The following is a 229,224-nucleotide window of genomic DNA, read 5'->3' as shown; positions in this document are numbered from 1 at the left end:
AATGGCGCACTGTTCGCCTCTGACAGCGACGAAATGGTGATAGTCGCCGACATCGAGCTGTACTCCCTGTGCGAACATCACCTGCTGCCCTTCATCGGCAAGGCCCATGTGGCTTATATTCCTACCGGCAAGGTGCTGGGGCTGTCGAAGATCGCCCGGATCGTCGATATGTTCGCCAGACGCCTGCAGATCCAGGAAAATCTCACCCGGGAAATCGCCGACGCGGTGCAAAGCGTGACCCAGGCCGCGGGCGTCGCGGTGGTGATCGAAGCCAAGCACATGTGCATGATGATGCGCGGCGTCGAGAAACAGAATTCCACCATGCACACCTCGGTGATGCTCGGCGCCTTTCGCGATTCGAGCACCACTCGCCAGGAATTCCTGCAATTGATTGGACGGAGCAAGTAGCAATGCCACAACTTCAGCCAGGAATGGCTCGTATCCGAGTCAAGGACCTGCTCCTGCGGACCTATATCGGAATCAACGAGGAAGAGATCCTCAACAAGCAGGATGTGCTGATCAACCTGACCATCCTGTACCCCGCCCAGGATGCGGTGCGCGACAACGACATCGATCACGCGCTGAACTACCGCACCATCACCAAGGCAATCATTGCCCACGTCGAAGGCAATCGCTTCGCCTTGCTGGAGCGCCTGACCCAGGAACTGCTGGACCTGGTGATGGGCAACCTCTCGGTGCAGTACGCCGAAGTCGAAGTCGACAAACCCCACGCCCTGCGCTTTGCCGAATCGGTATCGATCACGTTAGCGGCAAGTCGCTAGCGCCAAGCGGCCAGTCAAAGCGATTCGGCTTTGATTGGCCGCTGGCAGCTATTCCCATCCCTCTACGTGCAGTGAGTCTTATGTCCCCTCAACAACGCTTGGAACTGGAAGCCGCGGCCTTTCGCCGCCTGGTGGCCCACCTGGACAACCGCAAGGACGTGCAGAACATCGACCTGATGAACCTGGCCGGGTTCTGCCGCAACTGCCTGTCCAAGTGGTACAAGGCCGAGGCCGACGAACGCCAGATCGAGGTCAGCCTCGATGACGCCCGTGAAGTGGTGTACGGCATGCCCTACGCCGAATGGAAAAATCTCTACCAGAAAGAAGCCAGCGCCGAGCAGCAAGCGGCGTTCGCCAAAGGAAAGTCCCATGACTGATCTGAACACCCTGCGCGCCAGCCTGAACAGCGGTGAACACGCTTTTGCCGACACCCTGGCCTTTATCGCCGCCGGTTACGACTACCAGCCCCAGGCCTTCAACAACGGTGGCGTGGAAAACGCCGCCGGGCAGAACGAAGGCTCGTGCAAGACCCTGGGCCTGGCCCTGTTGGAAGGCCTGAGCGACACAGAAGCCCTGCTCGCCTTCGGCGAGCACTACCGCTCGGTACTGACCACCCCCGAAGGCACTGACCACGGCAATATCCGCGCCCTGATCGCCCACGGCCTGGCCGGGGTCAAGTTCGCCGCCCAGCCGCTGACTCGCCGCTGATCTGGCTCCGACAAAACCATCACCCATAAAAAAACCGGCTTGCGCCGGTTTTTTTATCGCCTGGAAATCAGTGTGCTGCGTTCTGCAGACCGTCCAGGTAACGCTCGGTGTCCAGTGCCGCCATGCAGCCGGCGCCGGCCGAGGTGATGGCCTGACGGTAAACGTGGTCAGCCACGTCGCCAGCGGCAAAGATACCCTCGACGCTGGTGGCCGTGGCATTGCCGTCACGACCGCCCTGCACCACCAGGTAACCGTCCTTGAGGGTCAACTGGCCTTCAAACAGCGAGGTGTTCGGGGTGTGGCCGATGGCGATGAACACGCCGTCGACTTTCAGCTCGTCGAAGCTGCCGTCGTTGTTCTTCAGGCGCGCACCGGTCACGCCCATGTTGTCGCCCAGGACTTCGTCCAGGTTGGCATTGAGCTTGAGGATGATCTTGCCTTCGGCCACGCGGGCGTTGAGCTTGTCGATCAGGATTTTCTCGGCGCGGAAGGTTTCGCGACGGTGGATCAAGGTCACGGTGCTGGCGATGTTGGCCAGGTACAGGGCTTCTTCGACAGCGGTGTTGCCACCACCGACCACCGCCACCGGCTTGTTGCGATAGAAGAAACCGTCACAGGTAGCGCAGGCCGATACACCCTTGCCCATGAACGCTTCTTCCGAAGGCAGGCCCAGGTAACGGGCGCTGGCGCCGGTGGCGATGATCAGGGCGTCGCAAGTGTAGGTCGCGCTGTCGCCGGTCAGGGTGTAAGGCTTGGCAGCGAAGTCCACGGCATTGATATGGTCGAAGACGATTTCGGTTTCGAAACGCTCGGCGTGCTCGCGCATCCGCTCCATCAGCGCCGGGCCGGTCAGGCCGTGCACGTCGCCAGGCCAGTTGTCGACTTCAGTGGTGGTGGTCAGTTGGCCACCGGCCTGCATGCCGGTGATCAGCAGCGGCTTCAGGTTGGCACGGGCGGCATAGACGGCGGCGCTGTAACCGGCAGGGCCGGAACCGAGAATAATCACACGCGAATGGCGTACTTCAGACATGACTCACTCCTATCGACCGGCCCGGGTGCCCTGGCGCGGAACGCCGGATTGCCGGCTGGAATAAAAAAGGACGGTGAAACCTTGGGGAAGGCTTGAACTCGACCGTCCAAAAAATAATGGGTGAAGCGTATAGAGGGGGCGAAGATTAAGGAAATACGGTTTAACAATCCAGCTCATAGGCGGTCTCTATCCTCAGCAGGCCCATTTGAAAGGGTCTTTGTTACCGTTGATGTCGACCTGTTCACGGTGCTTTCGCCCCCCGGGTAAAGCCGGTAAGGTCGGCGCGTTTTCCATCTGCTCGGAGCGTTCTATGCCCGCCCCCGTACTGTCCGGCCCGCAATACCTGCGTGAAGGCCTGAAACTGGTCCTCAGTCCCGGCCTGCGCCTGTTCGTGCTACTGCCCCTGGTGATCAACCTGGTGTTGTTCGTCGGATTGATCTATTTCGCCGGCCACCAGTTCAGCCTGTGGATCGACACCCTGATGCCGACCCTGCCGCAATGGCTGAGCTTTCTGAGCTACATCCTCTGGCCGCTGTTCATGGTGCTGGTGGTGTTGATGGTGTTTTTCACCTTCACCATGCTGGCCAATATCATCGCCGCTCCCTTCAACGGCTTTCTATCGGAAAAAGTCGAAATCGTGGTGCGTGGCACTGACGATTTCCCGCCCTTCAGCTGGGGCGAACTGATCGCCATGATCCCCCGCACCCTATCCCGGGAAATGCGCAAGCTCGGCTACTTCCTGCCCCGGGCCATCGGCCTGTTCATCCTGTCGCTGATCCCGGTGGTCAACCTGATTGCCGCGCCGCTGTGGCTGCTGTTCGGCGTCTGGATGATGGCCATCCAGTACATCGACTACCCGGCGGATAACAACAAGATGAGCTGGCAGGAGATGATCGTCTGGCTGCGGCAGAAGCGCTGGCAGAGCCTGGGTTTTGGCGGCATCGTCTACCTGGCGCTGATGATCCCCTTCGTCAACATCCTGATGATGCCGGCCGCCGTGGCCGGGGCGACGCTCTTCTGGGTGCGTGAGCGCGGGATGGAGAACCTGCCGGCCAAATAAGGCTGGCGCGTCATAAATCCATCATCCAGACGTCACAATGACGACATGGCCTCAGTCGACACTGAGGTCATGACGACAGCTCTGCACATCACCCTCATCACTGAAACCTTCCCACCGGAAATCAATGGCGTGGCCAATACCCTTGGCCGCCTGTGTGATGGCCTGCGTGCCCGTGGGCATCAGGTGGAACTGGTGCGTCCGCGCCAGGGTTGTGATCAGAGCCGTCCCAGCGACGAGGCCCTGATGCTGTGCCGCGGCTGGCCGCTGCCGGGATACCCGGGGCTGCAATGGGGCCAGTCGTCGATGCATAAACTGCTGCGACGCTGGAAACGCCAACGCCCGGACGTGCTCTACATCGCCACCGAGGGCCCGCTGGGGCTGTCCGCGCTGCGGGCGGCGAAACGTCTGGGAATTTCGGTGGTCAGTGGCTTCCATACCAACTTCCAGCAGTATTCCAGCCAGTACGGCCTGGGTTTGCTGACGCGCTTGCTGACCCATTACCTGCGCTGGTTCCACAACCGTTCGAAGCTGACCCTGGTGCCCAGCGCCAGTCAGCGCCTGGAGTTGGAGCGTCGGCACTTCGAACGCCTGGCCCTGCTGTCCCGTGGCGTCGACAGCCAACTGTTCCATCCGGCCAAACGCCTCAATGAGCTGCGCACCCGCTGGGGCCTGGGCAACGATGATCTGGCGGTGATCCATGTCGGGCGCCTGGCCCCGGAGAAGAACCTGAGCCTGCTCAAGCGCTGCTTCGAGCAGCTCAAGGCCACTTATCCACAGCGGAAGATGAAACTGATCGTGGTGGGTGACGGCCCACAACGCGCCGCCCTGGAGAAAAGCCTGCCCGAGGCCCTGTTCTGTGGCAGTCAGCGGGGTGAAGCCCTGGCGGCCCATTACGCTTCGGGGGATGTGTTCCTGTTTCCCAGTCTTACGGAAACCTTCGGCAATGTGGTGCTGGAAGCCCTGGCTTCCGGGCTGGCGGTGGTGGCCTACGATCAGGCCGCGGCAGCCCAGCATATCCGCCATGGCTACAACGGCGTGCTGGCCATGCCCGGGGATGAAGGCGCGTTCTGTGAGGCCGCCGGCTGGCTGCTGGAGGAGGCGGAAACCCTGCGCCGGGTACGTCTCAACGCCCGGCAACACGCCAGCCGCCAGGGCTGGCCGGCCGTGATCGCACAGTTTGAGGATCAGTTGCGCAGTGTCTGCCAGCCAGCACCGGTCGTGGATTACGAAGGGATGATCGAAGCGGCGCTGGAACCACGCAGCGCCACAGAGACACTTGGTGCGGCAAGGAGGCTGCCCCCCTCACCGCCCGGGGCCAGAAGTTAGACCAGGGTCGTCAGTGCTTCACGGCTGAACGGCAGGATGTCCTGCTCACGGCCTTCACGGACTTTCTGCGCCCAATCCGGGTCCACCAGCAGCGCCCGACCCACGGCCACTAGGTCGAACTCGTCGTTGTTCAAGCGCTGCAGCAGGTTTTCCAGGCTGGCCGGCTGCGCCACCTTGTCGGTGTTGACCATGAACTGCAGGAACTCGCCGTCCAGGCCGACGCTGCCCACGGTGATGGTGGGTTTGCCGGTGAGCTTGCGGGTCCAGCCTGCCAGGTTCAGGTCCGAGCCTTCGAACTCCGGCTCCCAGAAGCGTCGCGTCGAACAGTGGAAGATATCCACACCTGCATCTGCCAACGGCTTGAGAAAGGCGCCCAGAGCTTCCGGGGTCTGCACCAGACGCGCGCTGTAATCCTGCTGCTTCCACTGGGAGAAACGCAGGATGATCGGGAAATCCGGGCCGACGGCAGCCCGCACCGCCTGGATCAACTCGATGGCGAAACGCGAGCGCTGCGCCAGATCGCCGCCGTATTCGTCGGTGCGCTGGTTGGTGCCCTCCCAGAAGAACTGATCCACCAGGTAACCGTGGGCACCATGGATTTCCACACCGTCCATGCCGATGCTCTGGGCATCCTTGGCGGCCTGGGCAAAGGCTGCGATCACTTCCTGGATGTCCTGGTGGGTCATGCCGTGCACCAGCACCTTGCCGTCCTTGAGCTTCTCGGTCGGGCCATAGCCGGGCACGCTGGCGTCCGGCTCGGTGCCCAGGCGCCGCACATTACCCACATGCCACAGTTGCGGAACGATCTTGCCACCTTCGGCGTGGACCGCATCCACCACCTTCTTCCACCCGGCCAGGGCCGCCTCGCCATGGAACTGCGGCACATTGGGGTAACCGTTGGCGGCCTGGTGCCCCACCGTGGTGCCTTCGGTGATGATCAGGCCGACACCCGCAGCAGCGCGGCGGCGGTAATACTCGATGACCTTGGCGTTGGGCACGCCACCCGGAGAAAACGAACGGGTCATCGGCGCCATCACTACGCGGCTCGGCAGCTCCAGCGCGCCGAGTTGAAAGGGTTTGAACAAGGCTTGAACAGGCATGCTGCACTCCGACAAAAAGGCTCGAGTCGATACTCGACGCACAAGACTGCGCCGGGTACCTGCCCCGGCGCACTTATGATGAGGATAATATGGCCCCCTCACAGTGCTGCACAGCATTATTGATTTGAGTGATTTAGATGCAAAAACGCCGCATTGCAGCGGCGTGAAAGAGGGGCCCGGCAGTGCTTAGCTCAGGGCTTTTTCGATGGCCTGGACCACAGTCGGATCATCCGGAGCGGTACGGGGCGAGAAACGCGCCAGTACCCGACCGTCCTTGCCCAACAGGAATTTCTCGAAGTTCCAGGTGATATCCCCGGGAAACTCCGCGCCCTCGCCCGCCAGCAAACGGTACAGCTGATGACGCTCGGGACCGTTCACGTCCAGTTTGCTGCTCAAGGGAAAAGTCACCCCGTAGTTGAGGCTGCAAAACTCCTGGATCTCCTGCTCGGTGCCCGGTTCCTGCCCGGCGAACTGGTTGCAGGGCAACCCCAGCACGCTGAATCCCTGGGCCTTGTATTGCTGGTAGAGATTCTCCAACGCCGCATATTGTGGTGTCAGACCACATTTGGAGGCGACGTTGACCACCAGCACGACTTGCCCCTTGAAGGGCGCGAGCGGCAGCTCCTGACCATCCAGGGCTTTCAATTTAAGGTCGTGAAAAGCACTCATGACGAACTCCAAATTCCTGTGTTCTTACAGAAAAACAGCCTCTCGACAGTACAGCCAAAAGCCGCGGACTAAAAAGGCGCCCTCGGGCGCCTCTCCAGTAAGCTTGAGCTTAGCGCAGAAAATCAGTGGTGATGGCCACCTTCGCCATGGACGTGACCATGAGCGACTTCTTCCTGGCTGGCATCACGGATGGCAACGATCTTGACCTGGAAGTTCAGGCGCTGACCGGCCAACGGGTGGTTGCCGTCTACGGTCACGTCGTCACCGTCCAGATCACGGATGGTCACGATCTGCATCTGGCCGTCCGGAGCGGACGCGTGGAACTGCATGCCCACTTCCAGTTCGTCGACGCCTTCGAACATGCTGCGGCTCAGGGTGCTGACCAGTTCGGCAGCGTATTCGCCGTAGGCATCTTCAGGTTCCACGGAGACGTTCAGTTCGTCACCGACTTGCTTGCCTTCCAGAGCCTTTTCCAGACCAGGAATGATGTTACCTGCGCCTTGCAGGTAAACCAGCGGGGCGCCGCCGGCAGAGCTGTCGATGACCTCACCAGCATCGTTGGTGAGGGTATAGTCGATGGAGACAGCCTTATTGGCGGCGATCAGCATGGGGCGGGACCTTTTGCATAAGAATGAAGAAAGGGCAAGTTTAGCGAAGCAATCGCTCGAAAGCGAACGGAACCCGGACCAACGGAACGTGAAAAATCACTCGACAATCTGCGGTTTCCATCAGGACGAAGAGGGTCATTGGGTGGCCGAACTGTCCTGTGGGCATACCCAGCACCTGCGCCACTTGCCGCCCTGGCAATCCCGGGCCTGGGTACTGGACCCGCAGTTGCGGGCGGAAAAAATAGGCCAGCGCTTTGACTGCGGCTGGTGTGCTCAAGCACCGGATAACGATAACCTTAGCGCCTGACGACCAGGCAGACGGCTGCAGACCGTCGCCTTTGCCATGCACCTTCTGAGAACTCGCATGCAAACTTTTTTTATCGCGCCCACCGATTTTGGTGTGGGTCTGACCTCCATCAGCCTCGGGCTGGTGCGTACCTTGGAACGGGCCGGCCTCAAGGTCGGCTTTTTCAAGCCCATTGCCCAGCCCCACCCCGGTGATACCGGCCCCGAGCGCTCCACCGAGCTGGTAGCCCGGACCCACGGCCTGAAGCCGCCACAACCCCTGGGCCTGGCCCATGTGGAGCGAATGCTCGGCGATGGCCAGCTGGATGAATTGCTGGAGGAAATCATCACCCTCTACCAGCAGGCCGCCATCGGCAAGGACGTGCTGATCGTCGAAGGCATGGTGCCGACCCGCAGCGCCAGCTACGCCGCCCGGGTCAACCTGCACCTGGCCAAAAGCCTGGATGCCGAAGTGATCCTGGTCTCTGCTCCGGAAAACGAAGTGCTCACCGAGCTGTCGGGACGGGTCGAGCTGCAGGCGCAGTTGTTCGGCGGCCCGCGAGACCCGAAAGTGCTGGGGGTGATCCTCAACAAGGTGCGTACCGACGAAAGCATGGAGGCGTTCTCCGCCCGTTTGAAGGAGCACTCGCCCTTGCTGCGCAGCGGCGACTTCCGCCTGCTGGGCTGCATTCCCTTCCAGCCGGAACTGAACGCACCGCGCACCCGCGACGTAGCCGACCTGATGGGCGCCCAGGTGCTCAATGCCGGGGACTATGAAACCCGGCGCATGACCAAGATCATCATTTGCGCCCGCACCATGCGCAACACCGTGGAACTGCTCAAGCCCGGCGTACTGGTGGTGACCCCGGGGGATCGCGACGACATCATCCTCGCCGTGAGTCTCGCGGCGATCAACGGTGTGCCCCTGGCCGGCCTGCTGCTGACCAGCGACACCCTGCCCGACCCGCGCATCATGGATCTGTGCCGTGGTGCCCTGAACGCCGGCCTGCCGGTACTGTCGGTCAGCACCGGGTCCTACGACACCGCCAACCAGCTCAATGGCCTGAACAAGGAAATCCCCATCGATGACCGCGAGCGCGCGGAAATCATCACCGACTTCGTCGCCAGCCACCTGGACGCCAACTGGCTGCACCAGCGCTGCGGCACTCCGCGGGAAATGCGCCTGTCGCCGGCGGTGTTCCGCTATCAGTTGATCCAGCGGGCACAGGACGCCAACAAGCGTATCGTCCTGCCCGAAGGCAGCGAACCCTTGACCGTACAGGCCGCCGCCATCTGCCAGGCCCGGGGCATCGCCCGTTGTGTACTGCTGGCCAAGCCAGAGGAAGTGCATGCGGTAGCCCGGGCCCAGGGCATCGAGTTGCCCGAAGGCCTGGAGATTCTCGACCCGGACCTGATTCGCGAGCGCTACGTGGAGCCCATGGTGGCCCTGCGCAAGAGCAAGAGCCTCAACGCCCCCATGGCCGAGCAGCAACTGGAGGACCCGGTGGTGATCGGCACCGTGATGCTGGCCCTGGATGAGGTGGATGGCCTGGTATCGGGGGTCATCCATTCCACCGCCAACACCATCCGCCCGGCCCTGCAACTGATCAAGACCGCCCCGGGCTGCACCCTGGTGTCCTCGGTCTTCTTCATGCTGTTCCCCGAGCAGGTGCTGGTCTACGGCGACTGCGTGATGAACCCGCACCCCAGCGCCAGCGAACTGGCGGAGATCGCCCTGCAGAGTGCCGACTCGGCGGCGGCGTTCGGCATTACCCCAAGAGTGGCCATGATCAGCTACTCCAGCGGCGACTCGGCCAGCGGCGAAGAAGTGGAGAAAGTCCGCGAGGCGACCCTGCTGGCCCATGAAGCCCAGCGTTCGCTGTTGATCGACGGCCCGCTGCAATACGACGCCGCGGCCAACGAAAACGTCGCCCGGCAACTGGCCCCCAACAGCCAGGTGGCAGGCAAGGCCACGGTTTTCGTGTTCCCCGACCTGAACACCGGCAACACCACCCACAAGGCCGTGCAACGCAGTGCCGATTGCGTGAGCCTGGGGCCGATGCTGCAAGGCCTGCGCAAGCCTGTTAACGACCTGCCTCGGGGCGCCCAGGTGGATGACATTGTCTACACCATCGCCCTGACCGCGATTCAAGCCGCCAACCGACCCATGGATGTCTAAATGCTGGAATTCCTACCTGCCGCCGTGCGCGGGATCATCGCTTCGATCCTGCTGGCGCTGAACACCATCCTGCTGTGCTCGTTCCTGTTCTGCGTGGCGATCTGCAAGGCCCTGCCCTTCGCCCTCACCCAGCGCTTCACCCACTGGCTGATGAACCACACCCACGAAGCCTGGATCAGCAATAACAAGGCCTGGATGCAGCTGGTGTGCCGCACCCGCTGGCACGTAAAAGGCCTTGAAGGCCTGGATTACCAGCACTCCTATCTGGTCACCAGCAACCACCAGAGCTGGGTCGACATCATGGTCCTGCAGTACGTGCTCAACCGCCGCATCCGCCCGCTGAAGTTCTTCCTCAAGCAGGAGCTGATCTGGGTGCCGGTGATTGGTCTGGCCTGGTGGGCCCTGGGCTTTCCGTTCATGAAGCGCTACTCCAAGGCCTACCTGGAAAAGCATCCGGAGAAAAAGGGCAAGGACCTGGAAACCACTCGCAAGACCTGCGCGAAGTTCCGCAACAACCCGGTGGGGATCTTCAACTTCGTCGAAGGCACGCGCTTCACCGAAGGCAAGCATGCCCAGCAACAGTCGCCGTTCCGCTACCTGCTCAAGCCCAAGGCCGGCGGCATCGCCTTTGTCCTGGATGCCATGGGCGAGCAATTGCAATCGATCATCGATGTGACCATCCACTACCCCGCTGGCCGGCCCGGTTTCTGGGACCTGCTGTGCGGCAGGGTCAAGGAGGTGGTGGTGCGCTTTGAGGAAGTGCAGATTCCACCGCAGTTCATTGGCAAGAATTACGAGCAGGACACGACCTATCGCCAGGCATTCCAGGGCTGGATCAACCAGCAGTGGCTGGACAAGGACGCGCTGCTGGAAGAACTGCATCGCGAGTATCCGGCAAAGCCCTGAGGGCCTGTTCGCTGGCAGGCCAGCGCCTGCGCAGCTGCACCGTCCTGGCCGGCTGACGCTATCTGCAGTGCACAAAAAAGCCCGCAGCCGATCACTCGGCTGCGGGCTTTTTGCTACGGCTTAGATCACGCCGCGGCCACGCAACAGGTCCAGCACCTGCTTGACGCTCTCTTCCACCGACAGCGCCTGGGTGTCGATCACCAGATCGGCGTTGAGCGGAACGTCATAGGGGAAGGACTCGCCCGGGATGTTGTCCCCAGCGGCAGCGTACAGGCCTTGAGGATCACGCTCAGCGCACACCGCAGGCGATGCCTGGACATACACCGTCAACAGACGATCCTTGCCGATCAGGTCCTTGGCCTGCTCGCGCCCTTCGGCACTCGGCGCCACGAACGCGGCCAGGGTCAGCAGGCCAGCTTCGTTGAACTGCCGGGCCACGTGAGCCGCACGGCGCCAGTTCTCGGTACGCCCGGTACGATCCTGTGGCAGGCCCTTGTTCAGGTCGTGCCGCAGGTTCTGGCCATCGAGCACATACACCGCACGGCCCATGTCGAACAGCTTGCGTTCCACCGCGTAGGCCAGGGTGCTCTTGCCCGCGCCCGACAGGCCGCTGAACAGCACGGTGGCCGGTTGCTGGCCGAAGCGCTGGGCACGCTCCTCGGTGGCCACATGAGCCAGCTTGCCATGGTGGGTGGCGCTGCCATGGGCCACTGGCTGGGCGATGATCATGCCGGCGCCGACGGTGCCGTTGGTCAAGCGGTCGATAACGATGAAAGCACCGGTGGTGCGGTTGCTCTCGTAGCCATCCAGGGCAATCGGCGCGTCGAGGCTGATCTTGACCTTGCCGATCTCGTTCAGTTGCAGCGCGCTGGCCGCGCCCTCTTCCAGGGTGTTCACATCGATCTTGTGATTGATGCTGGCAATCGAACCCGGCACATAACTGGTGGCGCGCTTGATGTCGTACTTCTTGCCCGGCAGCATCGGTTCTTCAGCCATCCACACCAGCATGGCTTCGAAGCTGTCGGTGACCGGCGGCACGTTGTCGGCATGCACCAGCAGGTCGCCGCGGGAGATGTCGATCTCGTCTTCCATGGTCAGGGTCACGGCCTGGCCTGGACCGGCCTGCTCCAGCTCGCCCTCGAAGGTGACGATGGACTTGACCCGGCTGCTCTTGCCCGACGGCAGCACCACGACTTCGTCGCCCTTGTGCACGATGCCGCTGGCCAGGGTGCCGGCAAAACCACGGAAGTTCAGGTTCGGACGGTTGACGTACTGCACCGGGAAACGCAGGTCGGTGAAGTTGCGGTCACCGGCCACTTCCACAGTCTCGAGAATTTCCATCAGCGACTGGCCGGTGTACCAGGGCGAACGCTCGCTCTTGTTCACCACGTTGTCGCCCTTGAGGGCCGACATTGGCACAAAGTGCAGGCTGGTGGGCTGGATCTTCAAACCCTGGGCAAACTTCAGGTAGTCGGCCTTGATCGACTCGAACACACCTTCATCGAAGTCCTTGAGGTCCATCTTGTTGATGGCCACGACGATGTGCTTGATGCCCAGCAGGGAGGCGATGAAGCTGTGACGACGGGTCTGGGTCTGCACACCGTAGCGGGCGTCCACCAGGATGATCGCCAGGTCACAGGTGGAAGCACCGGTGGCCATGTTGCGGGTGTACTGCTCATGGCCGGGGGTGTCGGCGATGATGAACTTGCGCTTGGCGGTGGAGAAATAACGATAGGCGACATCGATGGTGATGCCCTGCTCGCGCTCGGCCTGCAAGCCATCGACCAGCAACGCCAGGTCGATGTCGTCACCGGTGGTGCCGACCTTCTTCGAATCCCGGGTAATGGCTTCCAGATGGTCTTCGTAGATCATCTTCGAGTCGTGCAGCAGACGCCCGATCAGGGTGCTCTTGCCGTCGTCGACGTTACCGCAGGTGAGAAAGCGCAGCAGCTCTTTGCGTTCGTGCTGGCCCAGGTAAGCGAGGATGTCCTCGCTGATCAAATCAGATTGATGCGACATGACAGCCCCTTAGAAATAACCCTGACGTTTTTTATCTTCCATCGAGCCGGCGCCATCGTGGTCGATGACCCGACCCTGGCGCTCGGAAGTTCGCGTCAGGAGCATTTCCTGGATGATGTCCGTCAGGCTCTCGGCCTCGGACTCCACCGCGCCCGTCAACGGGTAGCAGCCAAGGGTACGGAAACGCACTTTCTTCTTGACGATGCGGGCTTTCTCTTCATCGGACAGATGCTCGAGGATGCGCTGGTCATCGATCATGATCAGGGTGCCGTTCTTCTCGATCACTTCACGCTCGGCGGCGAAGTACAGCGGCACGATCGGGATGCCTTCCAGGTAGATGTACTGCCAGATGTCCAGCTCGGTCCAGTTGGACAGCGGGAACACGCGGATCGACTCGCCCTTGTTGACCTTGCCGTTGTAGACGTTCCACAGCTCGGGGCGCTGGTTCTTCGGGTCCCAGCGGTGCTTGCTGTCGCGGAACGAGTAGACGCGCTCCTTGGCGCGGGACTTCTCTTCATCGCGACGGGCACCGCCGAATGCGGCGTCGAAACCGTACTTGTCCAGAGCCTGCTTGAGGCCCTCGGTCTTCATGATGTCGGTGTGCTTGGCACTGCCGTGGGTGAACGGGTTGATGCCCTGGGCCACGCCATCCGGGTTGACGTGGGTGATCAGGTCCAGGCCCAGTTCCTCGACCATGCGATCGCGGAACTTGTACATTTCCTGGAATTTCCACTGGGTATCGACGTGCATCACCGGGAACGGCAGCTTGCCGGGGAAGAACGCCTTGCGGGCCAGATGCAACATCACGGCGGAGTCTTTACCGATGGAGTACAGCATCACCGGGTTGTCGAACTCGGCGGCCACCTCGCGGATGATGTGGATGCTTTCCGCCTCCAGCTGTTTCAGATGCGTCAGTTTGTCGACCATGGCTACTCACGAAAGCTTTCTTATGGACGGCCAGCGGGCCGTGTTCGAGCGGGGCATGCTAGCACAGCGACCTGCTTCTAATCAGGACGCCAACTAGAACGAAACGGTATATGAATATACCGCTCCGTTAGCCCCCAAACGCCCCCTCTATAGGAGCTGGCTTGCCAGCGAAGGCGCTTGCAAGCGCACTTCAGGGCTGAAGATCTTTTTGCCGGCAAGCCGGCTCCTGCACGGGGTCAGATCGGGTTGGGGCAGTCGATGAACAGATGCTCCAGGGCGAAGCGCCGGGCCAGGTAGTCGCCCAGGGCCTGGACGCCGTAACGCTCAGTGGCGTGGTGACCGGCAGCAATGAAGCTGATGTCGTTTTCCCGGGCGCTGTGGAAGGTCTGTTCCGAAGCCTCACCACTCAGGTACAGGTCAACGCCGGCCTGGACCGCCTGGTCGATGTAGCCCTGGCCGCCGCCGGTGCACCAGCCGACCCGACGGATCATCTCGCTGCCTTCGATCAGCAAGGGTTCGCGGCCCATCATTTCTTGCACCCGCCGGGCAAAGTCCCGCGCCGTCATGGGTTCGCTGAGGGAACCGACCAGACCGACGACCTTGGGGTTCTCCGGGTCCAATGGGCCTTCCACGGTGATATCCAACTGCCGGGCCAACTGCACGTTGTTGCCCACCTCCGAGTGCAGGTCCAGGGGCAGGTGATAGGCCAAGAGGCTGATGTCGTGCCTGAGCAGGGTTTTCAACCTACGCTGCTTCATTCCGGTGATGCAGGGGTTCTCGCCTTTCCAGAAGTAGCCGTGATGCACCAGCACCAGATCGGCCTTGGCCTCCACGGCTGCGTCCAGCAACGCCTGGCTGGCGGTCACGCCACTGACGATGCGCATCACCTGCGGGCGTCCTTCGACTTGCAAGCCATTGGGGCAATAGTCGGCGATACGTGAACTGCCCAGGTAGCGGTCCGCTTCTTCCACCAGTGTGCTCAGGGCAACGGCCATAAAAGACTCCTAAATATCCCGTTCAGAGGCGCGCGCGGCCTCGTATAATGCGCGACATTATGGGCCGTGCGCAGCCCTTCGTAACCACCCAGGACTTGCTCAATGCTCAAGGCTCTGCGTTTTTTTGGCTGGCCGCTACTGGCCGGCGTGCTTATCGCGTTGTTGATTATTCAGCGTTATCCGCAATGGGTCGGGCTACCCAGCCTGGACGTCAACCTGCAGCAAGCTCCGCAAACCACCAGTACCCAGCAGGGGCCAGTCTCCTACGCCGATGCGGTACTGATTGCCGCGCCCGCGGTGGTCAACCTGTACACCACCAAAGTGATCAACAAACCCGCGCATCCGCTGTTTGAAGACCCGCAGTTCCGGCGTTTCTTCGGCGACAACCTGCCCAAGCAGCAGCGCATGGAGTCAAGCCTGGGTTCCGGGGTGATCATGAGCCCCGAAGGCTACCTGCTGACCAACAACCACGTGACCTCCGGCGCCGAGCAGATCGTGGTGGCGCTCAAGGATGGCCGTGAAACCCTGGCAAGGGTCATCGGCAGCGATCCGGAAACCGATCTGGCGGTACTCAAGATCGACTTGAAAAAACTGCCTTCGATCACCGTCGGCCGCTCGGAAAGCGTCCGTGTCGGTGATGTCGCCCTGGCCATCGGCAACCCGTTCGGGGTCGGCCAGACCGTGACCATGGGCATCATCAGCGCCACCGGGCGCAACCAGTTGGGCCTGAACAACTACGAAGACTTCATCCAGACCGATGCCGCGATCAACCCAGGCAACTCCGGTGGCGCACTGGTAGACGCCAACGGCAACCTGACCGGGATCAACACCGCCATCTTCTCCAAGTCCGGCGGTTCCCAGGGCATCGGCTTCGCGATCCCGATCAAACTGGCCATGGAGGTGATGAAATCGATCATCGAGCATGGCCAGGTGATCCGGGGCTGGCTGGGCATCGAAGTGCAGCCGCTGACCCAGGAGCTGGCAGAGTCCTTCGGCCTGGCCGGGCGGCCTGGAATCGTGGTGGCCGGGATCTTCCGCGACGGTCCGGCGCAGAAGGCCGGTATGCAGCTGGGTGATGTGATCCTCAGCATCGACGGCGAACCCGCCGGCGATGGTCGTCGTTCGATGAATCAGGTGGCGCGGATCAAGCCGACGGACAAAGTCTCGATCCAGGTCATGCGCAACGGCAAGGAACTCAAGCTGACCGCAGAAATCGGCCTGCGTCCACCGCCCGCACCGGTCAAAGAAGAAGAGTGAATGTGCGCCCGGCCATGCCGGGCTAACAACATACATTCTCATCAGTCATGTTATATTGTTTCAATATTGCTATTGGAACAGCCCGATGACGTCCCGAAAAATCCTCCCCTTGGCAGGCCTGACCCTGGGCCTGCTGGCAGACCCGCTGCTTGCCGAAGAACCGCAGTCGCTGGAACTTGAAACCACCCGCATCACCACCGAATACGAGTCTGCCAGCGGCCCGGTCAAAGGTTACCGGGCCACTCGCTCGGCCAGCGCCACCAAGACTGACACGGCAATCCGCGATATCCCGCAGTCCATCAGCGTGATCCCCGCCAGCGTGCTCAAGGACCTGGGCAGCAGTAACGTCGAGCGAGCCCTGGAGTTCGCCGGCGGAGTCTCCAAGCAGAACAACTTCGGCGGCCTGACCCTGTATGAATACAGCGTGCGCGGCTTCACCACCTCGGAGTTCTACAAGGACGGTTTCAGCGCCAATCGCGGTTATCCCAGCACCCCGGATGCGGCCAATATCGAACGCATCGAAGTGCTCAAGGGACCGGCGGCCAGCCTTTATGGCCGGGGCGATCCCGGCGGCACGGTGAACATCGTCACCAAGAAACCTCAGCCCGAAGCCTTCGCCACCCTGCAGACCAGCGCCGGCAGCTGGGACCGCTACCGCACCGCCCTGGACCTCAACACCCCGCTGGATGACCAGGGCAACCTGCTGTCCCGGGTCAACCTGGCGGTGGAGGACAACCACAGCTTCCGCGACCATGTGGACAGCCGCCGGTTGTTCGTCGCCCCCTCCTTCAGTTGGCAGCTGAACCCGGACACCAGCCTCTTGGTGGAGAGCGAGTTCGTGCGCCACAGCTCGACCTTCGACCGCGGCATCGTCGCGCCCAACAATCGCTGGAGCGGCGTCTCGCGCTCGACCTTCCTCGGTGAACCCAACGACGGCAACATCGACAACCACAACACCATGCTCCAGGCCGCCCTGGAACATCACCTCAACGACAGCTGGAAGCTGCGCCTGGCCAGCCACTACAAGGAAGGCAAGTTGTGGGGCTTTGCCTCGGAAACCCGCCCGTTGAATGCCGACCAGCACACCGTCAACCGGCGCTATCGCGAGCGCGACAACAACTGGTACGACAGCATCACCCAACTGGAACTGCGCGGCCTGTTCGACATCGGCAGTTGGCAGCACGAACTGCTGATCGGCAGCGAATACGAGAACTACCGCAAGAACGAGCGGGTCACCACCATCGCCGGCGGCGCCTACGCTGTCGACATCTACGACCCGATCTACGGCCAGGCCAAGCCCAACGGCAAACGTTCCGGCACGGACTTTTTCGAACATGTCGAAAGCCAGGCCCTCAACCTGCAGGACCAGATTGTCTTCAACGACCGCTTGCGCGGCATGCTCGGCGCCCGCTTTGAACACTTCGAGCAACGGATCGACGACCACACCACCGGCAAGCGCAGCCGCCAGAGCCACGACGCCCTGACCCAGCGCGCCGGCCTGCTCTATCAACTGACTCCGCAGTTGGGCCTGTTCGCCAACGCCTCCACCTCGTTCAAGCCCAACAACGGGCTGGATGCGGCCGGCAAGACCTTCAAGCCCGAGGAAGGGGTCGGTTATGAAGTGGGGATCAAGAGCGAGCTGTTCGACGAACGCCTGAGCGCCACCCTCGCCGCCTTCCATATCGACAAGGAAAACGTCCTGGCCCTGGACCCCGGCACCGACTCCAGCCGCGCCGTGGGCAAGGCCCGCAGCCAGGGCTTCGACGTGCAAGTGACCGGCCAGTTGAGCGATGCGGTGCGGGTGATTGGTGCCTATGCGCTGATCGATGCCGAGGTCACCAAGGGTGATCGGGCGATCCCCGCCGGCAGTCGCATACTCGGCGTGGCCAAGCACAGTGGCAGCCTGTTGGGCGTCTATGAGTTCCAGGACGGACGACTCAAAGGCTCGGACGTCGGCGCCGCCCTGACCTACGTCGGCGATCGCTCGGGCGAGGCCGGAGGCCGCTTCGAGTTGCCCGCCTACCGCACCCTGGACTTGCTGGCCCACTACAAGGCCAGTGACAACCTGACCCTGGGCCTGAACCTGAACAACCTGTTCGACGAGAAGTACTACGAGCGCTCCTACAGCAACTACTGGGTCACGCCCGGCGAGCCGCGCAACTTCACCGTCAGCCTGACACTCAACCTGTAGCCGGAAATCGCCATGCACAACCTCAAATCAATCGCCCTGCTGGGCCTGCTCGCCACCCTGGGTACCACCCAGGCCTCGGCCCACGGTCTGTGGACCGAACAGCGCCGCGGCAATATCGAAGTGATCTACGGCCACGGCGCCGAAGACGACGCCTTCAAGGCCAAGAAGGTCAGTGGTGCCTGGGCCTACGACGCCGCAGCCAGAATGATTCCGGTGAGCGTGCAACGCCTGGCCGACCACGCGCGCCTGCAACCACTCAAGCCAGCGGCGGTGCTGGCCGTGGCGCTGGACAACGGTCCGTGGTCGCAAACGGCGGACAAACGCTGGGTCAACCAGGGGCGCAGCAAAGTCCCGGGGGCCATCGCCTCGACCCACACCTTCAAGTACAGCCTGGCGATCTATCAAGCGGGGGCGAAGCTGCCCAAGCTGGAACAGCTCAAGCTGCTGATCCTGCCGGAAGTCGACCCGCTGACCGTGGGCCAGGGCAATAGCCTGCCGGTACGGGTACTGCTGGATGGGCAGCCCGTGGCTGGGGTCAAGTTGATCGGCGACTACCGCAATGCACCGAGCACCCTGAGCACCGAAACCGATGCCCAGGGACGCGCTCAAGTGTTGGTGAGAAATGAAGGCTTGAACGTGATTGCCGCAGAGCTTGAAGTGCCGCTCAAGGACGACCCGGATGTGGCTTCACGCGGCCTGTTCAGCTCCCTGACCTTCCTCGGCGAGCCGCACCACGAGTGAGAGCAGCCGGTGGCTGCAGCTACAAGCTTGTAGCTGCAAGCCAGAGGCTCCAAGCATTGGCTCTGGGCTTCTAACTTGCAGCTTGCGGCTTAAAGCTGCCCCAACCCGTCGATCAGCGCCTGATTCTGCTCCGGCGTGCCGATGCTGATGCGCAGGAATTGGGCAATCCGTTCCTGCTTGAAGTGACGCACGATCACCCCTTGCTCACGCAGCTTGGCCGCCAGGCCGGCTGCGTCGTGCTGGGGGTGGCGGGCAAAGATGAAGTTGGCCGCCGACGGCAATACTTCAAAACCCTTGGCCTGCAACTGCGCCACCACCCACTCACGACTGTCGATCACCAGCTGGCAGGTCTTGGCAAAGTACTCGCGGTCCTCGAAGGCCGCCGCTGCACCCACAATGGCCAGGCGATCCAGAGGGTAGGAGTTGAAGCTGTTCTTGATCCGCTCCAGGGCCTCGATCAGGTCCGGATGCCCAACCGCCAGGCCCACTCGCAAGCCGGCCAGGGAGCGCGACTTGGACAGAGTCTGGGTCACCAGCAGGTTGGGGTAACGGTCCACCAGGCTGATGGCAGTCTGGCCACCGAAGTCGATATAGGCCTCGTCCACGACCACCACCGAATCCGGGCTGGCCAGGAGGATCTGCTCCACCGCGTCCAGGGCCAGCAGGCAACCGGTGGGCGCATTCGGGTTGGGGAAGATGATCCCGCCGTTGGGCTGGGCGTAGTCGGCCACACGAATCTGGAACTGTTCGTCCAGGGGCACCGCCTGGTAGTCGATGCCGTATAGACCGCAGTACACCGGGTAGAAGCTGTAGCTGATGTCCGGGAACAGCAGCGGCTTATCCTGCTGCAGCAGGCCATGGAAAATGTGCGCCAGGACTTCGTCGGAACCGTTGCCAAGGAACACCTGATTGCCCTGCACCCCGTAATAGCGGGCCACCGCCTGCTTGAGCAGGTCGCTGTTGGGATCGGGATACAGGCGCAGGTTGTCGTTGAGCTCGGCCTGCATCGCCGCCAGGGCCTTGGGCGACGGGCCATAGGGGTTTTCGTTGGTGTTGAGCTTGACCAGCTTGGTCAGCTTGGGTTGTTCGCCCGGCACGTAGGGCACCAGGTTCTTGACGAACGGACTCCAGAATTTGCTCATGTTCATTGCCCCTGATCTTGGTCGTCGACGATGCGGTATTCGGCGCTGCGGGCGTGGGCGGTCAGCGACTCGCCACGGGCCAGCACCGAGGCGGTCCGGCCCAGCTCGGACGCACCCTGCTCGGAGCAGAAGATGATCGACGAGCGTTTCTGGAAGTCATACACCCCCAGCGGTGAGGAGAAACGCGCAGTACCGGACGTCGGCAGCACGTGGTTCGGCCCGGCGCAGTAATCGCCCAGCGCCTCGGAGGTGTGACGGCCCATGAAGATCGCCCCGGCGTGGCGGATCTGCGGCAGCCAGGCTTGCGGGTCGGCCACCGACAACTCCAGGTGCTCGGGGGCAATGCGGTTGGCCACGTCCATGGCTTGCTGCATGTCGCGAACCTGGATCAGCGCACCACGGCCATTGATCGAGGTGTTGATGATTTCCGCGCGCTCCATGGTCGGCAGCAGCTTGGCGATGCTCGCCGCCACCTTGTCCAGGAACTCGGCGTCCGGGCTGACCAGGATTGCCTGGGCGTCTTCGTCGTGCTCGGCCTGGGAGAACAGGTCCATGGCGATCCAGTCCGGATCGGTCTGGCCGTCACAGACCACAAGGATCTCCGACGGACCGGCGATCATGTCGATCCCGACCTGGCCGAACACATGGCGCTTGGCCGTGGCCACATAGATGTTGCCCGGGCCGACCACCTTGTCCACCTGGGGCACGCTTTCGGTGCCGTAGGCCAGCGCGGCCACGGCCTGGGCGCCACCGATGGTGAACACCCGGTCAACCCCGGCGATGCAGGCAGCGGCCAGTACCAGCTCGTTGACTTCACCACGGGGGGTCGGCACCACCATCACCACCTCGGTCACGCCCGCCACCTTGGCCGGGATCGCGTTCATCAGCACCGATGACGGGTAAGACGCCTTGCCCCCCGGTACATACAGGCCGGCGCGGTCCAGCGGCGTGACCTTCTGGCCCAGCACCGTGCCGTCGGCTTCGGTGTAGCTCCAGGAGTCCTGCTTCTGCTTCTCGTGGTAGCTGCGCACCCGCGCCGCGGCCTTCTCCAGGGCTTCGCGCTGGGCCACGGTGATTCGGGTCAGGGCCAGTTCCAGGCGCTCGCGCGGCAGGATCAGGTCGGCCATGGAGGCCACTTGCAGGCCGTCGAAACGCTGGGTGAACTCCACCAGCGCCGCATCGCCGCGCTCGCGCACGGCCTTGATGATGTCCAGCACCCGCTGATTGACCGAATCGTCAGAGACACTTTCCCAGCTCAGCAGATGATCCAGATGACGGGCGAAATCCGGGTCGGCAGCGTTGAGTCGGCGAATTGCAGTCGGAGCGGTCATAGCGAAGGCCTCAATGATTGGCGAGTGCACAAAAGGGCAAGCTTGGATTTGCAAAGCTCAGGCGCCGCAAGACTACCAAGCCATCCGCGTGGGCACCTGAGCATTCTGGCTATGACGCGGATAGATGGGCGCGGCTCAAGGCCACGCATGTGAATCAGCCGCGGTGTCGCGATTCCACTGCCTTGCGCAGGGTATCGATCAACGCCTGGATACGGGCGTGCTGCATCTTCATCGATGCCTTGTTGACCACCAGGCGGGAGCTGATGGTAGCGATCAGTTCCTGGGGCTCCAGACCGTTGGCCCGCAGGGTGTTGCCGGTGTCGACCACGTCGATGATCTTGTCCGCCAGACCGATCAGCGGCGCCAGCTCCATCGAGCCGTAAAGCTTGATGATGTCGACCTGACGGCCCTGTTCGGCGTAGTAACGCTTGGCCACGTTGACGAACTTGGTGGCAACGCGCAGGCGCCCCTTGGGTTCGACGGCGCCAATCGCACCGGCAGTCATCAGCTTGCACTGGGCAATCTGCAGGTCCAGCGGTTCGTACAGGCCCTGGCCGGAGTACTCCATCAGGACGTCCTTGCCGGCCACCCCGAGGTCGGCGGCGCCATGCTCGACATAGGTCGGTACGTCAGTGGCACGCACGATCAGCAGGCGAACGTCGTCCTGGGTCGTGGGGATGATCAGTTTGCGGCTCTTGTCCGGATTCTCGGTTGGCACGATGCCCGCTTCAGCCAGAAGCGGCAGCGTGTCGTCGAGGATACGGCCCTTGGACAGTGCGATGGTCAACATGAGTAACGTAAGTCCTTATGCGGCGACTGATGCCCGGACGCAAACGGCGCCAGACATGCGTCGAGCCTGAAGACAGGCTCGACGTGGAACTGATTCAGCGTTGGGCACCTCCCTGTGCCCGTCATGCTACTAGCCCGGTACGCGGCGGATCTTGGCGCCGAGCATCTGCAGCTTCTCTTCGATGCACTCGTAACCACGGTCGATGTGGTAGATGCGGTCGATCAGGGTGTCGCCTTCGGCCATCAGGGCCGAGATCACCAGGCTGGCCGAGGCCCGCAGGTCGGTGGCCATGACTGGCGCGCCCTTGAGGATCTCGGTGCCGGTAACGATTGCGGTGTTGCCTTCAACCTGGATCTTGGCGCCCATGCGGTGCAGCTCGTACACGTGCATGAAGCGGTTTTCGAAGATGGTCTCGATGACCGCGCCCGTGCCTTCGGCAATCGCGTTCAGGGAAATGAACTGCGCTTGCATGTCAGTCGGGAACGCCGGGTACGGAGCAGTACGCACGTTGACCGCCTTGGGGCGCTTGCCATGCATGTTCAGCTCGATCCAGTCGCTGCCGGTGGTGACTTCGGCGCCCGCTTCCTTGAGCTTTTCCAGAACGGCTTCAAGGATGGTCGGATCGGTGTCCTTGACCTTGACCCGGCCGCCGGTGACGGCTGCGGCCACCAGGTAGGTACCGGTTTCGATACGGTCAGGCATCACTTTGTAGATCGCCGAATGCAGACGCTCGACGCCATCGATGGTGATGGTGTCGGTGCCAGCGCCGGAAATCTTCGCCCCCATGGCGATCAGGAAGTTCGCCAGGTCGACGACTTCAGGTTCGCGGGCGGCGTTCTGCAGCACGCTGCGACCCTTGGCCAGGGCAGCGGCCATCATGATGTTCTCGGTACCGGTCACACTCACGGTATCGAAGAAGAAGTTGGCACCGCGCAGGCCGCCTTCAGGCGCCTTGGCCTTGATGTAGCCGCCCTCGACATCGATCACCGCGCCCATGGCTTCCAGGCCGCGAATGTGCAGGTCCACTGGACGCGAACCGATGGCGCAACCGCCAGGCAGGGCCACTTCGGCTTCGCCGAAACGGGCAACCATCGGCCCCAGGACCAGGATCGAGGCGCGCATGGTTTTCACCAGCTCGTACGGCGCCACCAGGGTCTTGATGGTGCGCGGATCGATTTCGACGCTCAGTTTCTCGTCGATCACCGGCTCGATGCCCATGCGACCGAACAGTTCGATCATGGTGGTGATGTCGTGCAGGTGCGGGAGGTTGGCCACGGTGACCGGGCCATCGCACAGCAGGGTTGCTGCCAGAATCGGCAGCGCGGAGTTCTTGGCCCCGGAAATGCGGATCTCGCCATCAAGGCGAACGCCGCCGGTAATAATCAATTTATCCATAACAGTCTCGACGCCCTTGGGCTCAGGTGCGCTCGGCCCAGGCCGCGCGGCTGAAAAATTTCATAGTGATCGCGTGGATGCTGCCATCGGCAATCCATGGATTCAAATGGGCATAGATGCTCTGCTGACGCTTCACCGGGCTCAAGGCCGACAGTTCGTCGCTAATCACGTTCAGCTGAAAGTTGCAGCCTTCGCCCTCAACTTCTACCTGAGCTCCGGGCAGCTTTCCCTCAAGAAAGCTCTTCACTTCGTTGGCCTGCATGCTCAACCTCAATCGGCGCCCTGTGCGCGCGGGTCGGACATCATACAAAAAAGCCCCGCGCCTGCGAACCCCGCATAGCAGGACTCTGACGGGGGGCTTCTATATAGATGTGGGTTACTACGGATGGAGAAGGATCTCGGTGACCCCGGATACTTCGGCAATTTCTCGCATGTCTTCGGGCAAGGCACGAACACTCACTGCCTTGCCCAGGTCCTGGGCATCACGCATGAAGGCCAGCAGCAGGGCCAGGCCGACACTGCTGGACTTTTCCACCGCCGAACAATCCAGCACCAACGCCGCAGCGCTGCTCGACTTGATCAATGCCTGGCCCTGCTTGCGCAGACCCGGGCCGCTGCGGTAATCCAGCACACCGCTGATCAGCAACTCCCCGGCGTCCCCGAGGCGTACGGCGGACTCGCTCATTGCGCAACCTTATCTGCGGCGTCTTCGGTCACTTCCTTGGCCTTGGCCACTTCGCCGGCCCAGCCGTCGATGGTCTTGTCCAAGTTGTTGCCGTTACGCTGCATGGCATCGGCGAACTGATCACGGAACAGCTTGCCGATATTGATGCCGTTGATAATCACGTTACGCACTTTCCACTCGTCGTTGATCTTCTCCAGGGTGTAGGACACCGGGTAGATCGCGCCGTTGTTGCCCTTGACCTGCATATCCACGCTGGTACGGGTACCGCTTTCATCCTTGGCCGGAGAAACAGTGATGCCCTGGTTGTTGTACTCCAGCAAGGCATTGCCATAGAACTGCATGAGGCTGCGCTTGAAGTTTTCCTGGAAGCGCGCCATCTGCTCCGGAGTGGCCTTGCGCGAATACTTCACGGTCATGATGCTGCGGGAGATGCCATCGGCGTCCACCACCGGACCGACAATACCGTTCAAGGCGTTGTAGAAGTCGTTCGGGCTTTGCTTGTACTTCTCTTTATTGGCCGCCAGATCCGCCAGCAGACGGGTGGTCGTGTCCTGCACCAGATCATGCGCGGAAGGCGTGCTTGCCGCATTGGCCAGCAACGGCAGGGCCGCCAGCAGGACCAACAAGCCACGTCGCAAGATAGAGATCATCGAAAAACTCCTCATTTGGCGTCTTTGCTAACGGTATTGAGCAGGAATTTACCGATCAGGTCCTCCAGCACCAGCGACGACTGGGTGTCGTGGATGGTTCCACCATCCTTGAGCAAGGCTTCTTCCCCGCCCACGCTGATACCGATGTACTTCTCACCCAACAGGCCAGCCGTCAGGATAGATGCAGTGGAGTCGGTCGGCAGATTATCCACACGCTTTTCCAGTTGCATCGTCACCCGGCCGGTGAAGCTGTCACGGTCCAGATCGATCGCTGTAACCTTGCCGATGGTCACACCGGCCATGGTCACCTTAGCTCTGACCGTCAAACCGGCGATATTGTCGAAGTAGGCGTAAAGTTTATAGGTATCGGTGCTCGCAGTCGGAGACAAGCCACTGACCCGCAGGGCAAGCAACAGCAAAGCCAGGATGCCGGCCAGCAGAAAAAGGCCGACACCGATTTCCAGGGTGCGGTTTTGCATCAGAAATCTCCAAACATCAAGGCGGTCAGAATAAAGTCCAAGCCGAGTACGGCCAACGAGGCATACACCACGGTCTTGGTAGTGGCACGGCTGATCCCCTCTGAAGTGGGCTCACAGTCGTAGCCTTGGAATACGGCGATCCAGGTCACTACAAACGCAAAAACAATACTTTTGATCACACCGTTGAGCACGTCACCGGTGAAGGTCACGCTGTTCTGCATGTTCGCCCAGTAGGAACCGTCATAGACGCCCAGCCAGTCGACAGCCACCCAGGAACCGCCCCAGATTCCCACCACGCTGAAAATCATCGCCAGCAACGGCAGGGAAATGAAGCCGGCCCACAGGCGCGGCGCAATGATGTACTTGAGTGGATCGACCCCGATCATCTCCAGGCTGGAGAGTTGCTCGGTGGACTTCATGTTGCCGATTTCCGCGGTCAGCGCCGACCCGGCACGACCGGCGAACAGCAACGCAGTCACCACCGGCCCCAACTCCCGCAGCAAGGTCAGGGCAACCATTTGCCCGACGGCCTGCTCCGAACCGTAGCTGGACAGAATGTTGAAGCCCTGCAGCGCCAACACCATGCCGATGAAGATCCCGGACACGACGATGATCACCAGGGACATCACGCCCACCGAATGCAGTTGCTTGACCAGCAGGCCAAAACTGCCGCCAATGCCGCCGCGCCCCAGCAACGCATGAAACAGGAACAGCGTGGAGCGCCCCAGTACCGCCAGGACATCGATGCCCGAGCGACCGAAGAGGCGAACCCTCTCGATTAGCGATATTTTGCGCATCAGCGCTTCCCCAGAAGATCTGCGCGGTAGTCCGTCGCTGGAAAGTGAAACGGCACTGGGCCGTCGGGATCGCCCTTCATGAATTGACGGATACGCGGATTGTCGGAGTCCATCAGTTCGTCAGGAGTTCCCTGCCCCAATACCTGGCCATCGCCGACCACATAGAGGTAATCGGCAATGCTCGCGGTTTCCGCAAGATCGTGGGACACAACGATACTGGTAATGCCCAGGGCATCGTTGAGCAGGCGAATCAAGCGCACCAGGACGCCCATGGCAATCGGGTCCTGGCCCACGAAAGGCTCGTCGTACATGAGAATCTGAGGGTCCAGGGCGATGGCCCGGGCCAGGGCGACCCGACGCTTCATGCCGCCGGACAGCTCGTCAGGCATCAGGTCGACGGCACCGCGCAGGCCCACCGCCTGTAGCTTGAGCAGCACGATGTCACGAATCATTTCGTCCGGCAGCTCGGTATGTACCCGCAGCGGAAAGGCCACGTTCTCGAACACGTCCAGGTCGGTGAACAGCGCACCGCTCTGGAACAGAACGCCCATTTGCTTGCGTGCATCGAACAGATCGCTGCGCGAGAGGGTCGGCAGATTCTGGCCGTTGACCCACACTTCGCCGCTGCTGGGCCGCAATTGCATGCCCATCAAGCGCAACAGGGTGGTTTTTCCGCAGCCTGAAGGCCCCATGATGCCGGTGACCTTGCCCCGCGGAATACGGATATCCACGTTATTGAAAATGCTGCGCGTACCGCGCTTGAAGGACAGTCCCTTCAGCTCGACCGCGTAGGCGTTATCGGCACTCATCTAAACTCCTTGCGATGCAGCCTATCACTCGGACGCTTGGCTCCCTGCCGGGAGTACGTGCCCCTGGGCAGGCCGAACTGGCGGCGAACTATATCACTGCTGATACGGAGCCCCCAAGGCCGAAGCCGTGAACGTTCAGGTCCAAGACAGGCAAAATCGGAGGAATCCTAATACCGGCCAGATAAAGGCTGACGAACTTGCGTGAGGGATTTGTTCATTACCGCTATAATCGCCGCCTTTTCATCGGGCTATACGATTTCAGACATGAGCCAATCCAGCGACCTGATTCAATCAGCACAACGCACCATCCGCCTCGAACTTCAGGCCGTAGAAGGCTTGCTGCCCCATATCGATGCAGATTTCGTACGCGCTTGCGAGATGATTCTGGCCAGTAAAGGCCGCGTGGTAGTGGTCGGCATGGGCAAGTCCGGGCACGTCGGCAACAAGATCGCCGCCACCCTGGCCAGCACCGGCACCACGGCTTTCTTTGTCCACCCGGCTGAAGCCAGTCATGGCGACATGGGCATGATCACTCGCGACGACGTGATCCTGGCCCTCTCCAACTCCGGCTCCACCAACGAAATCGTCACCCTGCTGCCCTTGATCAAGCGCCTGGGCATCCAGTTGATCAGCCTGACCGGCAACCCTGACTCGCCGCTGGCCAAGGCCGCCGACGTCAACCTCAATGTGCATGTCGAACACGAGGCCTGCCCGCTGAACCTGGCGCCGACCTCCTCGACCACTGCCGCCCTGGTCATGGGCGATGCCCTGGCCGTGGCCCTGCTGGAAGCTCGCGGGTTCACCGCCGAAGACTTCGCTTTCTCCCATCCCGGAGGCGCCCTGGGCCGCCGTCTGCTGCTCAAGGTGGAGAATGTGATGCATGAAGGCACCGAGTTGCCGCAGGTGCAAAGGGGCACCCTGCTCAAGGACGCGCTCATGGAGATGACCCGCAAGGGCCTGGGCATGACCGTGATCCTGGAGGCCGATGGCCGCCTGGCCGGGATCTTCACCGACGGCGACTTGCGCCGCACCCTGGATCGCGCCATCGATATTCATCACGCCACCATCGACTCGGTCATGACTCCTCACGGCAAGACGGCACGCGCCGATATGCTGGCAGCCGAAGCCCTGAAGATCATGGAAGACCATAAAATCAGCGCCCTGGTGGTGGTGGACAAGGAAGACCGGCCGATCGGTGCCTTGAACATGCACGATCTGCTGCGCGCGGGAGTGATGTAATGAGTGCCGACCTGCTGCAACGCGGTAAAAACATCAAGCTGGCGGTTTTCGACGTCGACGGCGTACTGACCGACGGTCGCCTGTACTTCCTTGAGGACGGCAGCGAGTTCAAGACGTTCAATACCCTCGACGGCCAAGGCATCAAGATGCTCATGGCCGCCGGGGTGCAAACGGCGATCATCAGCGGGCGCAAGACCCCCGTGGTGGAGCGCCGGGCCAAGAACCTGGGGATTCCCCACCTGTACCAGGGTCGTGAAGACAAGCTGGTGGTGCTGGACGAACTTCTTGCCCAACTAGGCCTAAGCTATGAACAGGTCGCCTATCTGGGCGACGACCTGCCCGACCTGCCGGTGATCCGCCGTGTCGGCCTGGGCATGGCGGTGGCCAACGCAGCCGGCTTTGTCCGCGAACACGCCCATGGCATTACTGTAGCCCGCGGTGGCGAAGGCGCTGCCCGCGAGTTCTGCGAGCTGATCCTGCAAGCCCAGGACCGCCTTGAAGCAGCCAACGCCGCTTATTTATAGAGCCCTCCCATGCTGAGTAAAAAGATTCGCAACATCCTGATATTCGGGATCATCGCCCTGCTGTTCGCGGCGGTCGGTTACTGGAACATCAGCCCTGAGCGCTTCCTAGACAAGCCGGTAGTGCAGGTCGACGACAACGCCATCGACTATTACGTGATCAACGCCCGCAGCGTGCAGTACCTGCCTGACGGCAAGCTGCAGTACGAAATGACCTCGGACAAAGTGGAGCACGTCAAGGCCAGCGAAGTGACGCTGCTGACCAAGCCGAACCTGCAGATGTACCGCGGCACCACTTTCCCCTGGCACGTCCAGAGCGAGCGCGGCGAAGTCAATCCGGACGGCACCGAGGTCGAGCTGATCGATTCGGTACGGGTTTCCCGCACTGATGAGCGCAACCGCAACCTGCTGATCACCACCAGCCGCATGACAGTATTCCCGCAGAAGCAATATGCGCAGACCGAGCAAGCCGTTAGAATCGACGGCGCCGGCGGCGTGACTACGGCCAAGGGAATGAAAGCGTATTTGAAAGACGGCAGGATGAACCTGCTATCGAACGTAAGAGGACAGTATGAGGCTCGTTAAAACCCTCCCTATTTTGCTCAGTCTGGGCGCAGCACTGGGAAGCGTGAGCGCCTGGGCTCTGCCGAACGATAGCCAACAGCCAATCCGCATCCAGGCCGACGACGCCCAGTTGGACGACAAGAACGGCGTAGCCACCTACAAGGGCGATGTGATCATCACCCAGGGTTCGATGAAGATCACTGGCAACACCGTGACCATCACCCGAGCCCAGAGCGGCGAAATCGACGTAGTGACGTCGGTGGGCAACCTCGCCTACTTCGAGCAACTGCAGAAGCAGACCGACCCGAAACCGGTTCAGGCCTACGCTGTGACCATCCAGTACCACGCTCAGCAGAATCGCATCGTGCTGATCGACAAAGCCAAGGTCATCAACGACGGCAACACCACCGAAGGCGAGAAGATCGTCTACGACACCGTCAAGCAAGTGGCTAACGCCGGTCGCGCCAATGGCAGCTCGGTCACCGCGCCACGTCCGCGGATCGACATGGTCATCCAGCCGAAAAAGAAAACCGACGAGCAAAAGGCCCAGTAATGGCAACTCTGAAAGCTCAGCACCTGGCCAAGAGCTACAAGAGCCGTCAGGTCGTGCGTGACGTCAGCCTGTCCATCGACAGCGGCCAGATCGTCGGCCTGCTCGGCCCCAACGGCGCCGGCAAGACCACCTGTTTCTACATGATCGTCGGCCTGGTCCAGGCCGATCAGGGTCGCGTCCTGATCGACGACCTGGATGTCAGCCACCAACCGATGCACGGTCGCGCCCGCGCCGGCATCGGCTACCTGCCACAGGAAGCCTCGATCTTCCGCAAGCTGTCGGTGGCCGACAACATCATGGCCATCCTCGAGACCCGCAAGGAACTCGACAAGGCCGGCCGTCGCCAGGAACTGGAAAGCCTGCTGCAGGAGTTCCACATCAACCATATCCGCGACAACCTCGGCATGAGCCTGTCCGGTGGTGAGCGCCGTCGCGTGGAAATCGCCCGCGCCCTGGCCACCGCGCCCAAGTTCATCCTGCTGGACGAACCCTTCGCCGGCGTGGACCCGATCTCGGTCGGCGATATCAAGCAGATCATCCATCACCTGAAGGCCAAGGGCATCGGGGTGCTGATCACCGACCACAATGTCCGCGAAACCCTGGACATCTGTGAAACCGCCTATATCGTCAATGACGGGCAACTGATTGCCGAAGGCGACTCCGAGACCATCCTGGCCAACGAATTGGTCAAGGAAGTCTACCTGGGCCATGAGTTCCGCCTGTAAAGGCTGAGGTGTCGGGCTAGATGCCAGAGCGCCAGGAACAATAAATCCCTACTGATTTTATTGTTACAGCGCTCTAGGCAAACACTTCAGTTTCAGGCATATAATTTGCTTATGTTTGGCGCTCCGGCGCCCTGTAGTGGATGGCGCATGTGCGCCGGCAAATAAGGTGTTAAGCCCCTGCCATGAAACCATCGCTAGTCCTGAGAATGGGCCAGCAGCTGACGATGACACCGCAGCTGCAACAGGCCATCCGCCTGCTCCAATTGTCGACCCTGGACCTGCAACAGGAAATCCAGGAGGCCCTGGAGTCCAACCCGATGCTCGAACGCCAGGAAGATGGCGAAGACTTCGACAACAGCGACCCCTTGGCCGACAACACCGAGTCCAAACCCAACACCGAGATTCAGGAACCCTCCTACCAGGAAACCGCCCCCACGGTGGACAACCTCGAGGAAGGCGAATGGAACGAACGCATCCCCAACGAGCTACCGGTGGACACCGCGTGGGAAGACGTCTACCAGACCAGCGCCAGCAGCCTGCCCAGCAGCGATGACGATGAATGGGACTTCACCACTCGCACATCGGCCGGCGAGAGCCTGCAAAGCCACCTGCTCTGGCAACTGAACCTGGCGCCAATGTCGGATACCGATCGCCTGATTGCCGTGACCCTGATCGATTGCATCAACAATCAGGGTTACCTGGACGAAACCCTTGAAGAGATTCTCGAGGCCTTCGATCCGGAGCTGGACATCGAGCTGGACGAGATCGAAGCCGTCCTGCACCGCATCCAGCAATTCGAGCCGGCCGGCATCGGCGCCCGCAACCTGGGTGAATGCCTGCTGCTGCAACTGCGCCAACTGCCAGCGAAAACTCCCTGGCTGAGCGAAGCCCAGCGCCTGGTCAGTGACTACATCGACCTCCTGGGCAGTCGCGACTACAGCCAGCTGATGCGCCGCATGAAGCTCAAGGAAGACGAACTGCGTCAAGTCATCGAGCTGGTGCAGAGCCTCAATCCGCGCCCGGGCTCACAGATCGAATCCAGCGAAGCCGAGTACGTAGTACCGGACGTCATCGTGCGCAAGGACAACGAGCGCTGGCTGGTGGAGCTGAATCAGGAATCGGTGCCACGCCTGCGGGTCAACGCACAGTACGCCGGCTTTGTTCGCCGCGCCGACACCAGTGCCGACAACACTTTCATGCGCAATCAGTTGCAGGAAGCTCGCTGGTTCATCAAGAGCCTGCAGAGTCGCAACGAAACCCTGATGAAAGTCGCCACTCAGATCGTTGAGCACCAACGAGGCTTCCTGGAGTACGGCGACGAAGCCATGAAACCTCTGGTTCTGCATGACATCGCTGAAGCTGTGGGCATGCACGAATCGACCATTTCCCGTGTAACCACGCAAAAATTCATGCATACCCCCCGGGGCATATATGAACTGAAATACTTTTTCTCCAGCCACGTCAGCACCTCCGAAGGCGGCGAATGCTCGTCCACGGCGATCCGCGCGATCATCAAAAAACTGGTGGCTGCGGAAAATCAGAAAAAGCCGTTGAGTGACAGCAAGATCGCTGGTTTACTGGAGGCACAAGGCATTCAGGTAGCCCGTCGTACCGTCGCCAAGTACCGCGAATCCCTTGGGATCGCGCCTTCCAGCGAACGGAAGCGGTTGATGTAGCCGCAGGGCTGGCCACAGCGTTTCAGAGTGTGTTTGAAACAGGCCGAAAGTCGGTTTCAAACGCGGTCTAGGTGGCAGGCAACCCAGCCTGTCGCGTTATGCACTGGCAACGAAGGAGAAGCTGTATGCAAGTCAACATCAGTGGACACCAACTCGAAGTGACTGAACCTCTGCGCGCTTACATCGGCGAGAAACTCGACCGGCTGGAGCGGCACTTCGACAAGATTACCAATGTGCAGGTCACCATGGCTGTCGAGAAGCTGAAACAGAAAATCGAAGCCACCCTGCACATCCACGGTGGGGAGGTCGTCGCCAATGCAGAACATGACGATATGTATGCCGCAATCGACCTGCTCACGGACAAGCTTGACCGCCAACTGAAAAAGCATAAGGAAAAGCAACTCCACCTTCTCCAAGGCACGGGTCGCTAACACTCCCCTCCCATGATCCGACTTGAAAGCATCCTGACCCCCGGCCGTTCCCTGGTGAACGTGCCGGGCGGCAGTAAAAAACGCGCCCTCGAACAAATTGCCAACCTGATCAGCCGCGAAGTGCCTGATCTGGAGATGCAGGATGTCTTCGAGAGCCTGATCGCCCGTGAAAAACTCGGTTCCACCGGTTTTGGCAACGGCATCGCCATTCCCCACTGCCGCCTCAAAGGCTGTGAGTCGCCTATCAGTGCATTGATGCACCTGGACGCTCCGATCGATTTCGACGCCATCGACGGTGCCCCCGTGGATCTGCTGTTCGTCCTCCTGGTTCCGGAAGCCGCTACCGACGCACACCTGGAACTGCTCCGGCAGATCGCCAGCATGCTCGATCGCAAGGAAGTCCGTGACCGGCTGCGCAGTGCCACCAGCAATGAAGGCTTGTATCAGGTTGTCCTGGACGAGCAAAACGGTCAGTAACCATGCGCTTGATCATTGTCAGCGGCCGCTCCGGCTCAGGTAAAAGCACCGCCCTCGATGTTCTTGAGGACCACGGCTACTACTGCATCGACAACCTTCCCGCCGGCTTGCTGCCCGAGCTGGCCGAGCGCGCGTTGATTCACACGGAACTGGCACAACCTCTGGTAGCGGTTTCCATCGACGCCCGAAACCTGCCCAGCCATCTGTCGCGCTTCCCCGAGTTGCTGGAAGAAGTGCGCAGCCGGCATATCCAGTGCGACGTGCTCTATCTGGACGCCGATGAGGAAACCCTGCTCAAGCGTTTCTCGGAAACCCGGCGGCGCCACCCGCTGAGCAGTGCCAATCGCTCGCTGGCTGAAGCCATCCACGATGAGACTCAACTGCTGGGGCCGATCGTCGATCTGGCCGACCTCAAGGTCAACACCACCAATCTGAACCTCTACCAATTGCGGGACACCATCAAGCTGCGCCTGCTGAACCAACCCGAACCCGGGACCGCGTTCCTGGTGGAGTCTTTCGGTTTCAAGCGCGGCATGCCGGTGGACGCCGACCTGGTGTTCGACGTGCGCTGCCTGCCCAATCCGTACTGGAAGCCCGAACTGCGCGCCCAATCCGGTCTGGACGCTCCCGTGGCCGAATACCTGGCCGCACAGCCCGATGTCGAAGAAATGTTCCAGGACATCGAAAGCTATCTGCTCAAGTGGCTGCCACGCTTCGCTGCCAGCAACCGCGCCTACGTGACCATTGCCATTGGCTGCACCGGCGGACATCACCGCTCCGTGTACCTGACCGAGCGCCTGGGCAAAGTATTGCAAAAAACCCTGAAGAACGTCCAGGTTCGCCACCGCGACCTTAGCTGAAAGGATCTACCCCGCGATGCCAGCTCTGGAAATCGAGATCATCAACAAACTGGGTTTGCACGCCCGCGCCTCAGCCAAATTCGTCGGTGTAGCGGGACAGTTCCCCTGCCAGATCCGCGCCGGCAGGAGCCCGGAGTCAATGGTGGACGGCAAAAGCATCATGGCCATGATGATGCTCGCCGCAGGCAAGGGCACCAAGATCCATCTGAAGACCGAAGGCGAGCAAGAACAGGAAGCGCTGAATGCGCTGGTGGCATTGATCAACAACTACTTCGACGAGGGCGAGTAAGCCCCTGCGGGCCACTCGCCAAACGGCCCTCAGGCAAGCGCCGTATCCATCACCATCATCAGGCAAAAGCCGATGCACAATCCGAGGCTGGCGAGCTTTTCGTGACCATTGCGGCGGGACTCGGGAATCACTTCGTGAGTCACCACCAGCAACATGGCTCCCGCCGCCAAGGCCAACCCCAGCGGCAGCAGCACCTGCGCCAGACTGACCAACCAGGCACAGAGCAAGGCAAAGACCGGCTCTACCAAGCCTGAAGCGGCGCCAATCAGAAATGCCCTGACCCGCGACATCCCCGCCCCCGCCAGCACCAGAGCGATCACCAGCCCCTCCGGTACATCCTGCAGGGCAATCCCCATGGCCAAGCTGTCCGCGTCCGCCATGCCGCCCCCTGCCGACACCCCCACCGCCATGCCTTCCGGAATGTTGTGGGCAATGATGGCGAAGACAAACAGCCAGATGCGTGGCGCAATCACCGGACGCTCCGCCGTACCTACCAGCACTTCAGGGCTGGCTCCCGACACCTTGCGATCCACCAGGAACAAGCCAAAAGCCCCCAGCATGATGCCGGCGCAAACCAGGCCACTGGAGCCCCAGGCAGACAAGCCCAAGTCTTGAGCAGCGGCAATACCGGGAACGATCAGCGAAAACGCCGTCGCCGCCAGCATCACCCCAGCGCCAAAACCCAGCAACGTATCGCTCACGGCCATCGGCATTCTGCGGATCACCAGCACCGGGACCGCCCCCAGCGCCGTGCCCAACGCGCAGATCGAGCCACCCTGCAAGGCGCGCAACAACCTTGGCTCCAGATCCAGCCAGCTCAGCCCTTGAGCCACCAGCAACGCGGTCCCCGCCAACAGCAACAGCGAACCGAAGGCATAACGAAACATCCGTCCGCTGCTGATCGCCAGTGTTTCAGTGCCCATAGTCGGCCTTAGGTCTTGTTATGAATGGAGGTATCAGGCCATCGCGGCCTGATAGCGTTGAGCGACTTCCGGCCAATTGATCACGTTGTAGAACGCATTGATGTATTCCGGCCGACGGTTCTGATAACGCAGGTAGTAGGCGTGCTCCCACACGTCCAGACCGAGAATCGGCGTGTTGCCATTCATCAGCGGGCTGTCCTGGTTACCGCTGCTTTCCACCAGCAGCTTTTTCTCCGGAGTCACGCTGAGCCAGGCCCAGCCACTGCCGAAACGGGTCAGCGCAGCCTTGGTGAACGCCTCCTTGAAGCGCTCGAAACCACCCAGTTGCTGCTCGATTGCCTGAGCCAGGGCCCCCTCGGGCTTACCGCCGCCGGCCGGGGTCATCACCGCCCAGAACAGCGAATGGTTGGCGTGGCCACCCCCTTGGTTGATCACCGCGGCCCGAAGTTTTTCCGGCAGTTGCTGGACGCTGGCCACCAGTTTTTCGACTTCCCAGCCCGCCCATTCAGTGCCTTCTACAGCGGCATTGAGATTGTTGATGTAGGTCTGGTGGTGCTTGCTGTAGTGAATCTCCATGGTCTGCGCATCGATGTGCGGCTCCAGGGCGTCGTAGGCATAAGGCAGTGCAGGCAAGGTAAAGGACATATCAATGGGCTCCGTAAGAGGGGCTGTCGGCTAGCGGGCTGTCGGCTGACAGGCCCGCGACGTTGCTGTCCAGCAAACGATGAGTACGGGGGTATTCACCGTGATCACCGATGAAATTCAGCAGTTCGACGTAGGTCTTGCTGCTCTGGCGCAAAGCCGCTTCGCGCAAGGCCGGGCTGAGGCGGCTGTCCTGCATGGTCTGCAGCAGGCGCTGGTGGATCGCGCAGAGGTACTCTGCGCTCTCCTCCGGCTGGTTCAGGCGCAAATGCAGGTCCGCCAGGTTGTGATGGGAAATCACACAGGCTGCCACCGCCTCGTCGGCATCCCCCCAGCGCTCGAACAACACCTGCGCCAAGGCCAGTGCCTGCAGGTAGAACTCGCGAGCATCCACCAGTTCGCCCTGCATAAAGAGGCGATTGGCCCTTTCGATCGTGCGTTTCCAGTGCTCCATGGTGAGCCTCCAAAGCGGTGTTGGGAGTTACACGCCGCCTGCGGTGAGTTTTTCCGGGTCCAGCAGGACCTCAAGCTGGCTGCGTGGCAGATCAGTGAGTTCAAGTGCCACGTCGATCACCGGGCGACCTTGCCTGTAGGCAGTCTTGGCAATTTCAGCGGCCTTCTGATACCCAATGATCGGGTTCAGAGCAGTCACCAGGATCGGGTTGCGTGACAGTGCTTCCTTGAGCTTGGGCTCGTTGACCTTGAAGCTGGCAATGGCCTTGTCCGCCAACAGGCGACTGGAGTTGGCCAGCAGTTCAATGCTACCGAGCAGGTTCTGGGCAATGATCGGCAGCATCACGTTGAGCTCGAAGTTGCCCGATTGCCCGGCCACGGTGATGGTGCTGTCGTTGCCAATGACTTGGGCCGCGACCATCGCCACGGCTTCCGGAATCACCGGATTGACCTTGCCCGGCATGATCGACGAGCCCGGCTGCAGCCCCTCCAGCTCGATCTCGCCAAGCCCCGCCAGTGGACCGGAGTTCATCCAGCGCAGGTCGTTGGCGATCTTCATCAACGACACCGCAGTGGCCTTGAGCTGGCCGGACACTGTGACCGCCGTGTCCTGTGAGCCGATCAGGGCGAACAGGTTCTTGCCCGGGGTGAACTGCACCTGGGTCAGCTTGCTCAACTGCCGGCTGAAGCGCGCAGCGAACTCGGGGTGAGCGTTGATTCCGGTACCCACGGCGGTACCGCCCTGAGCCAGGGCCTGCAGGCTCGGCAGCAGGTCCTGCAAGTGAGCGATATTGGCCTTGAGCTGCTGCGCCCAACCGTCCAGCACCTGGCTCATTCGCACCGGCATGGCATCCATCAGGTGGGTACGACCGGTCTTGATGAAGGGATGTACCTGCACCGCCTTGCGCTCGATGACCTCCACCAGATGCACCAGTGCCGGCAGCAGTTGCTCATGCAGGGTCAGGGCTGCGCTGACGTGAATGGTGGTGGGAATGATGTCGTTGCTGCTCTGACCACAGTTGACGTGGTCATTGGGATTGACCGGCTCGCCCAACAGGCGGCTGGCCAAGGTCGCCAGCACTTCGTTGGCGTTCATGTTGGAACTGGTACCGGAGCCGGTCTGGAAGATATCCACCGGGAAGTGCTGCATGAAGTCACCCTCCAGCAAGCCCTGGGCGGCATCGACAATGGCCTTGCCCTGGGACGCGCTGAGCTGCCCAAGCTCGACGTTGGCCTCGGCCGCTGCAGCCTTGGCCAGAATCAGGGCACGAATGAAGGCTGCCGGCATGCGTTGCCCGCTGATGGGAAAGTTATCCACCGCGCGCTGAGTCTGCGCGCCATACAAGGCCTGCTCCGGGACCTGCAGTTCGCCCATGCTGTCTCGTTCGATACGGGTATTACTCATCGGGAAATCCTTGCACCAGTTCAATCAGAGGAATGGAAGGCAACAGCGAGCAGGTCGCCAGTTGCCAGGCATGGCTTTGCCAGCGCTTGAGCCGGCACTTGCACAAAGACAACCGCTCCATGTCACGCAATGGCCGCCAGGCCTGATCCAGGCACAGGCTGCGCCAGTGCCAGGGCAACGCAGTATCGGTAGCGGTATCGATCAACAAACGGAAGGAGGTTTCAGCGACGGTCCAGGCCGACATCGCGGTGCAGCACGCCAGGTAGCGGCCCTCGGCGAGGTAATGCTCGATCAGACGCGGTTCGTCCGGTTCCAGTGCGCAACGGATCTGGCGACTCATCCAGCGCCAGCTTTCGAGGTAGGGCTGCTCGTGCAAGGCAGAACTCATGACCTGGGCTCATTGAATAATGATTTTCATTATTAAATGATATTGAGAATCAAATCAATCTGACTTGTACGAATTTTGCCCAACTCTTGTAGGAGCCGACTTGGCGGCGAATGAGCCCCTGAGCCTGGTATCGAGCGTCAGGACGCCTTCGCTGGCAAGCCAGCTCCTAGAAAGCGCCAGGCACAAAAAAACGCGCCACCCGGGGAGGTGGCGCGTTGGGGTGACCCAGGAGGGCGGTCAGCTACCAGCGACAGTCATGCGTTCGATCAGCACCGAGCCGGTGCGGATGTTGCTGCGCAGTTCCAGGTCGTTACCCACGGCAATGATCTGCTTGAACATGTCCCGCAAATTCCCGGCAATGGTGACTTCCTGTACCGCGAACTGGATCTCGCCATTCTCGACCCAGAAACCCGCCGCACCACGGGAGTAATCCCCGGTGACCATGTTCAGGCCATGCCCCATCAGCTCGGTCACCAACAGGCCACGCCCCATACGCCGCAGCAAAGCCGCCTGGTCTTCATCGCCATGGGTGACGAACAGGTTGTGCACGCCACCGGCGTTGGCGGTGCTCGGCATGCCCAGCTTGCGACCCGAGTAGGTACCCAGCACATAGGACACAAGTTCACCGTCCTTGACGAAAGGCTTGGCGTAAGTGGCCAGGCCGTCACCATCGAACGCCGAACTGCCCATGGCGCGCATCAGGTGCGGACGCTCATCGATGGTCAGCCACTGGGGAAACAGCTGTTGGCCCAAGGCGCCTTCAAGGAAGGATGACTTGCGATACAGATTGCCGCCGGAAATCGCGCCGAGAAAACTGCCGAACAGGCCGCCGGCCAGTTCCGCGGAAAACAGCACCGGCACTTCGCAGGTCGGCACCGGGCGGGCGCCAAGTCGACTGGCTGCGCGTTGGGCAGCACGCTGACCAATGCTCGCAGGGTCGGCCAGCAACTGGCCCTGGCGATTGACGTCATACCAGTAGTCGCGCTGCATCTGGCCGTCAGCCTCGGCAATCATCACGCAGCTCAGACTGTGGCGAGTGGAGGCATAACCACCGATAAAACCGTGACTGTTGCCATACACCCGGCAGCCCTGATGGGTGCTCAGGGTGGTGCCGTCGGCATTCTTGATCCGGCTGTCGGCGGCAAAGGCCGCAGCTTCACAGGCCAGGGCCTGTTCGATGGCCTGCTCTGGGGTGATGTCCCAGGCATGGAACAGGTCGAAGTCCTGCAGGTCCTTGGCCATCAAGGATGCATCGGCCAGCCCCGAGGCTTCGTCTTCGGAGGTGTGCTTGGCGATTGCCAGGGCCGCGGCCACGGTTTCACGAATGGCCTCGAGGCCGCTGGCAGAGGTGCTGGCCGAACCCTTGCGCTGGCCCACATAGAGGGTGATGCCAAAGCCCTGGTCGCGGTTGAACTCCACGGTTTCCACTTCCCGCTGGCGCACCGAAGTCGACAGGCCCTGCTCCAGAGACACCGCTACTTCGCAGGCACTGGCCCCCTGGCGCTTGGCCTCGGCAACGATCTGCTCGACTTGCTCCTGCAGGGCCGGCAAAGCCTGTGGGCCGACGCTTTGTGCTGCACTCATGCTGTTCTCCACTCAAATTCTGCTTTCGATTAAGGCCGGCGAGCGACCGGGCCGGACAAGCGGCCCTCGACTGGTTATCATGGCGGCGTTTCTTTGCGGACTGCCACCATGGTTGATTCTTACGACGACTCCCTCGATGGGGAGAAAAGCAAATCCCAGGTCAAACGCGAGCTGCATGCTCTGGTTGATCTCGGCGAGCGCCTTACCACTCTCAAGCCTGACTTGCTGAACAAACTGCCGTTGACCGACGCCTTGCGCCGGGCCCTGGCGGATGCGCCCAAGCACGTCGCCCATATCGCCCGAAAGCGCCACCTGCAATTCATCGGCAAGCTGATGCGTGACCAGGACACCGACGCGATTCTGCAACTGCTCGACCAACTCGACGCCTCCACCCGGCAGTACAACGAACGTTTCCATAACCTGGAACGTTGGCGTGACCGCCTGATCGGCGGCGGCGATGACGTTCTGGAAAAGTTCGTCAGTGAATATCCGGACGCCGATCGCCAGCAACTGCGCTCCCTGATTCGTCAGGCCCAGCACGAGGTGGCCCATAACAAGGCGCCGGCCTCCAGCCGTAAAATCTTCAAGTACATCCGCGAGCTGGACGAGACCCAACGCGGTCTGCGTTGAGTCCTCCACGGGTGAGCTGCCCAGCAGTTCACCCGGCGCCCTCTTCTCTTATGCCCCTGTGCCACCCACGGTGATCGCATCGATCTTCAAGGTTGGCTGACCGACGCCTACCGGCACTGATTGCCCGTCCTTGCCACAAGTGCCGACGCCGCTGTCCAGGGACAAATCGTTGCCCACCATCGACACTCGGCTCATCGCTTCAGGACCGTTGCCAATCAGGGTCGCGCCCTTGACCGGTGCGGTGATCTTGCCGTCTTCGATCAGATACGCCTCGCTGGTGGAAAACACGAACTTGCCGCTGGTGATGTCCACCTGGCCGCCGCCAAGGTTGGCGCAATAGATGCCTTTCTTCACCGAGGCGATGATTTCCGCCGGATCGCTTTCGCCAGCCAGCATGTAGGTGTTGGTCATGCGCGGCATCGGCAAGTGCGCGTAGGACTCACGACGCCCGTTGCCAGTGCGGGCCACGCCCATCAGGCGGGCATTGAGTTTGTCCTGCATATAGCCCTTGAGCACACCGTTCTCGATCAGGGTGGTGCATTCGGTCGGGGTGCCTTCGTCGTCCACACTCAGGGAGCCGCGACGCCCAGCCAGGGTGCCATCGTCGACGATGGTGCAAAGCTTGGAAGCCACCCTCTCGCCCATGCGGCCGCTGTAGGCCGAGCTGCCCTTGCGGTTGAAGTCGCCTTCCAGGCCGTGGCCCACGGCTTCGTGCAGCAGCACACCGGACCAGCCGGAGCCGAGTACCACCGGCAAGGTGCCCGCCGGTGCCGGAATGGCTTCGAGATTGACCAGGGCCTGACGCAGCGCTTCACGGGCATAGCCCATGGCCCGATCTTCAGTGAGGAAATAGCGGTAATCGGTACGCCCGCCGCCACCATGGCCACCGCGCTCGCGGCGGCCATTCTGCTCGACGATGACGCTGACGTTGAAGCGCACCAACGGCCGCACATCCGCCGCCAGGCCGCCGTCCGTCGAGGCCACCAGAATCCGCTCCCAGACCCCGGCCATGCTCACGCTGACCTGCTGGATACGCGGGTCCAGAGCACGAGTCGCCGCGTCCACTCGCTTGAGCAGTTCGACTTTCTCGGCCCGGCTGATGACTTCCAGAGGATTGTCCGGCGCATACAGTTGCGCCACGTCCTGGCTGGTGAAGGCCTGCACCGTACCGTTCTGTCCGGCCCGAGAGATCGAACGCGCAGCACGGGCCGCCAGTCCCAGGGCTTCCAGGGTGATGGCGTTGCTGTAGGCAAAGCCGGTCTTCTCCCCGGACTGCGCACGCACACCCACCCCTTGGTCGAGGTTGAAACTGCCTTCCTTGACGATCCCGTCTTCCAGGGACCAGGACTCGGAAATCTGCCCCTGGAAATACAGGTCGGCGGCATCGATGCCCGGGCCGGCCAGATCCCCCAGCACGCCCTGCAAGCTTTCGATGGTCACGCCGCCAGGGGCTAGAAGATGTTCACTGACTGAGGACAACAACCCGCTCATATGCTTTGGCCTTAAATTCGTCGTACTTATGCAAGCCGTTGAACGCCTTGCGAGAAAATGCGCCGGTGACTGACCACCGGCATCCGCGCCCGAATGGACGCCTGTTCACTGCTGTCGCGCTCGGCCAACAGCACGCCCTCACCTTGATCCTGCTCCGCCAGCACGCGTCCCCATGGGTCGACGATGGCCGCATGGCCGTAGGTTTCCCGTGGGCCGGGATGCACGCCACCCTGGGCCGCCGCCAGCAGGTAGCACTGGGTTTCAATGGCCCGGGCCCGGATCAGCACCTCCCAATGGGCGGCGCCGGTCACCGCGGTAAAAGCCGAAGGCGCGGTAATCAGTTCAGCGCCGGCGGCGCGCAATTCGCTGTACAGCTCGGGAAAGCGCAGGTCATAACAAACCGTCAGCCCCAACCGACCCACCGGCGTATCCGCCACTACCACGCGGTCTCCATGAGCATAGTCATCGGATTCGCGATAGCGTCCGCGATTGTCCGCCACGTCGACATCGAACAGATGCAGCTTGTCGTAGCGCGCCACAATCTGTCCCTGATCGTCCACCAACAATGAACAGGCGTTGGCCTTGGCCTCGGGCTGATCCTCGGGGGGCAGCGGCAAGGTGCCGGCCACTATCCATAACCTGAGGTCGCGGGCGGTCTGTTTCAACCATGGCAGGATCGGACCTTCGCCCAGGGCTTCAGCGCGACCGATGGCCGCCATGTCGCGGCGGCCCATGGCGGCGAAGTTTTCCGGCAGCACGGCCAGCTTGGCGCCAGCAACGGCGGCTTGCTCAAGCAGGCTCCGAGCCTGGTTCAGATTGGCCAGCACATCGCTCTGGCTGACCATTTGAATCACCGCAAGAGACATGGCGAACTCCTTGTAGGGTAGGCCGCCATGCTACTCCATAGGCACGAATCGATGATTCTCAAAACGGCTTGTCGAAGGTGATTTGGGGATCTTTCCACGGGCCTTTGACGTTGTATTTGACGCTGGCAAAGCGCGCCACGCGGTCTCCGATCAGCTTGTCGATCAGGAACAACGCCCCGCCCACCGCAGGCGCCCCGACGATCAGCGCGGCAATCGGCAGGTTGTTGGTGACCGGCAGGGTCACCAGCAGCTTGGCGTCCACCTGATCGGCCACCATATCCAGGGTGCCATTGAGCTCCAGATTGCTCGACGGCCCCGTGAGGGTGATCGGCTCGCGAGTGACATACACGCCATTGCTCGCCGCCAGCACACCCTTGACCCGGTCATAGCTCAAGCCCTTGCCGAACAGGTCGGAGAAGTCCAGGCGCAGGCGCCGGCCGATGGAGTTGAAGTTGAGCAGGCCGAATACCCGCAGGGCCTGGGCCCCGCCTTCGACTTCAACGAACTGCCCCTTGCGCAGGGTGGCGTCCAGGCTGCCGGAGAAGCGCTTCAAGCCCACCCAGGCCGGTGAGCCCGGCCAGCGGCCATCGACATCCAGGTGAAAGTCTTCACTGGTTACGGTCGGTGCGAAGCCCCAGCCCTTGAGCACATCCGCCAGGTTCTTGCCACCAATACGGCCACGGTACCAACTGCTGCTGGCACCGGCCTGACCTTCCCAGCCCCCCTCGCCTTGCAACTGCATGCCCTTGAGGCCCAGGTCCAGGCCATTGAAGACCATGCCCTTGGCCGTCGGCCGAACCTTGAGCGCCCAGCGACCGATCAGGTCCTGGCCCTGGAACAGTTGGGCAATGGAAATATCCAGGGGCGGAACGTTCTTCGGGTCCACTGAAGCCAAAGGATCAGGTGCATTTTCATCGGTCTGGGCCGTCGGGTCGGCGGCCGGCAGGCGTACGTACGCCATGTCGATGACCATTGGCGCCACCTTGGCATCGGGAATCCCGACTTTGCCCTTGGCCTGTTGACTGTCGATCTGCAGCTCCCAGGCAGAGGGCTTGCGGCTCAGCAGCAGGTTGACCTGATCCAGCGAGGTGCCGAAGGCGCTGAGCTTGCCGACCTTGAAGTCCGCACTGCTGAGCAACTGCTTGGCGCTGCCCCCCGGGTCCTTTCCGGCATAGCGATCCACCAGGGCCTTCCACGGTTCCACATCCAGCTCGGAGAGAATCCCCCGTACCCGCAGCCCTTTGCCAGGAGGCAGCAAGGCCGCACCATCGCCGAGGAACAGTTCGCCCCGACCCTCGGCGAGCTTGCCGCTGGGCGCCGCGAAAGTGAAGTCGGCCAACTCGCCGTATTTGAACCAGTAGCGCCGCTCGGCCCCTTGCAGGGTCATGCGAAACACACTGTTACGCCCAGTGCTGGCAGCCATGCCAAACGGCGCCGGCAGGTCCACCGCCACGCCCTTGAGGCTGGAGTTGACCATCAATTGACTGTCGGCACCGTCAAGGTTCAGTTGCAACTGAAAGGGCACTTCGCCGGACACCGGCAACGGCTGGCTGACTTTCAACCAGTCGGTGAGTTTCTTCACCGTAACCTGGCCCTTGGCAACCACCCGGGTATTGGGCTTGCCTGGCTTGCCATCGGCAAAGATCTGCGCCGTGACCGGCCGATCGAAAGCCTGGGCGCTGATGCCTGTACCGCTCAGGCCCCTGGCACTGTCAAAGCGGAAGTCGCCCTTGAGCTGGGTCAGTTCCAACTCGGGTTCACTGAGTTTGAGGCGCGCCTTGTCAGTCTTGAAGTCCACCAGGATCTTCGGTTCCTCGCCCTTGACCAGGGGAATGTCCAGGTTCAGCTTGCCTTGCAGGTCACCCTCGCCCTGCCAGCCGGCAAAGGTCGATGCGGTGCCGATCGGTGCTTCCTGCAGAATCTTCACCCCGTCACCCAGGCCGCCGGCAAAACTGCCGTCGATGAACATGTGGCTGCTCTGACCGGCAACGGAATGGGGAATGTTGACGAAAACATCCCGCACTTTGGTATCCAACAGCTGCCCCTTGCTGGCGACGATGCGTACGCCGCTGTCTTCGACGAACACGTCGCCGCTGATCTTGCTCAGGTGCGGCCAGCCCGGCTGGAACGCCAGTTCGGCGTCATGCACCTTGAAGAACAGGCTGATGCTGCGAGCCGCCTCGATAGCGTCATGGTTCAGCGAACCCTGGTACTGGAAGAAACCCTCATCCACCGCGCCCTTGAGGATCGCCGTACGCAGCCATTCATCCAGCGCCGGACTGAGCACCTGGGGCAGGTACTTGGCGGTGTAGCGCCCATCGCCGTCCACCAGGCCGACCCGCAGGTCCATGTAGTCTTCCTGGCTGTGGTCGAAGTGCAGCCGGATCAGGAAATCGCCGGCAATCTTGCCCTCTTCCCCCAGCACCTTGAGGTAGGGCGCGATCAGGGTGAAACCTTGTTTGTCGAGTTTCCAGGTCAGGGTGGCGTTGGCCTGGATGTACTGCCAGGGCTTGGCGAAGATCGGGTACAGGTGCAGGGAGAAATCCTTGCTGTCCATGCGCAGCTCGCCCTTACCCAGGTCGCCGCTGATGCTGCCACTGACGTTTCGCGCCGCCGGAGCGCCGTGATAGGCGTCGAAGCCGACCCGATCAAGGTTGGCGGCAAAGCTCAGTCGCTGGTCGCCGGTGTTCTGGGGGCGATAGTCGAGCAGCACATTGCGCAGCCCGCCGCTAACCTTCAAGCGCTCGATGGTGGTGGCCAGGCCTTGCGGCAAAGGTGCCAGGGCATTGAGGATCGGCGTGAGCGGCGTCAGGTCCAGGCGGTCGGCTTGCAGATGCCAGAGTTCTTCACGGTTATCGCCGGCCTGGGTTTGCTGCAGTTGCAGGCGCGATTCCCAGCGGGTTTCGCCCAGGCTCAGCGCCAGGGAATCGAGTTGTACCTGCAGGCCCTGATCGCTGCGCTGGAAGAAGGCATTCAACGCCAGATTCTTCAGGGTGACTGGCGTGCGCTCGGCATAGGCGCCGGTGAGCTGTGGCGCATTCAAGCGCAGCGCCGCGCTCTGCACTGTGCCCTTGGCCCAGGTCAGCCACAGCTCGCCACCGGCCTTGAGTTCGGAGAGTTTCCATTGCTGAGTGACACGGGCTGGCAGCCAGCGCGACCAGTCACTTTGCGGCAGGCTCAGGTACAGCTCGGCCCGGGCGTCGCGCCATGCATCCGCCTGGATGCGTGTGCGCAGGTTGACGGCCAAGGGCTGCCCGTCCGGCAGGGTCAGGCGCAGGTCCAGGCGCTGGCGGCTGGGACCGGTGCGCAGATTGAGTCCGACATAGGTCAGGGCCAGCGGCGAATGATCCTGCGGCAGCAAAGTGACTTGGCTGTCCAACAGGGAGAGTTCCGCGACTTGCTGCAAGCGAGTCAGCAGTTGTCCCGGATCCATGGGTTGGTCCTGCTGCATTGGCAGGCCTTGCAATTGCCATTGGCCGTCCGCGCCTTCCTTGAGGCTCAGACTCAGACCGCTGAGCTCCAGGCGCCCTATGCGCAGGTCACGGGCCAACAGGCTGCCGAGCATGTCCGGGGCCACGCTGACCTGGTCCAGGCGCAGGGCGTTGGCCCCCTCGCCCACCATCACATCGTGTGCCAGGAGAATCGGCGACAGTCCGCTCCAACGCCCTTCCAGGCTACCGATATGCACCGGCAGCCCCACGGCCTGCTGCACCTTGGCTTCGACCTCGGCCTGGTACTCAGCCACCAGCGGAGTCAGTTCCCGACCCAGGCTGACGTACAAGGCCGTCACCACCAACAGCAACGCGCAGGCACCCAGCCCCCAGCGAATCAGCGTGGTGAACAAGCGGATCAGCCGCTCCATCTCAGTTGGCTCCCATGGCAAAAGTCATGCAAAAAGCTGAAGCCAGCCGTTTCCAGTGGTGTAAAACACGGGAAATCAGAGCAGCACCACGTCGTATTGTTCCTGGGAGTACATGGTTTCGACCTGGAACCTGATGGTACGGCCGATAAAACCTTCCAACTCCGCCACATTGCCCGACTCTTCGTCCAGCAGACGATCCACCACTTTCTGATTGGCCAGCACTCGATACCCTTCTGCCTGATAAGCCCGGGCCTCACGGAGGATTTCACGGAATATTTCGTAACAGATGGTTTCCGGGGTCTTCAGCTTGCCCCGTCCCTGACAACTGCTGCAGGGCTCGCAGAGCACCTGCTCCAGGCTCTCGCGCGTGCGTTTGCGGGTCATCTGCACCAGGCCCAGTTCGGTGATGCCGATGATGTTGGTCTTGGCGTGATCGCGCTCCAGTTGCTTCTCCAGGGTCCGCAGTACCTGACGCTGATGCTCCTCGTCTTCCATGTCGATGAAGTCGATGATGATGATCCCGCCCAGGTTGCGCAGGCGCAGCTGCCGGGCAATGGCGGTAGCGGCTTCGAGGTTGGTCTTGAAGATGGTTTCCTCAAGATTGCGATGACCGACGAAGGCCCCGGTGTTGACGTCGATGGTGGTCATGGCTTCCGCCGGGTCCACCACCAGATAACCACCGGACTTGAGTGGCACCTTGCGCTCCAGGGCCTTCTGGATTTCATCCTCGACGCCGTACAGGTCGAAGATCGGCCGCTCACCGGGGTAGTGCTCCAGGCGATCGGCGATTTCCGGCATCAGCTCGGCAACGAACTGAGTGGTCTTCTGGAAGGTTTCCCGGGAGTCGATGCGGATCTTCTCGATTTTCGGGCTCACCAGATCCCGCAGGGTACGCAGCGCCAGGCCCAGGTCTTCGTAGATCACATTGGGCGCGCCAATGGTCTTGATCTGAACGCCGATCTGATCCCAGAGCCGACGCAGGTAGCGAATGTCCATCAGGATCTCATCGGCACCGGCGCCCTCGGCGGCAGTACGCAGGATGAACCCGCCCGCCTCCTTGATGCCTTCCTGGGCCACGCAGTCGCTGACCACCTGCTTCAAGCGCTCACGCTCGGCTTCATCCTCGATCTTCAGCGAGATGCCGACATGGGCGGTACGGGGCATGTACACCAGATAACGTGAAGGAATCGACAACTGGGTGGTCAGTCGGGCGCCCTTGGTGCCGATGGGGTCTTTGGTGACTTGCACCACCAGGCTCTGCCCTTCATGCACCAGGGCACTGATGCTCTCCACCGCCGTACCTTCACGGGTGGAAATTTCCGCAGCATGAATAAACGCTGCGCGGTCCAGGCCGATATCGACGAAGGCGGCCTGCATGCCAGGCAATACCCGCACCACCTTGCCTTTATAGATGTTGCCAACGATACCGCGGCGCTGGGTCCGTTCGACGTGAACCTCTTGCAGCACTCCGTTTTCGACCACCGCCACCCGTGATTCCATCGGCGTGATGTTGATCAGAATCTCTTCACTCATGGCAGTGTCTCGTTCAGGCGTGTTCATAGAAGGCCGCAGCAGTCGGGTACGGCGCTTTAGCGCACTGGAAGGTTTTGCCAACAGGGTATGCCGAAATGGCCAAGCAGTTCTGCGGTTTCGCACACCGGCAAGCCAACCACAGCGGAGTAACTGCCATTGAGCCCTGACACAAACACCGCCGCAAGCCCCTGGATTGCATAACCGCCGGCCTTGTCCCGAGGCTCGCCGCTGGCCCAGTAGATGCTCGCTTCCTCAGGGGAGATGGCGCGAAACCGCACCAGGCTGCGCACCACTCTCGACTCGCAGCGCTCCCCGTCGAGCAGGGCAATGGCGGTCAACACTTCGTGCTCGCGCCCGGCCAGCGCCATGAGCATCGCCAGGGCGTCGGCCTGGTCCAGCGGTTTGCCGAGGATCCGCCCATCCAGCACCACGGCCGTATCGGCTCCCAGCACACAGGCCGGGGCCCGGGATTCGCTGCTGGTGATCAGGGCGCGCCCGGCCGCCGCCTTGCCACGGGCAAGACGCTCGACATAAGCCGCAGGGGATTCATCAGCCAGCGGAGTTTCATCGATGTCCGCGCTGATGGCGGTGAAGGGCACACCGATCTGGGTGAGCAGCTCACGCCGACGGGGCGAACCGGAAGCGAGGTAAAGCGGATTCATCAAGACATCTCCCTGTCGAGGTGCGGGCCAATGCCTGACCGAATTAATTGATTTTGAAACGTCGGCGCAACCCACGCAGACCAAAGCTGACCCACGGCCACAACAGCGCACTGACCAGGGCTGGCAGGACCAGCGCCAGGGTCGGCTGGCGATTACCGGTCAGGGCGCTGAGCCAGAGTTGGACCAACTGCGCCAAGCCAAAGATCACCAGGATCACCAAACTCTGCTGCCACATCGGGAACATCCGCAGACGCTGTTGCAGGGACAGCACAAGGAAGGTAATCAGCGTCAGGATCAAGGCGTTCTGCCCCAGGAGCGTGCCGTAAAGCACATCCTCCGCCAGCCCAAGGCACCAAGCCGTGACCATGCCCACCTTGTGCGGCAGGGCCAGGGCCCAAAAGGCCAGTAGCAGGGCCAGCCATAGCGGGCGCAGGATTTCCATGAACTGAGGCAAAGGCGACACACTCAGCAGCATGCCGATCAGAAACGTCAGCCAGACGATCCAGCCGTTTTGCGAATAGGTGCTACCCGCCATTATTCTCTTCCTCCGGTGGTGGCCGGTGCCGCAGCCGGAGGCTTGGCCGCCGCCGGTTTCACCACAGGTTTATTGACCGGCTTGGCCGGAGCATGGGCGGCCGGTTTGACCGGAGTCGCTGGTGCAGTCGCGGGGGCGCTGGCAGGGGCTGCGGTCGCGGCTGGAGTCACCGCAGGCTTGGGCACCGTGGTCGGCACCACCGGGGTGGTATTGCCACCCTGCTGGTCCTGGGCTTCCTGAGCCTGGGCCGCATCATTGGCCCGCTCTTCGGCCGTGCGCGGATCACTGAATACCAGTAACAGGTAACGGCTGCGGTTCAGCGCGGCAGTGGGCACCGCTCGCACAATGGCGAATGGCTGACCGGAATCGTGGATCACTTCCTTGACCGTGGCCACCGGATATCCAGCGGGGAAACGCTGGCCAAGGCCCGAACTGACCAGCAAATCGCCTTCCTTGACATCGGCGGTGTCGGCCACGTGGCGCAACTCCAGGCGCTCCGGGTTGCCAGTGCCACTGGCAATGGCCCGCAGGCCATTGCGATTGACCTGTACCGGAATGCTGTGGGTGGTGTCGGTGAGCAGCAGCACGCGGGACGTGTAGGGCATCAACTCCACCACCTGTCCCATCAGGCCACGGGCATCGAGCACCGGCTGACCGAGAAAGACGCCATCGCGCTCACCTTTATTGATGATGATGCGGTGGGTGAAGGGGTTCGGGTCCATGCCGATCAACTCGGCCACTTCAACCTTCTCGTTGACCAGTGCCGAAGAGTTGAGCAACTCGCGCAGACGCACGTTCTGCTCGGTCAAGGCGGCAAGCTTTTGCATGCGCCCCTGCAGCAGCAGGTTTTCGGTCTTGAGTTTTTCGTTTTCAGCGACCAGCTCGGTGCGACTGCCGAATTGACTGGCAACGCCCTGCCATAGCCGCTGCGGCAGGTCGGTGATCCAGTAGGACTGCATCAACACCAGCGACATCTGGCTACGCACTGGCTTGAGCAGTGTGAAGCGGGCATCGACCACCATCAGTGCGACCGACAGTACGACCAGCACCAGGAGGCGCACGCCCAATGAGGGGCCTTTGGCGAAAAGCGGTTTAATAAGCCGCTCCTCCCAGGCAAATGTTGTGTTTATTCATACGGCATCAAACCGGCCTGGATGCAGATTGACAGAAGATAAACGCCACAGGCAGCACTGCAAAGTGCTGCCTGTGAGCGCAACAGCATAGATGCAACCGGCGAAGTTACTCGCTGGAGAGCAGGTCCATGGTGTGTTTGTCCATCATTTCCAATGCACGGCCACCGCCGCGAGCAACACAGGTCAGCGGATCTTCGGCAACGATCACCGGCAGACCGGTTTCCTGGGCCAACAGCTTGTCCAGATCACGCAGCAGAGCGCCACCACCGGTCAGCACCAGACCGCGCTCGGCGATGTCCGAAGCCAGTTCCGGAGGCGATTGCTCCAGGGCACTTTTCACCGCCTGAACGATGGTTGCCAGGGACTCCTGCAGAGCCTCCAGCACTTCATTGGAGTTCAGGGTGAAGGCACGTGGCACGCCTTCAGCCAGGTTACGGCCGCGTACGTCGACTTCACGCACTTCGCCGCCTGGATAGGCAGTACCGATTTCCTGCTTGATGCGCTCAGCGGTGGACTCACCGATCAGGCTGCCGTAGTTGCGACGCACGTAGGTGATGATGGCCTCGTCGAAACGGTCGCCACCAACACGTACGGATTCGGCGTAAACCACACCGTTCAGGGAGATCAGGGCGATTTCAGTGGTACCACCACCGATGTCCACGACCATCGAACCACGGGCTTCTTCAACCGGCAGGCCGGCACCGATCGCAGCGGCCATTGGCTCTTCGATCAGGAACACTTCACGGGCACCGGCGCCAAGGGCCGACTCACGGATGGCACGACGTTCAACCTGGGTGGACTTGCATGGAACGCAGATCAGCACACGAGGGCTGGGCTGCAGAAAGCTGTTTTCATGAACCTTGTTGATGAAGTACTGCAGCATCTTTTCGCAGACGCTGAAGTCGGCGATCACGCCGTCCTTCATCGGACGAATGGCGGCAATGTTGCCCGGAGTACGACCGAGCATGCGCTTGGCCTCAGTACCAACCGCAACAACACTTTTCTGATTACCGTGGGTCCGAATGGCCACAACCGATGGTTCATTCAGGACAATACCGCGCTCGCGCACGTAAATAAGGGTGTTGGCAGTGCCCAGGTCAATGGAAAGATCGCTGGAAAACATGCCACGCAGTTTCTTGAACATGGGAAAGGGACCCTAGGCAACGCGTGGGTAAAAAAGTGCGGCAAACTCTAACAACGACAGGGATTTTGGGCAAGGCGCCAATATGTTAAATTGGCCGCTTTTCTGTGCACCAAACCCCACAATCGCGGCCATAAGACCGTAGAAATGCGGTAGTGTTCCGACAATCTAACACGCGGACGAAATCCGTTTTTGTTTTCCACTGGAGAATCCCATGGCGCTTGAACGCTCCGACGTGGAAAAAATCGCTCATTTGGCCAGCATCAAGCTCAATGAAGGCGATCTTCCACACATCACCTCCGCCCTTAACAGCATTCTCGGGCTGGTGGATGAAATGCAGGCAGTCGATACCGATGGTATCGAGCCCCTGGCCCACCCTCTGGAAGCCAGCCAGCGCCTGCGCGCAGACGTTGTGACCGAGTCCAATCATCGCGAGGCCTATCAGTCCATCGCACCAGCGGTCGAAAGCGGCCTGTATCTGGTTCCGAAAGTCATCGACTAAAGGGAAAGAGCCTGCAATGCACCACATGACTCTGGCCGAGATCGCCCGCGGCCTCGCCGACAAGAAGTTTTCCTCTGTAGAACTGACCCAGACCCTGCTGGCGCGCATCGCTCAGTTGGATCCGCAGATCAACAGTTTCATCAGCCTCACCCAAGACCTGGCCCTGGGCCAGGCCAAGGCCGCCGACGAACGTCGCGCCAACGGTGAGAGCGGAGCCCTGCTGGGCGCACCGATCGCCCACAAAGACCTGTTCTGCACCCAAGGCATCCGCACCAGCTGCGGTTCGAAGATGCTCGACAACTTCAAGGCGCCCTATGACGCCACCGTGGTCGCCAAGCTGGCCGCGGCCGGAGCCGTGACCCTGGGCAAGACCAACATGGACGAATTCGCCATGGGCTCGGCCAACGAGTCGAGCTGGTACGGCGCAGTGAAAAACCCGTGGAACCTGGAGCACGTGCCCGGCGGTTCGTCCGGTGGTTCCGCCGCCGCCGTAGCCGCGCGCCTGCTGCCTGCGGCCACCGCCACCGACACCGGCGGTTCGATCCGCCAGCCCGCCGCCTTCACCAACCTCACCGGCCTGAAGCCGACCTACGGTCGCGTTTCCCGCTGGGGCATGATCGCCTACGCTTCCAGCCTCGATCAGGGTGGCCCGCTGGCACGCACCGCCGAAGACTGCGCGATCCTGCTGCAAGGCATGGCCGGCTTCGACCCGAACGATTCCACCAGCATCGATGAACCGGTGCCGGACTACAGCGCCGGCCTCAGCGGCTCGCTGCAGGGCCTGCGCATCGGCGTGCCGAAGGAGTACTTCAGCGCCGGTCTCGACCCGCGCATCGCCGAACTGATCCACAACAGCATCAAGGAGCTGGAAAAGCTCGGTGCGGTGATCAAGGAAATCAGCCTGCCGAACATGCAGCACGCGATTCCCGCGTACTACGTGATCGCCCCGGCGGAAGCCTCCTCCAACCTGTCGCGTTTCGACGGCGTGCGCTTCGGCTACCGTTGCGAGAACCCGGCCAACCTTGAAGACCTGTACAAGCGCTCCCGTGGCGAAGGCTTCGGCAGCGAAGTGCAGCGCCGGATCATGGTCGGCGCCTACGCGCTGTCCGCCGGCTACTACGACGCCTACTACCTCAAGGCGCAGAAAATCCGTCGCCTGGTGAAGAACGACTTCATGAACGCTTTCAACGAAGTCGACATCATCCTCGGCCCGACCACGCCCAACCCGGCCTGGAAGCTCGGCGCCAAGAGCAGCGATCCGGTCGCCGCGTACCTGGAAGACGTCTACACCATTACCGCCAACCTCGCGGGCCTGCCGGGCCTGTCGATGCCGGCCGGTTTCGTCGACGGCTTGCCGGTCGGCGTGCAACTGCTCGCCCCGTATTTCCAGGAAGGCCGCTTGCTCAACGTTGCGCACCAGTATCAGTTGAACACTGACTGGCACACCCGCACCCCAACCGGCTTCTGAGGAGACACACATGCAATGGGAAGTCGTGATCGGGCTGGAGATTCATACCCAGCTCACCACTCAATCGAAGATTTTCTCCGGTAGCTCCACCGCCTTCGGTGCCGAGCCCAACACCCAGGCCAGCCTGATCGACCTGGGCATGCCCGGCGTGCTGCCGGTGCTGAACCAGGAAGCGGTGCGCATGGCGGTGATGTTCGGCCTGGCGGTAGACGCCGAGATCGGCCAGCACAACGTGTTCGCCCGCAAGAACTACTTCTACCCGGACCTGCCCAAGGGTTACCAGATCAGCCAGATGGAGCTGCCAATCGTTGGCAAAGGCCACCTGGACATCCCTCTGGAAGACGGCACCATGAAACGCGTCGGCATCACCCGCGCGCACCTGGAAGAAGACGCCGGCAAGAGCCTGCACGAAGAGTTCAACGGTGCCACCGGCATCGACCTGAACCGCGCCGGCACGCCGCTGCTGGAAATCGTGTCCGAGCCGGACATGCGCAGCGCCAAGGAAGCCGTGGCCTACGTCAAGTCGATCCACGCGCTGGTTCGCTACCTGGGCATCTGCGACGGCAACATGGCCGAAGGCTCGCTGCGTTGCGACTGCAACGTCTCGGTCCGCCCCAAGGGCCAGGTCGAGTTCGGCACCCGCTGCGAGATCAAGAACGTCAACTCGTTCCGCTTCATCGAGAAGGCGATCAACAGCGAGATCCGTCGCCAGATCGATCTGATCGAAGACGGCGGCAAAGTGATCCAGCAGACCCGCCTGTACGACCCGAACAAGGACGAAACCCGTCCGATGCGCAGCAAGGAAGAAGCCAACGACTACCGTTACTTCCCCGATCCGGACCTGCTGCCCGTGGTTATCGAGGATTCCTTCCTCGACCAGGTACGCGCCACCCTGCCAGAACTGCCACCGCAGAAACGCGAGCGCTTCCAGGAGCAGTTCGGCCTGTCGGTCTACGACGCCAGCGTCCTGGCCACCAGCCGCGAGCAGGCGGACTACTTCGAGAAGGTCGCCAGCATTGCCGGTGACGCCAAGCTCGCCGCCAACTGGGTCATGGTCGAACTGGGCAGCCTGCTCAACAAGCAGGGCCTGGAAATCGACGCAGCCCCGGTCTCGGCCGAACAACTGGGCGGCATGCTGCTGCGGATCAAGGACAACACCATCTCCGGCAAGATCGCCAAGACCGTGTTCGAAGCCATGGCCAATGGCGAGGGCAGCGCCGACGAGATCATCGACAAGCGCGGCCTCAAGCAAGTCACCGACAGCGGCGCGATCTCCGCGGTGCTGGATGAAATGCTCGCGGCCAACGCCGAACAGGTCGAACAGTACCGCGCCGCCGACGAGGCCAAGCGCGGCAAGATGTTCGGCTTCTTCGTCGGCCAGGCGATGAAAGCTTCCAAGGGCAAGGCCAACCCGCAACAGGTCAACGAGCTGCTGAAAAGCAAGCTCGAAGGCTGATCGAAAAATGCAGCCTTGGCTTGTCAGTCGAAATCGCGGGGATGCAAGCCCGTCTTCGCTGGCAAGCCAGCTCCTGCGAATAATGACTCCCCGTCCCTGGTTCATGGCCTGTGCCCTGCTCGCTCTGCTCACGGGCTGCGCCAGCAGCCATATCATCGACCCTCGAGGTTATGACCAGACCGGGACAGCCTCCTATTACGGCGCCCGCCATCATGGCAAACGCACCGCCAGCGGCGAGCCCTTCGATCAGAACGGCCTCACTGCGGCCCATCGCGAACTGCCGTTCGGCACCCGAGTGCAAGTCACCAACCAGGGCAACGGCAAAAGCGTCGTGGTCCGTATCAACGATCGTGGCCCGCACACCCGCGGCCGCCTGATCGACTTATCCCGCGCTGCCGCGCAACAGCTGGGCATGCTGCGCAGCGGCACCGCCAAAGTACGCATCCAAGCCCTCAGCGACTGACCGACGGAGCCCGAGCCATTACCGCCTTTGCCGAACTGCCCCTGCTCAGCCTGATCCAACTCATCAGCGGCCTGGTGATGCTGATCGTCGGCGCCGAGTTGCTGGTGCGTGCCGCAGTACGTTTGTCCGCACGCCTGCATGTACGTCCGCTGATCATGGGTTTGAGCATCGTCGCCTTCGGCAGCAGCGCGCCGCAGATGGCCATCAGCCTGCAGGCGACCCTGGCCGACAACACCGATATCGCCGTGGGCAGCGTGATCGGCAGCAGCATCTTCAACATCCTGGTGACCCTGGGTCTATCGGCCCTGATCATTCCGCTGCGGGTATCGCGACAGCTGGTGCGCCTGGACATCCCGCTGATGATCGGTGCCAGCCTGCTGGTATTCATGCTGGCCTATAACGAGCGTCTCAGCCCCTCCGACGGCGTCATCCTGCTGGCGGCCCTGGTGCTGTACCTGCTCCTGCTGTTGCGCCAGTCGCGGCACTCGGCACGCCATCACCTGCCCGCTCCAGCCGGCCAGCGCGGTTTCGCGCCCAGGTTCAGCAGCATGCTGATGGTGCTTATCGGCCTGGGGCTGCTGGTCTTCGCCGGACACTTGCTGCTAGGCGCCGCCGTCACCGTGGCCGACGACCTGGGCTTGTCGGAGCGGGTCATGGGACTGACGGTGATTGCCGTCAGCACCTCCCTGCCCCAGCTCGCCACTTCCCTGCTCGCGGCCCTGCGGGGCCAGCGGGATATCGCCGTGGGCAATGTCATCGGCAGCAATCTCTTCAACTTGCTGGGGGTCCTGGGGTTTACCGCCCTGGTGGCTCCGACGCCGCTCTCGGTTTCGCCCAACGCCCTGGATTTCGACTTGCCGGTGATGCTCGGCGTCGCGGTGCTGTGCCTGCCGGTGTTCTATTCGGGGTATCGCGTGACCCGGGCCGAAGGCTTGCTGTTTCTCGGCCTGTACCTGGCCTATGGGCTGCACGTGGTGTCCTTCACCACGGGCATGCCCCTGGCGGGCAAGCTGGAACACTTGATGCTGTTTTTCGTCCTGCCAGCGCTGGTGGCGTTTCTGCTGTTCAGTTCGCTACGGGCCTGGCGCCGCCAACACAAGAGAGAAGCGCCATGAGCGAAAACAAGAAAAGCGGACTGCAAATGCGTCGCCAAGTGATGGGCGACGCCTTCGTCGACCGAGCTCTGGGCAACGCCACCGAATTCACCCAGCCACTGCAGGAGTTCGTCAACGAACACGCTTGGGGCGGCGTGTGGAACCGTGATGGCCTGCCGTTGAAAACCCGTAGCCTGATCACCCTGGCAACGCTGACCGCGCTGAAGTGTCCCCAGGAGTTGAAGGGCCACGTGCGTGGCGCCCTGAACAACGGCTGCACCGTGGAAGAGATACGTGAAGCGCTGCTGCATTGCGCGGTGTATGCCGGAGTGCCGGCCGCCATCGATGCGTTTCGCGCAGCCCAGGAAGTGATTGACGCTTATCAGCAGCCGCAGTGAACCCGTTGTTCGCCGACAAGCCGCCTCCTGGCGCCGCCTTGTAAGAGCCGGCTTGCCGGCGAACAGCTTCAGATCCACCCACCCCACTGCAACACAAAGATCCCAATGTTGGTGGTCACTGCCGCCATCAGGGTGGTGATGACGATAATGGCCGCCGCCAGCTCATGATTGCCATTGGCCGCCCGGGCCATGACATAGCTCGCTGCAGCAGTCGGACTGCCGAAATACAGAAACAGAATCCCCAGTTCCGCCCCGCGAAAACCGCATAACCAAGCGCCAAAGGTTGCCAGCGTCGGCAGGCTGACCATCTTCAGCAGGCTGGAGCTCATGGCCATCCGCCCACTGTTGCGCAAGGCCGCCATGGACAACGTGCCGCCGATGCAGATCAGCGCCAGAGGCAGACTCATCTGTGCCAGGTATTTTCCCGAAGTCTCCAGCCAGCCGGGAAGGCTGATCTGCCAGTAGGCAAACGGCGCAGCCACCAGCACGCTGACAATCAACGGATTGCTGAACACACTTTTGCAGATGCTCCAAGGGTCGGACTTGATCGCCGGGCTGTAGACCGCCAGGACCACCGTCGACAGGGTGTTGTAGTAAAGAATCACCAACGCGGCGAGCAGCGCCCCCAGGGAAATCCCGTAATCCCCATACATGCTGGCTGCCAGGGCCAGGCCGATGATCGCGTTATTGCCGCGAAACGCCCCCTGGGTATAGATCCCCCGATCCACCTTCGGGCAACGCCAGATGGCCCAGCCCCAGGCCAGGGCAAAACAGACCAGGGTGGCCAGCGAAAAGTAGATCAGCACGCCAGGCTTCAGTGAGGCATGCAGGTCGGCATGGACAATGCCGAGAAACAGCAAGGCCGGCATGGTGACGTTGAACACCAGGGCCGACGCCGTATGGATGAAGTTGTCGTTGATCCACCCCACCCGCTTGAGTAGCAGCCCCAGAAACAGCATCGCAAACACCGGCGCAGTGATCGCCAGGGTTTCGAAAAAAATAGCCAGCATGCGCGGGGGGACCTTGAGCCTGTCGTTAGGGCGCTAATGATAATCCAATCAACCCGCCCTCACGTAACCGTCTTCTTGACGGCGTGTCATTTTCAATTATGCTCACGATAACTGTATATACATACAGTTAAACCAAGCATAACCATGACATATCAAGGAGCTAGAAATGTCAGGACTCTCTGCACAGATGCAGCAACAGCCACAACAGGCCGGCAAGATCATTGCCGATCTGGACCGTTTGTTCACTGAACAAGGCATCGCCATTTCCGGCGATGGCGACACCCTGGTGCTGGTCGCCGACGGCCACCACACCATCAAGTACCACCGCCCGGAAGATTTGCCCCACACCCCGCAAAAGTCCGCCAGGGGCCTGCCTCAATTGCGTTTCGAGGGCGGCGAACATACCGCCATCGGCGACAGCACCCTGCTGCGCTTCGTCAAGGATGCCCCGCCCATTCCCGCGTGGCAGGTCGAACTGCACCTGCCCAACGGCCTGGCCCTGACTTACGGCCAGGTGGTTGCCCTGGGCGGCGATTTCTACGGTATTCCCGAGCAGCCGATCTGCGAAGGCGCAACGCCGGCTGATCGAGTGCAACGCTTTACCGCGGCCTTCAACTCCCTGGCCGTACTGCCGGCGGCGAAAGACGAAGCCCGACAGATCCTCGCGGTGATGCAGAAGGAAATCGTTGCCGCCAACCAGGCGATCCGCGACGGCAAACAGCCCCACGAAGCCTATGACGCCCTGGGCGATACCCTGTCTGAAGAGTGGAACCGGATCACCGGCGGCGGCAGCGTGGTCTCCGCCCTGTTCCCTCTGGGGCGCTACCTGAAGCTGGCGGCCAACAATGCCGACCACTTTGGCGAATGGGCCCTGGCGGCGTATATCGCCGGGCACACGGCCGCCCTGCAACAAGCGGTACTGGCGGGCAAGACTGCCGACGACAAGCAACTGGAACTGGCCTACGCGATGAACGCCTTCGCCGACCACTTCCTCACCGACCTGTTTTCTGCCGGCCACGTACGAGTGCCACGCAAACAGGTGGCGGCGGTGGTCACCCCCAGCGACCTGGGCTCGCTGATTACCCGTTTCATGCACGACGAGGACAGCAAGTTCGGCCTCAATGTCAGTAACGCCCAGGGCGACCGCTGGCACGCCTACGGCGACAAGCGTTATTTCGACAGCGTCGATCATCGCAATCGCCAGCAGGTGAAACAGGCGGTGCAGCGTTCGGCAGACGAGATCTTTACCAGCTACCTCAGCGGCAACCTGCCGGCGCCCGCCAGTTACGCGGCCCTCAAGGCCTTGCCGGACCTGAATGCCGCCAAGAGCGGCAACTTCTCGCCACTGTTCGTGATGAGCGGTGACAAAGTGCTGCGCCGCAGCGACGTCAACAATCTCAATGACAGCAAGACCATCGACAACTGGTGGGGCTGGAGCACCTACCTGCTGCTGAAGAACTACAGCCCGAACAAGCCGGCGGGCTACCTGGAAACCCCAAGCGCGGTCCCGACAATCCTGGCCGATGGCTGGCAAAGCCACACCCCCAGCGAGCCCAACTGGCTCCCTGGCCAGGCGGTGCGCTATGCCCTCAGCGAAACCAACGGCTTGAACGAGTCATACATCGGTCCCTGGTCGGCCTACATGGAACTGAGCGACAGCTTCCAGCCGACCTTGAGCATCCCGGCCGGCACCAGCAACAGCAGCGCCACCGGACGCAATGTGTTCCGTCAGTTCCGCGGTGGCTCGCCGGAGCTGATCGGCTCCATCGACAAGAACGCCAGCCGCTTCATCGACCGTCACGCCTGATAAGGAAATCACCATGGCTATCAACCTGAAACTGCAACTGGCCTCCGGGCAATCCCTCAAGGACGCACCTCTGGAGCTGCTGCTCAACGGCGCTCCGATTGCCCGCGCCTGCGTGGATGAACACGGCAACGTGGCCTTCAACGCCAAGCCGGGAACTGGCCAACTGGCCGTACGAGTTGACCGTTCGATCCTGCACAAAGCCTAACCGCGCGCTGTAGGAGCGGGCTCACCCGCGAGCAGGCCTCCTGCTCCGCTGCGCCAGCGCCGGTTCATGGCCCTGGCGCAGCCGGCGTCATTGCCCTCAATGATCGCCAACCCCCGATTTCACCGAGACGTCCTCCCGAACCTTGCACTCAAGCCAAGCGGCAAGGCTTACCTGGCCAGCGTCATACGGTCACCGTCTGTTCCAGCAAATGCCCCTGCTCAATGCGTACATGGCGGGGATGGAAGCGCTTGAGGCTGCTGCGATGGCCGACGCTGACAATGCTCAGCCCCGGCAACTGATCGATCAACGCCTGGTACAGATTGGCTTCATCTTCTTCATCCATGGCCGAAGTCGCCTCATCCATGTACAGCCATTGCGGCGCATAGAGCAGCGCCCGGGCAAACGCCAGCCGCTGCTGCTCCCCCGGCGACAACATGCGCTGCCAGTGATTGCTCTCGTCCAGACGCGCCACCAGATGGGGCAGGCGGCAAGTTTCCAGGACCTGTGCATAACGCTCCTGGGGGTAGCTGTCACCCGACTGTGGATAACTCAAGGCTTCCCGCAGGCTGCCAATGGGCAGGTAGGGCTTCTGCGGCAGGAACAGGTAGCGCTGGTTCGGCAGCAAGATGCTCCCGTGCCCCGCCGGCCACAAGCGTCCCATGGCTCGCAACAGGGTGCTCTTGCCACTGCCGGAGCGACCACTGAGCATCAGTCGCTCGCCAGGATTCACGGTCATCTGGGCACCGGCCAGCAAATGACGGCCATCCGCCAGATCCAGACCCAGATCACGCACCTGCAATTGTTCGCCCTGGTGCTGCACGTCAATCGCCGGAGGACGCTCCTCGTTTTCACTCATGGCCTGGCGGAAGCTCAACAGACGGTCACAGGTAGCGCGCCAGGCAGCGAGGTCCGAATAAGCGCTGATAAACCAACTGAAGTTTTCCTGGACATTGCCGAACGCCGAGTTGATCTGCATCAGCTCTCCCAGCTCGATCTTGCCGGCGAAGTAACGCGGCGCGGCGACAATAAACGGGAAGATGATCGCGATCTGGCCATAACCGGCGGTAAAGAAGGTCAGGCGCTTGGAGACCTTCATGATGTCCCAGAAGTTGTGCCAGACCTTGCTGAAACGGCTGCTCAGACGCTGGTTCTCATTCTTCTCGCCGTCGTAAAGGGCAATGCTCTCGGCGTTCTCCCGGACTCGCACCATGGAGAAACGCAGGTCGGCTTCAAAACGTTGCTGTTGATTGTTCAGGCCGATCAAGCGACGCCCGATCAGGTGGGTCAGCCAACTGCCGACCGCCGCATACACCAGGGCACACCAGAACATATAGCCGGGAATGGTATAGCCCATGACCTCGATACTGCCGGATACACCCCAGAGGATGATGGAGAAGGACACCAGACTGACCACGTTGCGGATCAAACCCAGGCCCAGGGACAAGGTGTTGGTGGTGAAGCCGTTGAGGTCTTCGGAAATCCGCTGGTCGGGGTTGTCGGTGTAGCCGCCCTGCTCCAGCTGGTAGTAGTTCTTGTTGCCCAGCCAACGGGCAAAGTGTCTTTCGGTCAGCCAGGCGCGCCAACGGATGGTCAGCATCTGGGTCAGGTACAAGCGATACACCGCACCGAGAATGGCCACCGCGGCGATCCCACAGAAATACAGGATCAGGCTCCAGAAAGCCGCCTCGTCCTTCTTCTGCAAGGCGTTGTAGAAGTCCTTGTACCAACTGTTGATCCATACCGAAATGGCGACACTGAACAGCGACAGGCCAATCACCGCGATCAGCAGCAGCCAGGCCTTGCCCTTCTCTTCACTACGCCAGTAAGGGGTAATCATGGCCCAGACCCGGCGAAAAAATTGACCGCGCACAGCATCGTTGACCGCGGAGTACTCAGCGTTCTGATTCATCGTTGTGGCTCGATAGGGAGAAGGACAAGCGTTGAGCCGATCTTAGTAGATCGGCTCGCTTTTTCACGGTGTCCAGCGACATTCATTCAGTCGCGGTTCAGCGACGCACGGGACGCTTCTGCAGTTTGCGCTGCAAGGTACGGCGATGCATGCCCAGGGCCCGGGCAGTGGCGGAGATATTACCTTCGTGCTCGGTCAGCACACGCTGGATGTGCTCCCATTGCAGACGGTCCACGGACATCGGGTTTTCCGGCACCAGGGTGTCCAGGTCCGCATGTTCGGAGAGCAGCGCGGCCAGCACATCATCGGCGTCCGCGGGTTTGCACAGGTAGTTGCAGGCACCGCGTTTGATGGCTTCCACCGCCGTGGCGATGCTTGAATAGCCGGTGAGGATCAGGACGCGCATTTCCGGGTCCAGCTCCAGCAGCTTGGGCAGCAGCACCAGCCCGGAGTCGCCATCCATCTTCAGGTCCAGCGCGGCGTAGTCCGGCAGATCCTGCTGGGCGATGGTCAGGCCCTCTTCCGCGGAACCTGCGGTACTGACGCGAAAGCCCCGGCGGCTCATGGCGCGTGCCATTACCCGGGTAAAGGTGGCGTCATCATCCACCAGCAACAGATGCGGCAGTTCTTCGCCTTCGACTTGGATCTCTTCACTCATGGTCGTCTCCTCGGGCGGCACGGGGCAGGCGCAGCTCGGTGAGCGTTCCGCCTTCCTCATGACTGTAGAGTTTCACTGAGCCACCGGCGCGGGTCACGCTGGCCTTGCTCAAAAACAGGCCCAGGCCGAAGCCTTTGCCCTTGGTGGTAAAAAACGGTTTGCCGATCTGCTCGGCGATGGCCAAGGGTACTCCGGCGCCGTGGTCACGAATACTGATGGTGAGGTTTTCCGCATCCCAGTCCAGGCGCACTTCCAGACCTTCGGCACAGGCATCGGCTGCATTGTTCAACAGATTGAGCAAGGCCTGGGTCAAGTCCGGCGGCGGCGCCAGGCGCGGCACTGGTCCCTCTCCCAGCAGATGAAAGCGGTAGCTGGCCTCGGGACGCATCAGGTGCCAGCGATTCAAGGCTTCGTCCAGCCACTGGGTGACTTCCTGCATCTCCACCGCCATACGGCGATTGGCCTCGGCGGCGCGCACCAGTTGCTGCAGGGTTTCCTTGCACAACTTGACCTGGTCCTGGAGCACGCTGAGGTCATCCTGCAACAGCGGGTCGGGATGGTCCTGGCGCATCTCCTTGAGCAATACGCTCATGGTCGCCAGCGGCGTGCCCAACTCATGGGCGGCACCGGCGGCCTGGGTCGCCACGGCCAGCAATTGCTGATCGCGCAGGCCTTCTTCACGGCGGATCGCCCGCAACTCTTCCTGACGGCGCAGTTCTTCGGCCATGCGTGCAGCGAAGAAGGTGATCACCGCCGCCGCCAGGGCAAAACTCAGCCACATGCCATAGACCTGCAGGTTTTCCCGGGCGATGGGGAAAGTCTGCAAGGGATAGAACCGCGCCAGCAACAAGGTGTAGAGGGTCAGGGCAATACCCGACAGCACCACCGAATAGCGCCAGGGCAAGGTCACGGCGGCGATCGTCAGGGGCACCAGGTAATAGGAGACGAAGGGGTTGGTAGAGCCGCCGGAGAAATACAGCAGCACACTGTGGATAAACAGGTCACAAGCCAGTTGCAGGGCATATTCCAGCTCCGTCACCGGCCACGAGGTTCGCAAGCGGATGGCGGTGAAGGCACAGAGCACCATGGAAAACATCAAGGTGACGCCCAGTTGCAACCAGGGCAGTGGCAACAGTTCCAACCAATAGGCGAGCCCCACCGAACCGGCCTGAGCAGCCAGAACCAGGGTACGAATAAAGGTCAGGCGCCAGAGGTTCTGACGAGTGGCAGACAATAATTTTACGGGGGCGAGCATGAGCTCTCCTGATGAGCGCTCCAGGGCAATCGGCGGGAGTATAACCAAGCAGCCCCCGCCACAGGCAAAACTGCGGCAAAGCGTCACAGAAAAACAGTGGCAAGCTGCACGCTTTGAGCTACAAGCGTATTGGCTCTCAACATGCAGCTTGCGGCTTGAAACTTGCCGCAGCCCCACACTGTCTGAATGTTTCACGCAGGCTCTGAGCTGATCCTGCGGACCGCACTCAAGGAGTTTCCATGCAGCATTTCAGTCGCAGCCTCGCCCTTCTGGCCCTCAGCGCCGGCACCCTCACCAGTCTGCCCGCCCTGGCCGCCGATGAACTGCACTACAACCAGATTTCCCTGCGTGCCGAAGTCAGCCAGGAAGTGGCACGGGACCTGATGATCGTGACCCTCTACAGCGAATCGCAGAACAGCGACCCGGCCAAACTTGCTGCAGAAATCACCAGCACCATGAACAAGGCCCTGGGTCAGGCCCGCCAGGTCAAGGATGTGACGCTGCGCCAGGGCAGCCGCAACAGCTATCCGATCTACGACGACAAAGGCCAGAAGATCACCGGCTGGCGTGAGCGCGCCGAACTGCGCCTGGAAAGCTCCGACTTCGCCGCCTTGTCCAAGCTCACCGGCGAACTGCTGGGCGACCTGAAAATGGCGGGCATGGACTTCGCCATCGCCGACCCGACCCGCAAGGCCAGCGAAGATGCCCTGCTCAAGGACGCGGTCAAGGCGTTCAAGGCCCGTGCTCAACTGGCCACCGAAGCCCTGGGTGGCAAGGGCTACAAAATCGTCAACCTGAACCTCAACAGCAACGGTTATCCACAGCCCTACCTGCGTGCGCCAATGATGATGAAGGCCGCCAGCATGGATTCGGCGCCCGTGACTCCGGAAGTCGAGGCTGGCACCAGCCAGGTCAGCATGACCGCCGACGGCGCGATCGAAGTGCTGATGCCGTAAACCTCTCCCAGTGTCCCCCAACGGCGGTAACCTCCAGCGCAAACCGAGGTCACCGCCGTTTTTCGTGACCAGGCATTTCAACCGGCACTCGATGAACTCAGCTCAGGGAAGGTGCGTTCGGCCACCAGGGTGATGCTAAAGTTACGCACCTCGGTATTGCGCCTGCCAGGCGTCATGGGTGTCTGCCGGGTATACTGCTTCTTTCCTATAAGAGTCTCTCTAATGACCGCAGATCGCATCGGCGAACGCCTGCGCCGCTATCGCCGCGCCGCCAAGAAAACCCTGCGCCAAATTGCCAGTGAATCCGGCCTGACCGCCAGTTTCCTCTCCCAAGCGGAACGCAATCTCACCGGTGTATCGATCTCGTCTCTGGTCAACATTGCCAAGTCGCTGAACGTTCCGCTGAACGCTCTGTTCGACCAGCCGACCCAGGCGCAACCCGACTCCCACGACGGCAAGCGCGTGCGCTACACCATCGAAGGTCAGCCACTGGCCTACGAACGGCTGTCCAGCTCCTTTCCCGGCAACCTGATCAACGCGGTGAAAATGAACATCCCGGTGGGCTATCAGTCGGAACTGATCTCCCACGATGGCTCTGAGTTTTCCTACGTTCTTTCGGGACAGATCGTCTACACCATCGAAGATCAGCAATACCCACTTGGCGCCGGCGACTCGGTGCACTTCGACTCGACCAAGACCCACTGCCTGGCCAATGTCGGTAACGGCCCGGCGGAAGTCCTGACGGTCACGACCATGGGCCTGTTCGACGACCATTCGGCGGCGTAAGCCCCACCCGCAGTCGCCTGCCGAACCTTACAGAGGTACCTGTGCGCAAGAGAAATGTTAGTCAGGCTTAATTTTCGTTGACCACGATTTCAGCATGACTTAATTTCGGCATCGGCGAATCGACAAACAACAACACAACAAGTGATCGCCATCGCCGCACAGGGTCCATGGGGCTGCATCCACGCCCCATAGAAAGGCGAGTTACCGCGGCCCACAAGGCCAATCCTCAGATATGCCCTAGAAAAAGAAAAAATGAGGTTTGCATGCGTAAGACCTTTCCGCTCCGGGTTTGGCAGACAGCGGGGCTGATCCTCGATACGCCACTGTCACGCGCCACCAGCAACCTCCACAGTGACAACTTCACTGCGAGCCGCGACTTCAACACCGCCGACGATGCGCTGTCCATTCGCCATCGCCTGCAAGGTCCCGGGCAACCGTCTCCAACGGCCTCCCCTACCCCGTCGTTCTGCGCCATCCGGTCAACCGGATGCGTCGAAGATTTGCGCCTGCCTGAAAAGGTCTGGCGGCTCAAGCACAAGCCAGTCGGCGCCCATTCCATTGATGCACCAAGCGAGGGCGCGAACAGCCCTGTTTGCCCAATAGAAAAGCAACGCATGCACCAGAAAAGACCTGCGCAAACGGTCAAATGCGTCAATATTTATACAAATGCGTCATTCGTGTACGTTCGTTCCACTCTTTGAGACTTGTGTCGGCCCTGCATCTTGCAATGGGTATGAGGGCTGCATAAGTATCGGCGGGTCGACTCACAAGGTCGCCCTCTACACCAAAAATGACAACAAATCATGAGGCCACCATGTTCAAAAAAGCAGTCCTTCCGTTTTTAGTCAGTGCCGGCTTGCTGGCCAGCACCCCCTTCGCCCACGCGGCGACTAACCTGGTGTTCTGCTCTGAAGGGAGCCCGGCCGGTTTCGACCCTGGCCAGTACACCACCGGAACCGACTTCGACGCCTCAGCCGAAACCCTCTACAACCGCCTCAGCCAGTTCGAACGTGGCGGCACCGCAGTCATTCCGGGCCTGGCCACCAGTTGGGACATCTCGGACGACGGTCTGACCTACACCTTCCACCTGCGCGAAGGGGTCAAGTTCCACACCACGCCGTACTTCACCCCGACCCGGACCTTCAACGCCGACGACGTGCTGTTCACCTTCAACCGCATGATCGACAAGGACATGCCGTTCCGTAAGGCATACCCGACCGAATTCCCGTATTTCACCGACATGGGGATGGACACCAACATCACCAAGGTCGAGAAAGTCGACGACAAGACCGTCAAGTTCACCCTGAAAACCGTTGATGCCGCATTCATCCAGAACCTGGCCATGAGCTTTGCCTCCATCCAGTCCGCCGAGTACGCCGACAAGCTGCTCAAGGAAGGCAAGACCAGCGATATCAACCAGAAGCCGATCGGCACAGGTCCCTTCGTTTTCAAGAGCTACCAAAAAGACTCCAACATCCGCTACACCGGCAACAAGGACTACTGGAAACCTGAAGACGTGAAGATCGACAACCTGATCTTCGCCATCACCACCGACCCATCGGTGCGCATCCAGAAGCTGAAGAAAAACGAATGCCAGATCACCCTCTTCCCGCGCCCGGCCGACCTCAAGGCGCTCAAGGAAGACAAGACCCTGAAGATGCCTGAACAGGCAGGCTTCAACCTGGGCTACATCGCCTACAACGTGATGCCGGTGCTCAAGGGCCGCACCGACGCCAACCCGCTGGCTGACCTCAAGGTTCGCCAGGCACTGGACATGGCCGTCAACAAGCCGCAGATCATCGACTCGGTCTACCAGGGCGCCGGCCAACTGGCGGTCAACGCCATGCCGCCGACCCAATGGTCCTACGACACCAGCATCAAGGACGCCCAGTACGATCCCGAGAAAGCCAAGCAGTTGCTCAAGGAAGCGGGCATCAAGGAAGGCACCCAGATCACCCTCTGGGCCATGCCGGTACAGCGTCCGTACAACCCGAACGCCAAACTGATGGCCGAGATGCTGCAGTCCGACTGGGCCAAGATCGGTCTCAAGGTCAACATCGTCAGCTACGAGTGGGGCGAGTACATCAAGCGCTCCAAAGGCGGCGAGAACCAGGCGATGATCATCGGCTGGAGCGGCGACAATGGTGATCCCGACAACTGGCTCGGCACCCTGTTCGGCTGCGATGCAATGAACGGCAACAACTTCTCGAAATGGTGCGACAAGCCTTATGACGCCCTGATCAAGCAAGCCAAGGCCACGTCGGATGTGGCCAAACGCACCGAGCTGTACAAGCAGGCGCAACACATTCTCAAAGATGCCGTTCCGATGACACCTATCGCTCACTCGACGGTGTTCCAACCCATGCGCGCCAACGTGCAGGATTTCAAGATCAGCCCCTTTGGCTTGAACTCTTTCTACGGCGTAGGCATCGGCAAATAAGGTTCTGCAACGGCGACGTCCCTGGCGTCGCCGTTGTTTTACCGCCCCCCCTGAAAGCGTCCGGCCCTGGGGTCGAGATTGCGTCCTTTTGGACGTGATCTTTCGAATTTAGAGCCGATTCCTACAAGCCTTTCAGGTACAGCGCATATACGACCCAGCCTTCGGCTCCTAACGTCGAGGCATGGCAAAACTGCGTCTATCGGTGGGCATTTGCTGCAGCCATGGTTGGGCATCAATGGCCTGTACAGGCTCCAGGAAGGAGCCAGGGTCCATTGATCATCACAACAAAAAATGGAGATGGACCGTCATGCGTCATTCGTTGATTTTCTCGGCCCTGCTGGCCACCAGTTCGATCTGCAGCGCTGCCGACCGCAGCCTGGTGTTCTGTTCCGAAGGCAGCCCCGCAGGCTTTGACACCGCGCAGTACACCACCGCCACCGACAACGATGCCGCCGAGCCGTTGTACAACCGCCTCGTGGAGTTCGAAAAAGACGCAACCAACGTACTGCCGGCCCTGGCCAAGAGCTGGGATATTTCCGAGGACGGCCTCAAGTACAGCTTTCACCTGCGTGAAGGGGTGAAATTCCACAGCACTCCCTACTTCAAGCCCAGCCGTGACCTCAACGCCGACGACGTGCTGTTCACCTTCAATCGCATGCTCGACGCCGAACATCCGTTCCGTAAGGCTTATCCGACGGAGTTTCCCTACTTCAACGGCATGAGCCTGAACAAGAACATCGCCAAGGTCGAAAAAACCGACCCCATGACCGTGGTCATGACCCTCAACACCGTGGACGCGGCGTTCATCCAGAACCTGGCCATGAGCTTTGCCGCGATCCTCTCCGCCGAATACGCCGAGCAACTGCTCAAGGCCGGCAAGCCCAGCCAGATCAACCAGCAACCCATCGGCACCGGACCGTTCGTGTTCCAGCGCTACCAGAAAGACTCGCAGATTCGCTACGCCGCCAACCCGCATTACTGGGACCCGAGCCGGGTCAAGCTCGACAGGCTGATCTTCGCCATCAACACCGATGCCTCGGTACGCGTGCAGAAGCTGCGCGCCGGCGAATGCCAGGTGACCCTGCACCCGCGTCCCGCCGACATCGATGCCCTGAAAAACGACCCGAAACTGCAAGTCATCGAGAAGCCCGGCTTCAACCTCGGCTACATCGCCTACAACGTGCAACACAAACCCTTCGACCGCCTCGAAGTGCGCCAGGCACTGGACATGGCGGTGAACAAGCAGAGCATCCTCAATGCCGTGTACCAGGGCGCCGGCCAGTTGGCGGTGAACGCCATGCCGCCCACCCAGTGGTCCTACGACGAGACGATCAAGGACGCTGCCTACAACCCGGAAAAGGCCCGCGAGTTGCTCAAGGCTGCCGGGGTCAAGGAAGGCACGGAAATCACCCTCTGGGCCATGCCCGTGCAACGCCCCTACAACCCCAACGCCAAGCTGATGGCCGAAATGCTCCAGTCCGACTGGGCGAAGATCGGCCTCAAGGTGAAGATCGTCAGCTACGAATGGGGCGAATACATCAAGCGCACCAAAAACGGCGAACACGACATCAGCCTGATCGGCTGGACCGGAGACAACGGTGACCCGGACAACTGGCTCGGCACCCTGTACAGCTGTGACGCCATCGGCGGCAACAACTACTCCATGTGGTGCGACCCGCAATACGACCAGTTGATCAAGCAAGCCAAGGTCGTCACCGACCGTGAACAGCGCACCGAGCTCTATAAGCAGGCCCAGCAGTTGCTCAAGCAGCAAGTGCCGATCACGCCTGTTGCCCACTCGACGATCAACCAGCCGTTGAGTGCGAAAGTCGAGGGTTTCAAGGTCAGTCCCTTCGGCCGCAACTCCTTCTCAGGTGTCAGCCTGACCCCATAACCGATGAGCCAGAACCCTGAGGGCGACTCTCGCCCTCACGCAGGCGCTTTGCCTGAATTCGGCGATTGAGCCGCGTGCAAACGTTTGCGATGCCATGAATGAGTTCCAAAAACCAGCCGGCCCAAAAAAACCGGCATCTAAAAAAGAAAACAAAGGAGCTTCACCCATGAAACTGAGCAGCAGCGCATTGTTAGCCTTGGCTATCAGTAGCATCACCGCCACGGCCTATGCGGAGAACGTCAGCCAGGACTTCGTCCCGACTGTACAGAACAGCACCAATGCCCAGGCGGAGGCCAAAGGCTTCATCGAAGGGCAAAGCCTGTCGGGTACCACCCGCAACTGGTACGCCAACGAGCTGAAACGGCGCAATGACCGTTTTTCGTACCAACACAATGGTGTAGATACCTCGACCCCACGCCGCATCAACTGGGTCCAGGGCACCATCCTCAACTACAGCTCCGGCTTCACCGAAGGCACCGTGGGCGTCAGCACCGAAGTCGCGGCCTACAACGCCATTGCCCTGGATCGTGACCGCAAGCACATCGCCGGCAAGAACAACCGCACCCTGACCCATTCCGACGGCGATGCCGTGGGCCAGTGGAGCAAGCTGGGCCTGGCCAACGTCAAGTTCCGCGTGTCCAACACCACCCTGACCGCCGGCCGGCAGAACTTCAGCACGCCAATCGTCGATGTCATCGGCAACCGTGCACTGCCTTCGAGCTTTGAAGGGGTGAGCATCCACAGCGAAGAGTTCAACAACCTGTCGTTCGATGCCGGCACCTTCGACCGGGTATCGCCACGGACCGAACAGAGCCTGTCGAAATTCCGCTCCGAGTACACCAGCAACACCGCCGAGACCGACCGCGTGAGCATCGTCGGCCTCAACTACCAGCCGCTGAAAAGCCTGAAGACCAGCCTCTACGCCTCCAAGGTGGAAGACTTCTGGAACCAGTACTACTTCGGCGCCACCCACGAGCTGGGCGACAGCTCGGTGCTGAGCCTGACCACCGGCCTGAACTACTACAAGACCGTCGACACCGGCAAGAAAGAGATGGGCAATATCGACAACGATACCTACTCCCTGTCTCTCGGCCTGACCCACCAGGCCCATAGCCTGACCTTCTCGTACCAGGAAGTCAGCGGCAACGAATACTTCGACTACCTGCACGAAACCAACGGCATCTACCTGGCCAACTCCCTGCTCTCGGACTTCAACGGCCCGAACGAGAAATCCTTCCAGATCGCCTACGGTCTGAACATGGCCGAATATGGCGTGCCCGGCCTGAAGTTCAACATCTACCAGGCCCGTGGCTGGGGCATCGACGGCACCCACTACAACGGCAGTGCCTACGGCGGTATCAACTCGGAAGGCAAGCTCTATGGCGTACGCACCATGGACGGCGAACACCACTACGAATACGGCATCGGTGCTTCCTACGCCGTGCAGAGCGGCCCGCTGAAAGCCACGGCGATCCGCGCCACCTACACCACTCACCGCGCGAGCGAGAACCAGGCCGACGGCAACATCAATGAATTCCGTCTGGTCACCACCATCCCGTTCAATATTCTCTAACCCACCAGTTGAATGGCGGACTCATGACGAATCCGCCATTCAAGCTAATCTGGTTCAATTGATTGCAGAGGGTTCTTGATGAAAATGCTTCCCCTGAGAGCGGCCATGGGCGCCGCACTGCTGAGCGTCGCCATGGGCGTCGCAGCCAAACCCTTGGTGGTCTGTACCGAAGCCAGCCCGGAAGGCTTCGATATGGTCCAGTACACGACTGCAGTCACTGCCGATGCGGTGGCGGAAACCATCTTCAACCGCCTGGTGGACTTCAAGCCCGGCACAACGGACATCCAGCCCGCCCTGGCGGAGTCCTGGGAGATCAGCCCGGACGGCCTGCAATACACTTTCCACCTGCGCAAAGGCGTCAAGTTCCACACCACCGACTACTTCACCCCAACCCGCGACATGAACGCCGACGACGTGCTCTGGAGCTTCCAGCGTCAACTGGACCCGAAGCATCCCTGGCATGACAAGTCCAGCGTCGGCTTCCCCTACTTCGAGAGCATGGGGTTCAAGGAACTGCTCAAAAGCGTCGAGAAGATCGACGATCACACCGTGGTCTTCACCCTGACCCGCCGCGAGGCACCGTTCCTGGCCGACATCGCCATGGCCTTCTCTTCCATTTTCCCGGCGGAATACGCCGACAAGCTGCTCAAGGAAGGCAAGACCGGCGACCTCAACAGCAAGCCCATCGGCACCGGCCCGTTCATTTTCACGCGTTACGCCAAGGACGCTCAGGTCCGTTTCAAGGCCAACCCGGACTACTTCCGCGGCAAGCCACCGGCGGACCCGCTGGTGCTGGCGATCACCATCGACAACAACGTGCGCCTGCAGAAGCTCAAGGCCAACGAATGCCAGATCGCGCTGTACCCCAAGCCCGATGACATCCCCAGCATCAAGGCCGACGCCAACCTCAAGGTCGACGAGCTGGCCGCCATGACCACCGGCTACATCGCCATGAACACCACGCGCAAATACATGAGCGACGTGCGGGTACGCAAAGCCATCGACATCGCCTTCGACAAAGAAGCCTACGTCAACAGCCTCTACGGCAAAGGCAACGCCCTGGTGGGTACCGGCCCTTATCCTCCGACCTTGCTGGGCTTCAATACCAGCTTGCAGAACCCGGCCCGGGACCTGGACAAGGCCCGTGCCCTGCTCAAGGAAGCCGGCGTGCCGGAGGGCACGGTCATCACCCTGTTCACCCGCAATGGCGGTGGCCCAACCAACCCCAACCCTTTGCTGGGGGCCCAGATGATGCAGGCTGACCTGGCCAAGATCGGCCTCAAGCTCGAGATCCGCGTCATGGAGTGGGGCGAGATGCTCAAGCGTGCGAAAAACGGCGAACACGATATGGTGTCGGCCGGCTGGGCAGGTGACAACGGCGATCCGGACAACTTCCTGACCCCGAACCTGAGTTGTGACGCCGCCAAGAACGGCGAAAACTACGCCCGCTGGTGCAACAAGGAGTTCCAGGACCTGATCGACCAGGCCCGTTCCGACGCTGAACCTGCCAAACGCGCAGAGCTCTACGAAAAGGCGTTGCTGATTTTCCAACAGGATCAACCGTGGATTCCCATGGCCTATCCGAAAATGTTCACCGCCATGCGCAAGAACGTCGAGGGTTACCACCAGAGCCCCCTGACCACCAACAACTTCGCGACCACCCAAGTGAAGTGATAAGAAACGCCCGCCGCCCTTGACCCCAAGGGCGGCGGGAACGCCTAACCGGCTGATTGAGGTACTTCAGAAGATGTTTAGTTTTATTGCCCGCCGTGTGGGGTTGTTGATCCCCACATTCTTCGGCATCACCTTGCTGACCTTCGCCTTGATACGCATGATTCCCGGCGACCCCGTGGAAGTCATGATGGGCGAACGTCGGGTCGACCCCGAGATGCATGCCCAGGCAATGGAACGCCTTGGATTGAACAAACCGCTGTATGCCCAATACCTGGACTACATCGGCAAGCTCGCCCACGGTGACCTGGGCGAATCCCTGCGCACCCGCACCAGTGTGTGGAGCGAATTCACTTCGCTGTTCCCCGCGACCCTGGAACTGTCCATGGCCGCCCTGCTGTTCGCCGGCATCCTCGGGCTGCTGGCCGGGGTAATCGCCGCCCTCAAGCGAGGCTCCCTGTTCGACCATGGGGTCATGGGCATCTCGCTGGCGGGTTACTCGATGCCGATCTTCTGGTGGGGCCTGATCCTGATCATGTTCTTCTCGGTGAGCCTGGGCTGGACCCCGGTGTCCGGACGCATCGACCTGCTCTACGACATCGAGCCGAAAACCGGCTTCATGCTCATCGACACCCTGCTGGCCAAAGACACCGACGCCTTCTTCGACGCCCTGCATCACCTGATCCTGCCGGCCATCGTGCTGGGCACCATTCCCCTGGCGGTGATCGCGCGGATGACTCGCTCCTCGATGCTCGAAGTACTGCGTGAAGACTACATCCGCACCGCCAAGGCCAAGGGCCTGTCGCCGGCCCGGGTGGTATTCGTCCACGGCCTGCGCAACGCACTGATTCCGGTACTGACCGTGGTCGGCCTGCAAGTCGGCACCCTGCTGGCCGGCGCCGTGCTGACCGAAACCATCTTCTCCTGGCCGGGAATCGGCAAGTGGCTGATCGAAGCCATCGGCGCCCGGGACTATCCCGTGGTGCAGAACGGCATCCTGCTGATCGCCTGCCTGGTGATCATGGTCAACTTCGTGGTGGACATCCTCTACGGCTTTGCCAATCCACGCATCCGTCACCAGCGCTGAGATCAAGACTAATGAGCACTCCAACTTCCTCAGTAGCAGTCGATCAAAGCCTGCTCTATCCGTCGGTCTACAAAGAATTCTGGCAGCACTTTTCCCGCAACAAGGGGGCGGTGGCCGGCCTGCTGTTCATGCTGCTGATCGTGTTCTGCGCACTGTTCGCCCCTTGGGTGGCGCCGCACAACCCCAGCGAGCAGTACCGCGACTTCCTGCTGACGCCGCCGGCCTGGCTCGAAGGCGGGCAGATGCAGTTCCTGCTGGGCACCGACGAACTGGGCCGCGACTTGCTGTCGCGCCTGATCCAGGGTTCGCGCCTGTCGTTGCTGATCGGTTTGTCGTCGGTGGTGATGTCGCTGATCCCGGGCATCCTCCTGGGGCTGTTCGCCGGTTTCTTCCCGCGCTTGCTGGGCCCGACCATCATGCGCCTGATGGACATCATGCTGGCCCTGCCTTCGCTGCTGCTGGCCGTGGCCATCGTCGCCATCCTCGGCCCAGGCCTGATCAACACCGTGATCGCCATTGCCGTGGTGTCCCTGCCGTCCTATGTGCGCCTGACCCGTGCCGCGGTGATGGGCGAACTGAACCGCGACTACGTGACCGCCGCGCGCCTGGCCGGTGCCGGCCTGCCGCGCCTGATGTTCATCACCGTGCTGCCCAATTGCATGGCGCCACTGATCGTCCAGGCCACCTTGAGCTTCTCCTCAGCGATCCTCGACGCCGCCGCCCTGGGCTTCCTCGGCCTGGGCGTGCAACCGCCGACTCCAGAGTGGGGCACCATGCTGGCCTCGGCCCGGGACTACATCGAACGTGCCTGGTGGGTCGTGAGCCTGCCGGGTCTGACCATTTTGCTCAGCGTGCTGGCAATCAACCTGATGGGCGACGGCCTGCGCGATGCGCTGGACCCGAAACTCAAGAACGCCGCCTGAGGAGATTCCCATGTCATTGCTAGAAATCAAGAATCTCAACGTACGCTTCGGCGATGCCACGGCGGTGCCAGTGGTGGACGGCCTCGACCTCAAGGTCGACAAGGGCGAAGTGCTGGCCATCGTCGGCGAGTCCGGCTCCGGCAAATCGGTGACCATGATGGCGCTGATGGGGCTGATCGAGCACCCCGGTATCGTCACCGCCGATGCCTTGAGCTTCGACGGCCGCGACATGCTCAAGCTCAGCGCCCGCCAGCGCCGGCAGATCGTCGGCAAGGACCTGGCCATGGTCTTCCAGGACCCGATGACCGCGCTCAACCCCAGCTACACCGTGGGCTTCCAGATCGAGGAAGTGCTGCGCCTGCACCTGAAGATGTCCGCCAAGGCCGCGCGCAAGCGCGCCATCGAGCTGCTGGAAAAGGTCGAGATTCCCGGCGCTGCCAGCCGCATGGACGCCTACCCGCACCAGCTCTCCGGTGGCATGAGCCAGCGGGTGGCGATCGCCATGGCGATTGCCGGCGAACCCAAGCTGCTGATCGCCGACGAACCCACCACCGCTCTGGACGTGACCATCCAGGCGCAGATCATGGACCTGCTGCTCAACCTGCAGAAAGAGCAGAACATGGGCCTGGTGCTGATCACCCACGACCTGGCCGTGGTGGCCGAAACCGCCCAGCGCGTCTGCGTGATGTACGCCGGGCAAGCCGTGGAAGTCGGCCAGGTACCGCAGCTGTTCGACATCCCCGCGCACCCTTACAGCGAAGCGCTGCTGGCGGCAATTCCCGAGCACAGCCTGGGCGCCACCCGCCTCTCGACTCTGCCGGGTATCGTCCCCGGGCGTTATGACCGCCCACAAGGCTGCCTGCTGTCGCCGCGCTGCCCCTACGCTCAGGACAACTGCCGTCAGCAACGCCCCAGCCTCGACCCGAAAGCCGCCAGCCTGGTGCGCTGCTTCTACCCGCTCAATCAGGAGGTGGCGTAATGGCCGTCGTTCTTACCGCCCGCGACCTGACCCGTCACTACGAAGTGTCCCGAGGCCTGTTCAAGGGCCACGCCACCGTGCGCGCCCTCAACGGCGTGTCCTTTGAACTGGAAGCCGGCAAGACCCTGGCCGTGGTCGGCGAGTCCGGCTGTGGCAAGTCCACCCTGGCCCGGGCCCTGACCCTGATCGAGGAACCCTCTTCCGGCTCGCTGAAAATCGCCGGCCAGGAAGTGGCCGGCGCCGACAAGGCGCAGCGCAAGCAACTGCGCAAAGACGTGCAGATGGTGTTCCAGAGCCCTTATGCCTCGCTCAACCCACGGCAGAAGATTGGCGATCAACTGGCCGAGCCGCTCTTGATCAACACCAAGCTGTCCGCCGCCGAACGCCGGGAAAAAGTCCAGGCGATGATGAAGCAGGTGGGCCTGCGCCCCGAGCATTACCAGCGCTACCCGCACATGTTCTCCGGCGGCCAGCGCCAGCGCATTGCCCTGGCCCGGGCGATGATGCTGCAACCCAAGGTGCTGGTGGCGGATGAGCCAACCTCGGCCCTGGACGTGTCGATCCAGGCCCAGGTGCTGAACCTGTTCATGGACCTGCAGCAGGAATTCAACACCGCCTACGTGTTCATCTCCCACAACCTGGCAGTGGTGCGTCACGTCGCCGACCAGGTGCTGGTGATGTACCTCGGCCGGCCGGTGGAAATGGGTCCCAAGGAGGACATCTACACCCGCCCGCTGCACCCCTACACCCAGGCGCTGCTGTCGGCGACCCCGACCATTCATCCGGACCCGGACAAGCCGAAGATCAAGATCGTCGGTGAATTGCCCAACCCGCTGAACCCGCCACCCGGCTGTGCCTTCCACAAGCGCTGCCCCTACGCCACCGAGCGTTGCAGCACGCAAGAGCCGGCCCTGCGTCAGCTCGACAGCCGCCAGGTGGCTTGCCACTACGCCGAGCAGTTTGTGGTTTAAGCGGACATGAAAAAGGCGCTCCCGAAACACTCTGGGAGCGCCTGTACAGTGTTCCACTCGCCCCTGGCAATGGATTGCGCATCAGTCCGTGGCCAGGGGTTTTCTTTTAGCTCTGGCTGTCACCCTCGTCGTCATCGTCGGTGGTCTGATCGTCATCGCCCGAACTGCCTCCCTGCCCTTCATCCCCCGGCTCCGACTCGGACTTGGCGAGCATCTGTTCCGGTTCGCCTATGGTCGACGAAAAGCCCGGCTCCTTGACCTCCAGCAGATTGTGAGCCCAGGCCGCCGAGGTTCCGAGCGACAGCATCACCAGCACTTTGATCAGCAACAGCGTGCGTTGAAAAATATTCATAGCCGATTCCATCCTTCACAGGTGAATCATCAAAGGCTGCGCCCAACCTTGCGAAGGTCACAGCACTGTCTGAAACCTAGTCCCGATATCCCGGCTTTTCCAGATAGCAGGCTATCGACAGCCAAACCTGCCGGGCCCTTCCGACTAACGGCGCTCCCTGAAATACACCACAACCCGTAGGAGCCGGCTTGCCGGCGAAGAGGCCCGCAAGCCATGCACCGCCGCGTCCGCCGCCTTCGCTGGCAAGCCAGCTCCTACGGGGCGGCGGGCCTATCCTGCGCGCAATAAAAAGCCCCGCTGTCTGCACAGCGGGGCTTGGGGTGTTACAGGCGAACTTAGTGGTGTTCGCGGGTGGCGCGGAATTTCACGTCCGGCCAGCGCTCTTCCATCAGCGCCAGGTTGACCCGGGTCGGTGCCAGGTAAGTCAGGTGACCACCGCCGTCCAAAGCCAGGTTTTCCACCGCCTTGTTGGAAAACTCTTCCAGCTTCTTCTTGTCGCTGCAGTCGATCCAACGGGCGGACCACACGGTGATCGGCTCATAGGAACACTCCACCTTGTATTCCTCCTTCAGGCGGCTGGCCACCACATCGAACTGCAGCACACCGACGGCGCCGAGGATGATGTCGTTGCTGCGCTCCGGGAAGAACACCTGGGTCGCGCCTTCTTCGGCCAGCTGTTGCAGGCCCTGGCGCAGTTGCTTGGACTTGAGCGGGTCCTTCAGGCGCACGCGGCGGAAGAGTTCCGGAGCGAAGTGCGGGATACCGGTGAAGCCCAGGGCCTCGCCTTCGGTGAAGGTGTCGCCGATCTGGATGGTGCCGTGGTTGTGCAGGCCGATGATGTCGCCAGCGTAGGCCTCTTCCAGCTGTTCACGCTCGGAGGAGAAAAAGGTCAGGGCGTCGCCGATGCGCACGTCCTTGCCGGTGCGCACGTGACGCATCTTCATGCCCTTCTCGTACTTGCCCGAGCAGATGCGCATGAAGGCGATACGGTCGCGGTGCTTGGGGTCCATGTTCGCCTGGATCTTGAACACGAAACCGCTGAATTTTTCTTCCTGGGGCGCGACGCTGCGCTCGTTGGCAACACGAGCCAGCGGCAGTGGCGCCCAGTCCACTACGGCATCGAGCACGTGATCGACACCGAAGTTGCCCAGGGCGGTACCGAAGAACACCGGGGTCAACTGGCCGTCGAGGAACTCCTGCTGGTTGAACTCGTGGCAGGCACCCTGCACCAGTTCCAACTGCTCGATGAAACGCTCGTACTCGTCACCCAGGTGGGCGCGGGCTTCGTCGGAGTCGAGTTTCTCGATGATCTTGGTTTCGGTACGTTCGTGGCCGTGGCCCGGGGTGTAGACGATGATGTAGTCGCCCGCCAGGTGGTACACACCCTTGAAGTCGCGGTAGCAACCGATCGGCCAGGTGATAGGCGCGGCCTTGATCTTCAGCACCGCTTCGATTTCGTCCAGCAGCTCGATCGGGTCGCGAATATCGCGGTCGAGTTTGTTGATGAAGCTGACGATGGGCGTATCCCGCAGGCGGCAGACGTCCATCAGGGCGATGGTCCGGGGCTCAACGCCCTTACCGCCATCGAGCACCATCAGCGCCGAGTCCACGGCAGTCAGAGTGCGATAGGTATCTTCCGAGAAGTCTTCGTGGCCCGGGGTGTCCAGCAGGTTGATCATGTGTTCGCGATAGGGGAACTGCATGACCGACGTGGTAATGGAAATACCGCGCTGCTTCTCCATCTCCATCCAGTCGGAAGTGGCATGGCGATCGGACTTACGCGATTTGACCGTACCCGCCACTGCAATCGCCTTGCCCATCAGCAAGAGCTTTTCGGTGATGGTGGTCTTACCCGCATCCGGGTGGGAAATAATGGCGAAAGTGCGGCGTTTCGCGACTTCGGCGGCCTGGTTGGTCATGGGAAATCGCCTGGCGGTGATCAAAAAAGGGCGCAGATTATAGCCCAGACAAAGCCGCGCGGGCCACCGCTGCCCCCGTCGCCCAGGCCACCGCGCGGCAGATAAACGGTGGCTAAATGCTGCCAAGTATGGAACCTTTTAAAACGTGGAGACGTCCACTCCCCTGTCACGCGCTGTCGTCAGGGGCTGAAATATCAGCACGTTAGCTTGACGAAGCTGCGCTCATGGCTCGTTCACCCGCCGCTTTGCCGGCACTCGACGAGCTGCTTTTCGCGCGTACTTTCGCGGCAGCCAGGAATGGCCTTGCCACACGGGAAAGTGCCCGCCGACTGAAAAAAGGAGTCCGCCTGTGGCTATTCGCTATGGCAAAGGGCTGATAGGAGGGGTTGCGGTCATCGCCCTCCTGGCCCTGCTGGTCCACTGGATCGGCATCACGACGATCGAACACTACCGCGACGATCTGTTGTTCTACCTGCAAGCTCATCTGTTCCTGGTCCTGGCGTCCATGCTCGCCGCACTGCTGGTGGGCATCCCCGCCGGCATCTTCCTCAGCCGCCCGAGCATGGTCGGACGCGCCGAACGCTTCATGCAAGTGTTCAACATCGGTAACACCGTCCCCCCTCTGGCCGTCCTGGCCATCGCCCTGGGGATTCTCGGCATCGGCAGTGGCCCGGCCATCTTCGCGTTGTTCCTCGCCTCCTTGCTGCCCATCGTGCGTAACACCTACGAAGGCCTGAAAAACGTCCAGGGTTCCCTCAAGGAAGCCGCGGTCGGCATCGGCATGACGCCGCGCCAGGTGCTGTGGAAAGTCGAATTGCCCAATGCCGTGCCGATCATCATCGGTGGCGTGCGGGTGGCCCTGGCGATCAACGTCGGCACCGCGCCCCTGGCCTTCCTGATCGGCGCCAACAGCCTGGGCAGCCTGATCTTCCCCGGCATCGCCCTGAACAATCAGCCGCAATTGCTGCTCGGCGCCGCCTGCACTGCGCTGCTGGCCTTGCTCCTCGACGGCCTGGTCACCCTGGCCAGCCGCCTCTGGCTGGAACGTGGTCTGCGCCCGTCCTAAGTCCGTAAGCGCCAAGGAATGAACATGAAAAAAACAAGCCTGATACTCGGCTGCATCCTGCTTTTCGCTGGATGGGTGCAAGCCGCGGAAAAACCACTGATCCGCATTGGTGCCCGGGTCTTCACCGAACAGACTCTGCTGGCGGAAATCACCTCCCAGTACCTGCGCAGCAAGGGTTACGACACCCGCGTCACCGGCGGCCTGGGCAGCAACCTGGCGCGCAGCGCCCAGGAAAGCGGCCAGCTGGACCTGATCTGGGAATACACCGGGGTCTCGCTGGTGGCCTACAACCACATCGACGAGAAACTCGACAGCCAGCAGTCCTACGCCCGAGTCAAAGAACTCGACGCGAAAAAAGGCCTGGTCTGGTTGGCGCCGTCCAAGTTCAGCAATACCTACGCCCTGGCCCTGCCGGAGAACGTGGCCAAGGAACATCCGCAGATCAACAGCATCAGCGACCTGACCCGAGCCCTGGCCGAAAACTCCAAGGAAAACCGCCTGGTGGCCCTGGACACCGAGTTCGCCAACCGCTCCGACGGCCTGGCCGGCATGGTCAAGCTGTACGACATGAACCTGACCCGCAAGAACACCCGGCAGATGGATGCCGGCCTGGTCTACACCGCCTTGCGCAATGGCCAGGTATTTGCCGGTTTGGTCTACACCACCGACGGTCGGCTCAACGCCTTCAAGCTCAAGCTGCTGCAAGACGACAAGCATTACTTCCCGGACTACACCGCCGCCCCCGTGGTGCGTCAGGCGTATCTCGACGCCCACCCGCAATTGGCGGCGGACCTCAAGCCGCTGGCGGCACTGTTCGACGACGAAACCATGCGCCAGCTGAACGCGCGGGTCGACGTCGACCATGAAAGCCCTTCCGCCGTGGCCGCAGATTTCCTGCGCCAGCATCCGATCAACCACTGATAGAGAGGAGAAGACATGGAATTCTTGAACGCCTTTTCCCATCTCGATTGGGCCCAGGTCCTGCACCTGACCTGGCAGCACATCACCCTGGTGGGCATCGCCGTGACCCTGGCGATTGTCTTCGGTGTGCCCCTGGGCATCCTGATGACCCGCTTCCCGACCCTGGCCGGCCCGCTGCAGGCCAGCGCCACGGTGTTGCTGACCATCCCTTCCATCGCCCTGTTCGGCCTGCTGCTGCCGTTCTACTCCAAGTTCGGCCAGGGCCTGGGGCCGCTGCCGGCCATCACGGCGGTGTTCCTCTATTCCCTGCTGCCGATCATGCGCAACACCTACCTGGCGCTGACCGGCGTCGAGCCGGGCATCCGCGAAGCCGCCCGCGGCATCGGCATGACCTTCGGCCAGCGCCTGCGCATGGTCGAACTGCCGATCGCGGTGCCGGTGATCCTCGCCGGGGTGCGCACCGCCGTGGTGATGAACATCGGCGTCATGACCATCGCCGCCACCATTGGCGCCGGCGGCCTGGGCGTACTCATTCTTGCTTCCATCAGCCGCAGCGACATGTCGATGCTGATCGTCGGCGCGCTACTGGTCAGTCTCCTGGCCATCTTCGCCGACCTGCTTCTGCAATGGCTGCAACGCTCGCTGACACCAAAAGGACTGCTCAAATGATCGAACTTCAAAAGCTGACCAAGACCTTCCAAAGCAACGGCAAGACCATCACCGCCGTTGACTCCGTAAGCCTGACCGTCAATGAAGGCGAAATTTGCGTATTCCTCGGCCCTTCGGGCTGCGGCAAAAGCACCACGCTGAAGATGATCAACCGCCTGATCAAACCCACCTCGGGCAAGATCCTGATCAACGGCGAAGACACCACCGACCTCGACGAAGTCACCCTGCGCCGCAACATCGGCTACGTGATCCAGCAGATCGGCCTGTTCCCCAACATGACCATCGAGGAAAACATCGTGGTGGTGCCCAAGCTGCTGGGCTGGGACAAGCAGAAATGCCACGACCGTGCCCGCGAGCTGATGAGCATGATCAAGCTGGAGCCCAAGCAGTACCTGCACCGCTATCCGCGGGAACTCTCCGGCGGCCAGCAGCAGCGCATCGGGGTGATCCGCGCCCTGGCGGCGGACGCACCGCTACTGCTGATGGACGAGCCCTTCGGCGCGGTGGACCCGATCAACCGCGAGATGATCCAGAACGAGTTCTTCGAGATGCAGCGCGCGCTGAACAAGACCGTGATCATGGTCAGCCACGACATCGACGAAGCCATCAAGCTGGGTGACAAGATCGCCATCTTCCGCGCCGGCAAGCTGCTGCAGATCGATCACCCAGACACCTTGCTCGCCCACCCGGCGGACGACTTCGTCAGCAACTTCGTCGGCCAGGACAGCACCCTCAAGCGCCTGTTGCTGGTCAAGGCCGAAGACGCGGCAGACAACGCCCCATCGGTCAGCCCGGAAACCCCGGTAGCCGAGGCCCTGGACCTGATGGACGAACATGACCGCCGCTACGTGGTGGTGACCTGCGCCGAGAACAAGGCCCTGGGTTATGTACGTCGTCGCGACCTGCATCGTCAGACCGGCACCTGCGCCCAGTTCCTGCGGGAGTTCAACGCCACCGCCGCCTACGACGAACACCTGCGGATTCTTCTGTCGCGCATGTACGAGTTCAACCGTTCATGGCTGCCGGTGCTGGATGCCGAGCGGGTATTTCTCGGTGAGGTGACCCAGGAATCCATTGCGGCCTACCTGAGCTCCGGGCGTTCGCGGGGGATGAAGACCAACATCGTCTCGCCGGCTGAGGCAGTGGTCGCCTGATCAATAAATAGCCAATAACGAACCTATGGCGAGGGCGCTTGCTGCCCCGGGGCCGTGCAGCGGCCCCTCTTTGCCAAAAAGAGTGGAACTGCTGCGCAGTTCACCGGGAGCAAGCGCCCTCGCCACTGGTTTTTCGGCCCACTTACATGGCGGAAAAAAATATCAACAGCCGCCCCCACAAACGCCGTCAGGCGATACCTCCCGAAACAGCCAAGATCCCCCTCTGACCAGCCTGTCGTCGCTAACGTCGCCGATGTTGACGCCTTCATACTTTCCAGACACTTGGCGCGCAACAGCGTCGAACGTGCAGGTATTTTTAACACCTGGAAAATCTTCGGGAACATCTGTCCGTCATCTGTGTCGGCTACAAAGAGAGGTGTCGTTTACGCACGTCAGACAAGTGCAAAAACGCGACATTTTTTGTTGATCTCAGGCCCCTCACCACCTAAAGTTCGCGCCGAACGTCCATGCTGGAAACGATCCATCCGGCTCAAGTACTGACGACGAGACAGCAAGGCCAAGGGAAACTTTCCCATGGCCTTTTTGCTTTCGGCGACATGCCTTGGGAAGTAGGCGAACCAAAGTGGGGATACGGAGGACGTTCATTTGCACCCATTGATTTCTAACGTTTGCCAGTAGGAGCTCCCAACGCATGTCGATTAACGTCGAAGACTATTTTGCGCGCGAAACCTTTCAGAAAATGAAGGCGTTCGCCGACCAGCAAGAAACCCCGTTCGTGGTCATCGACACCCAGATGATCGCCCAGGCCTATGACGACCTGCGTGCCGGTTTCGAATTCGCCAAGGTCTACTACGCGGTCAAGGCCAACCCGGCCGCCGAGATCATCGACCTGCTGCACGAAAAAGGCTCCAGCTTCGACATCGCCTCGATCTACGAGCTGGACAAAGTGCTGGGCCGCGGCGTCAACCCGGCCAACATCAGCTACGGCAACACCATCAAGAAATCCAAGGACATCCGCTACTTCTATGAGAAGGGCGTGCGTCTGTATGCCACCGACTCCGAAGCCGACCTGCGCAACATCGCCAAGGCCGCCCCGGGTTCGAAAGTCTATGTGCGCATCCTCACCGAAGGCTCCACCACAGCCGACTGGCCACTGTCGCGCAAATTCGGCTGCCAGACCGACATGGCCATGGACCTGCTGATCCTCGCCCGCGACCTGGGCCTGGTGCCTTACGGCGTGTCGTTCCACGTAGGTTCGCAACAGCGCGACATCAGCGTCTGGGACGCGGCGATCGCCAAGGTCAAAGTGATCTTCGAACGCCTGAAGGAAGAAGACGGCATCGAGCTCAAACTGATCAACATGGGCGGTGGCTTCCCGGCCAACTACATCACCCGTACCAACAGCCTGGAAACCTACGCCGAGGAAATCATCCGTTTCCTCAAGGAAGACTTCGGCGACGAGCTGCCGGAAATCATCCTCGAGCCTGGCCGTTCGCTGATTGCCAACGCCGGCATCCTGGTCAGCGAAGTGGTGCTGGTGGCGCGTAAATCCCGCACCGCCGTCGAGCGCTGGGTCTACACCGACGTGGGCAAGTTCTCCGGCCTGATCGAAACCATGGACGAGTCGATCAAGTTCCCGATCTGGACCGAGAAGAAAGGCGAAGTGGAAGAAGTGGTGATCGCCGGCCCAACTTGCGACAGCGCCGACATCATGTACGAGAACTACAAGTACGGCCTGCCGCTGAACCTGGCCATCGGCGACCGCCTGTACTGGCTGTCCACCGGCGCCTACACCACCAGCTACAGCGCGGTGGAATTCAACGGCTTTCCGCCGCTGAAGGCGTTTTACCTGTAAGGACAGTGGCTAGCTGCTAGCAGCAAGCTGCAAGAAAAAGCCCATGACGTGTCATGGGCTTTTTTATGCGTGCGATTCAGTGGCTCAACGATCTTCCCGGACATGCCAAATACGCAGGATGGACAAGGCCATGCCTTGAATCTCATAACACACCTCGTAATGCCCCACCAGCAACCGTCGAACATCCCTCGGCTTGAATTCCTCCAACTGCTCTCCCAATCGAGGGTTAGATAGAAGCGCATCTGGAGCCCGCACGAGGGATTGCACGGTCCGAGCAGCAGCCGAGCGATTAACCTGAGCGAGAAATTCAAACAGCCGAGCCAGATTGAATAGCGCCTTGCTCGTCCATTTCAACTGTCTCATTTTGGTAAAGGCAGGGGGTTGTCGCCAGACAGACTCTCTGCCCAAGCCAGCACTGACTGATGATCGACAACCCTTCCAGCATCGACATCTGCCAAGGCCTCAAGCGTCAGTCGGCGGCGCTCTTCTTCCTGGTCAACCCAGGCCACCAATGCTTGCTTCACGATCCAGGCACGGGAGCGCTCCAGGCGAGAAGCCAGTTGATCGACCTTATCCGCCAGATCCAAGGGAATGTGGGCGGTCAGTACTTTTGTCGCGGGCATGAGGGAGGCCTGCATCAGAATGATTAAAAGCGATTAGCTTTGAATCATAGTGATTTAAGCCAACACAGCTAGCCGCTCTACGTCCCGTTCATCACCCAATTGCGCTGCGCGCCGCTGATAGGCCAGGGCCAGTTCGCGAATCTTTGGATGCGTGGCATTGAGCAACGCAGCGCAAGCCACCCGCAGGAAATTCAGATTGCCGCCAGCTAGCGCCTGCTGCAGCCAATCCACGGCTTCGTCGATACGACCGGCATCGGCCAGCACCGCCGCATAGCTGAACTGTCCACGGAAATCCCCGCCTTCGGCCGAGCGTCGGTACCAGTCACGGGCCGCCTCGGGGTCAGCCGAGCAGACCAGCCCTTCCTCCAGGTAACGCCCCAGCAGGTTCATCGATTTGGCATGCCCCAGCTCTGCCCCACGGCGATAGCAGGCCAGTGCCAGGGCTTGGTTCTGCGCCACACCACGGCCGGTGGCCAGCAGGTTGGCGTAGTTGTACAGCCCCCAGTCCAGCCCCGCTTCGGCGGCCAATCGATAATGCCCGGCAGCGCGGGCGGCATCCGCCGGGCAACCCCACCCGTGCTCATGGCAGCGGCCGAGCATGTTGCGCGCCATCAGGTGCCCACGTCGCGCGGCGATTTCGAACCAGCGCAAGGCCAGGGGTTGATCCTGCTGGATGCCGTGGCCGTCGAGGAGGATCTGTCCCAGCAGCGCCTGGGCCTCCACCAGCCCCTCTCGGGCCGCCACCAATATCGCCTGGGCTGCACGGGCCGGACTCTGTTGGAGCATGGCGCTCAGTTGCGCGCCGTCGAGGACTTCCTCGCGGCGAAGTTGAACAGTCACCGCCTACACCTCGACCCAGCGCCGCAGCAGGTTGTGATAAGTGCCGGTCAGGCGGATCAGCGAAGGATGCTCGGGCACATCCCGGGTCAATTCCTGGATCGCTCCGTCCATCTCGAACAGCAAGGCGCGCTGGCTGTCTTCGCGCACCAGGCTCTGAGTCCAGAAAAAGGAGGCATAGCGAGCGCCGCGGGTCACCGGGTTGACCTTGTGCAGGCTGGTGCCGGGGTACAGCACCATGTCCCCCGCCGGCAGCTTGACCCGCTGCAGGCCGTAGGTGTCCTGAATCTCCAGCTCGCCGCCGTCGTAATCCTCGGGATCACTGAAGAACAGGGTCGACGACAGGTCGGTGCGCACCCGCTCCGCGCTGCCCTTGGGCTGGCGCACGGCGTTGTCGATATGGAAGTCGAAACTGCCGCCGGCGGTGTAGCAGTTGATCAGCGGCGGGAACACCTTGTGCGGCAAGGCGGCGGACATGAACAGCGGGTTCTGCCACAGGCGATCGAGCATCGCCGCGCCGATCTCCTGGGCCAGCGGGTGCCCTTCGGGCAACTGCAGGTTGTGCTTGGCCTTGGCCGACTGGTAACCGGCGGTGATCTTGCCATCCGCCCAGTCCGCCTGCTCCAGGGCTTCGCGGATGCGCCCCACTTCATCACGGGTGAACACGCCGGGGATGTGCAGCAACATGGCCAGGTACCTGAGCAGCGAAAGGTCGTCAATGGTATTGATTCTTATTGACTGTGTAAAACCCGGTGACGAATGAGCGCGCAAAAACCGTAAGGATAAATTGTAAAGATTGTAAATTCAGCGCGAATAGTAACGTTTCGCAATTGATAACGATTGTTTCTTTCCCCTATATTCCGCGACCTCAAATCCTTGGGGAGGGGAACCACCATGTCACGCCAACAACCACCATCCGCTGTCAGTTCACCGCGCCTGCTGGCCTCCGCCATTGGCGTGGCGATTACCGCCGGCTCCGCGGGCCATATGGTCCAGGCCGCGCAAGACACCCAGCAAAAGACGGCGGGCAAGGCCATTGCCCTGGATGCCACCAGCATTACTGGTGAGGCCCAGGACAACACCTCCTACCAAGTGGAAAAGGCTTCGTCGCAGAAGTACACCGCCCCGCTGGTGGATACGCCGCGCTCGGTCACTGTGGTTCCACAGCAAGTCCTCAAGGACACCGCTGCCACCTCCCTGCAAGACGCCTTGCGCACCGTACCGGGCATCACCTTCGGTGCCGGTGAAGGTGGCAACCCTCAAGGTGACCGCCCGTTCATTCGTGGTTTCGACGCCCAGGGCGACACCTATCTCGACGGTGTGCGTGACACCGGCGGCCAGAGCCGCGAGATCTTCGACATCGAAACCATTGAAGTGAGCAAAGGCCCGAACTCCGCCTTTGGTGGGCGTGGCTCGGCAGGCGGCAGCCTGAACCTGACGAGCAAGATGCCCAAGCAACAAGACTTCCTCAATGGCGGCTTCACCTACGGTTCCGACCAGACCCGTCGCTACACCCTGGACGTCAACCGTCAGTTCCTCGAGGGTGCCGCGTTCCGTCTGAACCTGATGAGCCACGAACAGAATGTGGCTGGCCGCGACGCCGTCAATTACGACCGCTGGGGCGTGGCGCCATCGCTGACCTTCGGCCTGGGCACCCCGACCCGAGTCAATGTCAGCTACTACCACATGGAAAGCGACGACCTGCCAGATTCGGGCATTCCGTATGGCTACGGCTCCGCAAGCGCCACGGCCCACGTTCACGACAAACCCAACGACGGTGGCGACAGCAGCAACTTCTACGGCTTGAAGGGCCGTGATTTCCGCAAGACCCGCGCGGACATCAGCACCATCTCCATCGAGCATGACCTGAGCGACAGCATGACGCTGAAAAACACTCTGCGTCACGGCAACACCGGGCAGGACTACATCCTCACCCAGCCGGACGACAGCAAGTTCAACGTCAACCGCTACGGCACCGTATGGCGTCGCGCCAACAGCCGCGTCTCGACCACGGAAACCACCACCAACCAGACCGATCTGTTTGGTGAATTCCACGCATTGGGCTTCAAGCACAATTACTCCACCGGGCTTGAGTTCACGGGCGAAGAAACCCGGGTCAGCAGCTACAACATCGCAGGCAATACTGCCCAGGTATGTAATCCGGGCAACACGCCCAGCTGCACCTCGTTGGGCAACCCGAACCCCAACGACCCTTGGACCGGCAGCATCACCCGTAACTACAACGGCACCAACACCAAGGCCACCAGCCGTGCCGCCTACGTCTTCGACACCATCGAACTGGACCCGCAATGGCTGTTGAACGTCGGCCTGCGCTACGACACCTTCGACACCGTGGCCAACACCAACGCGGTACCCACTGCCACGGTCAAGGCCAGAAGCAAGCTCAAGGACGACAGCCAGTTCTGGAACTGGCAGGCTGGCCTGGTCTGGAAGCCGACCGACAACGGCAGCATCTACGCCTCCTACGCGACCTCGGCCACCCCGGCCGGTGCCCTGGTGGGTGAAGGCGCAGAGGGCAACCCCCTGGCTGCCGGCGCCAGCACCAGCGACCTGCAACCTGAAGAGACGGTCAACTACGAACTGGGTACCAAGTGGAACGTGCTCAACGACCGCCTGTCCCTCACCGCTGCGGTATTTCGCACCGAGAAGAAAAACACCCGGGTCCTGGTGGACGCACTGACCTACCAGAACGCTGGTGAGTCCCGTGTCGATGGCCTGGAGTTGGGCGCCAGCGGCAAGATCACCGACAAATGGCAAGTCTTCGCTGGCTACAGCTACCTCAAGAGCGAGCTGGTCGACCCCGGCTTGACCGGTCGTAACGGCGTGATCACCGCCGGTGCAGCATCGGCCAAAGGCAATGAAATGCCCAACACGCCGAAAAACAGCTTCAGCCTCTGGAGCACCTACGCCATCACCCCGAAACTCACCGTCGGTGGCGGTGCGTTCTACGTCGACGAAGTGTACGGCGACACCGGCAACACCGTGTACGTACCGTCCTACACCCGCTACGACGCCATGGCCAGCTATAAGCTGACCAAGAACGTCGACCTGCAGTTGAACGTGCAGAACCTCACCGACAAGACCTACTACGACAAGGCCTTCGCGGCGCACTTCGCCAACCAGGCCGCCGGCCGTACCGCCCTGATGAGCGCCAACTTCCACTTCTGACCCAGCACCCGACCGCCTGTGGCCCCCGCCACAGGCCGCCAAGCCCCACGCATTGCAATGCCTGGGGCTTTTGCGTGTAAAAAAGAATGCTTCTCGACAACCCACGGCATACTGCGCGCCGTGTTTTCTCTCTCTGGACGAACAAGGCGAGTGACGTGTTGAAGAAAACCCTGTTCCAGCTGCACTGGTTCTTCGGCATCAGCGCGGGGCTGATCCTGGCCCTGATGGGCATCACCGGGGCGACGGTGTCGTTCCAGGACGAGATCCTGCGCGCCCTCAACCCATCGGTGCTGCAAGTCGACAAGCTCCCCGCCGGGGTGCTGCCACCCGCCGAACTGGTGGACAAAATCCAGGCCGCCGAAGGCAAGACCGTGTCCATGCTCTGGGTGGAAACCGACAGCGGCAACGCCGCACGGGTGTTCTTCACCCCGCCGCCGGGGGAACGCCGTGGCCAGATGCGCTACTTCGATCCCTACACCGGCGAGTTCCTGGGCGACGCGGTCGGCCAGGACTTCTTCGGCTTGATGCTGCAGCTGCACCGTTTCCTGGCCATCGGCGACACCGGCCGGCAGATCACCGGCGCCTGCACCCTGATCCTGATCTTCTTCTGCCTGTCCGGCCTGTACCTGCGCTGGCCGCGCCAGGTCGGCAACTGGCGCGTATGGCTGACCCTGGACTGGGCCAAGAAAGGCCGCGGCTTCAACTGGGACCTGCACGCGGTGTTCGGCACCTGGTGCCTGCTGTTCTACCTGCTGTTCGCCCTCACCGGCCTGTACTGGTCCTACGACTGGTACCGGGAGGGCCTGACCAAACTGCTCTCTGACGCGCCACACAGTGAACGCCAGCGCGGCGGTCGCGGTGGCCCACCGCCCAAGGGCCCCGCTCCCGTGGCGGACTACAACGCCCTGTGGAGCAGCCTCTACAGCGCTGCCGGCAAGGACCTCAGCGCCTACAACATCCGCATGCCCGCGGTGGCCGGCCAGCCGGCGACAGTGTTCTACCTGCTCAAGGACTCGCCCCACGATCGAGCGCTGAACCAGCTGACCCTGGACCCCACCACCGGGGTCATCAGCCGTCATGAGCGCTACACCGACAAGAGCCTCAAGGCGCAGTTGCTCACCAGCGTCTACGCCCTGCACGTGGGCAGCTACTTCGGCCTGATCGGACGCATCGTGCTGACCCTGGCTTCATTGAGCATGCCGCTGTTCTTCGTCACCGGCTGGCTGCTGTACCTGGATCGCCGGCGCAAGAAGCGCCAGATCAAGAACGCACGCCAAGGCCTGGAAAGCAGCGCCGACGATGGCTCCGCGTGGCTGATCGGTTTCGCCAGCCAGAGCGGCTTTGCCGAACAATTGGCCTGGCAGACTGCCGGGCAATTGCAAGCCGCTGGGGTCAGCGCCAAGGTCCAGTCGCTGGCCAGCCTCAGCGAACAGGATCTGCGCAGCGCCCAACGCGCGCTGTTCATAGTCAGCACCTTCGGCGACGGCGAAGCCCCAGACAGCGCCCGCGGCTTCGAACGCAAACTGCTGGGCCGCGAGCTACCGCTTGCGGGCTTGCAATACGCCGTGCTCGGCCTCGGCGACCGCCAATATCAGCACTTCTGCGGCTTTGCCCGGCGCCTGCACGACTGGCTGGCGAACCAGGGCGCCAGCACTCTGTTCGCTCCCATCGAAGTGGACAGCGGCGACAGCTACGCCCTGCGCCACTGGCAACAGCAACTGGGCCAACTGACCGGACAGGCTCCCGTGGACCTGTGGCAGGCCCCGGCCTTCGACAACTGGACCTTGAACACCCGTACCCTGCTCAACCCTGAAAGCAGCGGTTCCGGGGTCTACCTGCTGCAGTTGCTGGCCCCCAGTACCAGTAGCTGGCTGGCCGGGGATCTGGTGGAAGTCATGCCACGCAACAGCCGCGGCGCGGTGGCGGACTTCCTCGCCGGCCTGGGCCTCTCCGGCAACACCCCGGTGCAACTGGATGGCCTGCAAGAAAGCCTGGAACAGGCCCTGGGCAGCCGCCAGCTACCAGACAACCGCAGCCATCTGGTGGGGCTACATGCCCAGGCCCTGGTGGACGCACTGGTGCCCCTGAGCATGCGCGAATACTCCATCGCCTCGATTGCCGCCGACGGCTGCCTGGAACTTCTGGTGCGTCAGGAATGCCACCCCGATGGAAGCCTGGGGATTGGTTCCGGCTGGCTCACCGAGCATGCCGCGGTAGGTTCCAGCATCAGCCTGCGGGTGCGCCGCAACAGCGGCTTCCACCTGCCGGCCGAACCTTGCCCGCTGATTCTGCTGGGCAACGGCACCGGGTTGGCGGGCCTGCGCAGCTTGCTCAAGGCACGGATCGCCGAGGGCCAGCAACGCAACTGGCTGATCTTTGGCGAGCGCAACGCCGAACATGATTTCTACTGCAAGGATGAACTGCAGGAATGGCGCACCCGGGGCGACCTGAGCCGCCTGGACCTGGCGTTCTCCCGGGACCAGGCCGAGAAGGTCTACGTCCAGGACCGCCTGCGCCAAGCGGCCGACGAACTGAAAAAATGGCTGGCCGACGGCGCCGCGATCTACATCTGCGGCAGCTTGCAGGGCATGGCTTCAGGGGTGGATCAGGTGCTCAACGAGGTACTGGGCGCAGACCAGGTCGAACGCCTGATCGAACAGGGGCGCTACCGCCGCGACGTCTACTGAGGCGTCAGACACTTCGCCGGCAAGCCGGCTCCTACATCGATCCTGCTGCCCCCTCCGTAGGAGCTGGCTTGCCAGCGAAGGCGCCCGTCAGAACAGCGCAAGGCTTAAGGCCCTCTTCGCCGGCAAGACGGCTCCTAGGGAACAGGGTGCTGGCGAGGAGAGTTACACCGGTTGCAGGTTGTGTTCGTACACCGCCACGCCATCCAGGTCCCGCAGGATCACCTTCAGCTCTGCCGTCTGCCCGTCGATCTGCACTTCGCCAAAGAACTGAAAACCGGCAAAGGGCGAAGTGTTCTGCGCCGGCGGCGCCTTCTGAAACACCACTTCCGGGCCGAAGGTCTTGTCCAGCACATTGGGCCCGAAACTCCCGGCATTCAGCGGGCCGGCGACAAACTCCCAGAAGGGCTCGAAATCCTGGAACGCCGCGCGATCCGGATGGTAATGGTGAGCCGCGCAGTAATGCACGTCCGCCGTCAGCCACACATGGTTGCGAACCTGATGCTTGCGCAGATGCGCCAGCAATTCGGCAATCTCCAACTCCCGGCCCTGGGCCGGTCCCGGGTCGCCGTTGGCAACGGCCTCCCAACGCGCCACCCCGGGGCTGACTTCACCATCGGGCACACCGAGGCCAATCGGCATGTCCGCTGCCACCACTTTCCACTGGGCCTGCGAATCCTTGAGTTCACGCTTCAACCAATCCAGCTGCTCACGGCCCAGGAAGGGTTTCGCCCCACCGAGGTTGTCATCGTTGGCCCCGCGATAACTGCGCATATCCAGCACGAACACATCCAGCAGCGGCCCATAGCTGAGCTTGCGGTAAATCCGCCCGCCGCCATCGGCGCTCTGCCGGCGCATCGGCGCATATTCCAGCCACGCCTGCCGCGCGCGGCCCACCAGGGTCTGGATGTCCTTGACCGCGTAGCGCTCGTCCAACTGCTTGCCGGGCGACCAGTTGTTGACCACCTCGTGGTCGTCCCACTGCCAGATCTGCGGCACCTCGGCGTTGAAGCGACGCAGGTTCTCGTCCATCAGGTTGTAGCGGTAATTGCCCCGGTATTCGTCGAGGGTCTCGGCCACCTTGCTCTTGGCCTCGGTGGTGATATTGCGCCAGACGCGCCCGTCCTCCACGGTCAACTGCGCCGGCACCGGGCCGTCGGCGTAAATGGTGTCGCCGCTGTGGATAAAGAAGTCCGGCAAACGCAGGCGCATGGCTTCATAGATACGCATGCCGCCGATGTCCGGGTTGATGCCGAAGCCCTGGCCCACCGTGTCGCCGCTCCAGACAAAACGGATGTCCCGGCGTTGCGTCGGCGCACTGCGCAAATGGCCGAACCACAGCTCACTGGCCACACCGGATTGCGCATCCTCGAAGGTCACCCGATAGAAGATCGCCTGATCGGCCGGCAACCCGGTCAACTCCACCCGCGCCGTGAAGTCGGTCCGCGCATCGGCCAGGGGCGAGATGAAACGCCGAGGGTTGCTGAACATGCTTCGCGTGTCCCACTCCACCACCATCCGCGCCGGTCGATCGCTGCGGCTCCAGATCATCGCCTTATCCCCCAGCAGATCCCCGGACTGCACCCCATCGGTGAGCTGCGGCCGATCCTTGACTGACGCAATCACCGCCGGCGCCAGACTCGGCAGCAACAGCCCCGCCCCGGCGATTTGCATGATCCGACGACGGCCGAGGTTGAACTCGCTCATGGTGACTCCCTGACAATGGTCAAAAGGCAACCTTAGTCAGTGGGGATGAAGGGGGTGTGACAGGACGGTGGCGAGGCTGCGACCTGGATTAAGCATGCTGCTCACGCGTGTTTTCTTAGCTGCCTACACGGAAGTGAGGTGCTACGCACGGCCGTGGCCCAGACCGTGAGTTTTCTGAGCTGCCTACAGGGCAGTGAAGACCTCGACATAAAGCCGCTTGGCGGACTTGTTTTTCTTAGCTGCCTATACGGCAGTGAAGTGGTTCGTTGACCACTACACAATCGCCCTGGACCAATAACCAGACATTCAAAGCTCGGCGGGAAAGACTTGATGACATGGCCAGCGGTGCCCAAGGCGACGCGTAACGCGCACGACATCAATTCAAGGGGGGAATAGAGAAAACGGTGATTTTTGTACGCTAAGCCGCTTGGCGTGGCTGAAACCCTTTATCAGTCTGAGTGTGTCCGGTTTGATGGATATTGAGATACCTGAATCAAAATAAAAACGCGTCTTATGCATTTATGCATTTCTTGCCAAGAAGCTCTATGGCAACATATTCAGAGGTCTCAAAGGCCGAAAAGCTCAGCCACCTATTTTCCTCGATGACTGAGCTTTTTGACGATAATATCGTGTTGCACCCAGAACCTGCATCCGCCTAGTTTAAACTGGGCGGATGCAAATGGCATCACACGTTATTCAAAAGAGTATCTTTTCTCAGTGACAAAGTTCGGTTCTTTCCAGTTTGGGCCCTTTTCTGGGAGGGGTTTTTTATTTTCCACCAACTTTCCTTCTTTGATTAATTTTTGATATGTCCGCAATAGCTTTCCATCTGCAACCACCTCAAAGTTATATTTAACATACATTCTGTCGATGCTTGGATAGGGGATGCGCGGGGCGAAATGTAAAAGAATATCTTCCACGCTTTCATTCTTGAACATGCTTTCTTGTTCGGTCATAGCTTGCTCTCCTGTTACTTAAAGTATGCTTCTTCGGCCTCTGGAGTATACAAAGGCTGCGTTTTTTCATTGATTTTATAGTCCTCCAGAGTTGCAGTATGGGTATTATTCCAAACTTCGGTTCTGTTTTCTGGAATTTCACCATCCTTAACTCCAAGGTTTCTATAACGCTCTAGCTCCCTAATCTCATGGGTGTAAAAACGTTTATCAATATCAGTGACCTGTAGGACACCCTTCAGAATTCTCTCCAGACGATCAATCATCACTTTGTTATCGGGCGACTCACCAAATCGGCTGGTATGCAGTTTCACTTGATTCACGCCTGCCTGATCTATGGTCGCTGTACGCCAATCAAGATCAAGAACAGGACCACCGGCTTTATTCGTATTGTAATCACGACCACTGTATTGTCCCTTGGCATTGGTTTCCCCGTAAGGACTATGGAACATAAGATACAGAGGAACAAATCCTGTACCGACGGGCAGGATCAAAATGTAATCGTCAAAGCTGGCGTCGGTCACTTCGGGAAAGGTATCGATGCGTCCTTCAACGGGAGTGATGGTTGCTCCGTTGTAAACGGGGGATGGGGCTGTTTCTGCTGGCAGACTCGTTGAACTGTTGCCGGGAGACACGACCGGTGTCCAGGTCAAGGTCCTCGACGGCACGTCGGCGGTGGTCGCTGTATAGACGTTCTGTCCAGCGTTGTAGCTTGCCGTGACTACCCGTACCTTGGATGGTACGGTAACCCCGTCGGTCTTGACGACAAACACCTTGGATCGTCCGTCTTCAGCAGTTTTCGAGCTGATACGCACCGGCAGGTCGACTGTGCCATCAACAGCTGCTGCGGTTTGCAACGCTTGCGAGCTAAGGTTCGGTGCTAGATCGGAAAGCGGCGTGCTAAAGGAATAGCGCTCCGGCAATTCACCATTGCCCAGTTCACGAGGGAAAGCCAAGAATGCAATCACCCCGACTGCTGCGCTTGATGCGGCTCCTGCTACAAGGCCGGCGAGTCCTGCAATGGCCGAACGAATAGCGGTCGCTAGCGCCACCGCTCCACCTTCGACGGCAAGCGTTCCTCTAACGGCTGTAAACAACGGTTGTGCAACAGCCACCGAGCCTTGCATGTGGAATGTGTTAGCAACTCTAGCCGCCTCGGCCTGTGCTTCAGGAATTTGTATCTGACGCAAGTAAAGCTCGGACTTTAAGTTTTTAATGAGTACTTCGAGCCATTTAGCTTGATAAGCCGCTGTATACGATTCTCCATAGTTTTTTTGTATTTGTGCTTTGACGGTAGGCCTATATCTTGGCGCCCCCAAAATTGCATAAGAGTTTCTTTTCTCGATGCTCAAACTAAGGGGGTCACTCCCTGAGTAGGCTTTTGATTGCTCGATTAAGATCTGGCGATCGGATTCTCTGCGGTTTATTAAGTCTTCTAGGGTTTTTGTGTCTCTCTGTAGTTTTTCAACACTGAGTTTGCTTTGTATGCTTGAAACTCCGGATGTTTGAAGTTCATCCTGAACGTATTTATCAGTTTTTGATAAAATGTCTTCGTATTTTTCTTTTACTTCTTTTTCAATCCTAGATAGCTCAGTATGAAACTCTTTGTATTCGGCCCTATTAGCAAGCATTGCCTCACGATGAGGATCGTATTTGGTTGTATTTGGACCTGCGGTGATACGGAAACTATCTCCCATAGCGCTAACCCCGGCAGATGTTCCGTAGATAGTTGTCGCAGGTAATACATAAGAGCCTGGTCCCGTCTGTGAAGCACCAGGTCCCAGGTAGTCGTTGGTGTTTGACATGCACATTATCCTTTAATTCGGTGTTATTGCGTGTTCGAAAGTCGATCAGGCCTGCCCGACACAACCACTGTATAAAAAACCAGTCATGCACTCAAGCATTTTTAATGCATAAATGCATATTTTCAAGTAGGCGGTATGACCGCTTTCAGGAGAGACCCCAAAGCAGGGAAAGATCAGAGCGAAGGAAGTACCGCCGCGAGCCATCGGGCGCGTAGTGGCGCGTATCAGGGAAGCCAACAGAACTCGGGAAAAATCGAACGCTAAGCCTGCGACTTGTCTGGTTGAAGTCTTGGAGAATGCCAGTGAGGCGTCAGAAAATATCGGCATTGGCCCTATTCTGACGTTGCGTGGGGCGTCGACTTGATGCCCGATTAGGGTGTACTTCAAACGGACATAAACTGGATTGGCAAAGGGTTTCAGCCTCTCCAACTGGCTTAGCGTACAAAAATCTCCGTTTTCTCTATTCATCCCCTCAACGGAAAGATCGGGCTTGGCGCAGTGTCGGGACTCAAAGCCAGGCTGAAGCAGGACACTCCGGCGTTCCGACCACTCGACTCTTCCTGAGCGGATTTGCAACTAACATATCCAACCCCAAAGGCATTGTTTTCATGGTGGCCATCCTGCTCCATTTCATAAACCAGACACCGCCCTTAGTCCCTCAACTTGCACTCATGGCCTTGACCATGACCCTGGTGGATACGCTGGTGATGACAACCTACGCCTACAGCGCCAACCGACTGCAACACTACCTGCGCAGCCCATCGGCCCTGAGCATTCAGAGCCGATTCTTTGGCGGCGTACTGATGACCATGGGTGCAGCCTTGCTCATGGTGAAAAACCAGGCCGTCGATTGACTGCCCCCTCTGAACCTGATGGCAAGGGAGCCGGAGCCCCCTTGCCAAACGGGCGGAAAATCTCGACTACGGAACCGAGCGATTGCCATCAAGCAAGGCATCGACCACGCCACGGGCCATTTCCACCGAATGCACCAGGGACCAGATCAGGCCACGCTCGATGCCGCTGGCCTGCTCGGTGATCTCGTCGGACACCTCCTCGGCCGCCTTGAGCAGCATGGACACGTGGAGCAAGGCTTCCTCGGCGCTGATACCGGGACGAACGCTGAAGGGCGAGTCGGTGCCCGCAGGACCCGCGGCGGTGGGGTGCAGAGCCGCAATCAACGAGCCGTTTACGCGGGTGTTGGCCAGCGCATGGCGAATGACTTCGTTGGCCAGATCGTGGTCGGGATTACGACGGGAAACAGAATGGAAAACAGGCGGATCGGGGACGATCTTTTTCATGGTGTAGCTCCTTGGGGTGGAGCCACCACCTGACGCTGCTAAACGTAAGGTGGCAGCTGTACGCGGGTTAGCAGACCGGTCCAAGGAATCCGGCGCACCCGAGGGCGCCCCACGCACAGCCGCCATAACAGAACTCGGCAGGCCAAAAGCCAACCGGGACAGGGGCCATACTTGCGTGTCTTGGAATCAGGCTGCTAAACCCGATCACTGAACATTCAGTGACGAACCGAGCCTAGAGAGCCGAGTACCCAGCCGCAAGCGCCAGGGAGTGTCTCGGAAACGCCTTACAAAAGAAAGAGACTTGGCCGACCGTTACCACCACCAAAGGCTGAGATCGACCAAGATTCGGACGCAGGATTTCCAGCGCTCTTGAAATCGCCGCGTCTCCTGCGACGGAGTGCCGCCCAGAGCGTTCGCAGCCTTCGGCAGCGGCTACACCAAGCCGCCTGTAGCCGCTGCTGAGCCCGCGAAGCTGCGAAAAGGACCGCAGGACCTTGCTTGGCGATGTCCCGACGAACCTCGGGCGTCTTCAAGATCACTGCGTCTCCTGCGGAGCCGTTCGCAGCCTTCGGCAGCGGCTACACCAAGCCGTGCCCTGTAGCCGCTGCTGAGCCTGCGAAGCTGCGAAAAGGACCGCAGGGCCTTGCTTGGCGATTTCACGACGAACCTATGGCGTCTTCAAGATCTCCGCGTCTCCTACGGAGCCGTTCGCAGCCTGCGGCAGCGGCTACACAAAGCCGCCTGTAGCCGCTGCTGAGCCTGCGAAGCTGCAAAAAGGACCGCAGGGCCTTGCTTGGCGATGTCCCGACGAACCTCTGGCGTCTTCAAGATCGCCGCGTCTCCTGCGACGGAGTGCCGCCCAGAGCGTTCGCAGCCTGCGACAGCGGCTACAGCGGGTGCCGTTGCGGGATTGCGCCGCAACGGATGTGCCGTGGAGGTCAGGCCGCCTTGGCCGGTTCCAGGGCCAGTTCGACGGTCTCTGGTCGTTTCACTAGGGCATAGACAACCGCCGTCAGCAGACTCCCTGCAACAATCGCCAGCAGGTACAGCAGCGCATGGTTGATGGCATTCGGGATCAACATGACGAACAAACCACCATGGGGCGCCATCAGTTTGCAGCCGAAGTACATCGACAAGGCCCCGGTCAGGGCGCCGCCCGCAATGCTCGCCGGGATCACTCGCAGCGGGTCCTTGGCGGCAAACGGGATTGCGCCTTCGGAGATAAAGCACAGGCCCAATACCAGGGCGGCCTTGCCAGCTTCGCGTTCGGTCTGGGCAAATTTGCGGCGGGCAATGAGGGTGGCAATCCCTAAGCCAATCGGCGGCACCATGCCCGCGGCCATGGTCGCAGCCATCGGTGCATAACTCTGGGACGCCAGCAGCCCCACCGAGAACGCATAGGCCGCCTTGTTGATCGGCCCGCCCAGGTCGACGCACATCATCCCGCCCAGCAGTACCCCCAGCAGAATGGCGTTGGTGGTGCCCATGCTGTCGAGGAAGTGGGTCAGCGCCGCGAGCATGCCCGCCACCGGTTTGCCCACCACGTAGATCATCACCAGCCCGGTGAACAGGCTGGCCAGCAGCGGGATGATCAGGATCGGCTTCAACGCCTCCAGGCTTTGCGGCAGTCGCACATATTGGCTGATCGCCTTGGCCGCATAACCGGCCAGGAAGCCGGCGACGATGCCGCCGATGAAACCCGCGCCCAGGGTGCTGGCGAGCAGGCCGCCAATCATTCCCGGCGCCAGACCCGGGCGGTCGGCGATGGAGTAGGCGATGTAACCGGCCAGCAGCGGCACCATCAACTTGAAGGCGGTCTCGCCGCCGATCTGCATCAGGGCCGCGGCCAGGGTGCCCTCTTCTTTGAAGGCGGTAATGCCGAAGACGAAGGACAGGGCAATCATCAGGCCGCCCGCCACCACCATCGGCAGCATGAACGACACGCCGGTCAGCAGGTGTTTGTAGACTCCGGTCTTTTCCTGCTTGGCCGGTGTCGCGGCGCCTGGCGCGGTGGACTCCAGCTGGCCCTCGGCCAGTGCCTTGTTCAGGGTGGCCTCGGACTGTTTGAGGGCCACGCCGGTGCCGCAGCGGTAGATCCGCTTGCCGGCAAAACGCTCGGTGGCCACTTCGATGTCCGCCGCCAGCAGCACCACGTCGGCGGCAGCGATGGCTTCGGCGCTCAGCGGGTTGCGCGCGCCCACCGAGCCCTGGGTTTCCACTTGCAGGTCGTAGCCCAGGCGTTTGGCGGTCTGCTGCAAGGCCTCGGCGGCCATGAAGGTGTGGGCCACGCCGGTCGGGCAGGCGGTGATCGCCACCAGGCGCGGCGCGCGCTGGCCGGCCTCGACCAGCGGCTCGGCACTGGCTTGGCTGGCGACATGGATCTGAGCCTCTTCGGCGCCGCGACGCAGCACCGCATCGACGTCCTGCAGGGCCTGGGACGGGGTGCTGCGGTAGACCCGCTTGCCGACAAAACGCGACAGGTCCACAGGCCCGGTGCTGACCACCAGCACCCACTCGGCAGCCTCAATGGTGGCCGCTGACAGTTGGCGTTCGGGGTGTGCGTCATCGTGCACTTCCACGCTGGTGCTCCAGCCCTGGCGCTGGGCCGCGGCGTCCAGCAGGCGGGCGCAGAGTACGCTGGTGACCATGCCGTTGGGGCAGGCGGTAATAATGGCTAACTTCATACGCAACCCTCTTATTGTTCTAGGAGGGGGTGCACGCGCACCCCCTGCTCCAGCCGGGCCAGTTGGGCCCTGTCGCTGATGCCGAAACCGATCTGGGTCACGGCCATGGCGGCAATCGCCGTGGCGGTGCGCAGGGTCTGTTCGAACGGCTGGGCGCCGAGCAGGCCGTGGAGCATGCCCGCCAGCAGCGAGTCGCCGGCGCCCACGGTGCTGACCACGCTGACCTTGGGTGGCAGGGCCTGCAGGGACGGCGCGGCGCTGAACCAGTTGACGCCCTCGGCACCGTGGGAGATCACCACGTGCTCGACGCCTTGGGCCAGCAGAAGGCGCGCCGCCTCGGCCTGCACCGCCACGCCAAGCACCGGGCTGCCGAGGACGTCCGCCAGTTCCTCAGTGTTGGGCTTGATCAGCCAGGGCCCCGCCGCCAGACCGGCGCGCAAGGCGGCGCCGCTGGTGTCGAGGGCGACCTTCAGGCCCAGGCTTTTCAGGCGCAGCAACAGCGCCTGGAACCATTCGGGGCTGATCCCTCGCGGCAGGCTGCCGGCCACCACCACCGCGTCATGCCCGGGGGCGATCTGGTCCAGGCGCTCCAGCAAGGCCTGTTGCGCCGCCTCGCTGACCTCGGGCCCGAGGCCATTGATATCGGTGATGCGCCCGTCGTCTTCGGCCAGCTTGATGTTGCTGCGGGTATCGCCAGGCACGCGGATAAAGGCATCGACAAAGCCGCGCTGGGCGAACAACGCGTCAAACGCCTGTGGATTGTTTTCCCCGAGAAAGCCGCTGACGGTCAGTTGGTGGCCGAGGTCGGCCAGCACTTGGGCCACGTTCAGGCCCTTGCCTGCCGCGTGGCTGTGCAGGGCGTTGCTGCGGTTGACTTCCCCGACCTCCAGGCGGGCCAGCTGCACCGTCAGGTCCAGCGCCGGGTTGAGGGTCAGGGTGAGAATCTTTGCCATTACATGGCCTCCACTAGGGCACGCACCTCATGGGCGCTGCCGACGGCCAAAGCCTGTTGAGCAAGGGTTTGCGTCTGGGTCAGGCTGAGCTCGCGAATCCGCGCCTTGACCTCGGCGATGCTGCGTCCAGAGACGCTCAGTTCATCCACCCCCAGGCCCACCAGCACCGGCACCGCCAGCGGGTCGGCCGCCAGCTCGCCGCAGACCCCGACCCACTTGCCGTGGGCATGGGCAGCGCGCACGGTGATGTCGATCAGTTGCAGCACCGCCGGGTGCAGGCCGTCGGCCTGGGCTGACAGCGTCGGGTGGCCACGGTCGATGGCCAGGGTGTATTGGGTCAGGTCGTTGGTGCCGACGCTGAAGAAGTCCACTTCCTTGGCCAGCACCGGCGCCAGCAGGGCGGCGGACGGCACTTCGATCATGATCCCCAGTTGCAGGTCGGCCACCGGGATTTCCCGGCGCAGGCGCTCGGTCATGTCGCGGGCCTGACGCCATTCTTCGACGCTGCCGACCATGGGGAACATGATCCGCAGCGGGCGGTTGTCCGCCGAGCGCAGCAGCGCACGCAATTGCGCTTCCATGATGAGCGGCCGCTGCAGGGTCAGGCGGATGCCGCGCACGCCGAGGAAGGGGTTTTCTTCCTTGGCGATCGGCCAGTAAGGCAGCGGTTTGTCGCCGCCCACGTCCAGGGTGCGCACCACCAGCGGACGCCCGGCAAGGCCGTCGAGCACACGGCGGTATTCGGCTTCCTGGGTGGCTTCGTCCGGGGCCTGGGGATGGGCCATGAAGATCAGTTCGGTGCGCAGCAGGCCGATGCCTTCGGCGCCGTTTTCCACAGCGGCGGCGACACCGGCGCTTTCGCCGATGTTGGCGAACACCTCCACCGCATGACCATCCGTGGTGCGGGCCTGTTGATGGCGTTGCTCGGCGGCGGCCTTGAGGCGTTGCTCGCGGGTGTCACGCTCTTCGGCGGCCCGCTGCAGGGTGTGGCTGTCGGCGTCGACATGCAGGCGGCCGCGCTGGCCGTCCAGCAGCAGGGGCGTGCCGGGCTTGATCAGCAACACGCTGGCGCCCGCGCCCACCAGGGCCGGAATGCCCAGGGCCCGGGCGACGATGGCGCTGTGGGCGGTGGCGCCACCGCGGGCGGTGAGAATGCCGGCGACGCGAGCCGGATCCAGGCGCGCGACGTCCGAGGGACCGACTTCGTCCATCACCAGGATGTAGGGCTGGTCCGGTTCGGCCGGGGTTTCGATGCCGCACAGTTGCGCCAGCACCCGGCGGCCGATGTCCCGCAGGTCGGCGGCGCGTTCGGCGAGCAAGGCATCCTGCAGGGCTTCCTGCTGCTTGGCGGCGGTTTCGATCACGGTCATCCACGCCGCTTCCGCGCTTTCACCCTGCTTGAGGCGGGTGTCCACTTCGTCGGTCAGCTCGGGGTCGTCGAGCATTTCCTGGTGGGTGATGAAGATCTCGCGAATGGCCTTGGCCTTGCTGCGCTGGACCAGCCCGTCGATGTCCTGGCGCACGTCGGCCAGGGCCTGCTGCAGGCGCTGGCGCTCGATGGCGGTGGACTCGCCCCGCAGCGGGTAGTCGATGGCTTGCTGGACCTGGATGTGGGCCGGGCCGATGGCGATGCCGGGAGCGGCGGCGATGGCCTGGATCAGGCTGCCGGAAGCCGGGGCGCTGAGCGGGACCACGACTTCCTGTGGCTCTTCCCGGGGGGCGCTGGCCGCCGGCAGGGGCTCGACGGCTTCGCCCAGGCCGGCTTCGATGGCCGCCAGCAGGGCCGGCAAGGCATCGGCGGCAATGCTCGGTTCCGCGATCAGCTCCAGCACCTGGCCGCGTCGGGCACCCAGGCTCAGCAGCTTGCTCAGGCTTTTCACCGAGACAGCCGAAGCCGCGCTATCGGCGATACGGATGCGGATCTCACCCTCGAAATTCTTCGCCAACTGCGCCAGCTCCTTGGCCGGGCGCGCATGCAGACCGTGGGCGTTGGCCAGGGCAATGCGGGCGCTGGGCCAGTCTGCGGGCAACTCACCGCCGAGCACTTCCAGCACCGCGCGACGGCTGGTGGCGCGGCCCAGCTCCTGGCCCCGGCCTTCGATCAGCAACGCACACAGGCGCTCCAGCAGGGCTTGATGGGCTTCCCCCAGGCTGGCCAGGCAGAACAGACCGCTCAGGGGCTGGCCCAGGTAGCGGATGGGTTTGTCCGGGGTGACGAACGCCAGCCCCGGGCGCAGCACGGTCTGCTCGCTGTGCAGCCACCACAGGCCGTCGCCCAGGGGCAGCGCATCCACCTGTTGCAGCACCGCGGCAAAGCCGTTGCTCACGCACTCGGCCTGGCGTAGCAGGCGGGCGCCGCGCCAGACCAGCTCTTCGAAATCTTCCGCCGCCACCCCGAGGCCGATCATCTGCGCGTCCAGCGCCAGCTCCTGGGGCGCGCCCTGCAACAGCTTGAGCAGGGCCTCCGGGGAACTGGCACGACGCAGGGCCTGGCCCAGATCGGTTTCTCCCAGGGCCCGGGTCAGCAGTTGCAGCAGGCGCAAATGCTCGTCGGATTTGGCCGCGATGCCGATGGCCAGGTAGACGATCTGCCCGTCGCCCCAGTCCACACCGTCGGGAAACTGCAGCAGGCGCACGCCGGTGGCAAACACCTGATCGCGGGTTTCCGGGGTGCCGTGGGGGATGGCGATGCCTTGGCCGAGAAAGGTCGAGCCCTGGGCTTCGCGGGCCTTGAGGCCGGCCAGATAACCTTCGGCCACCAGGCCGTCAGCCACCAGTTTGTCGGCCAGCAAATGCAGCGCCGCGGACTTATCCACAGCCGTTTGGCCCATGGATATCTGCTCTACAGTGAGCTCGAGCATGGCTTCTCCTATTTAGCGCGGCAGGTGGCGGCGCTAGGTATTGTTTTAAGTAAGCAGCGTAGGCGTGTTTATGGCCACAAACGGGACTTGTTACCGGGCAGAGGTGTTTTTCCGCTTATGATCTAGCCTAGAAAATACGCCTGCTGAAACGTTTAATCTAGCAAGTTTGCTAAGTTACTCGATAATCTCGGCGCCTTGAAGTCCTTCCGCTCGATGGCCGGTTCCGACGTTGGTCGCCTGCCCAGATCAGGTAGGATTGGCGAAAATGTCGGGGCAAGCACCAAAAACAAGGAAATCCCGGGTTGAAACTCAGTGATATCGCTCGCCTGGCCGGTGTGTCCGTTACCACCGCCAGTTACGTCATCAACGGCAAGGCCGAACAACAACGCATCAGCAACGCCACCGTGGAACGGGTGCGCGCGGTGGTGGAGGAACACGGCTTCACCCCCAACCCCCAGGCCGCCGGCTTGCGCAGCCGGCACACCCGGACCCTGGGGTTCATTCTTCCGGACCTGGAAAACCCCAGCTACGCGCGCATCGCCAAGCTGCTGGAGCAAGGCGCCCGGGCCCGGGGCTATCAATTGCTGATCGCCAGCTCCGACGACGCACCGGACAGCGAGCGGCAATTGCTCCAGCTGTTTCGCGCGCGGCGTTGCGATGCGCTGTTCGTCGCCAGCTGCCTGCCGCCGGAAGACGACAGCTATGAGCAATTGCAGGCCCAGGGCCTGCCGATCATCGCCATCGACCGGGTGATGCCGTCCGAGCTGTTCTGCTCGGTGATCAGCGACGACCTGCACGCCAGCCTGCAGCTGACCCAGAGCCTGCTTGAGCCCGAGCCCAAGCAGATCGTGCTGATCGGCGCAGCGCCCGGAACTGAGCATCAGCCAGGAACGCGCCGCCGGTTTCCGCCAGGCCCTGCAAGGCTTCGGCGGTGAGGTGCTGATCGAGCACGGCGAAGCCTTCAGTCGTGATTGCGGCCGGCAGTTGATGGAAGAGTTGCTACAGCGCCTGGGGCACCTGCCAGATGCCCTGGTGACCACCTCCTATGTGCTGCTGCAGGGGGTGTTCGACGCTTTGCACGACTTCCCGCTCAAATCCCGGCCGCTGCGCCTGGGCACCTTCGGTGATACCCAGTTGCTGGACTTCTTGCCGCTGCCGGTCAACGCCATGGCCCAGCAGCATCAACTGATCGCCGAAAAAGCCCTGCAACTGGCCCTGGCCGCCATCGAAGAAGGGCAATACCAGCCCGGCGTCCAGGCCATCGCCCGGACCTTCAAACAGCGCATCCGGCAGGCCTGATCCGTGGAACTGATCGACACCCACACCCATCTGGATTTTCCGGATTTCGACGATGACCGTGAGGCGCTGCTGGCAGACAGCCGCGCCCGGGGCGTCTCGCGAATGGTGGTGCTGGGGGTCTATCAGGCCAATTGGCAGCGGGTCTGGGACCTGGTGCAGAGCGATGCCAGGTTGTACGCGGCCTTTGGCCTGCACCCGGTCTATCTGGACGCTCATCAACCCGCCGACCTCCAGCAACTGGAGGACTGGCTGACGCGATTGGCAGGGCATCCCCAGCTGTGCGCGGTGGGCGAGATCGGCCTGGATTACTTTCTTGCGCAATTGGACCGCGAGCGCCAGCAATCGCTGTTCGAGGCCCAGTTGCAGCTGGCGGCGGACTTTCACTTGCCCGCCCTGCTGCACGTGCGGCGCAGTCACGCCGCGGTGATCGCCACCTTGAAGCGCTTCAAGCTCAAGCGCGGCGGCATCATCCACGCCTTTGCCGGCAGCCGCGAGGAAGCCCGGGAATACATCAAGCTGGGGTTCAAGCTGGGCCTGGGCGGCGCCGCTACCTGGCCTCAGGCATTGCGCCTGCGCAAGGTCCTTGCCGACCTGCCCCTGGACTCTGTGGTGCTGGAGACCGACTCGCCGGACATGGCGCCCGCCATGTTTCCCGGGCAGCGCAACAGTCCGCAGCATTTACCGGCGATCTGCAGCGCCCTGGCAGACATCATCGGTATCGCTCCCGAGCAACTGGCCAGGGCCAGCACCGGTAATGCCTGCGAGCTGTTCGGCTGGCCCTCAGGCACGCCGTAACGATCGCCTCCTCCCAGGTCAGACGCGGAAAGCCCCAATCAGCTGTTTCAACTGCACCACCTGGGCCGACAGCTGGCGGCTGGCATCCTCGGTCTGGTGCGCGCCTTCGGCAGTGCGTTCACCGGCGCGATTGATCTCGACAATGTTCTGGTCAATGTCGTGGGCCACTGCCGTCTGCTGCTCTACGGCGGCGGCGATCTGCTGGTTCTGGTCGACGATCATGCCTACCGCACCCAGGATGTTTTCCAAGGCCTGCTGAACCTTTTCCGACTGGTCGACCGTGCCATTGGCCATGGCGTGACTGCTGCCCATGGCCTTGACCGCCGCGCCGACGCCGCCGTGGAGCTTGCCGATCATTTCCTCGATTTCTTCGGTGGATTGTTGAGTGCGCTTGGCCAGGGTCCGCACTTCATCGGCCACCACGGCAAAACCCCTGCCTTGCTCGCCGGCGCGGGCGGCCTCGATGGCGGCATTCAGGGCCAGCAAGTTGGTCTGTTCGGCAATGCTCTTGATCACTTCCAGCACCCGACTGATGGACTGGCTGTCGCTGGCCAACTGGTTGATCACCCGCACTGACTGATCGATCTCGCTGGCCAGGCGAGCAATGCTGTCTTGCTGGGACTCCACCAGCCCACGGCCGCTGATGGTTTCGTCGTTGACGCTGTGGGCACTGCTGACCGCCGCTGCCGCGCTGCGGGCCACTTCCTGGGAGGTGGCGGACATCTGGTTCATGGCCGTGGCCACTTGTTCGATCTGGCTGCGCTGGCCAGCCACGGCCTGATTGCTCTGAGCCGAGACGCTTTCCACCTGCCCAGCCTGGCGCTCCACTTCGCTGACGGTATGGCCGACCCGTTCGATCAGGTCGTGGATCTTGCGCACCGTGCCGTTGAACACACTGCCCAGTTCGCCCAGCTCATCACGGCTGTGGGCGGTGAAGGTGACGGTCATGTCCCCCGCCGCCACCTTGTCCATCATCGCCCCCAGTTGGCGCAGGGTGGTGCGGGTGGAGGCATAGAAGCCGCCGTACAGATAAACGATGGAGAGAAACACCAGGGCCAGGGCCGCTACCAGCAGCACCATGTGGCTGCGGTTCTGCTGCAGGCGTTTTTGCAGCTCGACATCAAGGAACTTCAAGGTGCCTTCGTTGAGTTGATAGGTCTGCGCCATCAGGCTGCTGATCTGGTCGTAGAACCCCTGCCAGGGCGCGTCCAGGGTATCGGCCATCACCACCTGCTCTTCGAACAGTTCGCTGGCCTGCTTGAGGCTGCCTTTGCTGGCACTGGCCAGGCTGTCCAGGGCGTCGTGGGCGGCGCGGCTGGAGCCCAGGGCATCCTGCAGCTTGAGTCCGTACTCGGCCTGAAGCTTTTCGATCTGCACCAGCAGCTCGTCGAAGCGGGTGCTGGATGAAGAGTTGAGAAAACCCTGGCCCAGGGAATAGGCGCCCATGGCCCGACCTTCTCCCAGGGTCTGGGTGACTTGCGGGGTGACGCTGGTGATCAGCTCGCTGAGCTGGCGGATATCGCTCTGAGCATCGCGGCTCAGGCCCGACTGGCTGGCGATGATCTGGCTGAACAGTTGCGCGCTGCCCAGCAGCTTGCCGATCAGCCCGCTTTTGTTCAGCAGCGAGCTTTCCACCTGCTGGGCCTTGAAGGCCGCCACCAGCTCGTCGCGCTTGGCGTTGAACACCTCGACCTGCTGGGGATCGACGGTGACGGCCTCAAGAGCCTGCATGCGCTCGAGCACGGACTTTTCCAGGGCGACTATCTTGCCCTCCAGATCCCCCGCCTTGCCGGACTGACCAAGGCTGGCGTTGATCTGCACCAGGTTGTTGAGGGTCTCCAGGTCCCGGCGCAGAGCCAGGCTGCTGCCCAACAGGTCGAGACTTTGCAGTTCGACCCGGGTGCCCTGGAACTCCCGGTAGGAGTCGCGTACCAGATAGAAGTTGGTCACCAGCATGGGCACAAAGAACAGCACGCTGATCAGGCTGAACTTCATGCCGAAGCTCAGGCGGTTCATCAGCGCGACAGCGGGATAGAGCAAGCTCTTCACAAGGAAGTCTCCCTTTTCTTTTATTGTTATGGGCCGGCAGGCGAAGGCAGCAGAAAGCCACTATTCGGCGCTCCGTCTGTATAGCTCAATTTGGGGGGAGGTTTTGTAACTTAAAGTTAACCGCGCATGGGCGGTGGATCGGGGCGGTGGATCGAGCCCGTGGCCCCGGCTGGCGCAGCGAGCCAGACTGGCTCGCTGCGCCAGGGGCACAGATTCAGGCGAGAACGGTCCACAGGGCAAAACCGGCGTACCAGAGCACGGCCGCCCGCAGCTGCAGCTCCCAGATGCGGTCCAGGCTATTGATGCCTTCGGGCCCGGCCAAAGGCGGAGGAATCTCGGCGGCCACCAGGCCGACCTTCTCTACCAGTTGCGCGGCGCTGATGTGCCAGTTGAGCAACTCGTGGAGCATCACCCGGCTCACGGCCACGAAGTTGCCCACCAGGGCGAAGCTTGCCGCCAGCAGGCGCACCGGCAACCAGTCGAAGGCATGGCGCAACTGCGCCGCACGCTCCACCAGAGCGGGATTCTTGCCGTGCTCGGCAGCCAGCGCCAGCAGGCGATAGCTCAAAGCCGCCACCGGGCCCAGCAGGAAGTACCAGAAGATCACCACGAAGAAGCTCTGGAAGGCCTGCCACAGCAGATAGCCCTGGACCCGTTCGAGCAGTTGCTCGCCATTGTCGGCGTCAATGTTCAGGTCACGCTTGGCCACATGCACTGCTGCTTGCAAGTCTTCACGGCGCCAGGCATCGCGAAACGGCCCGAGGCCACCGAGCAGATCGCCCCGGCCCAGAGCATAGATCACCACCAGCAGATGCACCGGCAGGGCCAACAGTCCATAGGTGACCGGCTCCAGCACCAGCAGCAAGAGACCGAGCACGGCCACCGGCAGCAATACCAGCACCAGCAACAGGCACCATGGATGCCCCGCCAGACGCGGGCTGGCCTCCAGCCGCGCCAACTCCTTGAGCCACCAACCGTCGCGCTGCACCCGCTGGCGCAAGGCCGAGAATTTCTCGATCCACACCGCCAGCAGCAACACCAGAAAACTCATTGTCCTTCTCCCTTCTCCAAGGCGGCACGATAACGTGCCCAGTCAAAAGCCTGGCCCGGGTCGGTCTTGCGCCCGGGAGCGATGTCGCTATGACCACAAATCCGTTGTGGCGTGATGGCGCAGAAAGCCGCCTGTAATTGTTTGGTCAGGGCACTCAGGGAACGGTACTGGGCGTCGGTGAAGGGCAATTCGTCAGTGCCCTCCAGTTCGATGCCCAGGGAAAAATCGTTGCAGGTGTCCCGCCCCTCAAAGCTCGACACTCCGGCATGCCAGGCCCGATCCAGACAAGAGACAAACTGAGTGACCGCGCCGTCACGTTCGATCAGAAAATGCGCAGACACGCGCAAGTCGGCGATCCCGGCAAAATAGGGATGCTCTGTGACATCAAGGCGATTCTGGAAGAATTCCTGCACCTTGCCGGTGCCGAACTGCCCCGGCGGCAGACTGATGTTATGAATCACCAACAGGGAGATCTCGCCTGCCGGGCGTTCATTGAAATTGACTGACGGGCAGTGCCGTACGCCGTGACACCAACCCGTGGCAGGGTCCAGCCGCATACCGATTCCTTCAACTAAAGCCTTGAGTGGCCCAGTATGCCGCGTTACCCCCTCGGGTTGCGATCACTTGCCGTGATTGAGTCGCTGCAGATTACCGATCACCGATTCCAGGGCCCGATCGAACAGCAAGGTATCGTCCAGCGCCCGCACCGCGCCGCGATGAAACTCCAGGGCCAGGCCCATGCGCGTGCGCTCCAGGACTTTCAGTCCGGTGCGGTTGACGAATACGTACTTGGCCACGGGATGGGGAACAATCGCCGCCAGTTTGCAGCGCAAGGTATTGTCCTCGTCCTCCTGAAACTCGACCCAGGCCCCCAAGCGCAGTTGCTCCACTTGCAACACACCGGGGTCATTGGCCGGCAGAGCCAGCGGAGCGGCCTCCAGGGGGCCTTCTTCGGCGCTGGGCAGAACGATCTCCTGGGCCACCACGATCAGATCGCTACGCTCGGCCCCCAGGGACACCACTCGCTGTTGCGGTGCCTGGGCTTCACGCTCGAATGCCTGCAGGTGCAGAAGCTCCAGCTGACTGAAGAATTCGCTAGTGGCAAAAGGATCGAAAGCTGCGCTGCTCAAACCGTCTCGCAGGCCCTTGAGCAGTCCCGGCACCACGGCCAGCAGGCGCATTGCAGTGTCCGGCTGCTCGTGGCGTTGCACACTCCAGATCAGCTCGCGCATGACGCCCTCAGCAGTGCGCCATTCGGCAGAGTCATCACCGTGCTTCAGGCAACTGAGCAACAGCACCTGGCTCCAGGCATCGCGAACAAAATCCACCACTGTGTGCGGCAGCACCTTGCCCAGCAGCGCTTCATTGAGCGCCTGTTCCACCCGCCGTCTCGCCAGCTCTGCCTTGGCCCGCCCCTCCTCCGCGTCTCGGGTGCGCTGCTCCAGCAATTCGGCACGACGTCGTTCGTCGGCGGTAAAGGCGAGAAAATCGGCCAGCAGCTCGGAAAAGATCGCCGGGTCGTCGGTGAATTCGCTCAGCAGGCGTTGCACCACTTGTTCGATTCGCAGATACAGGCTGTCGCGCTGATGGTCATCGCAGCCGCCCCAGCCCATCGCTGCGGCAGCGATTTCATTGAGCAGGCGCCGCGCCGGGTGGTTGCCGCGACTGAAGAAGCTCTTGTCCAGCACCGCCACCTTGAGCATGGGAATCTGCAGGCGGCCGATCAGCGCCTTGAGGGACTCCGGCAGGTTACGGTCGTCAAGGATGCACTCGAAGAGCATGGCGATCAGGTTGATCACATCTTCGTCGGCAACATCCACGACCCGGGACTTGCCGCTCTTGACGCTGACCCGGGTGAGCAGTTGTTCCAGCTGATTGCGCAGGTCGAAATCTTCCTGGGCACTGGGGGCCGGCACGTATTGCTGCAGATGGGACAGCAGACGCATGAGATCACGGGTCGAAATCGGTTGGGTTTCAGCGCTGGGCTCAAGGGTCGGGGCAACGCTGCCGCGCACATGCAAAAGCAGTGTCTGCAAGGCCGCGAAGACTTCCTGCACGCTCTCGTCGAGCGGGCTCTGACCCGGTTTGTGCGCACCGCCATCGGCAATGGCGGTCTGGGCTTCAGCCTGGGCTCGATCCGAGGCCCGGCGCGCCGGGGCCGGCATCAGCTCCGGCAGGATTCCAGTGGCGATCAACAGTTGGTTGGCTTCGCCATAGAGCAGTTCGGCATCGCTGAGCACGTACCGCTCGAACAGCTTGAGGATGATCAACTTGACCTTGATCTCCACCCCCAGGCTGCGTCCGGACTGGAGGAAGTACTCACAGAGCAGCGCCGGAGCCAGAGGGTTTTCCGCATCCGCCAAGCGCCGGCCCAGCAGTACGCCCAGGCGCGCTGTCAGTTGCCCGAGGGCGAAGCCGTCCCGGTTGAGAACCTTGGCCACCATGGCATCCACGGCCACGGTCTTTTCCAGATCATCCCGGGAAGGGTCAAGAGAAGGGTCGTAAGCCACCGTATGGGGAATGACCAGAGCCGGGTCGTACTGCACCAGGCCGGCGAAGGCTTCGAAAAACTTTTCCAGAAAACCGCGTTCGATGCTTTTGCGCTTCAAGCGCAGATCGCGCATGGCCTCAAACAGAGTGTTCTGCTCGACATTGTTCTGCGCCCGATCGGCCATTTCGAACAGCGTGTCGTCGGCGTTATCGAACAGTTCCTGTAAACCATGACGCAGCTGCTGGGCGGCCTTGTCTCGAACCTGAAGCAGGATCACCGGCAGGCGGGCAAGCGGCGAAGCGGTCGCCTGATCTGTAGCCGCCTTGTGCAAAGGCACTACATTCCCGTCGTTGTGCATCCAAGCCTCCTGGAAAGGTGTTTCTTCGGTTCGAAATCAAGGTTCAGTCAAGCCGACGGCGCTCACAGTCGGCTCTCAGCGGAGGCAAATGCATTCCACTGCACTTTATTTAAGGGGGAGCCAAAGACACGTCAAAGCTATGACGTCAATTACAAGTCATATTATCTTGTAAAAGCCCCCTCTTGCGCCAGCAGACTCTGCCGCCCATCCGGAAATAACCCTCAGGCAAACAAGAAAAATCACTCCAGCTCATCAGACAAATCGACGAAAGACAGGTTCGTCAAAGACTCGCCGAGATTTGCCACCTTGGGTTCGCCGATCCCATGCCCCTATAATCGGCGCACTTAGTTTGTGGAGCCCGTTATGCCGAATCTACGCCTCGCCGACCTGACCGCCGAAATCGAAGCCAACGTGCGCCGCGCGTTGCTGGAGGACATCGGCAGCGGCGACATCACCGCGCAACTGATCCCGGCCGAACGCCTGGCCAAAGCCACCATCATCACTCGCGAAGCGGCGGTCGTCGCTGGTACAGCCTGGGTGGATGCGGTGTTCCGCCAACTGGACCCGCGGGTTGCCGTGCACTGGCAAGTGGCTGACGGCGAGCGGGTGGTACCCAACCAGGCGCTGTTCCACCTGGAAGGCCCGGCCCGCTCACTGCTCACCGGCGAACGCAGCGCTCTGAACTTCCTGCAACTGCTGTCCGGCGTGGCCACCCGCGCCCGTTATCTGGCCGACTTTGTCACCGATACCCAGGTCAAGCTGCTGGATACCCGCAAGACCCTTCCCGGCCTGCGCCTGGCACAGAAATACGCGGTTACCTGCGGCGGCTGCCACAACCACCGTATCGGTCTGTATGACGCCTTCCTGATCAAGGAGAACCACATCGCCGCCTGTGGCGGCATCGCCCAGGCCATCAGCGCCGCCCACAAGATCGCCCCGGGCAAGCCGGTGGAAGTGGAAGTGGAAAGTCTTGGGGAGTTGAAGGAGGCCCTGGCAGCCGGAGCCGACATCATCATGCTCGATGAACTGAGCCTGGACGACATGCGCGAAGCCGTGCGCCTGAATGCCGGCAAGGCCAAGCTGGAAGCCAGCGGGGGAATCAACGAAAGCACCTTGCGCCCGATTGCCGAAACCGGGGTGGACTACATTTCCATCGGTGCCATGACCAAGGATGTGAAAGCCCTGGACCTGTCCATGCGGCTGAGCATCTGATCCATGAAAAACGCCAGCCTGATTAAGGCTGGCGTCGGGCTCAACTGTCGATCTCGTTGAGCTGCAGATAATCCTCAAGGTCCATGCCCAGCGCTTCAGCAACCTCCTGATGCACCTCCAGGCGCATAGCCTTCAGTTCCTCCGGTGTCTCGGCCACCAGATCGAGCACCAGTTCCCACGGCTCGATGCCGCGAGACTCTGCCTCGTCCTCAAACGCCCATTGCGCTTGCTGCTTCTGTTCTTCGGGGCTCAGGGCGCTGATTTCCTCTTGCAAGGAAGGCGTGGCAGCCAGGTACCGTTCAAGCGCTACGTCGATTCTTGCCTCTTTAGGAATCATCTCGTTCTCTCTGATCATGGGAATGGAAGATGGATCTGGATCGTTGGGATCTCTCTGCCGCAAAAAACCGTTACAACCGTCGATTTATCTGGCCTTCAGAACCATTCGGGATCATCTGAAAACAGCATGCTGGTACTCAGACAGCAACCGAATATAGGACCTTTGGGCGACGATTTATATGACCTGATGCACCGATGAGCGAGAAATCGGCGGATTTCCGGGCCGTCACCAGACACAGACTCGCCAGAAACCTCAGGAAACCAGGTTGATCAGCCGGTCGCTGTTCCTTTTCTCAAGCAAACGCCTGCCTTGCCTAGTTCGAAAAATCTTCTGAGATTTTCCAGGATGTCGTACTGCTGAACTGTCCCATCGCGGGCAACATTCATTTCAGCCTTGGTCACCCACAAGTGCCCTTCCTTGCTTTGATTAGGAATAACGGAGAGCACGATATTGAACTTTGTAGCCTCAGGAGGGGTCCCGCCTGACTTAGGTTCATAAAAATTGAAAGTCAGCTGGTTATCGCCATCGGGTGAGACGCTTTGCGCACTGACAACAGGCAGTCCAGCCTTCGAAGCAGTTGGAAAATTAGCCGAGAACAACACATTTGTGCCTCGTACCTCTTTGGTTATTTCCAGATAATATTGTTCAGTATCTTTCACATTCGCCGGAGTGGTGCACTCTTCACCCTCCATTGCAAAATACTGCCCCTCAAACTCATACGTAGGCGCCTTTTCGCAGGCTGCAAGGGCCAGCGACACTGCGCCGATCAACGCCAACTTCCACTTCTTCACGCTGAACACTCCATGATTCCGGGGCGCCATTATGGGCAATGCCGTTCGCTGGCACCACCTGATTCATGAGCGGCATCAAGTAGCCGCATAAGCAACTAAGTACGACTTCCATCCCACCACGAAAGCATTGACCTCAGATGCCAACGGCAAAACTGCCAGAGGCACGATAGGCACTAGCGAATACAAAGAAACGAAGTTTCGGTTCGGCTTACTACCTACCTGCTGTAAGCAGTCTTTAAAAAGCGCCATTCAACAATCAACTACAGGAGGTAGCCAATTAAATAGAAAAGCACATCCAGTAACCCGCAGAATAAGCCATGACGACTATCAATAATGAGTTATGGATACTACCCGTGAACTCAACATAGATTAAACCTACCCGACGGCACTCTTAAAAACGTATCTTTCGAGGGCGCTCATTCAGCACAAGATGGACTTTGCTGGAGGGGCCATACACTTGCAAACCGCTCCAAACTCGATATCTGGTGCCGGTGACAGGAATCGAACCTGCGACCTTCGCGTTACGAGTGCGCTGCTCTACCGACTGAGCTACACCGGCGTGGACTAAAACCTAGCACCCGCATCCTGGACCAGCAACCAAGAAGCCTTGCCGCACATAGCAAAACGCCCCGAACCAGTCGGGGCGTTTGCTTGTTCAGCGTAAGGCTAAAAGGCGATTAAACGCCCGAAGCTTTGGCTGCTGCCACGTCTTTGATGGACAGCTTGATACGGCCGCGGTTGTCCACGTCCAGTACCAGCACTTCCACTTCCTGGCCTTCTTTCAGGATGTCGGTGACTTTCTCAACGCGAGCGTCGCTCAGCATGGAGATGTGCACCAGACCATCCTTGCCCGGCAGGATGTTGACGAAAGCGCCGAAGTCGACGATGCGCTCAACCTTGCCGACGTAGATCTTGCCGATCTCGGCTTCCGCGGTGATGCCCAGAACGCGCTGACGCGCGGCCTCTGCAGCTTCCTTGGTTTCGCCGAAGATCTTGATCGAACCGTCGTCTTCGATATCGATCGACGCCTTGGTTTCTTCGCAGATCGCACGAATGGTGGCGCCGCCTTTACCGATGACGTCACGGATCTTGTCGGTGTCGATCTTCATCGCGATCATGGTCGGTGCGTTGGCCGACAGTTCGCTACGGGACTGACCGATGATCTGGTTCATCTGGCCGAGGATGTTCAGGCGAGCTTCCAGGGCCTGGCCCAGGGCGATCTCCATGATTTCTTCGGTGATGCCCTTGATCTTGATGTCCATCTGCAGCGCGGTGACGCCTTTGGCGGTACCGGCTACCTTGAAGTCCATGTCGCCCAGGTGGTCTTCGTCACCCAGGATGTCGGTCAGGACGGCGAACTTCTCGCCTTCTTTAACCAGGCCCATGGCGATACCGGCAACCGGCGCCTTCATTGGTACACCAGCGTCCATCAGCGCCAGGGAAGCACCGCACACGGAAGCCATGGAGCTGGAACCGTTGGATTCGGTGATTTCCGATACTACGCGGATGGTGTAAGGGAACACGTCAGCGGCTGGCAGCATGGCCTGGACCGAACGACGGGCCAGACGGCCGTGACCGATTTCACGACGACCAGCGCCGCCCATGCGACCACACTCGCCCACCGAGAACGGAGGGAAGTTGTAGTGCAGCATGAAGGGGTCTTTCTTCTCGCCTTCCAGGGTGTCCAGCAGCTGTGCGTCACGGGCAGTACCCAGGGTCGCAACCACCAGGGCCTGGGTTTCGCCACGGGTGAACAGGGCCGAACCGTGAGTCTTCGGCAGGACGCCGACTTCGATGTTCAGCGGACGTACAGTGCGAGTGTCGCGGCCGTCGATACGTGGCTTGCCGTTAACGATGTTTTCGCGAACGGTGCGGTATTCGATCTCGCCGAAAGCGGCTTTGACGTCGGCAGCCGAAGGCTGGCCTTCTTCACCGGAGAGCTTGGCGACCACCTGGTCTTTCAGCTCGCCCAGGCGAGCGTAACGATCGGCCTTGACGGTGATGGTGTAAGCCTGGGAGATGGCTTCGCCGAACTCGGCACGGATAGCGCCCAGCAGTTCGGTGGCTTCTGGGGCAGCAGCCCAGTCCCAGGTAGGCTTGGCAGCTTCGGCGGCCAGCTCTTTGACAGCCTTGATCACCGACTGGAATTCGTCGTGGGCGAACAGTACAGCGCCCAGCATCTGGTCTTCGGTCAGCTCTTTGGCTTCCGACTCAACCATCAGCACGGCTTCTTCGGTACCGGCCACAACCATGTCCAGGCTCGAAGCAGCCAGTTGTTCGTAGGTTGGGTTCAGCAGGTAGCCGGTGCTTTCGTGGAAAGCCACGCGAGCGGCGCCGATCGGGCCGTCGAAAGGAATGCCGGAGATCGCCAGGGCAGCCGAGGTACCGATCATCGCAGCGATGTCCGGATCGGTCTTCTTGCTGGTGGAAACGACGGTGCAGACGACCTGCACTTCGTTCATGAAGCCTTCTGGGAACAGAGGGCGGATCGGACGGTCGATCAGACGCGAGGTCAGGGTTTCTTTCTCGGAAGGACGGCCTTCACGCTTGAAGAAACCGCCAGGGATCTTACCGGCAGCGTAAGTCTTTTCCTGGTAGTGCACGGACAGAGGGAAGAAGCCCTTGCCTGGATCCGCTTGCTTGGCGCCCACCACGGTCACCAATACGCTGACGTCGTCGTCAACGGTGACCAATACTGCGCCGGAGGCTTGACGGGCGATACGGCCAGTCTCGAGGGTTACGGTCGACTGACCGAACTGGAATTTTTTGATTACCGGGTTCACGGTGTCCTACCTTCTTTGTGGCTCTTGGGGAAACTTGATTCTTGCGAAATTCTTGGGCAATGCGGGGAATCGGCCCAGCCTTTATTGTCCAGGTAAAACGGTGCAGCAGATAAAACTTGAGGCTGGGAGCCTGCCATACGCCGGCGGAAAAACCGCTGACGCATGGCAAACAACCAACCTCATAGCGCAATCGCTGATTAGCGACGCAGACCCAGACGACCGATCAGGGTGCTGTAACGGCTCAGGTCTTTGCCTTTCAGGTAGTCCAGCAGCTTACGACGCTGGTTTACCATGCGGATCAGGCCACGACGGGAGTGGTGGTCTTTACCGTTGGCTTTGAAGTGACCTTGCAGTTTGTTGATGTTGGCGGTCAGCAGTGCAACTTGCACTTCTGGCGAACCAGTGTCACCAACAGCTTGCTGGTAGTCGGTTACGATCTGAGCTTTTTCTTCAACGCTGAGTGCCATGTGGGCAATCCTTATATCAGGAAACTGTTCAAGAACAGTTTCAACAGGCCAGGGACAAATCCCTGTATCTATAAATGAGTAGTGACCGTGCCTGTTAACAGCCACCCTCGTCCGGTCATTCTGACCGAATCAGTCGACGCGGCGCGATGCGCCCGTCTTCGCTCACTTCACCGATACCGATGAAGCGACCGTTGTGATCCTGTACCCGCACCATGCCGAACTTCGGTGCATCCGGGGCACGTACCGGCTGGCCATTGAGCCAGTAGAACGCGCTGTGCTCCGAGAACTGCAGCAGTGGCCAATCCAGCAGGCCGCTGTCCGATGGCATCAGGAAGCGATCTACCGCTTCATTGCCGCCTTCGGCGTGCACGGCTTCAAGCTCTTCCAGGGTGACCGTCTGGGCCAAGCTGAAAGGTCCGGCCTGGGTCCGTCGCAGTTCTGCAACGTAAGCACCGCAGCCGAGCTTTTCACCAATATCTTCCACCAGGGTGCGGATATAGGTGCCTTTGCTGCAGTCCACCGCCAGGCGCGCAGTGTCGCCTTCAAAGGCGAGTAATTCCAAGCGCGCAATAGTAACAGAACGCGGTTCGCGCTCCACCACTTCCCCTGCACGAGCCAGTTTGTAGAGTGGCTGGCCATCACGCTTGAGGGCGGAGTACATCGGCGGTATCTGTTTGATTTCGCCGCGAAATTCCGGCAATACCGCTTCGATATCGGCACGACCAACGGTCACTTCGCGGGTCTGCAAAACTTCGCCTTCAGCATCCGCGGTGGTGGTGGTCTTGCCCAACTGCGCCAGGGTTTCGTAACCCTTGTCGGAATCGAGCAGGTATTGCGAGAACTTGGTGGCCTCACCGAAGCACAGCGGCAGCACACCGGTGGCTAGGGGATCGAGGCTGCCGGTGTGACCGGCCTTCTCGGCATTGAGCAACCAGCGGACTTTCTGCAGCGCCGCGTTGGAGGTGAAGCCCAGCGGCTTGTCCAGGAGGATGATGCCGCTGACGTTACGACGGATACGCTTAACCTGAGCCACCGCTTACTCCTTGGCGTCTTCAGGGGCAGGCGCGTCGCCATGCTGGCTGTCTTCAGCCACGGCACGCTCGATCAGGGCCGACAGGTGTGCCCCGCGGGCCACGCTTTCGTCGTAATGGAAGTGCAGTTGCGGCACGCTGCGCAGCTTCATTTCCTTGGCCAGTTGCATGCGCAGGAAACCTGCCGCCGAGTTCAGCACCTTGATGCTCTGGGCGATCTCTTCGGCGTTTTCCTGGCCCATCACGGTGATGAAAATCTTCGCGTGACCGACATCACGGCTGACTTCCACGGCGGTGATGGTCACCAGGCCGACGCGTGGATCCTTGACTTCGCGACGGATCAGTTGCGCCAGTTCGCGCTGCATCTGATCACCGATGCGTTGGGTACGGCTGTATTCTTTTGCCATGTCTTGTTACCTGTTACTGCCTCACGGTGAAACCCGTGTGGTCTGAAAGCAGCAAACGCCCGGCCTGGCAGGAGCCAGACCGGGCGTTGCGTTTAGAGGCCGCAGGAGGCGCCGGGCACTTGCATGCGGCGGGCCACCAGGGCTCTTGAAGTGCGCGAGTTAGAGGCTGCGAGCAACCTGGACCTTCTCGAAGACTTCGATCTTGTCGCCGACTTTGACGTCGTTGTAGCTCTTCACGCCGATACCGCATTCCATGCCGGCACGCACTTCGGACGCGTCATCCTTGAAGCGGCGCAGGGATTCCAGCTCGCCTTCGAAGATAACGATGTCTTCACGCAGTACACGGATTGGACGGTTACGGTGCACGACACCTTCGATGACCATGCAACCGGCGATCGCGCCAAACTTCGGCGAGCGGAACACGTCGCGAACTTCGGCAACACCCAGGATGTTCTCCCGAACGTCGCTGCCCAACATACCGGTCAGGGCTTTCTTGACGTCTTCGATGATGTCGTAGATCACGTTGTAGTAACGCATATCCAGACCTTCCTGCTCGACGATCTTCCGGGCGCCGGCATCGGCACGCACGTTGAAGCCGAACAGTACAGCGTTGGAGGCCAGTGCCAGGTTGGCGTCGCTTTCGGTGATACCACCGACGCCGCCGCCCACTACGCGCACTTGCACTTCGTCGTTGCCCAGGCCGTTCAGAGCGCCTTGCAGAGCTTCCAGCGAACCACGGACGTCGGATTTGAGGACGATGTTGAGCGTCTTCTTCTCTTCCTGGCCCATGCTTTCGAAGATGTTTTCCAGCTTGCCGGCGTGAGCACGAGCCAGTTTGACTTCGCGGAACTTGCCTTGACGGAACAGAGCCACTTCACGGGCTTTCTTCTCGTCGGCCACTACGCTCATCTCGTCGCCAGCGTCCGGGGTACCGTCCAGGCCGAGGATCTCGACCGGGATGGAAGGACCGGCTTCCTTGATTGGCTTGCCGTTCTCGTCGAGCATGGCGCGCACGCGGCCGTAGTTCGAGCCGACCAGCACCATGTCGCCTTGACGCAGCGTACCGTCCTGAACCAGCACGGTGGCTACCGGGCCGCGGCCCTTGTCGAGACGGGATTCAACCACGACACCACGGCCAGGAGCCGAAGGAGTCGCCTTGAGCTCCAGTACTTCGGCCTGCAGCAGAACGGCTTCGAGCAGGTCGTCGACACCGGTACCCATTTTCGCGGAGACCGGTACGAACGGCGTATCGCCACCCCAATCTTCCGACGTCACGCCGTGAACCGAGAGCTCACTGCGGATGCGGTCCAGATCAGCGCCCGGCTTGTCGATCTTGTTCACCGCAACCACCAGCGGAACGCCGGCAGCTTGAGCGTGCTGAACAGCTTCAACGGTCTGCGGCATCACGCCGTCGTCCGCTGCAACCACCAGGATCACGATGTCGGTAGCCTTGGCACCACGGGCACGCATGGCGGTAAACGCGGCGTGACCTGGGGTGTCGAGGAAGGTGACCATGCCGCGCTCGGTTTCTACGTGGTAGGCACCGATGTGCTGGGTAATACCACCGGCTTCGCCCGCGGCCACTTTGGCGCGACGGATGTAGTCCAGCAACGAGGTCTTACCGTGGTCAACGTGGCCCATTACGGTCACGACCGGCGCACGGGCAACCGCTTCACCTTCGAACTTCAGGGACTCGGCCAGGGAATCTTCCAGGGCGGTGTCGCTGACCAGGGTCACTTTGTGGCCCAGTTCTTCAGCAACCAGCTGGGCAGTTTCCTGATCCAGAACCTGGTTGATGGTGGCTGGAGTGCCCAGCTTGAACATGAACTTGATGACTTCGGCAGCCTTGACCGACATCTGCTGGGCCAGTTCGCCCACAGTGATGGTCTCGCCGATCTGCACGTCACGTACCACTGGCCCAGTTGGGCTCTGGAAACCGTGAGCGTTGCGTTTCTTCAGCTTGGCCTTGCCGCGACCACCACGACGGAAGCCATCGCTTTCTTCGTCGGTGGTACGTGGAGCAACCCGCGGCGCTGGCGCCTTTTCCTTGACCGAAGCACGATGCGGAGCGTTTTTGCGCTCGCCATCGCCGCTGCGACGGTTGTCGTCGTTGCGGGACTTGTCCGGACGGCGCTGCTCGTCTTTCTTGCGCTCGGCCACTGGTGCCGGAGCGGCCACCGGTGCTTCTTGCACAGTTTCGACCACAGGCGCAGGTGCAGGGGCTGCAGCAGCTTGCGCAGCAACAGGCTCGGCAACCGGAGCAGGCTGGCGACGCGCTTCTTCTTCGGCGCGACGCTTGGCTTCTTCTTCAGCCTTTTGACGAGCAGCATTTTCTACTGCGCGACGTTCTTCCAGTTCGCGTTGACGCTCGGCTTCGATTTCTTCCGGGCTGCGCTGCACGAAGACTTTCTTCTTGCGCACTTCAACGCTGATGCTCTTGCTGCCAGCAACACGCAGGGTGCTGGTGGTCTTGCGCTGCAAAGTGATCTTGCGTGGTTCTTCCACTTTCGCCTTGTGGCTGCTTTTCAGATGAGTCAGCAACGACTGCTTCTCACTGTCGCTCACATGTTCCTCGGCGGCGGTGTGCGGCAGACCTGCCTCACGCATCTGCTGCAGCAGGCGCTCTACCGGTGTTTTGACCTCATCGGCCAGTTGTTTCACCGTGACTTGCGTCATGCACTTCTCTCCTCAGGCCGCGCCTAATTACTCGAACCAGTGGGCTCGGGCGGCCATGATCAACTTGCCGGCACGATCATCGTCAATGCCGTCGATGTCGAGCAGGTCGTCAATAGACTGCTCGGCCAGGTCTTCGCGGGTAATTACGCCGCGCACCGCCAGTTCCATCGCCAAATCCTTGTCCATACCCTCAAGCGAGAGCAGGTCTTCGGCCGGATGGGCGTCTGCCAGCTTTTCCTCAGTAGCGATGGCTTTAGTCAACAAGCGATCCTTGGCCCGAGCGCGAAGCTCGTTGACGATGTCTTCGTCAAAGCCGTCGATGTTGAGCATTTCTTCCAGCGGTACGTAGGCAATCTCTTCCAGGCTGGTGAAGCCTTCATCAACCAGAACCTGTGCCAGTTCTTCATCAACTTCCAGCTCGTCGATGAAATTGCGCAGGATGTCGCCGGTTTCTGCTTGCTGCTTGGCCTGGATGTCCGATTCGGTCATCACGTTCAGGGTCCAGCCAGTCAATTGGCTGGCCAGACGCACGTTCTGACCACCGCGACCGATGGCCTGAGCCAGATTGTCTGCGCCAACGGCGATGTCCATGGCATGGGCATCTTCGTCAACGATAATTGCCGCGACCTCAGCCGGCGACATGGCATTGATCACGAACTGCGCCGGGTTCTCGTCCCACAGGACGATGTCCACACGCTCGCCGCCCAACTCACCGGATACGGCCTGGACGCGCGAACCGCGCATACCAATGCACGCACCCTGCGGGTCGATGCGTTTGTCTTTGGAGCGGACTGCGATCTTGGCGCGCGAACCCGGATCACGGGAGGCGGCCATAACTTCGATCAGGCCTTCGGCAATTTCCGGCACTTCGATACGGAACAGCTCGATCAGCATTTCCGGCGCGGTACGCGACAGGATCAGTTGCGGGCCGCGGTTCTCGGTGCGGATTTCCTTGAGCAGCGCACGCAGGCGCACGCCAACCCGGAAAGTCTCACGGGAGATGATGTCTTCACGGGCCAGCAACGCTTCAGCGTTGTTACCCAGGTCAACGATCACGTTGTCACGTGTCACTTTTTTCACGGTGCCGGAGATGATTTCTCCCAGGCGCTCGCGATAGGCATCAACCACCTGTGCGCGCTCGGCTTCGCGAACTTTCTGCACAATGACCTGCTTGGCGGTCTGGGCAGCGATGCGGCCGAACTCGATGGATTCGATTTTCTCTTCGATCACATCACCGACTTTAGCGTCGGGATGGGTTTCACGAGCCTTGCTCAACCAGGTCTCGACCGCTGGATCATCCAGATCGGCTTCTTCAACCACCGTCCAGCGACGGAAAGTTTCATAGGAACCGGTGTGGCGATTGATTTCCACACGCAGGTCCACTTCGTCTTCAAAACGCTTTTTGGTAGCAGTGGCCAGGGCCAGCTCCAGCGCTTCAAAAATCACGCTTGCCGGTACACCCTTTTCATTGGATACCGACTCAACAACCAGCAGTACTTCTTTGCTCATCGTACGCCTCGCCTTTCGCAAGCCATTGGATCCGCGGGATCCGCGTCTCAGTCAAAACTGGGAATAATGTTGGCCTTGTCGATCATATCGATCGGCAACAGAAACTCGTGATCATCCACCTGCACCACGACGTCCTGCTCCTCCACCCCGCGGAGAAGGCCCTGAAAATTACGCCGACCTTCGAAAGGCGAGCGCAGCTTGATCTTCACTTGCTCACCGACATACTTGGCGAACTGTTCAAGGGTGAACAGTGGGCGTTCCATGCCAGGAGAGGAAACCTCAAGGGTGTATTCAACGGAAATCGGATCTTCTACGTCGAGAACACCGCTGATCTGACGGCTGACGATGGCGCAATCGTCCACCAGCACGCCGCCTTCTTTATCGATATAAACGCGCAACAATGAGTGGCGACCCTGAGCCGAAAACTCAATACCCCAGCATTCATAGCCAAGGGCCACGACCACCGGGGCCAACAAGGCCTGCAACTGTTCTAGCTTGCTCGACACCTGAACCCCCTCGTGCATGCTTGTGCAAATAAAAAATGGGCGAAGCGCCCATCCCGGAAACGCCGTTGAATAGCGGCGTTATAAAGTGTCCAGCTAACAAAAAGCCCCTGAAAAGGGGCTCCGCTAAAACTGGTTGCGGGGGCCGGATTTGAACCGACGACCTTCGGGTTATGAGCCCGACGAGCTACCAGACTGCTCCACCCCGCGACAAAGCTGGGGCGGAAGTATACGACTGATCCCTTTTTGGGTCAATGTAACCTTCCACCTACAAGAAAGCCCGCAACCGCGGGCTCTCCTGACAATTGGTACCGAGAAGGGGACTCGAACCCCTACACCCTATGGGCACAACCACCTCAAGGTTGCGTGTCTACCAATTCCACCACCTCGGCATAGACTACGTTACTGCGTGAAACTCTTCTTACTTCTGCTCTGGAGCTGGAGGTACGTCAGTCGCACTATTGGCCGACTTTTGCTCTTGGAGCACCGGGACATCATCAGAAGCCGGTTTTTGCTTTGGTACTTCAAGCACTGCTGGATCTGGCAAACCTACTTGAGTCAGCTGATGAGCTTTCTCTTTAGCAAAGTAACCTAACCCCAAGCTGGTTATGAAGAAACCGGCGGCAAGTATAGCAGTAAACTTACTAAGAAAGGTAGAGGAACCTTGGCTTCCGAACACAGTATTTGAAGCACCTGCACCGAAAGACGCGCCAGCATCCGCACCTTTACCCTGCTGCAGCAAAACCAGAGCAACTACGCCCAGGGCACCCAGCAGATGAAAAACGACTACGACTGTTTCCAGCATTTTTTCAGTTTCCCGCGGCGCGACAGATCGCACCGAACTCATCTGCATTCAGGGAAGCTCCACCAATGAGCCCCCCATCGATATCCGGCATGCCGAACAGTTCGACCGCATTGGCCGCCTTCACGCTGCCGCCGTATAGAAGCCGCACTCCTCGTGCCACTTCAGAATTCTCTGCCGCCAACTGCGCGCGAATGGCTGCGTGCACATCCTGCGCCTGTTGCGGTGTTGCAGTCAGTCCGGTACCAATGGCCCAGACCGGCTCGTAAGCGATAACAGCACTGGCGAATGCGCCAACACCCAACTCTTCAATGATGCTGCCCAGCTGACGCCCGACAACCTCCAGAGTCTTCCCCGCTTCGCGCTGCTCGAGGGTCTCCCCCACACACAGAATCGGCTTAAGGCCACAAGCCTGTGCCGCAGCGAACTTGCGGTTAAGCGTCGCGTCCCGCTCGCCCATGATCATGCGGCGCTCAGAGTGCCCAACCAGCACCAGGGAACAACCTGCGTCCACCAATTGACTCGGGGCGATTTCGCCCGTCAACGCACCTTGCATGGATTCCACCGCAGAGTTCTGCGCGCCGACCTGAATCGACTTGCCTTTCAAGCCATCAATCACTTGATTGATATACAAGCAAGGCGGGAATACCGCGACATCAACACCGCTTGGCAAGGCCAGATGACGAAGGCCGTTGATCAGCTCAGCGACGCTGGCGCGGGTACCGTGCATCTTCCAGTTACCAGCTACCATAGGGCGACGCATGCTGTACCTCGTCGGTCAAAGTGGGCGCAGATGTTACCCAACCAAAACAACACTGGCAAGCCGAAATCAGGCAGAAACTTCAGCAACCAGTTTTGCCAGCTCATCAGCATAAGCGCGAACCTGAGCTTCATCGTCACCTTCGACCATGACACGCACCAGCGGCTCAGTACCGGACTTGCGCAGCAGAACCCGACCACGCCCCGCCATAGCAGTCGTAACGCGCTCGCAAGCCTCTTTCACAGCAGGATGCTCAACCGGGCTCTCGCCACCACCAAAACGGACATTGACCAGCACTTGAGGGCATTTGCGCAGCCCTTGGCGTGATTGCGCCAGACTTTCACCACGCGCCTTGAGCGCCATCAGCACCTGAAGCGCGGCGATGATCGCATCACCAGTGGTCGCGTGACGGAAGCACACGATATGGCCGGAATTCTCTCCACCCACCAACCAGTTGCGCTCAAGCAGCTCAGCAATCACATAACGATCACCTACGTTGGCCCGGACAAAAGGAATACCCAGATCCGCCAGAGCCAGCTCCAGCCCCAGATTGCTCATAAGCGTCCCGACCACACCGCCTTGCAACTTGTCACGCTCATGCAGGTCCCGGGCGATGATGAACAGCAGCTCATCACCGTCAACAATTGCACCGGTCTGGTCGACCATCAGCACCCGGTCACCGTCGCCATCAAAGGCAATACCCAGATCCGCGTGCTCAGCCAAGACCGCTGCCTGCAATTGCGACATATGAGTCGAACCGCAGTTCTCGTTGATGTTCAAGCCATTAGGCTGCGCAGATAGAACCGTGACTTGCGCACCCAACTCGCGAAATACACTCGGCGCGACCTTGTAGGTGGCGCCATGAGCGCAGTCCAGGACGATCTTCAAGCCTGCAAAACTGGTGCTCGATGGCACGCTGCTCTTGCAGAATTCGATATAGCGCCCCGATGCATCGTTGATCCGCGACACCTTGCCGAGCTTGCTCGACTCCACCACGGTCATGGGCGCATCCAGTAACTCCTCGATCATCAACTCCACCTCGTCAGGCAACTTGGTGCCCTCACCCGAGAAGAACTTGATGCCGTTGTCATCATGGGGATTGTGCGAAGCACTGATGACAATCCCGGCCTCCGCATGGAAGGTGCGCGTCAGATAGGCGATAGCCGGAGTTGGCATCGGCCCCAACAGCATGACATCTGCACCGGCAGCAGATAGCCCTGCCTCGAGAGCCGATTCGAACATGTACCCAGAGATACGCGTGTCCTTACCTACCAGCACACGGCAAGCCCCCATGCTGCGGAAAGCCATGCCCGCCGCCCAGCCGAGCTTGAGCATAAAGTCTGGAGTAATAGGGTATTCGCCCACACGACCACGAATGCCGTCGGTGCCAAAATATTTCTTAGTCATAAGTACTCCATCGTTCTTATTCAGCGGATTCCACTGCCGCAATCATTCGCACCACATCCACCGTTTCGGCGACATCATGGACGCGGATAATCTTCGCGCCCTTGGTCACCGCCAGTGCCGCCAGTGCCAGGCTACCGTGCAATCGCTCGGCCACAGGCCGATTCAGGGACTGGCCAATCATGCTTTTTCGCGACACCCCGACCAGCAGGGGACGCCCAAGGGCATGCAAGGTCTCCATATGCTTGAACAGACTCAAGTTGTGCTGCAGGGTCTTGGCAAAACCAAAGCCCGGGTCAAGAACAATCCGCCCAGCCTCGATCCCCACCGACGCACACGCCGCCATCCGCTCAACCAAAAACTCACTCACTTCCCGAGTGACGTCCTGGTAATGCGGGTTGTCTTGCATATCGCCAGGCTCACCGAGCATATGCATCAGGCATACAGGCAAACCAGTAGCGGCCGCCGCATCCAGGGCACCATCACGGCGCAGTGCGCGCACATCATTGATCAACCCCGCTCCCAGGCGAGCGGTTTCACGCATGACGGCCGGCGTCGAGGTATCAACGGAAATAACCACATCCAGCTCGCGATTAATTCGCTCCACGACCGGGGCCACACGCTCCAACTCTTCCAGGGGCGATACCGCACGAGCACCCGGCCGCGTCGACTCGCCACCAATATCGATCAGCGTAGCACCAGCAAGAACCATGGCCTCGGCATGCCGCAAGGCGACATCCAGTTGACTGAAGCGACCGCCATCGGAGAAGGAATCGGGGGTTACATTGAGAATGCCCATGACATGCGCACGGGCCAAATCAAGAACCCGGTTGCCGCAAGGCAACCGGGTGGAGGAAGGAACAGAAGTCATTTAAAACCTTAGTGGTCGGCAGCAGGGCCGCCAATGGGTGTTTCCGGACGTTCGTTTTGCACTACTGGAGGAGTAGTACCCGAACCGCCCTCCCAATCACGAGGTTCACGCGGAGTACGCCCAGCCATGATGTCGTCAATCTGATCAGCATCGATGGTTTCGTACTTCATCAAGGCATCTGCCATGGCGTCCAGTTTGTCGCGGTTATCTGTGAGGATCTGCTTGGCGGTGCCATAGCACTGATCAATGATGCTGCGTACTTCGGAGTCGATCAGTTTCGCTGTTTCAGCGGACAAACTGGCATGCTGACTGCCTGCACTGCGCCCCAGGAACACTTCGCCCTCTTCTTCCGCATACATCAGCGGGCCGAGTTTTTCGGAGAGCCCCCACTTGGTGACCATGTTCCGAGCAATCTGGCTGGCGCGCATGATGTCGTTGGATGCGCCAGTGGTCACACCGTCAAAACCCAGCGTCATCTCTTCTGCAATACGACCGCCATAGAGCGAGCAGATCTGGCTGATCAGGGCTCGCTTGGACAAGCTATAGCGATCCTCCTCCGGCAAGAACATGGTGACGCCCAATGCCCGACCGCGAGGAATGATCGAGACTTTGTAGACTGGGTCATGCTCAGGCACAACTCGACCAACAATGGCGTGGCCAGCTTCGTGATAAGCGGTGTTCTGCTTCTCTTTCTCGGACATGACCATGGATTTGCGCTCTGCGCCCATCATGATCTTGTCCTTGGCCAGTTCAAACTCCTTCATTTCGACAATGCGCTTACCGGTACGAGCCGCGAACAGCGAGGCCTCGTTCACCAGGTTTGCCAAGTCGGCACCGGAGAAGCCCGGCGTACCACGCGCAATCACCGCCGGAGCAACATCTTCGCCCATTGGCACTTTGCGCATGTGGACCTTGAGAATCTGCTCACGACCGCGAATATCCGGCAGGCCAACCACTACCTGGCGGTCGAAACGACCGGGCCGCAGCAGCGCTGGGTCAAGCACGTCAGGACGGTTGGTGGCGGCGATAACAATGATGCCGTCGTTCATTTCAAAGCCGTCCATCTCAACCAGCAATTGGTTGAGGGTCTGCTCACGCTCATCATGACCGCCGCCCATGCCGGCACCACGGTGACGACCGACAGCGTCGATCTCATCGATGAAAATGATGCATGGAGCATGTTTCTTGGCCTGTTCGAACATGTCGCGAACACGGCTGGCACCAACACCAACGAACATCTCGACGAAATCGGAACCGGAGATAGTGAAGAACGGCACCTTGGCTTCGCCCGCAATGGCCTTGGCCAGCAAGGTCTTACCGGTGCCCGGTGGCCCCACCATCAGCACGCCGCGAGGAATACGGCCACCCAGGCGCTGGAACTTGCCTGGATCACGCAGGAATTCAACCAGCTCGCCAACTTCCTCTTTGGCCTCGTCACAACCAGCAACGTCAGCGAGAGTGGTTTTCACCTGATCTTCAGAGAGCAGACGCGCCTTGCTCTTGCCAAAGCTCATCGGCCCGCCCTTACCACCTGCGCCACCCTGCATTTGCCGCATGAAGAACATGAAGACGGCAATGATCACCAGGATCGGGAAACTGGCTACAAGCAGTTGGGTCCAGATACTTTGTTGCTCGGGCTGCTTGCCCTCGACCACGACATGGTTGTCCACCAAATCGCCGATCAGACCATTGTCCTGAATGGCAGGACGGATGGTTTTGAAGGTATCGCCATCGCTGCGCTTGCCGGTAATAACGTAGCCATCAACAGCTACGCGCTCGACCTTGCCATCCTTAACTTGCTGGATGAAGTCGGAGTAGTTGAGGGTTTGCGGCTCGTTAGGGCTGGAGAAGTTGTTCATCACCGTCACAAGGACGGCAGCGATGATCAACCAAAGGATCAGATTCTTTGCCATGTCGTTCAATTAACTACCCTCTGAAGCAAGCGCCGCTACTGGCGCGCGCTTCGCATGATATTCACCGGCCTAACTTACTACATTACCTACAGCTCTGGCAGGCGCTGTCTGTAACCCTATGTGAAACTTAGACTACACAATATGCGTTTAATCTGACGGGGCGAAATACGAAAATCCTATCACCCCAGTCAAAAACCTTACTTACTCGCTGCGACCACGAAAGCCCCGCCCCAGCAGATATTGCTCCCGAGAACGGTCACGGGAAGATGTCGGTTTGCGCATCTGCACTTTCTCGAACATCTGCCGAACGCTCTTGTGGTACTCATCAAAACCTTCACCTTGGAAAATCTTGATCAGAAAATCACCACCTGGCCGTAGTACCCTACCCGCAAGATCCAGCGCCAATTCGCACAGGAACATCGCCCGAGGCATGTCCACGGCTGCTAACCCACTCATATTGGGGGCCATATCGGAAATCACAAGGTCAACCTCTGAATTTCCGACAGCTTCGAGAATCTGCGCCAGCACCGCATCCTCGGTGAAGTCCCCTTGAATGAAGGTCACATCGGGGATGCTGTCCATTTCCAGGATATCCGAGGCGATCAATCGCCCCTGACCACCAATCAGACGACTGGTCACCTGCGACCAGCCCCCCGGGGCAGCCCCCAGGTCGATAACACTCATGCCAGGACGGATAAGGCGGTCCTTTTCCTGGATCTCCAGCAGTTTGTAGCTGGCACGGGAACGGTACCCATCTTTTTGCGCCATTTTGACGAATGGGTCGTTGAAGTGCTCTTTCAGCCAGTTATGGCTAGTTTTGGAACGGGCCACGGGCCACCTCAAAATAAAACGGGTCGTGATTAACTGGGCGGTCCCGGACTCGCTCGGGTAAACTGGCCGCCGCTTTTTACAAGATCAGACGCAGGGGTCAGATTATGCCGCTCACTCAAGAGCAGAAGAAACAGTACAAATCCATTGGCCACCATCTGAAACCAGTATTGACTGTGGCTGACAACGGTTTGACCGAAGGTGTGCTAGCCGAACTTGAACGCGCCTTGAGCGATCACGAGCTGATCAAGATCAAGCTCAACATCCTCGAGCGCGAATCGCGCCTGGAAGCCATTGCCGAACTGTGCAAGGCCGGCAAAGCGGATCTGGTGCAGGTCATCGGCAAGATGGCGCTGATCTACCGCAAGAACGCCAAGGTAAACAAGCAATTGTCGAACGTCCATCGTTTCAACTGACGTCGACTCGGGTCAAGGGTGTGCCTGGCGCACCCTTCCACCCCATCCTGGCACCGGCTGCAATACCAGTATCAAGCCGGAAAATCCCAGAACCAGATAGCTGAACAACTGCCAGCGTTGAGCTTCAGGCAACAGAATACGCACAGCGAAATACATGCCGCACGCATACATTGCCATCAACAGCAGTTGCCCCCGAATATCCCGCCAAAGACTTCTCAATCCTTCGGACTGAATCAGCACCAGCGTCTGCAGAACCAGGCACGCCCCCGAAAAGCCCACCAACAAAGCACTGAGCAGGGTAGAAATCTCTTCGATCAGCAAGGGAGCAAGGCCAATCTGGCCCAGGACGGGAAACAAACCGAAATGCAACAGCCATAAGCCGCCGACCCACAGCATCTGGGTCAGCTGCCAAAGCATGGCGCCCGCATGCAGCGGGCGCCTTCTTTCAGATGTGACGGACTTCGACAATCTCATACTCGATTACACCGCCAGGCGTTTTGACCGCCACCACATCACCCTCTTCCTTGGCAATCAAGGCACGAGCAATCGGCGAGCCGACGGAGATTTTACCGAGCTTGATATCAGCCTCGTCCTCACCAACGATCTGGTAGGTCACGCTTTCGTCAGTCTCGACGTTGGCGATCTCGACCGTGGTGCCAAAGATCACCTTGCCGGTATGAGGAATGGTCGTGACATCGATGACCACCGAGTTCTGCAGGCGGCCTTCGATATCACGGATCCGAGCCTCGACCATGCCTTGCTGTTCACGCGCAGCATGGTATTCAGCGTTTTCCTTCAAGTCACCCAACTCGCGGGCCGTACCGATGTCCTGGCTGAGCTTAGGACGAACGACCTTGGTCAGGTGAGCATGCTCTTCTTCCAGGGCGCGAGCGCCCTGGACGGTCATTGGGTATTTATTCATGCCTTCAATCCTGCGTGTAGATCCTGCAAGCGACGCACGGTTTTTTCCGGACCGAACTTCAACGCTTCGCAGATAGCTTCGCCAGCAGCAATGGTGGTGGTGCAGTAGATCTTGTGCTGCAAGGCGTTACGACGAATGGAGTAAGAGTCAGCAATCGACTGACGACCTTCAGTGGTGTTGATGATCAGGGTGACTTCGTCGTTCTTGATCATATCGACCACATGCGGACGGCCTTCAGTCACCTTGTTCACACGACGCACTTTCAGGCCGGCCGCTTCGATCAGCTTGGCGGTGCCCGCAGTAGCGACCACTTCGAAGCCCAAGTTGATCAGATCACGGGCCACGCCTGCAACCAGAGGTTTGTCATCGTCACGAACACTGATAAATGCAGTACCGCCAGTCGGCAGCACTTCGCTGGCGCCCATCTGGGCCTTGGCGAAAGCCTCACCGAAAGTATCGCCCACACCCATGACTTCACCGGTGGACTTCATCTCTGGGCCGAGGATCGGGTCAACACCCGGGAACTTGGCGAACGGGAACACCGCTTCCTTGACGCTGTAGAAGTTCGGGATGATTTCCTTGGTAAAGCCCAGCTCTTTCAGAGTCTTACCAGCCATCACACGAGCCGCGATCATCGCCAGGGAGACGCCGATGCACTTGGACACGAAAGGCACGGTGCGGGAAGCACGCGGGTTAACCTCGATCACATAGATCTGCTCACCCTGAAGGGCCAGCTGTACGTTCATCAGGCCGACCACCCCCAGTTCCAGGGCCATTTTCTTGACCTGCTCACGCATCTCATCCTGGATGTGCGCCGGCAGCGAGTACGGCGGCAGAGAGCACGCGGAGTCACCGGAGTGAACACCGGCCTGCTCGATATGCTGCATGATTGCGCCGATCACCACGTCGGTGCCGTCGCAGACCGCATCCACGTCCATCTCGATGGCGCAGTTGAGGAAGTGATCCAGCAGCACCGGACTGTCGTTGGACACTTGCACCGCTTCACGCAGGTAGCGCTTGAGCTCTTCTTCCTCGTAGACGATTTCCATTGCACGGCCGCCCAGAACATAGGACGGACGCACCACCAGCGGATAACCGATCTTGGTCGCGGCACGAATCGCTTCGTCTTCGCTGCGCACGGTGGCGTTTGGCGGCTGACGCAGGTTCAGGCGCTCAACCATTTGCTGGAAGCGCTCACGGTCTTCGGCACGGTCGATGGCGTCAGGACTGGTGCCAATGATCGGCACACCGGCCGCTTCCAGAGCACGGGCCAGCTTCAGCGGAGTCTGGCCGCCGTACTGAACGATCACGCCTTTTGGCTTCTCGACGCGGACGATTTCCAGCACGTCTTCCAGGGTTACCGGTTCGAAGTACAGGCGATCGGAGGTGTCGTAGTCGGTGGAAACGGTTTCCGGGTTGCAGTTGACCATGATGGTTTCGTAACCATCGTCGCGCAGTGCCAGTGCAGCGTGTACGCAGCAGTAGTCGAACTCGATACCCTGGCCGATACGGTTTGGACCGCCGCCCAGGATCATGATCTTGTCGCGGGTCGATGGTGCGGCTTCGCACTCTTCTTCATAAGTCGAGTACAGGTAAGCGGTGTCAGTAGCGAACTCGGCGGCGCAGGTGTCGACGCGCTTGTAGACCGGGAACACTTCCAGCTTATGACGGTGAGTGCGCAGGTTCTTCTCGGTCACACCCAGCAGCTTGGCCAGACGCTGGTCGGAGAAGCCTTTGCGCTTCAAGCGGAACATCAGGTCGCGACCGATAGCCGACAGACCCAAGGTCTTGACCTTCTCTTCTTCCTTGATCAGATCTTCGATCTGCACCAGGAACCAAGGATCGATCATGTTCATGCCGAAGATCTGCTCGACGGTCATGCCGGCACGGAAGGCGTCAGCCACGTACCAGATACGCTCGGCGCCTGGCACGGTCAGCTCGCGCTTGAGGACGTTCATGCTTTCCGGATTGCTCAGGTCGAGCTTCGGATCCAGGCCGCAAACACCGACCTCCAGACCGCGCAGAGCTTTCTGCAGGGACTCCTGGAAGGTCCGGCCGATGGCCATGACTTCACCCACCGACTTCATCTGGGTGGTCAGGCGCGCGTCAGCCTTGGAGAATTTCTCGAAGGCGAAGCGCGGCAGCTTGGTCACGACGTAGTCGATGGACGGCTCGAAGGAGGCTGGAGTCTTGCCGCCGGTGATGTCGTTGGACAGCTCGTCCAGGGTGTAACCCACCGCCAGCTTGGCAGCGACCTTGGCGATCGGGAAACCCGTGGCTTTCGAGGCCAGCGCCGAAGAACGGGACACCCGCGGGTTCATCTCGATCACGACCATGCGGCCAGTGTTCGGGCAGATGCCGAACTGCACGTTGGAACCGCCGGTTTCCACGCCGATCTCACGCAGTACCGCCAGGGAGGCGTTACGCAGGATCTGGTATTCCTTGTCGGTCAGGGTCTGTGCCGGAGCTACGGTGATCGAGTCACCGGTGTGCACACCCATCGGGTCGAAGTTTTCGATGGAGCAGACGATGATGCAGTTGTCCTTCTTATCGCGGACCACCTCCATCTCGTACTCTTTCCAGCCGATCAGCGATTCGTCGATCAGCAGTTCCTTGGTCGGCGACAGGTCCAGACCGCGGGCACAGATCTCTTCGAACTCTTCACGGTTGTAAGCAATACCGCCACCGGTGCCGCCCATGGTGAAGGACGGACGGATGATGCAAGGGAAACCCAGCTTGTCGAGGACTGCATTGGCCTCTTCCATGCTGTGAGCGATACCGGAACGTGGGCACGCCAGGCCGATGGACTTCATGGCAGCGTCGAAGCGCGAACGGTCCTCAGCCTTGTCGATGGTATCGGCATTGGCACCGATCATCTCTACGCCGAACTTCTCCAGAACGCCTTCGCGCTCCAGGTCCAGAGCGCAGTTCAGAGCCGTCTGGCCGCCCATGGTTGGCAGCAGCGCATCCGGACGCTCTTTCTCGATGATCTTGGCAACGGTCTGCCACTTGATCGGCTCGATGTAGGTGGCGTCGGCCATGGCCGGGTCGGTCATGATGGTGGCCGGGTTGGAGTTCACCAGGATGACCCGGTAACCCTCTTCGCGCAGGGCCTTGCAGGCCTGGGCGCCGGAGTAGTCGAATTCGCAGGCCTGGCCGATCACGATCGGGCCAGCGCCAAGAATCAGGATGCTTTTAATGTCTGTACGTTTTGGCATGGGTTGTCACTCAAATCCGCAGGTCAGTCGGCAAGCCGTCTTGAACATTCTCTGAGGCACCTGAGGGGATTATTCCGCCGGACTCGCCGGGGCCGCCCTCAGGCGCTGCTCGCTACACTTTCAAGGCGAGCGCTTAGCGTCGCTTGGCCATCTCGTTGATGAAGCGGTCGAACAGCGGCGCCACATCGTTCGGGCCCGGGCTGGCTTCAGGGTGGCCCTGGAAGCTGAACGCGCTCTTGTCGGTACGCTCGATACCCTGCAGGGTGCCGTCGAACAGCGACTTGTGGATCGCCCGGACGTTGCCCGGCAGCGTGGCTTCATCCACCGCAAAACCGTGGTTTTGGCTGGTGATCATGACCACGCCGGTGTCCAGGTCCTGGACCGGGTGGTTGGCACCGTGGTGGCCATGGCCCATTTTCAGGGTCTTGGCACCGGAAGCCAGGGCCAGCAGTTGGTGACCCAGGCAGATGCCGAACACCGGAATCTCGGTCTCGAGGATTTCCTTGATGGCCTTGATCGCGTAGTCGCAAGGCTCGGGGTCGCCAGGACCGTTGGACAGGAACACGCCATCTGGATTGAGGGCCAGGACGTCGCTCGCCGGGGTCTGAGCAGGCACAACGGTCACGCGGCAGCCGCGCTCCACCAGCATGCGCAAGATGTTCAGCTTGACCCCGAAGTCATAGGCAACCACGTGGTACGGCAGATCGGCGGCTTCGATGGTGGCGTGGCTGTCGGTTTTCAGATCCCAGACAGTCGAACGCCATTCGTAGCTTTGCTTGGTGCTGACGACTTTCGCCAGGTCCATGCCTTTCAGGCCCGGGAAGCCGCGCGCTGCTGCAATCGCCACTTCTTCGGAGATGTTGTCGCCGGCCATGATGCAGCCGTTCTGAGCACCTTTTTCACGCAGGATGCGGGTCAGGCGACGGGTGTCGATACCGGCGATCGCCACAACGTTGTTGGCTTTCAGGTAATCGGACAGGGACAGGGTGTTACGCCAGTTGCTGGCCACCAGCGGCAAGTCACGGATAACCAGGCCAGCCGACCAGACGCGGTCGGACTCGGCGTCTTCCGGCGTGGTGCCGGTGTTGCCAATGTGGGGATAGGTCAGGGTAACGATCTGTTGGGCGTAGGAAGGATCGGTAAGGATTTCCTGATAGCCGGTCATTGCGGTGTTGAACACCACCTCACCAACGGTTTGACCGTCGGCTCCAATGGCTTCGCCACGAAAAATGCTGCCATCAGCAAGGGCGAGTATGGCTGGCTTAGTCAAGAAGACCTCCCGTAAATAGAGCCTGAAAGGGCGATCGCAGGTTGCAAAAAAGCGGAATGACGTATAGACACGTCACCCCGCTTCTTCGTCGAATTATCTGCGCGCTTTTAGTGGACACACTAAAGCTGTAGCTTACAGAAAAAGGCTTTTTCGGTCCACCGCTAATGAGCCTTAAAGGCAGAGGAATGCGACAGAACATCGCCTAGCGGTGCGAAGCGGGGTTGAAGGACAGCCTCAACCCCACTTCAGATGCATCTCAACGCAAATCCAGCACATCCTGCATGTCGTAAAGACCGGCCTCGCGACCATCCAGCCACAGGGCAGCACGTACCGCACCTTTGGCGAAGGTCATGCGGCTGGAGGCCTTGTGGGTGATTTCCAGGCGCTCGCCCTCAGTGGCAAACAGCACAGTGTGATCCCCCACCACATCACCACCACGCACAGTGGCGAAACCGATGGTTTCGCGCTCACGCGCACCGGTATGCCCCTCGCGACCATAGACCGCAACCTGTTGCAGGTCGCGCCCCAAGGCATTGGCAATCACCTCACCCATGCGCAGGGCAGTACCCGAAGGCGCATCGATCTTGTGACGGTGATGAGCCTCGATGATTTCGATGTCCGCATCATCACCCAGCACCCGAGCCGCCATATCCAGCAGCTTCAGCGAAAGGTTCACCCCGACACTGAAGTTGGCAGCGAAGACGATGGGAATCTCCTTGCCCGCCTCAGCCAGCAATTGCTTTTCCTTGGCACCCAAACCCGTAGTACCAATCACCATGGCCTTGCCCGCCTTACGGCAGAAGGCCAGGTTCTTGAGCATCACTTCCGGCAAGGTGAAATCGATCAGCACATCAAACTCATCGACAACCTTCTCCAGGCTATCGGACATCGACACGCCAAGACGCCCCAGGGACGCCAGCTCACCTGCATCCGCACCCACCAGCGAACTGCCAGGACGAACGATCGCCGCCGTCAACCCAGAGAGCGGCGAGCGCAGCTGCACAGCCTCGACCAAAGTCTTGCCCATGCGCCCCGCGGCGCCCATCACTGCTATACGTCGCATGCATTACTCCTTACAGATCGCCGAAGAAGCGTTTGACGCCCTCAAACCAACCCGTGGTTTTCGGCGAGTGCGAATTGTCGCCATCCAGCGAACCGCGCAACTCTTCCAGCAGCTCGCGCTGACGACGACTCAGGTTCACTGGCGTTTCCACCGCAACCCGACACATCAGATCGCCAGCACCGCCGCCACGCACCGGAGCAACGCCCTTGCCGCGAATCCGGAACTGCTTGCCGGTCTGAGTCCCCTCAGGAATCTTCAGCTTGACCCGACCATCCAGAGTCGGAATCTCCAGCTCGCCGCCCAAGGCCGCATCAACAAAGCTGATAGGCACTTCGCAGAACAGATGCTTGCCGTCACGCTGGAAGATCGAGTGCTCGCGCACATTGATCACCACATACAAGTCACCAGTCGGACCACCCTGGGTCCCCGCCTCACCCTCACCGGACAGACGGATACGGTCACCCGTATCGACACCTGCCGGCACTTTTACCGACAGCGTCTTGTACTCTTCGACGCGGCCTTCGCCGTGGCACGAATCGCACGGATCGGAAATGATCTTGCCCTGACCATGGCAACGCGGGCAGGTCTGCTGCACCGAGAAGAAGCCCTGCTGCATGCGCACCTGACCAATACCACCGCAAGTCGGGCAAGTGACAGGCGACGAGCCCTTCTTGGCACCCGAACCATCGCACGGCTTGCAATTGACCAGTGTTGGCACACGGATGTTAACCGTGGTGCCCCGCACCGCCTCTTCCAGATTCAGTTCCAGGGTGTAACGCAGATCGCTACCGCGCTGCGCGCCACCGCGAGAGCCGCCGCGACCGCCACCGAAGAAATCACTGAACACATCACCGAAGATATCGGAGAAGTTCTGACCGCCAAAACCGGCGCCACCACCACCCATGCTCGGATCGACACCGGCATGACCATACTGGTCATAAGCTGCGCGCTTACTGGAGTCGGACAGCACTTCGTAGGCCTCGTTGGCCTCCTTGAACATGTCTTCCGACGCTTTGTCGCCGGGATTACGATCCGGGTGATGCTTCATCGCCAGGCGACGGTAAGCCTTTTTCAGCTCCGCTTCGCTGGAGCCACGCTCCACACCCAATACTTCGTAATAGTCACGCTTTGCCATAAGTCTTTGCACTCTTAAGGACGCCCGGCAAACCCTCCTGAGCTCTGCCAAACTCGCTGAGCCCCAATAAGGCCCGGACCCAACTCACGTCAATTCAACGATCCTGGTCTTGGATAGACGACCCGGTTGCAGGTCGATCATTGCGGTCATCGCAGCCGGAAAGCAGGAGCTTCTCCGACCCGACCGCCAGTGCACAAACGGAAGTTGCACACCATCAAAATTCGCTGACTCCAGACACGCCAACGCGGGAGCAAGCTCCCGCGCGGCGACATCCTACCAGTCACCGCCCAAAGGCAGTCAACCGGCCGACCAACAAGCCATTACTTGTGGTCTTTTACTTCTTCGAACTCGGCATCGACGACGTCGTCGGCTTTTTCAGCAGACTCAGCGTGCGGTGCTGCACCCTCAGCAGGCTGAGCCTGTTCGGCGTACATCTTCTGGGCAACCGGGGCCGAGACTTTCGACAGCTCTTCGACCTTGGCGTCGATGGCAGCCTTGTCGTCACCTTTGACAGCGGCTTCCAGAGCAACCACGGCAGCTTCAATCGCGGTCTTCTCTTCCGCAGTCACTTTGTCGCCGGCGTCAGCCACCATCTTGCGAGTCGAGTGCACCAGCGCGTCACCCTGGTTACGGGCAGTGGCCAGCTCTTCGAACTTGCGATCCTCTTCCGAGTTGGCTTCAGCGTCACGGATCATCTGCTGGATTTCTTCATCCGACAGGCCGGAGTTGGCCTTGATCACGATCGACTGAGTCTTACCGGTAGCCTTGTCCTTCGCACCTACGTGCAGGATGCCGTTGGCGTCGATGTCGAAGGTCACTTCGATCTGCGGCACGCCACGTGGAGCAGGTGGAATGTCGGTCAGGTCGAACTTGCCCAGAGACTTGTTCTGCGCGGCTTGCTTACGCTCGCCCTGCAGCACGTGAATGGTCACGGCGCCCTGGTTGTCATCGGCAGTCGAGAACACCTGGGATTTCTTGGTAGGAATCGTGGTGTTTTTCTCGATCAGCGCGGTCATCACGCCACCCATGGTTTCGATACCCAGGGTCAGCGGGCTAACGTCCAGCAGCAGTACGTCTTTCACGTCACCGGCCAGAACCGCACCCTGGATCGCAGCACCCATGGCAACCGCTTCGTCCGGGTTGACGTCCTTACGAGCTTCTTTACCGAAGAAGTCGGTTACGGCTTTCTGTACCAGCGGCATACGAGTCTGGCCGCCGACCAGGATTACGTCGTTGATCGCGCCAACGTCGATACCGGCGTCCTTCAGAGCGATGCGGCATGGCTCGATGGTGCGCTGAACCAGGTCTTCAACCAGAGATTCCAGCTTGGCGCGGGAGATCTTCACGTTCAGGTGCTTAGGACCAGTGGCATCTGCTGTGATGTACGGCAGGTTGACGTCGGTCTGCTGGCTCGAGGACAGCTCGATCTTGGCTTTTTCGGCAGCTTCTTTCAGACGCTGCATGGCCAGCGGGTCACCCTTGAGGTTCATGCCGCTTTCTTTCTTGAACTCATCAACCAGGTAGTCGATCAGACGGATGTCGAAGTCCTCACCACCCAGGAAGGTGTCACCGTTGGTGGCCAGTACTTCGAACTGATGCTCACCGTCGACTTCAGCGATCTCGATCACGGAAACGTCAAACGTACCGCCACCCAGGTCATAAACGATCACGGTGTGATCGCCCTTGGCCTTGTCCATGCCATAAGCCAGAGCGGCTGCGGTTGGTTCGTTGATGATGCGCTTGACGTCCAGACCAGCGATACGACCGGCGTCCTTGGTGGCCTGACGCTGGCTGTCGTTGAAGTAGGCCGGAACAGTAATGACCGCTTCGGTCACTGCTTCGCCGAGGTAGTCTTCGGCGGTCTTCTTCATCTTTTTAAGGATTTCAGCCGAAATCTGTGGCGGAGCCATTTTCTGGCCGTTCACTTCAACCCAGGCGTCGTTGTTGTCAGCCTTGACGATCTTGTAAGGGACCATCTGAATGTCTTTCTGCACAACTTCTTCGTCGAAACGACGACCGATCAGACGCTTAACTGCGTACAGGGTGTTGTGCGGGTTGGTAACAGCCTGACGCTTGGCCGACTGACCTACCAGAATCTCGCCATCGTTGGCGTAAGCGATGATCGACGGCGTGGTACGCGCGCCTTCAGCGTTTTCGATAACTTTTACGTTGCCGTTTTCAAGAATGGAGACACACGAGTTGGTGGTCCCCAAGTCAATACCGATAATTTTGCCCATGTTAACTCTCCCGAAACTTTGGATTTGGATGCCGCAGTTGTGGTGGCAAACTGCGGTAGCACTTAAACGCTTGACTGTTAGATGGGGGCTCTACAGCCGTTTTCAAGCCTTTTCGTCAATCGAAGGCGAAACCGGTGCAGGCGCCTTGCTGACCACGACCATGGCCGGGCGCAGGAGGCGACCATTGAGCTGATAACCCTTCTGGAACACTTTGAGAACACTGTTGGGTTCTACATCCGCGCTTTCCTGCATGGCCATGGCCTGATGCTGTTCAGCGTTGAATGGTTCGCCGTGAGGATCGATGGCTTCCAACTGATAACGCTTGAGGGTGTCGTGGAACATCTTCAAGGTCAGTTCGATACCTTCACGCATTGGGCGGATGCTTTCGTCGTCCGGATTGGACAGCTCCAGGCCACGCTCCAGGCTATCGATCACCGGCAACAGGTCGCCGGCAAATTTCTCGAGAGCAAATTTGTGAGCCTTTTCCACATCCTGCTCGGCGCGGCGGCGGACGTTTTGCAGATCGGCTGCAACACGCAAAGCCTGATCCTGCGCACCAGCCAGTTGCTCTTCGAGCACTTGTACACGAGCCGCCAGGTCTTCACCCGAAGCCTCGGGGGCCTGATTGGCGTCTAGATTTTGCGTATCCAGCGTCTGTTCGTCAGCCATGAAATTCTCCTTTCAATATCGTCTGTGAGCCAGGCTCACTCTTCTGCACAGCTATATGGGGTCGCATTTTCAGGCTTCAAGCCCGCAGCCACAGCAAAAGTTGTTCCGACCGGATAAATCCTGTACGCGGACACTCCCGAGGCACTAAAAAGCCAGAATGACCAAGCAAATCGAGCTAAGGGAAAGCATTGTCAGCCCGAAACAAAACACTGTATAAATAACCAGACATCTAGTTTGGGAGCGGCCTTAATGCTGGTGCACCTGTCCGTACACAATTACGCCATCGTCGAACACCTGGATCTGGAACTGGATCGCGGAATGAGCGTCATTACCGGCGAAACCGGCGCCGGCAAGTCAATCATGCTCGACGCTCTCGGCCTGACCCTGGGCGATCGCGCCGACAGTGGCGTGGTACGACCCGGCGCCGACAAGGCCGACATCCTTGCCACCTTCGACCTCTCGGACATTCCCGAGGCCCACAGTTGGCTGGCCGAGCGCGATCTGGATAACGACGGGCCGTGCATACTACGCCGGGTGATCACCGCCGAAGGACGCTCCCGCGGCTATATCAACGGTACGCCCTGCCCGCTCGGAGACCTCAAGGCCCTGGGCGAACTGCTGATCGACATCCACAGCCAGCACGAGCACCAGTCACTGCTCAAGACCGATACCCATCGACGCCTGCTGGATGAATATGCCGGCGCTACCGATCTTGCCCGCCAGGTACAACTGGCAGCCCAACGCTGGCGCCAGACCCGCCAGGAGCTGGAGCGCCTGTCCAATTCCGGCGATGAGCAGCGCGCCCGCCATCAACTGCTGAGCTATCAGCTTGAAGAGCTGGAGAATCTCGGCCTGGGAGAAAACGAACTCGAAGAGTTGGAGCAGGAACACAAGAACCTGACCAACGCCGAAACCCTGCTGGGCATCTGCCGCCAGGTGGTCGAACAGTGCAGCGAAAGCGACTCCGGCAATGTCCTCAACGCCTTGACCGTCAGCCTCAACCGCCTGTCCAGCATCGGCAACTCGACAGGAGCATTAGGCGAGGCCACCAACCTGCTGGCCAGCGCCCAGATCCAGGTGGAAGAAGCCGTGGGCGAATTGAATCGCTTCCTCGATCACTTCGATGCCGACCCGGCACGCCTGCAACAGCTGGAGGAACGCCTGGACTCCATCTATACCCTGGCACGCAAGCATCGCATCCAGCCCTTCGAACTGGCGGCCATGCAGCAAACCCTGCTGGATGAAATCGAAACCCTGGACGCCAACGACGAGAGCATCGAGCGCCTCGGCGAAGAGCTGCAGTCCTTCGCCCGCCACTATCAGGAGAAAGCCCAGGAACTGAGTCGCTTGCGGGAGCAGGCGGCCACCGGACTGGCCAGCGCGGTAGAACTTGAAATTCAGCGCCTGGGCATGCCCGGCGGACGCTTCACGATCGAGCTGCGAGCCAACACCAGCGATGAGCTGCTGCCCAACGGCCTGGAGCAGGTCGAACTCCTGGTCAGCGCCAACCCGGGACAACCGCTCAAGGCACTGGCCAAGGTCGCCTCGGGTGGCGAGTTGTCACGCATCAGCCTGGCGATCCAGGTCATCACGGCACAAACCTCACGAGTGCCTACCCTGGTGTTCGACGAAGTCGACGTAGGGATCGGCGGCCCGACTGCCGAGATCGTCGGCCAATTGCTGCGGCGTCTCGGCGAGCGCGGCCAGGTGCTGACGGTTACTCACCTGCCACAAGTTGCCGCCCAGGGGCATCAACATCTGTTCGTGCACAAGGTCCGTGGCAACAACGCGACCCATACCGCCGTTTCCAAACTGGGCAAGAACGAAAGAATCGAGGAAATTGCCCGCATGCTGGGCGGTATCGATTTGACCAAGGAGTCCCTGGCCCACGCCAAGAAAATGGTAGTAACCACCAAGGCCTGAGGTTGTAGCGCTTCTTTTATATAGGCACAAAGCACGAAGGCGACCCTGAGGTCGCCTTCGATCGTTTCACGACTATGCCAGTCGCGTGAGAGGCTTACTTCTTCTTGCGCACATACAGCACAAGATTGTGATCCACCAACTCGAAACCGTGCTTTTCGACAATCGCCTTCTGAAGCTTTTCGATTTCTTCGTCGAAGAACTCGATCACTTCGCCAGACTCCACGTTGACCATATGGTCGTGGTGACCGCCATCCGCCAGCTCGAATACAGCGTGACCGCCATCAAAATTATGGCGCACCACCAGTCCGGCTGCTTCGAATTGAGTCAGTACACGGTAAACCGTGGCCAGACCCACATCCTCACCAGCTTCCATCAGCGCCTTGTAGACATCTTCAGCGCTCATGTGCCGCTGCTCGGTGGAGTCGAGCATTTGTAGAATTTTGACCCGTGGCAGAGTCACTTTAAGGCCGGCTTTACGTAGTTCGCTATTTTCAACCATGGTCAGCTTTCTCGCCGATGCTGCTTCGCAGCTTCTCTTAATGCGGGTATGATCGGGGTTTACGTTGTCCCAGCCAAGATAGTGGAAGTCGCCCACCGATGCAAAACACCAAGCTCTTGCTAACCAGTTTCACCTTCGTGGGACTGCTCGCACTCGCCGGTTGTTCATTCCCCGGGGTTTACAAAATCGACATCCAGCAGGGCAATGTCGTGACGCAGGACATGATAGACCAGTTGCGCCCGGGAATGACCCGACGGCAAGTAAGGTTTATCATGGGCAACCCTCTGTTGACCGACACGTTCCATGCCGATCGCTGGGATTATCTCTACAGCCTGCAACCTGGTGGCGGTGAACGCCAACAGGAACGCGTCAGCCTGATCTTCAACGGCAACGACCAACTGGTTAGCTTGGCCGGCGACTTCATGCCAGGCGTAAGCCGCGACGAAGCCCTGTTGGGCAAGGAGAGCGGCAACACCGTTACCGCCCCTGCCGAGAACGCCGAGAAGCCAAAAGCCGAGAAACCGGTCAAACCGGGTTCGCTGCTGGACCAGATCCAGAAGGATGTGGATGGCGTCGAAACCGTACCAGTGCCTACTCCTGAACCACTGGACACTTCTCCGCAATAATTTGTGGCCAATAAAAAGCCCGGGCATGCCCGGGCTTTTTATTGGCTGTCGCTAACGATCACTGTTCACGCTTACGAGCCTCGGCCGCCTTGGCGGCACGCAGACGCCGCACCTCTTTCGGATCGGCCAACAGCGGACGATAGATTTCAATTCGATCTCCGGCCTGAACTACATATTGCCCAGGATCGGATACCTGCTTTCCGAAGATTCCCACCGGACACGCCGCCAGATCCAGCCCCGCAAAATGCTCCTTTACAGAAGAAGCCTCCAACGCTGCAAGCAGGGTCGAACCCTGGGGCACTTGCACACTCAGCAGCACCTGGCGGTCGACGGCAGCATGAACCACCTCGATGACAATCAGAGGCTCAACCATGCAGTTGCTTGGCCCGCTGGCAGAATGCATCCACCAGAGTATTGGCCGCCTGATTGAACAGAGGCCCCAGAGTGGCACGCACCAACGGCCCGGCGTAGTCGAACGACAGATCGAGGCTGATCTTGCAGGCCTTCTCCCCCAACGGCTTGAACACCCATAACCCATGCAGTTGGTTGAACGGCCCCTCTTCCAGGTTCATCTCGATCGACTGTCCCGGCACCAGGGTATTGCAAGTCACAAAACGCTGACTCATGCCGCCCTTGGCCACCGCCAGACTGGCACGCATCCGTTCCTCGCTGTTTTCCAGCACCTCGGCCGAAGAGCACCAGGGCAGAAACTCCGGGTAACGGGCCACATCATTGACCAGGTCATACAGAAACTGCGCCGGATAGGGCAAAAGGGCCGAACGTTGAATATGGGTCGTCATGTGAGCTTCATTTCCACAACTGGGCGGCAAACACCACAAGAATGCCGACGGGCGCCACATAGCGCATCAAAAACAAGGCCAGGGTGAACAACAACGGACTACGCAACGACAACTCATCACGAACAGCCTCACGGCCCATCACCCAACCTGCAAACACCACGAAGCACAAACCGCCAAGAGGCAACATGATCCGCGAGGTGAAAAAGTCGATTACGCCAAAGAAATCCAGACCACCGGCCGCGCCCCATCGATAGAGATGAAAAACACCGCCTTCGTTCACGAAGAATTTGGCTTGTTGCCAGATGTTGAAGGAAAACACCGTTCCCAACCCCACGAACCAGCAACTGAACGCCAGCCAGAATGTCACCCAGCCGCGGCGGATTTTAGTCCTCTCGACGAGATAAGCCACCATCGGTTCCAACAAGGAAATCGCCGAACTCCAGGCAGCAATCGCCACCAGGATAAAGAACACTACGCCCATAAGCTGGCCGAACGCCACATTGCCGAAGGCAAACGGCAGGCTGATGAACATCAGGCCCGGCCCCTCGCTGGGATTCAGCCCGGCAGCGAATACGATGGGGAACAGGGCCATCCCCGCCACCAGCGAAACGAAGGTATCCAGCAGCGCCACACCGACCACGGTGCCAGCCAAGGACGAATGCTTGGGCATGTAGGCACCGTAGATCATGATCGAACCAACCCCCACGCTGAGGGAAAAGAACGCATGCCCCATGGCCGGCAGCAGCCCGTCCAACAAGCGGTCCAGGCTGAAGTCGAACATGAAATGCAGGCCCTGCATGAAATGCCCGGTGGTCATGCTGTAGCCCAGCAGCACCAACAGCATCACGAACAGCAGCGGCATCATGATCCGCAAACTGCGTTCAAGCCCAGCGACCACTCCCTTGGCAATCACCAATGCCGACAGCAGCATGAACAGCGTGTGCCAAAGCGTCAGTCGCCACGGGTCGGCCGTCACCGCGGAGAAGTACACACTGACCTGATCCGCCGTGACACCCTGAAAATCGCCGCGCCCCATATCGATGATGTAGTCCAGGGACCAACCACCCACCACGCTATAGAAGGAAAGAATCAGCAGCGCCGTGATCATTCCGGCGAAGGCGCCCCAGGACCACTTAGCCGAATGCCCCACCTCCAGAGCCAGCACCTTCAGGGCATTGGCCGGACTCTGCCGTGCCCGACGGCCAATCAAGGTTTCCGCCAGCATCACCGGCAAGCCGATCAGCGCAATACACGCCAGAAACACCAGGACAAAAGCACCACCACCATAGACACCGACCATGTAGGGGAATTTCCAGATGCTCCCCAGGCCCACGGCCGAACCAGTTGCAGCGAGTATAAAGACCCAGCGGCTTGCCCAGCCGCCGTGGACAGAGACCCTGTCTGTCGACATCGTTAACGCGCCCAACCGAAAAAAAAGAGGCCGCATTGTCCGGGATTCAATCAACCTGCTCAAGCACGCTGCGTCACCGTAGCCGACGCGCGCGCAACTCCCTATAATGCCGCCCCTATGGCTAAACAGAAGAAACACCCAACAGGGACCATCGCGCAAAATAAAAAGGCGCGTCACGATTACTTCATCGAACATCGGTTCGAGGCTGGACTGGTCCTGGCCGGCTGGGAAGTAAAGAGTCTGCGGGCGGGCAAGGCGCAACTGGTGGACAGTTACGTGCTGCTCAAGGATGGCGAGGCCTGGCTGTTCGGCAGCCATTTCACCCCGCTGACCACTGCAAGTACCCACGTCATTGCCGACCCGACGCGCTCGCGCAAGCTGCTGCTCAACCAGCGCGAGCTGGAAAAGCTGTTCGCCGCCGTGCAGCAGAAGGGTTACGCCTGTGTGTGCCTTTCGCTCTACTGGAGCAAGCACCTGGTCAAGTGTGAAATTGCACTGGGCAAGGGCAAGAAGGAATACGACAAGCGTCATACCGAACGCGAGCGCGATTCCGATCGCGAGCTGCAGCGTGCGGTGCGGACCAAGGGCAAGGAAGACTGATCTTCCTGCCTTGAGGTCGCTTTCGCCGGCAAGCCGGCTCCTACAACACCCAGGTAGGAGCCAGCTTGCCGGCGATTTGCATTACATGCCCTTGCGCCGTTCGGCCCGGGCTACTCGCTGCACTTCCTGACGCACTTCCTCAAGCACCTCTTGCACATAAAGAATGTGCCGGCTGGAAACTTCCCGAGCCTCCTCCGCACGCCCTTCAATAATCGCCAAGTACAGATCGCGGTGCTGCCTGATCAGCATGTCGCGAGTTTCCGTGCGCTGCTTGTACATGCCGCCGATGTTGGTCACCACGTTGCGCTTGAGCAGGTCGAACAGGCCGCGAATGGTGTGCAGCAACACCGCGTTATGGCTGGCCTCGGCAATCGCCAGGTGGAACTTGGCATCCGCCGCCCCCTCCTCGATACGACTGACATCGTCGGAGCGAGAATAACAATCCTGCAGCTCCTCGAAAGCTTGAGTCAGCCGCTCACGATCCACCGCCGTCGCGCGCAACGCCGCGTAATAAGCGCAAGACGCCTCCAGGGTATGGCGGAACTCCAGCAGATCGCGCTGTGCATCCGTGTTGTTTTCCAACAGGTGCAGCAAAGGATCGCTGAAGGTCGAGCCCAGGGATTCCACCACGTAGTTGCCGCCGCCCTGACGGCTGATCAGCAAGCCCTTGGCCGTCAGCTTCTGGATCGCCTCGCGCAGTGAAGGACGGGAGACACCGAACTGCTCGGCCAAGGCACGCTCGGCCGGCAGCCGCTCGCCAGCCTTCAAGGTGCCTTCAAGAATCATCCCTTCCAGACGCTCGACAATATCGTCGGACAAACGGCGCTGGCGTATCTGATCAAACCCCATAACTCACTCTCCACCCTCCCGACCCTTCGCCGGGGGGCTCTATTCTGGCCTATTCACGGCGCGCCAACACCTAGCAGAAGGAAGCCTTTTGCACCGATCAGATGCCCGCGCCATAGCGCATTCGACAAAAGTTTTAGGGCGGCAAATTGACACACCGCGCACAACGCTTTTACCCTAGCCAACAGCGATTGTAAATTGGTCTTACCAATTAACCAAGACGCTAGCAGTGCCTGACCAACAACAATTAGGGGCCACCCCATTATGCAAACCTGGCAACAGCTCTATAGCCCGCTTGGCAGCCTCGGCCTGTCCGCCCTCGCCGCCGTTATCCCGATCGTGTTCTTCTTCCTGGCTCTGGCCGTGTTCCGTCTCAAAGGACACGTCGCCGGGAGTATCACTCTGGCCTTGTCGATCCTGGTGGCGATCTTCGCCTTCAAGATGCCCGCCGACATGGCCTTCGCTGCCGCTGGCTATGGATTTGCCTACGGTCTGTGGCCCATCGCCTGGATCATCGTCGCCGCCGTGTTCCTCTACAAACTGACGGTGAAAAGCGGCCAGTTCGAAATCATCCGCAGTTCGGTACTGTCGATCACCGACGACCAGCGCCTGCAGGTGCTGCTGATCGGCTTCTGCTTCGGCGCCTTCCTCGAAGGTGCGGCCGGCTTCGGCGCACCGGTGGCGATCACCGCCGCCCTGCTGGTGGGCCTGGGCTTCAACCCGCTGTACGCCGCCGGCCTGTGCCTGATCGCCAACACCGCGCCCGTGGCCTTCGGCGCCCTGGGGATTCCGATCATCGTTGCCGGCCAGGTGACGGGCATCGACGCCTTCAAGATCGGCGCCATGACCGGCCGCCAACTGCCGCTGCTGTCGCTGTTCGTGCCGTTCTGGCTGGTGTTCATGATGGACGGCATGCGCGGCGTCAAAGAGACCTGGCCCGCCGCGCTGGTGGCCGGTCTGAGCTTTGCCATCACTCAGTACTTCACCTCGAACTTCATCGGCCCGGAACTGCCGGACATCACTTCGGCCCTGGCCAGCCTGATCTCCCTGACCCTGTTCCTGAAAATCTGGCAGCCCAAGCGCACCGCCGGTGCGCAGATCGCCGGTGCCACCTCCAGCGCGGCCGTCATCGCCAGCGTCGGCGGCTTCGGTCAGCCACGCAACACCGTCGCTTCACCCTACAGCCTGGGGCAGATCTTCAAGGCCTGGTCGCCGTTCCTGATCCTCACCGTGCTGGTGACCATCTGGACCCTCAAGCCCTTCAAGGCGATGTTCGCCGCCGGCGGCTCGATGTACAGCTGGGTGTTCAACTTCGCCATCCCGCATCTGGATCAGTTGGTGATCAAGATGACGCCAATCGTAACCACCCCCACCGCCATCCCGGCGGTGTTCAAGCTCGACCCGATCTCCGCCACCGGCACGGCGATTTTCTTCTCCGCGCTGGTCTCCATGCTGGTGCTGAAGATCAACGTTAAAACTGGTCTGACCACTTTAAAAGAGACCTTCTACGAGCTGCGCTGGCCGATCCTGTCCATCGGCATGGTGCTGGCGTTCGCCTTCGTCACCAACTACTCGGGCATGTCTTCGACCATGGCCCTGGTCCTGGCGGGCACCGGCGCGGCGTTCCCGTTTTTCTCGCCGTTCCTCGGCTGGCTCGGGGTGTTCCTCACCGGTTCCGATACCTCGTCCAACGCCCTGTTCAGTTCGCTGCAGGCCACCACCGCGCACCAGATCGGAGTCAATGACACCCTGCTGGTGGCGGCCAATACCAGCGGCGGCGTGACCGGCAAGATGATCTCGCCGCAATCGATCGCCGTGGCCTGCGCCGCCACCGGCCTGGTGGGCAAGGAGTCGGATCTATTCCGCTTCACCCTCAAGCACAGCCTGTTCTTTGCCACTATTGTCGGCCTGATCACCCTGGCCCAGGCCTACTGGTTCACCGGCATGCTGGTGCACTAAGCAACACCGAAAGAACCGACGCCGCATTCACCCGCGGCGTCCGCATTCACCACCCGGTCTGCAAGGCTGCTGAAAGCTTGCTGGTTTATCTTTCAGCCGCCGCAACGGACGAATAACCGGGACCACCCGGAGACACGCCTGATGAGCGAGCTTTTCTACAACGCCGTGCCCAATGCGACCCGTGTCGCGCCACCGCTGGCCGAACCCCGGCAGTACCCCAGCGCGAAGCCGTCGCGGGTTTACCTGTTCGGCACCTGCGTGGTCGATCTGTTCTATCCCGAAGCCGGGATGGACGCGATTCACCTGCTGGAGCGCGAAGGCATTCGCGTGGAGTACCCGCAAGGGCAAAGCTGCTGCGGCCAACCCGCCTACACCTCGGGTTACACCGAGCAGGCGCGCACCGTGGCCCGCTCGCAACTGGCGCTGTTTGCCGGCGACTATCCGGTGGTGGTGCCGTCGGGTTCCTGCGCGGGCATGCTGCGCGAGCATTACGCGGACTTGTTCAAGGACGAGCCCGAAACCCTGAAACAGGTGCAGGCCCTGGCCGCCCGCACCTACGAGCTGGCCGAATTTCTCCTGCACGTGTGCAAGGTGCAGCTCAAGGACAGCGGCGCGCCGGTCAAGGTGGCCCTGCACACCTCCTGCTCGGCCCGTCGGGAAATGAACACCCACCTGCACGGCCGTGAGTTGCTGTCACAGCTGAGCAATGTGGAACGGGTAGAACACAGCCACGAAAGCGAATGCTGTGGCTTTGGCGGGACTTTCAGCGTCCGAATGCCGGACATCTCCGGCGCCATGGTCGCGGACAAGACCCGCGCGCTGAAGGAATCCGGCGCGCATCAGGTACTGAGTGCCGACTGCGGCTGCTTGATGAACATCAACGGCGCGCTGGAGAAACAGCAAGAGGCCTTGCGCGGCCAGCACCTGGCGAGCTTCCTCTGGCAACGTACCGGAGGTGCGCAATGAGCACCCCCGAGCTGATTCCGACCACCAACGTGGCGGACGATTTCCGAACCCGGGCCCACCAAGCCCTGGGTGATAAACAACTGCGAAACAACTTTCGCAGTGCCATGGATTCACTCATGGCCAAGCGTGCGGCCTCGTTCAGCGATGCCCACGAAAGAGAACACCTGCGCGCCCTGGGCAACGCGATTCGCGCCCGGGCGTTATCCAAGCTGCCCGACCTGCTCGAGCGCCTGGAACAGAACCTGACCCGCAACGGTGTGACAGTGCACTGGGCGGAAACGGTGGACGAAGCCAATGGCATCGTCCTCTCGATCATCCGTGCTCACGAGGCGCGGCAAGTGATCAAGGGCAAATCGATGGTCAGCGAAGAGATGGAAATGAACCATGTCCTCGCTGAACAAGGCATTGAATGCCTTGAGTCGGACATGGGCGAGTTCATCGTCCAGCTCGACCACGAGAAGCCTTCACACATCATTATGCCGGCGATCCACAAGAATGCCGGTCAGGTCGCGTCCTTGTTCCACGACAAACTCGGCGTGGAGTACACCAAGGACGTTGACCAACTCATTCAGATCGGTCGCAAGGTCTTGCGGCAGAAATTCTTCGAAGCCGATATCGGCGTCTCCGGCGTCAACTTCGCCGTGGCCGAGACCGGCACCCTGCTGCTGGTGGAAAACGAAGGCAACGGGCGCATGTCCACCACCGTGCCGCCAGTGCACATTGCCGTCACCGGGATCGAGAAAGTCGTCGAGAACCTGCGCGATGTGGTGCCGCTGCTTTCACTGCTGACCCGCTCGGCCCTCGGCCAGCCCATCACCACCTACGTCAACATGATCTCCGGCCCGCGCAAGGAGCATGAGCTGGACGGCCCTCAGGAAGTGCACCTGGTGCTGCTGGACAACGGCCGCAGCCAGGCCTTTGCCGACAGCGAACTGCGCCAGACCCTGAACTGCATCCGCTGCGGCGCCTGCATGAACCACTGCCCGGTCTACACCCGGGTCGGCGGCCACACCTACGGCGAGGTCTACCCGGGGCCGATCGGCAAGATCATCACCCCGCACATGGTCGGCCTGGCCAAGGTGCCGGATCACCCCAGCGCCTCCTCGCTGTGCGGCGCCTGTGGCGAAGTGTGCCCGGTGAAGATCCCGATCCCGGCACTACTGCGACGCCTGCGGGAAGAGAACGTCAAGGCTCCGGACAGCCCGCATCAAGTGATGCGCGGTCAGGGCAGCAAGTACTCGCGCAAGGAGCGCTTCATCTGGAACGCCTGGGCCCGCCTCAACAGCTCGCCGACCCTGTATCGCCTGTTCACCCTGGCCGCCACCCGCCTGCGCGCCCTCACCCCGAGCAAGGTCGGCCCCTGGACGCAGAACCACAGCGCGCCAAAACCCGCCGCCCGGTCGCTGCATGACCTGGCCCGTGAGCACCTGGACAAGCAGGGAGACCGCTGATGAGCGCGAAACACAACATCCTCGCCAAGCTGCGCAACAGCCTGACCGGCACCACGCCGATTGTGGATAACTTCGACGAGGCGCTGGTCACCGAGCCTTACAGCTACACGGCGGAACAACGCATTGCGCAACTGCGCAAACAGATGGAAGCGGTGCACACCGAGATCCACCTGAGCACCGGCGCCGACTGGCCTGAACTGCTGGCCCGGCTGCTGCAGGAGCGCCAACTGCCCAGCCTGCTGATCGCCCCGAGCACGCCCCACGGCCAGCGGGTCACCCAGCACTGGGCCGAGCACCCGCACCTGCCGGCGCTCAAGGCCTACGACCGCCCGGTGGAAGAATGGAAAGCCGAGCTGTTCAACGACACCCCGGCCAGCCTCACCGGCACCCTGGGCGCGATCGCCGCCACCGGCAGCCTGATCCTCTGGCCGACCCGGGAAGAACCGCGGCTGATGAGCCTGGTGCCGCCGGTGCATTTCGCCCTGCTCAAGGCCAGCGAAATCCGCGACAACTTCTATCAGGTGCAGCAACAGATGAACTGGGCTGCCGGCATGCCGACCAACGCGCTGCTGGTGTCCGGCCCGTCGAAGACCGCTGATATCGAACAAGTCCTGGCTTACGGCGCCCACGGCCCGAAAGACCTGGTGGTGCTGATCCTGGAGGACCAATGAGCCTACCGGCCGCTTTTCTGCGTGACGCCCAGCAACTGATTCCCCAGGAGCGGCGTTTCGACGACCCGCTCTCGACCCTGGCCTTCGGCACCGATGCCAGCTTCTACCGACTGATCCCCAAGCTGGTGATCCGCGTCGAATCCGAGGACGAAGTGGTCGCCCTGCTCCAGCTGGCCCAGCGCGACCGGGTGCCGGTGACCTTCCGCGCCGCCGGCACCAGCCTGTCCGGGCAGGCCATCAGCGACTCGGTGCTGATCGTTCTGGGGGATAACTGGAACGGCAAGGAGATTCGCCATCAGGGTACGCAGATTCGTCTGCAGCCCGGGGTGATCGGCGCCCAGGCCAACGCCTGGCTGGCGCCGTTCGGGCGCAAGATCGGCCCCGACCCGGCATCGATCAACGCCTGCAAGATCGGCGGCATCGTCGCCAACAACGCCAGCGGCATGTGCTGCGGCACCGCGCAAAACACCTACCACACCCTGGCCGGCATCCGCCTGGTGCTGGCCGATGGCACGCGCCTGGACACCGAGGATGAGGCCAGCGTCAGTGCCTTCCGCGCCAGCCATGGTCCGTTGCTGGAGCGCCTGGCCGAACTGGGCCGCAGCACCCGCGCCAACAGCGAGCTGGCAGCGAAGATCCGCCACAAGTACCGGCTGAAAAACACCACTGGCCTGTCCCTCAATGCCCTGGTGGATTTCGACGACCCGCTGGACATCCTCAGCCACCTGCTGGTGGGGTCCGAAGGCACCCTGGGCTTTATCAGCGCGGTGACCTACGACACGGTGATCGACCACCCGAACAAGGCCTCGGCGCTGATCGTCTTTCCCGACGTGGAAACCTGCTGCAACGCGGTGACCGTGCTCAAGAGCCAACCAGTGTCGGCAGTGGAGCTGCTGGACCGCCGCAGCCTGCGCTCGGTGCAGGACAAGCCCGGTATGCCGGCGTTCGTCCAGCAACTCTCGGCCAACGCCTGCGCGCTGCTGATCGAGTCCCGCGCCGCGTCCTCGTCGCTACTGCACGAGCAACTGGCGCAGATCATGAATTCCCTGGCCGCCTTCCCGGTGGAAAAACAGGTGGACTTCACCGAAGACCCGCAGGAAAACGCCAAGCTCTGGGCGATCCGCAAGGACACCTTCCCGGCGGTGGGCGCGGTGCGCAAGACCGGCACCACGGTGATCATCGAGGACGTGACCTTCCCCGTGGAGCAGCTGGCCATCGGCGTCAACCGCCTGATCGAGCTGTTCGACAAGCACCACTACGACGAAGCGATCCTGTTCGGCCATGCCCTGGAGGGCAACCTGCACTTCGTCTTCACCCAGGGCTTCAACAGCAGCGAGGAAGTGAACCGCTACCAGGCGTTCATGGACGATGTGGCGCAACTGGTGGCGGTGGAATTCGGCGGTTCGCTGAAGGCTGAACACGGCACCGGGCGCAACATGGCGCCCTTCGTCGAGCTGGAATGGGGCAGCGATGCCTACCAGCTTATGTGGCAGCTCAAGCGCCTGCTGGACCCCAACGCCATCCTCAACCCGGACGTGGTGCTCAGCGAAGACCCGCAGATCCACCTGAAGCATCTCAAGCCGCTGCCGGCGGCCGACGAGATTGTGGATAAGTGCATCGAGTGCGGTTTCTGCGAGCCGGTGTGCCCATCCAAGGGCCTGACCCTGAGCCCGCGCCAGCGCATCGTCATCTGGCGCGACATCCAGGCACGCAAACGCGCCGGCATCGACACCTCCGAGCTAGAGGCGGCCTATCAGTACCAGGGCATCGACACCTGCGCCGCCACCGGCCTGTGCGCCCAGCGCTGCCCGGTGGGCATCAACACCGGCGAGCTGGTGAAGAAACTGCGCAGCGAGCACGCCACCCACAGCGGCACCGCCGAATGGCTCAGCTCGCACTTCGCCAGCACCTTGCAGGGCGCGCGCTTCACCCTGCACGTGGCCAACGGCGCGCGCATGCTCCTGGGAGCGCCGCGCCTGAGCAAGCTGTCGGCGAGCCTGACGCGCCTGTCCAAAGGCCGGGTGCCGCAGTGGAACAACGCCATGCCCCAGCCGGAAAAGGCCATTCGCTTCAGCCCGAGCGTCAGCGACGCGCGCCCGCGAGTGGTGTACCTGGCGGCCTGCGTGTCCCGAGTGATGGGGCCAGCAGCAGGCGACAAGGAACAATCGTCGCTCTACGAAAAAACCCGCGGCCTGCTGGAAAAGGCCGGCTATCAAGTGGTGCTGCCGGACAACCTGGACAACCTCTGCTGCGGCCAGCCCTTCGCCTCCAAGGGCTACGCCACCCAGGCCGAGGACAAGCGCCAGGAACTGATCGGCGCCCTGCTCCACGCCAGCCGGGGCGGCCTCGACCCGATCTACTGCGACACCAGCCCCTGCACCCTGCGCCTGGTGCAGGACCTGGGGGACGTGCGCCTGGACCTCTACGACCCGGTGCGCTTCATCCGCACCCACTTGCTGGAACGCCTGGAGTTCACCCCACAAGAAGCACCGATCGCGGTGCACGTCACCTGCAGTACCCAGCACCTGGGCGAGAGCCAGGCGCTGATCGAACTGGCCCGGCGTTGCAGCAACAATGTGGTGATCCCCGAAGGCATCCACTGCTGTGGTTTCGCCGGCGACAAGGGCTTCACCACCCCCGAGCTCAATGCCCACTCCCTGCGCAGCCTCAAGGACGCGGTGCAGTACTGCAGCGAAGGCATCTCCACCAGCCGCACCTGTGAAATCGGCCTCAGCCAGCACGGTGGGATCGACTATCACGGGCTGGTCTACCTGGTGGACCGGGTCACCCGGGCCAAAGCCGTCTGACTTCAGGGGCAGGACAACAAGGGGCGGCTTCGCCCCTTTTTTGTACCTGCTTAAACGCGATAACGACTGTTCCAGTTCATCGCAAAAAAAACAGAACCCCGGCGCACCGCTGTAGTCCATTTTCCAGGCCCGCACAAAAAGGGCTTAGCCCCACTCGGCCGCCCGTCCTGTTGACCGGCAACGCCGAGCCCCTGCGATCAAGGAGATAACCATGAAGCGTTCCGCACTGGCTGGACTGTTCATCACCGCCGCGATGCTGGCCTCCCCGGTGTTTGCCGCCGGGCAAGAGGACCTGTGCCAGATCAACCTGCAAAAGATCAAGGATGCCAAGGTCAGCACCGAGGCCATGAGCTCGGACCTGAGCAGCGACATCGACGCCAAGGTCCAGCAAGCCACCGCCGAACAGGCCAAAGGCACCGAGGAAGGCACCAAGAACTGCATCTCCCTGACCACCCAGGCGATCCAGCAATTGCAGAACAACACCAAGGGCGGTCAATAGGCGATACATCGGCCAACCTTCGGGTTGGCCTTCTGCGCTCGCTTAGCGTAGAATCCGCCCACCTGTTGGTAATGCACAACAGGTTCGGGGCCGTTTAGGATTCGACGCCGGTTGCGAAACTTTAGGTGCATGCCGAGTTGGTAACAGAACTCGTAAATCCACTGTTGCAACTTCCTATAGTTGCCAATGACGAAACCTACGGGGATTACGCTCTCGCTGCGTAAGCAGCCTTAGCCCTTCCCCCCTGGTACCTTCGGGTCCAGCAATCATCAGGGGATGTCTGTAAACCCAAAATGATTGTCATATAGAACAGAATCGCCGTGCAGTACGTTGTGGACGAAGCGGCTAAAACTTACACAACTCGCCCAAAGCACCCTGCCCGTCGGGTCGCTGAGGGTTAACTCAATAGACACGGCTAAGCATGTAGTACCGACAGCGGAGTACTGGCGGACGGGGGTTCAAATCCCCCCGGCTCCACCAAACGAAGCACCAACAAAGCCCGCCTTGTGCGGGCTTTGTTGTTTCTGGCCTTAACGTTCCGCCACCATCGCCAACCGCCCCTCCCCGCTTTCACGGACCGAGCATTGGTTGCCCCAAAGCAGCGTTAAGTCTCTTTCTATTGTGCGAACTTTCCTAGAAACTCCTAGCCGCTTGCGCCTGGTGTACCCGCTGGCTAGCCTCGATCCGTCACTGCACATTCAGTGACCGGGTTTAGCAGCCCGCAATCGATTAGGCGCACAGCGCCGCCATCTACGCGGCGTTTTTGGGCTCCGTTTTATGGCGGCCGTGCGCAGGGCATCTTCGGGTGCGCCGGGTTCCTAATCGACCGGTACTGCTAACCTGCGAACGGCCGCCACCCCATCGTTTAGCAGCGACGGTGAAGGCTCCTACCATCGATTAGGAGTTACGCCATGAAAAAGCTCGTCCCCGATCCGCCCCACACTGCAACCCAGCGCGACAGAAACCCCGAGCACGATCTGGCCAATCAGCAGATCCGGCAGAAGCTGTCACTTCAGCCTGCCGATGCCTCTCTGATCCAGTCACTGAAGCAAACCATCAGTACCCCGGTGAGTCGCGATTCTCTGTTCTCGGTACGCGGCGGCATCAGCGCCGAAGAAGCCTTGCTCCACGTCTCCCTGCTGTTGAAAAGCGCCGAAGAGGTTTCCGATGAAATCACCGAACGCGGCAGCGGCATCGAGCGCGGTCTGATCTGGTCCCTGGTGCACTCGGTGGAGATGGCGCGGGCAGTGGTGGATGCCCTGCTCGATGGCAGTCGCCCTATACCCACACTGAAGTAGAACGCCCCACGAAAGCACGGCGCGGCAGCACGATCTGGCGCGCTGTTGCTTGATGATGAAGGGCTTCAGCGCTCCGACATCACCACCATCACCTCCGCATCCTCATCCCCTTCCGCCAAATAAATATGGCCAATGCTGCTGTTGAAGTAGGCCGTCTCCTGCGGGCCGATGCTCACGGCTTCCCCGGTCTCAAACTGAATCCGCACCCGCCCCGACAGCACCAGGGCGAATTCCTGCCCGGGGTGGCGGATGTAGTCCTCGAACTGCTGCAGCTCGCGGGCAAAGATTCGAGTGTACATGGGGGTCATGCTGCGCCCGGGAAAATCGCCGGCCATGGGGTGGTAATCGTAGTTGCCGGTGCTGTAGCCAGGGGCGTCGACGATGGTGGTGCTGACCACGGTCGGTTGCACCTGGGCGCTGCTGGTCTGGATCAGGTTCGGCGCGGGGGTGAACAGCTGGGCGATGTCGACGCCGAGGGCGCGGGCCGCGGCGGCGAGTTTTTCGTAGCTGGCCGAGACCTGGGCCAGCTCCATTTTCGACAGGGTCGACAGTGCGACGCCGAAGCGTTCCGAGAGCTGTTGTAGGGTCAGCTTCTGATGAAATTGGCTTCGTCCTATGGACAACCGATGGCGTGCTGGAATCAATCTTGTATCTAGGAAGGAAACCTTTTCCCTAGTGCGCCTTCCATTCTCTATTTCGATTGCAGGTCAGTCCTACCTCCCTCCTCTCTCTTGTGCTTACGATAACGGGAGAGCGAAATTCCCGTTTGGCGCTTGAAGTAGCGACACAAGTAAGACGCATCGACGAAGTTCAGTTCGTCGGCCACACGGCCAATGGCCAAGTCACTGTATGAAAGAAGAGCCTTGATCTCCAAGGTCACCTGCCGATCGATCAACCCCTTGGGAGTGTCATTGAAAAACGCTTTGGTCAACTGCGACAGGTAGAACGGCGTGATATTCAGTGCGTCGGCGTAGAACTTCACATCTCGGTGGCGGATGCAGTGTTTGCCTATCAATTCCCAGAAGCGCCAACTGAGCATTTCCTTCCGGCTGAATCCCCTGTTTTCTATCTGGTTGGCTGGAAGTTGCTCGGCTATTTTCAAAAAGAGGTTCTGCAGCTGATTGCGCAACATGATGCGTTGGTAGGTGGGACAGGTCTGCGCAATGTTCCGCATCTGCGTCACCCATCCCTCGATCAGCGGCATGTCGTTCTTGGATGGAGTGCAATGAGGATGGTCATGCAGAAATACGAACAAGGTATTGGGTAGCGGGTAGGCAACCTCCGCTGCAAAACTTTTCGGCATAAGGCAGAAAAACACCTTGAAGCGGCGCGAGCGACGTTTGAGTAAGGCAATAGTGTCCTCAGCCAGCAGCATCACATCACCGCTCCTAACCGCATGCTCTTTGAAGTTAAGAGTGAAGTGGGCACTACCGCAGAGGCATACCAGCAACGTCAAGTAAGCATGGCCGAAGGAGAGCGGCAAACCTTGCCCTTCCGCTAGCGTGGTCTCTCCCATCGGCATCGAGTCGTCAGGAGCGGAAAGTTTCGGAATGTGATGCATAGTGACCCAGCGCTAGAACAAACAAGAGCCAAAATCGTATCACCGCTTGGCGTAGCTGTTTCTAAAAGTACCGAAAACGCCGAGGTACTGGCGTGTACCGATGATCTGACTCCCAATACTCTGTCCCGAACGAACCAATCCATTCGGGTACAGGACATGACACTTAAAACAGAACGACTCTTGCTGCGCCCCTGGCAGGACGCAGACGCCGCCGATCTATACGAATATGCCAAAGACGCCCGAGTCGGCCCTATCGCTGGCTGGCCCCCCCACACCAGTGTGGAGAACAGTGCCGACATCATCCGTACGGTCTTCAATCACCCCGAGGTGTACGCGGTCGAACTGAAGGAAAATCGCCGTGCTGTTGGTTGTGTGGGCATTCTCATAGGCAGCAACAGCAATTTTGAAATCAGTGAGCAGGAAGGTGAAATCGCCTACTGGATCGGTGTGCCGTACTGGGGCAAAGGCCTGACTCCGGAAGCCGTGCGTGAAGTGATGCGACACGCCTTTGAAAACCTGAATCTCAAAGCACTTTGGTGTGGTTACTTCGCCAACAACATCCAGTCCTATGCTGCTCAATCGAAGTGTGGCTTTCGCTTTCATCACACAGAAGAAAACAAATACAACCAGTTCCTCCAAGACTATCGGACAGAACACATTAGCCGTATCACCTACCAAGAATGGCTGGACCATACGAAAGAGTAAGGACACAAACCAAAGGTACCGGTGAATGTCGGCCACAACCGACGGACGCAGCCTGGTGACGACGTATACCGCACGAACGCCGCAGAGGAGTTCAAACCTTACTTGGAGCTGCACGGAGAACTAACCGGAATCCCCCGCCGCCCCAGCACTGCCGCGAACTGCAACAGCTAGAGTGCGAAGCCTGCCGCAGGACAGCGCCGAACTGTTCGTCGCGCTGCTGGCGAAGGCGCAGGAGGAACTGAATGCCCGTGAAAGTTAATTGAGCCTTATCCACACCCCAGTTCAGGAGACTTTATGAAAATCTCACTTACCCAAGTAACGCAAAAAAACTATGAAGCGATTTGTGAACTGGAGGTCACTGAAGAGCAGGAAGACTACGTGGCAAGTAATACCTGGTCGCTCGTTGAGGCTGCGTACAACCCAGGTTACTTCACACGCGCCATAATCGCGGATGGAGAGCCTGTAGGCTTCTTTATGTGGGTGCAAGAGTCAAAAGGCAAAGTTTCTATCTGGCGCTTTATGGTGGATAAACAACATCAGCAGAAATCCATCGGCAGAGTAGCGTTGGGCCTCGCCCTACATGAAATAAAACAGATCGCAGATTTGAAAGAAATTGAAATTTGCTACAACCCCAACAACATCGTAGCTAAAGGGTTTTACTCCAGTTTCGGGTTTGTCGAGGTTGGTATGGATGCAGACGGCGAAGATATGCTGGCGAGGATCAGGATTTGAACTGCACCAAATACAATCCGGGCTTTGCACAACAGTTCTAATTACCTTCAACTCCAACCGCCTATGACTCAGGAGGGCGCAGAGGATGATCAGGGGCTTCAGCGCTCCGACATCACCACCATCACTTCCGCATCCTCCTCCCCTTCCGCCAGGTAGACATGGCCGACGCTGCTGTTGAAGTACGCCGTCTCCTGCGATCCGATGCTCACCGCCTCTCCGGTCTCAAACTGAATCCGCACCCGCCCCGACAGCACCAGGGCGAATTCCTGCCCCGGGTGGCGGATGTAGTCCTCGAACTGCTGCAACTCGCGGGCAAAGATCCGCGCGTACATGGGGGTCATGCTGCGCCCGGGAAAGTCGCCGGCCATGGGGTGGTAGTCGTAGTTGCCGGTGCTGTAGCCGGGGGCGTCGGCGATGGTGGTGCTGACCACGGTCGGTTGCACCTGGGCGCTGCGGGTCTGGGTCAGGTTCGGCGCGGGGGTGAACAGCTGGGCGATGTCGACGCCCAGGGCGCGGGCCGCCGCGGCGAGTTTTTCGTAGCTGACCGAAACCTGGGCCAGCTCCATTTTCGACAGGGTCGACAGCGCGACGCCGGAGCGTTCCGAGAGCTGCTTGAGGGTCAGCTTCTGGTTTTTGCGGATGGTCCGCAGGCGTGCGCCGACCTGGGTTCGGTCGATCAGTGGATGGGCGTGGGAGCTCGAGGCGGGCTGGGCTCGGTCGGAACTCATTGGGGCTCTCTGTCAGGCAAATAAGGGCAACCGCGACGCTGGCCGGGGCACGTGGCGAAATATTAACCCAGGACCCCGGGTTGACTGGAAAATTCTCATATCTTACATTTCTCGTATGTGAGAATTTTAACCCCTGTCATTTCCCAGCGATTCAGGAACCCCGGCATGCACGCGAACCAATGCTTCGACTTCGTCATCATCGGCGCCGGTATTGCCGGTGCTTCCCTGGCCTATCGCCTGGCCGGGCAGGCCAGCGTGCTGGTGCTGGAGCGTGAATCGCAGCCGGGCTACCACGCCACCGGGCGCTCGGCGGCGATGTTCATGGAGGCCTACGGCACCCCGCAGATCCAGGCCCTGACTCGCGCCAGCCGGGCTTTCTACCAGCGGCCGCCGCAGGGTTTCTGCGAACACCCGCTGATGGAACCCCGTGGCTGCCTGTACGTCGCCAGCGAGGAACAGCTGGAACAGTTGCAGCAGACCTACGACGAAACCCGCGCCCGCTCCGCCAATGTGCGCCTGATCACGGCCGAGCAGGCCCGGGCCCTGGTGCCCTGCCTGCGCCCCGACGCCGTCGCCGGGGCGATGCTGGAAACCGCCGCCCAGGACCTGGACGTGCACGCCCTGCACCAGGGTTTCCTGAGGGCCATGCGCCGGGCCGGGGGGCTGCTGGAGTGCGACATACAGATCGTCGAAGCCAGCCGCGAAGACCGCCACTGGAACCTCACACTCAGCGATGGCCGTTCCCTGCAGGCGCGCAATCTGGTGAACGCTGCCGGTGCCTGGGTCGATGAGGTGGCCCAGCTGTGCGGCGTGGCCCCCATCGGCCTGCAGCCCTGCCGGCGCAGCGCCTTCACTTTCGACGGCCCGCTGGATGAAGATTTCAGCCGCTGGCCGGCGGTGATCGGCATCGACGAAAGCTTCTACTTCAAGCCCGACGCCGGCCAGTTGCTCGGCTCCCCGGCCAATGCCGACCCAGTGCCGCCCCAGGACGTGATGCCCGAAGAGCTGGACATCGCCACCGGCATCTACCACATCGAGAACGTCACTTCCCTGAGCATCCGCCGCCCGCGCCACAGCTGGGCCGGCCTGCGTTCCTTCGTCGCCGACGGCGATCTGGTGGTGGGCTGGGATGACAACTGCGAGGGCTTTTTCTGGCTCGCCGCCCAGGGTGGCTACGGCATCCAGTCGGCGGCCGGCGTCTCGCAACTGGCCTGCGCCCTGCTGCTGGGCCACCCGGTCCCCGAAGAACTGCTGAGCCAGGGCGTCGATGCCCTGGCCCTGGCCCCCGCTCGCTTGCGTTAACCCACCCAGCCCACGAGGCCCTTGCCATGTCCACTGATATCCAGCGTTACCCCAGCCACCTGCCCTACCCCTTCTCCCGGGCGATCCGCGTCGGCGGCTTTCTGTTCCTCTCCGGCCAGGTGCCGATGAGCGCCGAAGGCGAAGTGGTGCACGGCGACATCCGCGTGCAGACCGAAGCCGCCATGGCGCGCATCGGCGAGACCCTGGCCGCGTGCGGCGCCAGCTTCGACCAGGTAGTGAAGAGCACCGTCTGGCTCACCGACATGCAGCACTTCGCCGGCTTCAACGAGGTCTACCAGCGTCACTTCAAGAACGGTTTCCCGGTGCGCTCCACCGTCAGCGCCCAACTGGCACTGGGGGTCGATGTCGAGATCGAAGTCCAGGCCTGGGTCGGCGAAAACTGAGTCACCCGCCCCAGCCCTCAAGTGCGATGCCCAGGACCGCCACGCCAGATGACGCGGCCGTCCACCCCACATAACAACAACAAATCGAGGCTAATCGTCATGAAAGAAAGTCTGAAGATCGCCGGCGCCTTCGTCGGTGTGATTGTCGGCGCGGGGTTCGCCTCCGGTCGTGAACTGCTATTGATGTTCGTCGACTTCGGCGTCTGGGGGTTGGCGGGTGCGGTGGTCAGCGCCGCGCTGTTCACCTTCCTCGGCATGGCCCTGGCCAGCATGGGCAGCCGCCTGCGGGCGGCGTCGCACAAGGACGTGGTGCAGGCCCTGTGCGGCAAACACCTGGGCGCGCTGGTGGACCTGATGATTACCTTCTTCATGTTCGCCGTGACCGTGGTGATGCTGGCCGGCGGCGGTGCCCTGCTGGAACAGCAGTTCGGTATTCCGGCCATCGCCGGCAGCGTGCTGGTGACCCTGATCGTGGTCGCCATCGTGTGCCTGGACGTGCACAAGGTCATCGGCATGATCGGCGCGGTGACGCCCTTCCTGATCATCACCGCGGTCGGCGTGGCGCTGTATGGCGCCGCCACCCGTGACCTGAGCTTCGGTGAACTCAATCAACTGGCGGCCAAGCAAGAAGCCGGCGCCAGCCACTGGCTGCTGGGCGCCTTGCTCTACGTGTCCTACAACATCGTGGCCGGGGTGCCGATCCTGGCGATCATGGGCGGCGCGGCCAAGGGCGAGAAACAGGCGATGTGGGGCGGCATTCTCGGCGGCGCGCTGCTGGGCCTGCTGATGCTGGTGATGAGCCTGGGCCTGCTGTCGCGCCTGGACAGCGTGGCGGATCTGCCGATGCCCATGCTGTCGATCGCCGGCGAAGTCTCCCCGGCCCTGGGGCTGCTGATGGCGCTGATCATCTTCTGCATGATCCTCAACACCGCCGTGGGCACCCTGTACTCCTTCTCCGCGCGGCTGTTGCCGGCCGGCACCCGGCAGTTCCGCCTCGGCTCCATTGCCGCCGGTGCCCTGGCGTTTGTCGGCAGCCTGGTGGGCTTTATCAGCCTGGTGGGGCAGGTCTATCCGTTCTTCGGCTACCTGGGGTTCCTGCTGATTGCCGCGGTGGTGATCGGCTGGCTGCGGCCCCGGCGGCTGGCGGTGGCATAAGCACTTGATGGCTCCGGCACCCGGGAGGTATCCAGGTGCCTTGAGCTCAACCCAGCCCTGTAGGAGCGAGCTTGCTCGCGAAGCTCCCAAGAGCGCCGCATTCCTCCAGCGAACGCGCGTTATCGTTGACGTCCACCGCGAGCAAGCGCGCTCCTACAAGGCTCATGGCGGGAAAGGTCAAGCCAGCACGGACAGGCCCCGCTCCATGATCAGCGTCAACTCCTCGCCCTCGTAATGCTCGCGGACCCGAACAAACCCCAGGCGCGCATAAAAGCCTTCGGCGGTGACCGACGAGGGCACCACCAGCGAGGTCAAACCCGAGTCCAGCGCCGCCTGCTCGACCGCGGCCATCAGTTGCCGGCCCAGGCCATGGCCGTGGTACGCCGGATCGACAAACACCGAACGCACCGCGCGCCCGTCGAGGCTGGCGGTGCCCAGCAGTTTCCCGTCCACCAGGGCGACGAACATTTGCCGACGCCGCATCAGTTGCAGGACGGCGTCTGGGGTAAAGCTGTCTTGCACCCGCTCGATCACATGGGCGGGATAGTCCTGGGCATTACTGGTGAGCAAGGCCGCGAGGATCACTTGGCTGACCCTCGCGGCATCGGCCTCTAGGGCCGGACGAACTTGGCATTCCATGACCACTCCCTGGTTTCAACGCGGATCGCAGGGGCCAAAAATACGACCCGCACCACTCGCTGCCAAGGACTTACTGCAACTGAAACACCAAACAGGGATTGTCATTCAAGCGCCCCTCGTACACCGGCTGCTGGTTTTCCAGCGAGGTGCCCTGGAGCTTTTCTCGATCCTTGCGCGCCACAATCACCCAGGAGCCGTGGGGCAAGGTGTCCAGTTGTCCGGGGGCATCGCCGCTGACAAACAGCGGCTGTTCGTCGTGGTCCAGGTTCATCATGTAGCGCACGGCCCAGGTGTCCTGGCCCAGGTTGAAGAACACCAGGGGACCGTGTTCGGCCGCGCGCCGTTGCTCCACCTGGGAAACAAAATCCTGGGTATCGAATTGCAGATCCTTGGCCGGGTCCACCACTGCCACCAGCAGCGTCCATTGCGCCGCCAGGGCCAGTCCGCTGAGCAGTACCAGCCGCCGGCCGAAACTGCCCAGGGTCTTGCGCCAGCAGTACAGAGCCAGCAGTTGCAACAGGACAAAGATCGCGATCAGCAACGGCATGGACACCGGCGGCCAGTAACCGTGCTTGTACCAGCTGTGTTTAAGGACCAACAGCACCAGGATGCACAGCCCCGGCAACACACCCACCAGCCACAGGTAGGCACTGCGCATCTTGCCCATTCTGCCCCGGGCCATGAGCAGGCCGTAGGCGGCCACCGCAGCGAACATCGGCACCATGGGCAAGATGTAATAGGCGCGTTTGAAATGCGGCACCGACAAGCCCAGCAGAATCATCAGGCCGCAGGCGCCAAGACGCAGTACCAGGCGCAGCTGCGGGTCGGCATGGCGCCGGAACACTTGGTGGCGCAGCATCCACAGCGTCACCAGGGCCAGGGGCACCACAGGGAAGTAGCGGTACAACGCCAACTGAAAGTAGAAGTAGAACGGCTCGCCACTCTCATCCAGACGCCCGCCCACCTGCATGCGGTAGACCTGCTGCACAAAGGCCTCGCCACCGCTGAGATAAGCCAGCTTCAGCAGCAGCCACCAGCAGGCCGCCAGCAACAGCAGGCCGCTGAAGCCGCAGCCGAGCACGCGCTTGAACAAGATACGGCGCGCCTCCTGGGTACGACTCTCTCCCAGCAGCCAGTAGGTGCAGACCACGCCGCAGACTTCCACCAGCCCCAAGGGCCCGCGAATGGCGAAGGCCAGCACGAACAGCGGCAGCACCATCAGTGGCCGCAGCCGCGAGCCACGCTGTTCGCCGCTGTGCAGCAGGTAGAAAGCCCCCAGGCACAGCAGTGAAACCATCTGGTCCAGGCACACCGAGCGGGACTTGTCCAACAGCTGGCTGGTCAGCGCCGTCAGCAGTACCGCGAGCAGCGCCCAGGTGCGCCCCGAGGGCGCCAGCAGGCGATACAGCAACGCCAGCACCCCGGCCGAAGCCAGCGCGGTGGGCAGGATATTGGCCAAGTGATTGGGGGCACCGAAGGCCTGGGCAAACAGGTAACTGAAGAAGGTCGCGGTAGCCGGATAGTCCGGATAGGGCTGGCCGTAAGTGGTGGGGAACAGGCTCGGCCCGTGACGGAACATCTCCTGCAGAAACAGCGCCCAACGGCCGTCGAAACCCTGGGGCTGCTCGTCCCAGATGCCAAAGGTGAACAGCAGCAGGGCCACCAGGTAGATACCCCAGGACTCAATCCCGAAACGCGTTTCTCGAACCATCTTCGCCCCACCAGAAAGTGCCGTGCCATAAGCTCGGCGTAAGGCTGGACATGGTGCGCGCGATACCCCTGAACGGTGACTGAACGAGGATAAGAAACCCGCCTGCGCCACCGACTTGATGATTGCCGGCCGAACCTCCGGCGCCTTCAAGATCGCCGCGTCTCCTCCGGAGCCGTTCGCAACCTGCGGCAGCGGCTACACAAAGCCGCCTGTAGCCGCTGCTGAGCCCGCGAAGCTGCGAAAAGGACCGCAGGGCCTTGCTTGGCTATTGACCGACGAGCCTCTGGCGTCTTCAAGATCGCCGCGTATCCTCCGGAGCCGTTCGCAGCCTGCGGCAGCGGCCACACAAAGCCGCCTGTAGCCGCTGCTGAGCCCGCGAAGCTGCGAAAAGGACCGCAGGGCCTTGCTTGGCGATTGACCGACGAACCTCTGCCGTCTTCAAGATCGCTGCGTCTCCTCCGGAGCCGTTCGCAGCCTGCGGCAGCGGCTACACAAAGCCGCCTGTAGCCGCTGCTGAGCCGGCGAAGCTGCGAAAAGGACCGCAGGGCCTTGCTTGGCGATTGACCGACGAGCCTCTGGCGTCTTCAAGATCGCTGCGTCTCCTCCGGTGCCGTTCGCAGCCTGCGGCAGCGGCTACAGGGACCGGCGCCCCAGGGCCGAAAACCGGCGCCAGTCGAACTGCCCCACGGCCAGCGCCAGCAGGATCAGGCCCATGGATACAGCCTCATCGACCCCGACCCGCTGCCCCAGGATCAACACCGACCCGGCCATGCCGAACACCGGGATCAGCAACGACAAGGGCGCCACCCGAGAGACGGGATACTCCCGCAGCAACAGGTTCCAGCCCCAGTAACAGAAGTGCGTTGCCACATAGACCTGGAACATCAGCGATAGCAGCGCACTGACGGACACCTGCCCGACCAGTTGCAGAAACGGCGCACTGCCATGGCTTATCCAGGTCAACGCCAGCAGCGGCAACGGCGCAAACAGGCTGGCCCAGACCACGAAGGCGAACACCTCGCGAACCCCACAACGCTTGATGATGACGTTGCCCACACTCCAGCTGAAGGCGCTCACCAGCAGCAAGGCGTAACCCAGGCTGGTGGCGTGCCCGGGGCTGTCGCCGATGATCCGCAACAGCCCCCACAGCGCAATGGCCGTGGCCAGAACCTGCTGCCAGCGCAGGCGCTCGCCGAACAGCAACACGCCCCAGCCCAGGGAAAAAAACGCGCTGAACTGGATCAACAGCGAAGCCGTGCCCGGCGCCACGCCCTGCTCAATCCCCAGGTTGATCAGCGCCCACATGGCCACGCCGAAAATCAGCCCGTAGGCCGCCAGCCAGCCAAACCCTACCGGCGGGCGCGGCACCAGAAATACCCAGGGCAACGCCGCCAGGGTGAAGCGCAAGGCGGTGAGCAGCAATGGATCGATACTCGCCAGCCCAAACTTGGTGATGGGGAAGTTCAGGCCCCACAAGGCCGTCACCAGCAAGGCCAGGAACAGGTGTTTTTTCTGCATGTCGCGCGGTCCAGGAAAGGCGGCCGCGAGCAAATCCCCGGCCGGGGGCGAACTATCGCCGGAGCACGCCATGGCCCGCTTGCAGTATCAGGTCAACTATCAGTAGATTCGGGCCATGCACCCTATCGATATCGATCCCTACGAAAACATCCCCCGAGACGCGCTGGTCACGGCCGTCGACTATGCGCACGGCCAGCACTTCGCCGAACACCAGCATCGACGCGGGCAATTCGCCTACGCCGCTACCGGGGTCATCAGCGTCTATACCGAACAGGGCAACTGGGTGGTGCCGCCGCAACGGGCGATCTGGGTGCCGGCCGGGGTGACCCATGCCATGCACATGAGCGGGCCGGTGACCATGCTCAACACCTATGTGCGCCCCCGGGCGGCAAAGCGCCTGGGCTTGCCGGAGCAATGCGAAGTGCGGGAAGTGTCCGAGTTGCTGCGCCAGCTACTGCTGCGGGCCATGCACCTCCCCACGCTCTACGCCAGGGACGGTGTGCCGGGGCAGTTGATGAACCTGCTGCTGCATGAAGTCGCCAGCATGCCGGCCTTGACCCTCAACGCCCCGCTGCCGGACGAGCCGCGGCTGGCCAGGGTCTGTCGCGAGCTGCTGGAACAGCCATCGCTGGAGTTGGGGATCGATGCCATAGCCGAGAGCGCCGGCATGAGCCGTCGTACCTTCACCCGGCTATTTCGCCAGCACACCGGCATCAGTTTCGTCGAATGGCGCCAGCAGGCCTGCCTGTTGGCGGCCGTGGTGCGCCTGGGCCAGGGCGAGGCCGTGACCCGGGTCGCCAGCGACCTGGGCTACAGCAGCCCGAGTGCCTTCAGCAGTGTGTTTCGCAAGGTCCTGGGCGAGGCGCCCAGTCGTTACTTTGCCCGGGCCCGGGCCTGAAGGACCCGAGCCTGAGCGAGGCCGTGCTACAGGAACACGGCGGACAACATCCCCAGCGCACCGAGGCAGAAGCCGATCAAGGCACCGCGCCCGGGCGCCTGCTGGAACAGCGCCCAGATCACCAGCGGCTCCAGAAGCAGCAGCGAGGTCACCGAGACCACGGTGATGATCCAGATGTCGCCCACCGCCACGTAACCCAGCCAGTAGGCCGCCAGCAGGCAGATACCGCCCAGGCACATGATCAGCACCGGCAACGCCAGTTCGGCACCGGAGGTGTTGCCGGAATGGGCCAGCCGCGCCACCACCACTTCACTGTAGATGGCGCAAAACTCGCCCAGCACCATCAGCCCTACAGCAGAAACTCCGAGTAATTCTTTGGACATGTAACAAACCCCTTGGTATTGAGAGCCCGATTTTTCAGCTCCCAGGCATTGATCGCTCCGCTAACGGAGCCTGTATCTCGATGCGCAGGGGTACGGGGCAACTCGGTAATCGTCAGGAACTTGAACATGTCCATCTCCTTCTGGGTGGGTGACGCAAGCCGGGCCCGTGAACAGTCGACGGGCCGCTGCCTGTATAAGGGATTTTCTGCCCCGACGTCATCCACCAAAGAACATTGACCGCAAAAAAACCACGCAAACTCCACAATCAAACCGCCTGCTTGCCGATAGCCTGGGTCCGGTCATCCTCAGCCTGAAGCCCGTGCCCACCATGCCCCAAACGCCCAATTCCGTTCGCACCCTGAGCCCCTATCACTGGATCGCCACGTACTTCATCGGCGTTGCGGGACTGGCCTTGGCCCTGATGCTGGTGGTCAATCTGATCCTGCTGAGCACCAGCCAGACGCCGTGGCAATCGCTGCTCAACTCCCTGTCGTTCAGCGTGGCGGTGCTGATGGTGAGCCTGGTGCTGATTACCCTGATCGCCGCCTTGCCGTGCATCCTGTTCTTCTGGCTGGCCCAGCGCTTTACCTGGCGCCGCCTGTGGATCTACCTGGTGAGCGGAGCCCTGGCGGCGCAGTTCGCCATACCCGTGATGACCCAGCTGCTCCCCGAACTCTTCAACCTCCCGCACGGCGTCAGCGCTGCGCTGCACTATTTGCAGCTGGCATCGATGTTCGGCGGCTGTGGGGTGTTTCTGGGGGTAGTGTTCTGGTGGCGCAGCGGGCGTCACTTGCGCTGAACCGAGCCTTTATTCACCAGCGGCCCGACGCCAAGGCACCCTTGAGCAGGGCCAGAGCAGCCACCCATACAGCGATCTTTGCCATGTCCACAACAACTCCACCCCAACGCAGCGTGCAGCCGGAAGACTGGTTCGCCGCTTACTTCATCGGTGTCACGGCCCTGGCCACGGTGCTGGCCTTGCTGCTGATGCTGACAATGCTGGCCAGCGCCGGCTCGTTGAACGGCGACATCATTCTGCAGACGCTGTTCGTGGGCCTGCTGACCCTGGTCGTCAGTGGCGTGCTGACCGGCATTCTCACGGCGTTGCCTTGCGCGCTGTTCTTCTGGCTGGCCCAGCGCTTTGCCTGGCGCAACGTGCTGATCTACCTGTTCAGCGGCGCGGTGGCCGCCATGCCGACCATCCCCGTGGTCGCGAGCCTGGCCCCTTCCAGCTTCTATTCCGACCCGGCCGAAGAGGAACCGCTACCCGAGGGTTTGCCGCGCTACCTGCCACTGGCGCCATTGTTCGGCTGCTCGGGGGCTTTTCTAGGGCTGGTTTTCTGGTGGCGCAGCGGCCGTCATCTGCGCTGATCAACTCCCCAACACCACCCGAGCCGGTCCGCCTGAGCCCTCAAGACCGAAGCGCACCTTTTCCCCCTACTTGTTCACAATTTGTTAAGAGTTGCCTCCGTATACTTTCGCGCTTGCCCGCGGCCTTCCGGCTGCGCCCCTCGATCTGCCGGCGCAAAACTCATGTCACGACCCGCTCCGCTGCTGTTCCTGCTGGCCTGCCTGCTGTTCTTCTTCGCCTTGGGCAATCACCAGTTGCAAGGTTCCACCGAAGCCCGGGTGGCCGGGATCGCCATGGAAATGCACCTGGACGATGACTGGGTCACACCGCGCCTGTTCGGCACGCCGTTTCTGGAGAAGCCGCCGCTGAGCCTGTGGCTCGACGCCGGTGCCATCCGCGCCTTCGGCGGCACGCCGCTGGCAGTGCGCCTGGCCTCGGCCTTCGCCGGGCTGTTCAGCGTGATGCTGCTGTACGCCATGCTGCGCCGCTTCGGCCGGCCGGCCACCCTGGCCGCGGTGGCCGGGCTGATGCTGGCGACCATGGCCAGTTACTGGAGCAACGTACGTGGCGTGGGTGAGGATGCCCTGCTCAGCCTCGGAGTGACCCTGGCCCTGCTGGCGTTCTTTCAGGCCCAGCGCCGTCAGGCCGAACAGCAACCGGCGTTGCTGGCCTGGTTGGCCTTCGCCGGCGGCATTGCCATCGCCACCCTGAGCAAGGGCGTGCTCGGCCTGGCGATGCCGGGGGTGGTGATCTTCGCCTACCTGCTGGCCGACAGCCTGATCGAAAAACGCTTCAGCTTCGGCCAGTGGCTGCGCCCCGGCTTGCTGACCCTGCTGGGCCTGGTGCCGCTGATGATCTGGCTGTACCTGCTCTATCAGCGCGGCGGCCTGCAAGCCCTGGGCGAAGTGCTGTGGACCAACAGCGTCGGGCGCTTCGGCGGCTCCTTTGTCGAGGCCGGGCACTACGAACCCTTCTATTACTACCTGGCCAAGCTGCCCCAGGCCTTCCTGCCGTGGAACATCCTGGTCTACCTGGGGCTGTGGCACTTCCGTAAAACCCTGCTGCAGAACCGCTACCTGCTGTTCTTCAGCCTCTGGTTGCTGGCGCAGTTCACCCTGCTGTGCCTGGCCTCCAGCAAACGCACGGTTTACCTGATGTCCCTGACCCCGGCGGCGGCGGTGCTGGCGGCGGAATATGCCGCGGTGCTCTACCAGCGCCTGGCCCAGCGGGCCCTGGGCACGGGTTTCTGGAGTGCCGTGGGGCGCCAGCGCAAGGGCTTGCTGATAACGCTCATGGCCCTGGTGATCGGCGGCTATCTGGCCAACGCCCAATGGGCCGCGCCCAAGGCCGACCGCAAGCTGTCGTTCGTCCCGGTGACCGACCAGATCATGGCGCTGCAGGCCAGCGGGCACCAGTTGGCGCTGTACCAGGCCAACGAACGCATCGCCGGCGCCAGCGTGTTCTACACCCAGAGCCTGCTCAAGGACCTGCAGACCGAGGCGCAGTTGCTGGCCTTTCTCGCCGAGTCGCCGCAGCACATGGCGGTACTGGGCGGCGCCGAGGCGCCCAAGCCGCCGCTGCAGATCCAACAGACCCTCATGGTCGGGCGCCAGGCCTACTACTTCGTCAGCCTGGCGCCCGCCGGCTGAAGCGCAAAAACCGGCACCTGAATCAGGTGCAGTTTGCCCATCCCCGCCGCCCATACCCCTTGAACCCTTTCCCGCTGATACCCGCTCACCGCCCTTGAAACCATGACTCCTGCCCAACGACGGGCAATCCCCCCAAGGAGTCAGTCATGAGCATCACCGTTACCACCTCTACCCTGGACCAGGCCGTCGCCCAGAAGCGTTTCGACGATGCCTGCCACTATCTGCGCCAATCCGACCTGGCCAACTTCCTGATCGACGAACTGATCGCCGTCAAGGAAGAGCTGATCGTGGAAGTCACCAACTCGTCGGCAGCGGACAAGACCGACCGCTGGATTCCTCCGGCCGCCAACTCCACCACGTCCGCCGGACGCGTGGTGTGGAACCTCAAGTCCCAGGTGTACGCCATCGAGAAAAAATACAAACAGCCGGACCTGAGCAATTTCCAGAAATTCCTCGCGCTGTTCGCCAGTGACCGGGTCGAGCGCCTGTCCCCGGCCCTGGTGCTGATGCATGAACTGGGGCACGCCTGCCAGTTCCTCACCAACAAGGCCGAGTTCCGCAAGCAACTGGCGGACAAAAACATCCTCGAAGTGGAAAACATCAACGTCAATGCCATCGAGAACACCGTGGCCAAGGAGCTGACGGCGAAAAACAACAAGGAAGGCCTGCGCTGGGATTACCTCGACGCCCGCTGAGCCTTGTCCCCCGGCGATGCCCTGTCGCCGGGGTCCTCCCTGTGTTCATGTCGGGCCCTAGCGGCCTGCAAAAGGAGTTGCCCCATGTTGATTCTGCGTTCACTGATCATCGGCCTGAGCCTGTTGGCCAGCGCCGCCCACGCCCTGGACACCACCAGCACCCCGGCCGAAACCCTGAAGGCCTACGCCGCCACCCTGGGGAGCACCGCCGGCAGCAGCCAATGGCAGCAGCTGTGGAAACGCGCCCGGGACCAGGGCGCTTTCAATACCGCGGGCGAACAACCGCGCTTCACCATCACCCAGGACAAACTGCCGGACATGGCTCGCACCACCTTGAGCAATGCCAGCAGCGTAACCGCGCAAAACACCACCCAGGCGCTGTACCGCCATGAGTTTGCCACGCCCATCGGCCAGGCCCGGGGCAAGTCCCTCAAGGCGCTGTGTCTGTTGGTGGATTGGCGTTCGCTGCCCACTGGCACCCGGCCCGATGACACCAGCCACATGGGCAGTGCGAGCCTGCTGCAAATCATCCCCTGCCCCTGAAACCGACAAACCGCCCAGGCCGTTAGCCTGGGCGGCAACGGCTCATGAAGCGATCTGCGAGCTCAGCAGATCGGCCTCCTTGCGCCGACGAGTGCCGTAGCTGTCGCCAAAATTGCGCAAGTTGGCCAGGGCACTCTTCCAGTCGCGGGCCACCACCTGGGCCCAGAACTTCGGCGTGCGGCTGGCCAGGTCGCCGTACTGAAAGGCCACCGAGGCGATCACGGTCTGCATCGGTGCCGGCAGTTGGGCGAAATCCACCCCGCTGGCCTTGGAGTAGTTCGCCGCCAGGCGATCGACAAAGGGCGCCTTGAACGCCTCATCGATCAGCTCGGCCTCGTCACTGCCGATGCTCAAGGGCTGGCCATCGAGAAACGCCTTGGCCTTGAGCCCCGTCAGGCCCAGGTAGGGCGTCAAGCGCCGCACCAGATCTGCCGGCAGATTGAGCGCCTGCAAATCCTTCACCCCTCGCTGCCCCAGATCGAAGCCCGTGCCCACCGTGACCCCGCTCTTGCTGTTGGCCGCATCGGGCACATAACCGCGGGTCATGGCACCGCCTTCCAGAGCGGCGATAAAACTGAAATCAATCGCATAGCGTGACATGGATATTTCCTCCTCCAGTTGAAGAAAATCCAGTGCATCACCAGCGACCGATACAACATCAGAATGTAATAGTTCCCTTTAATAGGGGGGAAATTTCCCACTGAACAGAGGACGACACACCTCCTTAGGATCGAACCAGCTGTATTCATAATTCCAAGGAGGTACCAAATGGACGTGAAAGACCTCAGTCTTATCGATATTCGCCAGCTACCCCATTCACTCCAGGCCCTCATCGACTGCATCGGCCTGGAAAACGCCTACCGCCTGACACGTGAATACGGCGGCCGTCCCAAGTACATCCCCAAGCACGCCGAGCGCACTTCGCTGGCGCTGATCCTGCCTCCCGATGCTCTCAACGCCCTGATCGAACGCTTCGCCGGACTGGCCCTGGAGATCCCCAAGGCCGACCACTTCTGCCGGCAGATCCGCAACCAGCACATCCAGCTGGAAAGCCTGGGAGGCATCTCCCGTAGCGTCCTGGCGGACAAGTACGGCCTGAGCCTGCGGCAGATCGGCAACATCCGCCGCCTGGAAGCCAACACTCACCGGTAATCGATTCCCGCTGAATCGGCGGCGCGGGCTTGCTTAAGGTGCAAGGGCGCAACTCGCGCATAAACGATAAGGAGATTGACCATGCCAGATATCGACAAGGGCTTGATCGGCGGCGTGATTGCCGCCCTGCCCCTGGACAAGATGATCACCGGTCCGTTGATGGCAATGATCCAGGCGCAGGTCGCCGCGAGCAAAGCTTATGCGGACTTCCTCATGGGTGTGTGTATCCAGAACGGCCAGGCGGTATCGGTGCAGTTCGACTACGACGAAACCCTGGTGGATGACCAGGGCGTCTACAAGGGTACGGTGAAGAAATCGATGCGCATCCCGCTGCTGGCGGCCATCAGTCACCCCAACATCACCATCGAGGAAGGCTCCATCGAGTTCGAGCTGACCATCAGCCAGATGGCCGAGGACACCAGTTCCACTGAAGCCTCCGGCAGTTTCGAGGCGAAGATGGGCTGGGGCCCGTTCAGTGTTTCGGTCAAGGGTGCGGCGAGCCACAAATCCACGCAGACCCGCAAGACCGACACCCGGGCACGCTACGCCATCAGCACCAAGATCGTCCGCCAGGACCCACCGGAAGCCCTGATGCGAGTGATCGACTTCCTCACCGACGCCGCCACCAAACCGGTGATGCTGCCGAGCGCCACCGCCACCGACACCGACAAGCTGCCCACCGCCAACGCGCTGAAAATGCCCGATGCTCCGGCGCAAAACAGCGGCGACAAGCCCTGACAACCACGTTTGACCCACCCGCCCCGCCGCCACGGCGGGGCACTTCAGCCATCGAACAAGGAGCATGATCCATGGCGTTTTTTTCCCGTCGCAAGGAGCCCATGTCCGCCAGCGACCTGAGCCACATCACCCGTGGCATGCACCAGGCCGCCGCCGCGACCCACAACCTGATCGCCCAGCAATACATCAAGTTGTTCGACCAGTTCTTCGACTACAACGTCAACGACCTGGGTACGCCGATGAAGGCCAAGATGGTCGAGGTGGCCCTCAACGAACAGCACATCATCAACGTCCCGTTGATTGCCCTGGTCTCGCCCAAGGGCCTGGCCCTGCACAAGATGACCGTCGACCTGTCGGTGCGCATGCAGGGCACCGAACTGCAGAAGGCCAGCCACGACCTGGAGAATGGCGAACTGCAGAGCGAGAAGTTTTTCGTCACCTTCGGCAGCGGCAAGCGCGAAGGCCAGGAGCGCGACCCGGACGAAGTGCAGATCTGCATGGAGTTTCGCGACTGCGAGCCGCCGGAGGCGATCCAGCGCCTGATCGAGGAGTTCACCAATCTGATCAGTCCACAGCGGATCAATGAAGGTCCTGCGCCCGGCGCGCTGGCTCCCGCGGCGCCCCCTCCCGCCGATCCGGACCTGCTGGCCCCCTGAGCCTGATCACCGGCCGCGACGGCCGGCCCCGGGGGCCGTCAGGGCTTGAGGTTTAGCGAACGCCAGTCATTGGCCTCGATCATCCCGAGCATCTTCGGCGCCCCGTTGAGGGTATCGGTAGACACAAACAGCGAGGCGCCGTAACCCAGGGTCGGGGTCGACAGTTTCAGTTCCTGCTCCAGTTGGTCCATGCATTCACTGTGGGTCACCAGCACCAGATTGCGGCCAGCGACCTTATGCGCCAGCACGTCGCGCAGCAGGCCGTTCTTGCAGTTGTACAGCCAGTCATCGCCACTGCTGACCTTGCTGAACATATAGCCGGCCGTCTGCGCGGTGCGGGTCAGGGGGCTGTTATAGAGGTCGGTGCGTTCCAGGCCCAACTGCTCGAACTGCGCGCCAATGCTCACCGCCACCTCCCGCGCTCGATCGGTAATGCCATCGGCGGGCCCGAGACAGGTGGCACTGGAGCGATCGCAGCGCTCCACGTGACGCACCAGGACAATCATGTCGCCCTTGGCCCAACTGCGGGTCAAGGCCCTGATCCCGGCCACGTTGCCGTGGGCCAGGTCCGGCACCGCCGCCGGCTTGAGCAGGTACAGACTCAAGGGGAGCAGCAGCACCACGCCCAGCAGCGCCAGTGCGTTCTTGTAACGGACCAGGGAACGCCTAAAGGGCGGACGCTTGGCCACCGCCAGCACGAGTCTTGTAGCCACAGTCCTGCCGCCCTATGAGAGTGATCCGGGGTTTTGAGCAGCGCGTAGCGAGGCTACAGAACCCGGATGACCATTGAGCGCGGCCGGGCACGCTGGCAGCAACCGGACCGACTCTAGGGCGCACGCCGTGGGGGAGCGGTGAAATCAATGTGAAAAAAAGCTCAACGCACGGGTGGTTCATCCCGCAAAATAACCGTCCATCGCCGAAAACATTGTCTTGGGACAATGCGGACGAAATCGTTTCAGCTATGGCACATCCCGCCGATACACCCCCTACAAAACACCTTGCTGGTCACCAACAACAACAATCTTCCAGCCAACTCAAGATCAAGAAGAGCTACGTTCCTGGAGGAATTCAATGAGTAGTTGGTTTGCCAACATCAGCGTCAACCTTAAGCTGGGCCTGGGTTTCGGCCTGGTTCTGGCCCTCACCGGCATCCTGGCACTGACCGGCTGGACCAGTCTGGGCAACCTGATCGACCGCAGTAACTGGATGAGCGACATCACCCAGCTCAACAGCGGCCTGACCAAACTGCGGGTCACCCGTCTGCAGTACATGCTGGCCAACGGCGACGAAACCGCCGCCCAGGGCGTGCAGAAGACCCTGGATGATTTCAGCGCCCAGCAGAAAAAACTCCTGGCCACGTTCCAGAGCCCGGAAAACATCAAGCTCCTGCAAGGTCTGGGCGCCACCATCAGCGCTTATCAGGACTCGCTGAACAAGATGCGCAATGCCTACCGCACCGGCGACGCTGCGCGCCTGGCGATGAACCAGAACGCCGAACGCGCCAATGACCTGATCAATGGCATCAACACCTGGGTCAAGCAACTGCCCCTGAGCGACGCGCGCTTCGAACAGTTCCAGGCCATCACCCAGGCCAAGGAAGCCTTCCAACTGGCGCGCTATGAAGTGCGCGGCTACGTCACCACCAACAACCCGGACACCGAACAGAAAGCCGTCACCCAGCTCAACGCGGCCATTGCCGAAATGGATCAGCTCAAGAGCCATTTCAGCAGCACCCAGCGTGATGCCCTGCAACAGCTGGAAACCGCACTGAGCGGCTACCGCAGCTCGCTGCAGGCCTTCAAGGTCGCCTTCACCGACGCCGTGCAGGCGCGCAAGGAAATGACCGAACAGGGCGCCGACATCGTCAGCCGCAGCGACGCCCTGTACCAGATCCAGCTGGAGCGCCGCGACATCGAAAGCGCCCAGGCCCGCAGCCTGCAATTGATCAGCACCCTGCTGGCCCTGCTGGTGGGCGTACTGGCTGCCGTGATCATCACCCGGCAGATCACCCGTCCGCTGCGGGAAACCCTGGCCGTGGTCGAGCGCATCGCTTCGGGCGATCTCACCGAAAACCTGCGGGTCACCCGTCGCGATGAACTGGGCGTGCTGCAACAAGGCATCGTGCGCATGGGCGTGACCCTGCGCGAACTGATCGGTGGCATCCGCGACGGCGTGACCCAGATCGCCAGCGCCGCCGAAGAACTGTCCGCCGTGACCGAAGAAACCAGCGCCGGGGTCAACAGCCAGAAGGTCGAGACCGACCAGGTGGCCACCGCCATGCACGAGATGACCGCCACCGTGCAGGAAGTCGCGCGCAATGCCGAAGAAGCTTCCCAGGCCGCAGCCGCCGCCGACGGCGAAGCCCGCGAAGGCGACAAAGTGGTGGCCCAGGCCATCGAGCAGATCGAGCGCCTGGCCAGCGAAGTGGTGCGTTCCACCGACGCCATGACCGTGCTGCAACAGGAAAGCGACAAGATCGGCAGCGTCATGGACGTGATCAAGGCCGTGGCCGAACAGACCAACCTGCTGGCGCTGAACGCCGCCATCGAAGCCGCCCGTGCCGGTGAAGCCGGGCGTGGTTTTGCCGTGGTCGCCGACGAAGTGCGGGCCCTGGCCCAGCGCACCCAGAAGTCCACCGAAGAGATCGAGGAACTGGTGGCCGGCCTGCAGAACGGCACCCAGCAAGTGGCCACGGTGATGAACAACAGCCGCAGCCTGACCGACAGCAGCGTCGAGCTGACCCGCAAGGCCGGTGCCTCGCTGGAAAGCATCACCCGCACCGTGTCCAACATCCAATCGATGAACCAGCAGATCGCCGCCGCGGCCGAGCAGCAGAGCGCCGTGGCCGAAGAGATCAGCCGCAGCATCATCAACGTGCGCGACGTGTCCGAACAGACCGCCGCCGCCAGCGATGAAACCGCCGCCTCCAGTGTTGAACTGGCGCGCCTGGGCGGCCAGTTGCAGATGATGGTCAGCCACTTCCGCGTCTGATTCGCGGCGCGCCCTTCGGTTCTGTAGCCACTGCCGCAGGCTGCGACAAGGACCGAAGGGCCTTCCTAGGCCCTCAAGAGCGGCGTCCCCTTCGGGGCCGTTCGCAGCCTGCGGCAGCGGCTACAGAGGGTTGTTCGGCACCGTCGAGCAGCGCATCCACCACCGCCCGCGCCATCTCCACCGAATGAATCATCGACCAGATCAGCCCACGCTCGATGCCGCTGGCGCTGGTGATTTCGTCGGCCGTCTCTTCGGCGCACTTGAGCAGCAATGAAACGTGCAGCAGCGCCTCTTCGGCATTGACCCCTTCACATACCGCAAACAGCGGACGGCCCTCGCCATCCCGACAACCAAAGCGGGTGCTGCCAGTGGCAGTGAAGTGCTCATGCAAAGGGGGCGAAAGCGCGGTGTTTTGCAGCGCCTGTAGCAAGGTCTTGTTGGGTTCTTCCAGCGCAGTGATCAACTCACGACTGGGTTGCAGAACGGGTGGATCGGGAACGATCTTCTTCACGGCAAAACTCCTGGAGAAGTTGAACCGCCACGCATCGCTACCAAACGATCAAGGTGGCGGCCATACGCAGGTTGGTAGACCGGGACTCCAGGAAACCCAGCGCACACGAGGTGCCCTGCGCACAGCCGCCATAACACGTCGACAGATTAAGGCCTGTCGAAAGTCAGCGGCGCTTGTGCCTGAAGTGATGCGGGCTACCAAACCCGATCGCTGAAATGCAGCGACGGCCGAAGACTAGCCCTGGACATTCGATAGGCACAAGCCATGCAAACAGTTGAAATGTAACGGGTGGATTCTCGCGGAAATGCCCTACAAATCAAAGCGAAAATCCGCCATCAGAGGCAAACTTTATCGCATCCCTGTAGCCGCTGCCGCAGGCTGCGACAAGGCCCGCAGGGCCTTCAGAGGCCCTCAAGGGCGGCGTCCCCTTCGGGGCCGTTCGCAGCCTGCGGCAGCGGCTACAAGAAGCGGGGGCGCCGGCCATTTACAGCACTTGGGGTTTGCCCTTACCTTTCCCGGTCTGCGTCCTGCTGTCCGAAGGATCTGTCACCAGGAATATCTCGATGCCCAGCCTCGGTTTTACCTCGGTCCCACCCTTGCTCAAATATCTGCTCTATGCCGAGCAATTGGGTATTGCCACGGCGCCGGCGCTGGCGGCGGCGGGGCTTGAAGCCGCGCAGTTGAACGACACCAGCCTGCGCCTGCCGGTGGAGGTGCATGAGCGGTTGCTCGACTACTTCTGCCAGCACTCCGGCGATCCGCTGTTCGGGCTCAATTCGGCGCGCTTCGTCAAACCCAGCTCCTGGAACGTGCTGGGCTACATCACCATGAACTGCGCGACCCTGGGCGAAGCCATGGGCCGCATCATGCCGTTCGAAAAACTGGTGGGGGACATGGGCACCAGCCGGGCCGAGGTGGCGGGCGATCAGGTGCGGTTGATCTGGAGCTGTCGTCATCGGCGCCCGGACATTCGCCGGCATCTGGTGGAAAACGTCCTGGCCTCCTGGCTGCTGTATGCGCGCTGGATCGCCGACTCGCAGCTCTCCCCCACTGCGGTGTGGTTCGAGCATTCGCGGCCGGAGTCGGCCGAGGTGACGCAGTACGAGGCCCTGTTCGGCTGCCCGGTGCTGTTCGGGCAAGCCTGCTCGGCCCTGGTAGCACCGCTGCACTACCTGCAGTTGCCCTTGCGCCAGGCCGATGCGCGGCTGCTCAAGACCCTGGAGGATCACGCCCAGGCGATGATGGCCTCGTTGGCCGATGCGCCCCTGGCGTTGCAGGTGCAGAACGTGTTGCGCCAGTTGCTCAAGGACGGTCTGCCGCGCAAGGAGCAGGTGGCGGAGCAGTTGCAGATGTCCGAACGCACGCTGCAGCGCCAGCTGCAACAGGCCGGCACGTCCTACCAACAGATTCTCGATGACTTGCGCCAGGAGCTGGCCGAGCACTATCTGTGCCACAGCGAGCTGTCGATCCAGGGGATCGCCGATTGCCTGGGCTTTACCGAATCCCGTTCATTTCACCGCAGCTTCAAGAGCCGCACCGGGTTGACCCCGGGACAGTTTCGTCAGACCGCGCTAAGCGCCGGCAAGGCCTGAGCCCGCTCAGACGCTGATGGCGTTGGTGAACACCAGCCGATTGCCAAACGGATCGCTGATGGCCATGTCCTGGCTGCCCCAGGGCATGGCCTGGATCTGCGGATGGGAAAAACGGTACTGCTTGGCCAGCAATTGCTGCTGGAAGGCTTCCAGTTCATCGGTCTCGATCCGCAGCGCCGCGCCCGGGGTGCAATCGCCGTGATGCTCGGACAGGTGCAGCACGCAATCGCCCCGGGACACCTGCATGTACAGCGGGAAGTTGTCCTCGAAGCGGTGCTGCCAATCGAGGTTGAACCCCAGGAAGTCCAGGTAAAACTCCCGGGCCTTGGCTTCATCGAAGATCCGCAGGATAGGGGTGGTTTTGCCAAAGCTCATTGCATGACTCCCTGACTGAAATAGGCCGACTCTACAGGCGGCGATTCCCAGCACTTCGGCGCCGCGCCAGGATTCTTTAATGGCACAGCGCCATCACTGTGACGAAGATCATAGAATCAGACTGCGAATGTGAAGCCCCGGCGCAAATCCCCCTCCCTCGCTAAGAAACGTCCCGAGCGCTGACCGTTGGCCTGGCCCTCGGCGTAGCTGCGCACGCCATTGACCCAGACCCCGTCGATCCCTTGCGCGGCTTGCTGCGGGTGCTTGAAATCGGCCACGTCGCGCACCCGCGCCGGGTCGAACAGCACCAGGTCGGCCCAATGCCCCTCGCGGATTTCGCCGCGCTGGTGCAGGCCGAATCGCGCCGCCGAAAGCCCGGTCATCTTGTGCACCGCGGTGTGCAGCGGGAACAGGCCCAGGTCGCGGCTGAAGTGGCCCAGTACCCGAGGGAAGGCCCCCCACAACCGTGGATGAGGGAAGGGATCTTCCGGCAGGCCATCGGAGCCGATCATCGACAGCGGATGGGCGAGGATGCGCCGCACGTCGCTTTCATCCATGCCGTAGTACACCGCCCCCGCCGGTTGCAGGCGCTCGGCGGCGACCAGCAGGCTGACGCCCCACTCGTCGGCAATCTCGTTCAGATCACGACCGCCCTGTTCGGGGTGCGGCGTGGACCAGGTGATGGTGATGCGGTACGCATCGGTGACCTGCTTGAGATCCAGGGTCGAAGAGCTGGCGGCGTAGGGATAACAATCGCAGCCCACCGGATGATCCTGGGCCGCCTGTTCCAGGGCCGCCAGCAGTTGCGGGCTGCGTCCCCAGTTGCCGGCCCCGGCGCATTTGAGGTGGGAGACGATCACCGGCGCCCGGGCCGCGCGACCGATCAGGAAGGCTTCGTCCATGGCCTCCAGCACCGGCTCGAACTCGCTGCGCAGGTGGGTGGTGTACACCGCCCCGAACGCCGTCAGTTCCTGGGCCAGTTGCAGCACTTCATCGGTCTCGGCGCAAAACGCGCTGGCATAGGCCAGCCCGCTGGACAGGCCGAGGGCGCCGTCCTCCAGGCTTTCGCGCAGTTGCTCGCGCATGGCCGCGATTTCGCCTGCGCTGGCGGTGCGATGCAGGTCCGAAAGGTGGTTGCTGCGCAGCGCCGTGTGCCCCACCAGGGCCGCGACGTTCACCGCCGGGCGCGCCTCATCCACCGCCGCGCGATAGTCGCGAAAGTGCGGATAGACAAACATCGAGCGCTCGCCCAGCAGGTTCATCGGGTCCGGCGGATCGCCCTTGAGGCTCACCGGCGCAGCGCTGATCCCGCAGTTGCCGACGATCACCGTGGTCACGCCCTGGCTGAGCTTGGGCAGCATCTGCGGCTGGCGGATCACCACGGTGTCGTCGTGGGTGTGCACATCGATGAAGCCCGGAGCCAGGACCCGGCCGCCGGCATCGATCTCGTGCTCGGCGGTGGCCGCGGACAGGTCGCCGATGCGCTGGATGCGACCGTCGCCGATCGCCAGGTCGGCGGGATAGCCCGGGCGGTCGCTGCCGTCGATGATCAGGGCGTTGCGAATCAGCGTGTCGTAGCGCATGTCAGTCTCCCAGGGGCAGGCAGTCGTCGCCGCCCCGGTAATGGTCCAGGGCCAGCTTGATTCGCCGCAGGCGTTCCTGGCTGTCATCGGGCAGGGCCAGGGCCAGCTCGGTGGCCAGCACATCAATGGCCAGCAGCATGCCGTAGCGGGCCGCGGTGGGTTTGTAGATGAACGAGGTTTCGGCGCTGTGCAGAGGCAGCACCACGTCCGCCAGTTGCGCCAGGGGTGACTCGGGCAGGGTGATGGCGAGGATGCCGGCACCGTAGTTGCGGGCCAGGGCCACCGCGTCCAGCAATTCGGGGGTGATGCCGGTCAGGGAACAGGCGATCACCGCGTGTTGCGGCCCCAGGGCGGCGGCGGTCACCCGCATCATCACCGGGTCGTGGCAGGCGGCGATGGGGTAGCCCAGGCGCACCAGGCGCACCTGCAGTTCATCGCTGCACAGCGTCGAGCAGCCGCCCATGCCGAAGGCGTGGATCATCCGTGCGCGCCCCAGCAAGCGCACCGCATCGGCAAACTGCGTTTCCTCGAAACCGGCCAGGTGCTGATGCAGCGCAGACTCGATATCGCCCAGGATCTGCCGGTAGAAACCGGACTGTTCGGGCGCCCCGGCCGGGTCGAGAAAGCGGCTACCGACACCGCTGGCCTGGGCCAGTTGCAAGCGCAGTTGGCGCAAATCGCGGCAACCGACGCTGCGGGCAAAGCGCGACAGGGTGGCGGCGCTGACTTCGGCGCGCTGGGCCAGTTCGTCGAGGCTGGCGGAGGCGGCAAAGCCCACGTCGTCGAGCAGCAAGCGGGCGATCCGCCCTTCCCCGGCGCTGAAGTCATCCAGGCGCGAACGGATCTGATAAAGAATGTCCATCTACAACAGCTCCGCGAGTCCCAGGGTCAGGCCGAAGGCGATCAGCGAAATCAGCGTCTCCAGCACGGTCCAGGTCTTGAAGGTTTGAATGACGGTCATATTGAAGTATTCCTTCACCAGCCAGAAGCCACCGTCGTTGACGTGGGACAGAATCACCGAACCGGCCCCGGTGGCAATCACCAGCAGTTCCGGGTGGGGATACCCCAGGCCGACGGCCACCGGTGCCACCACCCCGGAAGCGGTGGTCAGGGCCACGGTGGCGGAACCGGTGGCGACCCGCATCAACACCGCAAACAACCAGCCCATCCACAGCGGCGACAGCTGGAATTCATGGGCCAGGCCGACGATCTGCTCGGTGACCCCGGAGTCGATCAGAATCCGGTTCAGGCCACCACCGGCCCCCACCAGCAAGGTGATGCTGGCCGTGGGCGCCAGGCACTCGTTGGTGAACTTGAGGATCGATTCACGGTTGATGCCCTGGGCCAGCCCCAGGGTCCAGAAACTCACCAGGGTGGCCACCAACAGGGCGATCACCGAGTTGCCGATAAACAGCAGGAACTGATTGAGCCCGGTGCCCGGCTCGGCCAGCAGGTTGGCCCAGCCGCCGATCAGCATCAGCACCACCGGCAGCAGGATGGTGAACATGGTCAGGCCAAAGCTGGGCAGGCGCGCCCGGGGTTCGCGGGCAATGAACTGACGCTCCAGGGGGTTCTCGGCCGGCAGATGAATGTGCGGCACGATAAACCGGGCATACACCGGACCGGCGATGATCGCCGTGGGCACGCCGATCAGGATCGCGTACAGCAGGGTCTGCCCCACCGACGCCTGATAGGCCTGCACCGCCAGCATCGCCCCCGGGTGCGGCGGCACCAGAGCGTGGACCACCGACAGCCCGGCGACCATGGGCAGGCCCACCATCAGCAGCGACACCCCCACCCGCCGCGCCACGGTGAAAGCAATGGGGATGAGCAGTACAAAACCCACTTCGAAAAACAGCGGCAGCCCCACCAGAAAGGCGATACAGACCATGGCCCAATGGGCGTTGCGCTCGCCGAAGCGGTCGATCAAGGTCCGCGCCACTTGTTCGGCGCCGCCGGATTCGGCCATCAGCTTGCCGAGCATGGTGCCCAGGGCCACCACCAGGGCGATATGGCCCAGGGTCTTGCCGACCCCGGCTTCATAGGCACCCACCACGCCGGACGGCGGCATGCCGGCCATCAGCGCCAGGCCGACGGACACCAGGGTGATGACGATAAAGGGATTGAGTCGGTAGCGGGCGATCAACACGATCAACGCAATGATGGCGACTGCGGCGTAGCCCAGCAGCCAATAACCCGTTGCGGGAGCCATGGTGTTCTCCTTGAAAACAGCGTCACTTTCGAATGGTTGTGAAACTCTTTAATCACTTAAGGAGTTTTGTTTCAAACCAAGTGAAACTAATTTTCGTAAAGAGGCAGGCCTTGTCGCGAACAGCTATGCAAAAGCGCGAGGGATGAAAATCGGTAGTGGCTATTTTCATCCCCGCGCATTGAAAAACGGGCGAGCGCTGCCACTCGCCCCGGGCTTCAGTCGTGTTGCACCCGGGCTCGTTTCAGCAGCTTCTTGCAACGCTCCGACAGGTGCAGCACCCGCAGTTGCTTGCCGGCCTTGGCATAGCGCTCGCGCAAGGTTTTCAGGGCGGCGATGGCCGAGTAGTCGACAAAGCTCAGGTGGCGACAGTCGACGGTGACATGCTGTGGATCACCCGCCGGGTCGAACTGATTGAGAAACGGCGTGGTGGAAGCAAAGAACAAAGTGCCGTGCAACTGATAGCGCTTGCTGCCGTCGGCCTCCAGGTGAGTGTCGGCGTACAGCTCCCGGGCCTGCTGCCAGGCAAAGTTCAGCGCCGCGATCACAATGCCGCAGAACACTGCTATGGCCAGGTCGGTGAACACCGTGATCACGCTCACGGCGAGGATCACCAGCACATCGTTCATCGGCACCTTGTTGATCACCCGCAACGAGGCCCAGGCAAAGGTCTGCTGCGACACCACGAACATCACCCCTACCAGGGCCGCCAGGGGAATGCGCTCGATCAGCGGCGACAGGAACAGCACGAACAGCAGGATCAGCCCCCCGGCCACCACCCCGGACAAGCGCCCGCGGCCACCGGAGCTGAGGTTGATCACGGTCTGGCCGATCATCGCGCAGCCGCCCATGCCGCCGAACAGGCCCGAAACCACATTGGCCGCGCCCAGGGCCACGCATTCGCGGTCCGGGTAGCCACGGCTCTCGGTGATTTCGTCGGTGAGGTTCAGGGTCAGCAGGGTTTCCAGCAGGCCGACCATGGCCATCAGCAACGCGTAGGGCGCGATGATGCCCAGGGTATCCAGGTTCCACGGCACCTGGGGCAGCGCCAGGCTCGGCAGACCGCCGGCGATGTGGGCCATGTCCCCCAGGGTGCGGGTCGGCAGGCCCAGCAGGTACACCAATGCGCCGACGCCGAGGATCGCCACCAGGGCCGGTGGCACAGCCCGAGTCAGGCGTGGCAGCAGGTAGACAATGGCCATGGTCAGCGCCACCAGCCCGGCCATCAGGTACAGCGCCTGGCCGCTGAGCCAGTGTTCACCGCTCTTGAAATGCTCCAGCTGGGCCAGGGCAATGACGATTGCCAGGCCGTTGACGAACCCCAGCATCACCGGGTGCGGCACCATGCGCACCAACTTGCCCAGGCGCAGCAGGCCAAAGGCGACCATGACCAGCCCGCCCAGCAACACAGTGGCCAGCAGGTACTGCACCCCGTGCTGCACCACCAGGGCGACGATCACCACCGCCATGGAACCGGCAGCGCCGGAAACCATGCCCGGCCGACCACCGAACAGCGCGGTCAGGGTGCAGATGAAGAAGGCGCCGTACAGGCCCATCAACGGGTTGAGATGGGCCACCAGGGCGAAGGCGATGCATTCGGGGAGCAAGGCGAAGGAGGTAGTGAGTCCGGCCAGGACATCGGCGCGCAGACGTTTTGCTTTCATGGTTGACCTGATCGACGGACCGGCGGACGCGGTCCTGGGGGAGAGCGGAAAAAGGCGCGCAATGGTACGGAATTGAAGCGCCGCCGAACAGCCGCTCGTCGGCGCGTGAACAACAAAGGTAGGAGCTGGCTTGCCAGCGAAGCGGCGCTCGATCGGGCGCCAGGCTGACGGGCCCGTTCGCCGGAAAGCCGGCTCCTACAGCGGTTCAGCGGTTATTTGACGACCTTGCCGACGCCACGACCACGCGGGTCGGAAGCGGTTTCAAGCGCGGTGCCGTTGACCCGGATCGCCTGGATGTCGCCCATCTCCCAGCCCTGGTCTTCCAGGGTGTAGCCCATGGTTTTCAGCTCTTCGGCGACCTTGCCGGTGAGCGGCGCATAGGCGTCGTAGTAGATCGTGTCCTTGGGCAACAGCTGGTGATGCACGCGCTGCGCGGCCACGGCCTTTTCCAGGGGCAGGTTGTAGTCATAGAGGTTGTTCAGCACCTGGAAGATCGAGGTGAAGATCCGCGAACCACCGGGGGTACCCAGCACCAGGGTGACCTTGCCGTCGCGAGTCACCAGGCTCGGGCTCATGGACGACAGCATGCGCTTGCCCGGGGCGATGGCGTTGGCATCGCCACCCACCACGCCGAAGGCGTTGGCTACGCCTGGCTTGGCGCTGAAGTCGTCCATTTCGTCATTGAGCAAGAAGCCTGCGCCCTTGACCACCACGCCACTGCCGTAATCCCAGTTCAGGGTGTAGGTGTTGCTCACCGCGTTGCCCTGGGCATCGACGATGGAGAAGTGGGTGGTCTGGTGCGGCTCAAGCCCGGGACGCACTTTCTCGGTGGCCGAGATAGCGTTGGGGTTGACCTCGGCGGCGCGTTTTTTCAGATAGGCCGGGTCGGTCAGTTGCTTGACCGGCACGTCGGAGAACGCCGGGTCGCCCAGGTAGTCGGCACGGTCGGCGAACACGCGCTTTTCGATTTCCGCCAGCAAGTGGATGTACTTGGCCGAGTTCAGCTCGACGCCCTTGAAGTCTGCGGCACGCTCTTCCTTGATGCTGATCAACTGCGCCAGGGCCACCCCGCCGGAGCTGGGTGGCGGTGCGGTGTACAGGGTGTTGCCACGGAAGCTGACCTGCAGCGGCTGGCGCCACTGGACCTTGTAGTCCTGCAGGTCCTGCTTGGTGATCAGGCCCTTGTCGGCCTGCATCTGCGCCACCAGCAAATCGGCGGTCTTGCCGCTGTAGAACTCCTTGGCGCCCTGGTCGGCGATGCGCTCCAGGGTCGCGGCCAGCTCCGGCTGACGGAAGGTTTCACCGGGTTTCATGCTGCCGAAGTAGTCGCCGAAGTTGGTGCTGCCGTTGAACAGCTTCAACGCATCCTCGCGGTACTGGTACTGCTTGTCCGCCACCTTGAAACCGTTTTTCGCGTAGCCCACGGCCGGCGTGATCAACTCGCTCCACGGCAACTTGCCGAATTTCTGGTGGGCTTCCCACAGGCCCATCACGGTGCCCGGCACCCCGGCGGCGCGCGCGCCCACCAGGCTCAGGTTCTCGATCACCTCGCCCTTTTCGTTCAGGTACATGTCCCGGGTCGCGGCCTTGGGCGCGGTTTCCCGGTAGTCGAGGAAGTAGGGTTTGCCGTCGACGAACATCGTCATGAAACCGCCGCCGCCGATGTTGCCGGCCTCGGGGTAGGTCACTGCCAGGGCGAAGGCCGTGGCCACCGCGGCGTCCACCGCGTTACCGCCTTTCTTCAGGATCTGCGCCGCGACATCGGCGCCGTACTGGTTGGGCGCAGCCACCGCGCCGCCTTCCAGGGTCACGGCGAACGCCGAACTGCTGGCGGCGATGGCGGCCGTCAGGGCCAGGGTCTTGAACAACAGGATGCGCATAAAGTCCTTCCTTTTCTTGTTTTTGAACGGCAAGAACATAGGCCTGCTATTGCATTTCGAGCAATCGCCAATCGCAGTACGCCCGTACCAACTGGGCTCAGCCCTGGAACTCGGGGCTGGCGTAGTCCGCGAGCTTGCCCTGGATGAAATCCAGGAAGCACTGGATGCGCAGGGCCAGTTGCGAGTTGCGGTAGTACACCGCGTTGATCGGCTGGCGGTAGCCGCTGTTGAACGAGGCCAGCACCGGTTGCAGGCGCCCGGCGCGGATGTCGTCGATGGTCATGAAATGCGACAGGCAGGCAATCCCCTGCCCCTCCAGCGCCAGGTGGCGCAAGGTCTCGCCGCTGGAGGCACTGATGTCCGGCTGGATCTGCCAGCGGTCGCCATGCACATGGCGCAACGGCCAGTGGTTGAGGGTTTCGGTCTGGGTGAAGCCGAGCAAGGTGTGCCCGGCCAGTTCGGCCACGCTTTGCGGGGTGCCGTGGCGGGCCAGGTAATCGGGGCTGGCCAGAATGTGCAACGGGCTGCAGCCCAGGGAGCGGGCATGCAGGGTCGAATCCGCCAGCACGCCGATGCGGATGGCAATGTCGGTGCTTTGCTCCAGCAGGTCGATGATCAGGTCGTTGCTGTTGAGCTCCAGCTGGATATCCGGGTACAGGCGGCGGAACTCGGCCACATGGGGAACGATGGCGTGCAGCATGAAAGGCGATGCGGCGTTGATCCGCAAACGCCCGGACGGATTGCGCTGGCGCGAGGACAGGCGCTCTTCGAGCTCGTCCATCTGGTCGAGAATGCGCTTGGCCTGCTCGAAGAAGTAGCGACCTTCTTCGGTCAGGTCCATGCGTCGAGTGGTGCGGTTGATCAGCGTGGTGTCGAGCTTGGCCTCCAGCCGCGACAAGCTGCGACTGACCGCCGAAGGGGTCTGGGCCAATTGCTCGGCAGCGGCGGAAATCGAACCGCACTCGATGACGCAAACCAAGACTTGCAACTCGTCGGATCGGGCTTTCACAGGAGTCCTTTATCGGCGCGGGTGGGCCCTGGATAAACCGCAGGCCCGCTTCAAGGCGCTCAATAGTAGCCGGATTCAGCCCTGGAGATTGAACACCGCCTTGAGGTGCTCCGCGTAGCGCTGCACGTCGGCTTCGATGTTCGGGCGCTTCATCACGTCGACACAGAGGAAGGTCGGCAAGCCGCGCATGCCGAGGAACTGGTTGGCCTTGTGGAACGGGAAGTACACCGCGTCCACGCCCTTGGCTTCGAAGAAGTCGGTCGGGTCGTCAAAGGCCTGCTGCGGCGCGTTCCAGGTCAGCGACAGCATGTACTGCTTGCCCTGGATCAGGCCGCCGCTGCCGTATTTCTGCGAGGCGTCGGAACGGGTCCGGCCATCGCTGGCGTAGAGGCTGCCGTGGCCTTCGGTGAAGACTTCGTCGATGTACTTCTTGACGATCCACGGCGCGCCCATCCACCAGCCGGGCATCTGGTAGATGATCACGTCGGCCCAGAGAAACTTCGCCACTTCTTCCTGAATGTCGTAGCCCTCGTCGATATGGGTGACCTTGACCTCCAGGCCGCCGCGATCCAGCACCGCCAGGGCGGTGTCGTGCAGGGTGGCGTTGTAACGGCCATCGGAGTGGGCAAATTGTTTGGCGCCATTGAGCAGCAGTACTTTTTTCATGATCCGGCCTCATCGGGGACAGCCCATCGCGCATCGGCAGCGACGGGTTGTGAAGGTTGCAAACGATGGCGGCAGGTTAATCAGGCAGGGCGCGGAGAATAAGCCCGGGTTGCTCAAAATACATTTGACTAAAACGCACGAATCGATAGCCAATCTTTGCCTTAGGATCTTCAGCACCTTCCCCGTCAATGAGTGCTTTGCGCATGTCCACGCCCCAGGCCTTTATCCTTCACGCCAAGACCCGTCCCGAGCGCGCCGACGCCTTCCAGGCGTTCTTCCTGAGCCATGTCGCCGCCAGCCGCGCTGAAGCCGGCTGCATCGAGTACCACATGCTGCGGGACCGGGAAGACCCGAGCCTGTTCATCTTCTATGAGGTCTGGGCCTCCCAGGAGGCGCTGGATAGCCACTCTGGCCTGCCGCACATGCAGCAGTTTCTCGACGCGCGCATGGACTACCTGGAGCGCGACTTCGAGATCCGCGCCATCGACATGCTCAGCCCGGCCACGGCTGGCCGCTGAGCCAAAGGTCTAGCCGCTGATCAACAGATGCCCGCCCAGCAGCCCCAGGCCGATGAAGAACACCCGCTTGAACAGCAAGGCGCTGATGCGCTGGCGCAACCATTGCCCCAGCCACATGCCCAACAGCGCCGGGGCCAGGGTCAGCAAGGAGGCCCCCAGCTCGGCGCTGCCCAGGGCGCCGCGCCACAGCAGGCCGGCGGCCAGGGCCAGGGTCGACACCGTGAACGACAGGCCCAGGGCCTGCACCAACTGATCCTTGTTCAAGCCCAGGGCCTGCAGATAGGGCACCGCCGGGATCACGAACACCCCGGTGGCCGAAGTGATGACCCCGGTGATCAGCCCGCATAGCGGCGCCAGCCAGCGCTCCTGGGCCGGCGACACGCGCAGGGTCGGCAACAGCAGGCCGCTCAGGGCATACAGCAGCAACGCCGCGCCCAACCCCCGCACCACCCAATGCCCGCCCTCGATGCCCAGCCACAATGAACCGGCGGCCGTGCCGACGAAGATCGTCAGCAACATCGGCCACAGGCGCTTGAGCAAGGCCGGCAGGTGCCCGCCAAAGGCCAGTTGCCAGAGATTGGTCAGGGTCGCCGGAATGATCAGCAAGGCTGCAGCCTGCGCCGGAGCCATAGCCAGTCCCAACAACCCCATGGCGATGGTGGGCAGGCCGAGACCGATCACCCCCTTGACCATACCGGCCAGTACGAAGGTGCCGATGACCAGCAGAGAAAGGGCCATGCCAAGATTCTGGTAAAACGCGAGAGAGCTGTTCATGGGCCTATCCTGCGCCCTGCACGCCGCGCTGAAAATCTGCCATATACTGAGCCAGCCTCTTGCCAAGCAATAGGCACATACCAAAACCTATTGCCCGTACCTCCGTAGGAGCTGGCTTGCCAGCGAAGGCGCGCTCAAGCCCGATGCAAAATCCTAAGGCCTCTTCGCCGGCAAGCCGGCTCCTACAAAAACATCTGCACGGCCTCCGTAAGAGACCCCGTTCCCCGAGGAATGCCCCATGCACTTCGACCTGATCGACCTGCGGCTGTACCTGAACATTCTCGACGCCGGCAACATCACCGCCGGGGCCGCTCGCAGCCATCTGTCCCTGGCCGCCGCCAGCGCTCGAATCCGCGCCATGGAAGCCTCCCTGGGCATCGAGTTCCTCGAACGCGGGCGCCGCGGCATTCGCCCGACGCCCGCCGGCAAGGCCCTGGCCCAACATGCCCGGACGCTGTTGCTGTACGCCGAACACCTGCAACAGGACCTCGCCGAATACGCCAAGGGAATCAAGGGCCAGGTGCGCTTGCTGTGCAACACCACCGCCCTCAGCGAGTACCTGCCGGAGCTGCTGGCGGACTTCCTGCACAACCAGCCCCAGGTGGATATCGACCTGCAGGAACTGCCCAGCCAACGCATCACCCACGCCCTGCGCCAGGGTGCGGCAGACCTGGGTATCGTCTCCGACGCGGTGGACATTCAGGGACTGATGAGCCGGCCTTTCCGTGATGATCCGCTGGTCCTGGTGATGCCCCAGGATCACCCGCTGAGCCTGCAGCCCAACCCCAGCTTCAACGACACCCTGGCCCACGACTACGTTGGCCTGGCCAGCCATAGCGCCCTGGCGGTGTATCTGGAGGAACAGGCCCTGCACCTGGGACGACGCATGCAATTGCGCATCCGCGCCGAAGGTTTCGACGCCCTGCTGCGCATGGTGGCCCGTGGTGCCGGGCTGGCGCTGGTGCCCCTGGCGGCCCTGGAGCGCAACCGTCACCTGCCGTTGCAGTCGCGCCCGCTGAGCGAAGCCTGGGCCCGGCGCCGGTTGCTGTTGTGCACCCGTGACTTCGCAACGCTGCCGCTGTATGCCCAAGGTTTGTGCGCGGCACTGCTGCCGCCTTGACTCTCCCCTTAGGGGCAGACTTTAGCCTTGGGGTTTATCCCTCAAGGACCACGGCAATGAGCAAACGCATCCTGGTGATTCTCGGCCACCCCTCGCGCAACAGCCTGTGCGCGGCATTGAGCGAGCGCTATGTGAAGGCGGCGCAGGAAGCCGGGCATGACGTGCGCCAGCTCAGGCTCGGCGAGCTGCGCTTCGATCCGGTGCTGCGCGAAGGCTACCGGCAGATCCAGCCTCTGGAGGAAGACCTGCAACGGGCCCAGGCCGACATCCTCTGGGCCGAGCACCTGACCTGGGTCTTCCCCATCTGGTGGGGCGGGATTCCAGCCCTGATGAAGGGCTTTCTCGACCGTGTGCTGCTGCCGGGCTTCGCCTTCAAGTACCGCCCCGGCAAGGCCTTTCCCGAGCAACTGCTCAAGGGCCGCACCGCCCACCTGATGGTGACCATGGACACCCCGCCCTGGTATTTCCGCTGGTTCTATCGCATGCCCGGCTTGCAGCAGATGCGCCGCACCACCCTGGCCTTCTGCGGCATCAAGCCGTTGCGCACCCTGACCTTTGGCCCGGTGCTGGACGCCAGCGATGAACGCAAGGCGGATTGGCTGATGCAGGCGCAATACCTTGCCAGGCAGTGAATCCACCGGATAATGCGCAAGGCTGTCCACCGCCCGAAATCGGTACTGAACAAGGAGTTTTCATGTACATCGGCCAAGCCGCGCAACTGTCCGGGACCACGGTCAAGAGCATCCGTCACTACGAAGCCATCGGCCTGTTGCCCGAAGCTCCGCGTCAGGGTCGCTACCGTCTCTATGACGCCCAGAGCGTCGAGCAACTGATGTTCATCAAGTGCGCGCAGCAGTTGGGTTTCAAACTCAAGGAATTGCAGCAGGTGTTCGCCACGCACCAGGGCCAGGCCTTTCCCTGGGACCGCGCACAGGCCGCCCTGGCGCAAAAGAGGCGCGAGCTGCAACAACAGATCGATGACTTGCAGCAGTTGCAGGGCCGGCTCGAAGTCTTCGAGACCAGCCTGCAACAGGCTCGCGAAGAGTGCCCCTTGGGCAGCCTCTAGCGGGTCGTTGAGAAAGGAGCAGAAAGGTGCATTCCGATAGAGAATTCAATTAATTAGTGACGCCAATCAGGCTCAGCGGCTCGCACGAACAAGTCCGCTGGCACCGTCCAGACCTCCGGACTCGCTCCACCAGCTCCGCCCTTAGACTTTCGGAGGCAACTTGGGGCACCAAACCAAACTGCGATGTGTTCCTCGGGGACATTTGGGTCCCCCTCAATGCCGACCACGACCGCAAGAAGGCCGTCTAGCTCGACTAAGTCACCACGTTGCCAATTTGTCATGCGCAGCACCTTTGAAGGTTTTGGATTTTCAAGTCGGCTCGTTCGTCGCAAGCGCGACACTCACCACAACTCATGTCGGGGATGGCTGCCACCACCCAGCGATTGCGCCCAGGCGGATCGCATTGTAAGCCGCTAAGGCCCAGGTGACCCAGCCTCGCAAGGTGACGAGGCCTCACCACCCTCCTTAGTCGCTCACTACGCACGCTATACACAACCTGCACCAGCGATGCCCGGAGAATCCGCTCAGACGGATTCGACGGCCGCCCAGCGTCCGCATGGCGGGTGTCCAGCAGATCGCTCAGCTCGCGGAGAATCGTATCGACCAGGATGCGAAGCCCATGAATGGGGTGATCGGCCGGTACACCGGCCTCCACGTATACGAGAACACGCCAAGCTGCTGGACATCCGGGAGGCGTGGCCTCAGACCTCGGACAGTCCGGCGACCGTCCTGGGCTTACGGAAGCACAGGTAGTAGACCAGGGTCAGCAACAGCAGGAAGGGTACCCCGAACACCAGGGTCATCTTGAACGCCTCGGTGAAGAAGGTGGTGATCATCACCGCCCCCATCAGCACCAGCCCCAGCAGGGTGCTGTAGGGAAACAGGCGCATGCGGAATGACAGTTGCTGTTCACCGTGGCGCTGGTGATAACGACGGAAGCAGTAGTGGGTGAGGAAGATCATGAACCAGGTGAAGATCGCGCCGAACATCGAGATCGCCATCATCAGGACGAATGAGCTCTCCGGGTACAGCACGTTGATCAAGGTGGCCAGGGCAATACCGGAGCTGGACAGCAACAAGGCATTCAGCGGAATCCCGGTCTTGCTCAGGGCGCCCATGGACTTGGGCGCAAAGCCGGCGCGGGACAGGCTGAACATCATCCGCGTGGTGATGTAGAGCTGGCTGTTCATCGCCGACAGGGCCGCGATCAGGATCACGAAGTTCATCACCCCGGTGGCCCCGGGAATGCCGATGGTCTGCATCACCGTGACGAACGGGCTCTGGGCCTTGCCCGCCTGGACCCAGGGCACGATGGCCAGCATCAGGGCCAGGGTCAGCAGGTAGAACACCACCAGGCGCACGATGGTGGCGCGAAACGCCTGCTTCACCGCGCGCTGCGGGTCCTTGGCCTCCCCCGCCGCCACCGCGATCATCTCCACGCTCAGGTAACTGAAGATCGACACGATCACCGCGATCCACATGCCTTCGAAGCCATTGGGAAAGAAGCCGCCGTGGGCGCTGTAGTTGTGCAGCCCGTAATCGGGGTTGCCGGAGCCGAACACCACGTACACCGCGAGGATGATGAAGCCGACGATGGCGGCGATCTTGATGGTGGAGAACCAGTATTCGAAGTTGCCGAAGGTCTTCACGCTGATGGCGTTGAGCAGGATCAGCACGCTGGAGAAGGATATGATCCACACCCATTCCGGAACGTTGGCGAACCAGTACTTCATGTACATGGCGATGGCCGTGACTTCGGCGCCCACCGCCAGAACGATGGCCGCCCAGTAGGCGTAGCGCACCAGGAAACCGGCCAGCGGGCTGACGTAGAACTCGGCATAAGCGCCGAAGGAACCGGAGGTGGAATGGGCCACGGTCATTTCCGCCAGGCAGCCCATGAGGATCAGGGTGATCAGCGCACCGATGGCGTAGCTCAGCAGCACGCTGGGGCCGGCATAGCCGATGGCATAGGCACTGCCCATGAACAGGCCGGTGCCGATGGCCCCGCCGATGGCGATCATGCTCATCTGGCCGGCGGTCAACTGCCGCCTGAGGCCGTGCTCGCGATTGGAAATCGCTTCGAAACCCTTGTTGGAGGTGGTCACTTTGAGTGCCTCTTTATTGTTGTGTGCACGTATGAATCGTTGTGACGGCCCGTCCTTGTGCCGCTGCCCTGGTTGCCGCATGCAGCAGCAACCAGGGGATAAAGCGCGTCTCAGGTCACGCTGTGACGCACCTGGAACTGCGCCTGGGCCCAGGTTTTCTGATCAAGGATTTCACCGAGAATCTGCACCGCGTCCCAGACTTCGCTGAAACGGGTGTACAGCGGGGTGAAGCCGAAACGCATGATGCGCGGCTCGCGATAATCACCAATCACGCCCCGGGCGATCAGGGCCTGGATCACCGCATAACCTTCAGGGTGTTCGAAGCTCACGTGGCTGCCACGCTTGGCGTGATCGCGTGGGGTCACCAGCTTCAGGTCGTGGCCGGCGCAACGCTGTTCCACCAGTTCGATGAACAGGTCGGTCAGGGCCAGGGACTTGCGCCGCAGGCTCTGCATGTCGGTCTGTTCGAAGACCTCCAGGCCGCACTCGACCATGGCCAGCGAAGTGATCGGCTGGGTGCCGCACAGGTAGCGGGCGATACCGCTGGCGGGCTCGTACTGGGTGGCCATGTCGAACTGCCGGGCATGGCCGAACCAGCCGGACAGCGGCTGGGTCACCAGGTTGCACAGGGCAGGAGCAACCCAGGCGAAGGCTTGCGAACCCGGGCCGCCGTTGAGGTATTTGTAGGTGCAGCCGATGGCGTAGTCGGCGCCGCTGCGATTCAGCTCCACCGGCACTGCGCCGGCCGAGTGGGCCAGGTCCCAGAGGCTCAGGGCGCCGGCTTCGTGGATCAACCCGGTGACGGCCTGCATGTCGTGCATGTAGCCGGTCTTGTAGTTGACGTGGGTGAGCATCACCACCGCCACGTCCTGGTCGATGGCAGCTGGCAGTTGCTCCGGGCTGTCTACCAGGCGCAGGGAATAGCCCTGCTCAAGCATCCGGGTCAGGCCCTCGGCGATGTACAGGTCGGTGGGAAAATTGCTGCTCTCGGAAACGATCACCCGCCGCTCGGGGGCACGCTGGGCCTGCACCTGCAGGGCGGCGCTGAGCACCTTGAACAGGTTGATGGACGTGGTGTCGGTGATCACCACTTCGCCGCTGCCGGCGCCGATCAGCGGGGCCAGGCGATCCCCCAGGCGCTGGGACAGGTCACGCCAGCCGGCGCTGTTCCAACTGCGGATCAGGCCGTCGCCCCACTCCTGCTCGATCACTTGCCGGGCCCGTTCCAGGGCGGCCACAGGGCGAGCACCCAGGGAGTTGCCATCGAGGTAGATCACCCCCTCGGGCAAGGCGAACTGTTGGCGCAGCGGCGCCAGTGGGTCCTGTTCATCGAGACGCAGGCAGTGGTTTTTATCGATCATTGGAAGTCCTGTCTTGGTCAAGGTCATGCCCGCCTGGAACAGGCCGGGCACGGGGTCTGGACGACCCGCAAACTCAGGAAATAATGGACGAAGCCAGCTAGAATTTTCGTGCAAAGTGCAGCGCGTTATCGTACTAATCTCGAATAAAATTCTAATCCTCCAATAAAAAACGCGGATTTATGCCAGCCATGACCCTCGACTCCACCGACCTGCGCATCCTCTACTTCCTGCAACAGGATGGACGTATCAGCAATCAGGAACTGGCGGAGAAAGTCGCCCTTTCACCCTCGGCCTGCCTGCGCCGCCTGCGCATGCTCGAAGGCGACGGGATCATCAGCGGCTATCGCGCCCAGCTCAACGCCGAGCGCCTGGGGATCGAGTTGGAAGCCATCGTCCATGTGTCCCTGCGCCAGGATGTGGAGGGCTGGCACGAGACCTTTATCAGCAAGGTCCAGCAATGGCCGGAAGTGGTGGCCGCCTACGTGATCACCGGCGCCAGCAACTACGTGCTGCGGGTGCAGGCGCGCAACCTCAAGCACTTCTCGGATTTCATCGTCAATCACTTGAACCGCGCGTCCGGGGTTACCGATATCCGCTCGGAAATCGTCCTGCAGAAGATCAAGGAACAGGACGGCCTGCTGGATCTGGTGCTGCGCAAGTAGTACGTCCTAGAACCCCACCGGGCGCCGCGCCTGGTGGCGCTGGACTGTGGCGCTCGGCGCCTCGTCGAACAGCTTGCGGTACTCCGCGGAAAACCGCCCCAGGTGGGTAAAGCCCCAGGCCAGGGCAATCTCGGAAATATTGCGCGCCGCGCCGTGTTCGAGAATGTCCTGGCGCACGCCATTGAGCCGATAGCGCTTGAGATAGGCCATGGGCGACAGGGCAAAGTACTTGCGGAAGGCCTCGAACAGCTTGAAGCGTGAAACACCGGCGGCGGCTTCCAGGTCCTCCAGGTGCACCGCCTCTCGGGCATGCTCGTGCAGGTACTGGCGGGCCCGCACCAGGTAATGCGGCAGCTTGACCCCGAGCATCGCCTGCAGCTCCGCAGAGTAGTTGTTGGGCTGGGCCAGGATCAGGCCCTTGATCAGGGAGCTCTCGATTTCCCGGGTGAAGGCCAGTTGCTCGTAAAGTTCGTTGCCCTGGGCCAGTTCGCCAATGAAGTGATGCGCCATGCGCCACCAGGCCGCGGCGGCGCCCTGCCGTGCGTCCATGGCAGGCTCGAAGCGCAGCGGCTGCTCGACCGGGCGTTGCAGCAATGCCTCCAGGGCTTCGCTCATGGCCGGCCGGGAGATCACCACCTGCAACTTGCGGCAGTCGCCGGAGATGGCCAGCACCTGGCTTTCGTTGGGAGCAACGATCACCCCCTGGTCCGGGTCCGAACGCAGCAGGCGACCGTCCTTGCTCAGCTCCTGCTCGCCGCACAGGGGCAGGCTCAGGCTGTAGCTGCTGAAGCGCTCGGTGTCCTCGATATCGACGACCACATCGGTGCCGTATTCGATGATGCCCAGGGTCGTGGCGCGTGACCTGAGGACGTTGGCACTGTGGTGGAAACGAATGCGTTCGGGGTTAGCGGTTTCCAGGCGGTGCGGCCCACAGATACCCGCCATCCAGTTCCTGGCCCCTTCAAGGTCATAGCGATCGATACGAATCTCGCGAAACAGCCCATCAGCCTTGCTATTCATCACGGCGCACCCACGGCAATTATTATTCAGCGCGCTCTGACGGCGCGTCTTGTGTGACAGGGCAAGTTTTGCGCCAGCCGGCAACGCTGCCAACCCAGTGGATAGCAATCGCCCACTAAGTGGATAACCCGCCCCCATCGTCCTCATCTGGCCGGGCCCACAGTAGCCCATCGGCGCCCCGTGGTGCAGCTGTCGATCGCCGATCCGCTCAAAGGTGGGTCGCAGCTGGGTCACAACTACCCAGGCAATTTTATGGATGGCCTTGGCCGACTAAGCGGATAGCCACCGGCGCCCCGCACTCTCTCTAATGACGGCACCCGATTGACCTGAATAAAAAAGGTACCGACTCATGAGTGGTGCAAGAAGCGTCGAGCAGTGGCAGGACTTCATCCACGGCTGCCTGGATTTTCGCCCCGCGGACGGAGTGTTCCGTATCGCCCGGGAGATGTTCACCGAGCCCGAGCTGTTCGATCTGGAGATGGAGCTGATCTTCGAGAAAAACTGGATCTACGCCTGTCACGAAAGCGAACTGCCCAACAACCACGACTTCATCACCCTGCGCGCCGGGCGCCAGCCGATGATCATCACCCGCGATGGCGAGGGCCGGCTCAATGCCCTGATCAACGCCTGCCAGCACCGCGGCACCACCCTGACCCGGGTGGGCAAGGGCAACCAGTCGACCTTCACCTGCCCGTTCCACGCCTGGTGCTACAAGAGCGACGGGCGCCTGGTGAAGGTCAAGGCGCCGGGGGAATACGACGAAGGCTTCGACAAGGCCACCCGCGGCCTTAAAAAGGCCCGCATCGACAGCTACAAGGGCTTTGTCTTCATCAGCCTGGACGTGGCCGCCGACAACAGCCTGGAAGACTTCCTGGGCGACGCGCGGATCTTCTTCGACATGATGGTCGCCCAGTCCCCCAACGGTGAGCTGGAAGTGCTGCCGGGCAAGTCCGCCTACACCTACGACGGTAACTGGAAGCTGCAGAACGAGAACGGCCTGGACGGTTATCACGTCAGCACCGTGCACTACAACTACGTGGCCACGGTGCAGCACCGTCAGCAGGTCAACCGTGACAACGGCAGCGGCAGCAGCGCCACCCTGGACTACAGCAAGCTCGGCGCCGGCGACGCCAGCACCGACGACGGCTGGTTCGCCTTCAACAACGGCCACAGCGTGCTGTTCAGCGAAATGCCCAACCCGGCGGTGCGCTCCGGCTACGCCAGCATCATGCCGCGCCTGGTGCAAGAGCACGGCCAGGCCAAGGCCGAGTGGATGATGCACCGCCTGCGCAACCTGAACATCTACCCCAGCCTGTTCTTCCTCGACCAGATCAGCTCCCAGTTGCGGATCATCCGCCCCATCGCCTGGAACAAGACCGAGATCATCAGCCAGTGCATCGGGGTCAAGGGCGAGAGCGATGCCGACCGGGAAAACCGCATCCGCCAGTTCGAGGATTTCTTCAACGTCTCGGGCATGGGCACGCCGGATGACCTGGTGGAGTTTCGCGAGGCCCAGCGCGGCTTCCAGGGACGCCTGGAGCGCTGGAGCGATGTCTCGCGCGGCCATCACCGCTGGGCCTCCGGCCCCACCGCCAACAGCGAGAACCTGGGCATCCAGCCGGCCATGACCGGCACCGAAATCACCCATGAAGGGCTGTACGTCAACCAGCACCGCAACTGGCAGAAATTCCTCCTCGACGGCCTGCAGCGCCAGTCCCTGAAACTGCGTGAGGTATGAACATGAATGCGCAATTGCAGTACCAGATCGAGCAATTCTTCTATCGCAAGTGCGAACTCTGCGACGCCCAGGACTGGGACGCCTACCTGCAGCTGTTTGCCGTGGACAGCGAGTTCCACCTGCCGCAATGGGACTCGGAACACGTCTACACCCGGGACCCGAAACGCGAGATGTCGCTGATCTACTACGCCAACCGTTCGGGGCTGGAAGACCGGGTGTTCCGCCTGCGCACCGGCAAGGCGGCCTCGACCATTCCCATGCCGCGCACCCTGCACATGGTCAGCAACCTGCGCATCGCCGAGGGCGCCAACGGGCTGCTGCAGGTGCGCCTGAACTGGCACACGCTGTTCTATCGCCTGGCCACCTCCGAGGACTTCTACGGTCACGCCACCTACGACCTCAAGCCCCATGGCGACAGCTGGCTGATCCAGCGCAAGCACGTGCTGCTGCTCAACGACACGATCAACTCGGTGCTCGATTTCTACCACCTCTGACTCGACGGACATCCCTTCATGACGCACAAGGTCGCGTTCAGCTTTGCCGACGGCAAGACCCTGTTCTTCCCGGTCAAGGCCAATGAAATACTGCTCGACGCTGCCCTGCGCAACGGCATCAAGATCCCCCTGGACTGCCGCGAAGGCGTCTGCGGCACCTGCCAGGGCCGTTGCGAGTCGGGCCAGTACAGCCAGGACTACGTGGACGAGGAAGCCCTCTCGCCCCAGGACCTGGAGCAACGCAAGATGCTCACCTGCCAGACCCGGGTGCAGTCCGATGCAGCGTTCTACTTCGACTTCGATTCCAGCCTGTGCCACAACGCCGATCCGGTGCGACGCACCGGCTCGGTGATCGACGTGCGCCAAGTCTCGGACAGCACCGCCATCCTGCACCTGGAGCTGGGCAGCAGCGAGGCACCGCTGGAGTTTCTCCCCGGCCAGTACGCGCGCCTGCAAGTTCCCGGCACCGACAGCAGCCGGGCCTACTCCTTCGCCAACCGGCCGGGGGCGGACAACCAGTTACAGTTCCTGATCCGCCTGCTGCCCGACGGGGTAATGAGCAACTACATCCGCGAGCGTTGCCTGGTGGGCGACAGCATCGAACTGGAGGCGCCGCTGGGGGCTTTCTATCTGCGCCAGATCAGCCGGCCGCTGCTGCTGGTGGCCGGCGGCACCGGGCTGTCGGCGCTGCTGGCGATGCTCGAACAGATCGTCGAGCAGGGCTGCCAGCAACCGGTGCACCTGTACTACGGCGTGCGCCAGAGTGCCGATCTGTGCGAACTGGAGCGTATCCAGGCGCTGGGCGAGCGCCTGCAAGGTTTTCGCTTCACCCCGGTGATCAGCGACGTCGACCCGGATTGGTCGGGCAAGCGCGGCTACATCACCGAGCACTTGGACAGCAGCGAACTGCGCGACCAAGACAGCGACCTGTACGTTTGCGGACCGCCACCGATGGTCGATTCGATCCGAACCTGGCTGCAAGAACAGCAACTTAACCGCGTTCAGCTGTATTACGAGCGGTTTACCGAGAGTAATATCTGATCCCGTCAGCATTGAGCCGCGATCGGTCCCGTTCACCACGGGATCGGTCCTGATAACAACTAGAAGAGAGCGCACATTAGTGGATCAAACCTTGCAACAAGGTGAACTCAAGCGTGGCTTGAAGAATCGCCATATTCAGTTGATCGCCCTGGGCGGGGCGATCGGCACCGGACTCTTCCTCGGCTCGGCCGGGGTGCTCAAGTCCGCCGGACCTTCGATGATCCTCGGCTATGCGATTGCCGGATTCATTGCCTTCCTGATCATGCGCCAGTTGGGGGAAATGATCGTCGAAGAGCCGGTGGCCGGCTCCTTCAGCCACTTCGCCCACAAGTACTGGGGCGGCTACTTCGGCTTTCTCGCCGGCTGGAACTACTGGGTGCTGTATGTCCTGGTGGGCATGGCCGAGCTCACCGCGGTGGGCAAGTACGTGCAGTTCTGGTGGCCGGAAATCCCCACCTGGGTCAGTGCGGCGGTGTTCTTCGTGCTGGTCAACCTGATCAACATGATGAACGTGAAGTTCTTCGGAGAAGCCGAGTTCTGGTTCGCCATCATCAAGGTGGTGGCCATCGTCGGCATGATCGTCCTCGGTTGCTACATGTTGTTCAGCGGCAGCGGCGGCAGCCAGGCGTCGGTGAGCAACCTCTGGTCCCACGGCGGTTTCTTCCCCAACGGCGGCACCGGCCTGCTGATGGCCATGGCCTTCATCATGTTCTCTTTCGGCGGCCTGGAACTGGTGGGCATCACCGCTGCCGAAGCCGCCGAGCCGCGCAAAGTGATTCCCAAGGCCATCAATCAGGTTGTGTACCGGGTGCTGATCTTCTACGTCGGCGCCCTGGCCGTGCTGCTGTCGCTGTATCCGTGGGATGAACTGCTGGTGAGCCTCAACGCCGGCGGCGACGCCTACAGCAGCAGCCCTTTCGTGAAGATCTTCTCGCTGATCGGCAGTGATGCGGCGGCGCAGATCCTCAACTTCGTGGTCCTGACCGCAGCACTGTCGGTGTACAACAGCGGTGTGTACTGCAACAGCCGCATGCTCTATGGCCTGGCCGAACAGGGCGACGCACCCAAGGCGCTGATGAAGCTCAACAAGCAGGGCGTGCCAATTCTGGCCCTGGGCATTTCCGCGCTGATCACACTGCTCTGCGTACTGGTCAACTACCTGGCGCCCCACGAAGCGCTGGAGCTGTTGTTCGCCCTGGTGGTGGCTGCACTGATGATCAACTGGGCGCTGATCAGCCTGACCCACCTGCGCTTTCGCAAGGCCATGGCCGAGCGTGGCGTGGTGCCGTCGTTCAAGGCCTTCTGGTCGCCCTTGAGCAACTACCTGTGCCTGGCGTTCATGGTGATGATCATCGGCGTGATGTGGATGATCCCGGGCATCCGCGCCTCGGTGTATGCGATTCCGGTGTGGGTCCTGGTGATTTGGGGCTTCTACCGCCTGAGTCATGCACGCAAGGCCGGACAGCCCGCCCTGCACTAAGCCTCAGGCTTGCAACACCCGAAAGCCCGGCCGGGATCAAGGCCGGGCTTTTTTGTCGGCGGCGCAAAAGCGGTCTGCCAATTAGGGTGAATGTGGCCTGAAACAACAGTCCGCCCTCTCTCTAGAATCGACTCCCTCCCGGCACCTGAGCCTGGGAGCCTGTTTCTGGATGGAGAGCGGCTGATGAACAGAACGGCGACAAGCCTGCGCTGGACCGATGTTTTCTCGCCCACCGTGGCGGCGCTGATTTCAGTGCTGGTGAACTACGGCGGAACCTTTGTCCTGGTGTTCCAGGCCGCCGAGCTGGCGCGGCTGTCAGCGGCCCAGACCGCGTCCTGGGTCTGGGCAGTGTCGGTCGGTGTCGGCCTGACCGGGCTGTGGCTGAGCCTGCGTTACCGAGCGCCGATCATCACTGCCTGGTCCACACCCGGCGCGGCCTTCCTGGCCACGGTGATGCCCTTCACGCCCTACGCCGAGGTGATCGGCGCCTACCTGATCTCGGCCCTGGGGTTCATCATCCTCGGCGGCTGCGGGGCCTTCGACAAACTGGTGCGGATGATCCCCAAGGGCATCGCCGCCGGCCTGCTGGCGGGCATTCTGTTGCAGTTCGGGATCAACGCCTTTGGCGGCGCCAGCGCCGACCCGCTGCTGGTGATCGTGCTGCTGGTGTCCTACGCCTTGCTGCGGCGTTTCACCTCGCGCTTTGCCGTGGTGGGCATCCTGGTCATCGGCCTGGGGCTGCTCATCGCTCAGCAGCGGATCGACTTTTCTGCCGTGCACTTGAGCCTGGCCGTGCCGGTATTCACCGCGCCGCAGTTCTCCCTGCAGGCCTTGCTCGGAGTGGCCTTGCCGCTGTTCGTCATCACCCTCACCGGCCAGTACATGCCCGGCATGCTGGTGTTGCGCAATGACGGCTACAGCACCAGCGCCAATCCAGTGCTCACGGTCACCGGCCTGGGTTCGCTGCTGATGGCACCGTTCGGCGCCCATGCCTTCAACGTGGCGGCCATTACCGCGGCGATCTGTACCGGCAAGGACGCCCATCCTGACCCGAAAAAACGCTACATCGCCGGTATCGCCTGCGGGCTGTTCTACATCCTGGTGGGCACCTTCGGCGTGACCCTGGCCAGCCTGTTCATGGTGCTGCCCAAGACCTTTATCAGCGCCCTGGCGGGCCTGGCGCTATTGGGGGCCATCGGCGGCAGCCTGGCCAATGCCATGGCCGACGCGGCCACCCGGGAAACCGCGCTGATCACCTTCCTCGCCACCGCGGCCAACGTCACCCTGCTCGGGGTCGGCGGTGCCTTTTGGGGGCTGGTGGCCGGCTTGACCGCGCACCTGCTGATCCATGGCCGGGCCACTCTGTTGACCGCCCGTACCGTCAAACCCTGAAGGCCAGCGCCTGGCTAGGCCTTTCTCAGGGCCTGGGCCAGGCGTGCCATGGTCGTTTCGATTTCATGGGCGCTGAGCGAGGCGTAGCCCAGCAACCAACCTGGCTGCTTGTGCTCCCCGGCATACAGCCGGCTGAGCCCTGGTAACTGGATGCCGGCCCTGGCGGCTCGTTGCTGGGTCAACGCTTCGCTCCAGCCGGGCTCCAGCAGGCAAGGAATCTGCAACCCGCCCGGTGGCGGCAAGGCCACGGCAATGCCCTGCAAATGCCGCCCGATGGCATCGAGCATGGCTTGCCGACGCTCGGCGTACAGCTTGCGCATGGCCCGCACATGGGCGTTGTAGTGCCCCTCCTCCATGAACCGCGCCAAGGTCAGCTGGAGGATCTGCGGCGTGTGCCCGTCCATGATGCTGCGGGCCGCGCTGAAGGCGTTCACCAGCTCGCTGGGCAGGGCCATGTAGCCCATGCGCAGGCCCGGGTAGAGGGTCTTGCTGAAGGTGCCGATGTAAAGGGTGCGCTGATACGGGTCCAGGCCCTGGACACAGGCGGTGGGCAAACCGTCGTAGTGGAACTCGCTGTCGTAGTCGTCCTCGATGATCCATTTCTCCTGCTCGGCGGCCCAGCGGGTCAGTTCCAGGCGGCGCTCCAGGGACAGGGTGACGCCCGTGGGGTACTGGTGGGACGGCGTCACATAGACACAGCGGGCGCCACTGCGGTCGGCCCGCAGCAGGTCGGTGCGAATGCCCTGGCTGTCGACGTCGATGGGCACGATGCGCGCCTCGGCGGCCTCGAATGCCTTGCGTGCGCCGAAGTAGCCCGGGTTCTCCAACAGGATCGGCTTGCCGGCGTCCACCAGCAGTTGCGCGCACAGAAACAGCGCCTGGCGGGTACTGCTCAGCACCAGGATCTGCTCGGGCTGGACCTTGGCTCCGCGTTCCAGGTTCAGGTAGGCGGCAATGGCCTTGCGCAGGGGCAGCGCACCCTGGGGATCGCCATGCAGCAGTACATTGGCGCGGTAATCCTTCAGCGCCTGGCGTTGCAGGCGTTCCCAGACATCCAGCGGGAAGCTGCGGGTTTCCGGCAGCCCGGTAGCAAAGGCGGTGACGGCCTGCTGATCGCTGACGCCGCCCCTTTGCAACAGCAGCGCGCCGCGCCGGCTCAGGCCCGCCCCAGGCTCTCGGCTGTGCCCAGCCTGCCCCTGCAACTGCTGGCGGCGGCGGACCGAGCCGCGTAGCTGGGCACCGATGGCTTCACAGACATAACTCCCCGAACCTTCGCGGCGCTGGATAAAACCGTCGCGCTGCAACTGCACATAGGCGTTTTCCACGGTGTCCCGGGAGACCGCCAGCGACTTGGCCAGGGCCCGACTGGCCGGCAACTTCACCCCAGGCCCCAGGGCGCCATCGAGGATCAGCCCGCGCAATGCACGCTGGATGCGCTGGTGCAGGTCCAGAGGGCGGAACTCAGGGTCGCTGAGGCGCATCTTGAGGGTTTCAAGCTCGAAGGTCCGGGACATGTGGTCTGCCTGGGAGAGTAAAAAGTCTGCGCTGAAGGCAGCCACTTTATCTCCAGAGCGCAACTGTCGCCAATGCCTACAGCTCTGCAACGACCTCTGTAGCCGCTGCCGCAGGCTGCGCTAAGGTCCGCAGGACCTTCCAGACCTCAAGAGCGCGTCTGCTGCGCAGGCGATCGCAGCCTGCGGCTGCGGCGACATTAGGGATTCAGGCAATCAGACGCCGGCAGGCAAATGAAAACGCCCCGGCAGGCGGAGCGTTTTGCGGATCAGAGCGAGGATCGCACTCGCCACAACTCGGGGAACAGCACGGTGTCGAGCATCTTGCGCAGGTAGCCCACGCCTTCGGTGCCGCCGGTGCCAGGCTGGAAGCCGATGATGCGCTCCACGGTAGTCACGTGACGGAAGCGCCACTGGCGGAAGGAATCCTCCAGGTCGATGAACTTTTCCGCCAACTGATACAGGTCCCAATAGGCCGAAGGGTTGGCGTATACCTCGCGCCAGGCCGCCTCCACCGACGGGTCATGCTGAGTCGTGGTGGTGCTGTTCAGGGCCAGGCGCGCGGGGTCGATGCTCAAGCCGCTGCGAGCCATCAGGGCAATCGCTTCGTCATACATGGACGGCGTGGCAATCGATTCTTCCAGGGACTGCAGCAGCTCGGCACGGTGGGCGTGGGGCCGCAGCAGGGCCGCGCTCTTGTTGCCGAGGATGAATTCGATTTCCCGGTACTGGAACGACTGGAAGCCCGAGGACTGGCCCAGGTACGGGCGGATCGACTTGTACTCGGACGGCGTCATGGTGGCCAGCACGGCCCAGGCGTGCACCAGTTGGTCGAAGATCCGCGAGACCCGCGCCAGCATCTTGAACGCCGGGGGCAACTGGCCCTGGCGCACCTGCTCGCGGGCGGCCTTGAGCTCATGAAGCATCAGCTTCATCCACAGCTCCGAAGTCTGGTGCTGGATGATGAAGAGCATTTCGTTGTGATCCGGCGACAGCGGATGCTGGGCGCTGAGAATACGCCCCAGGTCCAGGTAGTCGCCGTAGCTCATGGAATCGGAGAAATTCAGCTCGGCGTTATGCCATTCATCCGGTGGGTTGCTTGAAAAAGGACATTGGCTCATGGCGTGGGCTCCTCGCCTCAGGCAGCGGTTACCACCCGCAGGCTGTGCAACCCGGGGCGGGATGCACAACGGCGCGGACGGCCAGCTGTGTATTTATTGTAGGAATCAATCGGCCAGGGGGCGCAGGATCGCCCGCACCGGACTGGCATCCAGGTGGGCAAAGCGCAGTGGCAGGGCAATCAGTTCGTAGTCGCCTTCGGCCACCTCATCCAGGACTATCCCCTCAAGGATCGCCATGCCGTGACGGGCCACGGTGTTATGAGCATCCATGGTCTTGGACTGCTGGGGATCGAGGGACGGGGTGTCGATACCGATCAGGCGCACGCCGAGGCTGGCCAGCAGTTCGATGGTGGCTGGAGCTACCGCGGTAAAGTCCGGGTCCCACGTGCTCAGCGGCGCCTGTGGATAAGTGCGTAGCAAGACTCGCGCAGGCAAGTTGTCCAAGCGTCCGAGCACGGCTTCAGGCTGCACCAGGGCGCCGCTGTCCAGGCAATGCAGGACCCGGCACGGGCCCATGTAGACATCCAGCGACACCTCGCCGATGGGCAGGCCATCCGGCCGGTAATGCAGGGGCGCGTCGACATGGGCGCCGGTGTGGGGCGACAGGGTCACCCGCCCGACATTTACCGGGCACTCAGGCCCGAACTGCCAGACGCGCTCCTCCTGGAACGATGTGTCCCCCGGCCAGGTCGGGGTCGCGGTACTCAAAGGCGGGCTGATATCCCACCAGCGTGGTGTATTTTCCATTCGTGCGGCTCTCGGTCACTCCGGACTGAATGATACGAGCGATACCAGTAAAGATTCTTGCGAAATAACTCGGGCATCGTCAGATATTTCGCAAATCCTGCTAAAAAACCGCCCTTTGTCGAGGGAATGTTTCAAGCGCCAGCCGCCCGTTATCCCCCAGCCGGCAGCGACTCTCGCATTGCGCTTCTGGATACCCCGAGGTCGAGAACAGACATCCCCCTGAACGTGGGCCGCTATAGGGTGCATCTTCAGTTCTCTGCCCGCTAGGAGCACAGCATGTCGCAACCCATTACCGTTCTGCGCGATACCCACCCACTGCCCGTCCTCGACGCCTGCAAGTGGGAAAAACTCGAGGGCGATCCCCACACCGTCAACCTCAACGCCTACACCAGCGAGGACGGCAGCAAGATCATGGGCACCTGGATCTGCACCCCGGGCAAGTGGCGGGTGGCCTATGAGAAGTGGGAGTACTGCCATTTCCAGGAAGGGTACTGTGTGATCACCCCGGATGGCCGCGATCCCATCCACTTGCGTGCCGGCGATATCTTCGTGGTGGAACCCGGGATGAAAGGCACCTGGGAAGTGGTGGAAACCGTGCGCAAATACTTCGTGTTTGCCTGAGTCAGAACACACCGGGGGGCCCCTTCGACCCGGGCTCCCCTTCCGGCATTGCCATTGAACACAACGCGCTCCGCCAAATGTCTATATAATCACTGCCAAATGGCAAAGGCAGGAGTAGTACTCATGGTTGCGCTGACAGGCACCGGCATTGCCCCCAAGCGGCGGGGCAAACTGGTATTGAAAGAACAGTCTGCGGACATCCTCCTGGGTGGCCGGGCACGGTTTGACGACCGCATTTCGATCTATCGCTTGACCGAGGAAGGCATCCCCCTGACGGCGATCATCAAGTTCGTCTCCTCGGTCCCCATGCTCAAGGACGAACAGGTCCTGGCCAAGATCATCGGCCTCTCCGAACGCACCCTGCATCGGCGCCTGAAAACCCCGGACGAACCCCTGAACCCGGAGCAGAGTGCCCGCGCGGTACGCTTTGCCCAGGTGCTGGCCAAGGCCCAGGACGTCTTCGGCAGCAGTGAAGAGGCACAGGACTGGATGGCCAAGCCGGTGATGGGCCTCGACGGCCATAAACCGGTGGATCTGCTGACCAACCCCATCGGCTTCGAACTGGTGGACGAGTTCCTCACCCGCCTGGAATACGGGGTCTATCAGTGATCAGTATTCCGGGCAGCAGCGAGATTCATTTCTGGCGACTGGACGCCGCCCGGCACGCCGATAGCTGGGACAGTGGCATCGGTGCCGAGCTCTGCGGCGGCCGCTGGAACTCCAAAGGGATCAAGGCCGTGTATGGCAGCGCCGATCCGGCCACGGCGATTCTGGAAGTGGCGGTGCACAAGGGCTTTGCCGCACTGGATAACGTGCCCCATGTCCTCACTGGCGCCCTGATCCAGGACCCGTCGGCCATCTACCGCGTGGATGAGCGCAGCCTGCCCAATCCCAACTGGCTGATCCCGGGCATCCCCAGTGCCGGCCAGCAGAAATTCGCCGACCAGTTGCTGGCCGACCATCCATTCGTGCTGGTGCCCTCATCGGTGTCCCGGCACAGCTGGAACATTCTGATCAATCCATTGCTGGCCAAAGGGCTGTACCAGGTGGTGATCCAGGAACGCTTCGGCCTCGACACCCGTCTCAACCCTCCCCCGCACACCGCTGCCAATCGCCCGAACTGAACCCACAAAAAAGCGGGAACCTGCCCGACGCAGATTCCCGCAAACGCCCCGGCTGAAGGGGCCGCGTTCAATACCAATCTTCGCCAGACTTGAAATCGCTGCGGCCCTTCGGGCCGTTCGCAGCCTGCAGCAGCGCCTACACAATCTTTGCCTTACTGCGGCTTGCGGTAGCTGTTGACGATGGCCGAGAAGTCCTTGCCGCCTTCCCCACGCTGGCTCATGGCCTGGTACAGCTGCTGGGCCACGGCACCGAGCACCACCGGCTGATGCGCCTGGCGCGCGGCCTCGGTGGCCAGCCCCAGGTCCTTGAGCATCAGCTCGGCACCAAAGCCGCCGGTGTAGCCCCGGGACGCAGGGGCGGTTTCAATCACTCCAGGCCACGGGTTGTAGGTATCGGAACTCCAGCAACGGCCGGTGGAGCTGTTGATGATCCCCGCCAGCACCTGGGTATCGATGCCCAGGGCATCCCCCAAGGCCATGGCTTCGCTGACACCGATCATCGAAATCCCCAGCAGCAGGTTGTTGCAGATCTTGGCGATCTGCCCGGTGCCCACTTCGCCGCAATGCACGATGTTGCGCCCCATCTGCGCCAGCACTGGCTGCAGGGTGGCGAACAGCTCGGCACTGGCGCCGACCATGAAGGTCAGGGTCCCGGCCTGTGCACCACCGGTGCCGCCGGACACCGGCGCATCGGCCATGGCCACACCTTGCTTGGCAGCCACAGCGGCCACTTCACGAGCGGTCTGCGGGTCGATGGTGCTGCAGTCCACCGCAGGGACACCACGGCCAATCCCTGCCAGCACCCCGTCTTCACCCAGCCACACACTGCGCACATGGGCCGCAGCCGGGAGCATGGTGATCACCAGTTCGGCACCTTCGGCAGCCGCCTTGGGCGAGGCAGCAACGCGCCCGCCCAGTTGCGCCAGCTCCGCCAGCACGCTCTGGTTGAGGTCGAACAGGTTCAGCTGATGCCCGGCCTTGATCAGGTTGCGGGCCATGGGTGCGCCCATGTTGCCCAGGCCGATAAATGCAATGTTCATGTCAGGCTCCTCAACGCAGGCTGATGGTGGTGTTCACACCGTCGTTGACGCTGTCATCGTCGAACCAGCGGGCGGTGACGGTCTTGGTCTGAGTGTAGAACTGCACCACTTGCTTGCCGTACGGGCCCAGGTCACCGAGCTTGGAGCCTCGGGAGCCGGTGAAGCTGAAGAACGGCACCGGCACCGGAATCGGGATGTTGATACCGACCTGGCCGACGTCGATTTCGCTCTGGAACTTGCGCGCCGCCGCCCCGCTCTGGGTGAACAGGCCGGTGCCGTTGCCGAAGGGGTTGGCGTTGACCAGGGCAATGGCCTGATCCAGGGTGTCGACCTCCAGCACCACCAGCACCGGGCCGAAGATTTCCTGGGTGTAGATCTGCATATCGGTGGTTACCCCGGAGAACAGGGTCGGGCCGATGAAATTGCCTTGCTCGTAGCCCGGGACCTGGATGCCGCGGCCATCAAGCTCCAGCTTGGCGCCTTCTTTCACGCCGCTTTCGATCAGCTCCAGAATCCGCGCCTTGGCGCGCTTGGACACCACCGGGCCCACATCGGTGCCCGGCTCGCTGCCGGCGTTGACCTTGAGTTTCTGCGCCAGGGCCTTGAGGTCCGGCAGCCATTGTTTCGAAGCGCCCACCAGCACCACCACCGAGGTGGCCATGCACCGCTGACCGGCCGCGCCGAAGCCGGCGCCCACCAGGGCATTGAGGGTCTGTTCGCGGTTGGCGTCGGGCAGGACCACGGCGTGGTTCTTCGCGCCCATCATCGATTGCACGCGCTTGCCGTGCTTGCCCGCCAAGTCATAGACGTGAGTGCCGACCGCGGTCGAACCGACGAAGGACACCGCCTTGATGTCCTTGTGGGTGCACAGCGCATCCACCACGTCCTTGCCGCCGTGCACCACGTTGAGCACGCCGGCCGGGACCCCGGCTTCCACCGCCAGCTCCACCAGCAGCATGGTGGACAGCGGGTCCTGCTCGGAAGGCTTGAGGACGAAGGTGTTGCCGCAGGCGATGGCCATCGGGAACATCCACAGCGGAATCATCGCCGGGAAGTTGAACGGGGTGATCCCGGCGCACACACCGATCGGCTGGCGCAGGGTATAGGTGTCCACACCGCCGGCGACGTTCTCGGCGAACTCGCCCATCTGCAGGGTGCCGATGGAGCAGGCATGCTCCACCACTTCCAAGCCGCGGAAGATGTCACCCTCGGCGTCGGCGAGGGTCTTGCCCTGTTCGGCGCTGAGGACTGCGGCAATGCGCTTGGAATGCTCACGGATCAAGGCCTGGAGCTTGAGCATGATGCGCATCCGCGCGCCGATCGGAGTCAGTTTCCAGGTCTGGAAGGCGCGCTGGGCGGCGGCGATCGCGGCATCGACTTCAGTGGCGGTGGCAAAGGGCACCTTGGCCAGCACTTCCTGGGTCGCCGGGTTGACGATGTCGTGCCATTCCTGGCTCTGGGACTGGACCCATTCACCGTCGATCAGCAATTTGACCTGTTGCAGGGTGGTGCCGTCGGGCTTGAGGGATGCGTTCATGGGGTCTCCTGACTTCTTGAGTTCTTATGCAGGGAACCAAGGCGGGCAAGCGCCTTGAAAGAGGGGCTGTCGCGAGTTGGTGTCGGACGGTTTTTGGAGTATAGATGTGCAAATTCCTAATAAGAACGCACATAAAATCCGGTCCAACATGCAAAAAAACATCACCTCGCTGAGCACCCTGAACTGGGACGACCTGAAGTTTTTCCTCGAAGTGGCGCGCACCCGCAAGGCCAGCAGCGCGGCCAAGCGCCTGGCGGTGGACTACACCACGGTGTCGCGGCGCATCGGTTCGCTGGAAACCGCCCTGGGCACCCTGTTGTTCGAAAAGTCCCGCACCAACGGCTTTGTTCTGACCGCCGAGGGCCAGCGCCTGCTGGGTTATGCCGAGTCCATCGAAAGCACCCTGCACATGGCCTGCGAGCAGGTCTCGGGTTCCGGGGTGGCGTTGTCCGGGCATGTGCGCATGGGCTGCACCGAGGGCTTCGGCAGCTTCTTCATCACCCCGCAGTTGAGCCACTTCCTCGATGAGTACCCAGCGATCTCAGTGGACATCCTGCCGCTGCCGCACTTCATCAGCCTGTCCAAGCGCGAGGCGGACATCGTCATCGCCCTGGAGCGCCCGGAGCACGGCCCCTACGTGTGCTGCAAGCTGTGCGACTACCGCCTGCAGCTGTACGCCACCCAGGAATACCTCGACCGTCACCCGCCGATCCGCCGCCCCAGCGACCTGGGGGAACATCAATTCATCAGCTACGTGGACGACCTGGCGTTCAGTTCCGAGCTGCTGTACCTGGCCAATGTGGTGCCCGGGGCCAGCGCCAACCTGCGCAGCACCAGCGTCATCGCCCAGTACGTGGCGGCGCAGCAGGGCCGCTCGCTGGCGATCCTGCCGTGCTTCCTGGCGGCCCAGGACCCGCGGCTGCTGCCAGTACTGCCCAAGGAGATCAACCTGACCCGGCAATTCTGGATGTACTGCCGCGAAGACCTGCGCAAATTGAAGCGCATCACACTGTTGTGGGATTACATCCGCGAGGTAACCGAGCAGAATCGGCCGCTGCTCATGGGGGACAGTCGCAGCATGCTGTTCGCCGCCCCCTGATCTTAAGCGACCGCCAAGCTAAAGCCGCAAAAATGTGGATCGCCGATCAGTCGGCGATCACCACGATCGACACCCGGCGGTTCTCGGTGCGCCCGGCTGCGGTGCTGTTGGAAGCCACCGGCTCGCTGCTGCCCAGACCGCGCAGCTGGATGTTCTCTTCACGCATGCCGACCTGGGTCAGCACCTTGACCACGCTCTTGGCCCGGCGCACCGACAGCTGCACGTTGTAGGCCTCCTTGCCCGAAGCGTCGGTATGGCCGTCGACCCGGACCTTCTGGATATCGACGCTGAGCAAGGCCTTGCCGATGCGCTGGACGATCTCGGTGCTGGCCTGGTTCAGGGTTTCCACATCGCTGCCAAACAGCACCTTGCCCGACAGGCCGAAGGCCCAGCCTTCATCCGTCAGTTCGAAGCCCTCCTGTTTCAGTACCGCGATCTGTTTCGGGGTCAGACCTTTGGGCGGCACGCTCTGGCAACCGGTCAGGGCCAAGAGGGCCATCAATACCAGGGTGCTGAACAGTCGAACCGTACGTTGCGTCATTGAGAACAAGGGAATTAGCTCCTGTTTTGAACCTGAACGATAGGGAGCTCCGCCCCCACTGTGTGTTGCCCGCCTCGCGAACCGCGCTTGGCGTGGTACATGGCCTCATCGGCAGCGTTCAACAGGCTGCCGGGCGTCACGCCATGATCCGGGTACACGGCAATGCCGATGCTCAGCGACGTCATGATCGACAGGTTGCCAGGCAATTGAATCGGCACGTCCATGCTGTGGATGATTTTGTCTGCGATGCGCTGGGCATCTTCAACCCGGTGCAGCGGGCTGAGCAGCACGGCGAATTCGTCGCCGCCCAGCCGAGCCACCAGATCCTCTTCACGCAGCTGCGCGCGAATTCGCGTGGCCACCGCCACCAGCACCGCATCACCCGCGGCGTGGCCGAAGTTGTCGTTGATTTCCTTGAACCGGTCACTGTCTAGAAACAGCACCGCCATGCGCTCGTTGAGCTTGTTGGCGCTGCGCAGTGCACGAATCAGCCGCCCCTCGAAAAACGCCCGGTTGGGCAGGCCGGTCAGGCTGTCGTGACTGGCCTGGTGAGCCAGGGTCTCATTCTCGCTTTGCAGGTGAGTCTGCCAGGCTTCCAGCTCATCGAGCAGGGCATTGAAGTCGTTGCCGAGGTTGTCCAGTTCAGCGATTTCCGCAGGCGGTACCCGCTGATCGAAGGCCCGCTCGCGCCGCGCCGCGTGGGCCACTTCCGCCAGGCTGCGCAAGGGCCCGGTGATCCCCCGCAGTTGCCGGCGTGCCAGGTACAGCGACACCCAGGCACTCAAGGCAGTACAAAGCACGATACCCACCAGACCACTGAGCAGAAAGCGCAGCAGACTGCCGCCATGGCCGGTGACGTTGACGCTGCCCACTTCTCGGTTCTGATGAAGAATCGGCAAGCTGATGGGCTTTTCCAGGATCGCACTGGCAACGTGCATTTCCAGGCGGGTCAGCAGACCGCTTTCCGGACGTTGCCAACTGGCCAGCAGACGGCCCTGGTTGTCATAGACCTTGGCATCGGCCACCTCTTCGGTTGAGGCAATCAGGGCCAGGGCCTCGGTGGCCACCACACTGTCGTTGAACACCACGGCCGCTTCCACGGTGTAGCTGATGGACCGGGCAATCAGGTGCAGGTTGTGATCGGCATAGACGCGCAATGCCAGGACCCCGAGGAAGGTCAGGGACAGGCTGGCCATGGAGATCGCCAACAGGGCGACGATCAGGTGACCGCGACCTATAACCGACCGCAGGGTCGGGCGGGCGTTGGGCTTGAACAGCTTCATGGCGCCGCCGGGCGACGACGCGACAGTTGCAGCACGCTGGGATGGATCTTCACCCCGCTGCGGGCCACTGAATCCAGGTTGACCTCGAACGACACTTGGTTGTCGCTGACCCGCAGGCAGAACAGGCTGCCAACGGTGCACTGGTCGCCCCCCTCGCTGATGCTCAGCACGGGTTGGCCGATCAGCGAATTGAACAGGCGGCTCCGTTCATCGTTGCTCAGTTTGCCGACATAGACCGAGTCGCACTCACTGACGATTGCCGGGCTGCTGGCCAACAGGCGACGCACCAGCACCGGACGGCCGGTAGCCTGAGTAGTGCCCTTGAGCAGATCGTCGGTGTATTCGGTCGGGCCCACCACACACAGGCGCAGTTCTGCAGGTTCCACCGGCCAGCGAGCGTAGCTGAGGATACCCAACACCACTTGCGTCACTGCCTTGGCCCGCTGTTCCGCCAGGCTGGTAGAGGCTGACGGCTCTGGTTGCGCAATGGCAAGCAGACTGAACAGGCAAAGAATGGTCGACAGTACACACTGCCTCCACCCCAAAATGCGCTCTGTCCTGAAGACAGCCACGTCCATGCAGGGATTCTCTTTGAATTTCACGGAAATGATGCCGCAACGATAGCACAGCCCGGGAAAATGCAGCGAGCCCAGCGCCCCAATACGGTGCTGGGCACTGGACAGCAACGCAGTGCTCAGTCCAGTTCCAGCATCAACCCGCTAAGGCGCTTGACCTTGCGCCGCACCGCCTCTTCAAACACCCCGGCCCGAGGCTCGATCAGGCTGAACCAATCCTTGGCCCGGGTGATTCCTGTATAGATCAATTCCTTGGTCAGCACCGGGTTCAGGGCGTCGGGCAGGATCAGCGCAGTATGGGCGAACTCCGAACCCTGAGACTTGTGCACGGTCATGGCGTAGACCGTTTCCACGTCATTGAGCCGGCTCGGCAGTACCAGGCGTACCCCGCCCTGGCCATCGTTGCGCGGGAAAGCCACCCGCAGCACCTGACGCCCGGCTTGCGGCCCCTCATGTTCCGGCAGCTGGAGGGCGATGCCAATATCACCATTCATCAGGCCCAGACCATAGTCGTTACGGGTCATCAGCACAGGGCGACCTTCGTACCATTGCTGGTCGCTGTCGATCAGCCGAGCCTTGAACAATGCCTGGGTGATCCGCAGGTTCAATCCTTCGACACCCCACGGCCCCTTGCGCACGGCACAGAGCAACTGGAAGCGATCGAAGGCCTGCAGGACGTTGCGCGCCCAATCGGTCCAGCGGCGGTCTTCCAGGGCGGTGTCCGCGGGTGGACGCTGACTGCGCAGCACATTCAGGTAATGCCGATAGCCTTGTGGCCCCTCGCCGTGGCCTTCCAGCAACAGGCGCTCAAGGGCTCTGTCCTGCTCGCCCTTGAGACTCAGGCTGTACAAGTCCGCATGGCTGCGAGCCGCCAGCAGGCGCCGGGCCTCCTCGGCCTGTTGTTGATTGACCCAGCGCGCCAGCTGGCCAATGCCACTGCCTTCGCCGAAGCGCCGGGAGTGGCGCAGCATCACCACCTGCTGTGCCAGGGGATGCTGGTGCCCGGTGTCTTCCTGCAAGCCGCTGGCGCCCAGGTTCTCAGCGCTGACCGCTTCCAGCCAGGCGCGAGTCTGCGGGTTGTACCAGCCGGCCTCGGCATCGCGACACAGGTCACCGAGCACCGCCCCCGCCTCCACCGACGCCAGTTGATCCTTGTCCCCCAACAGCACCAGGCGGGCATGAATGGGCAAGGCGTCCAGCAGATTGGCCATCATTTCCAGGTCGATCATCGAAGCTTCGTCCACCACCAGCACATCCAGGGGCAGGCGGTTGCCGGCGTGGTGGCGGAAATGCCGGGTGCCCGGGCGATCGCCCAGCAAGCGGTGCACCGTGGTCACCTCGCTGGGGATCTTTTCCCGTACCTCGTCGGCGACTGCCAGGGACCGCACTTGCAGGCTGATGGACTCGGTGAGGCGGGCCGCGGCTTTGCCAGTGGGCGCCGCCAGACGAATGCGCAAGGGTTTGCGCGCCTCCACCGCCGGGGCCTGGAGCAACGCCAGCAGACGCACCACGGTGGTGGTTTTGCCCGTGCCGGGGCCACCGGTGATGATGCTGAAGGCGCCTCGGGTCGCCAGGGCACAGGCGAGTTTCTGCCAATCGATGGGCCCGGCAGCCTTGGCCGGGCCAAACAGCCCGTCCAGGCGCTGGGCCAGATTCTCCGGAGTCGCTTCCGTCGACGCCAGGCGCTGGCGCAGGGCGTTGTCGATCCGCCGTTCATAGGCCCAGTAGCGCCGCAGGTACAGGCGCTTTCCGGACAGCACCAACGGCCGCTGCTGGGACGCCTCGCCGTGATCAGCCGACAGGGCCACCAACCGACTGCCGGCCAGGACCTTGCACCAGTGAGCCCCCTCCAGATTCGCCAACACCTGGGAAGGCAGCACCGTGGCACCGCCTTGCGAATCCCCTTCCGGCGGCAGCGACAGAGCGAAGTCCGGCTCCTTGAGGGTTTCGAACAGGTCCAGGCAGACATGCCCATGACCCAACTGGTGACTGGTCAGGGCCGCGGCCATGAGCACCAACGGATCGCAGCCGGGGTCCAGCTCATGGAGGAAGCCGACAAAAGCCTTGTCCAGGGCCCGCAGCCAGCCGCGCTCGACCCAGCGCTCGAGCAACAACAGCAGGTCTTCGGCGCGAGCCAGGGGCGCCAGCGCTAACTGGGGCGCTGGCGGCTCGGCCAACTGGGCAAACAGATCCTGGGTCATAACAGCACTCCCTGTTCCCAGGCGGGCTCGGCCTTGGGCGGCTCGGGCTGGCCCTGGAACATGCGGTCGAGGCGTTCGATCAACTGCCGTGGCGGCCGGGCAAAGTACGCGCCCTGGCTCGCGGAACGGCTGCCACGCAAAAACAGGTACAAGGCGCCGCCGATGTGCCGATCGTAATCGTAGTCCGCCAACCGGGCCTTCAACTGCCGATGCAGCGCCAGCAGGTAGAGCACGTATTGCAGGTCGTAGCGGTTGTCGAGAATCGATTGCTCCATGGCCTGCTCGGTGTAGGCCGCGTCGTCCACGCCCAGCCAGTTGGATTTGTAGTCGGCCACGTAATAGCGGCCCTGATGTTCGAATGTCAGGTCGATGAAGCCCTTGAACATGCCATTGAGCAGCACCGGCTCGGCGGTGACCCGAGGCGCGCCCTGGTGGGTCTGCTGGCGCACCAGCTCGTCGAGCTTGAGCACGTCGACCTTGTGGCTGGCAAACCAGAACTCCATTTCGACCCGGTACTGGGTCAGTCGCCCCAGCACCACTGGCGGTTGCCCATCCCCCACAGGCAGGGACGCCTGCAACAAGTGCTGCAGCCAATCGCTGAGGGTCAAAATCCAGCCTTGCCAGCCGCGACGATTGCAACGGCGGGCGATGGCATCCTCGATCACCGCGGGGGCGGCGGCAAAACCCTCCTCCCCGGCCCATTCCAGCAGACCGTGGAGGAAGGTGCCGGGGTTCGGGCCCCGGGGAAACCGGTGAATATCACCACCACTGGCAACGACTTCCCGAGGGGCCTCGGGGTCCAGCCGCTCATCGTCGAAGAGCTTCTGTGCCTGGGGATTTTCCGGTGCTTCGGTGCTACCGCTGCCCAAGGTATCGCTGATGCGCAAGGCACTGTAGGAGGCGATCCACCAGTTCTCCGCCGCCCGTCGAATCGGCTGTAACGGGGCCAGCAGCCTGGCGTCATTGCGCGGCGGGTAAAAGCGCTGGTCATCGGCCGCAGGCAGCTCGCTGACACCGATGGCCTCACAGCCTTGCTGCAAGTCCAGGAGCCAGCGCAGCAGTCCCTTGGACTCGCCCAACAGGGCACCGCCGCCAAGCAGGTAGCCCAGGGCCGACAAGTGCAACACCGAGCTGCTGTGGTTGCCGCGCTTGAGATCGGCCACTCCCAGCCAGCAGGCATGCTGGGCCCGGGTCAGGGCCACGTAGAGCAGACGCAGATCTTCCGCCAGACGCTCCTCATCGGCTTGGGCGATCAGCTCCGGCGTCGGTCGCAAACTGACCTGGGCCTTGCCGGCAGCATCGTGGTAATGCAGCGGCAGGCGACTGCCATCCACCGGTTTGGTGGAGCAGATGAAGGGCAGGAACACCAAGGGGTATTCCAGGCCCTTGGACTTGTGGATGGTCACCACCTTGACCAGTTGCTCGTCGCTTTCCAGGCGCAGGATCTGCTCTTCACCGGCCTGCCCGGACAACGCCAGATGCTCGGCCAGATGGCGGATCAGTGCCTGCTCACCGTCCAGTTCCGCAGCGTTCTGCTGCAACAACTCAGACAGGTGCAGGAGGTTGGTCAGCACCCGCTCGCCGTCGCTGCGGGCCATCAGCGCCTGGGGCAGTTGGAAGTCATGGAGCAAGCGTCGGAGCATCGGCAGCACGCCCTGGCTGCGCCAGATCGTGCGGTATCCGCGGAACTGCATGACTCGGGCTTCCCAGGCCAATTCGTCCTGGTTCAGCCGCTCCAGTTCCACCAGGGACAGGTTCAGGGTCAGGGAGGCCAGGGCGGCTCGCAGCGGACGCTCCACATCCGGTTCGGCGCAAGCCTTGAGCCACACCAGCAGGTCCCGGGCTTCCTGGGCGGCGAACACCGAGTCCTTGTCGGAGAGATACACGCTGCGCACCCCGCGGGCGGCCAGTTCACCGCGCACCGCCTGGGCCTCCTTGCCGTCGCGGACCAGAATGGCGATATCCGCCGGCAACAGACCCTTGAGTTCCTGCTGATCGCGGGCAAAACCACTGCGCCCCTGCTGACCGCCATTGAGCAGATCGACAATGGCACTGGCACAGGCCGCGGCCTGCTGCTGACGATACTGGACCCCGGACAGCGGTTGCTCCGAAGGCAGTTGCCAGAAGTTCAGCGCTGGCACCGCTTGGCCATCCACCTGCAGGCGCTCCTTGCGGCCCTGAGCGGCTACCGCCAGGAAGGGCACCGGATTCTCGCCATCCTCTTCGCGAAACAGGAAGGCCCCCTGCCCTTGCTGGCGCTGTTCGGCTTGCAGGAACACATGGTTGACCGCACTGACCATGGCCTGGCTGGAACGAAAGTTGGTGCCCAGGGTATGCAAGCGTCCCGCTGTGGCCTGGCGGGCCCGCAGGTAGGTGTAGATGTCGGCGCCACGGAAGGCGTAGATCGCTTGTTTGGGGTCGCCAATCAGGAACAGCCCGGTTTCGGGGTCGTTGGCCTCGATGCGGTAGATGCTTTCGAAGATCCGGTACTGCACCGGATCAGTGTCCTGGAACTCGTCGATCAGGGCCACCGGAAACTGCTCGCGGATCAAAGTCGCCAGGCGCTCGCCGCCGTCGCTTTGCAGGGCGCTGTCCAGACGCAGCAACATATCGTCAAAGCCCATTTCGGCGCGGCGACGCTTCTCTTCTTCAAAACGCGCACCAACCCACTGCGCAGCATGCTGCAGGACCGCGGCGTCCGGGCTAGGCAAGGCGTCGAGGCTGGCCTTGAGTCCAGCCATGGCATCGAGCCCCGGGTGCTGCGGAGCTTCACCTTTCCAGGCCTCGCTCATTCCGTCTGGGGTCAGGCGGGTGAAGCCGGTGCCAATATCCAACTGCTCAACGGATTCGTCCTCGGCCCAGGCCGTGATCTTTTCAAACCAGGGCTCGAAGAAACGAGCCTGCATCTTGCGGCCGTCGACACTCTTGCTGGCAACGCCTTGCAGACAGATCTCCCGCAACTCCACCGCCCATTGCCGCCAGGGTGCCTTGAGCTGCACCAGCGCTTCCCGACGCTCCTGCAGACAGGCTTCGATCAATTCACTGGGGGTCTGTTCCGACGGCTCACGACGCTCGCTGCCGAACATCGCCCGCACCCGGGGCAGCAATTGGGCCGGGCCGACCCAGTTGGAGCGCACCCAGTTGAGCGCATCGCCCTGCATCGGATAGCAGAACAAGCGCCAGTAATCACGCAGCACCTGCCCCAGCAGATCGCTGTGGTCGGTTTCCAGGGTCTGGGTAAACAGGCTGCCGCTGTCGAAAGCGTGCTCGCGGAGCATGCGTTGGCACCAGCTGTGAATGGTGGAGACGGCGGCCTCATCCATCCACTGCGCGGCGATGTCCAGGCGGTTGGCGCAGGCGGCCCATTGTTCGGCGGAGTACTGCTCCCGCAGCTCGACGATCAGGCTGTCGGGGGCGCTGGTTTCGTCACGGAAGAAGCGTGCGGCCTCCGCCAGACGGGTGCGGATGCGTTCGCGCAACTCCTTGGTGGCCGCATCGGTAAAGGTCACCACCAGGATCTGCGGTGGCAGCAATTCGCGACCAAAGCCTGCGGACTCGCCACCGTGGCCCAGCACCAGACGCAGATAGAGCGCGGAGATGGTGAAGGTCTTGCCGGTGCCGGCACTGGCCTCGATCAGTTGGCTACCCCGTAGCGGGAAGGCCAGGGCCAGAGGGACTTGTTGAGTCATGCGCCGGCCTCCTCGCCGAGGGCTGAACGCCAGGGGGCGTCCAGCAGGGGGCGATAGAGTGTCTCGGCCCAGCCGCTGAAGGTTTCATCAGCGATCAGGGCGTTGTAGTCGGCGAATTGCCGAGCCAATGCCGGGCTTTCTCGACGCTCGCCTTCACTGTTCTGGCCATCGCCATCGTAGGTCTTGCGGGCCGCGGCAGCGGCTTTGTCAGGATCGGTCTGGCCCAGCCAGGCGAAGGCAGTCTTGACGGCCACCGGCAATGGCTGCCGCATGCCCGATTGCCAGGCCAGCAGCAGATTGCCGAGGATCGCCCGAGCCTGATCCTGTTCCAACGGCGGTAACAGCAGGCTGTCATCGCTGGCCACCAACGCAGTGGTCAGGGAGTAACCGCTGGCGCAGGCCAGCAGATGGTTGATCCAGGGCTTGATCAAGCGGTGCCATTTGCGGGTTTTGAGCGAACCTATGCCGTTGGGAATGGTGGTCACGGCCAATAGTCCGCCATCCGCCCGTTGATGCAGGTGGCTCAACCAGCCTTCCAGGCGCACGCCCTGCAATTCCAGGCTGACAGGCAATGCACTGGTGACCGGGGTTGGCCACAGATCCAGCAGTTGCCGGTAGCGCTGCAACAAATCCGGCAGGGGCTCCATGAGTTCGCGTTGCAGGCACTCGCCGAAACCGGCCATGGGCAACAGGCCGCTGGCTTGCAGCCTCTGCGCCTGGGCCTGCAAGGCCTGATCCGGGTGTGCGGCATCACTCAATGCGGCCTCCAGCAAGCTGTCGCTGAGGCTGTAGCGTTGCAGGGCGTCGAGGACAAAGGGCTCCTCGTCAGCCAGTGGTGCTTCCATGGCTTCAAAAAACACCTTGAGCCGTTGGCTGAAAAAGTGCCGTACCGGGTTGCGCAGAAAATCTTGCAACTGGGCCAGGCTCAAGGGCTCCTCCTGTACATAAGGCTCGAGGCGTTCGGTGGTGCCGGTTTCTGCCGGGGCCTGATGCAATACCTGCCACTCCCGGGCGTAACTGAACAGGACGTCATTGTCATGAAAGTAGCGGGCACTGAAGGGCTGCAGCGGGTGCTCCTGGGTCAGGGCCTCGAGCAGGGATTGCTGCGCATCGGCCAATCGCCAGCCGCCGGCCAGATGATCGCGCAACTGGCCGATCAGCACCGAGGCAGGCCGTTCGCTGTTATCGCGGATGCTGCGGCCAACCCAACTGACATAGAGTTGGTCCCGGGCTGAGAGCAACGCTTCGAGCAGCAGATAGCGGTCATCTTCGCGTCGGGAACGGTCGCCGGGGCGGTAGTCGCTGCCCATCAGGTCGAAGTCCAGAGGCGGTTGCGCCCGTGGATAGTCACCGTCATTCATGCCCAGCAGGCACACCAGCTTGAAGGGGATTGCGCGCATCGGCATCAGGGTGCAGAAATTCACGGCGCCGGCGAGGAAGCGCTGGGACAAGCGGCCCTGATCAAGGCCCGCCAGCCAGGCTTCACGCACCACGGTCAGGGGCAATTGATCTTGCAGACCGACGGAGTCGCAGGTTTCCAGCCAGTTTTCCCGAAGGTCCTCGAGCTGGCCCAACAGGTAATCGTCATGCTCGGTGCTAGCCAGGAAGAACTGTTCCAGCAAGTGCTGCAGGCGCTCGCCCCATTGGGCTGGCACAGCAGGCTGGGTGAGTTGCTGGTAGGCAATCTGCAGGGCATCCAGCAGTGCGACCAAGGGGCCGATCAGCGCGGCATCCAGGCCGCCGATTTCGTCATAAGGCTCAATGCCGTCGCAGGCATCGGAGCGGCCGACCGCATATCCCAGGAGCATTCGGCGCAGGCCGAAACGCCAGCTGTTTTGCTCAAGCTCCTGGGGCAGTCCCAATTCGGCGCGTTGTTCGGCGTTCATGCCCCAACGGATGCCGGCACCTTCGATCCAGCGGTGCAAGGTGGGCAGGTCGGCTTCATCGACACCAAAACGCGCACGCAATGCCGGGACGTCCAGCAGGTCGAGAATCTCACTGACCGGGAAGCGGCTGTCGGGGAGTTTGAGCAGGTGTTCGACGGCGATCAGCAACGGGTCGCGACCGCGCTGTCCCTGGTCGGTGAGGGTAAAGGGAATGAAACGTCGGTCATCACGCTCCAACTGGCCGAATACTGCACGGATATGCGGGGCGTAGCTGTCGATGTCGGGGACCATGACGATCACATCGCGAGGCCGCAGGTCGGGCTCGGCGCTGAAGCGTGCCAGGAGCTGGTCGTGGAGGATTTCCACCTCGCGCTGGGCACTGTGAGCAATGTGAAAACGGATCGACTGGTCCTGCTGGAGATCGACTTCGGGCCACAGTTCGCGAGTCTCGTTGAGAGGACGCAGCTCGAGGATATCGTCCTGCAGCTGCTGAAGCATGGTGCGTGGCTGGCTGTCGCTGAACAGGTCGATGCGGCCATCGCGGAAAGCCGCGCGATAACTGTTGGGGTCGTCGTAGCTGTCCAGCAGGTTGATGTAGTCACGGCCCTGCTTGCCCCAGGCGGCCAGCAACGGATGGGCATGCTGGTGCAGGGTTTGCGGGTCCAGGGCCAGTGGCATACCGGCTTTGCGCGCCTGGCGTTTGTACTGATGGCGCAGCAGATCCTTGTCGGCAACGATGTCCGCCCAGTGATGGCGACAGGGGTTGTGCACACAGAGAAGGACTTGGCTGAAACGGGCCAATCCGGCCAAAGCCTCCAAGGCCTGGGCCGGCAAGGAAGAAATACCGAAAACGATCACCCGTGACGGCAGGCCAGCGGGAGCTTGATCCAGGTTATTGATCCGCTCGATAAAGCGTTGGTGGACTCCGGCTCGGCTCTGGGCCATGCCTTCGGTACCCACATCCAGAAGCAGTGCTCGCCACAGTTCGGCTTGCCAGCAGTTGGCCGGGGTCAGGGCTTTGGCTTCGCCACGAACGTTACGCAGTGAATGGCGTCCAGCGGCCCAGTCCTCCAGCCAATCGGCCCGATAGACCTGGTACTGGTCGAACAGGTCGGCAAGGCGCTCTGCCAGTTGGTAGCGTTTACGCAAATCACTGTCGTGGGTCAGGAAGCGCTGCAGGGGTTCGAAGTGGGGCTCATCGATCAGCTCTGGCAGCAGGCGCATCAGACGCCAGGTCAGCGGGGCTTTGTCCAAAAGGGATTTAGGCGGGATTTCATCGCGTCCCAATACCAGGCGATAAAGCTGCCACATGAAGCTGCCAGGCAATTGCACATCGATGGCGGCGGCAATACCGCAACCGCCGGAGTCGTCCTCTTCAGGATCTTCAGCCAGGGCCAACTTCAGCCATTGCGCGATGCCATTGCTCTGCACCAGGGCGATTTCATTTTCCAGAGGAGCCAGCGGGTAGCGCCGCATCCAGCTGACCACCAGGCTGCGCAACTCGTCCAGGCGGTTACCGTGAACCACCATAAAACCTGGGGTGAGGGACGAGGCGTCCGGCATAAGGGCTTCCTTGGAGAATACAAAAAGCTAGGCCGGAACCTTAGCACTGTCACGGGGTGGTGGCAGCCGGACCGAGCAAACAGCACAAGAGAAACCGCTGCAGCTTTTCTCCGCGCAAAAACAAAACCCCAATTGCTTTCGCAATTGGGGTTTCGGAATTTAATCTTGACGATGACCTACTCTCACATGGGGAAACCCCACACTACCATCGGCGATGCATCGTTTCACTTCTGAGTTCGGGATGGGATCAGGTGGTTCCAACGCTCTATGGTCGTCAAGAAATTCGGTAGCCAGTCCGTTGCTTGTGCAACGTGCCAGCGAATGGGTATGTAATAGATTTGTGTGTTGTGCAAACTTTCGGTTTGTTTCGTCTTCACACACCGCAACTCGCTTGTTAAGCAAATTGCTTGGGTGTTATATGGTCAAGCCTCACGGGCAATTAGTATTGGTTAGCTCAACGCCTCACAGCGCTTACACACCCAACCTATCAACGTCGTAGTCTTCGACGGCCCTTTAGGGGATTCAAGATCCCAGTGAGATCTCATCTTGAGGCAAGTTTCCCGCTTAGATGCTTTCAGCGGTTATCTTTTCCGAACATAGCTACCCGGCAATGCCACTGGCGTGACAACCGGAACACCAGAGGTTCGTCCACTCCGGTCCTCTCGTACTAGGAGCAGCCCCTCTCAAATCTCAAACGTCCACGGCAGATAGGGACCGAACTGTCTCACGACGTTCTAAACCCAGCTCGCGTACCACTTTAAATGGCGAACAGCCATACCCTTGGGACCGGCTTCAGCCCCAGGATGTGATGAGCCGACATCGAGGTGCCAAACACCGCCGTCGATATGAACTCTTGGGCGGTATCAGCCTGTTATCCCCGGAGTACCTTTTATCCGTTGAGCGATGGCCCTTCCATACAGAACCACCGGATCACTAAGACCTACTTTCGTACCTGCTCGACGTGTCTGTCTCGCAGTCAAGCGCGCTTTTGCCTTTATACTCTACGACCGATTTCCGACCGGTCTGAGCGCACCTTCGTACTCCTCCGTTACTCTTTAGGAGGAGACCGCCCCAGTCAAACTACCCACCATACACTGTCCTCGATCCGGATAACGGACCTGAGTTAGAACCTCAAAGTTGCCAGGGTGGTATTTCAAGGATGGCTCCACGCAAACTGGCGTTCACGCTTCAAAGCCTCCCACCTATCCTACACAAGCAAATTCAAAGTCCAGTGCAAAGCTATAGTAAAGGTTCACGGGGTCTTTCCGTCTAGCCGCGGATACACTGCATCTTCACAGCGATTTCAATTTCACTGAGTCTCGGGTGGAGACAGCGCCGCCATCGTTACGCCATTCGTGCAGGTCGGAACTTACCCGACAAGGAATTTCGCTACCTTAGGACCGTTATAGTTACGGCCGCCGTTTACCGGGGCTTCGATCAAGAGCTTCGCGTTAGCTAACCCCATCAATTAACCTTCCGGCACCGGGCAGGCGTCACACCCTATACGTCCACTTTCGTGTTTGCAGAGTGCTGTGTTTTTAATAAACAGTCGCAGCGGCCTGGTATCTTCGACCGGCATGAGCTTACGGAGCAAGTCCTTCACCCTCACCGGCGCACCTTCTCCCGAAGTTACGGTGCCATTTTGCCTAGTTCCTTCACCCGAGTTCTCTCAAGCGCCTTGGTATTCTCTACCCAACCACCTGTGTCGGTTTGGGGTACGGTTCCTAGTTATCTGAAGCTTAGAAGCTTTTCTTGGAAGCATGGCATCAACCACTTCGTCACCTAAAAGGTAACTCGTCATCAGCTCTCGGCCTTAGAACCCCGGATTTACCTAAGATTCCAGCCTACCACCTTAAACTTGGACAACCAACGCCAAGCTGGCCTAGCCTTCTCCGTCCCTCCATCGCAATAACTAGAAGTACAGGAATATTAACCTGTTTTCCATCGACTACGCTTTTCAGCCTCGCCTTAGGGACCGACTAACCCTGCGTCGATTAACGTTGCGCAGGAAACCTTGGTCTTTCGGCGTGGGTGTTTTTCACACCCATTGTCGTTACTCATGTCAGCATTCGCACTTCTGATACCTCCAGCAAGCTTCTCAACTCACCTTCACAGGCTTACAGAACGCTCCTCTACCGCATCACTTACGTGATACCCGTAGCTTCGGTGTATGGTTTGAGCCCCGTTACATCTTCCGCGCAGGCCGACTCGACTAGTGAGCTATTACGCTTTCTTTAAAGGGTGGCTGCTTCTAAGCCAACCTCCTAGCTGTCTAAGCCTTCCCACATCGTTTCCCACTTAACCATAACTTTGGGACCTTAGCTGACGGTCTGGGTTGTTTCCCTTTTCACGACGGACGTTAGCACCCGCCGTGTGTCTCCCATGCTCGGCACTTGTAGGTATTCGGAGTTTGCATCGGTTTGGTAAGTCGGGATGACCCCCTAGCCGAAACAGTGCTCTACCCCCTACAGTGATACATGAGGCGCTACCTAAATAGCTTTCGAGGAGAACCAGCTATCTCCGAGCTTGATTAGCCTTTCACTCCGATCCACAGGTCATCCGCTAACTTTTCAACGGTAGTCGGTTCGGTCCTCCAGTCAGTGTTACCTAACCTTCAACCTGCCCATGGATAGATCGCCCGGTTTCGGGTCTATTCCCAGCGACTAGACGCCCTATTAAGACTCGCTTTCGCTACGCCTCCCCTATTCGGTTAAGCTCGCCACTGAAAATAAGTCGCTGACCCATTATACAAAAGGTACGCAGTCACAGAACAAAGTCTGCTCCCACTGCTTGTACGCATACGGTTTCAGGATCTATTTCACTCCCCTCTCCGGGGTTCTTTTCGCCTTTCC

205 protein-coding genes, 3 tRNA genes, 2 rRNA genes, 1 other RNA gene and 4 pseudogenes (2 of these 215 running past the window's edge) are annotated in these 229,224 nt (G+C 61.5%); 96 read left to right on the top strand and 119 right to left on the bottom strand.

Annotated features, from left to right (window positions below; genetic code table 11):
- From folE to ACMGF8_RS09765, 4 genes are all read left to right on the top strand, one after another.
- Positions 1-408: the 3' portion of a GTP cyclohydrolase I FolE gene (folE, locus tag ACMGF8_RS09780; RefSeq protein ID WP_102861177.1), read on the top strand. Its footprint begins 153 nt before the window's first position; only the last 408 of its 561 coding nucleotides appear in the window; the start codon falls outside the window, past its left edge; the stop codon is at positions 406-408.
- A 2-nt stretch (positions 409-410) separates the two neighbouring features.
- Positions 411-782 (top strand): dihydroneopterin triphosphate 2'-epimerase, encoded by a 372-nt coding sequence (gene folX, locus ACMGF8_RS09775; protein WP_102861176.1) that lies wholly within the window; start codon positions 411-413, stop codon positions 780-782.
- 80 nt (positions 783-862) lie between these two features.
- Positions 863-1,159 (top strand): DUF1244 domain-containing protein, encoded by a 297-nt coding sequence (locus ACMGF8_RS09770; RefSeq protein ID WP_102861175.1) that lies wholly within the window; start codon positions 863-865, stop codon positions 1,157-1,159.
- Complete coding sequence (locus ACMGF8_RS09765) at positions 1,152-1,490, top strand: HopJ type III effector protein (RefSeq protein ID WP_207167076.1); 339 nt, start codon at positions 1,152-1,154, stop codon at positions 1,488-1,490. The genes ACMGF8_RS09770 and ACMGF8_RS09765 overlap by 8 nt, the downstream gene beginning before the upstream one ends.
- A gap of 67 nt (positions 1,491-1,557) precedes the next feature.
- Here ACMGF8_RS09765 and trxB read toward each other — a convergent pair whose 3' ends face one another.
- A complete protein-coding gene (gene trxB / locus ACMGF8_RS09760) occupies positions 1,558-2,520 on the bottom strand; it encodes a thioredoxin-disulfide reductase (protein WP_060837566.1) in 963 nt (320 codons plus the stop codon).
- A 310-nt stretch (positions 2,521-2,830) separates the two neighbouring features.
- On the opposite strand from trxB, the gene cysZ reads away from it, so the two are divergent.
- Positions 2,831-3,580 (top strand): sulfate transporter CysZ, encoded by a 750-nt coding sequence (cysZ, locus tag ACMGF8_RS09755; RefSeq protein ID WP_102878389.1) that lies wholly within the window; start codon positions 2,831-2,833, stop codon positions 3,578-3,580.
- 45 nt (positions 3,581-3,625) lie between these two features.
- Positions 3,626-4,906, top strand: coding sequence for a glycosyltransferase family 4 protein (locus ACMGF8_RS09750; RefSeq protein WP_115581617.1), 1,281 nt, complete (start codon positions 3,626-3,628; stop codon positions 4,904-4,906).
- On the opposite strand, the gene ACMGF8_RS09745 is transcribed toward ACMGF8_RS09750, so the two are convergent.
- The 3 genes from ACMGF8_RS09745 to ACMGF8_RS09735 all read right to left on the bottom strand — a co-directional run bounded on the left by ACMGF8_RS09745 (position 4,903) and on the right by ACMGF8_RS09735 (position 7,283).
- Positions 4,903-6,006, bottom strand: coding sequence for an NADH:flavin oxidoreductase (locus ACMGF8_RS09745; RefSeq protein WP_102861171.1), 1,104 nt, complete (start codon positions 6,004-6,006; stop codon positions 4,903-4,905). The two genes, ACMGF8_RS09750 and ACMGF8_RS09745, sit on opposite strands and share 4 nt — an antisense overlap.
- A gap of 186 nt (positions 6,007-6,192) precedes the next feature.
- On the bottom strand, positions 6,193-6,675 hold the full coding sequence (locus ACMGF8_RS09740; protein WP_102861170.1) for a glutathione peroxidase: 483 nt from the start codon (positions 6,673-6,675) through the stop codon (positions 6,193-6,195).
- A 122-nt stretch (positions 6,676-6,797) separates the two neighbouring features.
- Complete coding sequence (locus tag ACMGF8_RS09735) at positions 6,798-7,283, bottom strand: FKBP-type peptidyl-prolyl cis-trans isomerase (RefSeq protein ID WP_102861169.1); 486 nt, start codon at positions 7,281-7,283, stop codon at positions 6,798-6,800.
- Between ACMGF8_RS09735 and ACMGF8_RS09730 the strand changes: the two genes are divergently transcribed.
- Genes ACMGF8_RS09730 through ACMGF8_RS09720 form a run of 3 tightly spaced genes read left to right on the top strand, consistent with a single transcriptional unit; the run spans position 7,252 to position 10,653 of the window.
- On the top strand, positions 7,252-7,590 hold the full coding sequence (locus ACMGF8_RS09730; protein ID WP_102861709.1) for a DUF3565 domain-containing protein: 339 nt from the start codon (positions 7,252-7,254) through the stop codon (positions 7,588-7,590). The genes ACMGF8_RS09735 and ACMGF8_RS09730 overlap by 32 nt on opposite strands.
- A gap of 57 nt (positions 7,591-7,647) precedes the next feature.
- A complete protein-coding gene (gene pta / locus ACMGF8_RS09725; protein WP_102861168.1) occupies positions 7,648-9,747 on the top strand; it encodes a phosphate acetyltransferase in 2,100 nt (699 codons plus the stop codon).
- On the top strand, positions 9,748-10,653 hold the full coding sequence (locus ACMGF8_RS09720; RefSeq protein ID WP_207167073.1) for an acyltransferase: 906 nt from the start codon (positions 9,748-9,750) through the stop codon (positions 10,651-10,653).
- A 120-nt stretch (positions 10,654-10,773) separates the two neighbouring features.
- Here ACMGF8_RS09720 and cysN read toward each other — a convergent pair whose 3' ends face one another.
- The 3 genes from cysN to ACMGF8_RS09705 all read right to left on the bottom strand — a co-directional run bounded on the left by cysN (position 10,774) and on the right by ACMGF8_RS09705 (position 14,594).
- The gene (cysN, locus tag ACMGF8_RS09715) at positions 10,774-12,672 is read right to left on the bottom strand and encodes a sulfate adenylyltransferase subunit CysN (RefSeq protein ID WP_102861166.1); all 1,899 of its coding nucleotides are present in this window, start codon (positions 12,670-12,672) and stop codon (positions 10,774-10,776) included.
- 9 nt (positions 12,673-12,681) lie between these two features.
- Positions 12,682-13,599, bottom strand: coding sequence for a sulfate adenylyltransferase subunit CysD (cysD, locus tag ACMGF8_RS09710; protein ID WP_102861165.1), 918 nt, complete (start codon positions 13,597-13,599; stop codon positions 12,682-12,684).
- A gap of 236 nt (positions 13,600-13,835) precedes the next feature.
- Positions 13,836-14,594, bottom strand: coding sequence for a Nif3-like dinuclear metal center hexameric protein (locus tag ACMGF8_RS09705; RefSeq protein ID WP_207815808.1), 759 nt, complete (start codon positions 14,592-14,594; stop codon positions 13,836-13,838).
- 102 nt (positions 14,595-14,696) lie between these two features.
- Between ACMGF8_RS09705 and algW the strand changes: the two genes are divergently transcribed.
- From algW to ACMGF8_RS09690, 3 genes are all read left to right on the top strand, one after another.
- Complete coding sequence (gene algW / locus ACMGF8_RS09700; RefSeq protein WP_102861163.1) at positions 14,697-15,851, top strand: Do family serine endopeptidase AlgW; 1,155 nt, start codon at positions 14,697-14,699, stop codon at positions 15,849-15,851.
- Between the two features lie 85 nt (positions 15,852-15,936).
- Positions 15,937-18,042 (top strand): TonB-dependent siderophore receptor, encoded by a 2,106-nt coding sequence (locus ACMGF8_RS09695; RefSeq protein WP_416759422.1) that lies wholly within the window; start codon positions 15,937-15,939, stop codon positions 18,040-18,042.
- A 12-nt stretch (positions 18,043-18,054) separates the two neighbouring features.
- Positions 18,055-18,783 carry a DUF4198 domain-containing protein gene (locus tag ACMGF8_RS09690; RefSeq protein WP_102861161.1) on the top strand — a complete coding sequence of 243 codons (729 nt, stop codon included), beginning with the start codon at positions 18,055-18,057 and terminating at the stop codon, positions 18,781-18,783.
- An 89-nt stretch (positions 18,784-18,872) separates the two neighbouring features.
- Here ACMGF8_RS09690 and hisC read toward each other — a convergent pair whose 3' ends face one another.
- The 10 genes from hisC to ACMGF8_RS09640 all read right to left on the bottom strand — a co-directional run bounded on the left by hisC (position 18,873) and on the right by ACMGF8_RS09640 (position 26,861).
- Positions 18,873-19,925, bottom strand: coding sequence for a histidinol-phosphate transaminase (hisC, locus tag ACMGF8_RS09685; RefSeq protein ID WP_102861708.1), 1,053 nt, complete (start codon positions 19,923-19,925; stop codon positions 18,873-18,875).
- Between the two features lie 2 nt (positions 19,926-19,927).
- Positions 19,928-21,256 (bottom strand): histidinol dehydrogenase, encoded by a 1,329-nt coding sequence (hisD, locus tag ACMGF8_RS09680; protein WP_047283941.1) that lies wholly within the window; start codon positions 21,254-21,256, stop codon positions 19,928-19,930.
- A gap of 154 nt (positions 21,257-21,410) precedes the next feature.
- On the bottom strand, positions 21,411-22,046 hold the full coding sequence (gene hisG / locus ACMGF8_RS09675; protein WP_016968619.1) for an ATP phosphoribosyltransferase: 636 nt from the start codon (positions 22,044-22,046) through the stop codon (positions 21,411-21,413).
- Between the two features lie 129 nt (positions 22,047-22,175).
- Positions 22,176-23,441 carry a UDP-N-acetylglucosamine 1-carboxyvinyltransferase gene (gene murA, locus ACMGF8_RS09670; RefSeq protein ID WP_102861160.1) on the bottom strand — a complete coding sequence of 422 codons (1,266 nt, stop codon included), beginning with the start codon at positions 23,439-23,441 and terminating at the stop codon, positions 22,176-22,178.
- Between the two features lie 22 nt (positions 23,442-23,463).
- Positions 23,464-23,703 carry a BolA family protein gene (locus ACMGF8_RS09665; protein WP_011059280.1) on the bottom strand — a complete coding sequence of 80 codons (240 nt, stop codon included), beginning with the start codon at positions 23,701-23,703 and terminating at the stop codon, positions 23,464-23,466.
- Positions 23,704-23,820: 117 nt separating this feature from the next.
- The gene (locus ACMGF8_RS09660; RefSeq protein WP_102861159.1) at positions 23,821-24,126 is read right to left on the bottom strand and encodes an STAS domain-containing protein; all 306 of its coding nucleotides are present in this window, start codon (positions 24,124-24,126) and stop codon (positions 23,821-23,823) included.
- The gene (locus ACMGF8_RS09655) at positions 24,123-24,776 is read right to left on the bottom strand and encodes an MlaC/ttg2D family ABC transporter substrate-binding protein (RefSeq protein ID WP_102861158.1); all 654 of its coding nucleotides are present in this window, start codon (positions 24,774-24,776) and stop codon (positions 24,123-24,125) included. The genes ACMGF8_RS09660 and ACMGF8_RS09655 overlap by 4 nt, the downstream gene beginning before the upstream one ends.
- 11 nt (positions 24,777-24,787) lie before the next feature.
- Positions 24,788-25,255, bottom strand: coding sequence for an outer membrane lipid asymmetry maintenance protein MlaD (gene mlaD / locus ACMGF8_RS09650; protein ID WP_011059277.1), 468 nt, complete (start codon positions 25,253-25,255; stop codon positions 24,788-24,790).
- A complete protein-coding gene (gene mlaE / locus ACMGF8_RS09645) occupies positions 25,255-26,052 on the bottom strand; it encodes a lipid asymmetry maintenance ABC transporter permease subunit MlaE (RefSeq protein WP_102861157.1) in 798 nt (265 codons plus the stop codon). Before mlaE ends, mlaD begins: the two co-directional genes overlap by 1 nt.
- Positions 26,052-26,861, bottom strand: a complete 810-nt coding sequence (locus ACMGF8_RS09640) for an ATP-binding cassette domain-containing protein (RefSeq protein WP_102861156.1) — start codon at positions 26,859-26,861, stop codon at positions 26,052-26,054. The genes mlaE and ACMGF8_RS09640 overlap by 1 nt, the downstream gene beginning before the upstream one ends.
- A 264-nt stretch (positions 26,862-27,125) precedes the next feature.
- Between ACMGF8_RS09640 and ACMGF8_RS09635 the strand changes: the two genes are divergently transcribed.
- From ACMGF8_RS09635 to ACMGF8_RS09590, 10 genes are all read left to right on the top strand, one after another.
- Entirely contained in the window at positions 27,126-28,100 is a 975-nt protein-coding gene (locus ACMGF8_RS09635) for a KpsF/GutQ family sugar-phosphate isomerase (RefSeq protein WP_102861155.1), read from the top strand.
- The gene (locus tag ACMGF8_RS09630) at positions 28,100-28,624 is read left to right on the top strand and encodes a KdsC family phosphatase (RefSeq protein WP_102861154.1); all 525 of its coding nucleotides are present in this window, start codon (positions 28,100-28,102) and stop codon (positions 28,622-28,624) included. The genes ACMGF8_RS09635 and ACMGF8_RS09630 overlap by 1 nt, the downstream gene beginning before the upstream one ends.
- Positions 28,625-28,633: 9 nt before the next feature.
- The gene (lptC, locus tag ACMGF8_RS09625) at positions 28,634-29,206 is read left to right on the top strand and encodes an LPS export ABC transporter periplasmic protein LptC (protein ID WP_416759414.1); all 573 of its coding nucleotides are present in this window, start codon (positions 28,634-28,636) and stop codon (positions 29,204-29,206) included.
- Positions 29,193-29,738, top strand: a complete 546-nt coding sequence (lptA, locus tag ACMGF8_RS09620) for a lipopolysaccharide transport periplasmic protein LptA (protein WP_102861152.1) — start codon at positions 29,193-29,195, stop codon at positions 29,736-29,738. Before lptC ends, lptA begins: the two co-directional genes overlap by 14 nt.
- Positions 29,738-30,463 carry an LPS export ABC transporter ATP-binding protein gene (gene lptB / locus ACMGF8_RS09615; RefSeq protein WP_011059270.1) on the top strand — a complete coding sequence of 242 codons (726 nt, stop codon included), beginning with the start codon at positions 29,738-29,740 and terminating at the stop codon, positions 30,461-30,463. Before lptA ends, lptB begins: the two co-directional genes overlap by 1 nt.
- 182 nt (positions 30,464-30,645) lie before the next feature.
- The gene (locus ACMGF8_RS09610) at positions 30,646-32,139 is read left to right on the top strand and encodes an RNA polymerase factor sigma-54 (protein ID WP_102861151.1); all 1,494 of its coding nucleotides are present in this window, start codon (positions 30,646-30,648) and stop codon (positions 32,137-32,139) included.
- 125 nt (positions 32,140-32,264) lie between these two features.
- The gene (gene hpf / locus ACMGF8_RS09605) at positions 32,265-32,570 is read left to right on the top strand and encodes a ribosome hibernation-promoting factor, HPF/YfiA family (protein WP_016966642.1); all 306 of its coding nucleotides are present in this window, start codon (positions 32,265-32,267) and stop codon (positions 32,568-32,570) included.
- Positions 32,571-32,582: 12 nt separating this feature from the next.
- Positions 32,583-33,047 (top strand): PTS IIA-like nitrogen regulatory protein PtsN, encoded by a 465-nt coding sequence (ptsN, locus tag ACMGF8_RS09600; protein WP_416759410.1) that lies wholly within the window; start codon positions 32,583-32,585, stop codon positions 33,045-33,047.
- 2 nt (positions 33,048-33,049) lie between these two features.
- A complete protein-coding gene (rapZ, locus tag ACMGF8_RS09595; RefSeq protein ID WP_016966640.1) occupies positions 33,050-33,907 on the top strand; it encodes an RNase adapter RapZ in 858 nt (285 codons plus the stop codon).
- Positions 33,908-33,923: 16 nt separating this feature from the next.
- Entirely contained in the window at positions 33,924-34,196 is a 273-nt protein-coding gene (locus ACMGF8_RS09590; RefSeq protein WP_041115979.1) for an HPr family phosphocarrier protein, read from the top strand.
- A gap of 29 nt (positions 34,197-34,225) precedes the next feature.
- Here ACMGF8_RS09590 and ACMGF8_RS09585 read toward each other — a convergent pair whose 3' ends face one another.
- From ACMGF8_RS09585 to pmbA, 6 genes are all read right to left on the bottom strand, one after another.
- Positions 34,226-35,119, bottom strand: coding sequence for a ZIP family metal transporter (locus ACMGF8_RS09585; protein ID WP_207167067.1), 894 nt, complete (start codon positions 35,117-35,119; stop codon positions 34,226-34,228).
- A 33-nt stretch (positions 35,120-35,152) separates the two neighbouring features.
- Positions 35,153-35,764 carry a superoxide dismutase gene (locus ACMGF8_RS09580; protein ID WP_102861149.1) on the bottom strand — a complete coding sequence of 204 codons (612 nt, stop codon included), beginning with the start codon at positions 35,762-35,764 and terminating at the stop codon, positions 35,153-35,155.
- 1 nt (position 35,765) lies between these two features.
- Positions 35,766-36,215, bottom strand: a complete 450-nt coding sequence (locus ACMGF8_RS09575) for a hypothetical protein (RefSeq protein WP_102861148.1) — start codon at positions 36,213-36,215, stop codon at positions 35,766-35,768.
- Positions 36,216-36,242: 27 nt separating this feature from the next.
- Entirely contained in the window at positions 36,243-37,619 is a 1,377-nt protein-coding gene (locus ACMGF8_RS09570) for a class II fumarate hydratase (RefSeq protein ID WP_207167066.1), read from the bottom strand.
- Positions 37,612-38,007 (bottom strand): FagA protein, encoded by a 396-nt coding sequence (locus ACMGF8_RS09565; RefSeq protein ID WP_102861146.1) that lies wholly within the window; start codon positions 38,005-38,007, stop codon positions 37,612-37,614. The genes ACMGF8_RS09570 and ACMGF8_RS09565 overlap by 8 nt, the downstream gene beginning before the upstream one ends.
- Before the next feature lie 237 nt (positions 38,008-38,244).
- Complete coding sequence (gene pmbA, locus ACMGF8_RS09560) at positions 38,245-39,591, bottom strand: metalloprotease PmbA (RefSeq protein WP_416759406.1); 1,347 nt, start codon at positions 39,589-39,591, stop codon at positions 38,245-38,247.
- Between the two features lie 108 nt (positions 39,592-39,699).
- Here pmbA and yjgA point away from each other — a divergent pair, with 108 nt between their 5' ends.
- Positions 39,700-40,221, top strand: coding sequence for a ribosome biogenesis factor YjgA (gene yjgA, locus ACMGF8_RS09555; protein ID WP_102861144.1), 522 nt, complete (start codon positions 39,700-39,702; stop codon positions 40,219-40,221).
- A 48-nt stretch (positions 40,222-40,269) separates the two neighbouring features.
- Here the strand turns inward: yjgA and tldD are convergent, their stop codons facing one another.
- From tldD to mreB, 8 genes are all read right to left on the bottom strand, one after another.
- Positions 40,270-41,712, bottom strand: coding sequence for a metalloprotease TldD (gene tldD / locus ACMGF8_RS09550; protein ID WP_102861143.1), 1,443 nt, complete (start codon positions 41,710-41,712; stop codon positions 40,270-40,272).
- A gap of 26 nt (positions 41,713-41,738) precedes the next feature.
- Positions 41,739-42,578: a carbon-nitrogen hydrolase family protein gene (locus tag ACMGF8_RS09545; protein ID WP_102861142.1), complete on the bottom strand. Its 840-nt coding sequence runs from the start codon at positions 42,576-42,578 to the stop codon at positions 41,739-41,741.
- A 58-nt stretch (positions 42,579-42,636) separates the two neighbouring features.
- Entirely contained in the window at positions 42,637-46,440 is a 3,804-nt protein-coding gene (locus tag ACMGF8_RS09540) for a YhdP family protein (RefSeq protein WP_207167065.1), read from the bottom strand.
- 75 nt (positions 46,441-46,515) lie between these two features.
- Positions 46,516-47,973 carry a ribonuclease G gene (rng, locus tag ACMGF8_RS09535; protein ID WP_102861140.1) on the bottom strand — a complete coding sequence of 486 codons (1,458 nt, stop codon included), beginning with the start codon at positions 47,971-47,973 and terminating at the stop codon, positions 46,516-46,518.
- 56 nt (positions 47,974-48,029) lie between these two features.
- Entirely contained in the window at positions 48,030-48,635 is a 606-nt protein-coding gene (locus ACMGF8_RS09530) for a Maf family protein (RefSeq protein ID WP_102861139.1), read from the bottom strand.
- Positions 48,636-48,678: 43 nt separating this feature from the next.
- Entirely contained in the window at positions 48,679-49,170 is a 492-nt protein-coding gene (mreD, locus tag ACMGF8_RS09525) for a rod shape-determining protein MreD (protein ID WP_102861138.1), read from the bottom strand.
- Positions 49,170-50,267 (bottom strand): rod shape-determining protein MreC, encoded by a 1,098-nt coding sequence (gene mreC, locus ACMGF8_RS09520; RefSeq protein ID WP_102861137.1) that lies wholly within the window; start codon positions 50,265-50,267, stop codon positions 49,170-49,172. The genes mreD and mreC overlap by 1 nt, the downstream gene beginning before the upstream one ends.
- A 142-nt stretch (positions 50,268-50,409) precedes the next feature.
- Complete coding sequence (gene mreB / locus ACMGF8_RS09515) at positions 50,410-51,447, bottom strand: rod shape-determining protein MreB (protein ID WP_002555108.1); 1,038 nt, start codon at positions 51,445-51,447, stop codon at positions 50,410-50,412.
- Between the two features lie 211 nt (positions 51,448-51,658).
- On the opposite strand from mreB, the gene gatC reads away from it, so the two are divergent.
- The 6 genes from gatC (at position 51,659) to ACMGF8_RS09485 (ending at position 56,825) form a co-directional block, all read left to right on the top strand.
- The gene (gene gatC / locus ACMGF8_RS09510; protein WP_011059250.1) at positions 51,659-51,946 is read left to right on the top strand and encodes an Asp-tRNA(Asn)/Glu-tRNA(Gln) amidotransferase subunit GatC; all 288 of its coding nucleotides are present in this window, start codon (positions 51,659-51,661) and stop codon (positions 51,944-51,946) included.
- A gap of 16 nt (positions 51,947-51,962) precedes the next feature.
- Positions 51,963-53,414, top strand: a complete 1,452-nt coding sequence (gene gatA, locus ACMGF8_RS09505; protein ID WP_416759401.1) for an Asp-tRNA(Asn)/Glu-tRNA(Gln) amidotransferase subunit GatA — start codon at positions 51,963-51,965, stop codon at positions 53,412-53,414.
- Between the two features lie 10 nt (positions 53,415-53,424).
- A complete protein-coding gene (gene gatB / locus ACMGF8_RS09500; RefSeq protein ID WP_102878366.1) occupies positions 53,425-54,870 on the top strand; it encodes an Asp-tRNA(Asn)/Glu-tRNA(Gln) amidotransferase subunit GatB in 1,446 nt (481 codons plus the stop codon).
- Positions 54,871-54,952: 82 nt separating this feature from the next.
- Positions 54,953-55,333, top strand: coding sequence for a septal ring lytic transglycosylase RlpA family protein (locus tag ACMGF8_RS09495; protein WP_416759399.1), 381 nt, complete (start codon positions 54,953-54,955; stop codon positions 55,331-55,333).
- A 50-nt stretch (positions 55,334-55,383) separates the two neighbouring features.
- Positions 55,384-56,448, top strand: a complete 1,065-nt coding sequence (locus tag ACMGF8_RS09490; RefSeq protein ID WP_416760290.1) for a calcium/sodium antiporter — start codon at positions 55,384-55,386, stop codon at positions 56,446-56,448.
- A complete protein-coding gene (locus ACMGF8_RS09485) occupies positions 56,445-56,825 on the top strand; it encodes a carboxymuconolactone decarboxylase family protein (protein ID WP_102861132.1) in 381 nt (126 codons plus the stop codon). The genes ACMGF8_RS09490 and ACMGF8_RS09485 overlap by 4 nt, the downstream gene beginning before the upstream one ends.
- Positions 56,826-56,893: 68 nt before the next feature.
- Here ACMGF8_RS09485 and ACMGF8_RS09480 read toward each other — a convergent pair whose 3' ends face one another.
- Positions 56,894-57,835: an AEC family transporter gene (locus ACMGF8_RS09480; protein ID WP_305948964.1), complete on the bottom strand. Its 942-nt coding sequence runs from the start codon at positions 57,833-57,835 to the stop codon at positions 56,894-56,896.
- A gap of 166 nt (positions 57,836-58,001) precedes the next feature.
- Between ACMGF8_RS09480 and ACMGF8_RS09475 the strand changes: the two genes are divergently transcribed.
- The gene (locus tag ACMGF8_RS09475; protein WP_416759395.1) at positions 58,002-59,642 is read left to right on the top strand and encodes a phospholipase; all 1,641 of its coding nucleotides are present in this window, start codon (positions 58,002-58,004) and stop codon (positions 59,640-59,642) included.
- Between the two features lie 13 nt (positions 59,643-59,655).
- Positions 59,656-59,847, top strand: coding sequence for a hypothetical protein (locus ACMGF8_RS09470; protein ID WP_123393756.1), 192 nt, complete (start codon positions 59,656-59,658; stop codon positions 59,845-59,847).
- A gap of 181 nt (positions 59,848-60,028) precedes the next feature.
- Here ACMGF8_RS09470 and ACMGF8_RS09465 read toward each other — a convergent pair whose 3' ends face one another.
- From ACMGF8_RS09465 to ACMGF8_RS09455, 3 genes are all read right to left on the bottom strand, one after another.
- The gene (locus ACMGF8_RS09465; protein ID WP_102861128.1) at positions 60,029-61,756 is read right to left on the bottom strand and encodes an ABC transporter ATP-binding protein/permease; all 1,728 of its coding nucleotides are present in this window, start codon (positions 61,754-61,756) and stop codon (positions 60,029-60,031) included.
- A 97-nt stretch (positions 61,757-61,853) separates the two neighbouring features.
- The gene (locus ACMGF8_RS09460; protein WP_025132017.1) at positions 61,854-62,414 is read right to left on the bottom strand and encodes a response regulator transcription factor; all 561 of its coding nucleotides are present in this window, start codon (positions 62,412-62,414) and stop codon (positions 61,854-61,856) included.
- A complete protein-coding gene (locus ACMGF8_RS09455) occupies positions 62,407-63,669 on the bottom strand; it encodes an ATP-binding protein (RefSeq protein WP_102861127.1) in 1,263 nt (420 codons plus the stop codon). Before ACMGF8_RS09455 ends, ACMGF8_RS09460 begins: the two co-directional genes overlap by 8 nt.
- Before the next feature lie 239 nt (positions 63,670-63,908).
- On the opposite strand from ACMGF8_RS09455, the gene ACMGF8_RS09450 reads away from it, so the two are divergent.
- From ACMGF8_RS09450 to ACMGF8_RS09400, 11 genes are all read left to right on the top strand, one after another.
- On the top strand, positions 63,909-64,625 hold the full coding sequence (locus ACMGF8_RS09450) for an SIMPL domain-containing protein (RefSeq protein WP_102861126.1): 717 nt from the start codon (positions 63,909-63,911) through the stop codon (positions 64,623-64,625).
- A 222-nt stretch (positions 64,626-64,847) separates the two neighbouring features.
- A complete protein-coding gene (locus ACMGF8_RS09445) occupies positions 64,848-65,411 on the top strand; it encodes a helix-turn-helix domain-containing protein (RefSeq protein ID WP_102861125.1) in 564 nt (187 codons plus the stop codon).
- Between the two features lie 263 nt (positions 65,412-65,674).
- Complete coding sequence (locus ACMGF8_RS09440; protein ID WP_115581601.1) at positions 65,675-66,112, top strand: hypothetical protein; 438 nt, start codon at positions 65,675-65,677, stop codon at positions 66,110-66,112.
- A 113-nt stretch (positions 66,113-66,225) separates the two neighbouring features.
- A complete protein-coding gene (locus tag ACMGF8_RS09435; RefSeq protein WP_102861123.1) occupies positions 66,226-67,851 on the top strand; it encodes an ABC transporter substrate-binding protein in 1,626 nt (541 codons plus the stop codon).
- A gap of 307 nt (positions 67,852-68,158) precedes the next feature.
- Positions 68,159-69,745: an ABC transporter substrate-binding protein gene (locus ACMGF8_RS09430; protein ID WP_416759390.1), complete on the top strand. Its 1,587-nt coding sequence runs from the start codon at positions 68,159-68,161 to the stop codon at positions 69,743-69,745.
- Positions 69,746-69,911: 166 nt separating this feature from the next.
- A complete protein-coding gene (locus ACMGF8_RS09425) occupies positions 69,912-71,318 on the top strand; it encodes an OprD family porin (RefSeq protein WP_102861121.1) in 1,407 nt (468 codons plus the stop codon).
- 78 nt (positions 71,319-71,396) lie between these two features.
- On the top strand, positions 71,397-72,992 hold the full coding sequence (locus ACMGF8_RS09420) for an ABC transporter substrate-binding protein (protein WP_102861120.1): 1,596 nt from the start codon (positions 71,397-71,399) through the stop codon (positions 72,990-72,992).
- A gap of 73 nt (positions 72,993-73,065) precedes the next feature.
- On the top strand, positions 73,066-74,076 hold the full coding sequence (locus ACMGF8_RS09415; protein ID WP_102861119.1) for an ABC transporter permease subunit: 1,011 nt from the start codon (positions 73,066-73,068) through the stop codon (positions 74,074-74,076).
- A gap of 11 nt (positions 74,077-74,087) precedes the next feature.
- The gene (locus tag ACMGF8_RS09410; RefSeq protein WP_011059232.1) at positions 74,088-74,999 is read left to right on the top strand and encodes an ABC transporter permease subunit; all 912 of its coding nucleotides are present in this window, start codon (positions 74,088-74,090) and stop codon (positions 74,997-74,999) included.
- Positions 75,000-75,009: 10 nt separating this feature from the next.
- Positions 75,010-75,978, top strand: coding sequence for an ABC transporter ATP-binding protein (locus tag ACMGF8_RS09405; protein ID WP_102861118.1), 969 nt, complete (start codon positions 75,010-75,012; stop codon positions 75,976-75,978).
- Positions 75,978-76,949: a peptide ABC transporter ATP-binding protein gene (locus ACMGF8_RS09400; RefSeq protein WP_102861117.1), complete on the top strand. Its 972-nt coding sequence runs from the start codon at positions 75,978-75,980 to the stop codon at positions 76,947-76,949. Before ACMGF8_RS09405 ends, ACMGF8_RS09400 begins: the two co-directional genes overlap by 1 nt.
- Before the next feature lie 106 nt (positions 76,950-77,055).
- Here ACMGF8_RS09400 and ACMGF8_RS09395 read toward each other — a convergent pair whose 3' ends face one another.
- Positions 77,056-77,301, bottom strand: a complete 246-nt coding sequence (locus ACMGF8_RS09395) for a hypothetical protein (RefSeq protein WP_205413460.1) — start codon at positions 77,299-77,301, stop codon at positions 77,056-77,058.
- A 335-nt stretch (positions 77,302-77,636) separates the two neighbouring features.
- Entirely contained in the window at positions 77,637-79,220 is a 1,584-nt protein-coding gene (locus ACMGF8_RS09390; RefSeq protein ID WP_102861115.1) for a peptide chain release factor 3, read from the bottom strand.
- A 349-nt stretch (positions 79,221-79,569) separates the two neighbouring features.
- Between ACMGF8_RS09390 and ACMGF8_RS09385 the strand changes: the two genes are divergently transcribed.
- The 5 genes from ACMGF8_RS09385 (at position 79,570) to ACMGF8_RS09365 (ending at position 84,846) form a co-directional block, all read left to right on the top strand.
- A complete protein-coding gene (locus ACMGF8_RS09385; protein ID WP_102861114.1) occupies positions 79,570-80,286 on the top strand; it encodes an ABC transporter permease in 717 nt (238 codons plus the stop codon).
- A 24-nt stretch (positions 80,287-80,310) separates the two neighbouring features.
- Complete coding sequence (locus ACMGF8_RS09380; RefSeq protein ID WP_115581598.1) at positions 80,311-81,207, top strand: glycine betaine ABC transporter substrate-binding protein; 897 nt, start codon at positions 80,311-80,313, stop codon at positions 81,205-81,207.
- Positions 81,208-81,222: 15 nt separating this feature from the next.
- Positions 81,223-81,876, top strand: a complete 654-nt coding sequence (locus ACMGF8_RS09375; protein WP_102861112.1) for an ABC transporter permease — start codon at positions 81,223-81,225, stop codon at positions 81,874-81,876.
- Positions 81,873-83,030, top strand: coding sequence for a betaine/proline/choline family ABC transporter ATP-binding protein (locus ACMGF8_RS09370; protein WP_102861111.1), 1,158 nt, complete (start codon positions 81,873-81,875; stop codon positions 83,028-83,030). The genes ACMGF8_RS09375 and ACMGF8_RS09370 overlap by 4 nt, the downstream gene beginning before the upstream one ends.
- 652 nt (positions 83,031-83,682) lie before the next feature.
- Positions 83,683-84,846, top strand: coding sequence for a type III PLP-dependent enzyme (locus ACMGF8_RS09365; RefSeq protein WP_102861110.1), 1,164 nt, complete (start codon positions 83,683-83,685; stop codon positions 84,844-84,846).
- 84 nt (positions 84,847-84,930) lie between these two features.
- On the opposite strand, the gene ACMGF8_RS09360 is transcribed toward ACMGF8_RS09365, so the two are convergent.
- Genes ACMGF8_RS09360 through ACMGF8_RS09345 form a run of 4 tightly spaced genes read right to left on the bottom strand, consistent with a single transcriptional unit; the run spans position 84,931 to position 86,993 of the window.
- Positions 84,931-85,209, bottom strand: a complete 279-nt coding sequence (locus ACMGF8_RS09360; RefSeq protein ID WP_305948972.1) for a type II toxin-antitoxin system RelE/ParE family toxin — start codon at positions 85,207-85,209, stop codon at positions 84,931-84,933.
- Positions 85,206-85,469, bottom strand: coding sequence for a CopG family ribbon-helix-helix protein (locus ACMGF8_RS09355; protein ID WP_083236103.1), 264 nt, complete (start codon positions 85,467-85,469; stop codon positions 85,206-85,208). Before ACMGF8_RS09355 ends, ACMGF8_RS09360 begins: the two co-directional genes overlap by 4 nt.
- 54 nt (positions 85,470-85,523) lie before the next feature.
- On the bottom strand, positions 85,524-86,309 hold the full coding sequence (locus ACMGF8_RS09350; RefSeq protein ID WP_416759383.1) for a tetratricopeptide repeat protein: 786 nt from the start codon (positions 86,307-86,309) through the stop codon (positions 85,524-85,526).
- A gap of 3 nt (positions 86,310-86,312) precedes the next feature.
- The gene (locus ACMGF8_RS09345) at positions 86,313-86,993 is read right to left on the bottom strand and encodes a Fe2+-dependent dioxygenase (protein ID WP_060842472.1); all 681 of its coding nucleotides are present in this window, start codon (positions 86,991-86,993) and stop codon (positions 86,313-86,315) included.
- A 207-nt stretch (positions 86,994-87,200) separates the two neighbouring features.
- Here ACMGF8_RS09345 and ACMGF8_RS09340 point away from each other — a divergent pair, with 207 nt between their 5' ends.
- Together ACMGF8_RS09340 and ACMGF8_RS09335 are read left to right on the top strand one after the other, a co-directional pair.
- Complete coding sequence (locus tag ACMGF8_RS09340) at positions 87,201-89,495, top strand: TonB-dependent receptor (RefSeq protein WP_416759380.1); 2,295 nt, start codon at positions 87,201-87,203, stop codon at positions 89,493-89,495.
- 155 nt (positions 89,496-89,650) lie between these two features.
- Positions 89,651-92,182, top strand: coding sequence for a PepSY domain-containing protein (locus ACMGF8_RS09335; protein ID WP_102861105.1), 2,532 nt, complete (start codon positions 89,651-89,653; stop codon positions 92,180-92,182).
- Positions 92,183-92,344: 162 nt separating this feature from the next.
- On the opposite strand, the gene ACMGF8_RS09330 is transcribed toward ACMGF8_RS09335, so the two are convergent.
- The 3 genes from ACMGF8_RS09330 to ACMGF8_RS09320 all read right to left on the bottom strand — a co-directional run bounded on the left by ACMGF8_RS09330 (position 92,345) and on the right by ACMGF8_RS09320 (position 96,644).
- A complete protein-coding gene (locus ACMGF8_RS09330) occupies positions 92,345-93,886 on the bottom strand; it encodes an alkaline phosphatase D family protein (RefSeq protein WP_102861104.1) in 1,542 nt (513 codons plus the stop codon).
- Between the two features lie 692 nt (positions 93,887-94,578).
- Positions 94,579-94,842: an immunity protein gene (locus ACMGF8_RS09325; protein WP_102861103.1), complete on the bottom strand. Its 264-nt coding sequence runs from the start codon at positions 94,840-94,842 to the stop codon at positions 94,579-94,581.
- Positions 94,843-94,856: 14 nt separating this feature from the next.
- Positions 94,857-96,644 carry an S-type pyocin domain-containing protein gene (locus ACMGF8_RS09320; RefSeq protein WP_416759377.1) on the bottom strand — a complete coding sequence of 596 codons (1,788 nt, stop codon included), beginning with the start codon at positions 96,642-96,644 and terminating at the stop codon, positions 94,857-94,859.
- Positions 96,645-96,991: 347 nt separating this feature from the next.
- Between ACMGF8_RS09320 and ACMGF8_RS09315 the strand changes: the two genes are divergently transcribed.
- Positions 96,992-97,498: a LysE family translocator gene (locus ACMGF8_RS09315; protein WP_207167053.1), complete on the top strand. Its 507-nt coding sequence runs from the start codon at positions 96,992-96,994 to the stop codon at positions 97,496-97,498.
- Between the two features lie 66 nt (positions 97,499-97,564).
- Here the strand turns inward: ACMGF8_RS09315 and ACMGF8_RS09310 are convergent, their stop codons facing one another.
- The 4 genes from ACMGF8_RS09310 to ptsP form a co-directional block, all read right to left on the bottom strand.
- Positions 97,565-97,942, bottom strand: coding sequence for a hypothetical protein (locus ACMGF8_RS09310; RefSeq protein ID WP_102861100.1), 378 nt, complete (start codon positions 97,940-97,942; stop codon positions 97,565-97,567).
- Positions 97,943-98,880: 938 nt separating this feature from the next.
- Positions 98,881-100,626, bottom strand: coding sequence for a PTS fructose-like transporter subunit IIB (locus tag ACMGF8_RS09305; RefSeq protein ID WP_416759374.1), 1,746 nt, complete (start codon positions 100,624-100,626; stop codon positions 98,881-98,883).
- An 11-nt stretch (positions 100,627-100,637) separates the two neighbouring features.
- A complete protein-coding gene (gene pfkB / locus ACMGF8_RS09300; protein WP_305948978.1) occupies positions 100,638-101,579 on the bottom strand; it encodes a 1-phosphofructokinase in 942 nt (313 codons plus the stop codon).
- Entirely contained in the window at positions 101,579-104,440 is a 2,862-nt protein-coding gene (gene ptsP, locus ACMGF8_RS09295) for a phosphoenolpyruvate--protein phosphotransferase (protein ID WP_305948979.1), read from the bottom strand. Before ptsP ends, pfkB begins: the two co-directional genes overlap by 1 nt.
- Before the next feature lie 302 nt (positions 104,441-104,742).
- On the opposite strand from ptsP, the pseudogene cra reads away from it, so the two are divergent.
- Positions 104,743-105,739, top strand: a pseudogene (gene cra, locus ACMGF8_RS09290) (catabolite repressor/activator).
- A 3-nt stretch (positions 105,740-105,742) separates the two neighbouring features.
- Complete coding sequence (locus ACMGF8_RS09285; RefSeq protein ID WP_102861096.1) at positions 105,743-106,534, top strand: TatD family hydrolase; 792 nt, start codon at positions 105,743-105,745, stop codon at positions 106,532-106,534.
- 18 nt (positions 106,535-106,552) lie between these two features.
- Here the strand turns inward: ACMGF8_RS09285 and ACMGF8_RS09280 are convergent, their stop codons facing one another.
- The 5 genes and pseudogenes from ACMGF8_RS09280 to ACMGF8_RS09260 form a co-directional block, all read right to left on the bottom strand.
- Positions 106,553-107,257 carry a methyl-accepting chemotaxis protein gene (locus ACMGF8_RS09280; RefSeq protein ID WP_372342434.1) on the bottom strand — a complete coding sequence of 235 codons (705 nt, stop codon included), beginning with the start codon at positions 107,255-107,257 and terminating at the stop codon, positions 106,553-106,555.
- 153 nt (positions 107,258-107,410) lie between these two features.
- Positions 107,411-107,614 (bottom strand): annotated as a pseudogene (locus ACMGF8_RS09275) (HAMP domain-containing protein); the annotation flags it as partial.
- 1,183 nt (positions 107,615-108,797) lie between these two features.
- Complete coding sequence (ampE, locus tag ACMGF8_RS09270; protein ID WP_416759371.1) at positions 108,798-109,634, bottom strand: regulatory signaling modulator protein AmpE; 837 nt, start codon at positions 109,632-109,634, stop codon at positions 108,798-108,800.
- Positions 109,631-110,191 carry a 1,6-anhydro-N-acetylmuramyl-L-alanine amidase AmpD gene (gene ampD / locus ACMGF8_RS09265; RefSeq protein ID WP_102861093.1) on the bottom strand — a complete coding sequence of 187 codons (561 nt, stop codon included), beginning with the start codon at positions 110,189-110,191 and terminating at the stop codon, positions 109,631-109,633. The genes ampE and ampD overlap by 4 nt, the downstream gene beginning before the upstream one ends.
- A 63-nt stretch (positions 110,192-110,254) precedes the next feature.
- Positions 110,255-112,483, bottom strand: a complete 2,229-nt coding sequence (locus ACMGF8_RS09260; protein ID WP_305948981.1) for a DUF1631 domain-containing protein — start codon at positions 112,481-112,483, stop codon at positions 110,255-110,257.
- 363 nt (positions 112,484-112,846) lie between these two features.
- On the opposite strand from ACMGF8_RS09260, the gene nadC reads away from it, so the two are divergent.
- The gene (nadC, locus tag ACMGF8_RS09255; RefSeq protein ID WP_102861091.1) at positions 112,847-113,695 is read left to right on the top strand and encodes a carboxylating nicotinate-nucleotide diphosphorylase; all 849 of its coding nucleotides are present in this window, start codon (positions 112,847-112,849) and stop codon (positions 113,693-113,695) included.
- Between the two features lie 40 nt (positions 113,696-113,735).
- Here nadC and ACMGF8_RS09250 read toward each other — a convergent pair whose 3' ends face one another.
- From ACMGF8_RS09250 to rlmE, 18 genes are all read right to left on the bottom strand, one after another.
- Positions 113,736-114,032: a DUF6388 family protein gene (locus tag ACMGF8_RS09250; RefSeq protein ID WP_047283892.1), complete on the bottom strand. Its 297-nt coding sequence runs from the start codon at positions 114,030-114,032 to the stop codon at positions 113,736-113,738.
- A 269-nt stretch (positions 114,033-114,301) separates the two neighbouring features.
- Positions 114,302-114,823 carry a hypothetical protein gene (locus ACMGF8_RS09245; RefSeq protein WP_416759368.1) on the bottom strand — a complete coding sequence of 174 codons (522 nt, stop codon included), beginning with the start codon at positions 114,821-114,823 and terminating at the stop codon, positions 114,302-114,304.
- Between the two features lie 483 nt (positions 114,824-115,306).
- Positions 115,307-115,382, bottom strand: a tRNA-Thr gene (locus ACMGF8_RS09240).
- A 118-nt stretch (positions 115,383-115,500) separates the two neighbouring features.
- Positions 115,501-117,606, bottom strand: coding sequence for a polyribonucleotide nucleotidyltransferase (pnp, locus tag ACMGF8_RS09235; RefSeq protein WP_102861088.1), 2,106 nt, complete (start codon positions 117,604-117,606; stop codon positions 115,501-115,503).
- Positions 117,607-117,803: 197 nt separating this feature from the next.
- Positions 117,804-118,073 (bottom strand): 30S ribosomal protein S15, encoded by a 270-nt coding sequence (rpsO, locus tag ACMGF8_RS09230; protein WP_011059205.1) that lies wholly within the window; start codon positions 118,071-118,073, stop codon positions 117,804-117,806.
- Between the two features lie 115 nt (positions 118,074-118,188).
- Positions 118,189-119,106 carry a tRNA pseudouridine(55) synthase TruB gene (gene truB, locus ACMGF8_RS09225; RefSeq protein ID WP_011059204.1) on the bottom strand — a complete coding sequence of 306 codons (918 nt, stop codon included), beginning with the start codon at positions 119,104-119,106 and terminating at the stop codon, positions 118,189-118,191.
- 3 nt (positions 119,107-119,109) lie between these two features.
- On the bottom strand, positions 119,110-119,511 hold the full coding sequence (gene rbfA / locus ACMGF8_RS09220; RefSeq protein WP_016967778.1) for a 30S ribosome-binding factor RbfA: 402 nt from the start codon (positions 119,509-119,511) through the stop codon (positions 119,110-119,112).
- 159 nt (positions 119,512-119,670) lie between these two features.
- Positions 119,671-122,187: a translation initiation factor IF-2 gene (gene infB / locus ACMGF8_RS09215; protein ID WP_060837489.1), complete on the bottom strand. Its 2,517-nt coding sequence runs from the start codon at positions 122,185-122,187 to the stop codon at positions 119,671-119,673.
- Positions 122,188-122,214: 27 nt separating this feature from the next.
- Positions 122,215-123,696, bottom strand: coding sequence for a transcription termination factor NusA (nusA, locus tag ACMGF8_RS09210; RefSeq protein ID WP_011059201.1), 1,482 nt, complete (start codon positions 123,694-123,696; stop codon positions 122,215-122,217).
- A 47-nt stretch (positions 123,697-123,743) separates the two neighbouring features.
- On the bottom strand, positions 123,744-124,202 hold the full coding sequence (gene rimP / locus ACMGF8_RS09205) for a ribosome maturation factor RimP (protein WP_041120545.1): 459 nt from the start codon (positions 124,200-124,202) through the stop codon (positions 123,744-123,746).
- Between the two features lie 130 nt (positions 124,203-124,332).
- Positions 124,333-124,409 (bottom strand) — tRNA-Met (locus ACMGF8_RS09200).
- A gap of 96 nt (positions 124,410-124,505) precedes the next feature.
- Positions 124,506-124,591 (bottom strand) — tRNA-Leu (locus ACMGF8_RS09195).
- A gap of 29 nt (positions 124,592-124,620) precedes the next feature.
- The gene (gene secG, locus ACMGF8_RS09190; protein ID WP_015634120.1) at positions 124,621-125,004 is read right to left on the bottom strand and encodes a preprotein translocase subunit SecG; all 384 of its coding nucleotides are present in this window, start codon (positions 125,002-125,004) and stop codon (positions 124,621-124,623) included.
- A 4-nt stretch (positions 125,005-125,008) separates the two neighbouring features.
- Positions 125,009-125,764: a triose-phosphate isomerase gene (gene tpiA, locus ACMGF8_RS09185; protein WP_102861086.1), complete on the bottom strand. Its 756-nt coding sequence runs from the start codon at positions 125,762-125,764 to the stop codon at positions 125,009-125,011.
- A gap of 66 nt (positions 125,765-125,830) precedes the next feature.
- A complete protein-coding gene (glmM, locus tag ACMGF8_RS09180) occupies positions 125,831-127,168 on the bottom strand; it encodes a phosphoglucosamine mutase (protein ID WP_102861085.1) in 1,338 nt (445 codons plus the stop codon).
- Between the two features lie 16 nt (positions 127,169-127,184).
- Entirely contained in the window at positions 127,185-128,036 is an 852-nt protein-coding gene (gene folP / locus ACMGF8_RS09175; RefSeq protein WP_102861084.1) for a dihydropteroate synthase, read from the bottom strand.
- A gap of 8 nt (positions 128,037-128,044) precedes the next feature.
- Positions 128,045-129,949: an ATP-dependent zinc metalloprotease FtsH gene (gene ftsH, locus ACMGF8_RS09170; RefSeq protein WP_102861083.1), complete on the bottom strand. Its 1,905-nt coding sequence runs from the start codon at positions 129,947-129,949 to the stop codon at positions 128,045-128,047.
- A gap of 201 nt (positions 129,950-130,150) precedes the next feature.
- Entirely contained in the window at positions 130,151-130,780 is a 630-nt protein-coding gene (gene rlmE, locus ACMGF8_RS09165) for a 23S rRNA (uridine(2552)-2'-O)-methyltransferase RlmE (protein ID WP_047283886.1), read from the bottom strand.
- Between the two features lie 104 nt (positions 130,781-130,884).
- On the opposite strand from rlmE, the gene ACMGF8_RS09160 reads away from it, so the two are divergent.
- A complete protein-coding gene (locus ACMGF8_RS09160) occupies positions 130,885-131,193 on the top strand; it encodes a YhbY family RNA-binding protein (RefSeq protein ID WP_102861082.1) in 309 nt (102 codons plus the stop codon).
- A 12-nt stretch (positions 131,194-131,205) separates the two neighbouring features.
- Here the strand turns inward: ACMGF8_RS09160 and ACMGF8_RS09155 are convergent, their stop codons facing one another.
- The 8 genes from ACMGF8_RS09155 to grpE form a co-directional block, all read right to left on the bottom strand.
- Positions 131,206-131,610 carry an MFS transporter gene (locus tag ACMGF8_RS09155; protein ID WP_102861081.1) on the bottom strand — a complete coding sequence of 135 codons (405 nt, stop codon included), beginning with the start codon at positions 131,608-131,610 and terminating at the stop codon, positions 131,206-131,208.
- A gap of 28 nt (positions 131,611-131,638) precedes the next feature.
- The gene (greA, locus tag ACMGF8_RS09150) at positions 131,639-132,115 is read right to left on the bottom strand and encodes a transcription elongation factor GreA (RefSeq protein ID WP_011059193.1); all 477 of its coding nucleotides are present in this window, start codon (positions 132,113-132,115) and stop codon (positions 131,639-131,641) included.
- A complete protein-coding gene (carB, locus tag ACMGF8_RS09145) occupies positions 132,112-135,333 on the bottom strand; it encodes a carbamoyl-phosphate synthase large subunit (protein ID WP_102861080.1) in 3,222 nt (1,073 codons plus the stop codon). Before carB ends, greA begins: the two co-directional genes overlap by 4 nt.
- A gap of 133 nt (positions 135,334-135,466) precedes the next feature.
- The gene (gene carA, locus ACMGF8_RS09140; RefSeq protein WP_416759358.1) at positions 135,467-136,603 is read right to left on the bottom strand and encodes a glutamine-hydrolyzing carbamoyl-phosphate synthase small subunit; all 1,137 of its coding nucleotides are present in this window, start codon (positions 136,601-136,603) and stop codon (positions 135,467-135,469) included.
- Between the two features lie 256 nt (positions 136,604-136,859).
- Positions 136,860-137,666: a 4-hydroxy-tetrahydrodipicolinate reductase gene (gene dapB, locus ACMGF8_RS09135; protein WP_102861078.1), complete on the bottom strand. Its 807-nt coding sequence runs from the start codon at positions 137,664-137,666 to the stop codon at positions 136,860-136,862.
- Between the two features lie 10 nt (positions 137,667-137,676).
- Complete coding sequence (dnaJ, locus tag ACMGF8_RS09130) at positions 137,677-138,801, bottom strand: molecular chaperone DnaJ (protein WP_102861077.1); 1,125 nt, start codon at positions 138,799-138,801, stop codon at positions 137,677-137,679.
- Positions 138,802-139,121: 320 nt separating this feature from the next.
- A complete protein-coding gene (gene dnaK / locus ACMGF8_RS09125) occupies positions 139,122-141,038 on the bottom strand; it encodes a molecular chaperone DnaK (protein ID WP_102861076.1) in 1,917 nt (638 codons plus the stop codon).
- 102 nt (positions 141,039-141,140) lie between these two features.
- A complete protein-coding gene (grpE, locus tag ACMGF8_RS09120; RefSeq protein ID WP_102861075.1) occupies positions 141,141-141,707 on the bottom strand; it encodes a nucleotide exchange factor GrpE in 567 nt (188 codons plus the stop codon).
- A gap of 249 nt (positions 141,708-141,956) precedes the next feature.
- Here grpE and recN point away from each other — a divergent pair, with 249 nt between their 5' ends.
- A complete protein-coding gene (recN, locus tag ACMGF8_RS09115; RefSeq protein WP_102861074.1) occupies positions 141,957-143,630 on the top strand; it encodes a DNA repair protein RecN in 1,674 nt (557 codons plus the stop codon).
- A 94-nt stretch (positions 143,631-143,724) separates the two neighbouring features.
- Here recN and fur read toward each other — a convergent pair whose 3' ends face one another.
- Positions 143,725-144,129 carry a ferric iron uptake transcriptional regulator gene (fur, locus tag ACMGF8_RS09110; RefSeq protein ID WP_011059185.1) on the bottom strand — a complete coding sequence of 135 codons (405 nt, stop codon included), beginning with the start codon at positions 144,127-144,129 and terminating at the stop codon, positions 143,725-143,727.
- A gap of 98 nt (positions 144,130-144,227) precedes the next feature.
- Here fur and ACMGF8_RS09105 point away from each other — a divergent pair, with 98 nt between their 5' ends.
- Positions 144,228-144,755 (top strand): outer membrane protein assembly factor BamE, encoded by a 528-nt coding sequence (locus ACMGF8_RS09105; RefSeq protein ID WP_102861073.1) that lies wholly within the window; start codon positions 144,228-144,230, stop codon positions 144,753-144,755.
- A gap of 58 nt (positions 144,756-144,813) precedes the next feature.
- On the opposite strand, the gene ACMGF8_RS09100 is transcribed toward ACMGF8_RS09105, so the two are convergent.
- The 3 genes from ACMGF8_RS09100 to ACMGF8_RS09090 are packed head-to-tail and all read right to left on the bottom strand — an operon-like array spanning position 144,814 to position 146,966.
- Positions 144,814-145,128, bottom strand: a complete 315-nt coding sequence (locus ACMGF8_RS09100; RefSeq protein ID WP_207167049.1) for an RnfH family protein — start codon at positions 145,126-145,128, stop codon at positions 144,814-144,816.
- The gene (locus tag ACMGF8_RS09095) at positions 145,121-145,555 is read right to left on the bottom strand and encodes a type II toxin-antitoxin system RatA family toxin (protein WP_016967218.1); all 435 of its coding nucleotides are present in this window, start codon (positions 145,553-145,555) and stop codon (positions 145,121-145,123) included. The genes ACMGF8_RS09100 and ACMGF8_RS09095 overlap by 8 nt, the downstream gene beginning before the upstream one ends.
- A 7-nt stretch (positions 145,556-145,562) precedes the next feature.
- Positions 145,563-146,966, bottom strand: coding sequence for a sodium-dependent transporter (locus tag ACMGF8_RS09090; RefSeq protein WP_416760286.1), 1,404 nt, complete (start codon positions 146,964-146,966; stop codon positions 145,563-145,565).
- A gap of 117 nt (positions 146,967-147,083) precedes the next feature.
- Here ACMGF8_RS09090 and smpB point away from each other — a divergent pair, with 117 nt between their 5' ends.
- Positions 147,084-147,566, top strand: coding sequence for an SsrA-binding protein SmpB (smpB, locus tag ACMGF8_RS09085; protein ID WP_047283878.1), 483 nt, complete (start codon positions 147,084-147,086; stop codon positions 147,564-147,566).
- Positions 147,567-147,647: 81 nt separating this feature from the next.
- On the opposite strand, the gene ACMGF8_RS09080 is transcribed toward smpB, so the two are convergent.
- Positions 147,648-148,415: a GntR family transcriptional regulator gene (locus tag ACMGF8_RS09080; protein WP_102878322.1), complete on the bottom strand. Its 768-nt coding sequence runs from the start codon at positions 148,413-148,415 to the stop codon at positions 147,648-147,650.
- A 261-nt stretch (positions 148,416-148,676) separates the two neighbouring features.
- Between ACMGF8_RS09080 and ACMGF8_RS09075 the strand changes: the two genes are divergently transcribed.
- The 8 genes from ACMGF8_RS09075 to ACMGF8_RS09040 all read left to right on the top strand — a co-directional run bounded on the left by ACMGF8_RS09075 (position 148,677) and on the right by ACMGF8_RS09040 (position 158,063).
- On the top strand, positions 148,677-150,371 hold the full coding sequence (locus ACMGF8_RS09075; RefSeq protein WP_416759352.1) for a lactate permease LctP family transporter: 1,695 nt from the start codon (positions 148,677-148,679) through the stop codon (positions 150,369-150,371).
- Positions 150,372-150,512: 141 nt separating this feature from the next.
- The gene (locus ACMGF8_RS09070; protein WP_123577434.1) at positions 150,513-151,337 is read left to right on the top strand and encodes a (Fe-S)-binding protein; all 825 of its coding nucleotides are present in this window, start codon (positions 150,513-150,515) and stop codon (positions 151,335-151,337) included.
- Positions 151,334-152,788: a LutB/LldF family L-lactate oxidation iron-sulfur protein gene (locus ACMGF8_RS09065; RefSeq protein ID WP_102861067.1), complete on the top strand. Its 1,455-nt coding sequence runs from the start codon at positions 151,334-151,336 to the stop codon at positions 152,786-152,788. The genes ACMGF8_RS09070 and ACMGF8_RS09065 overlap by 4 nt, the downstream gene beginning before the upstream one ends.
- Complete coding sequence (locus ACMGF8_RS09060) at positions 152,788-153,459, top strand: LutC/YkgG family protein (RefSeq protein ID WP_250329049.1); 672 nt, start codon at positions 152,788-152,790, stop codon at positions 153,457-153,459. The genes ACMGF8_RS09065 and ACMGF8_RS09060 overlap by 1 nt, the downstream gene beginning before the upstream one ends.
- A complete protein-coding gene (locus tag ACMGF8_RS09055) occupies positions 153,456-156,266 on the top strand; it encodes an FAD-binding and (Fe-S)-binding domain-containing protein (RefSeq protein ID WP_416759349.1) in 2,811 nt (936 codons plus the stop codon). The genes ACMGF8_RS09060 and ACMGF8_RS09055 overlap by 4 nt, the downstream gene beginning before the upstream one ends.
- Positions 156,267-156,477: 211 nt before the next feature.
- Complete coding sequence (locus ACMGF8_RS09050) at positions 156,478-156,765, top strand: hypothetical protein (RefSeq protein ID WP_102861064.1); 288 nt, start codon at positions 156,478-156,480, stop codon at positions 156,763-156,765.
- A gap of 86 nt (positions 156,766-156,851) precedes the next feature.
- Positions 156,852-157,245, top strand: a transfer-messenger RNA (tmRNA) gene (ssrA, locus tag ACMGF8_RS09045).
- 431 nt (positions 157,246-157,676) lie between these two features.
- Positions 157,677-158,063 (top strand): DUF6124 family protein, encoded by a 387-nt coding sequence (locus ACMGF8_RS09040; RefSeq protein ID WP_305948984.1) that lies wholly within the window; start codon positions 157,677-157,679, stop codon positions 158,061-158,063.
- A gap of 65 nt (positions 158,064-158,128) precedes the next feature.
- Here ACMGF8_RS09040 and ACMGF8_RS09035 read toward each other — a convergent pair whose 3' ends face one another.
- Positions 158,129-158,707: a helix-turn-helix domain-containing protein gene (locus tag ACMGF8_RS09035; RefSeq protein WP_416759347.1), complete on the bottom strand. Its 579-nt coding sequence runs from the start codon at positions 158,705-158,707 to the stop codon at positions 158,129-158,131.
- A gap of 47 nt (positions 158,708-158,754) precedes the next feature.
- Positions 158,755-159,624 (bottom strand): helix-turn-helix domain-containing protein, encoded by an 870-nt coding sequence (locus tag ACMGF8_RS09030; protein ID WP_305948986.1) that lies wholly within the window; start codon positions 159,622-159,624, stop codon positions 158,755-158,757.
- A 156-nt stretch (positions 159,625-159,780) separates the two neighbouring features.
- Between ACMGF8_RS09030 and ACMGF8_RS09025 the strand changes: the two genes are divergently transcribed.
- Positions 159,781-160,329, top strand: a complete 549-nt coding sequence (locus ACMGF8_RS09025) for a GNAT family N-acetyltransferase (RefSeq protein ID WP_221809597.1) — start codon at positions 159,781-159,783, stop codon at positions 160,327-160,329.
- 294 nt (positions 160,330-160,623) lie between these two features.
- Entirely contained in the window at positions 160,624-161,061 is a 438-nt protein-coding gene (locus ACMGF8_RS09020; protein WP_221809598.1) for a GNAT family N-acetyltransferase, read from the top strand.
- A 98-nt stretch (positions 161,062-161,159) separates the two neighbouring features.
- Here the strand turns inward: ACMGF8_RS09020 and ACMGF8_RS09015 are convergent, their stop codons facing one another.
- The gene (locus tag ACMGF8_RS09015) at positions 161,160-161,789 is read right to left on the bottom strand and encodes a helix-turn-helix domain-containing protein (RefSeq protein WP_416759343.1); all 630 of its coding nucleotides are present in this window, start codon (positions 161,787-161,789) and stop codon (positions 161,160-161,162) included.
- 165 nt (positions 161,790-161,954) lie between these two features.
- On the opposite strand from ACMGF8_RS09015, the gene ACMGF8_RS09010 reads away from it, so the two are divergent.
- The 3 genes from ACMGF8_RS09010 (at position 161,955) to ACMGF8_RS09000 (ending at position 164,650) form a co-directional block, all read left to right on the top strand.
- Positions 161,955-163,091 carry an NAD(P)/FAD-dependent oxidoreductase gene (locus tag ACMGF8_RS09010; RefSeq protein WP_416759341.1) on the top strand — a complete coding sequence of 379 codons (1,137 nt, stop codon included), beginning with the start codon at positions 161,955-161,957 and terminating at the stop codon, positions 163,089-163,091.
- A gap of 26 nt (positions 163,092-163,117) precedes the next feature.
- Positions 163,118-163,495 carry a RidA family protein gene (locus tag ACMGF8_RS09005; RefSeq protein ID WP_025131445.1) on the top strand — a complete coding sequence of 126 codons (378 nt, stop codon included), beginning with the start codon at positions 163,118-163,120 and terminating at the stop codon, positions 163,493-163,495.
- A 99-nt stretch (positions 163,496-163,594) separates the two neighbouring features.
- Positions 163,595-164,650: a hypothetical protein gene (locus ACMGF8_RS09000; protein WP_416759339.1), complete on the top strand. Its 1,056-nt coding sequence runs from the start codon at positions 163,595-163,597 to the stop codon at positions 164,648-164,650.
- A gap of 177 nt (positions 164,651-164,827) precedes the next feature.
- Here the strand turns inward: ACMGF8_RS09000 and ACMGF8_RS08995 are convergent, their stop codons facing one another.
- From ACMGF8_RS08995 to ACMGF8_RS08985, 3 genes are all read right to left on the bottom strand, one after another.
- Entirely contained in the window at positions 164,828-165,289 is a 462-nt protein-coding gene (locus ACMGF8_RS08995; RefSeq protein ID WP_416759337.1) for a GNAT family N-acetyltransferase, read from the bottom strand.
- Positions 165,290-165,359: 70 nt separating this feature from the next.
- Positions 165,360-167,000 carry an ArnT family glycosyltransferase gene (locus ACMGF8_RS08990; RefSeq protein ID WP_416759336.1) on the bottom strand — a complete coding sequence of 547 codons (1,641 nt, stop codon included), beginning with the start codon at positions 166,998-167,000 and terminating at the stop codon, positions 165,360-165,362.
- 633 nt (positions 167,001-167,633) lie between these two features.
- Positions 167,634-168,518, bottom strand: a complete 885-nt coding sequence (locus tag ACMGF8_RS08985; RefSeq protein WP_416759334.1) for an EamA family transporter — start codon at positions 168,516-168,518, stop codon at positions 167,634-167,636.
- A gap of 115 nt (positions 168,519-168,633) precedes the next feature.
- On the opposite strand from ACMGF8_RS08985, the gene ACMGF8_RS08980 reads away from it, so the two are divergent.
- Complete coding sequence (locus ACMGF8_RS08980; protein ID WP_416759332.1) at positions 168,634-169,416, top strand: AraC family transcriptional regulator; 783 nt, start codon at positions 168,634-168,636, stop codon at positions 169,414-169,416.
- 26 nt (positions 169,417-169,442) lie between these two features.
- Here ACMGF8_RS08980 and ACMGF8_RS08975 read toward each other — a convergent pair whose 3' ends face one another.
- Positions 169,443-169,760, bottom strand: a complete 318-nt coding sequence (locus tag ACMGF8_RS08975) for a hypothetical protein (protein ID WP_011059155.1) — start codon at positions 169,758-169,760, stop codon at positions 169,443-169,445.
- A gap of 367 nt (positions 169,761-170,127) precedes the next feature.
- On the opposite strand from ACMGF8_RS08975, the gene ACMGF8_RS08970 reads away from it, so the two are divergent.
- From ACMGF8_RS08970 to ACMGF8_RS08950, 5 genes are all read left to right on the top strand, one after another.
- The gene (locus ACMGF8_RS08970) at positions 170,128-170,598 is read left to right on the top strand and encodes a hypothetical protein (protein ID WP_240321949.1); all 471 of its coding nucleotides are present in this window, start codon (positions 170,128-170,130) and stop codon (positions 170,596-170,598) included.
- Positions 170,599-170,681: 83 nt separating this feature from the next.
- The gene (locus tag ACMGF8_RS08965; RefSeq protein WP_416759329.1) at positions 170,682-171,170 is read left to right on the top strand and encodes a hypothetical protein; all 489 of its coding nucleotides are present in this window, start codon (positions 170,682-170,684) and stop codon (positions 171,168-171,170) included.
- A 162-nt stretch (positions 171,171-171,332) separates the two neighbouring features.
- On the top strand, positions 171,333-172,799 hold the full coding sequence (locus tag ACMGF8_RS08960; RefSeq protein WP_416759327.1) for an ArnT family glycosyltransferase: 1,467 nt from the start codon (positions 171,333-171,335) through the stop codon (positions 172,797-172,799).
- A gap of 146 nt (positions 172,800-172,945) precedes the next feature.
- On the top strand, positions 172,946-173,494 hold the full coding sequence (locus ACMGF8_RS08955; RefSeq protein WP_240321948.1) for a hypothetical protein: 549 nt from the start codon (positions 172,946-172,948) through the stop codon (positions 173,492-173,494).
- 84 nt (positions 173,495-173,578) lie between these two features.
- The gene (locus ACMGF8_RS08950) at positions 173,579-174,037 is read left to right on the top strand and encodes a hypothetical protein (RefSeq protein ID WP_102861055.1); all 459 of its coding nucleotides are present in this window, start codon (positions 173,579-173,581) and stop codon (positions 174,035-174,037) included.
- Positions 174,038-174,079: 42 nt separating this feature from the next.
- Here ACMGF8_RS08950 and ACMGF8_RS08945 read toward each other — a convergent pair whose 3' ends face one another.
- On the bottom strand, positions 174,080-174,637 hold the full coding sequence (locus ACMGF8_RS08945; protein WP_416759325.1) for a pesticin C-terminus-like muramidase: 558 nt from the start codon (positions 174,635-174,637) through the stop codon (positions 174,080-174,082).
- A 168-nt stretch (positions 174,638-174,805) separates the two neighbouring features.
- Here ACMGF8_RS08945 and ACMGF8_RS08940 point away from each other — a divergent pair, with 168 nt between their 5' ends.
- From ACMGF8_RS08940 to ACMGF8_RS08930, 3 genes are all read left to right on the top strand, one after another.
- On the top strand, positions 174,806-175,189 hold the full coding sequence (locus tag ACMGF8_RS08940; RefSeq protein ID WP_102861053.1) for a transcriptional regulator: 384 nt from the start codon (positions 174,806-174,808) through the stop codon (positions 175,187-175,189).
- Between the two features lie 81 nt (positions 175,190-175,270).
- Positions 175,271-175,927, top strand: coding sequence for a DUF2589 domain-containing protein (locus ACMGF8_RS08935; RefSeq protein ID WP_102861052.1), 657 nt, complete (start codon positions 175,271-175,273; stop codon positions 175,925-175,927).
- Positions 175,928-175,998: 71 nt separating this feature from the next.
- Entirely contained in the window at positions 175,999-176,583 is a 585-nt protein-coding gene (locus ACMGF8_RS08930) for a DUF2589 domain-containing protein (RefSeq protein ID WP_102861051.1), read from the top strand.
- A gap of 38 nt (positions 176,584-176,621) precedes the next feature.
- Here ACMGF8_RS08930 and ACMGF8_RS08925 read toward each other — a convergent pair whose 3' ends face one another.
- Positions 176,622-177,296, bottom strand: a complete 675-nt coding sequence (locus ACMGF8_RS08925; protein ID WP_416759322.1) for a histidine phosphatase family protein — start codon at positions 177,294-177,296, stop codon at positions 176,622-176,624.
- 358 nt (positions 177,297-177,654) lie between these two features.
- Here ACMGF8_RS08925 and ACMGF8_RS08920 point away from each other — a divergent pair.
- Positions 177,655-178,668: pseudogene (locus tag ACMGF8_RS08920) on the top strand (methyl-accepting chemotaxis protein); the annotation flags it as partial.
- Between the two features lie 42 nt (positions 178,669-178,710).
- The gene (locus tag ACMGF8_RS08915) at positions 178,711-179,574 is read left to right on the top strand and encodes a methyl-accepting chemotaxis protein (protein ID WP_372342433.1); all 864 of its coding nucleotides are present in this window, start codon (positions 178,711-178,713) and stop codon (positions 179,572-179,574) included.
- A gap of 73 nt (positions 179,575-179,647) precedes the next feature.
- Here ACMGF8_RS08915 and ACMGF8_RS08910 read toward each other — a convergent pair whose 3' ends face one another.
- On the bottom strand, positions 179,648-180,085 hold the full coding sequence (locus ACMGF8_RS08910) for a DUF3077 domain-containing protein (RefSeq protein WP_115581561.1): 438 nt from the start codon (positions 180,083-180,085) through the stop codon (positions 179,648-179,650).
- Positions 180,086-180,648: 563 nt separating this feature from the next.
- On the opposite strand from ACMGF8_RS08910, the gene ACMGF8_RS08905 reads away from it, so the two are divergent.
- Positions 180,649-181,677: an AraC family transcriptional regulator gene (locus tag ACMGF8_RS08905; protein ID WP_416759320.1), complete on the top strand. Its 1,029-nt coding sequence runs from the start codon at positions 180,649-180,651 to the stop codon at positions 181,675-181,677.
- 6 nt (positions 181,678-181,683) lie between these two features.
- Here the strand turns inward: ACMGF8_RS08905 and ACMGF8_RS08900 are convergent, their stop codons facing one another.
- From ACMGF8_RS08900 to ACMGF8_RS08865, 8 genes are all read right to left on the bottom strand, one after another.
- On the bottom strand, positions 181,684-182,052 hold the full coding sequence (locus ACMGF8_RS08900; RefSeq protein WP_102861046.1) for a glyoxalase superfamily protein: 369 nt from the start codon (positions 182,050-182,052) through the stop codon (positions 181,684-181,686).
- A gap of 116 nt (positions 182,053-182,168) precedes the next feature.
- Positions 182,169-183,635, bottom strand: a complete 1,467-nt coding sequence (locus ACMGF8_RS08895) for an N-acyl-D-amino-acid deacylase family protein (protein WP_102861045.1) — start codon at positions 183,633-183,635, stop codon at positions 182,169-182,171.
- A 1-nt stretch (position 183,636) separates the two neighbouring features.
- Positions 183,637-184,497 (bottom strand): MurR/RpiR family transcriptional regulator, encoded by an 861-nt coding sequence (locus ACMGF8_RS08890; RefSeq protein WP_102861044.1) that lies wholly within the window; start codon positions 184,495-184,497, stop codon positions 183,637-183,639.
- The gene (locus tag ACMGF8_RS08885) at positions 184,498-185,847 is read right to left on the bottom strand and encodes a gluconate:H+ symporter (protein ID WP_102861043.1); all 1,350 of its coding nucleotides are present in this window, start codon (positions 185,845-185,847) and stop codon (positions 184,498-184,500) included.
- A gap of 215 nt (positions 185,848-186,062) precedes the next feature.
- Positions 186,063-187,508: a SulP family inorganic anion transporter gene (locus ACMGF8_RS08880; protein ID WP_416759316.1), complete on the bottom strand. Its 1,446-nt coding sequence runs from the start codon at positions 187,506-187,508 to the stop codon at positions 186,063-186,065.
- Between the two features lie 212 nt (positions 187,509-187,720).
- Positions 187,721-189,388, bottom strand: a complete 1,668-nt coding sequence (gene ggt, locus ACMGF8_RS08875; RefSeq protein ID WP_305949004.1) for a gamma-glutamyltransferase — start codon at positions 189,386-189,388, stop codon at positions 187,721-187,723.
- A 97-nt stretch (positions 189,389-189,485) separates the two neighbouring features.
- Positions 189,486-190,397 carry a LysR substrate-binding domain-containing protein gene (locus ACMGF8_RS08870; protein WP_416759314.1) on the bottom strand — a complete coding sequence of 304 codons (912 nt, stop codon included), beginning with the start codon at positions 190,395-190,397 and terminating at the stop codon, positions 189,486-189,488.
- A gap of 75 nt (positions 190,398-190,472) precedes the next feature.
- A complete protein-coding gene (locus ACMGF8_RS08865) occupies positions 190,473-191,063 on the bottom strand; it encodes an NAD(P)H-dependent oxidoreductase (RefSeq protein ID WP_102861039.1) in 591 nt (196 codons plus the stop codon).
- 203 nt (positions 191,064-191,266) lie between these two features.
- On the opposite strand from ACMGF8_RS08865, the gene ACMGF8_RS08860 reads away from it, so the two are divergent.
- Positions 191,267-191,581, top strand: a complete 315-nt coding sequence (locus ACMGF8_RS08860; RefSeq protein WP_207167035.1) for a putative quinol monooxygenase — start codon at positions 191,267-191,269, stop codon at positions 191,579-191,581.
- Positions 191,582-191,590: 9 nt separating this feature from the next.
- On the opposite strand, the gene ACMGF8_RS08855 is transcribed toward ACMGF8_RS08860, so the two are convergent.
- Positions 191,591-192,355 (bottom strand): sulfite exporter TauE/SafE family protein, encoded by a 765-nt coding sequence (locus tag ACMGF8_RS08855; protein ID WP_416759311.1) that lies wholly within the window; start codon positions 192,353-192,355, stop codon positions 191,591-191,593.
- A 238-nt stretch (positions 192,356-192,593) separates the two neighbouring features.
- On the opposite strand from ACMGF8_RS08855, the gene ACMGF8_RS08850 reads away from it, so the two are divergent.
- The 3 genes from ACMGF8_RS08850 to ACMGF8_RS08840 all read left to right on the top strand — a co-directional run bounded on the left by ACMGF8_RS08850 (position 192,594) and on the right by ACMGF8_RS08840 (position 194,541).
- Complete coding sequence (locus ACMGF8_RS08850) at positions 192,594-193,475, top strand: LysR substrate-binding domain-containing protein (RefSeq protein WP_416759309.1); 882 nt, start codon at positions 192,594-192,596, stop codon at positions 193,473-193,475.
- Positions 193,476-193,531: 56 nt separating this feature from the next.
- On the top strand, positions 193,532-194,107 hold the full coding sequence (locus ACMGF8_RS08845) for an NAD(P)H-dependent oxidoreductase (protein WP_416759307.1): 576 nt from the start codon (positions 193,532-193,534) through the stop codon (positions 194,105-194,107).
- A gap of 62 nt (positions 194,108-194,169) precedes the next feature.
- Complete coding sequence (locus ACMGF8_RS08840; RefSeq protein WP_102861034.1) at positions 194,170-194,541, top strand: MerR family transcriptional regulator; 372 nt, start codon at positions 194,170-194,172, stop codon at positions 194,539-194,541.
- A 691-nt stretch (positions 194,542-195,232) separates the two neighbouring features.
- On the opposite strand, the pseudogene ACMGF8_RS08835 reads toward ACMGF8_RS08840, so the two are convergent.
- Together ACMGF8_RS08835 and kynU are read right to left on the bottom strand one after the other, a co-directional pair.
- Positions 195,233-196,646 (bottom strand): annotated as a pseudogene (locus ACMGF8_RS08835) (amino acid permease); the annotation flags it as partial.
- 110 nt (positions 196,647-196,756) lie between these two features.
- Positions 196,757-198,007, bottom strand: coding sequence for a kynureninase (kynU, locus tag ACMGF8_RS08830; protein WP_305949009.1), 1,251 nt, complete (start codon positions 198,005-198,007; stop codon positions 196,757-196,759).
- Between the two features lie 188 nt (positions 198,008-198,195).
- Here kynU and ACMGF8_RS08825 point away from each other — a divergent pair, with 188 nt between their 5' ends.
- Positions 198,196-198,669 (top strand): Lrp/AsnC family transcriptional regulator, encoded by a 474-nt coding sequence (locus tag ACMGF8_RS08825; RefSeq protein ID WP_102861707.1) that lies wholly within the window; start codon positions 198,196-198,198, stop codon positions 198,667-198,669.
- 6 nt (positions 198,670-198,675) lie between these two features.
- Here ACMGF8_RS08825 and ACMGF8_RS08820 read toward each other — a convergent pair whose 3' ends face one another.
- Positions 198,676-199,689 carry an AraC family transcriptional regulator gene (locus ACMGF8_RS08820; protein WP_102861030.1) on the bottom strand — a complete coding sequence of 338 codons (1,014 nt, stop codon included), beginning with the start codon at positions 199,687-199,689 and terminating at the stop codon, positions 198,676-198,678.
- 349 nt (positions 199,690-200,038) lie between these two features.
- Here ACMGF8_RS08820 and antA point away from each other — a divergent pair, with 349 nt between their 5' ends.
- The 5 genes from antA to ACMGF8_RS08795 all read left to right on the top strand — a co-directional run bounded on the left by antA (position 200,039) and on the right by ACMGF8_RS08795 (position 205,834).
- Complete coding sequence (gene antA / locus ACMGF8_RS08815) at positions 200,039-201,427, top strand: anthranilate 1,2-dioxygenase large subunit (protein WP_416759305.1); 1,389 nt, start codon at positions 200,039-200,041, stop codon at positions 201,425-201,427.
- Positions 201,428-201,429: 2 nt separating this feature from the next.
- The gene (gene antB / locus ACMGF8_RS08810) at positions 201,430-201,921 is read left to right on the top strand and encodes an anthranilate 1,2-dioxygenase small subunit (protein WP_102861028.1); all 492 of its coding nucleotides are present in this window, start codon (positions 201,430-201,432) and stop codon (positions 201,919-201,921) included.
- An 18-nt stretch (positions 201,922-201,939) separates the two neighbouring features.
- Positions 201,940-202,962, top strand: coding sequence for an anthranilate 1,2-dioxygenase electron transfer component AntC (antC, locus tag ACMGF8_RS08805; protein ID WP_305949012.1), 1,023 nt, complete (start codon positions 201,940-201,942; stop codon positions 202,960-202,962).
- Between the two features lie 79 nt (positions 202,963-203,041).
- Positions 203,042-204,442 (top strand): amino acid permease, encoded by a 1,401-nt coding sequence (locus ACMGF8_RS08800; RefSeq protein ID WP_305949013.1) that lies wholly within the window; start codon positions 203,042-203,044, stop codon positions 204,440-204,442.
- Positions 204,443-204,625: 183 nt separating this feature from the next.
- Positions 204,626-205,834, top strand: a complete 1,209-nt coding sequence (locus ACMGF8_RS08795) for a benzoate/H(+) symporter BenE family transporter (protein WP_416759301.1) — start codon at positions 204,626-204,628, stop codon at positions 205,832-205,834.
- Positions 205,835-205,848: 14 nt separating this feature from the next.
- Here the strand turns inward: ACMGF8_RS08795 and ACMGF8_RS08790 are convergent, their stop codons facing one another.
- The 3 genes from ACMGF8_RS08790 to kynB form a co-directional block, all read right to left on the bottom strand.
- Entirely contained in the window at positions 205,849-207,348 is a 1,500-nt protein-coding gene (locus ACMGF8_RS08790) for a PLP-dependent aminotransferase family protein (protein WP_416759299.1), read from the bottom strand.
- 266 nt (positions 207,349-207,614) lie between these two features.
- A complete protein-coding gene (kynA, locus tag ACMGF8_RS08785; protein WP_416759297.1) occupies positions 207,615-208,466 on the bottom strand; it encodes a tryptophan 2,3-dioxygenase in 852 nt (283 codons plus the stop codon).
- 105 nt (positions 208,467-208,571) lie between these two features.
- Positions 208,572-209,213 (bottom strand): arylformamidase, encoded by a 642-nt coding sequence (gene kynB, locus ACMGF8_RS08780; protein ID WP_416759295.1) that lies wholly within the window; start codon positions 209,211-209,213, stop codon positions 208,572-208,574.
- A 276-nt stretch (positions 209,214-209,489) separates the two neighbouring features.
- Between kynB and ACMGF8_RS08775 the strand changes: the two genes are divergently transcribed.
- From ACMGF8_RS08775 to ACMGF8_RS08765, 3 genes are all read left to right on the top strand, one after another.
- A complete protein-coding gene (locus ACMGF8_RS08775) occupies positions 209,490-209,834 on the top strand; it encodes a cupin domain-containing protein (RefSeq protein ID WP_102861021.1) in 345 nt (114 codons plus the stop codon).
- A 123-nt stretch (positions 209,835-209,957) separates the two neighbouring features.
- On the top strand, positions 209,958-210,443 hold the full coding sequence (locus ACMGF8_RS08770; protein ID WP_102861020.1) for an antitoxin Xre/MbcA/ParS toxin-binding domain-containing protein: 486 nt from the start codon (positions 209,958-209,960) through the stop codon (positions 210,441-210,443).
- Positions 210,440-210,958, top strand: a complete 519-nt coding sequence (locus ACMGF8_RS08765; RefSeq protein WP_305949015.1) for an RES family NAD+ phosphorylase — start codon at positions 210,440-210,442, stop codon at positions 210,956-210,958. The genes ACMGF8_RS08770 and ACMGF8_RS08765 overlap by 4 nt, the downstream gene beginning before the upstream one ends.
- A gap of 152 nt (positions 210,959-211,110) precedes the next feature.
- Here the strand turns inward: ACMGF8_RS08765 and mmsB are convergent, their stop codons facing one another.
- Both mmsB and ACMGF8_RS08755 read right to left on the bottom strand, forming a co-directional pair.
- Complete coding sequence (gene mmsB, locus ACMGF8_RS08760; protein WP_102861018.1) at positions 211,111-211,998, bottom strand: 3-hydroxyisobutyrate dehydrogenase; 888 nt, start codon at positions 211,996-211,998, stop codon at positions 211,111-211,113.
- Positions 211,999-212,008: 10 nt separating this feature from the next.
- On the bottom strand, positions 212,009-213,535 hold the full coding sequence (locus tag ACMGF8_RS08755) for a CoA-acylating methylmalonate-semialdehyde dehydrogenase (RefSeq protein ID WP_305949016.1): 1,527 nt from the start codon (positions 213,533-213,535) through the stop codon (positions 212,009-212,011).
- A gap of 148 nt (positions 213,536-213,683) precedes the next feature.
- On the opposite strand from ACMGF8_RS08755, the gene ACMGF8_RS08750 reads away from it, so the two are divergent.
- Positions 213,684-214,634 carry a LysR family transcriptional regulator gene (locus ACMGF8_RS08750; RefSeq protein ID WP_115581547.1) on the top strand — a complete coding sequence of 317 codons (951 nt, stop codon included), beginning with the start codon at positions 213,684-213,686 and terminating at the stop codon, positions 214,632-214,634.
- A 46-nt stretch (positions 214,635-214,680) separates the two neighbouring features.
- Here ACMGF8_RS08750 and ACMGF8_RS08745 read toward each other — a convergent pair whose 3' ends face one another.
- The 8 genes from ACMGF8_RS08745 to ACMGF8_RS08710 all read right to left on the bottom strand — a co-directional run.
- Entirely contained in the window at positions 214,681-215,175 is a 495-nt protein-coding gene (locus tag ACMGF8_RS08745) for an OmpA family protein (RefSeq protein ID WP_416760283.1), read from the bottom strand.
- 14 nt (positions 215,176-215,189) lie between these two features.
- A complete protein-coding gene (locus ACMGF8_RS08740; protein ID WP_102861014.1) occupies positions 215,190-216,458 on the bottom strand; it encodes a diguanylate cyclase domain-containing protein in 1,269 nt (422 codons plus the stop codon).
- Positions 216,455-217,036, bottom strand: coding sequence for a YfiR family protein (locus tag ACMGF8_RS08735; protein ID WP_102861706.1), 582 nt, complete (start codon positions 217,034-217,036; stop codon positions 216,455-216,457). The genes ACMGF8_RS08740 and ACMGF8_RS08735 overlap by 4 nt, the downstream gene beginning before the upstream one ends.
- Positions 217,037-217,152: 116 nt before the next feature.
- Positions 217,153-219,234, bottom strand: a complete 2,082-nt coding sequence (recD, locus tag ACMGF8_RS08730; protein WP_416759290.1) for an exodeoxyribonuclease V subunit alpha — start codon at positions 219,232-219,234, stop codon at positions 217,153-217,155.
- Positions 219,231-222,923, bottom strand: a complete 3,693-nt coding sequence (gene recB / locus ACMGF8_RS08725; protein ID WP_416759288.1) for an exodeoxyribonuclease V subunit beta — start codon at positions 222,921-222,923, stop codon at positions 219,231-219,233. The genes recD and recB overlap by 4 nt, the downstream gene beginning before the upstream one ends.
- The gene (gene recC, locus ACMGF8_RS08720) at positions 222,920-226,372 is read right to left on the bottom strand and encodes an exodeoxyribonuclease V subunit gamma (RefSeq protein ID WP_102861011.1); all 3,453 of its coding nucleotides are present in this window, start codon (positions 226,370-226,372) and stop codon (positions 222,920-222,922) included. The genes recB and recC overlap by 4 nt, the downstream gene beginning before the upstream one ends.
- A gap of 163 nt (positions 226,373-226,535) precedes the next feature.
- A 5S ribosomal RNA gene (rrf, locus tag ACMGF8_RS08715) occupies positions 226,536-226,651 on the bottom strand.
- 139 nt (positions 226,652-226,790) lie between these two features.
- Positions 226,791-229,224: ribosomal RNA gene (locus ACMGF8_RS08710) — 23S ribosomal RNA — on the bottom strand; it runs 458 nt beyond the window's last position.

Source organism: Pseudomonas sp. BNK-7 (assembly GCF_048072025.1).
GTDB lineage: Bacteria > Pseudomonadota > Gammaproteobacteria > Pseudomonadales > Pseudomonadaceae > Aquipseudomonas > Aquipseudomonas danubii.
The sequence above is the reverse complement of the archived record's forward strand: the minus strand, read 5'-3'. Positions and strand labels throughout refer to the sequence as shown.

Bases quoted from the DNA above. Each gene is read 5' to 3' on its own strand.
- ACMGF8_RS09380 (WP_115581598.1), top strand. From the start codon at position 80,311: ATGAAAAAAACAAGCCTGATACTCGGCTGCATCCTGCTTTTCGCTGGA.
- folP (WP_102861084.1), bottom strand. From the start codon at position 128,036: ATGACTTCTGTTCCTTCCTCCACCCGGTTGCCTTGCGGCAACCGGGTT.
- ACMGF8_RS09735 (WP_102861169.1), bottom strand. From the start codon at position 7,283: ATGCTGATCGCCGCCAATAAGGCTGTCTCCATCGACTATACCCTCACC.
- ACMGF8_RS09575 (WP_102861148.1), bottom strand. From the start codon at position 36,215: ATGGAGCACTGGAAACGCACGATCGAAAGGGCCAATCGCCTCTTTATG.
- ACMGF8_RS09415 (WP_102861119.1), top strand. From the start codon at position 73,066: ATGTTTAGTTTTATTGCCCGCCGTGTGGGGTTGTTGATCCCCACATTC.
- ACMGF8_RS09470 (WP_123393756.1), top strand. From the start codon at position 59,656: ATGGCTATCAACCTGAAACTGCAACTGGCCTCCGGGCAATCCCTCAAG.
- ACMGF8_RS09695 (WP_416759422.1), top strand. From the start codon at position 15,937: ATGACGTCCCGAAAAATCCTCCCCTTGGCAGGCCTGACCCTGGGCCTG.
- ACMGF8_RS09475 (WP_416759395.1), top strand. From the start codon at position 58,002: ATGTCAGGACTCTCTGCACAGATGCAGCAACAGCCACAACAGGCCGGC.
- ACMGF8_RS08735 (WP_102861706.1), bottom strand. From the start codon at position 217,036: ATGGACGTGGCTGTCTTCAGGACAGAGCGCATTTTGGGGTGGAGGCAG.
- smpB (WP_047283878.1), top strand. From the start codon at position 147,084: ATGGCTAAACAGAAGAAACACCCAACAGGGACCATCGCGCAAAATAAA.
- ACMGF8_RS08950 (WP_102861055.1), top strand. From the start codon at position 173,579: ATGTTGATTCTGCGTTCACTGATCATCGGCCTGAGCCTGTTGGCCAGC.
- ACMGF8_RS09430 (WP_416759390.1), top strand. From the start codon at position 68,159: ATGCGTCATTCGTTGATTTTCTCGGCCCTGCTGGCCACCAGTTCGATC.
- ACMGF8_RS09075 (WP_416759352.1), top strand. From the start codon at position 148,677: ATGCAAACCTGGCAACAGCTCTATAGCCCGCTTGGCAGCCTCGGCCTG.
- ACMGF8_RS09640 (WP_102861156.1), bottom strand. From the start codon at position 26,861: ATGAGTGCCGATAACGCCTACGCGGTCGAGCTGAAGGGACTGTCCTTC.
- ACMGF8_RS08860 (WP_207167035.1), top strand. From the start codon at position 191,267: ATGTCCACGCCCCAGGCCTTTATCCTTCACGCCAAGACCCGTCCCGAG.
- ACMGF8_RS09320 (WP_416759377.1), bottom strand. From the start codon at position 96,644: ATGTCAAACACCAACGACTACCTGGGACCTGGTGCTTCACAGACGGGA.
- ACMGF8_RS09660 (WP_102861159.1), bottom strand. From the start codon at position 24,126: ATGAGCGAGTCCGCCGTACGCCTCGGGGACGCCGGGGAGTTGCTGATC.
- ACMGF8_RS09310 (WP_102861100.1), bottom strand. From the start codon at position 97,942: ATGAAAAAGATCGTCCCCGATCCGCCTGTTTTCCATTCTGTTTCCCGT.
- tldD (WP_102861143.1), bottom strand. From the start codon at position 41,712: ATGAGCGGGTTGTTGTCCTCAGTCAGTGAACATCTTCTAGCCCCTGGC.
- ACMGF8_RS09260 (WP_305948981.1), bottom strand. From the start codon at position 112,483: ATGCACAACGACGGGAATGTAGTGCCTTTGCACAAGGCGGCTACAGAT.
- ACMGF8_RS09530 (WP_102861139.1), bottom strand. From the start codon at position 48,635: ATGAATCCGCTTTACCTCGCTTCCGGTTCGCCCCGTCGGCGTGAGCTG.
- ACMGF8_RS09280 (WP_372342434.1), bottom strand. From the start codon at position 107,257: ATGTCCGCCACCTCCCAGGAAGTGGCCCGCAGCGCGGCAGCGGCGGTC.
- secG (WP_015634120.1), bottom strand. From the start codon at position 125,004: ATGCTGGAAACAGTCGTAGTCGTTTTTCATCTGCTGGGTGCCCTGGGC.
- rpsO (WP_011059205.1), bottom strand. From the start codon at position 118,073: ATGGCACTCAGCGTTGAAGAAAAAGCTCAGATCGTAACCGACTACCAG.
- ACMGF8_RS09390 (WP_102861115.1), bottom strand. From the start codon at position 79,220: ATGACCAACCAGGCCGCCGAAGTCGCGAAACGCCGCACTTTCGCCATT.
- ACMGF8_RS09330 (WP_102861104.1), bottom strand. From the start codon at position 93,886: ATGAGCGAGTTCAACCTCGGCCGTCGTCGGATCATGCAAATCGCCGGG.
- hisC (WP_102861708.1), bottom strand. From the start codon at position 19,925: ATGAGCAAATTCTGGAGTCCGTTCGTCAAGAACCTGGTGCCCTACGTG.
- ACMGF8_RS08850 (WP_416759309.1), top strand. From the start codon at position 192,594: ATGCACTTCGACCTGATCGACCTGCGGCTGTACCTGAACATTCTCGAC.
- folX (WP_102861176.1), top strand. From the start codon at position 411: ATGCCACAACTTCAGCCAGGAATGGCTCGTATCCGAGTCAAGGACCTG.
- rapZ (WP_016966640.1), top strand. From the start codon at position 33,050: ATGCGCTTGATCATTGTCAGCGGCCGCTCCGGCTCAGGTAAAAGCACC.
- pfkB (WP_305948978.1), bottom strand. From the start codon at position 101,579: ATGGCAAAGATTCTCACCCTGACCCTCAACCCGGCGCTGGACCTGACG.
- recN (WP_102861074.1), top strand. From the start codon at position 141,957: ATGCTGGTGCACCTGTCCGTACACAATTACGCCATCGTCGAACACCTG.
- recB (WP_416759288.1), bottom strand. From the start codon at position 222,923: ATGACTCAACAAGTCCCTCTGGCCCTGGCCTTCCCGCTACGGGGTAGC.
- hisD (WP_047283941.1), bottom strand. From the start codon at position 21,256: ATGACCGCTCCGACTGCAATTCGCCGACTCAACGCTGCCGACCCGGAT.
- ACMGF8_RS09740 (WP_102861170.1), bottom strand. From the start codon at position 6,675: ATGAGTGCTTTTCACGACCTTAAATTGAAAGCCCTGGATGGTCAGGAG.
- ACMGF8_RS08905 (WP_416759320.1), top strand. From the start codon at position 180,649: ATGCCCAGCCTCGGTTTTACCTCGGTCCCACCCTTGCTCAAATATCTG.
- ACMGF8_RS08825 (WP_102861707.1), top strand. From the start codon at position 198,196: ATGACCCTCGACTCCACCGACCTGCGCATCCTCTACTTCCTGCAACAG.
- ACMGF8_RS09305 (WP_416759374.1), bottom strand. From the start codon at position 100,626: ATGAAGTTAGCCATTATTACCGCCTGCCCCAACGGCATGGTCACCAGC.
- ACMGF8_RS09570 (WP_207167066.1), bottom strand. From the start codon at position 37,619: ATGAGTAATACCCGTATCGAACGAGACAGCATGGGCGAACTGCAGGTC.
- ACMGF8_RS08775 (WP_102861021.1), top strand. From the start codon at position 209,490: ATGTCGCAACCCATTACCGTTCTGCGCGATACCCACCCACTGCCCGTC.
- gatC (WP_011059250.1), top strand. From the start codon at position 51,659: ATGGCGCTTGAACGCTCCGACGTGGAAAAAATCGCTCATTTGGCCAGC.
- ACMGF8_RS09610 (WP_102861151.1), top strand. From the start codon at position 30,646: ATGAAACCATCGCTAGTCCTGAGAATGGGCCAGCAGCTGACGATGACA.
- ggt (WP_305949004.1), bottom strand. From the start codon at position 189,388: ATGCGCATCCTGTTGTTCAAGACCCTGGCCCTGACGGCCGCCATCGCC.
- ACMGF8_RS09450 (WP_102861126.1), top strand. From the start codon at position 63,909: ATGCAGCATTTCAGTCGCAGCCTCGCCCTTCTGGCCCTCAGCGCCGGC.
- ACMGF8_RS09440 (WP_115581601.1), top strand. From the start codon at position 65,675: ATGCGTAAGACCTTTCCGCTCCGGGTTTGGCAGACAGCGGGGCTGATC.
- ACMGF8_RS09745 (WP_102861171.1), bottom strand. From the start codon at position 6,006: ATGCCTGTTCAAGCCTTGTTCAAACCCTTTCAACTCGGCGCGCTGGAG.
- ACMGF8_RS08965 (WP_416759329.1), top strand. From the start codon at position 170,682: ATGTCCACAACAACTCCACCCCAACGCAGCGTGCAGCCGGAAGACTGG.
- lptA (WP_102861152.1), top strand. From the start codon at position 29,193: ATGAGGCTCGTTAAAACCCTCCCTATTTTGCTCAGTCTGGGCGCAGCA.
- hisG (WP_016968619.1), bottom strand. From the start codon at position 22,046: ATGTTGACCATCGCACTGTCCAAGGGCCGTATCCTCGACGACACGCTG.
- cysD (WP_102861165.1), bottom strand. From the start codon at position 13,599: ATGGTCGACAAACTGACGCATCTGAAACAGCTGGAGGCGGAAAGCATC.
- mlaD (WP_011059277.1), bottom strand. From the start codon at position 25,255: ATGCAAAACCGCACCCTGGAAATCGGTGTCGGCCTTTTTCTGCTGGCC.
- algW (WP_102861163.1), top strand. From the start codon at position 14,697: ATGCTCAAGGCTCTGCGTTTTTTTGGCTGGCCGCTACTGGCCGGCGTG.
- ACMGF8_RS08900 (WP_102861046.1), bottom strand. From the start codon at position 182,052: ATGAGCTTTGGCAAAACCACCCCTATCCTGCGGATCTTCGATGAAGCC.
- ACMGF8_RS08795 (WP_416759301.1), top strand. From the start codon at position 204,626: ATGAACAGAACGGCGACAAGCCTGCGCTGGACCGATGTTTTCTCGCCC.
- ACMGF8_RS09585 (WP_207167067.1), bottom strand. From the start codon at position 35,119: ATGGGCACTGAAACACTGGCGATCAGCAGCGGACGGATGTTTCGTTAT.
- yjgA (WP_102861144.1), top strand. From the start codon at position 39,700: ATGGTTGATTCTTACGACGACTCCCTCGATGGGGAGAAAAGCAAATCC.
- ACMGF8_RS09480 (WP_305948964.1), bottom strand. From the start codon at position 57,835: ATGCTGGCTATTTTTTTCGAAACCCTGGCGATCACTGCGCCGGTGTTT.
- ACMGF8_RS08820 (WP_102861030.1), bottom strand. From the start codon at position 199,689: ATGAATAGCAAGGCTGATGGGCTGTTTCGCGAGATTCGTATCGATCGC.
- ACMGF8_RS09370 (WP_102861111.1), top strand. From the start codon at position 81,873: ATGATCGAACTTCAAAAGCTGACCAAGACCTTCCAAAGCAACGGCAAG.
- ACMGF8_RS09160 (WP_102861082.1), top strand. From the start codon at position 130,885: ATGCCGCTCACTCAAGAGCAGAAGAAACAGTACAAATCCATTGGCCAC.
- gatB (WP_102878366.1), top strand. From the start codon at position 53,425: ATGCAATGGGAAGTCGTGATCGGGCTGGAGATTCATACCCAGCTCACC.
- ACMGF8_RS08750 (WP_115581547.1), top strand. From the start codon at position 213,684: ATGCAAAAAAACATCACCTCGCTGAGCACCCTGAACTGGGACGACCTG.
- ACMGF8_RS08945 (WP_416759325.1), bottom strand. From the start codon at position 174,637: ATGTCACGCTATGCGATTGATTTCAGTTTTATCGCCGCTCTGGAAGGC.
- ACMGF8_RS09375 (WP_102861112.1), top strand. From the start codon at position 81,223: ATGGAATTCTTGAACGCCTTTTCCCATCTCGATTGGGCCCAGGTCCTG.
- ACMGF8_RS09460 (WP_025132017.1), bottom strand. From the start codon at position 62,414: ATGAGTGAAGAGATCCAAGTCGAAGGCGAAGAACTGCCGCATCTGTTG.
- ACMGF8_RS09770 (WP_102861175.1), top strand. From the start codon at position 863: ATGTCCCCTCAACAACGCTTGGAACTGGAAGCCGCGGCCTTTCGCCGC.
- ACMGF8_RS09635 (WP_102861155.1), top strand. From the start codon at position 27,126: ATGAGCCAATCCAGCGACCTGATTCAATCAGCACAACGCACCATCCGC.
- ACMGF8_RS09365 (WP_102861110.1), top strand. From the start codon at position 83,683: ATGTCGATTAACGTCGAAGACTATTTTGCGCGCGAAACCTTTCAGAAA.
- ACMGF8_RS08880 (WP_416759316.1), bottom strand. From the start codon at position 187,508: ATGAAAGCAAAACGTCTGCGCGCCGATGTCCTGGCCGGACTCACTACC.
- ACMGF8_RS09055 (WP_416759349.1), top strand. From the start codon at position 153,456: ATGAGCCTACCGGCCGCTTTTCTGCGTGACGCCCAGCAACTGATTCCC.
- ACMGF8_RS09630 (WP_102861154.1), top strand. From the start codon at position 28,100: ATGAGTGCCGACCTGCTGCAACGCGGTAAAAACATCAAGCTGGCGGTT.
- ACMGF8_RS09010 (WP_416759341.1), top strand. From the start codon at position 161,955: ATGCACGCGAACCAATGCTTCGACTTCGTCATCATCGGCGCCGGTATT.
- ACMGF8_RS09495 (WP_416759399.1), top strand. From the start codon at position 54,953: ATGACTCCCCGTCCCTGGTTCATGGCCTGTGCCCTGCTCGCTCTGCTC.
- ACMGF8_RS09070 (WP_123577434.1), top strand. From the start codon at position 150,513: ATGAGCGAGCTTTTCTACAACGCCGTGCCCAATGCGACCCGTGTCGCG.
- ACMGF8_RS08890 (WP_102861044.1), bottom strand. From the start codon at position 184,497: ATGGACATTCTTTATCAGATCCGTTCGCGCCTGGATGACTTCAGCGCC.
- kynA (WP_416759297.1), bottom strand. From the start codon at position 208,466: ATGAGCCAATGTCCTTTTTCAAGCAACCCACCGGATGAATGGCATAAC.
- ACMGF8_RS08995 (WP_416759337.1), bottom strand. From the start codon at position 165,289: ATGGAATGCCAAGTTCGTCCGGCCCTAGAGGCCGATGCCGCGAGGGTC.
- ACMGF8_RS08770 (WP_102861020.1), top strand. From the start codon at position 209,958: ATGGTTGCGCTGACAGGCACCGGCATTGCCCCCAAGCGGCGGGGCAAA.
- ACMGF8_RS09410 (WP_011059232.1), top strand. From the start codon at position 74,088: ATGAGCACTCCAACTTCCTCAGTAGCAGTCGATCAAAGCCTGCTCTAT.
- lptB (WP_011059270.1), top strand. From the start codon at position 29,738: ATGGCAACTCTGAAAGCTCAGCACCTGGCCAAGAGCTACAAGAGCCGT.
- mmsB (WP_102861018.1), bottom strand. From the start codon at position 211,998: ATGAACATTGCATTTATCGGCCTGGGCAACATGGGCGCACCCATGGCC.
- mlaE (WP_102861157.1), bottom strand. From the start codon at position 26,052: ATGCGCAAAATATCGCTAATCGAGAGGGTTCGCCTCTTCGGTCGCTCG.
- ACMGF8_RS09095 (WP_016967218.1), bottom strand. From the start codon at position 145,555: ATGACGACCCATATTCAACGTTCGGCCCTTTTGCCCTATCCGGCGCAG.
- ACMGF8_RS08970 (WP_240321949.1), top strand. From the start codon at position 170,128: ATGCCCCAAACGCCCAATTCCGTTCGCACCCTGAGCCCCTATCACTGG.
- ACMGF8_RS08755 (WP_305949016.1), bottom strand. From the start codon at position 213,535: ATGAACGCATCCCTCAAGCCCGACGGCACCACCCTGCAACAGGTCAAA.
- rng (WP_102861140.1), bottom strand. From the start codon at position 47,973: ATGAGTGAAGAGATTCTGATCAACATCACGCCGATGGAATCACGGGTG.
- ACMGF8_RS09720 (WP_207167073.1), top strand. From the start codon at position 9,748: ATGCTGGAATTCCTACCTGCCGCCGTGCGCGGGATCATCGCTTCGATC.
- ACMGF8_RS09020 (WP_221809598.1), top strand. From the start codon at position 160,624: ATGAAAATCTCACTTACCCAAGTAACGCAAAAAAACTATGAAGCGATT.
- murA (WP_102861160.1), bottom strand. From the start codon at position 23,441: ATGGATAAATTGATTATTACCGGCGGCGTTCGCCTTGATGGCGAGATC.
- recD (WP_416759290.1), bottom strand. From the start codon at position 219,234: ATGACCCAGGATCTGTTTGCCCAGTTGGCCGAGCCGCCAGCGCCCCAG.
- ACMGF8_RS09765 (WP_207167076.1), top strand. From the start codon at position 1,152: ATGACTGATCTGAACACCCTGCGCGCCAGCCTGAACAGCGGTGAACAC.
- ACMGF8_RS09360 (WP_305948972.1), bottom strand. From the start codon at position 85,209: ATGAGACAGTTGAAATGGACGAGCAAGGCGCTATTCAATCTGGCTCGG.
- ACMGF8_RS08855 (WP_416759311.1), bottom strand. From the start codon at position 192,355: ATGAACAGCTCTCTCGCGTTTTACCAGAATCTTGGCATGGCCCTTTCT.
- mreD (WP_102861138.1), bottom strand. From the start codon at position 49,170: ATGGCGGGTAGCACCTATTCGCAAAACGGCTGGATCGTCTGGCTGACG.
- ACMGF8_RS09690 (WP_102861161.1), top strand. From the start codon at position 18,055: ATGCACAACCTCAAATCAATCGCCCTGCTGGGCCTGCTCGCCACCCTG.
- ACMGF8_RS09100 (WP_207167049.1), bottom strand. From the start codon at position 145,128: ATGGTTGAGCCTCTGATTGTCATCGAGGTGGTTCATGCTGCCGTCGAC.
- ACMGF8_RS09425 (WP_102861121.1), top strand. From the start codon at position 69,912: ATGAAACTGAGCAGCAGCGCATTGTTAGCCTTGGCTATCAGTAGCATC.
- ACMGF8_RS09730 (WP_102861709.1), top strand. From the start codon at position 7,252: ATGGAGACAGCCTTATTGGCGGCGATCAGCATGGGGCGGGACCTTTTG.
- ACMGF8_RS08790 (WP_416759299.1), bottom strand. From the start codon at position 207,348: ATGTCCCGGACCTTCGAGCTTGAAACCCTCAAGATGCGCCTCAGCGAC.
- nusA (WP_011059201.1), bottom strand. From the start codon at position 123,696: ATGAGCAAAGAAGTACTGCTGGTTGTTGAGTCGGTATCCAATGAAAAG.
- ACMGF8_RS09105 (WP_102861073.1), top strand. From the start codon at position 144,228: ATGCAAAACACCAAGCTCTTGCTAACCAGTTTCACCTTCGTGGGACTG.
- antC (WP_305949012.1), top strand. From the start codon at position 201,940: ATGACGCACAAGGTCGCGTTCAGCTTTGCCGACGGCAAGACCCTGTTC.
- cysZ (WP_102878389.1), top strand. From the start codon at position 2,831: ATGCCCGCCCCCGTACTGTCCGGCCCGCAATACCTGCGTGAAGGCCTG.
- glmM (WP_102861085.1), bottom strand. From the start codon at position 127,168: ATGACTAAGAAATATTTTGGCACCGACGGCATTCGTGGTCGTGTGGGC.
- ampE (WP_416759371.1), bottom strand. From the start codon at position 109,634: ATGAGTTTTCTGGTGTTGCTGCTGGCGGTGTGGATCGAGAAATTCTCG.
- ACMGF8_RS08990 (WP_416759336.1), bottom strand. From the start codon at position 167,000: ATGGTTCGAGAAACGCGTTTCGGGATTGAGTCCTGGGGTATCTACCTG.
- ACMGF8_RS09030 (WP_305948986.1), bottom strand. From the start codon at position 159,624: ATGCATCACATTCCGAAACTTTCCGCTCCTGACGACTCGATGCCGATG.
- ACMGF8_RS08740 (WP_102861014.1), bottom strand. From the start codon at position 216,458: ATGAAGCTGTTCAAGCCCAACGCCCGCCCGACCCTGCGGTCGGTTATA.
- ACMGF8_RS09000 (WP_416759339.1), top strand. From the start codon at position 163,595: ATGAAAGAAAGTCTGAAGATCGCCGGCGCCTTCGTCGGTGTGATTGTC.
- ACMGF8_RS09405 (WP_102861118.1), top strand. From the start codon at position 75,010: ATGTCATTGCTAGAAATCAAGAATCTCAACGTACGCTTCGGCGATGCC.
- ACMGF8_RS08955 (WP_240321948.1), top strand. From the start codon at position 172,946: ATGAGCATCACCGTTACCACCTCTACCCTGGACCAGGCCGTCGCCCAG.
- ACMGF8_RS09025 (WP_221809597.1), top strand. From the start codon at position 159,781: ATGACACTTAAAACAGAACGACTCTTGCTGCGCCCCTGGCAGGACGCA.
- ACMGF8_RS09395 (WP_205413460.1), bottom strand. From the start codon at position 77,301: ATGAATATTTTTCAACGCACGCTGTTGCTGATCAAAGTGCTGGTGATG.
- ACMGF8_RS09015 (WP_416759343.1), bottom strand. From the start codon at position 161,789: ATGAGTTCCGACCGAGCCCAGCCCGCCTCGAGCTCCCACGCCCATCCA.
- dnaJ (WP_102861077.1), bottom strand. From the start codon at position 138,801: ATGGCAAAGCGTGACTATTACGAAGTATTGGGTGTGGAGCGTGGCTCC.
- ACMGF8_RS08930 (WP_102861051.1), top strand. From the start codon at position 175,999: ATGGCGTTTTTTTCCCGTCGCAAGGAGCCCATGTCCGCCAGCGACCTG.
- fur (WP_011059185.1), bottom strand. From the start codon at position 144,129: ATGGTTGAAAATAGCGAACTACGTAAAGCCGGCCTTAAAGTGACTCTG.
- nadC (WP_102861091.1), top strand. From the start codon at position 112,847: ATGCCGAATCTACGCCTCGCCGACCTGACCGCCGAAATCGAAGCCAAC.
- ftsH (WP_102861083.1), bottom strand. From the start codon at position 129,949: ATGGCAAAGAATCTGATCCTTTGGTTGATCATCGCTGCCGTCCTTGTG.
- grpE (WP_102861075.1), bottom strand. From the start codon at position 141,707: ATGGCTGACGAACAGACGCTGGATACGCAAAATCTAGACGCCAATCAG.
- ACMGF8_RS08840 (WP_102861034.1), top strand. From the start codon at position 194,170: ATGTACATCGGCCAAGCCGCGCAACTGTCCGGGACCACGGTCAAGAGC.
- pmbA (WP_416759406.1), bottom strand. From the start codon at position 39,591: ATGAGTGCAGCACAAAGCGTCGGCCCACAGGCTTTGCCGGCCCTGCAG.
- ACMGF8_RS09050 (WP_102861064.1), top strand. From the start codon at position 156,478: ATGAAGCGTTCCGCACTGGCTGGACTGTTCATCACCGCCGCGATGCTG.
- ACMGF8_RS08885 (WP_102861043.1), bottom strand. From the start codon at position 185,847: ATGGCTCCCGCAACGGGTTATTGGCTGCTGGGCTACGCCGCAGTCGCC.
- ACMGF8_RS09590 (WP_041115979.1), top strand. From the start codon at position 33,924: ATGCCAGCTCTGGAAATCGAGATCATCAACAAACTGGGTTTGCACGCC.
- ACMGF8_RS08915 (WP_372342433.1), top strand. From the start codon at position 178,711: ATGGGCGTGACCCTGCGCGAACTGATCGGTGGCATCCGCGACGGCGTG.
- ptsP (WP_305948979.1), bottom strand. From the start codon at position 104,440: ATGCTCGAGCTCACTGTAGAGCAGATATCCATGGGCCAAACGGCTGTG.
- dapB (WP_102861078.1), bottom strand. From the start codon at position 137,666: ATGCGACGTATAGCAGTGATGGGCGCCGCGGGGCGCATGGGCAAGACT.
- ACMGF8_RS08895 (WP_102861045.1), bottom strand. From the start codon at position 183,635: ATGCGCTACGACACGCTGATTCGCAACGCCCTGATCATCGACGGCAGC.
- lptC (WP_416759414.1), top strand. From the start codon at position 28,634: ATGCTGAGTAAAAAGATTCGCAACATCCTGATATTCGGGATCATCGCC.
- ACMGF8_RS08745 (WP_416760283.1), bottom strand. From the start codon at position 215,175: ATGACGCAACGTACGGTTCGACTGTTCAGCACCCTGGTATTGATGGCC.
- infB (WP_060837489.1), bottom strand. From the start codon at position 122,187: ATGACGCAAGTCACGGTGAAACAACTGGCCGATGAGGTCAAAACACCG.
- ACMGF8_RS09420 (WP_102861120.1), top strand. From the start codon at position 71,397: ATGAAAATGCTTCCCCTGAGAGCGGCCATGGGCGCCGCACTGCTGAGC.
- ACMGF8_RS09040 (WP_305948984.1), top strand. From the start codon at position 157,677: ATGAAAAAGCTCGTCCCCGATCCGCCCCACACTGCAACCCAGCGCGAC.
- ACMGF8_RS09445 (WP_102861125.1), top strand. From the start codon at position 64,848: ATGACCGCAGATCGCATCGGCGAACGCCTGCGCCGCTATCGCCGCGCC.
- hpf (WP_016966642.1), top strand. From the start codon at position 32,265: ATGCAAGTCAACATCAGTGGACACCAACTCGAAGTGACTGAACCTCTG.
- antB (WP_102861028.1), top strand. From the start codon at position 201,430: ATGAATGCGCAATTGCAGTACCAGATCGAGCAATTCTTCTATCGCAAG.
- ACMGF8_RS08940 (WP_102861053.1), top strand. From the start codon at position 174,806: ATGGACGTGAAAGACCTCAGTCTTATCGATATTCGCCAGCTACCCCAT.
- ACMGF8_RS09485 (WP_102861132.1), top strand. From the start codon at position 56,445: ATGAGCGAAAACAAGAAAAGCGGACTGCAAATGCGTCGCCAAGTGATG.
- ACMGF8_RS09340 (WP_416759380.1), top strand. From the start codon at position 87,201: ATGTCACGCCAACAACCACCATCCGCTGTCAGTTCACCGCGCCTGCTG.
- ACMGF8_RS09655 (WP_102861158.1), bottom strand. From the start codon at position 24,776: ATGATCTCTATCTTGCGACGTGGCTTGTTGGTCCTGCTGGCGGCCCTG.
- ACMGF8_RS09705 (WP_207815808.1), bottom strand. From the start codon at position 14,594: ATGGCCGTTGCCCTGAGCACACTGGTGGAAGAAGCGGACCGCTACCTG.
- ACMGF8_RS09345 (WP_060842472.1), bottom strand. From the start codon at position 86,993: ATGTTGCTGCACATCCCCGGCGTGTTCACCCGTGATGAAGTGGGGCGC.
- ACMGF8_RS09580 (WP_102861149.1), bottom strand. From the start codon at position 35,764: ATGTCCTTTACCTTGCCTGCACTGCCTTATGCCTACGACGCCCTGGAG.
- ACMGF8_RS08845 (WP_416759307.1), top strand. From the start codon at position 193,532: ATGAGCAAACGCATCCTGGTGATTCTCGGCCACCCCTCGCGCAACAGC.
- carB (WP_102861080.1), bottom strand. From the start codon at position 135,333: ATGCCAAAACGTACAGACATTAAAAGCATCCTGATTCTTGGCGCTGGC.
- recC (WP_102861011.1), bottom strand. From the start codon at position 226,372: ATGCCGGACGCCTCGTCCCTCACCCCAGGTTTTATGGTGGTTCACGGT.
- ACMGF8_RS08985 (WP_416759334.1), bottom strand. From the start codon at position 168,518: ATGCAGAAAAAACACCTGTTCCTGGCCTTGCTGGTGACGGCCTTGTGG.
- ACMGF8_RS09065 (WP_102861067.1), top strand. From the start codon at position 151,334: ATGAGCACCCCCGAGCTGATTCCGACCACCAACGTGGCGGACGATTTC.
- ACMGF8_RS09090 (WP_416760286.1), bottom strand. From the start codon at position 146,966: ATGTCGACAGACAGGGTCTCTGTCCACGGCGGCTGGGCAAGCCGCTGG.
- ACMGF8_RS09080 (WP_102878322.1), bottom strand. From the start codon at position 148,415: ATGGGGTTTGATCAGATACGCCAGCGCCGTTTGTCCGACGATATTGTC.
- dnaK (WP_102861076.1), bottom strand. From the start codon at position 141,038: ATGGGCAAAATTATCGGTATTGACTTGGGGACCACCAACTCGTGTGTC.
- ACMGF8_RS09545 (WP_102861142.1), bottom strand. From the start codon at position 42,578: ATGTCTCTTGCGGTGATTCAAATGGTCAGCCAGAGCGATGTGCTGGCC.
- gatA (WP_416759401.1), top strand. From the start codon at position 51,963: ATGCACCACATGACTCTGGCCGAGATCGCCCGCGGCCTCGCCGACAAG.
- ampD (WP_102861093.1), bottom strand. From the start codon at position 110,191: ATGCGGCTGGACCCTGCCACGGGTTGGTGTCACGGCGTACGGCACTGC.
- ACMGF8_RS09435 (WP_102861123.1), top strand. From the start codon at position 66,226: ATGTTCAAAAAAGCAGTCCTTCCGTTTTTAGTCAGTGCCGGCTTGCTG.
- antA (WP_416759305.1), top strand. From the start codon at position 200,039: ATGAGTGGTGCAAGAAGCGTCGAGCAGTGGCAGGACTTCATCCACGGC.
- ACMGF8_RS09465 (WP_102861128.1), bottom strand. From the start codon at position 61,756: ATGAATCAGAACGCTGAGTACTCCGCGGTCAACGATGCTGTGCGCGGT.
- ACMGF8_RS08975 (WP_011059155.1), bottom strand. From the start codon at position 169,760: ATGGTGCTGGGCGAGTTTTGCGCCATCTACAGTGAAGTGGTGGTGGCG.
- ACMGF8_RS09060 (WP_250329049.1), top strand. From the start codon at position 152,788: ATGAGCGCGAAACACAACATCCTCGCCAAGCTGCGCAACAGCCTGACC.
- ACMGF8_RS09325 (WP_102861103.1), bottom strand. From the start codon at position 94,842: ATGACCGAACAAGAAAGCATGTTCAAGAATGAAAGCGTGGAAGATATT.
- ACMGF8_RS08935 (WP_102861052.1), top strand. From the start codon at position 175,271: ATGCCAGATATCGACAAGGGCTTGATCGGCGGCGTGATTGCCGCCCTG.
- ACMGF8_RS09665 (WP_011059280.1), bottom strand. From the start codon at position 23,703: ATGCAGGCCAACGAAGTGAAGAGCTTTCTTGAGGGAAAGCTGCCCGGA.
- kynB (WP_416759295.1), bottom strand. From the start codon at position 209,213: ATGGAAAATACACCACGCTGGTGGGATATCAGCCCGCCTTTGAGTACC.
- tpiA (WP_102861086.1), bottom strand. From the start codon at position 125,764: ATGCGTCGCCCTATGGTAGCTGGTAACTGGAAGATGCACGGTACCCGC.
- rbfA (WP_016967778.1), bottom strand. From the start codon at position 119,511: ATGGCAAAAGAATACAGCCGTACCCAACGCATCGGTGATCAGATGCAG.
- cysN (WP_102861166.1), bottom strand. From the start codon at position 12,672: ATGTCGCATCAATCTGATTTGATCAGCGAGGACATCCTCGCTTACCTG.
- ACMGF8_RS09155 (WP_102861081.1), bottom strand. From the start codon at position 131,610: ATGCTTTGGCAGCTGACCCAGATGCTGTGGGTCGGCGGCTTATGGCTG.
- ACMGF8_RS09750 (WP_115581617.1), top strand. From the start codon at position 3,626: ATGGCCTCAGTCGACACTGAGGTCATGACGACAGCTCTGCACATCACC.
- ptsN (WP_416759410.1), top strand. From the start codon at position 32,583: ATGATCCGACTTGAAAGCATCCTGACCCCCGGCCGTTCCCTGGTGAAC.
- mreB (WP_002555108.1), bottom strand. From the start codon at position 51,447: ATGTTCAAGAAACTGCGTGGCATGTTTTCCAGCGATCTTTCCATTGAC.
- ACMGF8_RS09565 (WP_102861146.1), bottom strand. From the start codon at position 38,007: ATGAGTTCTGCCTTGCACGAGCAGCCCTACCTCGAAAGCTGGCGCTGG.
- ACMGF8_RS08960 (WP_416759327.1), top strand. From the start codon at position 171,333: ATGTCACGACCCGCTCCGCTGCTGTTCCTGCTGGCCTGCCTGCTGTTC.
- ACMGF8_RS09250 (WP_047283892.1), bottom strand. From the start codon at position 114,032: ATGATTCCTAAAGAGGCAAGAATCGACGTAGCGCTTGAACGGTACCTG.
- pta (WP_102861168.1), top strand. From the start codon at position 7,648: ATGCAAACTTTTTTTATCGCGCCCACCGATTTTGGTGTGGGTCTGACC.
- ACMGF8_RS09400 (WP_102861117.1), top strand. From the start codon at position 75,978: ATGGCCGTCGTTCTTACCGCCCGCGACCTGACCCGTCACTACGAAGTG.
- ACMGF8_RS09005 (WP_025131445.1), top strand. From the start codon at position 163,118: ATGTCCACTGATATCCAGCGTTACCCCAGCCACCTGCCCTACCCCTTC.
- ACMGF8_RS08865 (WP_102861039.1), bottom strand. From the start codon at position 191,063: ATGAAAAAAGTACTGCTGCTCAATGGCGCCAAACAATTTGCCCACTCC.
- trxB (WP_060837566.1), bottom strand. From the start codon at position 2,520: ATGTCTGAAGTACGCCATTCGCGTGTGATTATTCTCGGTTCCGGCCCT.
- greA (WP_011059193.1), bottom strand. From the start codon at position 132,115: ATGAATAAATACCCAATGACCGTCCAGGGCGCTCGCGCCCTGGAAGAA.
- ACMGF8_RS08980 (WP_416759332.1), top strand. From the start codon at position 168,634: ATGCACCCTATCGATATCGATCCCTACGAAAACATCCCCCGAGACGCG.
- ACMGF8_RS09455 (WP_102861127.1), bottom strand. From the start codon at position 63,669: ATGCTCGCCCCCGTAAAATTATTGTCTGCCACTCGTCAGAACCTCTGG.
- ACMGF8_RS09355 (WP_083236103.1), bottom strand. From the start codon at position 85,469: ATGCCCGCGACAAAAGTACTGACCGCCCACATTCCCTTGGATCTGGCG.
- kynU (WP_305949009.1), bottom strand. From the start codon at position 198,007: ATGATCGATAAAAACCACTGCCTGCGTCTCGATGAACAGGACCCACTG.
- ACMGF8_RS09540 (WP_207167065.1), bottom strand. From the start codon at position 46,440: ATGGAGCGGCTGATCCGCTTGTTCACCACGCTGATTCGCTGGGGGCTG.